This is a genomic window from Pseudomonas poae, from assembly GCA_028869255.1.
Lineage (GTDB): Bacteria > Pseudomonadota > Gammaproteobacteria > Pseudomonadales > Pseudomonadaceae > Aquipseudomonas > Aquipseudomonas poae_C.
Genome location: CP110972.1, coordinates 2,710,523 through 2,941,208, shown reverse-complemented (window position 1 = coordinate 2,941,208; position 230,686 = coordinate 2,710,523). Strand labels below are relative to the sequence as shown.

The following is a 230,686-nucleotide window of genomic DNA, read 5'->3' as shown; positions in this document are numbered from 1 at the left end:
ACTCGGCCAGCACCTTGAGGTCAATATTGTCCAGCACCTTGGCCCCGGTAAAGGTCGGCTTGACCGGGGTGTAAGTGCTCCAGTCGAACTGCGGCTTCTTGGCGATGGCCGCCGGGTAGCTCAGGCGCTCGGTCCGGGCGCTGCGGTTGGAGGTGCGTTCGCGCACGTCGATGTATTCCAGGCGGGTTTTCTCGACGAAACCGGCCTTCAATTCCTTGGACAGCAACTGCGTGGCCACGCCTACCGCACGCGAGGCGTCGGTCACGTAGATCACCGCGTCGTTGCTGTACTTGGGCTCGATCTTCACCGCCGTATGGGCCTTGGAGGTGGTGGCGCCACCGATCATCAGCGGCAGGTGGAAATCCTGGCGCTGCATCTCGCGGGCCACGTGCACCATCTCATCCAGGGACGGGGTGATCAGGCCGGACAGGCCGATGATGTCGCACTTCTGTTCCTTGGCCACTTGCAGGATCTTCTCCGCAGGCACCATCACGCCGAGGTCGACGATGTCATAGCCGTTGCAGCCCAGCACCACGCCCACGATGTTCTTGCCGATGTCATGCACGTCGCCTTTGACCGTGGCCATCAGGATCTTGCCCTTGGCTTCGGGTTTGTCGCCTTTTTCCAACTCGATGAACGGAATCAAGTGGGCCACGGCCTGCTTCATCACCCGGGCGGATTTCACCACTTGGGGCAGGAACATTTTGCCGGCGCCGAACAGGTCGCCGACGATGTTCATGCCGGACATCAGCGGGCCTTCGATCACTTCGATCGGACGGGCGAACGACTGGCGGGATTCCTCGGTGTCTTCGACGATGTGCGTGGTGATGCCCTTGACCAGCGCATGTTCCAGGCGCTTGTTGACTTCCCAGCCACGCCATTCCTCGGTCTCGGCTTCTTTGACGCTGCCGTCGCCCTTGTACTTGTCGGCAATGGCGAGGAGGGCGTCGGTGCCTTCCGGGGTGCGGTTGAGCACCACGTCTTCCACGGCGTCGCGCAGTTCGGCGGGGATCTGGTCGTAGATCTCCAGCTGGCCGGCGTTGACGATGCCCATGCTCAGGCCGTTGCGGATCGCGTATAGCAGGAACACCGAGTGGATCGCCTCGCGCACCGGGTTGTTGCCGCGGAACGAGAACGACACGTTGGACACGCCGCCGGAGGTCAGCGCATACGGCAGCTCATCGCGGATGTAGGCACAGGCGTTGATGAAGTCGACGGCATAGTTGTTGTGCTCTTCGATACCGGTGGCGACCGCGAAGATGTTCGGGTCGAAGATGATGTCTTCCGGCGGGAAGCCGACTTCATTCACCAGGATGTCGTAGGAGCGTTTGCAAATTTCTTTCTTGCGCGCTTCGGTATCGGCCTGGCCGGCTTCATCGAACGCCATCACCACCACGGCGGCGCCATAGCGCTTGCACAACTTGGCGTGGTGAATGAACTGCTCGACGCCTTCCTTCATGCTGATCGAGTTGACGATGCCCTTGCCCTGGATGCATTTGAGGCCCGCCTCGATCACTTCCCACTTGGAGGAGTCGATCATGATCGGTACGCGGGAGATGTCCGGCTCGCCGGCAATCAGGTTGAGGAAGGTCACCATGGCCTTCTTCGAATCGAGCATGCCCTCGTCCATGTTGATGTCGATCACCTGGGCGCCGGCTTCCACCTGCTGCAGGGCGACTTCCAGGGCTTCGGTGTAGTTGTCTTCACGGATCAGCCGGGCAAAACGTGCCGAACCGGTGATGTTGGTGCGCTCGCCGACGTTGACGAACAACGAGCTGCGGTCAATCGTGAACGGCTCCAGGCCCGACAGGCGGCACGCCTTGGGAATGTCCGGGATCGGGCGCGGGGCGTAACCGGCCACGGCCTTGGCGATGGCTTCGATATGGCCTGGCGTGGTGCCGCAGCAGCCGCCGACAATATTAAGGAAGCCGCTCTGGGCAAATTCCTCGATGACTTTGGCGGTTTCCGAGGGCAGCTCGTCGTACTCGCCGAATTCGTTAGGCAGGCCGGCGTTCGGGTGCGCGGACACATGGGTGTTGGCCTTGTTCGACAGCTCTTCCAGGTACGGGCGCAGTTCGCTGGCGCCCAGGGCGCAGTTGAGGCCCACGGACAGCGGCTTGGCGTGGCTGACAGAGTTCCAGAACGCTTCGGTGGTCTGGCCCGACAGGGTACGGCCGGAGGCGTCGGTGATGGTGCCGGAGATCATGATCGGCAGTTCGACATTCAGTTCTTCGAACACGCCCTGCACGGCAAAGATCGCCGCTTTGGCGTTGAGGGTATCGAAAATGGTTTCGATCAGGATCAGGTCGGCGCCGCCCTCGATCAGGCCCTTGGTGGCTTCGGTGTAGTTTTCCACCAGCTCATCGAAGGTCACATTGCGGTAGCCAGGGTTGTTCACGTCCGGCGACAGCGAGCAAGTACGGCTGGTAGGGCCGAGCACGCCGGCAACGAAGCGCGGCTTGGCCGGGTTTTCCAGGGTCTTGGCGTCAGCGATCTTGCGCGCCAGGCGTGCGCCTTCTACGTTCAGTTCATAGGCCAGTTCTTCCATGCCGTAGTCGGCCATGGAAATGCGCGTAGCGTTGAAGGTGTTGGTTTCCAGAATGTCGGCGCCGGCATCCAGGTAGGCTTTTTCGATGCCGCCGATCACGTCCGGACGGGTGAGCACCAGCAGGTCGTTGTTGCCCTTGACGTCGCTCGGCCAATCAGCGAAGCGTTTGCCACGGTAATCCTGCTCCTCAAGCTTATAGCTCTGGATCATCGTGCCCATGCCGCCGTCGAGGATCAGGATGCGTTCCTTGAGGGCTTGGTGGAGGGCTTGCAGACGAGCGCTACGATCGGGCATGGGACTACTCTAGGTCAGGCATTACGGAGGGCGTGGATCATAGCAAACCTGTGCGCTTTTGGAGCATGGCAGGTTTTTGCATGAATATCGTTCATGTTGATGGCGTGTCGACATCGGTAGAATCGTCGGCAATTTTTCAGCGCACGCATTGAATCGGGACCGGATACATGTCACTTCGTCTTATCGTCAGCGCCGTCCTGGCCTTGATCGCCAGCACCGCCTTGGCAGAAGGTCCCGCTCCGGCGATCTCCTATACCCGCGACATCCAACCCATCTTCACCGAGAAATGCGTGGCCTGCCACGCCTGCTACGACTCCGCCTGCCAGCTCAACCTGGGCAGTGCCGAGGGCGCGGCACGCGGGGCGACCAAAGTGCCGGTGTACGACGGCGAACGCAGCCAGGCAACGCCCACCACCCGTTTGTTCTATGACGCGTTCGGTAAGCAAGCCTGGCAGCAGAAGGGCTTTTATTCGGTGCTCGACGCGCAGGGCAGCCAGGCCGCCTTGATGGCACGCATGCTGGAGCTGGGGCATAACGCGCCGCTGCAGCCCAACGCCAAGCTGCCCGACGAGATCGCGCTGGGCCTGAACCGCGAAAACAAGTGTGCGCTGCCTGGCGAGTTCAATGCCTACGCCGGCGCCCATCCCAAGGAAGGTATGCCGCTGGCGGTCACCGGCCTGACTGACCAGCAATACCAGACCCTGCAACGCTGGCTGGCCTCCGGTGCGCCGATTGATGAGCAGGGCCTGGCGCCCAGCGCCAAGGAAGCCTTGCAGGTGCAGCAGTGGGAAAACCTGTTCAATCAGCCCGGCGCCCGTGAAAGCCTGGTGGCGCGCTGGTTGTTCGAGCATTTGTTCCTGGCCCACATCTATTTCGAGAACGGCGAGCCGGGGCATTTCTTCCAGTGGGTGCGTTCGCGCACGCCGAGTGGCCAGCCGATCGACCTGATCGCCACGCGCCGCCCCAACGACGACCCCGGCACCCAGGTGTACTACCGCCTGTGGCCGGTACAGGGCGTGATCGTGCATAAAACCCACATCACTTACCCGTTCAGCGCGGCGAAAATGGCGCGGATCAAGGAGCTGTTCTACGCCGGTAATTGGCAGGTCAACGCCTTGCCAGGTTACGGGCCAGGGCGCCGCGCCAATCCGTTCGAAACGTTTGAGGCGATCCCGGCCAAGGCACGCTACCAGTTCATGCTGGATAACGCCGAATACTTCGTGCGCACCTTTATTCGCGGGCCGGTGTGTCGTGGGCAGATCGCCACGGACGTGATCCGCGACAACTTCTGGACCCTGTTCCAGGACCCCGACCACGACCTGTACATCACCGATGCGCGCTATCGCGGCCAGGCCACGCCGCTGCTGGCGATGCCGGGGCAGAACGACGATGTGGGCAGCGTGCTCAGCCTGTGGCTGGCCTATCGCGACAAGCGCAATCAGTACGAGGCGTTGCGCCGTGACAGTTATGCCGACGTGCCGCCGCCGAGCTGGTCGAGCCTGTGGGCGGGCAATGACAATGCCTTGCTGACGATTTTCCGGCATTTCGACAGCGCCTCGGTGACCAAGGGCCTGATCGGCGAGGTGCCGCAGACGATGTGGCTGTTTGACTACCCGCTGCTGGAGCGGACCTATTACCAGTTGGCGGTGAATTTCGATGTGTTCGGCAATGTGTCGCATCAGGCCCAGACCCGGCTGTACTTCGACCTGATCCGCAATGGGGCCGAGCAGAACTTCCTGCGTTTAATGCCGGCCGACAGCCGTGATGGCTTTTTGGATGACTGGTACCAGAACAGCGGCAAGATCAAGCTATGGCTGGATTATGAGGCGATTGACGATGACAAGCCGACCGGGTTGCATCTGGATGAAAAGGACCCGAAGCGCGACTTTGCCAACCAGTTGCTCAGCCGTTATGGAGATCTGAATGCCAGTCCGGATCCGATCAACCGATGCAGCGGGGCTTTTTGTTCGCGTGATGGTGTTGATCCGGCGTTGCAGGATGCTGAGCAGGCGTTGAGCCGCCTGACATCGCGCCCGGCAGCCGGGCTCAAGGTTATCGATCAGTTGCCCGAAGCTACGATGCTGCGTGTTGAGACGGGCAGTGGTAAGCGGGTGGTTTACAGCATGTTGCGCAATAGGGCTCACAGTAATGTGGCGTTTTTGCTGGGGGAGGCGTATCGCTATCAGCCGGGGTTGGACACTGTGACGATTTACCCGGGGGTGCTTAGCAGTTATCCGAATTTCATGTTCAATATTCCGGCGCAGGAAGTGCCGGAGTTTGTGGGGCAGATGGAGCGGGCCAAGGATGCCAAGCGCTTTGAGAGGATTGTTGACCGTTGGGGTGTGCGGCGTAGTCATCCGTTGTTTTGGCAGTATTTTCATGATTTGTCGCGGTATGTTCGGGAGAGTACGCCGTTGGAGGAGGGGGTTTTGGATATGAATAGGTATGAGAATTTGTGAGGTGAGGCGGGGTTTGGGGGGGGCTCCGTTGCTGCGGTAACGGCCGCTTATGGTTCCGCTCTTACAGCGGGTCACTTTTGGAAGGACCCAAAAGTAACCAAAAGGTCCTCGCCCCATCACTCGGCACCTCGCCTCCGGCTCGGTGTGCCCGCACGCAGGCTTGAATCCGTGGGCCGCCGCGATGGGCCATCCTTGGCCCAGCGCGGCTAACCCGGCGTCCTGCCGGGTTGCCCACGGATTCAAGCCTGCGTTCGGCCAGCGTGATTGACGGGGCGTCTTAGATCAAAGTCAAAAGCAGAGCACGGCGGCCTGGTAGCCGACCTGAGTGGTGTGGATCAAGAGCGGGATCCCAGTGGATTGGCTTTTCTGTGGGAGCTGGCTTGCCTGCGATGCTGGCAACTCGGTACATCAGGCAAACCCAGTTGATGCTTTCGCAGGCAAGCCAGCTCCCACATTTGACCGAGTATGGCTTCAGGTCGGCTGTCAGGCCGCCGTGCTTTGCTTTGTTTTTGATCTGGCCCTTACATCCTTTGCGCTGACGAAGTCAGCGATCTTTTGCGCTTTTGATCTTGATCTTGATCCTTGGCGCCCCGTTAAACACGCTGGCCGCACGCAGGCTTGAATCCGTGGGTAACCCGGCAGGACGCCGGGTTAGCCGCGCTGGGCCAAGGATGGCCCATCGCGGCGGCCCACGGATTCAAGTCTGCGTGCGGGCACACCGAGCCGGAGGCGAGGTGCCGAGTGTTGGTGCGGAGCGTTTTTGGTTACTTTTGGCGCTCTTCCAAAAGTGACCCGCTGTAAGAGCGGAACCAATTCCAGCCGTTACCCAAACAACGGATATACACCCCACCCCAACCCCCTACCCCAATCTATCCCGACAAAAACACTAGGACTTTGTACCTCCGTAATAATTTGGCGTAAACTGCCCGCAAGCCTGTGAGGAGTTTCCATGACCGCCATAACCATTACCGACGCCGCCCACGATTACCTGGCCGACCTGCTGTCCAAGCAGAACACCCCAGGTATCGGTATCCGCGTCTTTATCACCCAGCCCGGCACCCAGTACGCCGAGACTTGCATAGCCTACTGCAAGCCCGGGGAAGAGAAACCTGAAGACACCGCCCTGGGGCTGAAAAGCTTCACCGCCTATATCGATGCCTTCAGCGAAGCCTTCCTGGACGACGCTGTAGTCGACTACGCCACTGACCGTATGGGCGGCCAGTTGACCATCAAGGCGCCGAACGCCAAGGTGCCGAACGTCAACGCCGACAGCCCGGTCAATGAGCGCATCAACTACTACCTGCAAACCGAGATCAACCCGGGGCTGGCCAGCCACGGTGGTCAGGTCAGCCTGATCGACGTGGTCGAAGACGGCATCGCCGTGTTGAAGTTCGGCGGCGGCTGCCAAGGCTGCGGCCAGGCGGACGTGACCCTGCGAGAAGGTATCGAGCGCACCCTGCTGGAGCGCATTCCGGAGCTTAAGGGCGTACGTGACGTGACCGACCACACGCAGAAAGAAAACGCCTACTACTGAGTAAGGTGTTCACTGCGAACAAAAAAACGGCGCCCCGTGAGCGCCGTTTTTTTTGCTTTAAATTCATGTTCTTGCACAGTTTATCTGACAACAAAGGTTAAGTGTGGGAGCGGGCTTGCTCGCGAATGCGCAGTGTCAGCCTATAGATTTTTCACTGAAACAAGCCCGCTCCCACATTTTTTATTTTTTATTTATTAAATTAAAACAGGTAGTTATGTTGTTTATGTGATGTTAAATATCACGATCGAAAAAGATGTGCATGCCCGGCCCGATACAACGATGACTCGCTGAAATTATCACTGGCCAACACCCGACCCACCACAATCAGTGCCGTACGCCGAAAGCCCTTCGCTGCGACTTTCTCGGCAATATTACTGAGCGTACCCACCGCCCAGTCCTGATCCGGCCACGTCGCCCGGTGCACCACGGCAATCGGGCAGTCTGCGCCATAGTGCGGCAGCAGTTCGGCAACGATCTTCTCCAGGTGGTTGACCCCCAGGTGAATCGCCATGGTCGTGCCATGGTTCGCCAGGCTGTCGAAGTCTTCACCGGCCGGCATGCTGGTTTTATCGGCGTAGCGGGTCAGGATCACGCTTTGGGCGATGTCCGGCAGGGTCAATTCGGTTTCCAGCAACGCTGCACAGGCGGCTACCGCCGTGACGCCGGGGATGATCTGGAACGGGATGCCCAGCTCACGCAAATACCGAATCTGCTCGCCAATCGCGCCATACAGGCTTGGGTCGCCGGAATGCACGCGCGCCACATCCTGGCCATTGGCGTGGGCCGCCTTGATCAGGTCGATGATCTGTTCCAGGTGCAGTTCGGCGCTGTTGACCACCTGTTCGGCCTGGTGACCTTCCAGCACCGCCGCCGGTACCAGCGAGCCGGCATAGATGATCACAGGGCAATTGCGGATCAGTCGCTGGCCTTTGACGGTGATCAATTCCGGATCGCCGGGGCCGGCGCCGATAAAGTAGACGGTCATGGAGCATTCCTGTCGAAAACGGGCGAGCATGAGCGTTGCTCATGTTCAGAAAGGGCGATTATCGGGATTTTAACCGGTGCAGGCTAATGCCAGGGTGGCCTGGGCGGTTTTTTTGCGGGTGATCAGCAGGCGGGCGGGGGCGTTGCCGAGGTGTTCGGCCAGGGCCAGCGCGGCGCTTTCGGCGATGCCATGGCAGCCGGTATGCGCAAAGGCGACTGCCGATTTATGGCTCAATCGGCTTTCATACACCGCCAACTGTCCAGCGCTGAAACACTGCAGCGGCAGGTCCAGGGCCTGGGCCAGCGCCAACAGCCCAGGCTCATCCTGTTTGAGGTCGATACTCGCCAGCGCGGTGATGCGCTGACGCTCGATCCCGCCGTCGGCGAGGGCGGCGTTGAACAGCGCCAGCAGGGTCTGAACATCACAGCCCCGCTGGCAGCCCAGGCCGACCACCAGGGTCATGCCGAGTATTGATCGTCGCGGTTGCGGCGGAACAGCCAGGCGCTGATCAGGCCCAGCGCTAGCCAGAACGCCACGTTGGTCAGCTGCGACGCGATCTTGAATTGGGCTTCCAGCGCCTCCGGGGCCAGCATCGAATGCACTTGCGGCTGTGGCGCGCCAATTACGTGGGGCACGGCCAGGATCGCCACGCCCAGCACTTTGAGCAGCCAGTTGCGACCAAACACGATCAGCGCAATGCCGGCGGCAGTCGAGGCGGCGGTGCCGATCCACCAGATCTGCCGTTGCGCCAGGTCGGCGGCGGCGGTGCCTGGCAGCTCAGGTGGCAGGCCCAGTGTGGGCGCCAGTACGAAAGTCGCGTAACCGGCCAGGCCCCACAGCAGCCCTTGGGCGGTACGGGTAGGTGCGCGCAGGGTGTAGAGACCCGCCAGCATCAGCGCAAAACCGACGGCGACCACCAGGTTGCCACCGGTGGTGGACAGCACGCGCTGCCAGCCGTCTTGCGGCTCCCAGGCTTCGGCGTCATGGGTGTGAGCGGCAGCGCCTGCAGCGTGCTCATGGGCGACTTCGGCGGCAGCCGGGGCATTTTCAAAGGTTTCCGCCTGCAGAATCAGCGGGGCGACCCAGAAACTTTGTAGCAGGGTCAGCAGCAGGGCGGCCAGCAGGCCGGTGAAACCTGCGGTTTGCGCAATACGCTTGATCATGTCGGCAGGTCTCAGTGGCACGGGAACGCGGCGCTGTGGCGGGTATCGTGGGCAGCGTTGTGCACCGCCTCGATGTGCGAGAAACCGGCGAAATACACCAGGCACGCCCCGAGGATCGACGCACCGATGGCGGCGGTCAGGCGTTGGCTCAACGTGGCAGTGCTGCTGGCGGTATGCGAAGTGCTGCTGATGATCGACATGGCGCGTCCCTTCTGGGTTTCAGGGTGAAACGAGCGCATGAAAACCCCGCGAGCCAGGCACGCAGGGTTCGAACAGCGCCCGCCCACCGCGGGTTTGTTATGTGATTTTTTCGGGCCGGTCTCCGGGCTTGCGAGGGACACTGGGTCTACAAAGCGTCGCCTTCCCATGCCGTTGGCACAGTGGATCTGACACTTCACTCGCTTACCGTTGCGGGGGCAGCACCGGACTTGTCATAGGAATATGACGTACCGGTTTCCCGTTTCACCCTGTGAAGGGCACCCGAAACAAGATGTGTAGGAGAGCATGGGCGGGCGACGGTAGTCAAATGCGGCGTGCCCCTGTAGCCTTGCACCTTCGAGGTTCTTCGGCCCAGGCCGAAGCTAAGAAGGGAACGAGGTTCAAGCCGCGGCTGCCCCCGCAACTGTAAAGGGTTTGTCTGACTGCCACGCCACTGCCTTAACGGCGGGAAGGCGCAGCCAGCGCCGGTCGCAAGACCCGCATGCCCCAAGCCAGGAGACCTGCCTCGCAACCGATTTTCTACTTCAACCGGGCGGGGTGATCCGGTGACGAAATCCGCTGCTGCGCGCCGCCGCAGGGCCCATCGTCCCGTATGCCCGCCCCAAAGGGCATCCGATGAAAACACTGGCCAAACTCCCCGTCACCATCGTTACCGGCTTCCTCGGCTCGGGCAAAACCACGTTGCTGCGCCATATGCTCGACAACGCCCAGGGCCGTCGCATTGCGGTGATCGTCAACGAGTTCGGCGAGCTGGGCATTGACGGTGAAATCCTCAAGCAGTGCTCCATCGGCTGCACCGAGGAAGAAGCCAATGGCCGGGTTTACGAATTGGCCAACGGCTGCCTGTGCTGCACGGTGCAGGAAGAGTTCTTCCCGGTGATGCGCGAACTGGTCGCCCGTCGTGGCGACCTCGACCATATCCTGATTGAAACCTCCGGCCTGGCCCTGCCCAAACCGCTGGTGCAAGCCTTCCAGTGGCCGGAAATCCGCAGCGCCTGCACCGTGGATGCGGTGATCACCGTGGTCGACAGCCCGGCCGTCGCCGCCGGCACCTTTGCCGCGTTCCCGGATCAAGTCGACGCCCAGCGCAAACTCGACCCGAACCTGGACCACGAATCGCCGCTGCACGAGCTGTTCGCCGACCAACTGGCCAGCGCCGACCTGGTGATTCTCAACAAATCCGACCTGATCAGCGCCGAAGACCTGGCCCGCGTGCGCCTGGAAGTCGCCGAAGAGCTGCCGCCGGCGGTCAAGATCATCGAAGCCAGCAGCGGTCGCCTGCCGCTGGACGTGCTGATCGGCCTGGGTGCCGGCTCCGAAGAGCACATCGACGGTCGCCACAGCCATCACGATCATCACCACGACGGTGAAGACGACCACGATCACGACGCTTTCGATTCCATCTCCATCGACCTGCCACAAGCCGACGAAGCGCTGTTGCTCGACGCCCTGACCCAATTGGTGGTGCAGCACGGGATCCTGCGTGTCAAAGGCTTTGCCGCGATCCCGAACAAGCCGATGCGCTTGCTGATCCAGGGCGTGGGCACGCGTTTCGACAAGCACTTCGACCGTGCCTGGGGCGCCGACGAAGCCCGTATCACGCGCCTGGTGCTGATTGGTCAGGCGCTGGACGCGGCGGGCCTTGAAGCGCAACTGCGCGCTGCCCTCAGCGTTTAACCCATGCACCTGCTCAGGACCCAACCCGGTGGTTTCGTCTCGGACGATAATATTGCCGACTTAGGCCAAACCCCCGCCGAGCTGGTGATCCTGTGCAGCGGCGATTCCAGCCTGGCACTGCTGGCCGAAGCGGCCCAGCAACTGCCCGACGATTACCCGAGCCTGCGCCTGGCCAACCCGATGCAGGTGCAAAACCATGCGTCGGTCGACCTGTATGTCGATGAAGTGCTGCGCCACGCCAAGGTCATCCTGATTTCGCTGCACGGCGGCATTGGCTATTGGCGCTATGGGATCGAGCGTCTGGTGGCGCTGGCCGAGCGCGGTGTGCAGCTGATCCTGGTGCCGGGGGATGACCGCCCCGACCCCGAACTCAGCGGTTTGAGCACCGTCGGCGCACAAGAGCGCGATCGCCTCTGGCACTTTCTGCGTCAGGGCGGCTTAAGCAATGCGCTGGACTTTTATCGCTGCCTGGCCAGCGCTTACCTGGGCCGCGACTACGCCTGGGACGAGCCGCAAACCCTGCCGCGCACCGCGATTTATCACCCGCATACCGCCAATGCGCGCCTGAATGACTGGCAGCGCGATTGGCAGCTCGACCGCCCAGTGGCAGCGGTGCTGTTTTACCGCTCGCATTTGCAGGCGGCCAATACCGGTTTTATTGATGTGTTCTGCCAGCGCTTGCAGGCGGCGGGCCTCAACCCGTTGCCGGTGGCGGTGGCCAGTTTGAAAGAGCCCGGCTGCCTGACGGTGGTCGAGGACCTGCTGGACGAGGTTGGTGCGGCGGTGATCCTGAACACCACCGGCTTTGCCCAGTCCAGCCCCCGAAGCGCCGCATTTGCGCCCGTTTCGCCGCAATATCCCGGTGATCCAGGCCATTTGCGCCCAGGACAACCAGCCCGGCTGGGAGGCCAGCGAACAGGGCCTCGGCCCTCGCGACCTGGCAATGCACATCGCCTTGCCGGAGCTGGACGGGCGCATCATCAGCCGCCCTATCAGTTTCAAGGACCTGGCCTGGCGCAGTGAGCGCAGCCAGTCGGACGTGGTGTGCTATCGCGCAGCACCCGAGCGTATGGATTTTGTCGCCGAGCTGGCGCGCCGTTGGGTCGAGCTGGCGCGGGTGCCGAATGCGGATAAATGCATCGCCCTGATCCTCGCCAACTACCCGACCCGCGACGGCCGCATCGGCAATGGGGTGGGCCTGGACACGCCGGCGGCGGCGCTGAATATCCTGCGCGCCCTGCAGGCCGAAGGTTATCCGCTGCCGAGTGAGTTGCCGGACAGCGGCACCGCCTTGATTCATGAATTGCTCGGCGGGGTCACCAACGACCTTGACAGCCTCGACCTGCGCCCGTGCCACCAAAGCTTGGGCCTGGACGACTACGAGGCCATGTTCAAGCGCTTGCCCGAAGCCAACCGCCAGGCCGTGCTTGAGCGCTGGGGCCCACCGCATAATGACCCGATGTTTCGCGACGGCCGCATGATGATTGCCGGCCTGCGCCTGGGGCTGACGTTTGTCGGCATCCAGCCGGCGCGGGGTTACCAGGTAGACCACAGTGCGGTGTACCACGACCCGGACCTGGTACCGCCGCATGCTTACCTCGCGTTCTATTTTTGGTTGCGCCACACCTACGGCGCTCATGGCGTAATCCATGTGGGCAAGCACGGCAACCTGGAGTGGCTGCCGGGCAAGGGCGTGGGGCTGTCGCAGCACTGCTGGCCGGATGCATTGCTGGGGCCATTGCCGAATATCTACCCGTTTATCGTCAATGACCCCGGCGAGGGCGCCCAGGCCAAGCGCCGCACCCAGGCGGTGATCATCGACCACTTGATGCCGCCGCTGACCCGCGCCGAAACCTACGGCCCGTTGCGTAACCTGGAACTGTTGGCGGACGAGTATTACGAGGCGCAGTTGCTCGACCCGCGCCGCGCCCTTGAGCTGCAAAAAGATATCCTCAAGCTGGTGCGCGAAACCCATATCGATCAAGAGCTTGAGCTGGACAGCGAAGTCGACGCGGCGGTCTGGTTGCCGCGTCTCGACACCTACTTGTGCGACTTGAAGGAGTCGCAGATCCGCGACGGCCTGCACATCTTCGGCGAGTCGCCCGAGGGACGCCTGCGTATCGACACGTTGCTGGCCTTGCTGCGGATTCCGCGTGGCGATGGCCGTGGCGCGCAATCGAGCTTGCTGCGGGTATTGGCCAAGGCGTTCGAGCTGGGTTTTGATCCGTTGGACTGCGCCCTGGCCGAGCCCTGGACCGGGCGCCGCCCCGAGGTGTTGTGCAAGATCGACGGCCAGCAATGGCGCACCGCCGGTGACACCCGCGAACGCCTGGAGTTGTACGCGGCACGCTTGATCGAACAGGCGCTGGAAGGGCCACTCGAACAGCTTGAGGAACCCGGCTGGGAAGACGTGAAGTCGGTAATTGAGAGCCTGCGCATCGTCGTGGCGCCACGCCTGGATGCCTGTGGCCCAGCGGAAATGCGCGGCTTGCTGGACGCCTTGAGCGGGCGCTTCGTGCCTGCAGGTCCCAGCGGTGCGCCGAGTCGCGGGCGCCTGGATGTGCTGCCCACCGGGCGTAATTTCTTCACGGTGGATGTGCGCAACCTGCCCACTACCACGGCCTGGCGTATCGGCTTTCAATCCGCCAGCCTGATTCTTGAGCGACACTTGCAGGACCACGGCGACCACTTGCGCCAGCTTGGCCTCTCGGTGTGGGGCACCGCCACCATGCGTACCGGTGGCGACGATATCGCCCAGGCCATGGCGCTGATGGGCGTGCGCCCGGTATGGGCCACGGGCAGCCAGCGGGTGGATGACTTTGAGATTCTGCCGATCAGTTTGCTGGACCGCCCACGGGTGGATGTGACGTTGCGCGTGTCCGGGTTCTTCCGCGATGCCTTTGCCAATCTGATCCGCCTGTTCGATGCGGCGGTGCAGGCGGTGGCAGCCCTGGACGAGCCGGACGACATGAACCCGCTGGCCGCCAAGGTGCGCAGCGAACGTGAAGCGCTGCTCAAGTCCGGCCTGGATGAGGAGGCCGCAGCGAAGCAAGCCGGTTGGCGCATCTTCGGCGCCAAACCCGGTGCTTATGGCGCCGGCGTGCAGGGCGCGATTGACGGGCGTTTGTGGCAAAGCCGCGAGGACCTGGCCGAGGTTTACCTTAACTGGGGCGGTTATGCCTATGGCGGGTCCGATGAGGGCACCGCCGCCCGCGACCAGTTCGCCCAGCGCCTGAGCCAGGTGCAGGCGGTGTTGCAGAACCAGGACAACCGCGAGCACGACTTGCTCGATTCCAATGACTACTACCAATTCCAGGGTGGCATGCTCGCCGCCGTGGAGACCCTGAGCGGCGACAAGGCCGCCAGCTATCATGGCGATCATAGCCAGCCGGACCTGCCGAAGATCCGCACCCTGAAGGAAGAGCTGAACCGGGTGATCCGTTCCCGCGCCGCCAACCCCAAGTGGATCGAAGGCGTGAAGCGCCACGGCTATAAAGGCGCGTTCGAGATGGCTGCGACCGTGGACAATCTGTTCGCGTTCGACGCCACCACGGCGCTGATCGACGATCATCAATACGCCTTGCTCGCCGATGCCTACCTGCTCGACCCTCAAACGCGGGATTTTGTGCAGCAGCACAACCCCGCGGCCTTGCGCGACATGACCGAGCGCATGCTCGAAGCCCAGCAGCGCGGCCTGTGGCAAGAGCCCGGAGCGTACCGCGAGGCGTTGGAAAACCTATTGCTGGATATAGAAGAAGACAGTTAGTAGGCGCACGGCACGCGGCCTGTTGTGGCAAACGGGCTTACTGTGGCGAGCGGGCTTGCCTGCGTTGGGCTGCGCAGCAGCCCCAAAACCCTACACTACGATTTTTCAGAAAGTATACGTTTAGCTTCATAGGGGCCGCTTCGCAGCCCAACGCGGGCAAGCCCGCTCGCCACGTACGGAATAATTTGAAGAGAACCTGGATGACTGATACCCCACATTTCCCGCTGTCCGCCGTGGTGGGTGCCGACGCTTTGAAACTGGCGCTGTGCCTGACTGCCATCGACCCGAAGATCGGCGGTGTGCTGATCGAAGGCCCGCGAGGCATGGCCAAGTCGACCCTGGCACGCGGCCTGGCGGACCTGCTGGCCAGCGGTCAGTTTGTTACCTTGCCGTTGGGCGCCACCGAAGAGCGCCTGGTGGGCACCCTGGACCTGGACGCCGCGCTGGGCGAGGGCCGGGCGCAGTTCTCGCCGGGGGTGCTGGCCAAGGCGGATGGCGGCGTGCTGTATGTCGATGAAGTCAATTTGCTGCCGGACCATTTGGTGGACCTGTTGCTCGACGTCGCCGCCAGCGGCACCAACCTGATCGAGCGCGACGGCATTTCCCGTCGGCATTCGGCGCGCTTTGTGCTGATCGGCACCATGAACCCGGAAGAGGGCGAGTTGCGCCCGCAGTTGCTCGACCGTTTTGGCTTTAATGTGGCGCTGAGCGGGCAGACGCTGCCGGCCGAGCGTGGGCAGATTATCCGGCGGCGCCTGGATTTCGACAGCGACCCGGCAGCGTTCTGTGCGCAGTGGGCCGAGCCACAGGCGGCGTTGCGCGAGCGCTGCACCGAGGCGCGAGCGCGGCTGGCTGACATCGAATTGGATGATCGGGCCTTGGCACAGATTACCGAGCGCTGCTTTGCCGCCGGTGTCGATGGCTTGCGCGCCGACCTGGTGTGGCTGCGCGGTGCCCGGGCGCATGCTGCCTGGCGTGGTGCCAGCGCGATTGCCGAGGAAGACATCGACGCGGTTGCGGAATTTGCCTTGCGTCATCGCCGTCAGGAGCAAGCGCCGCCGGCCAGCCCGCCGAATCAGGGCCAGGCCCCGACCCCCTCGGACACTTCGCCTGGCCAGGGCCAGTGGGGTGATATGCCCGCACCGGCCTTACCCACGGGCGCCCGCCGCGACGTGCCCGCCTGGCCAAAAAAGCCCTAGGCATTCGCCCCCGACCTGACGCGGGGGCGGATGCCTGCCCCAAGGCGGGGCGACTCAACAGCGGCAGGCAGGGCAAGGCGCGCAGCGCTAAGCAGGGCGCGGTCAATTGGCCGGGCACCTTGCTCGGTGGGCGGCCGCAAACCCGCGAGGATCTGCGCTACCAACTGCGCAGCCAGTCGGCCCATGAGTTATGGCTGGTGATTGTCGACGCGTCAGCCTCCACCCGGCGCCATCGTGCCTTGACCGATGCCAAAGGGTTATTGGCCCAGCTGTTTGATGATGCTTACCGACAGCGGGCGCGCATGGCGTTGCTGACGGCCAGTGGGCAGTCGCCGACGTGGCAGGTGCAGGGCTTGAAGGCGGCGAAAAGCCTGGCGGGTTGGTTGCAGCAGTTAGGCGCTGGCGGCGGCACGCCGTTGCTGGCGGCGCTGGCCGAGGCTGGGCAATGGCTGGCGGCGCGGCGCAAACGCTATCCCGCCGAGCAACAGAGGTTGCTGGTGATCACGGATGGGCGGCTCAAGGCGATTGCCGGGTTGCCGTTGCTGGAATGCCCGGGGATGTTGGTGGATATTGAACGTGGGCCGATCCGGCTGGGGCGGGCTCGGGAGCTGGCGGCTGGGTTGCAGCTGGATTATCGGCATATTGATGATGTGTAGCGCTATCGCAGGCAAGCCAGCTCCCACAGGGGAATGCGCTCAATCTGTGGGAGCTGGCTTGCCTGCGATGAGGCCCTTCAACCCACCCCGAAAAACTCAGCCCGCCCCCGGCACATTCGGCCAAAGGTCCGCCACCAGAAACAGCCGCTCGGCTTCCTCCCAATCCTCGCCGACTTGAACCAGGCGCACCAAGAGCTGCGCCGGTGCCATCGGCTCCAGGTCCGCGAGCCAGCCTTGCATTTGCTCCTCACTCCACACCTCATCCGCCAGGTAGTGCGCGGGCGCGAGCCAGGCATGCCGGGGCAGCGGTTGCCAGCGGCCGGGCAGACTGGCGCTTACGAAGTCCGGCCAATCGCGCTGATGCAACCAGCGCCCACGCAAATGCTGCGGATGCGCGCCATGGGGCGATTCAGCTAGGCCCGGCCAGGGGTAGAGCAAATAGCCGCCGAGCCACAAATGCGCGTCAAACTGCTGGATATCCAGCGCGGCCAACACTTCACGGCTCTCCGGCCGCGCCGAAATCGGCAGTTGATGCTGGGCCAGGTGCGCCAGCTTGCGGTCCAGCCGGTCATGGCAGCCGGGGCCCAGCCATTGCGCGGCGTCCTGGCCGTTGCCGTGCTGCGGGCCGAGGTAGAGCTTGATCGCCAGTTCCAAGTGGTGCACGCCATCGCGGTCGCGCAGCAGCATATCCAGCTCGCCCAGGGTATGCCCGGCGCGCCGGATCGGCAGGTTGGCCGCCAGCAGTTCCACGCCCGGCGCATGCTGCACGGCGAACTGCCACAGGCGTTCGTAGTACAGGCCCAGGCGCCGGGTGCGCGACAGGCTCAGCCAGTGCTGCAAGGCGCTGCTGTCGTGATCGAGTGTGCGCAGCCAGTGTTCAAGCAGGTGCGGCGCCTGCACCCAATCACTGCCGGCCAGCGGGTGGCGTTGCGGCCAGGGCGTCTGGGCGAGCATCGGCGGGGCGAGCATCACCCACGCCAGGTCGCGCACCTCGGGGTGGCGTAATTGGCGAGGCAGGTTGTGCAGGTCTGGGAATGGCGTCATGGTCCGAGCATAGCCTCTTACGCAGGCGGCAGGTGGCTGAGAACCGTTGTCATCAAGGCTTCACGGCGACAAAGGATTTTGCCTGAGACGGCCTTTCGCCCATAATCGTTCTTTTTTTGCCACACCCCAAATCCCGCAGGAGCCCCATGGAGCAATTTCGCAATATCGGCATTATCGGTCGCCTGGGCAGTACCCAGGTGTTGGACACCGTCCGCCGGCTGAAGAAGTTCCTGCTGGAACGCCACCTGCATGTGATCCTCGAAGACACCATCGCTGAAATCCTGCCGGGCCACGGCCTGCAAACCTCGTCGCGCAAGATGCTTGGCGAAGTCTGCGACATGGTCATCGTGGTCGGCGGCGACGGCAGCCTGCTTGGCGCGGCCCGTGCCCTGGCGCGGCATAACGTGCCGGTGCTGGGGATCAACCGGGGCAGCCTGGGGTTTCTCACCGATATCCGCCCGGATGAGCTGGAAGTCGAAGTGGCCAAGGTGCTCGACGGCCATTACCTGGTGGAGAACCGCTTCCTGCTGCAAGCCGAAGTGCGCCGTCACGGCGAAGCCATCGGCCAGGGTGATGCGCTCAACGACGTGGTGCTGCACCCCGGCAAGTCCACGCGGATGATCGAGTTCGAGCTGTATATCGACGGCCAGTTCGTGTGCAGCCAGAAGGCCGATGGCCTGATCGTCGCCACGCCCACCGGTTCCACCGCCTATGCGCTGTCGGCCGGCGGGCCGATCATGCACCCCAAGCTGGATGCCATTGTGATCGTGCCGATGTACCCCCATATGTTGTCCAGCCGGCCGATTGTGGTCGATGGCAACAGTGAGCTGAAAATCGTGGTGTCCAAAGACATGCAGATCTACCCGCAAGTCTCCTGTGACGGGCAGAACCATTTCACCTGCGCCCCCGGTGACACCATCACCGTGAGCAAGAAGGCGCAGAAGTTACGGTTGATCCACCCGCTGGACCACAACTACTACGAAGTGTGCCGCACCAAGTTGGGCTGGGGCAGCCGCTTGGGGGGTGGAGGCGACTGATGCTCGATCCCGCGCGTAGCTACGACCTGATTGGTGACGTGCACGGTTGCGCTCATACCCTTGAGCACTTGCTCGACCAGTTGGGCTACCACAAGCAGGGTGGCACCTGGCGCCATCCGTCGCGGATGGCGGTGTTCCTGGGCGATATCATCGACCGGGGCCCGCGCATTCGCGAGGCGCTGCATATCGTCCACGACATGACTGAGGCTGGCCAGGCGCTGTGCATCATGGGTAACCATGAGTTCAATGCGCTGGGCTGGAGCACACCGGCGCCGCCAGGCAGTGGCAAGCAGTTCGTGCGCGAGCACAACCCACGGCATGCGCGATTGATCCAGGAAACCCTGACCCAGTTCGAGCACCACCCGGCCGATTGGCACGACTTTCTCGGCTGGTTCTACGACATGCCACTGTTTGTCGACGCCGGGCGGTTCCGCGTGGTGCACGCGTGCTGGGACGACGGCTTTATCCAGCCGCTGCGCGCCACGTTCCCGGACGGCTGCATCGACCAGCACTTCCTGCAGGCCGCCGCCGTGCCGGGCAGTTTTGCCTGCAACGCCTTCGATCGCTTGCTGCGCGGCACCGATATGCGCCTGCCGGATGGCCTGACGCTGACCGGTGGCGACGGGCTGACACGCTCATTCTTTCGCACCAAGTTCTGGGAAGACGACCCGAAAACCTACGGTGATATCGTGTTCCAGCCGGATGCCTTGCCGGAGCCGGTGGCGCGTACGCCCTTGTCGTCGACCGAAAAAAATTCCCTGCTGCGCTACGGCGTCGACGAGCCGCTGTTGTTCGTCGGCCATTACTGGCGCAGTGGCAAACCGGCGCCAATTCGCCCGAACCTGGCCTGCCTGGATTACAGCGCAGTGCTGTACGGCAAGTTGGTGGCCTATCGACTGGACCAGGAAACCCAGCTGGATCCACGTAAATTCGTATGGGTCGACGTTGAGCGGCCCGAGGTAATTTTATGAGCGCCGTGGCTGTATTACGTTTGCCACTGAGTGTCGACCTGGGCGGTTTCGTCAAACTGCTGCAACGCATGCAAGTGCCCCATCGCGTCAGTGAAGAGGCGGGCGAGCAAGTGTTGTGGGTGCCCGACACCATCAGTGACGACGTGCGCGTGTTGTACCAGCGCTTTCCCGCGGGCGACCCGGACCAGCAGTTGGATATCCCTGAGCCGGCGCCGATTACCCGCCCCGGTTTTGCTCAGCAAGTGCGCCATAGCCCGGTAACGGCCCTGGTGTTGCTGGCGAGCATCATTGTCGGCGCGGTGACGCTGCTCGGTGAAAACCTGCAGACCATGAGCTGGCTGACTTTTCTGCCGTTCCGGGTGATGGGTGAGTACATCCAGTTCACGCCGTTTGCCGAAATATTGGCCTCGGGGCAGTGGTGGCGCCTGGTCACACCGATGCTGATTCACTTTGGCATCCTGCACCTGGCCATGAATGGCATGTGGTACTGGGAACTGGGGCGCCGCATCGAAGTGCGCCAGGGCAGTATCAACCTGCTGGGCCTGACCCTGTTGTTCAGTCTGGTCTCCAACTACGCTCAATACGCTTACGGTGGCCCCAGCCTGTTTGGTGGTTTGTCCGGCGTGTTGTATGGCCTGCTCGGGCATTGCTGGATATTCCAATTGTTGTCGCCTAACCCTGCGTATCGCCTGCCTCGCGGGGTGCTGGCGATGATGCTGATATGGCTGGTGCTGTGCATGTCGGGGCTGATCTCGATGATCGGTTTCGGCGAAATCGCCAACGCGGCTCATGTGAGCGGCTTGGTCATCGGTTGCCTGACGGGTTTGCTGGGTGGGTTGTACAACCGCCGCAAAGCCTCTATTTGATAAAGGAAGAGCCTAATGTCCTCTTTTGCTGAAATGATTGAAAACATCACCCCGGACATCTACGAGAGCCTCAAGCTCGCCGTGGAAATCGGCAAGTGGTCCGATGGTCGCAAGCTCACCGCCGAGCAGCGCGAGCTGTCCCTGCAAGCGGTGATCGCCTGGGAAATCCAGAACCTGCCGGAAGACCAGCGCACCGGCTACATGGGCCCGCAGGAGTGCGCGTCGAAGTCTGAGCCGGTACCGAACATCCTGTTCAAGTCGGATGCGATCCATTGATTGAAATTGGTCGCGGTGCAGTCAGCAAAATGTCGGCGCAACTCGGTGAGCCGACCGTTCAATACGCATTTCGCCTGGGCGACACCGAGGTGCCGGTCAACCCGTTGATTGGTACCCACGTGCGTCTGGAATACCTCGGCGCCATCCATTGCAGCCATTGCGGGCGCAAGACCAAAACCAGTTTCAGCCAGGGTTATTGCTACCCGTGCATGACCAAACTGGCCCAGTGCGACCTGTGCATCATGAGTCCCGAGCGTTGCCATTACGACGCCGGCACCTGCCGTGATCCGGGCTGGGGCGAAAAATTCTGCATGACCGACCATGTGGTGTACCTGGCCAATTCGTCGGGGATCAAGGTCGGTATCACCCGTGCCACCCAGTTGCCGACCCGTTGGCTCGATCAGGGCGCGAGCCAGGCGCTGCCGATCATGCGTGTGGCGACCCGCCAGCAGTCCGGGTTCGTCGAAGACCTGTTCCGCAGCCAAGTGGCTGACAAGACCAACTGGCGTGCCTTGCTCAAGAGCGATGCGCAGTCGGTGGACCTTGCGCAGGTGCGCGATGAGCTGTTCGCGTCGTGCGCCGAAGGCTTGCTGAGTTTGCAGGAACGCTTTGGCCTACAGGCTATCCAACCGGTGACCGACATCGAACCGATCGAAATCCGTTACCCGGTAGAGCAATATCCGACCAAGATCGTCAGCTTCAACCTGGACAAGAACCCGATTGCCGAAGGCACGCTGCTGGGGATCAAGGGCCAATACCTGATCTTCGACACCGGCGTTATCAATATTCGTAAGTACACGGCCTACCAGCTCGCCGTGCATCAGTAGAAGGATGCCACCCATGCGCACCGAACAACCGAAGATGATTTACCTGAAGGACTATCAGGCGCCGGACTACCTGATCGATGAGACGCACCTGACCTTCGAGTTGTTCGAGGACCACAGCCTGGTCCACGCGCAGCTGGTGATGCGCCGTAACCCCGAGCGCGGCGCCGGACTGCCGCCGCTGGTGCTGGATGGCCAGCAGCTGGAGTTGTTGAGCGTCAATCTGGGCGATCAGGAACTGACGGAGGCTGACTATCAGTTGACCGACAGCCACCTGACCCTGCACCCCACCCGCGAGACCTTCACGGTCGACACCAGCGTGCGCATCCACCCGGAAACCAACACCGCCCTGGAAGGTTTGTACAAGTCCAGCGGCATGTTCTGCACCCAGTGCGAGGCCGAAGGTTTCCGCAAGATCACTTACTACCTCGACCGCCCGGATGTGATGAGTACCTTCACCACCACGGTGATCGCCGAGCAGCATAGCTACCCGGTGCTGCTGTCCAACGGCAATCCGATTGCCAGCGGCCCCGGTGAAGATGGCCGCCACTGGGCGACCTGGGAAGACCCGTTCAAGAAGCCGGCGTACCTGTTTGCATTGGTAGCCGGTGATTTGTGGTGTGTGGAAGACACGTTCACCACCATGACCGAGCGCACCGTGGCGCTGCGCATTTATGTCGAGCCGGAAAACATCGACAAGTGCCAGCACGCAATGAACAGCCTGAAAAAATCCATGCGCTGGGATGAAGAGACTTACGGGCGCGAGTACGATCTCGATATCTTTATGATCGTTGCGGTCAACGACTTCAACATGGGCGCCATGGAGAACAAGGGCCTCAATATCTTCAACTCCAGTGCCGTGCTGGCCCGTGCCGAAACCGCCACCGACGCCGCGCACCAGCGGGTCGAGGCGATCGTGGCGCATGAGTATTTCCACAACTGGTCGGGCAACCGCGTGACCTGCCGCGACTGGTTCCAGTTGTCGCTGAAGGAAGGCTTCACCGTATTCCGCGACTCGGGCTTTTCTGCCGATATGAACTCGGCCACGGTCAAGCGCATCCAGGACGTGGCTTACCTGCGCACTCACCAGTTCGCCGAAGACGCAGGCCCGATGGCCCACGCCGTGCGCCCGGACAGCTTTATCGAGATTTCCAACTTCTACACCCTGACCGTGTACGAAAAGGGCTCGGAAGTGGTCGGCATGATCCACACCTTGCTCGGCGCCGAAGGCTTTCGCAAAGGCAGCGACCTGTACTTTGAGCGGCATGACGGCCAGGCCGTGACCTGTGATGATTTCATCAAGGCCATGGAAGACGCGAATGGCGCCGACCTGACGCAGTTCAAACGCTGGTATAGCCAAGCGGGTACACCGCGTCTGGTGGTGAGCGAGTCCTACCACGCCGCCTCCAAAACCTACAGCCTGACCTTCCGCCAGAGCTGCCCGGAAACCCCGGACAAGGTAGAAAAACTGCCGTTTGTGATCCCGGTCGAATTGGGTCTGCTGGACGCGAAGGGCGCCGGTATCGCGTTGCGTCTGGCCGGTGAAGCGGCCGCGGGCGGCACTTCCCGGGTGATTTCGGTGACTCAAGCCGAGCAGACCTTCACTTTCGTCGACATCGCTGAACAGCCGTTGCCCTCGTTGCTGCGCGGTTTCTCGGCACCGGTGAAACTGAGCTTCCCGTACAACCGCGACCAGCTGATGTTCCTGATGCAGCACGACAGCGACGGCTTCAACCGTTGGGATGCCGGCCAGCAGCTGTCGGTGCAGGTGTTGCAGGAATTGATCGGCCAGCATCAGGCGGGCCAGCCGCTCAAGCTGGATCAGCGTCTGATCGACGCACTGCGTACGGTATTGAGCGACGAAAGCCTCGATCAGGCGATGGTCGCGGAGATGCTCTCGTTGCCAAGCGAAGCCTACCTGACCGAGATCAGCGACGTGGCGGACGTGGAGGCGATCCACGCTGCCCGTGAGTTTGCGCGCAAGCAATTGGCCGACAACCTGTTTGAAGGGCTGTGGCTGCGTTACCAGGCCAATCGCGAGCTGTCCAAGCAAACGCCGTATGTGGCAGCCGCCGAGCACTTTGCGCGTCGCGCCTTGCAGAACATTGCGCTGTCATACCTGATGCTCAGCGGCAAGCCAGAAGTACTGGCGGCAACCTTGGACCAGTTCGACACCAGCGACAACATGACCGAGCGCCTGACCGCGCTGGCGGTGCTGGTGAACTCGCCGTTCGAAGCAGAAAAAGCCCAGGCGTTGGCGGTGTTTGCCGAGAACTTCAAAGACAACCCGCTGGTCATGGACCAGTGGTTCAGCGTACAGGCCGGCAGCACCTTGCCGGGCGGCCTGGCGCGGGTCAAGGCGTTGATGGAGCACCCGGCGTTCAATATCAAGAACCCGAACAAAGTGCGTGCACTGATCGGCGCATTTGCCGGGCAGAACCTGATCAACTTCCACGCCGCAGACGGCTCGGGCTATCGCTTTTTGGCGGATCTGGTAATCCAGTTGAACAGTTTCAACCCGCAAATCGCTTCGCGGCAGTTGGCGCCACTGACCCGCTGGCGCAAATACGACAGTGCGCGCCAGGCCTTGATGAAAGCGGAACTTGAGCGCATCCGGGCATCCGGCGAGCTGTCGAGCGATGTGTTTGAGGTGGTCAGCAAGAGCCTTGCATGACCTGAGCAGCTAAAAAAACGGCCTTTTCAGGCCGTTTTTTTTCGCCTTAGATGACGGGCGGGCGAGGGGTGTCCAAGCCGCTGTCGAGGGCGAAGCGCTCTGCGATGATCCCGTGAGGTACGCCCAGCGGTATGGCGCTTGCGATGTCGAGGCGGGTGATCTGTTCGGCCGACAGTTGCACGTTCAACGCGCCCAAGGTGGCATCGAGCTGGGCGCGGGTACGTGAGCCCAGAATGGGGATGAGTGCGGTCGTCGAACGGCGGGCTTTTTCCCTGAGCCAGGCGATGGCGATGTGGGTTGGGGAAGCATCCAGCTCACCGGCGACCGCCAGCAGGGTGTCGAGTACCGCGGTTTCGCGTGCGCTTTTTTCCGAGTGGATCAGCATGCCCAGCTTGTTGGCGCGGTTGTCATCCAGGCTTTCGCGGTATTTGCCGGTGAGGAAGCCGCCGCCCAACGGTGACCAGAGCGTGGCAGCCAGTCCCAGGGCTTCGGCCATCGGCAACAGCTCGCGGTCGGCGGTGCGCTCGGCCAGGCTGTACTCCACCTGCACGCCGATGATCGGTGCAAAGTTACGCACTTCGGCCAACAGGTCGGCGCGGGCAATGCGCCAGGCGGGGAAGTTGGAGAGGCCGGCGTAATGGATCTTTCCGGCGCGGACCAGGTCATCGAAGCCGCGCAGGATCTCTTCCATGGGCGTGACGTTGTCACTCATATGCGCCCAGAGCAGGTCGATATGGTCGGTGTTCAGGCGCTTGAGGCTTTCTTCGACCGCACGCACCAGGTTCTTGCGATTGTTGCCGAGCCGGATAGTGCCCTCATCGGAGGGTTGCGTGCGCAGGGTGTATTTGGTGGCCACCACCAGGTTGTCGCGCTCGGCGGCGATAAACTCCCCCAGCAGTTTTTCGGCCTGGCCGAACTGGTAGCCGTTGGCGGTATCGAGGAAGTTGCCGCCGGCTTCAAGGTAGCCATCGAAGATCGCCTTGGCTTCCTCGCGCTCAGCGCCATGGCCCCAGCCCGTACCGAAATTGCCGGTGCCCAGGGCCAGTTCAGATACCTGCAGACCGCTGCGGCGGCCAAAGACTTTATTGCGCATACAAGGACTCCCGAGGCAGTGATTTTTCATACATGTTTAGCAACATGTATTTAATATGATCGTGATAATTTATTCGGTCAAGCGGCTTTTTTGCTGCTGACGTTTTCTGACAGGGGGCTCTGCTAAGCTTCGGCACTTTTTCTTTTTCGGCGGGACTGATGTGTCGCGTACCACTCGTCTACTGACTTTGCTTCAGGCCCTGCGAGGCAAGAAACGTCCGGTGACCGCTGCCGTGCTGGCGGCGCAACTGGAAGTGTCCGAGCGCACGCTGTACCGCGACATCGCAGAATTGACGGCGCTGGGCGCGCCGATTTTCGGCGAGGCCGGGGTAGGGTATGTGTTGCGCAGCGGGCTTTTTTTGCCGCCATTGATGCTCAGCGCCGAGGAAACCGAAGCGATCGTGTTGGGTTTGCGCTATGTGGACCAACGCGGCGACGACGTGCTGAGTCGCGCCGCAGCCAACGCCCTGGCAAAAATCGCCGATGTGCTCGACCCGGCGGCCCAGGAAGCCCTGCGTAACCCGACGCTGCTGCCCGGCCCGCCAGGCTTCGGCTACCCGGAAAACCGCGTGCCGCTGGATGTCTTTCGCGAGGCCATTCGCACCCAGGCCAAGTTGCACATCGACTATGCAGACGCCAGCCAAGCCCACAGCCAACGCCTGATCTGGCCGCTGGCGCTGGGGTTTCTCAATGAAGTGCGAGTGATCGTGGCCTGGTGCGAGTTGCGTGGCGCGTATCGCACCTTCCGTACCGACCGCGTGGCGAGTGCCCAAACCCTCGGCGAGCGCTATCCGGGGCGGCGCAGTGACTGGCTGCGGGCCTGGCGCAAGCGGATGGAACAGAATCAATCCGCGCCGTTTACTCCTGACAAAAACTGACACAACCCTGGCTTAGCATGGCGCCATAACCACCAAAAAAGGAGCTTTGCATGCCTGTTCCAGAATTGGCCCCGGCTATCGTGGCCTATCTCGCGGCGACCAATACCCGCGACACCTCGGCCGTCGCCGACTGTTTTGCCGATGACGCCAACGTTTTCGACGAAGGCCAGCACCAGGTCGGCACCGCCGCCATAGCGCGCTGGATGGAAGACACCGGGCGTCGTTATCAACCTCGTGTCGACGTGCTCAAGGTGCAATATCGCACCGGTAAGGTGCTGGTCAACAATGTGGTCTCCGGCAATTTTCCCGGCAGCCCGCTGGAGCTGCGCTACACCTTTCGCCTGAACGAGCAGGGCAAGATTTCGCGGCTGGATATTTCGCTGTAGGTCATACTGGCGGGCATGACTTTCGACTCGCCCCTCACCGCTTATCAATACGCCATTGCCCAGCAGGGTTTTGTTGCCGACGACGCCCAGCGTCGTGCGGTGGCCGCCTTGCAGGCTTGCCATGAGGCCCTGCATCAGGGCCGCACGCCGATTCTCGGCGTCTACCTCTGGGGGCCGGTGGGCCGCGGCAAGACCTGGCTGATGGACCAGTTCTACCAGAGCCTGCGGGTGCCGGCGCGGCGTCAGCATTTTCATCATTTCATGGGCTGGGTGCATCAGCGGCTGTTCAAGCTCACTGGCACCCATGACCCGTTGCAGGCGTTGGCGCGGGAGCTGAGCCGCGAGGTTCGGGTGTTGTGTTTCGACGAGTTGTTTGTCAATGACATCGGTGACGCAATCATCCTCGGCCGGCTGTTTCAGGTGATGTTCGAGGAGGGCGTGGTAATGGTCTGCACCTCCAACCAACCCCCTGACCAGTTATACGCCGAGGGCTTCAACCGTGACCGATTCCTGCCGGGCATAGCGGCGATCAAGCAGCATCTGCAGGTGGTGGCGGTGGACGGCGCTGAGGACCACCGCCTGCACCCAGGCGTTGGGCAGCAGCGTTACTGGGTCAACCAGCCCGAAGCGCTGGCCAGCGTGTTCGAGCACTTGGCCGAAGGGCAGGCGGTGAACAGCGGGCCGGTCACGGTCGGCCACCGTTGCCTCATGGCCGTGCGCTTCAGTGACACAGTGCTGTGGTGCACCTATGCCGAACTGTGCGAGCAACCCCTGGCGGCGATGGACTTCATGCTGCTGTGTGATCGCTTCAAGGTGATCCTGCTGGGCCAAGTGCCGAACCTGAGTGCGCAAACACGTCCGGGCCGGATCGCCCGTGGCACCGAAGACGGTGCCGAGCGCGTGGTGGCCGGTGATCGCGAGTTGCCGCAGCTGTCGGTACACGATGACAGCGTGCGTCGGTTTATTGCATTGGTGGATGAGTGCTACGACCGCAGGGTGCCGCTCTACATCGAAGCCCGTGTGCCGCTGGAGCGCCTGTATACCGAGGGCTACCTGGGGTTTGCGTTCCGCCGCACCCTGAGCCGGCTGCAAGAAATGCAACTGCAGCGATTTGGCCAAGCGCTGTAAGAAGAAAGCACGCAATTGATCTATCAGGCTTTTTTAGCGGTACAGCCTTCGCAATTTCAGACAGATATTTGTGGTTAATCTCCTTCATCCTGCACGGACTCCACGCTTACAATCGTGCACCGCTAAGGGAGCCGATTCCCTTGTTGTCGTGATCGAGGAAGGAAATGGACACCCCAGATATCCTGGTGCTGCAAGCCAGCTACACCAACCCTGTGCACGCCGAAGCCATTGGCCGTGTGCTCAATCATTACGCCGAAGACCCGATGGGTGGCGGCCACAGCCTGCCTGCCGACCTTCTGGAGCAATTGCCGGCCGAACTGGCCAAGCGTCCGCATGCTTTCAGCGTGCTGGCGTTTGTCGGCGGAGAGCCGGCAGGCTTGGTGAATTGTTTTGAGGGGTTTTCCACCTTTGCCTGCCGCCCTCTGGTTAACGTCCACGACGTGGCGGTGATGAGTGCGTTTCGTGGGCTGGGGCTGAGCCAGAAAATGCTGCAGAAGGTCGAGGAAATTGCCCGGCAGCGTGGCTGCTGCAAAATCACCCTGGAGGTGCTTGAAGGCAATGGCGTGGCTCAGTCGGCCTACCGGAAGTTTGGCTTTGATGATTCCAAGTTTGACCCTGAGTTCGGGCGCATGCTGTTCTGGAGTAAGCCTCTTTAATAAATAACAGGCAAAAAAAAGGCGCCATTAAATGGCGCCAAGTTAACCTTAGCCATCGGAGCGGTATGGCAGGGGGTATTACGGTTGAATCAGCTTTTCGGTTGGTTCTCGTCAGCCGATTGTTTAATCGAATCTTTCTTGATGTTTTTGCCATCGGCGGCGGCAATACGATCCTGAGTGCCGTGTATCTGAGTCTGGGTGAGGTTGAAGTTCTTATAGAACGCTTTTGAACGCTCCGCGCCACCCTCTGCGAAAGCGGCGGCGGAGGTCAGGGTCATCAGGCTGGCGAGCAGTACGGTAGTAAGTTTCATGGCGGTATTCCCATTAAGAGTGATCGGTATCCGGTCGCTCCTTGATCAGATTCATGGAGCGACTATGAGGGGATCTTATTAAGTGGGAATTAACGCGACGCTGATGGAAAGTTAACGGTTTTGTTAACTTCCGGTTCGGCGTTTACAGCCTCCAGTTCAGCGCAAGCGTGACGCCGCGTGGGTCTCCCCAGTAAACGCCGTTATAAAAGCCGACGCGTTCGTAATATTTTTTATCAAATAAGTTATTGATGTTAAGCGAGGCCGAAAGATGTTCATCGAATTGGTAACGGGACATCAGGTTGACCACGGTGTAAGCCTGCTGGGTGATCTTCGCCCGCGTGGTGATCAAATTGCCATCGGCATCCCGTGCCCCGGTCGGCCGATTACTGAAATCATAGATATCACTCTGCCAATTCACCGCGCCGCCGACCGTCAGGTTGCGCCATGCACCGGGTAGCCGGTAGGCGCTGGACACCTTCAGCAAGTTTAACGGCTGCTGGCTGTTGGTGCGTTTGCTTGAACCATTCAACGAGTGGGTATAGGTGTAGCCTGCCGTCAGGTTCCAGTCGGGCATGACTTCCCCCGCGACCTCCAGTTCGAAGCCGTTGACCTTGTTACCTTTGCCGCCGGACTTGTAGTACTCCTCGCCAGTGGTCGGGTTCGGGGCTACCGAGTCGTCCAGTTCGGCGACGTTGTCCTGTTTACTCCAGAAATACGCGGCCGCCACGTTTACGCGCTCGTTCAGCAAGCTGCCCTTGAGACCAACTTCATAGTTGCTGCCCACCACCGGCTCCAGGTACTTCTTGTTGGCGTCGCGCAGGCTCTGGGGCTTGAAGATGTCGGTGTAGCTTGCGTAGACCGTGTACTGCGGCGTCACGTCGTACAGCAGCCCGGCGTAAGGCGTCCACATATCATTGTGGGTCTGGGAGGTCTTGCCGGCGCTGGTGAGTTGGTCGTTGTCGTCGTATTCGGGGTTTGCGCTGTTCAACGACCAACTGCCATAGCGGCTGCCCAGCACGGCGTGCAAGCGGTCGGTGAGGCTCAGCCGCGTGGCCAGGTAGCCAGCCTTCTGCTGCTTGTTGCTGTGTTCACCTTTTAGGTTCGTGACCGTGTCAGGAAACTTGCCGATGCCACCCATGTATTTCCAGTCATCAATGATGTTGTAGCCGGGAGGCGTCGCGCCCCTGCGCATAAAGGGAGAGGCATCCCGTTGTGCGGCCTCGCCATAGCCCATCATCAGCGCATGTTCGCGGCCCAACAGGGCATAGCTGCCGGCGAGGTTGAGGTCGATAGCCTCCATTTTCGAGCGGCCGAGCATGTGGCTGGACCACGCATACATGCCGCTGCGGTCTTCATTGGGAAAGCCCGCGCCGCCGTAGTACACCTTGCCATCCGTGTCGCTTTGCCGATGGGTGTAGGCCGCCTTCAAGTGCCAGTCGCCCGCCAGCCGATGATCGAGCGTCGCGAAGGCGGTCTTGTCCGTCAGCGGCCAGGAGCTCCAGTGCGCCGCCATATTGGTGGACCGTGACAGCCCGGCCTTGCCGCCCTGGCTGTTCCAATACGGCACGGTGCCCCACGAAGTGCCCTGTACCTGCTTGTTCTGGTAATCAAAGCCTACGGCAAGCACGGTATCGTCCGACAGGTCGCCTTCGAGAATGCCGTAGCCCACGGCCCGCTGCAGCCCGTAGTTGTCTCGGAAGGACTGGCTGTCGCGGTAGGCCAGCACGGTGCGCCCGCGCAGTTTGCCATCGAACGCAAGCGGGCCGCCCACATCGACGTAGCTGTAATAGTTGTCATGGCTGCCGCCGCTGATGCCGGTTTGCGCCTGCCATTGGGCGGTGGGCCGCTTGCGAACCATATTGACGGTGGCGGAGGGGTCGCCGGCGCCGGTGGTCAGGCCGGTAGCGCCGCGCACCACTTCGATATGGTCGTAGATGATGGTGTCGGCATCGGACTTCATATAGCCAAAGGTATTGAGCATCCCGTCAACCTGGTAATTGGAGATGCCATAGCCACGGGAGGAGTAGTACACGCGGTCGGAGTCATAGTGCTGAACGTTGACCCCGGTGGTCTGGCGCAGTACGTCGGTCAAGGTGTTGAGGTTGAAATCATCCATCTGCTGGCGAGTGGTCACCGAGATCGATTGCGGTGTTTCCTTGATGGACAGGTTCAGGCGGGTGGCGGTGCTCATCGAGCCGGTGGTATAGGCCCCGGTGTGCTCGGTGGTGGCCCCGAGGCCCTCGGCGGTGATGCGGGTGGCGCCCAGTTCAAGGGCCTTGGCCGGAGGATGCTCGGTGTCGGTTTCAGCCAGCAGGTCCGGGCTCAACATCACGCCCAGCAGGCTGAACGTGAAGGTCATGGAGCGGGTAAGCGGTGCACGCATTGCGAGGACTCCTTGTCGTCTTCGAGGCCACCCCGGAAAGGGAAGGCCTTGGCTCAAAGACGAAAGGAGGAGGGCAACTTTAGGCTTAAACGAGAATGATTGTTATCTTTCTGTTACAAGCCAGGCGCTTCCTGCAGTACCACATCGGTGGGGTTGGGCTTTTTCGGCTTGATCATGCTGAAGTCAATCAAGGCTTTCTGCTCACGTGCATAGGGGTTGCCGATCAGCAGCGGGCGTGGCTTGAAGCTGTCGCTCACCAGGCTTTTACTGCGGTCCAGTTCGTTGAAGCTCAGGCCGGCCAAGTCGGCCCAGGTGTGGATCAACTGCGAGCTGCTGTAGGGGCGTTGCAGGTCGCCGGCGAAACTCCAGTCGTGGGTTTCGCGCCATTTCGGTGAGGCGTACGCCATGAAAGGAATGGTGTACATCGGCGCGGTCGGCTTGCCTTCGTTGCGCCCCAGGGTGGCGTGGCCGGCCGAATCGAAGACGTCCTCGCCGTGGTCCGACAGATACAACAGAAAACCATTCGGATCGGTCTTCGCGTAGTCCTTGATCAGGCTCGACACCACGAAATCGTTGTACAGCACCGCATTGTCATAGCTGTTGTAGACCGGCAGTTGATCGTCGCTGATCCCGGCGGGCACACCTTGGCGATCGGTGAATTTGTCGAATGATTCCGGGTAGCGGTACTGGTAGCTCATGTGGGTGCCGAGCAGGTGCACCACGATGAACTTGCGCTCGGCCGGGTCGGCCATGGCCTTGGCGAACGGCTCCAGCACGTCGCCGTCATACTGGCGGGCGTTCTGGTTGCGGTTGTTGTTCAGGTACACCTGCTCGTCAGCCTGTTCGGAAAAGGTCGTGAGCATGGTGTTGCGTTTGGTCATGGTCTGTTGGTTGGTGATCCAGTAGGTCTTGTAGCCGGCCTGTTTCATCACGCTGACGATGGAGGGGGTTTTCAGGTACAGGTCCGGGTTTTCCTCGTCGGCGAACGTCAGCACCTGTTGCAGCGCCTCGATGGTGTAGGGGCGCGGGGTGATGACGTTGTCGAACACCGCCAGTTGGTCGCGCAGCTTGTCCAGTTCCGGCGTGGTCTTGCGCGGGTAGCCATAGAGGCTCATGCGCTGGCGGTTGGTGGACTCGCCGATGACCAGCACCAGGGTCGAGGGCTGGCCGGCCATGGTGTCCTTGAGGTTGGTCAGGGGCGGGATCTGGCTGGCGCTGTCGAGCATGCCTTGCATGTTGTCCAGCTGTTCGGTGTAGCGGCGGTAGGCAACGATCATCTGCCATGGCACGGCGGGCTCGATACGCGTTTCGAAGCGGTCGATGGCGTCGTCCAGGGTGTCGCTGCGGGCGATCTGCTTGACCAGCGGGTAACCAATAATGGCCACCAGAATCGCGGTGGCCGCCACCAGGGCCTGGGCACGTGGCAGGTACACCGGGCGAACCCGGGTCCACAGGAAAATCGCAACGGCGGTGTGGGCAATAAACGCCAGCACGATCCACCAGGCAAAGTACTGGGTGGCGTACTCGCCGGCTTCAGAGATGTTCGACTCGAACATGATGAAGATGACGCTTTGGGAAAATTCCTGCTGGTAGATGAAGAAATAACCCAGGCTGGCCATGGAGCAGGCCCACAGCACCACGCCGATCAGCGCGGCGAGCAAGCGCGTACGGCGCGGGAAGATCAGCAGGGGGCGAGCCATATCGCGCTCATGAAGAAGGCTTGGCGAAAGCCGCTGAAACCGGAGGTGCCGCTGAGTTGGATCAGCAGTTGGGTAATACCCGAGAAATACCAGAAAAACAGGAATAGCCAGCCAAGACCGGCCCAATCAAAGCCTTTCGCAGACTTAGTGCTGCGTTTGAACATTGCCATCCAGCGCTCCAACCCGATCATTCTTCAGTCGACGCGCAGGGCTGCACGCAACAGTGGCCACCTTTGCATGAGGTGGCCCTTCGGGCGGGAGTATCGGGAGGTGCATGTGAAAACTTTGTGAGATTTTTGTAGCTGTTATCTTACAAAGTGATGACCGGGCTCAGCAGAGCGCTGGTTGCGCGCCGGCAGGCTGATCCAACTGGGATTGAATGATGTGGGCACGCAGGCGCATGACTTCCTGCTGCAGTTGATCGCGTTCGTCTTTCAACTGGCGTAACTCATCGCGTCGCAGGGTGACGTAGAGGGTCTGTGGCGGACGGGACATTTGTGCAGTGCTCATTGCTTACCTCGCAAATAGCCGGTGTGTCGCGGTGTGCCAGAACGCTTGAGTCGAGGTTCTCGGCAGCAGTCGGAGACAATTCTGAATTCTTTTTGCGGGCAATGGAACTTTTTTATTTTTGGTGGTCGTGTGACTTTTTGTGCCGTGATGCTGAAATGATGGCGACTTTTTGTCATGAAACTACACGGATCGGCTCTGGACTAACCCTCATTAGCCTCATTGCGCTATAAACTATGTCACACATTTATTTAGTAGTTGGGAGCATCAGCACATGCAACTGGGGATTATCGGACTAGGCCGCATGGGCGGGAATATTGCACGGCGCCTGATGCTCAATGGGCATACCACCGTTGTTTACGACCGTAACGAAGCATTTGTCAAAGGCTTGAGCGAGGAGGGCGCCACCGGCGTCGCCGACTTGAAAGCCCTGGTCGCAGGGCTGCAAAAGCCTCGCGCCGTCTGGGTGATGCTGCCGGCAGGCGACCCCACGGAAAACACCATCAATGAATTGAGCGAGCTGCTGGAAGACGGTGACGTGATCATCGACGGCGGCAATACCAACTATAAGGACGATGTACGCCGTGGCAAGGCATTGGCGCGCAAGGGCCTGCACTATGTCGACGTCGGCACCTCCGGCGGCGTCTGGGGCCTGGAGCGCGGCTATTGCATGATGATCGGTGGCGACGCCGAGACCGTGCAGCGCCTCGACCCGATCTTCGCCAGCCTGGCACCGGGCCTGGGCAACATCCCGCGTACCAAGGACCGTTCCGCCAGCGCCGACACCCGCGCCGAGCACGGCTATATCCACGCCGGCCCTGCGGGCTCCGGGCACTTCGTCAAGATGATCCACAACGGCATCGAGTACGGAATGATGCAGGCGTTTGCCGAAGGTTTTGACATCCTCAAAACCAAAAACTCGGAAAACCTGCCCGAAGACCAGCGTTTCGACCTGAACGTGGCCGATATCGCCGAAGTCTGGCGCCGTGGCAGCGTGGTGTCGTCCTGGTTGCTGGACCTGACCGCCGACGCTCTGGCCACCGACCCGAAACTCGACGGTTACTCCGGTTCCGTGGCCGACAGTGGCGAAGGCCGCTGGACCATCGAAGCCGCCATGGAACAAGCGGTGCCGGTTCCGGTACTGTCCACCTCGCTGTTCGCACGCTTTCGCTCGCGCCAGCAGAGCACTTACGGTGACAAGATGCTGTCTGCCATGCGCTTCGGCTTTGGTGGCCATGTGGAGACTTCCAAAAAATGACCGCCAACGGCAAGAAATCCAAGGCCGAACCCGCACCACCCACCACCTTGTTTCTGTTTGGCGCCCATGGCGACCTGGTCAAGCGCCTGCTGATGCCGGCGCTGTACAACCTCAGTCGTGATGGGCTGCTGGGCGACGGTTTGCGCATTGTCGGGGTTGATCACAACGCCATCAGCGATGCCGACTTCGCCAAGAAGCTCGAAGATTTCATTCGCACCGAAGCGGCGAGCAAGGTCAAGGGCAGCGCGGATAACGCGTTGGACCCGGCCTTGTGGGCGCAATTGGCCAAGGGCATCAGCTACGTCGAGGGGGATTTCCTCGACGACGGCACCTACGCCGACATCGGCCAGAAAATCGCCGACAGCGGCACCGGCAATGCAGTGTTCTACCTCGCCACCGCGCCGCGTTTCTTCAGTGACGTGGTGCAGCGCCTGGGCAGTGCCGGCTTGCTGACCGAAACCGATGACAGCTTCCGTCGTGTGGTGATCGAAAAACCTTTCGGTTCCGACCTGGCGACCGCCGAAGCGTTGAACGCCAGTTTGCTCAAGGTGATGAGCGAGAAGCAGATCTATCGCATCGACCATTACCTGGGCAAGGAAACGGTGCAGAACATTCTGATCAGCCGGTTCTCCAACGTGCTGTTCGAAGCGTTCTGGAACAACCATTACATCGATCATGTGCAAATCACCGCCGCCGAAACCGTCGGCGTGGAAACCCGGGGCAATTTCTTCGAGAAAACCGGCACGCTGCGCGACATGGTGCCCAATCACCTTTTCCAGTTGCTGGCGATGGTCGCCATGGAACCGCCGGCGGCGTTCGGCGCCGATGCCGTGCGCGGTGAAAAGGCCAAGGTGGTGGGTGCCATCAGGCCCTGGTCCACGGAAGAAGCGCGAGCCAATTCGGTACGTGGCCAGTACACCGCCGGTGAAATCGGCGGCAAGCCATTGCCCGGTTACCGCGAAGAGCCCAACGTCGCCCCCGGCAGCAGCACCGAGACCTTCGTGGCCCTCAAGGTGATGATCGATAACTGGCGTTGGGTCGGCGTGCCATTCTACTTGCGCACCGGCAAACGCATGAGCGTTCGTGACACCGAAATCGTGATCTGCTTCAAGCCGGCGCCGTATGCGCAGTTCCGTGACACCGAAGTCGATGAGCTCAAGCCGACGTACCTGAAGATCCAGATTCAGCCGAATGAAGGCATGTGGTTCGACCTGCTGGCGAAAAAGCCCGGGCCGACCCTGGACATGGCCAATATTCAGTTGGGGTTCGCCTACAAGGACTTCTTCGAGATGCAGCCGTCGACCGGCTACGAAACCCTGATCTACGACTGCATGACCGGTGACCAGACCCTGTTTCAGAGGGCCGACAACATCGAGAATGGCTGGCGTGCGGTGCAGCCCTTCCTCGATGCGTGGAAGGAAGACGACGGCATTCAGACCTACAAGGCCGGTGAAGACGGCCCTGCAGCGGCTGACGCGTTGCTGGCCCGCGATGGCCGTACCTGGCATAGCCTCGGATGAGTGACGCAGCGATTCATCCCATCCGTTTTATCCTCAGTGACGTGGACGGTACGCTGCTGCATCCGGATCACCGCCTTAGCCAGCGCACGGCCGATGCGATTCACGCCTTGCGCGACGCCGGGGTGTTTTTCAGCCTGGCCAGCGGGCGGCCGCCCAAGGCCATGCTGCACCTGATCGAGACCTTCGGCATTGATGTGCCGGTGGCCGGCTTCAATGGCGGCACGCTGATCAACCCGGATGGCAGCATCCTGGTTGCCCATCATTTGCCGGCCGAAGCGGCGCTGGTGACTCTGGCGCTGTTCTCGGCCGAGCCGGACGTGGAGGTGTGGGTGTTTGCCGACGGCGACTGGCTGCGCCGTGACCCGCCAGGGCCGATGCAGCAGCGTGAAGCCGATGGCCTGGGCTATGGGCCGGTGGTGGTGGAGAGTTTTGAGCCGTACCTGGACCGGGTCGACAAGATCGTCGCCGCCAGCCACAACACGCAGTTGCTGGTGGAACTGGAAGCGCAGCTGCAGCCCAAGGTGCAGGGGCTGGCCCAAGTGTCACGCTCGCAGCCGGTGTACCTGGACGTAACGGCCATGCTCGCCAACAAGGGCGAAGCCTTGAAGACCTTGGCCGCGCACCTTGGCGTGCCCATGGAGCAGACGGCGGCCATCGGCGATGGCGGCAATGACCCAGCGATGTTTCAGGTGGCCGGGTTGTCGATTGCCATGGGGCAGGCGGAGGAAGCCGTCAAGCGCCAGGCGAGTGTGGTCACCGGCAGCAATGTCGAGGACGGCGCTGCGGAAGCAATCGAACGGTTTATTCTTGCCGCGCGGTAAGCAACTTTAGTTCTGGTGTGCAACTTCCGATGACTGTTTTACAGTGATCGGAAGTTATCAGGCGGGCTTACTTCGGCATTGCCCAGGACAGCAACTGGTGGCCATCTTTATCGAGCTCGGCGCGGGCCTGCAACAGCAAGTCTTCCAACTGAGCGGGGTCGGTGTAGGCACTCGACGACAGTTGCTTACTGCCGATGCGGGTATTGGTGCGGTCGATGACGCTCAGGCTCAGGGCGCCATTGCCGTCGTGCCAGGCCACGCACTGAAAGGGCTGGAAAGCACGGTCTGCGATCAAAAGAGCTTCGTTGATGCGGAGCGGGGCGTTCATGTGGGTGTTCTCTCTCATTGCCCATTCAAGTGAGTGCCGTCGGTTGGGCGAGCCGGACGGCGAGTTACTTGTACTGATGCACGATGACCGGGTACGGGTCACATCTTAGAGCCATAAATTTTAACTTTCCCTGATTAACGTCATGTAAGCGGCTGTTTTGAAAGCGCTATGAACGTTTCGATGGTGTGTCACTTTTTTGCCGAAAATACTGCAAAGTGGCTTTTTGCCCGCAGTTATAGCGAAACGATACAAGCGGCGCGTCAAGACCTTGCTAGTGTTAGCGCCAGGCGTCACAAACCGTTGTTTTAAAATAACTTTAACAATTTTGGCGCCAAGGAATAGTCATGATTGTTACACCCGTGCAGCGCCGCTTGCTTGTGGTCGACCCCTGCGACGACTGCCATGGGCTATTGCCCGGCTTACGCACCGCCGGGTGGGAGGTGCACAGCTGCGCGCTGGAGGCCGTCGGCGAACGGACCTGCGATGTGGGCCTGCTGCGTTTACAGCCCTACCACCTGGAACGCCCGGAAGCGGTCAAGGAACTGATCGGCCGCAGCGGCACCGAGTGGATCGCGGTACTTAGCCAGGACGTGCTGCGCTTGCAGAATGTCGGTGATTTCGTCTGTGAGTGGTTCTTTGACTTCCATACGTTGCCCTTCGATGTCGCCCGCGTGCAGGTCACGCTGGGCCGCGCTTTCGGCATGGCACGCCTGCGCGGCAAGGGCCACATGCTGGTGGATGAGCCCGAGCATGAATTGCTCGGTGACAGCCGACCGATTCGTGAACTGCGTAAATTGCTATCCAAGTTGGCACCCACCGAATCCCCGGTGTTGATCCGCGGGGACAGCGGCACCGGTAAAGAGCTGGTGGCCAAGACCCTGCATCGTCAATCCCAGCGCCACGCCAAGCCGTTTGTCGCAATCAATTGCGGGGCCATTCCCGAACACCTGATCCAATCCGAATTATTCGGCCATGAGAAAGGCGCGTTCACCGGCGCCCATCAGCGCAAGGTCGGGCGTATCGAGGCGGCTCACGGCGGTACGCTGTTCCTGGATGAAATCGGTGATTTGCCGATGGAACTGCAGGCTAACCTGCTGCGTTTTCTGCAGGAAAAACAGATCGAGCGCGTTGGTGGCAGCCAGCCGATTCCGGTAGATGTACGGGTTCTGGCCGCGACCCACGTGGACCTCGAAGCCGCAGTTGAAAAGGGCACATTCCGCGAAGACCTGTATTACCGGCTCAATGTTCTGCAAGTGGTGACCGCGCCGTTGCGCGAGCGGCATGGCGATGTGGCGATGCTGGCCAACCATTTTTCGCGGTTTTACAGTCAGGAAACCGGTCGCCGCCCGCGCACCTTCAGTGACGAGGCCCTGGTCTCCATGGGCGAACACTCCTGGCCGGGCAATGTGCGCGAGCTGGCCAACCGCGTGCGCCGTGGCCTGGTGCTTGCCGAAGGGCGCCAGATCGAGGCCGTTGATCTGGGATTGAAAAGCCAGCAGGCAATCTCGCTGCCGATGGCTACACTGGAAGACTATAAGCACCGCGCCGAGCGTCAGGCGCTGTGCGATGTGCTCAACCGGCACAGCGACAACCTGAGTGTCGCGGCCCGCGTGCTGGGGGTTTCCCGGCCCACGTTCTACCGGTTGCTGCACAAACACCAGATCCGCTAGGGCGGGTAAACCGAAAAGCCCCGCAACGACCCTTATCGTTGCGGGGCTTTTCCTTGGTGGTGAACGGGCCGCGAAGCAGCCCTTCAATCAAAAGTAATACGGGAATTTCAGGCTGAACGTAAAGTCCGGTGCATCGTCCGTCATACCAATCGCCAGGTTCGGCACGATCGTCAGGTTTTCCGATGCCGCAATGGTCATCCCCACGTTGAAATACCCGGCATTGGCATCGCTGGAGACCACCGACTGCCAGTCGCCGCCGTTGGGCTTGAGCTTGCTCTTGCGTTGCACCAGGTCGGAGACCGAGAACGACATACTCATTTTTTCGTTCAGCGCGAAGGCTACGCCGACACCCAACTGGAAGCTGTCGCCGAGACGGACCTTGCCGCCGACTTTCTGGTTGACGTCACTGCTGATGTCGTCAAATGATTCTTCGAAGTTGTGTGTGTACGAGAGCGAGCCAAACAGCACCGCCGGGTCGAAGGTCTTGACCAGCGAGATGCCCGGTGTGATCGACCAGACGCCGTTACCGGTAGGCAGGCTTTCCGGCACATAGAGGTTGTCGTTGGTGGTTTGCCTGACCAGCTTGATACCAAACGGTTCTTTACCGGTGGGCGCCTTGACGCGCACGGACACCACGGCGTCCGGCAAGGTAGGGGTTTCGTCGAGGAATTTGTACGCCACGCCGAAGTTCACGTCGCCGATGGTTGGATCGCGGCTTACGTCGGCTTCAGAGGTGGCAGTGGCATCGTTGCCGGCGCCGCTCGACTGGTAGGTGGATTCGCGGTAAACCACCGGCACGTTGACGTCGAACTGCCAGCGGTTGTCGAGGTTGTAGCGCCCGGTCAGGTCCAGGGTCCAGTTGTCAGCCTTGATACGGTCCAGGTTGATATTGCCCAAAAAGATCGAGTCCAGTGCCAGGAACCCATTGAGGGTTAACTGGCGGGCATCGTAACGCGCATAAGTGATGCCGGTTTCAAAGCTGAACTTGCCGTTCCCAAAGAAACCGCTGGCTTCGTTGTAGAGGTTGCTCACGCTTTGCGCTGGCGCCGAATCGTCCTTGAGGGATTGACCATACGAGCTGCCGCCGCCGCCCGCCCCACCGGACGCGGCCGCAGCGCCGGTCCCGGCCACCGTGGCACCGCTGGCTTTTTGGAAATCTGCCGGAGATTTGGCCAGGCGCTTGGGCGCTGGCGTCGCCGGTTGATCTTCGACCTGGCGCACACGCTGCTCCAGCACCGCCAGGGCTTTTTGCTGCACGTCGTAACGTTGCTTGAGTTCCAGGAGCTCCTGTTTGAGAGTCTCTATATCTGCGTCTGGCGCTGCATACAACACGGATGCGGGCAAGAGCGTACTTAAACAAACCACCGCACGTAGCGATACCGATCGATGCATGAAATAAGCCGTCCTTTTCTAATGCGAAAGTGTCGAGGCTCAGCGTAGTTCAATAACCGAGAGTGCGTAGGCCTTTGAGTTGATCCAGGTTGCAGTTTATTGCCGGGTTGTTCAGCCCGTTATTGCCCATCACCACGTTGAGTTGGGTCATGTTGTTGACGAAGTTGGTATTGCCGGTCAACACCGTGCCTTGCAACACTTGGCCGCCGCCGATCTGCTGGAGGCTGTTGCCTTGGTTATGGTTGGCCTGGATCGCCATCTGCAAACCGCCGTTGTTGGCCGAGACGCTTACCCGGCCCGCCGCGCTGTCGCCGGTCACGGTGCCACCGGCCACCAGCACCTGCCCGGATTGCACGATGTTGGAAGGGGCCAGGCCGTTTTCAGTGACGTTGATACCGACATTGTTGTAGGCCGCGTTGCCGTCGCCTGCGGCGCGCACGCTTTGGGTCACGCCCGTGCCGGTGCCCAGGCCCGCACCGCCGATGACATTACCGGTGCCGGTGTTCTGATTGCTGCCGGTACCTGTGGCGCCGGTGGTCTGCACGTAGAATTGCGGGGTAATGGTCGACGAGTCGATTTGCATGTTGGCCTTGCCGGTGATGCTGTCGCCTATGGCATTGGTCCAGGTGCTGCTCATGACAATACCGAAGCTGATGATTCGCCCCGGCATCACATAACGGCCGCGCAGTTCGGCCATCTCCGAATCCTTGAGCTCGATCGGTTTGAACCCCGATGAAGCATAAGCGGGCATTGAGGCTGCCAGACACAAGACCGTCAGCCAACGGGAAGTGTTCATCTTCAGCTCCTGGAGCGTCCTGCCCCTTATTGCGCTTCTTTTAGAAGAAGTCGCTCTGGATGAAACCGAAATCCATCAGCTCGGCATCGCCTACCGGCCTGAACTCATTCAACTGGTTCTTGGCGGTCAGCGGCGTGGGTGGGTCGAGCAAGGCATTGGCCTTGTCGTAACCTTCACCCAGCACGGCGAAGACGATGCCATTCCAGCCCTTGACGAAGTCGTCGTGTGAATAGCGCTTATGGCCCAGCACCGGGTCGCCGATATAGACCCAGTCCTTGTCCGCGCGCTGCAACACCACGAAGTGCTTGTAGCCACGAATTTCCAGCAGCACCACGACGGGGATCTTCACGGTCACCAGGGTCTCTGGCCCGATCTTGTAGCCCCGGGCACGCATGCCGATGCTTTCGAGGTAGCGCTTCATGTCCAGCATGGAAAAACCCTGGGTGCGAACCAGGTCCTGGTCTGCATTGACCAGCATGCCTTTGATCACGTGGTCTTCGTCGACGTCCAGCCAATAGCCCTGACGCAGAATGGTGGCGAGTGCCGCAGCACCGCAGCTGAAATCGGTTTTCTGTTCCACCAGGTTGGCGAACCGGCGCTCACGGATACTCTCGACCTTCTTGTAGATGACTGCACCGCCAGGCATGGCGGAGATCGCCATGGTGCCTGCCCAGGTCGGGCCGGTGAGCAACATCAGAAGGGAGAGGGTCGCGAGGCGCATGATCGTGTGACCTGCTGGACACTGGAATAAAAAAGGGCCTTGTCGCCAAGGCCCCGTTGGATCAGAAGCGCACGCCGCTGGCGCAGACGCTGCAACCCTGGCCGATCGACAGGCTGTTGCTGCCTTGGTTGCCGGCACCGGATTGCAGGTTCACACCTACGTTGCCGGAGTTGCGGTTAACCGAGTTGTCGAGGCTCGAGTTGTTCGACACATACTGAGGTTTGCCGCCATGGCCATAGCCGTGGCTGGTAGCGGCGGTGTTGAGGTAGTTGTTGGCGAGCGAGTTTTGCTCGGTGTTGGCGGCCGCTGCGATGTTTTTGCCATCTGCAGTGGTGATTGCCAGGTTGTTTTTGCCTTGGTTGCCTTGACCGGACTGGCCGTTGTAGCCCAGGTTGCCGGAGTTGCCGTTGGCCGAGTTATCCAGCGAGGAATTGTTCTGAGTGCCTTTGTTGACGAAGTTGTTCAGACCGCTGTTTTGATTCACATCAACCACGGCGAACACGGTTGCGAAGTCGCCTTTGGCGCTGGAGATGGCGCCAGAGTTGTCGGCCTGGTTGCCGCTGCCGGCCTGCACGTTCACACCGACGTTGCCGCTGTTGCCGGTCACCGAGCCATCGGCAGAAGCGTTATTTTCGGTTTTGGTGTCGTCGAACTTGTTGCCCGCGCTGTTTTGTACATCCGTGACCACGGAGGCAACTACGCCGGTGGGTTGAGGCGCAGGGTGCCAGCCACCTGCTTGAGCAGCAGCAGCCATGAGTGCGGCGAGAGCGAAAACCAGTGGTTTCAGAGCCATTTGAGGTTTCATGGTGTTTCTCCTTGCTTCTAATTAGTTGGTTAAGTGTTGGTACGGTCTAACTCGTGCTACCAAGCGTTTACTTGATAGTGATGCCCAGGGTGTTAGCCACTCGGTTCCCCACCCCAGCACTCTGGTTCACCTGAATCACTCCTCGGCTGCCTGTGAAGGCCTGGTCGCTTGTCACGACCTGGCGGCTGCCAGTGGTGGGGGTGAGCCCTGAGTCGGTTGCCAGCGTCGTGGTGTTCTGTTGCACCAGGACGCTGTCGTCGATGCTTTGCGGGGCAGGATTGACGCTGATCCGCACGGCATTGACTAATTGGTTATTGGCCCCGGCCGACTGGTTGATGCCCACCATGCCGTTGCCATTGGTAAAAGAGTTGCCCTCAATCGCCGCCTTGGCGTTCAGGGACGGGTCGACCTTGCCATTCATGTTCTGGATATTGAGGGTGGTGGCCTTGCCACCGAGCGCAACGGAGCGGTTGTTGGCCGTTTGCTGCTGGTTACCCGCCGCCTGGTTGATCATCACGTTGCCGTTGTAGTCCCGGCCGCTGTTGTTGATCACGGCGGTGTCGTCGGCCATGGCTGCGGCGCTGCCCAGCAGGGCCAGAATAAGCAGGGAGCGGTTCATTATTTGCCCCCCATCATGCTGCCGATGTTGTTCAAGGGCGCCATGCCACGCTGGATCGAATCACTGATCTGCCCGCCCATGGCGGCGCCGGCCCCGTGGCCGACCGCTGTGCCGGAACCGAGTGTCGACACACTGCCTTGGGTGTTGTTCAAGCCAGGAATATTGCCGTTTGGCAGGATGGCGCGGCTGATGCTCGAGCCACTGCTGACGCCACGGATGTCCATGTCACTGAGTTCGCCTGTGGAGTTCAGGATCTCGCGGCTTGGATTGGCGTTGGCGGTGGTGGGGTAGGGGTCTTTACCGAATGAAGGTCGACCATAAATGTGGCCCTGTACGTCGCGGCCGGTCACGATCACGCCGTCACCTGCCAGGGTCGGAAGACTGATGCAGGCGCTGAGTACACAGCTGGCCAGCAGTACGTTCATCGAACCTTGCGTAAGTGTCATCACGGCGGCATTCCTTATTCTTCGCGCTGACCCTAAACAGCGCTGTAAGGGATAGAGCAGAAGGCGTGCCGCTTTTTATTTATTCTTTTTATTCAATAGGTTGCGGAAAGTACACGGCAAAATGATGGCCGCCTTGTATCAACCATGAGACAGCGCCCCCTGTAGCCCTTGCTCTGCAGCCACAGCACAATCGCTTCACCTGTCTGTATCAGCGGTGTAACACCGTGCATGACAAAACCATGAATCCGCTCGGCACGGGCGGTTCAGGACGAAGGGGTGTAAAAAAATGGACACGCGGGCCGTAAAAGGCCCGAGCCGGCAAAGGCCAGGCTCAGCCTTTCGGCGCTTTACGCGGGATGGAATTGAGTACGGGGTTGCCGTCCTGGTTCTGGGTCAAGTAGACCGGCAAAACCTTGGGCAAGGAGGGGATGAGGTTATTGACCTCATTGATGTTGTAGATGCCGCCGATGCGGATCGCCCCGGTGGTGGCATCGGCCAGCATCACCGGTTTGCTCAGGTAACGGTTGATCAACGGCAACGCATCGGCGAGGGCCAGGTTGTCGAGAATCAGCTTGCCCTGGCGCCAGGCCAGCGCGGAGTCACTGGGGTTGATCGCCCGCACGTGAGGCGTGGCGTCGCCTTGTTGATAGCTGGCCTGCATGCCCGGGGTCAGGGGCACGCTGCCGTGTATCTGGTCGCTGGCGATCTGCACTGAGCCTTCCAGCAGCATCACCCGCACTTGGTCTTCATACTTCCAGACATTGAACTGGGTGCCCGTGACTCGTACCTGGCCGTTGCCGGCATGCACGATAAACGGATGCGTCGCGTCGTGGCTCACCTTGAAGAACGCTTCACCCTTTTTCAGCGTGACCCGGCGCTGGTCCTTGTAGTTGCTGTAGACCAGTTCGGTGCCCAGGTTGAGTTCCACCTGGCTGCCGTCACCGAGGGTGACCTGACGCAAACCATTGCTGGCCTGGTAGCGTTCATAGGAACTCGGCAACCAGCCGGCTTCCCAACCGGTAAACGCGGCAAGCGGCAATGCGGCCAGGCAGATCGCCGCCGCTACCGCGTAAGTGCGCAGCCGGCTGCGCGGCTTGAACGGCACAACCACCGGCGTGGGTTCGTTGCGGGGCAGGTGGTCGGCGACATCCCAGATTTCCAGCATCGCCGCGTATTCAAAGGCGTGCAGCGGGTGGGCGTCATGCCATTGCGCAAAAGCCTGACGTTCACCCGGGGTGCAATCGCCCGCGTGCAGGCGCATGCACCAATGCGCGGCGGCGTCGGTGATGGCGTCATATTCGGCTTCTGAAACGGACTTTTCGCTCATTTACTCATCCTGATTTCGCGCATTCTAACCTCCCAGGGTGGACGGCGAGAACAGCCATCATGGCGATTGCACATCAATTGGAACTTATTCTCGTTTAGCGGGCTCCTAAAAATTCAGGACATTCCCACAATGGAGTACGAAAATGCTGAAGAAAACCTTAGTCGCCCTGTGTGCAACCACCGCTCTGCTCAGTGCGGGCGCCGCCCTGGCCGATAAGCCCGGCGCGGGTTGGATCACCATCGAAAAAGCCATCGAAGTGGCCAAAACCAAGGCCGGGTACATCGAGGTCTATGCGGCGGAAGCCGATGACAACGGCTATTGGGAAGTCAAAGGCCGCAAATCCGACGGCACCGTGTATGAAGCGCGCATCGATGGTGCTTCGGGCAACATCCTGCGTGACCAGAAAGACTGACGCACCCCGCCGGGAGCCGGTTCAGGCTCCCGCATCCAATGCTCGGCCGAGTTGGCTGATCAGGTAAGTGACGGAATCGGCATTGGCCAGAATGGTGTCGATGCGTTTATCGGCGTTGCTCATGAAAATCGCCCGCGCCTCATCAAGGGTCCGGCCACCCGTGATGCTCAGCACCTTATCCTTGAGCGGTGACGTCACGCGGTGACTGCCGAAATCCTCCCAGGCTTGCGAAAAGTCGTCCCATGTCTTGAACAGCAGCGGTGGCGGGGGTCAAGGTCGACAGCGCCGTTGCGCGCAGGTCGGCAAGGTCGGTCTGCATCACCCCGGCGCCCTGGATGTTGATGTCGATCAGGTCGTGGAACGGCCGCATGGTGTCGAGGTAAGCCAGGTCCTCGGTCAAGGATTTGATGTGCGATATCTCGTGAAGCAATGAGGCCGCCCGTGCGTGCGCCGAGATGTTGAACGGCGTGGTCAGGCGGTTTTGATAGACGTCCATGCCGGGGTCGAAGAAGCGGTCCAGCAGGTAGATTTTGTTGTCCTGGTCATCGGGTATCACGAAGGCAAAACTGTCTTGTGCGTTATAGCGATGGGTACCGCTGACGAAACGCTGAGAGTCCGGGCCGATCAGCGTATGGTTGGTCAACTCATCGAGTATCTCATCGACGCGCCGTTCGACCCTTTGCACTTGGTCGGCCGTGAGTGTGACCACGCCGAATAACTCGGTAAAAAATCGACCCAGCCGGCTGTTGGGCTCGCGCAGTGTCGCAAAGTGAAGCAGGTTGCGTTTGCACGTCACCGCATAGTAGGTCGCGACATTCAGCGCTTCATTGATGCATTGAGCTTTCCAACTGGATAACGCGGCGATTTCGCGCATGCCCACGGCTTCGATATTGATCACCTCGCGCTCGGCTGCCCGGGTGTTCACCTTGCCGGCGAGGCGAGTCAAGGATTTGCCGTAGCGCGGGTTATGCCGATCCAGGTCCAGTGCCCAGCCTCCCTGGGCACTGCGTTGCACATAGGGGCCGTGCACCTCGCCTTGGCTCAGGCGCCAGCGCTCGCCAGCTTTTTTCACCGGGTACACCTTGCCCGCCAGCGGCACGAAATAGCGCGTCCCGGTGGTAGTGCTATAAGGCTTTGTCGATGTGCCGGGTGTCAGGTCCGCCAAGGCAACCTCGTGGTTTTCAAACGCCCGCAGTTTTGTGCGCTCAGGTGCCGTCAGGTTCACGTCAGCCAGCGTGGTGGCGGCCGGCTGAGGGTTATTCAACCATTCTTCCAGCGTGACTTCGTCATCTGGCAAGGCGGCGGGTGGCAACAGCCCGTCCAGCTCCTTGCGTAAAGAGGCCAGTTCGGCCACACCGCCGATAAAGGTTTTGAGTGCGTGTTGCCACCGATGTTGCTGCAGGTCTTCAGCGGAGGTCTTGAACAGTTTGTAGCTGCGCCACACCGTCAGTGGGTAAGCCAGTTTGCCGGCCATGAACTGTAGACCTTTGGGAATACCTTGGGTAAGCAGGCTGGTGACTGCGTTCCAGCGTGCCTTGCCTGACGGGCTGAACTGGTTGGCCAGCATCTCTAACAGCATCTCGATGTTGTCCGCAAACAGCTGTTTCAGCAGGTTGCCGAGGAGAGCGGAGGCACCGAGACGAATCTCCGAGGTGCCACTGATGCCTTGGCCCAATAAATTGCGGTAAGTGGCGCCGTGGGCGGCTTGCATCTGGCCGGTTACCCACTCCTGCAGCGCGCCGGGAAGGGTGAACTCCTTGAGCAATGCTGCTTCATTTGCGTATTCCACCAACAAGTGTTCAGGGCTGTAGGGTGCATACAGGACCACGGGCCCTGAAGTACCGGTTGGCGGACCGATGACGTAGCAGCCCTGGGCCTTGGCCGGCGTCGCGCCCGGGGTAGCAATCAGTTCAAGGGGGCGAATCACGGCCGTCGCGCCATCCAGGGCGGCACGCGCCACGCCATCCGGCATATCAAAGACTTGCTGGATCAAGCTCCAGGCCGATGCGGACAGTTGATCTTCAAGTTTTTGTTGGTGGGCGTACTGCAGCAGCTGCCAGGGCAGCAGCCGGCAGAATATTTGGCGACGCTCGCGGGTATCCTCGGTGTCACCTTTGAGGTGGGTGGTCAGCTGTGCCTGGTAGAAGCTCTTCAAGTCCAGTTGGCGGATCAGTTGCACCACGGCACTGCCGTCCAGCGTGTCCGGTAACGGGGTAGCCGTGCGCGATTGGGGCCGGAGGTCTTCGGCGCGCAGGTCAGGCAAGTGCCGCAGCGCGAAGTCGGTCAAGCTCAGCGTGTTGCCCGCCAGGTTGATACGGCCGGGTATCAAGACATTGTCCGGGTTAAGCGCTTGCCCCGGAAAACGAGCATGAAGCAGGGCTGACAGGCTGCTGGCGGCGTGTTCGCGCAACGTGGTGATGCTGTGCAGGTAGTCCCGTTCGTCCGGTGCGCTGATGCGGTATTGCTCGAGCAGTTCGGCCTGCAGGATTTGCTCATCCGGCGGTGCCATGCCAAGCCATACCGGGAGTGCTTGCTGGTGCATGATGGCTCGTGCGATGGCAGTGGCCCGCGGCAGGTTGGTCGGTGGTGCCCGCCGGATCAGGCCATCCAAGCGCTGCTCAAGGCGTTGTGCGTTCAATCGCATCGATAGCAGATAGTTGATTTCGTCGCCGGTGAAGTCGCTGTAGGTCTGCTGGCGGTCGTTCAGCAAGTGGTTGTCAATACGTTGCAACGGGCCGAGCTGGCAATGCTGGTGCGGCACGCGCTTGGAGACCGGCAGGTTTTCCAGCAGGGGTAACCGCAGCAGCGGGTCTTGCAAGCGTTGCCCCAGGGCTTCGCGCAGGGCCTTGATCGACGCAAACGCTTCATAGCCGCAACGCGGCGTCCACAGCACAGCCGCCCCGGAGTGAGCGGGGTCGGTGCCGCCACGTTCGGTCAGTACAAAACAATGGGCCAGGGCATGGGGCGTGGCGCCGATGGTCAGGGCCAGGCCAAAAGCATCCGCTATGAACCCGTTGAGGCCGTGGCGCTTCAGCCGGGTCATGCTGTCGGCGTGAAGCACGCTGTCCAGTACTGCCAGGGCATTGGGGGGCAAACTTTTGTGCAGCCGCCGCAATTGCGCTTCACCGCTCAACCCCTGCAACATGCCTTGGCTGCGGTGTGCCTGGTTATTCTCCAACAGCTGTTTCGGCAGCATCGGCAGGCTGCTCTGGGCAAACACGGGATGCGTGCTGCGCTCCAGCGCCATGGCGGCCTCGACCGCTTGCAACTGCTGCAGCTGCAACTTGGCCTTTTCTGCCTGGACCGTAGTGGGACGGCCATTGCCGCTGGTGATGGGGTGGACGCTCCAGCGCCCGTGTGTATCGCGTGCCAGCAGGCGGCTGTCGAGCATGGCGCGGATGTCCAGCGCACTGTCGAGCAAGGCGCCCAGGTCGACGGTGCCCGCGCTACGCCGGTACAGCCCCAGGGCATACTCGAGGTTGTCCGACTGCTTGGCCACAATGTCTTCGAGCATTGCCTGGAACACGTCGCCGTTCACAGGCTTGCCGCTCACTTGTATCTGGTCCATGCCCACAAACACACTGCGTTCATCCAGGGACAGAAAATTGAGCAGCTCATCTTCATAACCGGCTGTTTTGAGCATGGTCAGCAGGGTGTCGTTAAGGTCTTTCAGGTCCGCGAGCACCTGCAAACCACGTGCTTGGGTATAGAGAAAAGCGTGGGAGTTGCTGATCATCAGGGTGCCGGCCAGGCTGACATGATGTTCAAAGGTGGTCTCAATCCGTACCCGCTCTACGCTGAGTTCGTGGTTGGCGGCGGCACGCGTGGCCTGGTCCGGCAACATGACGGCGCGCAGTTTTCGACTTTCATCGGCGGATACGATGCCTTGCTGATGCTTGAACAGCAGGTCGGCGCGGAACTTGTCACGCATTGTCTGGGCGAAAAACTGCAGGCGTGACGTGCCTGTCTTGACGTCTTCATTCCAGTAGGTCTGTAGCAGACTGCTGAATAACTTTGAAAGCGACCCGCTGGTCTGTTCTACCACCGTGTCCCAGCGTTGCTGGTCCTCAATCAGCTGTTCCGGGCTAAAGGCGCGGGTGTCATGCGCAGGGTTGAAAAATGTGTGTGTCTGATCCGTTGGCCAGGCTTGCCGGGTATAGAAACGCAGCAGCGTATCGCGCAGGGACTCAGAGGCAATCCAATGGCTGTCCTCGCCGTTCGAAGCCCGACGAAAGGTGTTCACACGTGTGCTGGCCTGCTCGAGCCCGGGGAAATAGGAGCGCGCCATGATGCCGAGCAAAGTGTCGAGCATCTCGTTGAGGCTGGGGAGTTTGCGCAGTTCGTCGAACATCACCGTCAGATTTTGCTGCTGGCCAGCCAGGATGCCTTGCTCCAGGTCTTCCATGACCGGGCTGAGGATGGTGGCGGTAGTGACTGTCAGCCGAGCGCCCGGTGGCAGTGCGTGACGCTCCTCGATAGATTGAAATTGCAGCCATCGAGTGCGCTGGCCTGGGTTTCTCAGGCGTTTGCGCACTTCATCGAGCAAGGCGGTGTGGCTCTCGAATACCTCCAGCCCCCCATAGGGGGTGTAGAGCACGGCTTTTGCGTCGTCGGGAGTGGGGCTCATCATAAAGGCGCCTGCCAACGGCACGGAGGGTTTGCCGGTGAGGTTGACCAGCAACCGTTCTACCAGCATGTGATGACCGCGCACCGTGGAGTCCTTGCGTGCCGCGTCAGAGGGGTAGTACAGCGTGTACAGCCATTCCAGATCCTTTATCGTAAACCCCAGCTCGCGCTCGCGTGGGGTTGGCTCCCTGCGCCGGGCCGGGAGAAGAAACTCTTCGAAATAGTAGGGTGGGGTGACATTCGCCATCGTGTGCGCTCCATCGTTGCCGCGGTTAGGAGGCTTCACGTTAAGGACTGGCACAGCTTCGATGGCGGTAGATAGCTGGCCTGTAAAAAACCACCGATAACCTCAAGCGCCCGTTGACAGCAGGCACGGGGGGCGTTGTTTAATCGGCGGTCTGGATTCTTGTTGTCTCTTCCAATTATAAAATCGGAGCTACAGATGTCTGCCCAGTCCCCGATCGTTGACAACGCGACAGCGCACATCGGCTTCAATGAGCTGGTGGGGTTGTTGCACACGGTGTTGGTCAAGCATGGCACCTCGCCTGAGGTGGCTGCGATCCTGGCGCACAATTGCGCCAGCGCCGAACGTGATGGCGCGCATAGCCATGGGGTCTTCCGCATCCCCGGTTACCTCAGCACCCTGGCCAGCGGCTGGGTCAACGGCAAAGCCGTGCCCGTGGTCACCGATGTGGCGTCCGGATTTGTGCGCGTAGACGCCGGCAACGGTTTTGCCCAGCCGGCCTTGGCCGCCGCCCGCGCGTTGCTGGTGGACAAGGCGCGCAGTGCCGGGATTGCGCTGCTGGCGATTCATAATTCACATCATTTTGCGGCCCTGTGGCCGGACGTCGAACCCTTCGCCGAGGAAGGGCTGGTGGCGCTGAGCGTGGTCAACAGCATGACCTGCGTGGTGCCCCACGGCGCCGACCGCCCGTTGTTCGGCACCAACCCCATTGCTTTCGCCGCGCCGCGTGCCGACGGCTTGCCCATCGTCTTCGACCTGGCCACCAGCGCCATTGCCCATGGCGATGTGCAGATTGCCGCCCGCAAGGGCGAGCGGCTGCCGCCAGGCATGGGTGTGGACAGCCTGGGCCAGCCCACCCAGGACCCCAAGGCTGTGCTGGAAGGCGGTGCGCTGCTGCCGTTTGGCGGGCACAAGGGGTCTGCCTTGTCGATGATGGTCGAACTGCTGGCGGCGGCGCTGACGGGTGGTAACTTTTCCTTCGAGTTCAATTGGGCTGACCACCCCGGCGCCCGTACACCCTGGACCGGGCAGTTGCTGATTGTGATCGACCCGAGCAAAACCGCCGGCCAAAGCTTCGCCGAGCGCAGCCAGGAACTGGTGCGGCAGATGCATGCGGCGGGGTTGCGGCGCTTACCAGGGGATCGGCGTCATCGCACGCGGGCGAAGTCGCAGGAAGCAGGCATTGAGATTCAGGTGCAGGAACTTCGGCAGTTGCAAGAACTGGCGGGAGCGTAGGAGCGGCTGCGCCAGCGGCGCAGCCCTCGGGCCTATCAGTTGCGGCGACCGAGCAACAGGCCAACCACCAGGCCGAAACCTGCAGAAATCGCCACGGTCTGCCATGGGTGGCCACCGATGTAGGTTTCAGTGGCATCCACCACCGGCTTGCTGCGTTCACGCACGTTGGACACCGAGTCCAGCGCTTGCTTGAGTTTGATGGCGACCTGTTCGCGCAGGGTTTCGCCTTCTTCGCCTACCAGGAGGCGCTGCTTTTGAGCAATTTTTCCGACTCTTCGATCAGTGCCGTCAGTTCACTGAACGCTTGATCCTTGATTTGATCTTCGACGGCTTGGGCGGCAGATTTGCGGGCCATGGGTGTGACTCCTTGCAGGTGAATGTGACAGTGAACAATGGAGTGTCGGGCTGCGGCAAAAGTTGCAGTTTTTTTGCCGGCAAGCGGCTCCAGGCAAAATCCGAATCAGGAAATTCCGACCTACAGTGTAAGATGTCGTCTATTTGTGCAGCAGGTAATTCAACATGAGCTTCAATCTGGCCAACAAGACCCTCGCCGAACGCGCCGAGCTGGAAGATGAAAAGTCGCGTCTCTATGACCTGTGGCAAACCAACCTGGGCAAGGCCAAGGGCGAAGCGGCCCGGTTGTTCGGCGAGCGCGCCAAGCGCAAGGGCAAGTGGGCCGAATGGGTGCGTGCGGAACTCGACGGCATGTCGCCGCCGGAGTTTTCCAACATGGTGCGCAGTGAAGTCAACAAGCTGATGGCGGCGGCGAAGTAAAACTTTCGACAATCGCCTCGCGTACTTTCAACAGCAGCGGATCCAGCTGCGCCTGGGTGCGCCAGCCCAGCTCTACCGGGTAACGCGGCAGATCCAGCGGGCACGCGAGCACGCGCAAGCCGGTCATCTCGGCAATGGCCAGCGCGGCATGCCCGGGGATGGTCGCCACTGCCGCGCTGCCCTTGAGCAAGAACGGCAGCGCGGCGAAGTGGCTGGTCGACGCGCACACCTGGCGGCTCAACCCCTGTGCCGCCAACCCCTCGTCGGTGATCCCGATAAACCCGCCTGACGACACCAGTACATGCTCGCGCCTGACGAACTCGTCCAGGCTGATGCTTGCCTGGTCCGAATCCACCAGGCAGCGGTAATCACCTTCCCCCAACACTTGTCGACTCAACCGGCCTTGGGCGAAACCGCCTGCGGTAATCGCCAGGTCCAGGGTGCGGTCGAGCAGAGCGCTGGCGACGATCTGGCTGTGGGTCTGGCGGAAGATCACCCGCAGTTTCGGCAAACGCTGCGCGATAGCCTGCATCAGGCGGCGGCCATAGGCAATCTCGAAGTCATCGGACAGGCCCACCACCACCGACCGGCCCTGATAGTTCGGGTTATCCGGGTTGACCATCGCCAGGCTCTGCCGGCAACGGTCCAGCGCGTCACTGATCACCGGCTTCAATTGATTGGCGCGCAGCGTCGGCGCCAGGCCGCGACCGGTGCGCACGAACAATTGGTCGCCATACACCTCGCGCAAACGCCGCAGGCCGGCACTGATAGCCGATTGCGTCACGCCCAGACGCAAGGCGGCGCGGCTGGCGCTGGACTCATCGTGCAGGGCTTCGAAGGTTTTCAGCAGGTTCAGATCAACCTGGGCGATATTTATCTGGCTCATATCATTCAGCACTGAGGTGGGCTTTATTCATGATCGAGGCTGGCGCGAGAATGGGCAACCCCCCTTATTTGGAGTGATCGTGATGCCTGTTTCTACTGTGGCGGCTCTGCAGATCGGTTCCCTGCCTGGCGGCAAGGCCGAGACCCTGGCGCAAATCCTCGCCTACGAGGACCCGATACTGCGCAGCGGCGCGCAACTGGTGGTCATGCCTGAGGCATTGCTGGGTGGCTACCCCAAAGGCGAAAGCTTTGGCACCCAATTGGGCTATCGCCTGCCCGAAGGTCGCGAAGCCTTTGCCCGGTATTTTGCCAACGCCATCGACGTGCCCGGCACCGAAACCGAAGCGCTCGCCGGTCTGTCGGCGCGCACCGGTGCCAGTCTGGTCTTGGGCGTGATCGAGCGCAGTGGCAGCACCTTGTATTGCACCGTGCTGTATTTCGAGCCAACCGGCGGCCTGGTCGCCAAGCACCGCAAACTGATGCCTACCGGCACCGAACGGCTGATCTGGGGCAAGGGCGACGGCTCCACCTTGCCGGTGATCGACGCGGCAGTAGGGCGCATCGGTGGCGCGGTGTGCTGGGAAAACATGATGCCGCTGCTGCGCACGGCGATGTACGCCAAGGGCGTCGAGGTCTGGTGCGCGCCGACGGTGGACGAGCGCGAGATGTGGCAGGTGAGCATGCGCCACGTAGCCCATGAGGGGCGGTGCTTTGTGGTCAGCGCCTGCCAGGTGCAGGCGTCGCCCGAGGCGCTGGGCATTGAGGTGGCAAACTGGCCTTCACAGCGCCCATTGATCGCCGGCGGCAGTGTGATCGTCGGCCCCATGGGTGACATCCTCGCCGGGCCGCTGCTGGGTGAATCCGGCCTGCTGACCGCGCAGATCAACACTGATGACCTGGTGCGCGCCCGCTATGACTATGACGTGGTAGGGCACTACGCCCGGCCGGATATTTTCGAACTGACAGTGGACGAGCGCGCCAAGCCAGGCGTGCGCTATATCACCGACTAAACGGGCTTAAAAAACCAAAACAAAGATTCAATGTGGCGTGCGGGCTTGCCCGCGTTGGACTGCGCAGCAGTCCCTTCTTTTAACCAAACAGCCACAGGTACACTGCACAGGTTACCAAGTCGCGGTATTCGGCAAATCCAGCGTGCCACGCTCCACAAACCGCATCGTGCCAAACAGCCCGCCCGCCAGTTTGCCGCGCAATACGTAGGGCAGGTTGTTCAAGCTCTGGGTCTGGCTCAGGCCCAGGGTCTGGCGCAGCACGGAAAACGCCGAAACACTGACCGGCACCATCAGCACCGTCTCGGAAAAGCGTGGGATGCTTCCTCTTTGATCGCTGACCCCCGATGCCAACGGCCGGCCATTGACCTCAAGATCCAGGGCCACGCCGTTGTAGTCGATCGCCGTTTCGTTGGGGTTCTGCACCCGCAGCTTCACGGCAAAGCGCACTTCCAGCTCCTGGCTTTGCAGCGGTTCGATGCCGACCACGTTGATATTCACCGGGTCGCGATTGGGAAACAGGGCGCAGGCGCTCAAGGTCAGCAGCAGTAACGATAGAACCATGAGCTTGCGCATACGGGTGGTGCTCCTATTTCGTGACGTCCGGGTCCTGCATGACCTTGAGGGTAGAGGACTCTGGATCAAATTCATCTTCTTGCAGCTCTATGAACTCTTCCGGCAGGAAAATGTTCAGCAGGATTGCACAGAACGCGCCCACGGTGATCGGCGATTCGAAGATGTTGTGCAGCGCTTTCGGCAGCTCGCGCAGCACCTCCGGAACGGCGGCGACGCCCAGTCCCATGCCTAGGGAAATTGCCACGATCAGCACATTGCGTCGATGCAGCCCGGCTTCGGCGAGGATCTTGATCCCGGCCACGGCCACGGTGCCGAACATGATCAGCGTCGCGCCGCCGAGCACCGGTTTGGGCATCAGCTGCAACACCGCGCCAATCATCGGGAACAGCCCCAGCAGCACCAGCAGGCCGGCGATAAAGTACGCCACGTAACGGCTGGCCACGCCGGTCAACTGGATCACGCCGTTGTTCTGGGCGAAGGTCACCATCGGCAGGCTGTTGAAGGTGGCGGCCATCGCTGAGTTGAGGCCATCGGCCAACAGCCCCGACTTGATGCGCTTGATGTACAACGGGCCCTTGACCGGCTGTTGGGAAATCATCGAGTTGGCGGTCAGGTCGCCGGCGGCTTCCAGGGGCGAAATCAGGAAGATCACCGCCACGGGGATAAACGCCACCCAGTCGAACGAGAAACCGTACTTGAACGGCACCGGCACGCTGATTAACGGCACTTGCGGCAACGCCGCCATATCGACGCGGCCCATCCACCACGCCACCACAAAACCCAGGGTCAGGCCGATCACAATCGACCCCAGGCGCAGGAACGGATTATTGAAGCGGTTGAGCACCACAATGGTCAGCAGCACCAGTGCCGCCAGCCCCATATTGCTCGCCGCGCCCAAGTCGCTGGCGCCAAAGCCGCCGGCCATGTCGGTGACGGCCACCTTGATCAGCGACAGGCCCATCAGGGTGATGATGGTGCCGGTCACCACGGGGGTGATCAGCTTGCGCAACTTGCCGATGAACTGGCTGAGCACCACCTCGATAAAGGCCGCGAAAAAGCAGATGCCAAAAATCGTCGAGAGGATTTCATCGGTACCGCCGCCCCGGGCCTTGACCATAAACCCCGCGCTGAGAATCACGCTGATAAACGAGAAACTGGTGCCTTGCAGGCACAACAGCCCCGAGCCAATCGGGCCGAATGTGCGCGCCTGCACGAAGGTGCCTAGCCCGGATACAAACAACGCCATGCTCACCAGGTATGGCACTTCGCTTTCCAGGCCCAGCACGCCGCCGACGATCAGCGTCGGGGTGATGATCCCGACGAAACTGGCCAGCACATGCTGCAGCGCCGCAAAAATCGCGGCGGTGAAGTGCGGTCGGTCTTCCAGGCCGTAGATCAGGTCGGATTTATAGCGCGGGCGGGGGGGCTTGAGCGTCAGACAAAATAGGGGCTCGGGTCAGAAAATGGAGGCGCAGGATGCCAGAAACCGCCGATCGTCAGAAGTGTAAAAAATTATTTATAAAACCCTGCGCAAAACCCCGGGCCCTGCCGATACCGTGAATAGGCCCACATTCCAACTACAACAGTGGTGACCAAGGTCTGAGCAGCGCGTTGACGCTGACAGATCGTTTCGCGGCAGGGACGCTTGCAAACACTCCATCTGAGAGCATTCCCTATGTCCCTCCGTCATCTGAATATTGCCCCTCGAGCGTTTCTCGGTTTTGCCTTCATCGCGCTGTTGGTTATTTTATTGGGGGTGTTTGCGGTCAACCGCATGACGCAGATTCGCCAGTCGTCGGTGGAGATGAGCCTGAACCTGGTGCCCAGCGTCACCTACCTGGGCAATATCACAGAAAACGTGCTGCGCTTGCGCATCCTGTCATTCCGCGTCCTGGTAAACCGCGAGCCCGCCAGCCTGCAAGAAGCCGAAACCCGTATCGGCGTGTTGGCCGACAAGGTAAAAGCCGCCCAGGCCGGCTACACCGCACTGCCTGCCGGTACGGAGGAGGCGGCTCTGTACAAGACGTTTGTCGCCACCCTGGACAGCTACTTGAAGGCTCAGGCCGAGATGCTGGCCCTGTCCAGGCAAAACAAAGTCGATGAAATGCGCACCCTGATCAATACCCGGATCAAGGACGGTACTGACCAGATGGGCGAGCAGTTGAACAAGCTGATCGCGATCAACGTCACCGACGCCAAGCAAGCCAACGAAAACGCGGGGCAGAGCTATGACGGCGCTATCTCCGGTGTGATCGCCGTCGCGGTCGCCGCCGCATTGCTTACCGTACTGCTGGCCTGGTTGCTCACCCGCAGTATCGTCACGCCATTGCGCAAGGCGCTGGAAGTGGCCGAAACCATTGCCGGCGGCAACCTCACCACCGTCATCGAGGACGATGGCAAGGATGAACCGGCGCGCTTGCTCGGTGCCTTGGCGGCGATGCAGATCAACCTGCGCCAGACCATCCAGCACATCGCCGGCTCCGCCACGCAATTGGCGTCGGCCGCGCAAGAGTTGAGTGCCGTCACCGAAGAGGCGTCGCGTGGCCTGCAACAGCAGAACAATGAAATCGACCAGGCCGCCACGGCGGTCAATGAAATGACGGCGGCCGTGGAAGAAGTGGCGCGCAATGCCGTGTCCACCTCCGAGGCGTCGGGCCAGTCCAACCAGGCGGCACGCGAAGGTCGTGACCGGGTGGTGCAGACCGTCGACGCGATCCAGACCATGACCCAGGATGTGCAAAACACTGCCGCGATGATCGAGGGCCTGGCCACTCAAGGTCGCGACATCGGCAAGGTCCTCGATGTGATCCGGGCGATTGCCGAGCAGACCAACCTGCTGGCGCTGAACGCCGCCATTGAAGCTGCGCGTGCCGGTGAAGCCGGGCGTGGGTTTGCGGTGGTGGCGGATGAGGTCCGGGCCCTGGCCCATCGCACCGCACAGTCGACCCAGGAAATCGAAAAAATGGTCGCCGGCATCCAGAACGGCACCGGTGAAGCGGTGCAGTCGATGCAGCAGAGCAACCAGCGCACCCAGAACACCCTGGAAATGGCCCGCGCCGCCGGTGTGGCCCTGGAGCAGATCACCCAGTCCATCAGCCTGATCAACGAACGCAACCTGGTGATCGCCAGCGCCTCGGAAGAACAGGCCCAGGTCTCCCGCGAAGTGGACCGCAACCTGGTGAACATCCGCGACCTGGCCACCCAGTCGGCGGCGGGTGCCAACCAGACCAGCGCGGCCAGCCACGAGCTGTCGCGGTTGGCGGTGGATTTGAACGGGATGGTGGCCAGGTTCGTTTTCTAGCGAGCGTCGCGGGTCTACTGTGGGAGCTGGCTTGCCTGCGATGGCACTCTGTCAGTCGGTGCATCATTGACTGACCCACTGCTATCGCAGGCAAGCCAGCTCCCACAGGTGTTCAGTGTTGAGTCCAGGCGGCTGGGTTCACCAGATTTTTTGGTTGTTCCCCGGCCAGCGCCTGCAGCAGATTATCCACCGCACACGTGGCCATCGCCTCCCGTGTTTCATGGGTGGCCGAGCCGATGTGCGGGGTGGCCACCACGTTGTTCAGGCGCAGCAGCGGCGAGTGGTGATCCAGCGGTTCTTTCTCGAACACATCCAGCCCCGCCGCCCGAATCGTACGTTGTTGCAATGCTTGCACCAGCGCCGCTTCGTCCACCACCTTGCCTCGCGAGATATTGATAAAGATCGTCTCCGGGCCCATGCGTGCGAACTGCTCAGCGCCGATCAGTTTTTCGGTTTCGGCGGTCAATGGCAGCGTCAGGCAGACAAAGTCGGCCTGTTGCAGCAAATCGTCGAGGCTGCGGTACTGCGCGCCGAAACGTTTCTCGACCAATGGCTTGGGCGAATGGCTGTGGTAGATCACCGGCATGCCGAAGCCGAAATGCCCGCGCTGGGCCAGTGCTTCGCCGATGCGGCCCATGCCGATAATGCCCAGGGTTTTACCGTGCACGTCGCTGCCGAAATGCGCCGGGCCGATGTTCTTGTTCCATTGGCCGGCGCGCACCATGTCTGCCAGTTCAACCACACGGCGGGCAGTGGCCAGGATCAGCGCAAAGCCGGTGTCGGCGGTGGTTTCGGTGAGCACGTCGGGGGTGTTGCTGAGCAGGATGCCGCGCTGGGTCAGGTAGTCGATATCGTAGTTGTCGACACCCACCGACACGCTGGCCACCGCTTGCAGTTGCGGCGCCAGGTCCAGCAGTTGGGCATCCAGGCGCAGGCTCGCACCGAGCAGGCCATGCGCGGTGGGCAAGGCGTCGCGCAGTTTGGCCAGGCCGGTGTCGTCCAGCGCTTCGATCAGCGTGACCTCGGCGTGTTCATGCAAGCGGGCCATTAGCGGCGCGGAGAGTTTCTTGTATAAAACCACAGACTTTTTCATTGAGTGTTGGCCTTCAATTCAAGGGTAGGCAGCGGCGCACGTTCACGGTCACTGGCGCCGGGCTTGAGGAAAATCGTCAGCACCACCGAGAGCATCAACGCGCCGCTCATCAGCAGGTACGAGGCGCCGGGCGAGCCGGTGCTGCTATTGAGGTAACCCACCAGGTACGAGCCGCCGAACGAGCCGAGGGCGCCCATGCTGTTGATCAGCGCCATGGCGCCACCGGCGACATTCGCCGGCAGGATTTCGGGGACAATCGCGAAAAACGGGCCGTAGGGCGCATACATGCAGGCGCCGGCAATCACCAGCAGGGTGTAGGACCACCAGAAGTGCTCCGCGCCCAGTACGTAGGACGCGTAGAACGCGATGGAGGCAATCAGCAGCGGCGGCCACACAAAACGTTTACGTTTTTGCAGCTTGTCCGAGCCCCACGACACCACCAGCATGCCGATCACGGCCGCCAGGTAGGGCAGGGCCGACAGCCAGCCGGCTTCCACCATGTCCATCTGCAAGCCCTGTTTCAGGATCGACGGCAGCCACAAGACAAAGCCGTACACGCCTATGCTCCAGCAGAAGAACTGCAGCGCGAGGATGATCACCTTGGGCGAGCGGAACGCTTCGGCGTAATTTTTTACCGCCTTGATCCCGACCTGTTCGGCGGCCAATGCGCTTTCCAGGTCTTTTTATGCTGCTCGCTGAGCCACTTGGCGTCGGCCGGTTTTTCATCGGCCAGCTTCCACCAGATAAACGCCCACAGCACCGCCGGCAGGCCTTCGATGATAAACATCCAGCGCCAGCTGAAATGCTGCACCAGGTAACCCGACACCACCGACATCCACAGCATGGTTACCGGGTTGCCGAGGATCAGGAAGGTATTGGCACGCGAGCGTTCGGCACGGGTAAACCAGTGGCACAGGTACACCAGCATCGCCGGCATCACTGCGGCCTCGACCACGCCGAGCATGAAGCGAATCACGATCAGCATGTAGGCGTTGGACACCACCCCGGTCAGGGTAGCCAGCCCGCCCCAGAGGATCAGGCTGACGAAAATCAGTTTTTTAACGCTGCGTTTTTGCGCGTAAATCGCCCCCGGCACCTGGAAGAAAAAGTAGCCGAGGAAAAACAGCGCGCCGAGCAACGACGACATGCCGGGGGTGATCATCAGGTCTTCGGCCATCCCGGAGGCTGCGGCGAAGCCATAGTTGGCGCGGTCCAGATACGCCAGGCTGTAGGTGATAAAGACGATAGGCATGATGTACCACCAACGGCGGGTGGCGAGTTTCACGGTTTCCATGGGGTTGCTCCTGAGCTTGTTGTAGTTGTGGCAACAGGGTGTGGGTCATGCAACGGATCGGGCGGGTAACTCGGCACGCGTGGGCAAGCCCTCCATATCGCCGCGACTTTGCACGGCGCGGCTGCCGACCCAGTTGCCGCGCTGGACCGCCTCGGGGAAGCTCAGGTTGTCCAGCAGGGCGCTGATCATGCCGACGGCAAAACCATCACCGGCGCCGACGGTGTCGATCACCTTGTCCACCGGCACGGCTGCGATAAACCCTTGGTCCATCTGGGTACGGAAGTAGGCGCCGTCGGCGCCCAACTTGATCGCCACGGCTTCGGCGCCCTGGTCGAGGTAGAACGCGGCGATATCCGCCGGGTCATCGAGACCGGTGAGCAAACGGCCTTCGCCCAGGCCTGGCAAAACCCAGTCGGCCAGAGCGGCGAGGGCGTTGATGGCGCGGATCATCTGCGCCTGGCTGGCCCACAGCGAAGGGCGCAGGTTGGGGTCGAACGACACACTGCGCCCGGCCTTGCGCATGTGTGTCATCAACTCGACCGACAACTCGTGTGTGGCCGCAGACAGTGCCGGCGGAATGCCGGTGGCGTGCAGGTGACGCGCCTGCAACAACTCAGGGCTGATGGCGGCGATCGATAAATGGCTGGCGGCCGAGCCCTTGCGGAAGTATTCCACTTGGGGATCGGCGCCGGCTTCTTCGCGGGACTTGAACTGAAAACCGGTGGGGTGCAGCGGGTCGACCGTCACGTGGCGGCAATCCAGGCCCTCCGATTTCAGGGTGTCGACCACAAAGCGCCCGAGGGAATCATTGCCCACCCGGCTCAGCCAGGCGACGTTGAACCCCAGGCGCGACAGGCCAATGGCGACGTTGCTGTCGGCCCCGGCAATGCGCTTGTGAAACTGCGCCACCTGGGCCAGGTCGCCGGTCTGCTCGGCCACGAACATCGCCATGGTTTCACCAAACGACAGGATATCGATCTCAGACATGTGCATTCTCCGCTCGGGGCTGGCCCAGCTGGGCGAGGGCGGCGACCTGTTGCGCGGTGATGCCGATCAGGTCATCGCCTTGCAGCGGGAATTCCACGGCCCGGGTAATACCTTGAGTCATATGCTTGAGCAGTTGTTCCCACAGATGCAGGTCAGCGGCGCCGGGCGGCAACGCCACCAGCTTGCCGTCGGGGCGCCGCGCCACGGCCTTGCAGTGCAGGTAGTCGACGTGGCGGCCCAACAGGCGGGCGGCGGTCAGGGCGGATTGGTCCTGCCATTGCCAGTTGCCGATATCGAAGGTCATCTTTATCGGTAATTCCAGGCGTTCCACCTCGTTGAAAAACCGTTGCATCGGCTCGATCCGCCCGCCCTGCAAGGTCTGGTCGTTTTCCACCAGCAACCTGACCGGGTGGCGTTGCAGCAGCGCGTTCAGGCTGTGCAAGTCATTGGTGTCGGTGAAGTAGCCGAGGGACACTTTCAGCCAGCGCGCGCCGAATGCCTGGGCGCGGTCCAGGGTGGCGGGCAGGTCGGCATTCGGCTGGGCACGGCCGGCGACCCACAGTTCCAGCGGCGATGAGAACACCGATTCCAGGCCCTGCTCGGCGGCGGCCTGCGCCACTTGCGCGGGATGTTCGGTGGTCAGCAGTTCTTCACGCCACTCGATACGCTGCGCTCCGGCGGCGGCCAGCAACGTAACAAAACTCAGTTGGCCTTGCTGGCGAACCAAGTCGGCGCCGTAGCTGGAAAGGCTGATGGAGACGGGGTATTTATGCATTGTTGTTTACCTCTGAAACCGGTTTCATTTTTAAACGCAAAAAAACTCTGTGGGCGCTGGCAAGCCAGCTCCCACTCAAGATTGAGTAGAGCCTCGGATAATCAGTTGTGGCAGGAAATCCAGCGTGCGCGTGGGTGCGGTATCGCCGCGCAGCCGCTTGAGCAAGCAGTCGAAGGCACTGGCGCCAATCGCATCGGTGGGCTGGGCGAGGGCGGTGATGCCGTTGCCCACCAGCGGGTACCAGTCCAGGTCATCCAGGGCGATCAGACCAACCTCCTCAAACAGCTTGCAGCCCAGGGCCTTGAGCGCTTGGGTACAGGCCAGCGCGGCCACGCCGTTGGCACAGAACAGTGCCTTGGGGCCGGGTTTTGCGAGGAAGGTTTGCAGGTGTGTGCCCAGCTCGCTATCCAATTCCAGCACCGCGCCGCCCAGCCCTGGGCGGGCGGCGATCTCGGCCTTGAAACTCTGCACGCGTTCCAGGCGTGAACTGGTGCCATCGGTGGCTTCGCTCACCAGCAGCACGTCGCGATAACCCTGCTGTTGCAGGTGCTCCACCGCGATGCGTACCGCCGCCGGGTTGTCCAGCCCGACCAGATCGCTGTGCAGCGGCTCCACCTTGCGGTCGACCAGCACCAGCGGCATTTCCCGCTGCAGTTCCAGCAGTTGGTCGAGGTGATGGCCGAGGGTGTTCACGATCAGCCCTTCGATGTTGTACGAGCGCAGCGCAGCCAGGTGCTGGCGCTCTTGCTCGTCGTCGCGGTCGGTGTTGCACACCACCAGGCTGTAGCCATGTTGGCGGCAGGCGGTTTCGACACCGTGCATCACGGCAATGGAATAGGGGTTGCGGATATCGGCCACCAGCATGCCGATCAAGCGGGTGCGGCCACGTTTCAAGCCACGGGCCATCTGGTTGGGGCGGTAGCCGAGTTCATTGATGGCCTGCTCGATGCGCAGGGCAATGGCGTCGGAGAGCAAAGCGCGGTCATCACCGATAAAACGCGACACGCTGGCCTTGGACACACCGGCATGTTCGGCCACATCGAGCATGGTGACGCGGCTGCGCTGGGCGGCGGAAAAAGTAGTCACGGTGACGGCCTTTCTTATTGGAGTTTGAAGGTGCTGAAACCGGTTTCAGGAAACCTCATGAACTCAAGTACGTCAAGCGTATTTTCGAACGAAGGCCGCAAGCAGTGCGTGGAGTAGTCCGACGAATGGTGGCGGTACCTGTTAGTTCTGACAGTATCCGCAGCGTTGCGTTGGGTATTCAATCAAATCGCAAGCATTTATTAAAAGGCGCTTCTTATTGGCGCATTGTTCATATTCGGAGAGCAGCATGACTACGTCTGCGGATAAAACGAATAAAGATAGCGACGCCGCAGGCCTGGCTGCCACAACGTCTGTTGGAGTGTTATCCGACCCCGTATTGGCTGCACCTGAAGTGCCGGATGCACCCGAGGGGTTTATCCCGGTACGTTTTCAGTTTGAAGACCTGCCAGTTTTATTAAATGACCCATGGCCATTTCTGGCGCCGGACGGAGAGAGCGATTACGTTACTTTTATTTGGCACGTGGAGGGGAGCGTTCCCTTTGATCTTGAACCCATAGAGTTGCCAGGCCCTTTAACGGTCGGCAGTTTTCCAATTCGTGTAGTGATTCCACAAGGCTACTTTCAAAATAATGCAATCGTTAACATTTCTTATCGGATTAACAATGTTGATCCAAACAGTACGGTATACGAGAGTTCATTTGCTACGAGGATTGTAATCGACAGAACACCTCCGGGCGGGGGGCTTGATCTTGGGCCTGCGAGGTTTTTGATTGATCCCATTACGGAGGCTGATTTAAACAATAACGCGACGATTGGTGTGGAAGTACTCGGCGATTATCTTAATCGCAGGCCCCAGGACACGGTGTTGTGCTATTTAAGTAGCAGCCCATCATTGCCCGTGCGGCCGGCCATTTACGAGCAAACATTTGTAGGCGTCACCGGCCCTATGATTGTGCAGATTCCGGTGGCGGAGATCCGTCGATTCGCGGGCGCACCCAGGCTCTATTTTTTTTACAAGTTACGTGACCGGTCAGGTAATCCAACGCCGCAGTACTCGGCGATCGCCAGTGCCGCTCTGGTGTTAAACGCTCCGCCTGCCAATTTGTCACCCCCTGAAGTGCCTGCGTATGAGTCTGACTTACTGGTTAATCGCGAGGACGCCCGGCGTATTGTTTCGGTCAGGGTGCGCCAATATGACAACGGGTTGCCAGGTGATCGCTGCATCGTTGAGTGGGACGGTATCAGGCTTGCTGAAGTACCGGTCAACGCATTGCCATTATCGGTCGAGGTGGCCTGGAGTGTATTGATCGCCAACGGTGCAAACTTGCGCAGAATCAGCAACCTGCCGGTCAGGTATTATATTTTTCGGGCTGCAGACACCCTCGGCCCTGGCGTTCCTTCATCGATCAAACGCATCGTTGTGGACATGACTATTGCGGGTCAGGAAAATCCGCAAGCGCCGGCATTGCTGAACCGTTTACTGGCTCCGGTCAATATTCATGGTGCGGTCTCCACGACGCCCAATCGTCTGGATAGCCGTGATGCCAACCAGCCGGTGAGGGCTTCTTTCACCTTGTTCGACAACCCAGTAGTGGGCCAGCAAGCGCTACTGTTTTGGCCCTCTCGGACAACGCCGGTTGCGACCTATCGGGTTAAATCGGGTGATGTCGGTGGGACCGTTAAAGACTTTGATAATCTGATTGATTGGCAAGTAATTCAAGACGGCGGCAGCAATGCCACGACACTGGTTAACTATCGGACGGATAACGGTGTTAACCAGCAGTTATCGCCTGACCAAACAGTATTCGTCAGCCTGGCGCCGCCCATTAATTACACGCGGCCCACGTTCCCCCAGTCATTACAACACCCTAATCGGTACCTTAATTGCGATACACAACCGCCTGTGTGGTTGGGTATTGAGGTATTGGTCAGCCCGTCGCCTAGTTTGCCATTACCCGGAGACGTGGTCAGAGTGACATGGCAGGGGTACAAGAACTATCCGGATCGTACGCCGATTACAACAACGCTCGAGACATTTGACTATATCTGGGGCACTTCCGATACGAGCCATAGTTTCTGGATCAGGCCTTATGAGTCGCTGATCAGGCCATTAAGAGATTATGCAGGTGGCTCTGCCCGTTACAGTGTATTGCGAAATGGAATCCTGGTGGGGACGTCGGCCACCGCTTATGTGCAAATTGACCGTAAGTCCCCTGGCGCGGGTAATTATTGCGGGCCGAATGGTTTTGGGCCTGAGTCCTGAATATAGACAGAGTCTATCAGTATGGAAGTACTACCGCTCAACAGTACTCCAGCCTATGCAAGAGCAGTAAAGCAATAAGTGGGCGCGAAGTCTGAATGCGCTCTGACCGTATGGGGTTGTTCGATATCCATATTCAATGACGATGGAGAATATGCAATGGGCACTAAATTAGCAAAAAGTGGTATAGGCATACTTGTCGCTAACCTTGATGAACCGGTGATCATTGAGGCACTGGATCCTGCGACGGGCCTCATTCCAGCCGCGATGACAAATGGAGATTTGACACTCAGGTGTGATCTCGGCCCATTCTCGGCTGACGGTGACTGGATCGAGGTTCAACGACGCGACCTTTCCCTGGCGGCCGAAACCTGGACTACGATGGTAGGTCCATTCCAGTTTGTTATGCCGACTGACGGCAGCACGTTTATGGATGTCCCGGTTCCGGTTCCGGCAAGTGACACGCAAGGCTGGGCACATGGTCGTTATCAACTGCGGTTCGCGTTGTATGTAAACAGCAACGACGGAACGGGAGACAGGCCCTCGTCCGTCAGTGAGGATTCACCGGGCGCGCCGCTTACGATCGACATCATTCCACCCTATAGCAATGGTCGAGTAGATTCGCCGCCACTTGCTCCCGTTTACGTCGGCCCTCCGATCCCTGGCGGGCAGATTGACGCAGGTTTTCTAACCGGCGCCGGCGCCGGCGGTTTGACGTTTACCATTCCAGACAACGCTTACCCTACACCGAGCGGTCAATGGGCGCTGGGCGATACAATTCAGTATTACTTCAGCGAACAGCTGTTTCCGCAGCCTGCATCCGAAGTGGGCGCCCTTATCCCTCCACGGCCTATGGCGCAAACGGGCAATACGTTTGTGCTGCCTGCAAGCGCTATCACTACCAGCGGGCGTCTGAATTTTTTCTATACCATTACCGACCGAGCGGGAAACGTAAGCGCCCCATCGGCGGCGGTTGTCTTCCCAGTACTGCTATTGCCGGCGCCAGTACTTGAGCCAATTGTTATTCCTTTGGCACCCGCACCCGAAGACGGTGGTACCGATAACCTGCTCAATATCTCTGATTATGTGGCAGGCATCTTGGCCCAGGTGAGAGCCTATACGCCTCTGCCAACCACGGACCGGATTCAATTGATTTGGGGGCACAGCCTGCTACTCCGTTTGTCCCGGTGACTGCATTTCCTCATGAATTCAGAAACCTGAACACGTTGATCAGGGCTGAGTACGGAAATCGAAGAGGGCCGCAGCCGGTTGATGTGACCTATCGCGTCGAGCGAGGTGGTCAGACGTTCGACGCTCCCCCAAGGACGGTCGACGTAGACCTGAGTGTTCCAGGTGCGGTTAATCCTGGAGAGCCCGGCACTGCGAACATCAATTTGAGACCCCTGCAGATATTTGGTCAGGGCTCACTTGTACCCAATGAGCTGAGAGAGGTACACGCCAATCAAGACGTCACGGTGTCGATCGAGCTCTGGACGGTTGCCGATCCACCGCAGGCCGGGCAGTTCATTCATGTTGTATGGAGTGACGGTACTGTGGTCGCTCCTCCGTTCGCGATTACCACTCAACTGCCGGGTGATACGATCACCTTCCCGATCCCTTGGTCTGTTGTGGCTGCCACCGGGAACGGCCCTCAGATTGTCCATTATTTCGTAGCCTCATCGGCAACGCCGCTGCCTACAGACAACATAAGTATCGCGCCCGATACGACTGTCAATGTCATAGACGCTGTGACGCTTGCACTGGTGCCGCCTGAGTTTCTGAGATTCCAGACCACGCTTGGGGTCCGCACTTGGACATGTGATTCGCTGGTTGTTCTGCCCCGAGCGGTCGCACCTGCCCGGGACACATTTGAGGGGCGGATCCTGGTGCCCGCCGATCCGAGGTTTCAGTTAGGTCAGCAATTGACGTTGGTTGTTCGAGCATTCCAGCCGCGCGTAGGGGTTGTCAGGGAAGATGCATCGGTGACCTTGACTCTACCCATCACAGTGGCAGGCCAAGTCAATGGTTACACCTTCGTAGTGCCGTTCGATACGCTCAGGGCCCTGCGCCTTACGGGGACGGTGCAGGCGACCAGTAGCTCACCGCTTGTTGGCGGGTTTTTAGGTCGAGGCACGGCAAGTATGAACGGGCGTGCAGTGCTTTCGCGAGACTATTGCGACGCCGTCCCGGTACCTGCGCTGCCTCCGCTGCCTTAAAAGCTGAACAAGTGTCGCTTCCCCCCTCTTTTAGTTAGAGAGGGGGAAACCACTCACTCAGTCTGTGTAAAAAAACTATCTAATAGAGTGTTTTTTACCCGGTAATTACGAGAAAGGTCCTACAGAGTTCGGGAGGGATGGTCCTTAAGCTATGTGCCGCAGAGGTTAGGTCGCTTCGTCAAGAGTGTGCCGAACCGTTAAAGTAGCCACTAATAGAGTGATAGACCATGTCGGCACTGAATACATTTGAGCTCAAACCTCTGAGCGCGATGATGAAAGTTCCAACCATTACCTTCTGTCTGTTTGCTGCAGTACAGGGGCAAGCGCAAGCGGTACAGTTGATTGGTCAACAAAGAGCGATCAGCGCCGCTACGCAATCAACGGATTGGCAGTTGTTCAACAAATCCCGACTGGATATGAACAGCGCAACAGCAACCACTATTGATCTTTCGGATTCCACGCTGAATATGAACAGCGGGAGTCGCTCCAATGCAATTCGTGCAGTATTAGGTTCCCGGGTTAATATAAATTCGTCGCAAGTTTCTTCCAGTAATCCGCTGATGGCGCGGTGCGCCTGGATAACAGTACCGCCTCTATTAATAACAGCACCCTCATCAATAGCGCCGGAGTTGGCTTACAGAGTTTTGGCAGTCTCGGTGCCACCACCGGTTCGAATGCAACCGTCAGCAACAGCACTGTCGGTGGCGCGATCGGCGGTGCGGAGGCCACCAACGGCAGTGAATTACACTTCACCAACACCCGTGTAATGGGGCTTGGGACGGGTAGTTTCGGTGTTTCGCTGCAAGGTGCGACCGCGACGGCCACCCAGAGCACGATCATCGGCCAGAATAATGGGGTTTCATTCGTCCGCGGCCGGTTAGACGCAAGGGATGGCAAGCTGGTATTGGACCAAACGAGCGTAGAGGGGCAAACCGGCTCCGCCATTTCGGTTCGTGGTGGCGCGAACGGGGGCCCTACGGTGAATATCGATGTGCTCAATCACTCCACGTTGACGGGAGGCAATGGCAACCTGTTGAGCGTTACGGGGGGCGGCTCGGCGAGCATGAACGTGGATGACAGCCGATTGACCGGTAATGTTATTGCCGATGGTACGAGCACCGCCCATTTGAGCCTGCAGAACAACGCCATGCTCACGGGCCAGTTGCAAAACGTCTCCAGCTTGAATGTGGGTAACGCGTCCTCCTGGAGATGACCGGCGATAGCCAGGTCGGCGCACTGAACATGGCCGGTGGTACCGTTAAAATGGGGGCTCCGGATGAATTCTATCGCCTGAACCTTGAGACGCTATCCGGCGATGGCACCTTTGTCATGGGCACAGATTTCGCGCAAGGCACAACGGACTACATCAATGTTACCGGCAACGCCTCCGGCAACCACAGCCTGCTGCTGGAAGCCAGTGGTGCCGAACCGGTCAACCCTGATCAGATTCAGGTGGTCCATACCGGCGGCGGTGATGCGCAGTTTTCACTCGCGGGTGGGCCAGTGGATGCAGGCGCTTTTGCCTACGATCTGAAAAAAGAAGGGGATGATTGGTTTCTCGATCCCACCACACGGGTGCAAAGCCGCAGTACTCGCGTGGCCATGGCCGTATTCAACACCGCGCCAACGGTGATGTACGGCGAAGAGGCTTCGCTGCGTGCGCGCATGGGTGAGGTGCGTTTCGAACCAAGCCGTGGTGGCCTCTGGGTACGGGGTTTCGGCAATAAATATGATGTGTCCGAAAGTTCGGGTACCGGTTATACGCAGAACCAGAAGGGCTTCGTGGTGGGTGCTGACACCCAGTTGCAGGATAGCCAATGGGTGGTGGGGCTGATGGTGGGTCACAGTAGTTCTGAGCTGAACCTGACTCGCGGCTCCTCCGGTACGGTCAAGAGTTACTTCGTGGGTGCTTATGCGACCTGGCTGGACCAGGAAAGCGGTTTCTACTTTGATACGGTGGCCAAGGCCAACCGATTCCAGAACGAGGCCAAGGCGACACTCAGTGACAATACGTCGACCAAGGGCAACTACAACAACGTGGGCGGCAGTGTATCGGCTGAGTTTGGCCGCAATATCAAACTCGACGATGGCTGGTATGTCGAGCCTTATGCTCGAATGTCGACGGTTGTGGTGCAGGGCGGCAACTACAGCATGAAAAATGGGCTGCAGGTGGATGGCGAGCGTACCCGCTCAAGAACAGTCGAGGCCGGCGCGACGGTGGGGCGTGATATCCAGCTGGACAGCGGCACCATCCTCCAGCCCTACCTGCGTGCGGCCGTGGTTCATGAGTTTGCCAACGATAACGACGTAATGATCAACAATCAGGTGTTCAAGAATGATTTGTCAGGCACGCGCAAGAAGTTCGGCGCCGGCGTGGCGGTGAAGCTGTCGCAGAACTTGCAACTGCATGCCGACCTCGAGACCAGTGCCAGCGATAAAATCGATCAAAAGTTTGGTGCCAACGTTGGCCTGCGTTACACCTTCTGAATCACCTGAATTAAAAAAGCCCTGATTGAAAGACCAGGGCTTTTTAGTGGGGCTTGTCTAAGCTTTTAGTTCGAAGGTGATGTTGACTGGGTGAACAACGTTTGGGTTAGCCTCATCACCATAGAGAGCACCCTTGACCTCAAAGGGGCTAATGACCAGTGTGTCGATGCGTAGAGTGGCGTGTTTGCATTGGACGGCAAATGGGTTGGTGAGGGTCTTGAAGGAAATCCAGGCTTCGCGGGATTTTATGCCGGTCAAAGGCAGTGCGGTGTTGAGTGGTACGTCGTCTGGAAATCTAATATAAACTTCCTCTGCGCTACCGTCGTCATGTTTGTCAATGAGCGTTATTTCAATATATTCCTGATAAGCGCTTGCTTTTCCTACTGCTGTCTCAAAGTCATGTGTGCCGATTGTTCCCTTGATCTCGCCCCTTACTTCACGGGGTTGTGGAATATCGCTTGCCAGTTTCAGTCGTGTTGACATGATCGCCTCTCCATCAATGATGTTTATGCGAAACCCAGAAGCACACTTGCTTCTGATTAGCTGTATCAAGCCGCAAAAAAAATAATTATGTAACTGTCAAAATTCACAGTTTACAGAGCAGGTTTACCGTGTTTTTCGTTTCTTTACGCAGACAATGCTCACGTCAAATCGTAAAGCGCCATTATTGAATGGCTTCTGCTATTAAATGCATTTTTATACGCCCGTCTACTGTCAGAGTTGACAGTCTAAGAAACCGTTTTTAATAGCGAATTTTTCTAGCGGCGTAGTGGCTGCCGGGTTAAACACCGGGGGAGCGGGCAAGCTTAACTAAAGAGCCCTGCGGCAATATTGATCGAAAACCCTAAAATCGCCGTATTGAATAGAAAACCGATCAACGACTGCCCCAGCACCACTTTGCGCATACTGCGGGTACCAACGCCCACATCGGCCGTTTGCACAGCCACGCCAATGGTGAACGAGAAGTAGAGGAAGTCCCAATAATTAGGCGTACGCAAACCTTCGGCAAAGCGCAGCGCAGGTTCGTCACCGTCCCAAGTGTAGAAAAGGCGTGCGTAATGCACGCTGAAAATTACCCCGATCAGCAGCCATGAGCCGATCACCGTCAACGCCGTGAAACCGTAATGCAACAGACGCGCCGTGCCATCCAGGTCTTTGCTGCCCACCAGGTTCAAGGTGATGGTCGCCAGGCTGGCAATCGCCGCGATACACACCATAAACAACACAAGCCCGGCGTTCTCATCCTCGACTTCTGCGATGCGTTTTACGTCGTCGGCACGTGCTCTGCTGACCAGCCACAGCATTAGCACCAGCAGAGGTCCAGACTCCGGCGTTCCAGCCGATGAGGATTTTGCCGAGCAGCGTATCTGCCGGTGCCAGGATGCCCACGGCAAGGCCCAGTACGGCGGCAGAGGAGAGGCGAGGGTGGGTGCGGGCGAGGAAGGCCATGGTGCTCACAAATCCAGGGAGTTCTGAGCACCATATGTTGCACGGCTGCAAGCTACAAGCTGTAAGCGGCAAGACAGACGCAGGACTGTTCATTCTTGCTACTTGACGCTTAGCGCTTACCGCTGCTTTTACGCACCAGCTTCATGACCACCACAAAGAACACCGGCACAAACACCACCGCCAGTGTCGCGGTGATCATCCCGCCGATCACACCCGTGCCGATGGCCTGCTGGCTGGCGGAGCTGGCACCTGTGGCAATTGCCAAGGGCACCACGCCGAGGATAAACGCCAGAGACGTCATGATGATCGGCCGCAACCTGAGGCGCGCGGCCTTCAGAGTGGCGTCGAGCAGATCCTCGCCCTGATCATACAGGTCCTTGGCGAACTCGATGATCAAAATTGCATTCTTCGCCGACAGACCGATGATGGTGATCAAGCCGACCTTGAAAAACACATCGTTGGGCATGCCGCGCAAAGTCACCGCCAGCACGGCGCCGAGCACACCCAGCGGCACTACCAGCAACACCGAGGTTGGAATCGACCAGCTTTCATACAGCGCCGCCAGGCACAGAAACACGATCAGCAGCGACAGGCCCAACAGCAGCGGCGCCTGGGAACCGGACAAACGTTCCTGCAATGACAACCCGGTCCATTCCTGGCCCAGGCCGACCGGCAGTTGGCTGACCAGGCGCTGAATTTCGGCCATGGCCTCGCCGGTACTATGCCCCGGCGCCGCTTCGCCGCTGATGGCGATGGCGGGGTAGCCGTTGTAACGGGTCAACTGCGCCGGGCCCTGGGTCCATTTGGCTTCGACAAACGCCGACAGCGGCACCATCTTGCCGGCGTTGTTGCGCACGTTGATCTTCATCAAGTCCGCCACCTGACTGCGCTGGTCGCCTTCGGCCTGCACCACCACCCGTTGCATGCGGCCCTGGTTGGGGAAGTCATTGATGTAGGCCGAACCGATGGCTGAGGACAGCACATTACCCACATCCGCAAAGGACACTCCCAGGGCGTTGGCTTGTTTGCGATCCACCTCAAGCTGTACTTGCGGCGCCTCGGCCAGGGCACTTTCGCGCACGTTGGCCAGGATCGGGCTTTCTCGGCTGCCGCCAGCAACTCGCTGCGTGCGGCCATCAGCGCGGCATGGCCGACGCCACCACGGTCCTGCAAGCGGAACTCGAAACCACTGGAGGTGCCGAGGCCATCCACCGGCGGTGGCAGCACCGCGTAGGCAATCGCATCCTTAAGTTCGCTGAACGCCGCGTTGGCGCGGTCGGCAATCGCCGATGCCGAATCGTCACTGCTGCGCGTTGACCAGTCCTTGAGCGTGGTAAAGGCCAGCGCCGCGTTCTGCCCCGAGCCGGAGAAGCTGAAGCCCATGATCATGGTGGTGTCGCCCACCCCCGGCTCCCCGGCGTTATGCGCTTCTATCTGCTCGGCCACCTGTACCGTGCGGTTCTTGCTCGCGCCCGGCGGCAGCTGGATATCGGTGATGGTGTAACCCTGGTCTTCCACCGGCAGGAACGAGGAGGGCAGGCGGCTGAACATCAGCCCCAGGCCCACCAGCAATACCAGATAGATCAGCAGGTAACGGCCGCTGCGCTTGAGGGCATAGGCCACCCAACCTTCATAGCGGTCGGTCAGGCTTTCAAAACGCTTGTTGAACCAGCCGAAGAAACCACCCTTGGCATGGTGCTCGTCCTTGGCAATCGGCTTGAGCAAGGTGGCGCACAACGCCGGGGTCAATGTCAGGGCGAGGAACGCCGAGAACAGGATCGAGGTGGCCATCGACAGTGAAAACTGCTGGTAGATCACCCCCACCGACCCCGGCATGAATGCCATCGGCAGAAACACCGCCACCAGTACCAAGGTGATACCGACGATGGCCCCGGTGATCTGGCCCATGGCCTTGCGCGTGGCTTCCTTGGGCGACAGACCCTCGCTGACCATGATCCGCTCGACGTTCTCCACCACCACAATCGCATCGTCCACCAGGATGCCGATGGCCAGTACCATGCCGAACATGGTCAGCACGTTGATCGAGAACCCCAACAGCAGCATGGTCGCGAAGGTGCCCATCAGCGCAATCGGCACCACCAGGGTCGGGATCAGGGTGTAGCGCACGTTCTGCAGGAACAAAAACATCACCGCAAACACCAGCGCCATGGCCTCCAGCAAGGTGTAGACCACCTTGGTAATCGAGACTTTGACGAACGGCGAGGTGTCGTACGGAATCTTGTATTCCACGTTGGCCGGGAAGTAGCGCGACAGCTCATCCATCTTCGCCCGCACCTGGTTGGCGGTGTTCAGCGCATTCGCGCCCGGCGCCAGTTGCACACTGACGGCGGTGGACGGCTTGCCGTTCAGGCGCGTGGAAAACTGGTATTCCTGGCTGCCGATTTCCACCCGCGCCACGTCCCCGATGCGCACGGTGGAGCCATCCGGGTTGGCCTTGAGCACAATGTCGGCGAATTCCGCAGGCGTCGACAGTTGGCCCTTGACCAGGATCGCCGCAGTAATTTCCTGGGTTTTGCTGCCCGGCAAGTCACCGATGCTGCCCGCCGACACCTGGGCGTTCTGCGCGCTGATCGCGGCGTTGACGTCGGCCGGCGTGAGGTTGAAACCGATCAGTTTCTGCGGGTCGATCCAGATACGCATGGCGCGTTCGGCGCCGTACAACTGGGCTTTGCCCACCCCGTCCAGGCGCTTGAGCTCGTTCATCACGTTGCGCGCCAGATAATCGCTGAGCGCCACGTCATCGAGCTTGCCGTCGCTGGAGGTGAGGGTCACCAGCAACAGGAAGCCGGCGGAGACTTTCTCCACCTGCAAGCCTTGCTGGGTCACCGCCTGCGGCAAGCGTGGCTCTACCGCTTTAAGACGGTTTTGCACATCGACCTGGGCCATTTCCGGGTCGGTGCCCGGCTGGAAGGTGGCGGTGATGGTGGCCGAACCGAGGCTGCTCTGGGACTCGAAATACAGCAGGTGGTCGGCGCCGTTGAGTTCCTGTTCGATCAGGCTGACCACGCTTTCATCCAGGGTCTGGGCCGAGGCGCCGGGGTACACCGCGTAGATTTCCACCTTCGGCGGCGCGACGTTGGGGTACTGGGCCACCGGCAGTTGCGGAATGGCGAGTGCGCCAGCCAGCAGAATAAACAGGGCCACCACCCAAGCGAAGATCGGGCGGTCAATAAAGAACTGCGGCATGGCGGGTTATTCCTCTACCTGGACTTTTTCACCGGGGCGCGTATGTTGCACACCTTCGACGACGATGCGGTCGCCGGGCTTGAGGCCGCTGCTGACGATCCAGCGGTCCTCGACCACCGCACCCAACTCCACCGGTTGCAGGCTCACCGTCTGTTCGGCATTCAGCAGCAGCACCATCGGAATGCCGGCGCTGTCACGGGTAATGGCGCGTTGCGGCACGCTGATGCCTTGCTGGTCCACCGCTTGCTCCAGGCGTACCCGCACAAAGCTGCCGGGCAACAGGTCGAGGTCCGGGTTGGGGAACTCACTGCGCAGGATGATTTGCCCGGTGCCCGGGTCGACACTGATTTCGGCGAACAGCAGTTTGCCCGGCAGCGGGTACAGGCTGCCGTCATCCTGGATCAGCGTGGCCTTGGCCTGGTCCTGGCCGACCTGCTTCAAGCTGCCAGCGCGGAACGCCCGGCGCAGGTCATTCAGCTCGCGGGTGGACTGAGTCAGGTCGGCGTGGATCGGGTCCAGTTGCTGGATGATTGCCAGCGGCGTGGCCTCGTTCTGGCCGACCAGCGCGCCTTCGGTCACCAGCGCACGGCCAATGCGCCCGGAAATCGGCGCGGTGACGGTGGCGTAGCCCAGGTTGAGCTTGGCGCGCTCCACGGCGGCCTTGTTGGCGGCGACTTCGGCGTTGGTCTGGCGCAGGGCGGCGCGGGCGTTGTCGTAGTCCTGGCCGCTGATGGCGTTGCCGTCCACCAGTTGGCTATAGCGCTGCTCTTGCAGGCGCGCCTGGAAGGCATTGGCCTCGGCCTTGCTCAGGTTGGCCTGGGCGCTGTCGAGGTCGGCCTTGAACGGCGCCGGGTCAATGCGAAACAGCACATCGCCCTGTTTCACGTCGTGACCTTCCTTGAACACCCGTTGCATCACCACGCCGGCCACCCGGGCGCGCACTTCGGCGATGCGCGGCGCGGCGATACGCCCGCTCAATTCGCTGGTGATCGACAGGGGTTTGGCCTGCAGGGTTTCGACGCGCACTTTGGCCAGGGGCATTTCCGGCGCTTGGCCGGCCGAATCGCCACAGGCACTCAATGCCAGCGTCAGGGCCATCAGGCAAAACGGCGCAAACAGATTCTTCGACATGCTCTTATCCCAATATTGACTGGCGCATCCTAAGGCCACCTGCGCCGCGGTGCTGTGAAGCTGTGTAGGTCGTGTGTGAAGAAATGTAAGGTGCGGCCCATAGTCGGCAGAGGGCGTATATCCTTGCACAATCCTGCAAACAACAAAGATCAAATGTGGGAGCGGGCTTGCCCGCGAAAGCGGCGTATCAGCCAATAAATCTGCTAATTCAACCACTGCTTTCGCGAGCAAGCCCGCTCCCACAAGGGTCTGTGCACAACCGACGAACCGCATTATTTGGAAACACCATGCCCAACATCCTCCTGGTGGAAGACGACGCCGCACTCTCCGAGCTGATTGCCAGCTACCTGGAGCGCAATGGCTACCACGTCAGCGTGCTCAGCCGTGGCGACCACGTGCGCGAACGCGCGCGCCGCAACCCGCCGGACCTGGTGATCCTCGACCTGATGCTGCCTGGCCTTGACGGCCTGCAAGTGTGCCGCCTGCTGCGTGCCGACTCGGCGGGCCTGCCGATCCTGATGCTCACCGCCCGCGACGACAGCCACGACCAGGTGCTGGGCCTGGAAATGGGTGCCGACGATTATGTGACCAAACCCTGCGAGCCGCGTGTGCTGCTGGCCAGGGTCCGCACCTTGCTGCGCCGCAGCAGTTTGTCCGAGCCCCAGGTGGCCAGCGATCAGATCATCATGGGTAACCTGTGCATTGACCTGTCCGAGCGCACCGTGACCTGGCGTGAACAGGCGGTGGAGCTGTCCAGCGGTGAGTACAACCTGCTGGTGGTGTTGGCGCGGCATGCCGGCGAGGTGCTCAGCCGCGATCAGATCCTGCAACGCCTGCGCGGTATCGAGTTCAACGGCACCGACCGTTCGGTGGACGTGGCCATCTCCAAGCTGCGCCGCAAGTTCGACGACCATGCCGGCGAAGCGCGCAAGATCAAGACCGTGTGGGGCAAGGGCTACCTGTTCAGCCGTTCCGAGTGGGAATGCTGATCCATGTTTCGAGTGCTGATTCGCCTCTCTTTGATCACCATCATCACCTACAGTGCGGCGATTTTCCTGATTCCCAAGCTGGTGATCCAACTCTTCGAACACCGCTACCTTGACTACAACGTCGAGCAGTCGCGTGGCATGCAGACGCTGATCGTCAAGCAATACCTGCGGGCGCCGGTGGAGCGCTGGTCGCAGATTACCGAGCAGTTGGGCCGCGACTTCGCGCCCCTGAAAGTGCAACTGCTGCTACGTCAGGACGCCAGCTACACCCCCGAGGAAGCCAAGTTGCTGGAGCAGGGAAAACCGGTGATTCACCTGGGGGAGTGGGGGTGGATGGAGGAGGTCAGCTCACCGATCAACGCGCAGTTCGTGGTCAAGCTGACCATCCCGCCGGACCCGCTGGACATGAACCTGCTGTACTGGTCGATGAACGTGCTGATCGGCATCGCGCTGCTGGTGTGCTTGTTGGTCTGGTTGCGTCCGCATTGGCGTGACCTGGAACGCCTCAAAAGCACGGCCGCGCAACTGGGCAAAGGCAACCTGGCCGAACGCACGGGGATTCCGTCCAGCTCAAATATCGGCAGCCTGGCCTCGGTATTCGACACCATGGCCGACGATATCGAACACCTGCTCAACCAGCAGCGCGACTTGCTCAATGCGGTTTCCCACGAGCTGCGCACGCCGCTCACGCGCCTGGACTTCGGCCTGGCCCTGGCGCTGTCCGAAGACCTGCCCGCCGCCAGCCGCGAGCGCTTGCACAGCCTGGTGGCGCATATACGCGAGCTGGATGAGCTGGTGCTGGAACTGCTGTCCTACAGCCGCCTGCAAAACCCGGCGCAACTGCCGGAGCGGGTCGAGGTGGTGCTTGATGAGTTTATCGACAGCGTGCTGGGCAGCGTCGACGACGAACTGGAAAACCCCGAAATCGTCATCGATGTGGCGCTCGACTGCGCCGTGGAGCGCTTCAGCCTCGACCCGCGCCTGACCGCCCGCGCCCTGCAAAACCTGCTGCGCAACGCCACGCGTTATTGCGATAAGCGCATCCAGGTGGGGGTCAAGGTCTGCGCCAACGGGTGTGAAATCTGGGTGGATGACGATGGCATCGGTATCCCGCTGAGCCAGCGCGAACGGATCTTCGAGCCGTTCTACCGCCTTGACCGTAGTCGCGACCGCTCAACCGGCGGCTTCGGCCTGGGCCTGGCAATCAGCCGGCGCGCCCTGCAAGCTCAGGGCGGCACGCTGACCGCCTTGGCCTCGCCGTTGGGCGGGGCGCGGTTTCGGGTGTGGCTGCCCTGCGTCGGCTGATCAGAGCACTTTGACCGCACGCCCGATTGCCTGAATCGGCCCGGTGGGTTTGCCGGTGGGCGAGCCGCGTGGGTCTTCCAGGGTCAGTTCGAACAGCTGGTTCTGTGTGAGCGGCGGCAGCTTGTCCAATGGCACCGACAGGGTCTGGCCGGGCTTGACCAGCCCCAGCGACACCGGCCCCTGCCAGCCGTCACCCTTGGTCCAGAACTGCAGGGCCTTGTCGGCCGGAACCTCCATCACGCCCAGGGGGATCAACTGAATCTGCTGATTATTGCTCGCCTGGATCACCCAGCCTGGCGCCTGGCTTTGCGGGGCGACCAGCACCACCACAAAGCTTGGGGCGGCGGGCGGGCGAATCAGCAGCAGGGTGGCCAATACCGCAGTCGCCACCAGCCCGGCACCGGCCAGGCCGCGCCACAGGGCCAGCAGGTCCCACCAGGCCACACCGGCCTGCGGGCTTGCGAGGGTGCTTTCGATGCGTCGCCACAGCTGCGCCGACGGCGGCACCGGTTCGGCCAGCGCCGTCAGCGGCAGCAGACGTTGCTCCCAGGCGTCGACTGCCGAACGCAGTTCAGGGTCGTATTTGAGGCGCTGTTCGACCTCGGCCCGTTGCTCGGCGGGCAAGGTGCCCAACACGTATTCGCTGGCCAGTTGTTCCAACGTTTCGTTCATGCCATGCACTCCCGCAGCGCGGCGAGGCTACGTTTGATCCAAGCTTTGATGGTCCCCAGCGGGGTGCCCAGTTTTTGCGCGATTTCGCTATGGGAATAGCCGTCGACATAAGCATGCAGGATGCACGTGCGGCGGGCCGGTTCGAGCTGCTCCAGGCAGCTGTGGACTTGCCCGGAACGTGCGGTGAATTCGAAGGTGTCGTGGGTGGCTGCGAACTGCTCATGTTCCTCGCCCAGCGCCACCTCGCGATGATGGTTGCGCATGTAGTTGAGCGCCAGGTGGCGGGTCAGGCTGAATACCCAGCCTCGCGCCGAACCGCGCAGCGGGTCGAAACTGCCCGCGCCGCGCCAGACCTTGATAAATGCGTCATGCACGATGTCCTCGGCCACGGCCTTGTCGCGCACAATACGCAACGCCACGCCGAGCAAATGGCGGCTGTCCTGCTCATACAGCTGGCGCAAGGCGCGTTGCTCGCCACGCGCGCACGCCAACAGGCACGCTTCGTAATCAAACACTGACATCCATCCCCAATGGCCGAATCCTGTGGCAAGCCAGCTTGCTCGCCACAGGCAGCGTAGCGCAGTTTCTTCAGTTGGCCGCCCAGAAAATATAGTCGGCCTGGTACTTCACCACTTCCTGCTTGCCCTTGTTGGCGGCGCTGCATTCGGTGCTCGGTGCCACGCCGCCTTTAAGCGCAACCCGCTGGATGTAACTCACACCGCTCATCGCGCCCTTGCCTTCGGCCGGGTTGGCCTTGACCAATTGATAGGGCAGGTTACCGGCACTCGATGGCGCTACGGCGAGCTGGGTGCCGGTGATTTTCGAACCATCCTGGGCTTGCCAGGTGGCCGGTGGCCCGAAGTACGTGCCCACCTGCTTGCCACTGCGATCATTCAGTACGGCCTTGGGGCCGACGAAGGTCCACTCGGTCTGGCCCGCGGCGTTGGCCTTGTCGCGGCACTCGTAGGTGATTTCGCCGACGCCGGTGGTCTCCAGCGCCACTTTGTGGCCAGCCGGCACTTTGATGCTGTCGGGCAGGCCGGTCTGGGCGAAGGCAGCTGGCGCGGCGGCCAGCAGGGCGGTCAGGCAGAGCAGTGCTTTAGTGTGCATGGGTGTCTCTCCATTTCAGTAAAACAGCGGGGTTACTGTGAGCACTACCCATGAGCCGCACGATTGGATGCAGTGATTAGAAAATAAATGTTTGAAGGCGCACACTGTGCCCCCGCTTTACCCGAGGAGAGATTGGCAATGACTGGTGTTCACACGTCTGCTCAGCAAGGTTTCTCGACCCAGGCCGTGACCTACGCCCAAGGCCGACCGGATTACCCCCGACAGCTCACCGGCTGGCTCAGCGATGTGCTGGGGGTGGATGCGCACTCATCGGTGGTCGACCTGGGCGCCGGTACCGGCAAATTCACGCGCCTGCTCAGCACGTTGGCGCCCACCTTGATTGCGGTTGAACCGGTGCAGGCGATGGGCGCGCAGTTGAGCAAACTGCTGCCGGAGGTGCGCCTGGTCAACGGCACCGCCGAAGCCATCCCCCTGGACACCGCCAGCGCCGACGCGCTGGTCTGTGCACAAGCCTTCCATTGGTTCTCGACCCCGGCCGCATTGCGCGAGATTCACCGTGTGCTCAAGCCCGAGGGGCGCCTGGGGCTGGTGTGGAATGTGCGTGATGAATCGGTGGGCTGGGTCGCGGCCATCACCGAGATCATCACGCCTTACGAGGGCGACACTCCGCGCTTTCATACAGGCCGCTGGCGTGAGGCCTTCACCGGTGAGTATTTTTCCGCCCCCGAGATGACCTGCTTTCCCTATCAGCATGTGGGCAGCCCGCAGGAAGTGATCATGGATCGCTTTCTGTCAGTGAGTTTTATCGCGGCGCTCGCCGACGCCGAAAAAGCCAAGGTCACCGCCCAACTGCGAGGGTTGATCGACACCCATCCTGACTTGCGTGGGCGGGACACGGTGGCCTTTCCCTATCAGACACAAGCCTACGTCTGTCGTCGACTGAGCTAAAAAGCATAAAGTCAGATCATATTGATATAAGTCGTTATAAGAAAAATCGCTATCCTGCGGCCAGAAATTTATAAGGCCGCAGGTAGTTGTAATGGAAGTGGGTAACTTTGGTTTTGTAATTGCGGGCCTGATCGTTGGTTTTATCGTTGGCATGACCGGTGTGGGCGGGGGCTCATTGATGACGCCGATCCTGTTGTGGTTCGGCATCAACCCGGCCACGGCCGTGGGCACCGACCTGTTGTATGCCGCCATCACCAAGTCGGGTGGGGTGCTGGTTCACAGCAAGAACAAGAACATCGATTGGACCATCACCGGCTGGTTGACCCTGGGCAGCGTGCCTGCGGTGTTGCTGACCCTGTGGTTTCTCGCCACTTTGCACACTGACCCTAGTGCGATGAACGCGGTGATCAAGCAGGCGCTTGGGGTGGTTTTGCTGCTGACGGCGTTGGCGATTCTGTTCAAGAAAAGCTTGTTGGCGTTTGCACAGCGGCATGCGGGTGATGGCTATCATATGAACCCGCGCAATCTGAATGGGTTGACGGTGGTGACGGGGGCGGTGCTGGGGACCATGGTTGCGCTGACGTCCATTGGCGCTGGGGCGCTGGGTACGGTTGCGTTGTTTATTCTGTATCCGTTTCTTGCTACGCGGCGGTTGGTCGGGACTGAGATTGCTCATGCTGTGCCTCTGACGCTGGTGGCGGGGTTGGGGCATGCAGGCATGGGTAATATGGACTGGCATTTGTTGGGGTTTCTGTTGATGGGGTCGTTGCCGGGGATTTATCTGGGTAGCCACATGACAGGTAAGGTCCCGGACGGGGTGTTGCGGCCTTGTTTGGCGGTCATGTTGATGGCGATTGGTTATAAGTTGGCGTTTTGACTGGGGGGATATCCGTTGCTGCGGTAACGGCTGCTTATGGTTCCGCTCTTACAGCGGGTCACTTTTTGAAGAGCGCAAAAAGTAACCAAAAACGCTTCGCCCCATCACTCGGCACCTCGCCTCCGGCTCGGTGTGCCCGAACGCAGGCTTGAATCCGTGGGCCGCCGCGATGGGCCATCCTTGGCCCAGCGCGGCTAACCCGGCGTCCTGCCGGGTTGCCCACGGATTCAAGCCTGCGTTCGGCCAGCGTGATTGACGGGGCGCCTGAGATCAAAAGCGCAGATCAAAAGATCGCTGACTTCGTCAGCGGTAAGGATGTAAGGGCCAGATCAAAAACAAAGCAAAGCGAGGCGGCCTGACAGCCGACCTGATCCTTGAAGCTGTACTCGGTTCAAATGTGGGAGCTGGCTTGCCTGCGATGGCATCAACTGGGTGCCACTGATAGACCGAGTTGCCTGTATCGCAGCGATGCGGCGACCCGACAAGCCAGCTCCCACAGAAAAGCCCCCCACTGTGCACGCTGACCCGCTCTTGATCCACACCACTCAGGTCGGCTACAAGGCCGCCGTGCTCTGCTTTTGATCTTGATCCTAGGCGCCCCATTAACCACGCTGGCCGCACGCAGGCTTGAATCCGTGGGTAACCCGGCAGGACGCCGGGTTAGCCGCGCTGGGCCAAGGATGGCCCATCGCGGCGGCCCACGGATTCAAGTCTGCGTGCGGGCACACCGAGCCGGAGGCGAGGTGCCGAGTGGTGGGGCAAGAGCCTTTTGGTTACTTTTGGGCTCTTTTCAAAAGTGACCCGCCGTAAGGGCGGAACCCATATCAGCCATTACCTAAATAACGGATCTACCCCCCACCCCCTGAAAACCCAGACCTCACCCCTTAGTCCCATTCCCAATCTGCCAAACAAACGGCGGCTCAGCCCCGTTAACCACCCAATCCCCCACAATCCGCGCCTTGTAAATCACCGGATTATGCGACGACACCGTCCGCGCATTACGCCAATGCCGATCCAGCGATTTACCCTGGCGCACATCCGAAGCCCCCAGCGCATTAAACAGTTCGCTGGTGGCCCGCTGGATCAACTCCGACACCACCACCTGCGCCGTAGCCGATTCAATCTCGGCCGCCACATTGGCCTCACGCTCCACGGTGTCATCCCCGCCAAACCGCGCCAGATAAGCCCGCTGCGCCGGCACTGCAGCCTTCAACGCGCTGGCCTCGGCGGCATAGACCAAGGCGGCGACTTCGCCCACCACCTGTTGAACCTGTGAATCCTGGCTCACATGTGGCGCATTACCATGGCTGTAGATGCGCTTGCGACTGCGCACCTGATGAGCCACATCGCGCAACGCCGCCCGACCGATACCGGCCAGGCTGGCCAGCAGCACCAACTGGTAAAAAGCGGTCTGGTATTTGAAACGGGTGGCGAAGTCGATCACGTTTTCGGCCTCCACCACCGCATCGTTAAAACGTGAGGTGCCGCTGCCCGTGGTGCGCTGGCCAAAACCGTCCCAGTCATCGCTGTGCACCACGCCCGCTTGGCGGGCGCGGGTGGCGGCGATCACGTCACCGCCGGTGTCGCTGCGCTGGGCGTACACGTCGATCCAGTCAGCGAAAATGCTACCGGTGCTGTAGAACTTTTCACCGTTGAGTTTCCAGTGCTCACCGTCCGGGCTGACCTTGGTGACGACATCACCGATGGCCACCGCGCCGATTTCGGTCCAGGCGCAGCCCACGATATCGCCGTCGACAAAGCGCTTGAACCACAGGTCGCGACCGGCGCTCGGCGGGGCGTTGAGGCGGTCTTCGGCAAACGCGAAATGCCCGCGCAGGGCCTGCGGCACGTTGGAGTCGGCTTCGGCCAGTTCGATCAGCAATTCGAACAGTTGCGGCAGCGAAGCACCGCCACCGCCATATTCCACCGGGACGCGTACGGCGCCGAAACCGGCTGCTTTGAGCCACTGGATTGGCTCGTGGGGCAGCGCGCGGGTTTGTTCGCGCTCCAGCGCACCATCGGCGATGCGCTGGAAAATCGGGCGAAAGCGCGCCGCCAGGGTAGGGTAGTCGACGCCGGTGGACAGCGGGTTGATGACGTGGTGTTCGGTCATGGGGCAAGGCTCCGGGCAGTGATCAATAGCTTGAGTGATTGCACACTCCGTGCCGGGTGCCGGGCCCAGTGTTTTCGGGGGATTGACCGCGCCTGCTGTTGCCTCAGCAACAGTAAACCGACAAACCGCTTCAAACCTCAACAGGGCCACTGGCGCCGATCCGGCCACGGGTTTTCAGCGCGGCGCCCATGGGATGGGCGTTTGCCCCTGGCTGGCACGCTTGCTGCTCAAGCCCTAGGTACATTCCTTTGTGCGAGGTACCGTTCGATGAGTCAGCAAGCTGTGAAATTTGCCTATTGGGTGCCCAACGTCAGCGGCGGGCTGGTGGTTAGCAAGATCGAGCAACGCACCCACTGGGGCATCGACTACAACCGCAAACTGGCGCAACTGGCCGAAGCCGCCGGCTTCGAATATGGCCTGACGCAGATTCGCTTTACCGCCGGCTACGGTGCCGAAAACCAGCATGAATCCGTGGCGTTCAGCCATGCGCTGCTGGCCGCGACCACCACGCTCAAGGTGATTGCCGCGATCCTGCCTGGCCCGTGGCAGCCAGCGCTGGCGGCCAAGCAACTGGCGACTATCGACCAGCTCACGAATGGCCGTATCGCGGTGAACATCGTCAGTGGCTGGTTCAAGGGTGAGTTCCAGGCCATCGGCGAACACTGGCTGGAACACGACGAGCGCTATCGCCGGTCCGAAGAGTTTATCCGTGCCCTCAAAGGCATCTGGACCCAGGACGACTTCACCTTCAAGGGCGATTTCTACCGTTTCAACAACTACACCCTCAAACCCAAGCCGCTGGGCCAGCCGGAAGTGTTCCAGGGCGGCAGCTCGCGGGCGGCGCGAGACATGGCGGCGCGGGTGTCGGACTGGTACTTCACCAACGGCAACACCCCCGAAGGCATCAAGGCCCAGGTCGATGACATCCGTGCCAAAGCGGCGCTGAATAACCATTCGGTCAAGGTCGGGGTCAACGCCTTTATCATCGCCCGCGACACCGAGGAAGAAGCCCGCGCCGTGCTCGCGGAAATCATCGACAAGGCCGACCCGGAAGCCGTAAATGCGTTTGGCGACGCGGCCAAACAGGCAGGCAAGGCGTCCCCCGAAGGCGAGGGCAACTGGGCCAAGTCCAGCTTTGAAGACTTGGTGCAGTACAACGACGGCTTCAAGACCAACCTGATCGGCACCCCGCAACAGATTGCCGAGCGCATCGTCGCGCTCAAGGCGGTGGGGGTGGACCTGGTGCTCGCGGGTTTCCTGCACTTCCAGGAAGAGGTCGAGTATTTCGGCAAGCGCGTGTTGCCGTTGGTGCGCGAGCTGGAGGCCAAGGCCGGTATCAAGCAGGTGGCCTGAGGCTCATCTCTTGTGGCAAGCCGCGGGCCTGTGTGGCGAGCGGGCTTGCCCGCGTTGGGCTGCGCAGCGGCCCCAAAATCCTGGGAGCGCTGCGCACTCCAACGCGGGCAAGCCCGCTCGCCACAACAAGCCCGCTCGCCACAATGGCTCTTTCACCTTGGGAGGGCTTTTTCCAGCCGCAGCGCCGAGGTGTGGTCTTCGTAGTAATCATCGACCCAGGCAAAGCGTCGGTAGCCGTTGCGTTCATATAGGGTGAGCGCAGCGGGGTTGTCGGTGCGCACTTCCAGGCGCAAGTGGGTGCAGGCGTGCTCCGCAGCGTACGTTTCGATGCGCGCCAGCAACTGCCTGCCCACGCCCAGCCCTCGAGTGTGCTCGGCGATGGCTAGGGAATATAACCGCGCCAGTGAGGTGCCATTGCGCAACAGCACCAGCCCATAGCCGAGCAACTGCCTGTCGCTTTGCGCCACCAGGAGTTGGCCGTGGGCGCGACGGATCATCCAGTGAAAACTGCGCCGCGACAGGCGGTCGCCGGTGAAACATTGCTGTTCCAATGCCCATAAGGCCGGCACGTCGTCGGGTACTGCAACGCGAAAGAAAAGAGCCATATGACCGCCGTAAAAGTTACGTAACGAAACGGGACTTCTCTAAAAGATCGTGCTTAATAGAAAAGGTCGAGTTCTCTAAAGCGGATCAAATATTATGTCGGCGGTACAAGGTCATTGGCGTGAAGTATCCGAGCAAACAGTCGCGGCGACAATAAGCAATCAGGGTTATTTTTCCGCTCCGCCCAAAGTGGGAAGCCAAGTTTTGATCATTGTCGAGCGCAAGGAAGATTGGGCCTCCTACTTCCCCAGCGAAGACATCGTCACCGCCCATGAATACCTCGAACAAACCCGTGAAAACGAGACCGGCAAGCGTGTGCAGGTGATCAACCTGTGCCGCAGCTACAAATACCTGGGGCACGGTTACTATTGCTCCTTGCTGGCCGAGGCGCGGGGGCACAAGGTGATTCCGTCGGTGCGCACCATCAGTGAATTGACTAAAAAGTCGCTGTATGGCCTGGCACTGGATGACGTGGATAAAACCCTCGATAAAGCCTTGAGTCATCATCTTTACAGCAATACCGAAGGCTTTACCCTGACCCTTTACTTCGGGCGAACCAATATAGAGCCGTTGCAGGAGTTGGCCCGTCAGTTGTTTGAAGCGTTTCCCTGTCCGATTCTGTTAGTTGAGTTTAAAAAGAATAACGGCTGGCACGTCGAGGGGGTCAAGTCCGGGGTGTTACATAAGTTGCGTGACGACCAGGAAGACCAGTTCGCCCACGCCCTCGACAACTTCAGCCGCAAGATCTGGCGCCAGCCACGCTCACGCCGCCTGGCGCGGTATGACCTGGCGATCCTGCACGATCCCCAGGAGCAACTGCCGCCGTCGAATGCTCGTGCCCTGGAAAATTTTATCCGGGTGGGCAAGGGGCTGGGCATCGATGTGGAGTTGATCGAGCGCAAGGACTACTCGCGACTGGCCGAGTACGACGCCTTGCTGATCCGCGAGACTACCAGCGTCGATAACCATACCTACCGTTTCGCCAAAAAAGCCGAAAGCGAAGGGCTGGTGGTGATGGACGACCCGGCGTCGATCCTGCGCTGTACCAACAAGGTCTACCTCACCGACCTGCTGAACAGCCATCGACTGGGCATGCCCGCCACCGAGATTCTGTACAAGGAGCGACCGCAAGATTTCGAGCGGGTCGGCGAGCGCCTGGGTTTCCCGCTGGTGTTGAAGATCCCCGATGGTTGTTTTTCACGTGGGGTGATCAAGGTGGAAAGCCAGGAGGCGCTGCTCAAGGCCACAGCTGAATTGTTCGAGCACTCGGTGCTGTTGCTGGCCCAGGAGTTTTTCTACACCGAGTACGACTGGCGCATCGGCGTGCTCAACCGCAAGCCGATCTTTGCCTGCCAGTACTTTATGTCCAAGGGCCATTGGCAAATCTACAACCACAAGGCCATCGGCCAGGACATCAACGGCGAATGCCGCACCCTGGCGGTCCATGAGGCGCCCAAGGCGGTGGTGGAGCTGGCGGTGAAGACCGCCAACCTGATCGGCGACGGCCTCTATGGGGTCGACCTCAAGCAATCCGGCGACAAGGTGGTGGTGATTGAGGTCAACGACAACCCCAACCTCGACGCGGGCATTGAAGATGCTTATTTGCAGGACGACCTGTATGGCCTGGTGCTGGAAGAGTTTGTGCGGCGCCTGGAATTGAAGCGCCAGGGCCAGGTCTGGTGAGTCGCGATGAAGCCGGTGACGCGCCAGCGCGGTGTTCCTCAAGCACCGTGTTGTACGCATCGCAGGCAAGCCCGCGCCCACAGGTTTGTGTCGTTCAGGAGGCGGCGGGTTGCAGGGTCAGCACCTCAAATCCATCCGCCGTCACCGCCACGGTATGTTCCCACTGCGCCGACAGGCTGTTGTCCTTGGTGACCACGGTCCAGCCGTCCTTCAGACTGCGCACTTTGGCGCTGCCCTGGTTGAGCATCGGCTCGACGGTAAACACCATGCCTTCGCGCAGTTCCAGGCCGGTGCCCGGGCGGCCGAAGTGCAGCACCTGCGGCTCCTCATGCATCTGCCGCCCGATGCCATGGCCGCAGTATTCACGTACCACGCTGTAGCCATTGGCCTGCGCGTGGCTCTGGATCGCGTGGCCGATATCACCCAGGCGCGCACCGGGCTTGACCTGGCGAATGCCGGCCCACATGGCTTCGAAGGTCATTTCCACCAGGCGGCGGGCTTTGGGTGCTACGTCGCCGATCATGTACATCTTGCTGGAGTCGGCGATGAAGCCGCCTTTTTCCAGGGTGATGTCGATGTTGATGATGTCGCCGTCCTTCAACACGTCCTTGGCGCTGGGCATGCCATGGCACACTACCTCGTTGATCGAGGTGTTGATGGAGAACGGGTAGTCGTATTGCCCGAGGCTGGCGGGGCGGGCTTTCAAGTCGTTGCGGATAAACGCTTCGACGGCGCTGTCCAGCTCCAGGGTGGAGCGGCCGGCAGCGACAAAACCATCGAGCATGCTGAACACCTGGGCCAGCAAGCGCCCGGATTCACGCATCACAGCCAGTTGGGCGGCGGTCTTGATCATTAACTGCGCCCCCGGATCAGGTCGGGTTTGTCCAGCAACAGTTTGTTGATCAGCTCGTTGTAGGGCAGGCTGGGGTTCAATTCGGCGAGCAGGCCGATCTTGATCCAGAACTCGGCCTGGGCGTTGATGGAGCGGTCCATGGCGGCGCTGGCCAGGCGTAATTGTTCGTGCAGTTGGTCGGTGATCTTGACGATGCCCATGGGGTTCACTGTGTGAGGTTGATATACAAAGCGTATATGTTTCGTATGTTGCTCGTAAACCCCCAGTGGCTAATTGGCGCTTGGCCATTGACTTGCCGACCAACCGCCGGTTAATTTCCCGACATGACCTTTCAAGCCTTCCGCAGCCAGCCGAGCATTATTATTACCGCCATTCCTCATTTGGCGGGATAGCACACGGCTGCACCCAAACCCGCCCTGGAGGCGGGTTTTGTTTTTCCGTCTCCCGGGCCTTTGCCAAACGCCAGGAGATACCCATGAGCACCTGCACCGCCGACACGGGACTGCTTGAGCATTACGTGAAAAAGATCCTCGCCGCCCCGGTCTATGATTTGGCGGTGCGCACCCCTTGCAAGCCGCACCGGCGCTGTCGGGGATGCTCGGCAATCACGTGTTGCTCAAGCGCGAAGACCTGCAACCGACCTTTTCCTTCAAGATCCGCGGCGCCTACAACAAGCTGGTGCAGCTCAGCGCCGAGCAAAAGGCCCGGGGTGTGGTTACCGCTTCGGCGGGCAACCATGCCCAGGGCGTGGCGCTGGCGGCGCGGGAGCTGGGGATCAAGGCGCGCATCGTCATGCCCAGCACCACGCCCGCGTTGAAGGTGCTGGGCGTGCGTTCCCGGGGTGCCGAAGCAGTGCTGCACGGGGCGAGCTTCCCCTTTGCCCTGGCCCATGCGCTGCAACTGGCCGAAACCAGCGGCAGCACCTTCGTTTCGCCGTTCGATGACCCGGATGTGATCGCCGGCCAAGGCACGGTCGCTATGGAGATCCTGCAACAGCAGCAGGGCCCGTTGGATGTGATCTTTGTGCCGGTGGGCGGCGGTGGCCTGATCGCCGGGATTGCCGCCTATGTCAAATACCTGCGGCCCGAGGTGCGCATCATCGGCGTTGAGCCCGAAGGGTCCAGCTGCCTGCTCGCAGCCCTGCATGCCGGTGAGCGGGTGGTGCTGCCGCGTGTCGACGGGTTCGCCGATGGTACGGCGGTCGCGCAAGTCGGTGCCTATGGCTTTGAAATCTGCCGCGATTGGGTGGATGAAGTGATCACGGTCAGCAACGATGAGTTGTGCAGTGCCATCAAACTGATCTACGACGATACGCGCTCCATCACCGAGCCTTCTGGTGCATTGGCCGTTGCAGGTATTCGTAAATATGTCGAACGCGAGGGTGGGCGTGGGCAGACGTTGGTTGCTGTTAACTCTGGCGCCAATATCAACTTCGATAGTTTGCGACATGTTGCAGAAAGAGTGGCCGCACAAAGTCCCGTTTAACCGCAAGCCCCGGGTTAAACGATTAATCGAAGCGGTTCGACGATAATTTGCAGGGGGCTGTTCAATTTATATAAATCGGCTTGCTGCTTATGAGGAAAAGTTACAACCACAGCGGAATTTGCCGAGTACGCTTGGTGATTACAAGCGTCTGCCAAGGTCGGCGAGGCGTGGCGGGCGAGTGCCTGCCGGACACACAATAACCTGTTGGCAGTCTCATGAAAGGAGAGGTTGACCATGCTTTCGGAATTAGAACTTCGCAGCATCATTGAAGGAAGTTTCCTGCCCAAGCGGTGCGAATGCACCAAAGCCGAAGATGCCTCGCTGACGATCAAGGTCTATGACGACCGCGACCGTGACCGGGTGGATTTGGAAGTCAAAGGTATAAACGCTGACAAACTCGACAGCAGTCGAGCTATTTGCAACCTGATCACCGGGTTGCGCGAAGACCTCAAGCACACCCATACACCCGCTCTGCAACGAGCGGGAGGGCGCGGCGTCTACTAGCGGGACGCCTGAGGCTGAATCACCGAAGACCTGTGGGCCTGGATAAACGCCAGGCCCAGTACGGTCTCTGTTGCCACCGCCAGCAGGATCCCGGGCCCTGCGTTGCCATTGATCCATTCTCCCAAACCCAATAAGGCCAATATCAGGCATCCGGTGCTGAACCCGGCGGTCATGGCGTTGCGCAGTTCGGAGGGGGGGCATGGCGGGCGCGATAAAACATGATGCCGATACCCAGGAACAGGGCGGCATTGCGCCGGCAGACCAGGCCGGTGGCACTGGAATATTCGACGCTCCACAGCCATAAAAGCAGCTGCGGACGAAGCCCCCAAACCAGGGCGAGGGCGAAGCACAGCAGGGCGGTGAAGGTTGCGAGGGGGCGGAAGCTCAACTGCATGGCGAATCCTTTCTGCCGTATGACAAGCCCGCAAGATTACGCTTTCAGGTGCGGGCTTGTCGCGGGTCTTTCACCGGCTCAATTCTGGAAATCGCAGGCTTCGGACATTTTCCGATAGCTCACGTCTTCCACTTTGCCGGCCTTGTCGAGGAACTTGATATTCGCCTTGATGACTTTGCAGTCGTTGGTCGGGGTTTCGTTCATGGCCAGGACTTTGGCGATATTCATTGGCATGCCGTACTGGTAGGGCACAGGTTTGACCGCATCGGTTTGATCGTCAGCCTGTGCCAGGCCCGATACCGCTGCCAGCGCCAGCGCGCCGCCGAGCATTAAGGTACGTAGTTTCATGGTGGTTCTCCGCAAGTCGTTCGCGGGCTCAGCAATGTGCTGAGCCGCGGCCGCCCTGAGCAACGGCGGAGCCGTGCGAGTGCGGTCGATTCAACTCTCGTTCGGGCGGATTAACCATGAATTAAGCTGGGGCTTTACTGACAAAAGCTTCATCTTGCGTGCCCAGGCGTCCTGTCCTACGTATTCGTCAGTCCAACTGATGACGATACGGCAAATCCGGCCCGGTCTTGCCACAGGTCAAGGCGGCCGCCCGTATGGCGAACGTGAGCATCGTGTCAATCTGCGCACGGCTAAGCTGTTGCAAGCCCTCCACCGAATCCAGCTGCTGCTCGGTCAACCATGCAATCAACGCCGCCTGGAAGGTATCGCCAGCCCCCACCGTATCGGCCATCACCACCTTCAGCGCCGGCTGGGACCAACTGCCATGCTGGCGACTGAACACGCTGGCGCCATCGCCGCCACGGGTCAGGAACACCAGCTGGCAACGGTGCTGCAACCAGCCTTGCAGCACGCTTTCCGGCGACTGGTCGGGGTAGAGCAGGTGCAAGTCTTCATCGCTGACCTTGATCAGGTCGGCATGCTTGACCAGTTCGGCGACACGCTCGCGCCATAGCTGGATATCCGGCTGCGGGTTCAGGCGCACGTTGGGGTCGAGGCTGATCAGGCGCTTGCCGCTTTCGCGCTTGACCAGGCTCAGCAGGGTGTCGCCAATCGGCTGCACCACCAGGGAGAACGAGCCGACATGCAACCCGCGCACGTCATCGCCGAGTACCGGCAGGTGCGCGACTTCCAGCAGCCGGTCGGCGCAGCCTTCACCGCGGAAATTGTACTGCGGTGAGCCATTGGCGCCCACGGCGACCATCGACAGGGTGGTCGGCGCAGCGAATTCCACCAGGAACCGCTCGTCCACGCCTTCATCCTTGAGCACCTGCAACAGGCGCCGGCCCAGGAAGTCGGTGGACAACCCGCCGAACAGCCCGGCTTCGATACCCAGGCGGCGCAAGCCGACTGCGACGTTGAACGGTGAGCCCCCGGCAATCGCCTTGTAATTGACCTTCGAAGCCTGCCCGCCGGCCTCTTCCTCGCTGAAAAAATCAAACAGCGCTTCGCCACACACCAGATACATAGTCGTTCGCTCTTAAAGGGTTGCCACTTGTTGTTGATAGCGCTCGTAAGCCTGCTGATAGGCCGCGACATGCGCTGCTACCGGCAAGGTACGGCTGGCTGGGTCGATGCTCACACATTTGTCGCACAGGCTGGCCAGGGGTTCACCGGACCGGCTCCATGCCGCCTGGATCGCCGCGCCCAGGGCGGCGGCTTCGCTTTGTTCAGTGCAGACCACTTCGGTGTTCATGATATCGGCAACCATCTGCCGCCATATCGGGCTTTTCGAGCCGCCGCCGATCAAGCGGATACTATGGCTTTGCAGGCCGGTCTGGCGCAGCAGGTCCAGGCCATAGCGCAGGCCGAACGTGGTGCCTTCGACCACGGCGCGGCACAGGTTGGCGCGGGTCAGGTTGGTCATGGTCAGGCCGTGCAGGCTGCCGGTGGCGTGGGGCAGGGCGGGTACGCGCTCGCCGTTGAGAAAGGGCAGCATGCTCACGCCGTCGGCACCAATCGGTGCCTCGGCGACCAAGGCGTTGAAGGCGTTCAGGTCCAGCTCGAACAGCTCACGGATCACCCCGGTGGCGTTGGTCAGGTTCATGGTGCAAATCAACGGCAGCCAGCCGCCGCTGGAGGAGCAGAACGTCGCGACGGACGCTTGCGGGCTGACGTTCGGTTGATCGGCAAAGGCATACACCGTGCCCGATGAGCCCAGGCTCATGGTGATCACGCCCGGGGCGATATTGCCGGTGCCGATGGCGCCCATCATATTGTCGCCGCCGCCACTGGCGACGATGGCGTTGGGGTTGATGCCCAGGCGTTCGGCGATGGCCGGCAGGAGGGTGCCGACCGCCTGATCCGCCTCGATCAATTGCGGTAAGGCCTGTTCCAGGCGACCGCTCGGATCGATGTGCTTGAGCAGTGCCACATCCCACTCACGGCTGCGCACGTTGAAGTAGCCGGTGCCGGACGCATCGCCATACTCGGCGACGGCGCGTCCGGTCAGCCAATAGTTGAGATAGTCGTGGGGCAGCAGGACATGCGCGATACGCGCGAAGATGTCCGGGTGCTGTTCGCGGGTCCACAGCAGCTTGGACACGGTGTAGCCCGGCGCGATGGCCACGCCGAGGCGCTCCAGTGAGCCGTTCTCACCCCCCCAGATACGCCAGCAGACGGTCGTTTTCGGGGGCGGTTTCGGTGTCGCACCACAGCTTGGCCGGGCGCAGCACCTGGCCCTGGTCATCGAGCAATACCAGGCCGTGCTGCTGGCCCGAAACGCCGATGCCAAGGATGTCCTGGCCGTCCACACCGGCCTGTTGCAAGGCGCGGTGGGTGGCTTCGGTAAAGGCGTCCAGCCATTCCTGGGTGTGCTGTTCGCGACGACCATTGGCGCCGCTGATCAGAGTGTGGGCGGCGGCGCCCAGGCCCAGCACCTTGCCGCTGGAGGCGTCGAGGACGATGGCCTTGGTGCCTTGGGTGCCGCAGTCGATGCCTAAGTAGAGGTTTTGCTGGGTCATGATGGTTTGCTCAGCAGTATTGTTGGATTGAAAATACGCTCAAATGTGGGAGCTGGCTTGCCTGCGATGGCGGTGGTTCAGCCAGCCCTGAGCCGACCGGTAGATCGCCATCGCAAGCAAGCCAGCTCCCACAGGGTTAAGCCGGTTTCTTCAGGAGCTGCTGCAGTGTGTCTGTTACGCCGTTATCGCGCAGGCTTGCATAGCACCGCTCAAACGCTGCCACAAACTCAGGCGAGTTGGGAATAGCCGTGCCGAAAATCTCCTCGACCCCCAGCAACCGTTTACTGATCAGCGCATCGTCGCTCACCAGTCCTTGGCAGAACTCCGCTCGAGGGTCGGGAATTTTGTACGCCACGCCATGCTCATCCACACCCTTCAAATACAACGCCCAGGCTGCCACGACCAGCGCCGCACGCTCGGTCTCGCGGCCATCGGCAATCAGGCGATTGATGGTCGGTACGGTGAACTTGGGAAACTTCGACGAACCATCCGAACACACCCGCTCCAGCTGGTCGGCAATCGCCTGGTTGGAAAAGCGGTCGACCAGGGTCTGCTTGTACGCCGTCAGGTCGATACCCGGCACCGGCGCCAGGTTGGGCGTGACGTCCAGGTCCATGTAGGCGCGCATGTAGGCGACAAACACCGGGTCGTTCATGGTTTCGTGCACAAACCGGTATCCCTTGAGAAACCCCAGGTAGGTCAAGGCCAGGTGGCTGCCGTTGAGCAGGCCGATTTTCATTTCTTCATAGGGCGTCACGTCGTCGGTGAACTGCACGCCGACCTTTTCCCAGGCCGGGCGACCGTTGACGAACTTGTCTTCCAGCACCCATTGCACAAACGGCTCGCACACCACCGGCCAGGCATCGTCGATGGCATGTTCGTCGTGCAGTTGCAGGCGGTGGGCGGTGCTGGTCATCGGCGTGATGCGGTCGACCATGGCATTCGGGAAGCTCACATTGGCCTTGATCCAGTCGTGCAGCTCGCCATTGTGCAGGGCGGCGAAGGCCAGCAGCGCCTTGCGCGTCACGCCGCCGTTGTGCGGCAGGTTGTCGCAGGACATGACGGTGAAGGCGGGTGTGCCGGCGGCGCGGCGTTTGGTCAGCGCGGCGCAGATAAAGCCGAACACGGTTTTTGGCGCGTTCGGGTGCGCCAGGTCGTGCTGGATCTGCGGCAGGTGGGCCATGAACTCGCCGTTGCTGTCGTCGATGCAATAGCCGCCTTCGGTGATGGTCAGCGAGACGATGCGAATCTCGGGGCTGGCCAGCTTGTCGATCAGCGCCTGGGCGCTGTCTTCGGCCAGCAGCATGTCGCTGATCGCGCCGATCACGCGCACCTCGGTATCGTCGGTGTCACCCAGTTCATACAGGGTAAACAAGTAGTCCTGGCCGGCCAGGTCATCACGCGCCTTGCGGTCCTCGGCGCGCAGGCCTACGCCGCAGATGCTCCAGTCCAGCCCTTCACCGGTATTCATCAAGGCGTCGGTGTAATACGCCTGATGGGCGCGATGGAAACCGCCGACGCCGATATGGGCGATGCCCTGCGTGGTGCTGGCAATGGCATAGGCCGGGGTTTTGACTTGCGGCGCCAGTTGGCTGAGGTTCTGTTTATTCAGTTTCATCACAAATCTCACGAAATCAGGCGGCAGCGCGCAGTGGGCGGGCCACGGCCACGCCGTCGGTGTCGAACAGGTGGCAGTGCTCCGGGTTCAGGTGCAGCTGCAGCGTTTCGCCGTATTGGCTGGCCATGTCGCCACGAATCCGCATGGTCAGCGGCTCGCCGGTGGCGGTGATGACGTGGCAAAAGGTGTCGCTGCCCAGGCGTTCGCCGACGTCGGCGGTGACGGTCAGGGTGGTTTGGCCGGGTGAAGCAATTTCCAGGTGCTCCGGGCGAATCCCCAGGGTCACCGCGCTGCCCACGCTCAAGCTGGCGCCGCTCAGAGGCAGGCTGATGGTGGTGCCGGCGTCCAGTTGTACTTCGCAGCCCTGGCCTTCGACGCGGGTGACTTTGCCTTTGAGAAAGCCCATCTTCGGCGTGCCGAGAAAGCCCGCCACAAACAGGTTGGCCGGCTGGTGGTACAGCTCCAGCGGCGAGCCGACCTGCTCGATACGCCCGCTGTTCAACACCACCACCTTGTCGGCCAGCGTCATCGCTTCGACCTGGTCGTGGGTCACGTAGATCATGGTCGCTTGCAGCTCTTTATGCAGGCGCGCCAGTTCCAGGCGCATCTGCACGCGCAGGGCGGCGTCGAGGTTGGACAGCGGTTCGTCGAACAGGAAGATCTTCGGGTTGCGCACAATGGCCCGGCCGATGGCCACGCGCTGGCGCTGGCCACCGGACAGTTGCTTGGGTTTACGCTCCAGCAGCGGGCCCAGCTCGAGGATGCGCGCCGCTTCGTTAACCTTGCTCTCCACCAGCTTCTTGTCGACGCCTGCCAGGTCCAGGGCAAACGACATGTTCTTGCGCACGCTCATGTGCGGGTACAGGGCGTAGGTCTGGAACACCATCGCCAGGTCGCGCTTGGCCGGGGTGACTTCGGTGATGTCGCGGCCATCCAGTTCGATGGTGCCTTCGGTGACTTCTTCCAGGCCGGCAATCAAGCGCAGCAGGGTGGATTTACCGCAGCCCGACGGGCCGACGAAGACCACGAACTCCTTGTCGTTCACTTCCAGGTCGATGCCTTTGATGATGGAAAAGCCTTCGAAGCCTTTTTGCAGATTCTTGATTTTCAGGTTGGCCATGATGGGCCTCCACATGCAATTTTTTATAAGAAGCCGGTTATTTCACGGCGCCGAAGGACAAACCGCGCACCAGCTGTTTCTGGCTGATCCAGCCAAAAATCAGGATCGGCGCGCAGGCCAGGGTCGACACGGCGGACAATTTGGCCCAGAACAAGCCTTCGGGGCTGGAGTAGGAGGCGATCAGCGCGGTCAGCGGCGCGGCATTCGACGAGGTCAGGTTCAGCGACCAGAACGCCTCGTTCCAGCACAGGATCAGCGACAGCAACACCGTGGAGGCCAGGCCACCCTTGGCGATCGGCAGCAGCACCCGGACCATTTCCTGCCACAGGGTCGCGCCGTCCAGGCGCGCCGCTTCGAGGATGTCTTTGGGGATGTCCTTGAAGTAGGTGTAAACCATCCACACCACAATCGGCAGGTTGATCAGGGTGTAGATGATGATCAGCGCAATGCGTGTGTCCAGCAGGCCAAAGCTCTTGGCCAGCAGGTAGATCGGCATCAGCACGCCCACCGGTGGCAGCATCTTGGTGGACAGCATCCACAGCAGGGTGCCCTTGGTGCGTTTGGTTTCGTAGAACGCCATGGAGTAAGCGGCCGGCACCGAGATCAGCAGGCACAGCGCGGTGGCGCTGAACGAGATCAGCACCGAGTTCCAGGCGTAGCTGAAGTAATTGCTGCGCTCGTTGATGTGCAGGTAGTTCTCCAGCGTCGGCGTGAAGATGAACTGCGGCGGGGTGGCGAACGCGTCGATTTCGGTCTTGAAGCTGGTCAGCACCATCCAGAAGATCGGGAAGAAAATCAGGATCGCGATGGCCCAGGCCAACGTGCCGAGCAACAGGCTTTGCAGGCGACGGGATTGTTGAAGCGTCATGGCGCGGCCCTCAAGGCTTGTCAGTCAGGTTTTTGCCGATCATCCGCACCAGGATGATCGCCGCGATATTGGCGATGACCACGGCAATCAAGCCGCCGGCCGACGCCATGCCCACGTCGAACTGCACCAGCGCCTGGTTGTAGATCAGGTAGGCGAGGTTGGTCGAGGCGTAGCCGGGGCCACCGTTGGTGGTGGTGAAGATTTCGGCGAACACCGAGAGCAGAAAGATCGTTTCGATCATCACCACCACGGCAATCGGGCGGGCCAGGTGGGGCAGGGTCAGGTGCCAGAAAATCGCGATGGCGCCCGCGCCGTCCAGGCGTGCGGCTTCCTTTTGTTCCTGGTCGAGGGACTGCATGGCGGTCATCAGCAGCAGGATGGCGAAGGGCAGCCACTGCCACGAGACAATGATGATGATCGACAACAACGGGTAGTGCGCGAGCCAGTCCACGGGTTCTGCGCCGAAGAACTTCCACACGGCGGCAAGGATCCCCGACACCGGGTGGAAAATCAGGTTCTTCCAGATCAGCGCACCGACGGTGGGCATGATGAAGAACGGCGAAATCAACAGCACCCGCACCAGGCCGCGGCCGAAGAACTCACTGGCCTCCAGCAACGCACTGATCAACACGCCGAACACCACGCTGATCAGCAGCACGCTGCCTACCAGCAACAGGGTGTTGGTGGCGCCGGGCAGGAAGCCCGAGTCGGTGATGAAGTAGGTGAAGTTCTCCAGCCCCACGAATTGGTTTTCACCGGGGTAGAGCAGGTTGTAGCGGATCAGCGAAAAGTACAGGGTCATGCCCAGCGGCACGATCATCCACAGCAGCAACAAGGCCACCGAGGGGCTGACGAGGAACCAGCCGGGGTTGGCCAGACGGTTTTTGGGCGTTGTATTCATGGTGATCAAAGCCAGTCGATTACATGCAGAACCAGAGTCGGAGCGCGATCAAATGTGGGAGCTGGCTTGCCTGCGATGGCATCACCTGGGTGTAACTGACAGACCGAGTTGTCTGCATCGCAGGCAAGCCAGCTCCCACAAAAGCCCTGCTCCCACATTTACGGGGGTGTACCGGCCTTATTTGGGGTAGCCGGCCCGCTTCATTTCACGCTCGGTGGTGGTCTGTGCGGCGGTCAATGCGGCATCGACCGTTTGCTGACCGGTCAGCGCGCCCGAGAAGAATTTGCCGACCTGGGTGCCAATCGCCTGGAACTCAGGAATGGTCACCAACTGGATACCGATATACGGCACCGGCTTGAGGGTCGGCTTGGTCGGGTCGGCGACTTTCAGTGATTCCAGGGTGACCTTGGCGAACGGTGCGGCCTTCATGTACTCGTCGCTGTAGGTCGACTTGCGCGTACCTGGCGGTACGTTGGCAACGCCGTCGGTCTTGGCGACCAATGCGCCATATTCCTTGGAAGTGGCCCAGCTGGTGAACACTTTGGCGGCGTCCTTGGCTTTGGAGCTGGTGGGGATCGCCAGGCTCCAGGAGTACAGCCACGAGGTGCCCTTATCGGTTTTTTCGTGCGGGGCGAAGGTAAAGCCTACGTGGTCGGCGACCTTGCTTTGGGTCTTGTCGGTGACAAACGAGCCGGCCACGCTGGCGTCGACCCAGATTGCGCACTTGCCGCTGTTGAACAGCGCGAGGTTTTCGTTGAAACCGTTGCTGGAAGCACCCGGCGGGCCGGATTTCTTCATAGTGTCGACGTAGAAGTTCAGCGCATCCTTCCACTCGGGGCCGGTGAATTCAGGCTGCCACTTCTCATCGAACCAGCGCGCCCCGTAGCCGTTGGCCAGGGTGGTGATCAGCGCCATGTTCTCGCCCCAACCGGCTTTACCGCGCAGGCACAGGCCGTATTGCTCTTTGCTCTTGTCGGTGAGTTTGGCCGCGAATTCGCCGATCTGGCTCCAGGTCGGGTGCTCGGGCATGGTCAGCCCGGCGTCCTTGAACAGATCGGTGCGGTAATAGGTAATCGAGCTTTCGGCGTAGAACGGCAGGGCGTACAGCGAGCCCTTGACGGACAAACCGTCACGCACCGAAGGGAATACATCGTCGAGGTCGTAGGATGCCGGTAGGTCCTTCATCGGCTCCAGCCAGCCCTTCGCACCCCAGAGTGCAGCTTCGTACATACCAATGGTCAACACATCGAACTGCCCGCCCTGTGTCGCGATGTCAGTGGTGAGGCGCTGGCGCAGCACGTTTTCTTCGAGCACCACCCAGTTCAGCTTGATGTCCGGATGCTCGGTCTCGAAGGTTTTCGAGAGCTTTTGCATGCGGATCATGTCGCTGTTGTTGACGGTGGCAATGGTCAGGGTTTGCGCGCCAAGACTGACGGCGCTGAGGGTCATGCATGCTGTCATGCAAGTCGAGGCAAGCAGAGTTTTTGCTGTGAACTTCATCGCGCACTCCATTTCCGCGCCCAGGGGGCTACAGAAGGACAGTTATTGTTGTTGTGTCTTCCTGGCGTACGGCCAGGAAGAGTGTGCGTTGATTACAGCCTTCAAATGGGGTTATGACAAATCCTTGGGCGCACTTGGACTGATACTTTTTTGCACTGATGCTCAGTTCGGATGAAACGATTCATCCGAACATAGCGCCAAGGTCCTGCCTCACCGGGCTATGCGCCGATATAGCCATGAGCCAGTGGCGTCTTGGGTTGCACGATAAGTGCAGTCATCCAGTTCTTCTCCAGCGGGCTGATCGGTCGGCCGCCTTCCATGATTTTCAGGTTGTCGCGTTCCCATTGGGCCATGACCTTTTTAAGTTGCTGCGTATATTCGCGGGCCGGGCACGCAATGTTCGCCCAGGGGCCACAATCCAGGCATCCGCCCAGGCTGCTTCTGAAAAGTCCGGTGTACCGGGTGGCAGCACTGGCGGCCCGCCGACGACGGTGAACGCGTGCGCGTCCCCGGCGGCCCACTCGTAAGCACGGCCGCCGCTTTTTTTGATGATGTCCTTGGACAGCAAAGCCATTTCGCCGCAGTTTCCGGCCCCGGACTTCAAAATCAGGTCTGAGCGATTTAACGCCCCATGCGGTACGGTCCTGCGCAACCAGCCAATCGCCATACCCGCGGCCTCAGCGCGGGCCAAATCCGCTTTTGAGCGGATTTGGTTACCGGGCCCCAGGCCGGTGGCCTTCATGGAGCGGTTGACGCTGTCTTTTGCCTGTTCTGCATAGAATTTGTTTTGCTGCTCTGTCGTCCAGGTGGCGAACTCGGCGGGTTTGGCCAATTCGGAAACCTGGTTCGGCCTCAAGGCGATATCCGCTTTGTCGATGGCTTTGGCCCGCTGCAGTCGATAGACAACCTCGCGTTGCTGTTCCTTGGTCAGGTCTTTACAAGAGGCTTTTAACTCATCTATATCCGCTTTCAGGTAGCCCGAACGCTCCAGGTCTTCAAACGCAGTATTCAATTTCGGCAGTGCAATGAAATCGGCATCAAATGGTACGTTGGCCACACCTTGACGAATGCTGAATTTATTCCGGTAAGCCGTGACCATCGATAGCTCATCGGGCGTGCATTTGTGGAACGTCAGCTCGCTGCCGGGCGCACCATCCAATCGTGCGTAGTAAAACTCGGCGGTATCCGCCTCGATCACCAGGTATTTGGCGGTACTGCCGCCTACCGTGCCGTTAACGATCACGCCACGCACTTCCCGTTTGTCGTCGACGGCATCACTGATGCGGTTGAGCTTTACCACGCGGGTTTCGCGCTCCAGCGCTTCACTGCTTTGTGCGTTGAAAAAACCGAACTCGGGTTCATTTTTGAGCGTGCCGGTGATCTTAGGTTTGTAGGCGATGGGCTTGCTCTCAGGCACCGGATGCAGTTGGGGCCCCATTTCGCCGTCGACCATTTTCCAGCGGCGGCGCTCGAAAATCACAAACTGGTCCTTGCGCAGCAACTTAGGCGTTGAGGGAAACAGGCGCACGTGCTCAAGCGCCTGAAGCTCCTGGCGCAACTCGCCGGACACTTCCTCGACGACCTTGGTAAAGCACGTGTCGTTGGCGCCGCGCTTGACGCGTTCGCCGATACCGGGGGCCGGGCAGAAGGCTTCGAAGCCTTCCAGCGGCTTATAATGATCGGCCGACTCCAGATCACGCAGCAAGCCCGGTTCGCGCGTGTCGTAGCGGTAAACCTTGCCCTCATTGATCAAGTCGAAGCCATGGGTGCGCGTGACGGTATACGCGTCTGCGGCCAAAGGCTTTTCGGTGACCAGCGCTTTGGCGCCGTCGGAAAAGGTTTCTTGTTCTACGGACGAAGATGTGTCCGAGACGAAGTCCTCCAGGGCTGGCCCGTAGGGCGCCATTGTCTTGGTGTCGTAGGCATACCATTTGCCGTCATTGAACACGGCAGTGGCCTTGACCGGCTCCTTGATGTCACCGGCAAGGTTGAATCTGCCATTGGCGATATCGGAGCGGGTTTGAAGTTCGGCGCTACCCGGCAGCCGATCGCCGTTTTGAAGCCTGGACAGCACGCGATTTTCGCCGGCTACGGCGTCCGCGCTCATGTCCTTGGCGGCGACCGCCAAACCTTCGGTGGTCTTCACCGCCGCCCCCTCAAAGGCGTCTGCCGCCACTGACCACAACTTGCCCACGCCCACCGGCAAGAGAATGCCCAGCGCGTCGAAGAACAGGTCCCGGCCGGCCTCGACATAGTTGCCTTGGTAGATATCTTCAATGCTGGTGACGCCTGGGATCATCCGCGCCAGAAAGTTGAGCCGATCAAGGGACGTCGACGGTTGCGTTTCCAGCGGGTTGTGGCCTCGGTTGATGGCCTTGAATTCGTCTTTGCGCAGGAAGTGCGAATCCACGAGGGTTGTGGCGATTTGCTCAAACGCCTCATTGAAGTAGCCGGGTGCCTGTGTTTCGCGGTTGGCACCGAAGGTGACGGTGCTTTCGTTGACCAGTTCCCCATTGATCAGCGTCTGCGGTGTTATGCGCTCAACGATCACCTCGCTGGTGACGCCGGCCTGTGGCGACGCGGAGGAGCTGAATGCGTTGAAGTCCAGAGGTAACGAATGAGCACCTTCCGGGCGGCCATCGTAGATCTTGCCGAAGCTGTGGTTCGTGCCCCCGATGGGCATGGGCACGGGTAATCCTTCGAGCTTCCTGACGGTCCGGGCATCCGGGAATACGCCATAGTCGCTGACGTTACCGCTGCTGTCGGTTGAGCGAATAATAATGCCGTGGCTGCCCTTTTTACCGGTTTTTGCTTGCAGGTGTTGCCATACGCTCGTGTCCGGTTCGCGGACGCTGTAGTACTCCAGGCGGCCGTAAGTGAGGTGGTTGCTGGCCAGCTCCGGAATGCGTGACAACAGGTCTTTGATTTGCACGATCGAGTGGGTGCGGCGCCCTGCAAAGTCCTTTTCGATGGCGGCCTCGTACTGCGCGTTAACGTCGGGCAGGCTCGCGGCCTTCTTGTACATCGCGTCGATAGGGATTCGGGCGTCCTTTGCCTCCCAGGCCGACGAGCTCGCCTGAAATCTCTCTATGAGGTTTTGTGGTTTGTAAGCGTCACCCAGTTGCCCGGCTTCATAAGCCTCTACGGACGATGCCAGATACCCGAGGCCTTCACCGTCCTGGCGCCATAGATTTCGCTGCTCGTACGGCAACTGTTCGCCGAACTTTTCCTTCAGGTTCTCAAGGGCAAGGGATCTTCGAGTCGGAACCGGCACGTCGCTTAAATACGCCCTGGCCTGTGCCACCTGTGTGGTTTGCTCAGCCAAGCGGGTGTTACACAACTGCAGTTGCTCCAGGCTGTACGCGTCGCCGGCATTTTTGGGGATGACATGGTTAATCACGCCCCAGTCGATCAGCGGGTTCATCTGAGCCCTGAGCAATTGTTTTTCTTCGGCTTTGGACAGCGGTTTTATCTGGTGCAGGGCCATGACTTGCCCGTAGGTCATACCGGCTGCCGCACCTGGGGCAAGCTGCTCAATACGGTTCACTGCTGTGTGCAGGCTGACCCATTCGGGGGTGCCATATACGAGCGTGTCCGGCAGACCCTTCAGCAAAAACTGTGGCGCCTTGCCGGCCAACAGCAAGTGGGCGGCGATCCCGGCATTGGCGGATGACACTTTATGGCGTTGCACCAGGTGCTGCGTGAACGACTCGGAGATTGCCTGCGCCGTTTTTCCGACGTTCTCCCTGTCCATAAAATCAAAGCCCGCCAGTGCGTTGCGCTGATTGCCGGCCTGCGGGTCCAGGTTGAGCACCAGGGCCGTAAAGAGCCACTGCTTGACGCTGATGGGCGTAGGGAACCCCTTAAGCTGCGTTTGTAGCTCCATGCCCAGTGCCTGTGCCCTGGGGCTGGAAAGCAGCTGTTCCAAGCGAGTCACAGGATGAGTGCTGAGGTTCTGCACCGCCGCGCTCAGATGATCCAGCAGGCTGCCGCTGGATGCTGTGTGCGCGGCAACAAGCTGGTTGACCTGGTCGCGCTGTTCCTGGCTGAGGGGGCGGGGGTTGAGAGAAAACCCCAGCTATTGCCCAGCGGCGGGCTCTGCGGCATGGGGGTCTGCAGTGCCTTTAACAGGTTTTCGGTCTCGGCCGGCTGGCTGACGCCATACAAACCCTGGCCCGCCAGGAAGCTTTTGACCGTGGTGACGCCTTTGGGCTGGTAAGAAGAATTTGGATCGACAACGAAGCGAGTGGTGTCGTCATTTTCGATACTTGCGTGTTTGAGCTGGTTAATGAGCGCATGACGATCATTGCTATCACCCAGCGCGGTCTTTTGCCGGTGCAACTGCTCCAGGCTTTTCGCCGGGTTTTGCACGTGCTCGGGGAAGTTCTGAGTACGCCCGATCAGGGCGGTGCTGGCGGCAAATGCAGGGCTGGCGAAGTTGCTGTTATCAATCCCATAAAAGCTGGATACATATTCGTACGGCGCCCGGTTGTCCAGGCTGAGGGACAGCGTGAGCGGCTTGCCGTTGGCAGCCAGTGCCTGGGCTGCGTTCGTCACCGCGGTGAGGGCATCGAGGTACTCGGGGTAGGTGTTTGCGAAAGCAAAGAGGGGAAACCGTTGATCAAACCCATTGACCTTGCCGAACAGCGCTTTTTCCACGGGATCGAAACGCAGCGACGCCAGCTCGACAGACTCTTGCCGCGCCCACTCGGCAAGGCCGCGCCCTTTGAGGGCGTTGCCCAGTTGGGCCCACCACTGGCCGAACAGGCTGTTGGCCGGTATCGGCTCGATCATTTTTGACGTAGCACCGGTCGGGTTGGTGTTCAGTTCAAGCATCACACGGTGCACGGCGACCGCCAGTGCGCTCTCGGCGCTGGCCGAGGCATCTTCTGGCTCCACCTGCGTATCCACACGGGGGGCGACAGCGGCGGCCAGGGTTTCAAGGGGCGAGAGCGGCACGGACGTTCCGGCGAGTTGCCGGATAATGGTCTGTTGGCTTTCGCGCACGGCGGTGGAGCGGGTATCGTCGGCGTCGCTGTTGATCAGCGCATTAAAACCGTGGTTGTTGGCCAGGGCGTCACTGCGCTCCAGCACCGACACGAGGTTAAGTCGCTGCCAGTTGGTCTGGCTGGCGTCTAGTTGGCGCGGAACCGGTTCGTGATAGAAATTCAGGATGTCATTCAGTTTGGCGGAGGACGGGGTCGGGTATTGAACAGGGGTGTCCGATCCCGCTGCCATTTGTTGGACGGCATCCCTTACTTCTTCCCAGACATCACTCCAGCCTGAAATATCGTTCAAGCTAATGGTGGTCTCGATACCTTTTTTCTTGCCGTTCAGCTCACCGGTTATGGGGTGGATGCTGATGCTGGTGGGGTCAATCTGATTATCTTGCGCAAACGTTGTGAAAACACTGCCGGTCAATGCAGTCAGGAGGTTTTTACGCGCCTGGTTGAACGTCGAATACTCTGGAATCTCCTTGAGCATGACCGGCGATTCATAGTCACTGTCTTGGGGGTTGAGCAGCAGCTTCAGCAGCCCCCGATTGCATTGTTCTGCGATGGCCCGGTCAGCCTCTTGAACATTTTGTGAAACGCTTGGAGGCGCAAATTCTGCCAGGCGCTGCTTCAGCTGCGGCAGCGGTAAATCCGCGATTCGTTGGCTGGCGTCCCGTTGGCGTTGTTTGATGGGGGCGTAGTGTTTCGCGTAGAGCGGGTCAGTGTTGCTGAGCGCGTTGAATGTCCCGTTGCGCATCAATTGGTTGATGTTGGATAACGTCTCTGAACCTCGGATGTTGCCCTGTTCCATACCGTAGAACCAGGCGACCTGAGCAGCCGGTGCGTAGTTTCGATCGTAGCCATGTATCCCGACAAAGTGCCCCTTACACACTTTTTTTAATGCGGCCAGGACCGCAGCGGAAGCGGCGGCCCATTCGCTGTCCCGCGCGAGGGAGTATTGCTTGATCTTGCCATCCTTGAAATCGTACAGATCACCAGAGGTAGTGAAGGCTGCATTGGAAATATCGATCAGGTGAGTTTCGGCAAACGATTTGAAAGGCTCCGAATTCAACGCGTCACCCAGTTCGCCCAAGGCCTGACCGAAGGTAGAGTCAGGCGGGATGGCAGCCTTTCCATCGACATCTGCATCATCGCCGCTCTCGAAAGCGAGGCGCTGGCGGACCAAGCTATTGGCGATATTCATGGCCAACTGTCGGTCACCACGGTCGACCAACGCATCGGCGAACTGCCTTACGGGTGACGTATGTGGGGCGGTTGCCGAATGGGCATCAAGGGCATGTCGCGGCACGCGAGGCCGCACCGCTCGAATGTTCGGTGCACTGGTGGGTGAGTCTTCGAGTAGTTGCCGGATGAGCTCTTTATAGGTTTTTTGCGAATCGAGCGCGCTAGGTTGATTAAGCAGTGCCGCTACTTTATTGCTCAGCGATTGGTCAGTCAGTGGCGAGGGGGTATTTTCAATCAACTTGCTGATTTGCTCGGCCAGACTGGGTTGTTCTGGTGCTATCGCAAACCTGAGCAAGTGTTCGATCCGCTGTTGGGTTTGCGCCCCGGGGCCCTTCAAGTGTGTGGGTGCAGGGCCAGCTTGAGCGTCAGTCAACCGACTTTGAAAAAGCGCGATGACGTGGGATGTCACCGAGTCCAAAGGTGTCACGGGCAAGCTCGGTTCGGCTCGGGTGAGGTAGGAGAGTGTCTGGGCTGGATGAACGGTAATCATCGGATCTTCCTTATGCCTGCGCCTTTAAAACAGCCTCTCCATCGTAGGAAGGAGGGCGGATGTGCTCGTTGAGTGGCTGAAGGAGGAGGCAGGTTCCGATGTAGGACGTGACGGTTGGCTTGATTCATTGCCGCATATTGCGTGTAAACCTTAGGCCGGCTTTTGTTCTGTGAGCCGCTGCACCGCCAGGCGCCGGTAGTGGGAGGGCGTCATGCCCTTGAGTTGCTGGAAGCGCCGGTTGAAGTTGGAGATATTGTTGAACCCCGATTCAAAGCACACATCCGTCACCGCTTTATCGCCATCGGCCAGCAACTCGCAGGATTTGCTGATGCGCAATCGATTGACGAACTCGATAAACGTGCGCCCGGTGGCCTGCTTGAACACGCGGGAGAAATACGTCGGCTTCATCCCCAGGTGTTCGGCCACTTCCTCCAGGGGCAGCTCCCGTGCGTAGTGGGCGAAGATGTAATCCACCGCACGGTTGGTACGGTCGACGCTGTGTTCGTCGGCCAGTTGCGGTGTGTTTACGCCGGACAGCAACTGGTAGTCCTCACACGCGCTGAGCACTTCCAGCAGGATAAAAAAGTGCCCGAGGCGCGCCATGCCCTGGGCGTCCTCGATGCGTTGCATCAGGGTCATGGCCTGGGCGATGGTCTTTTTGCAACGGAATTCGATGCCGTACTGCGCCCGTTCCAGCAACGGCGCCAGGCTCTTGAGTTCGGCGAAAATATGGCTGCCGCTTTCGAACAGCTCATCGGTGAAATTCACCAGCATGTCGCGCTTGGGCACCACTTCCTCTTCCTCGACCTGGCTGATCCAGTTATGAGGCAGGTTCGGCCCGGTGAGGAACAGGCTTTCGGGGTAGAAGTTACCGATGTAGTCGCCGATAAACACCTTGCCGGAGCTTGCGACGATCAGGTGCAGCTCGTATTCCTTGTGGAAATGCCAGCGCACCAGTGGGCAGGGGAAGCCGTGTTGGCGATAGATGATGGACAGACCGTTGTGATCGTCCATCAGCTCGTAGGAAGGGTCGGTGATTCGCGCTGCTCGGGTCATGCTGCCGTCGCTTTATTGTGGTTGCTGCGTAGGATAATGCCCCCTTGCGCGCTACCTCGCCAGCCTCGGTGTTTACACGGTGCGGTTTTTCGCCTCGATCCACTGGGACATGTACTGCGTACTTTTATGGGCATGGTGACGCAGCATGCTGCCGGTGAAGTTATCCCGGCGATGGGCGCCGAGGCGGCTGCGGCAGTGTTCCAGGCATGCCACCAGGGCCGACCCGTGGAGGTTCTGGTCATAGCGGCGGGCCAGGAGCTGACGGCCGAGTTCCTGGGCTTCGGTCCAGCGTGCGCGGTCCTGGTACAGGCTGACGGCGGCAGTGGCCAGCGCCTCGGCGCTCTGCCCGATAGCGCCGGGCCAAGGGTGCTCATCGCCCATGGCTTCGGCGCCGATCGGCGTGGTGATGTTGGGCGTGCCGCAGAGCATCGCATCCGCCAGCTTGCCCTTGATGCCGGCGCCAAAGCGCAATGGCGCCAGGCAGATACGCGCAGCCGTCATCACCTGCAGGGCATCCTCAGCCCAGTTCATCACATGAAAACCCTGCGCCGGGTTGTGCAGGGCGGTGGCCTTGGGCGGGGTGTAGGCCCCGTAGATATGCAGCTGAGCGCCCGGCAATTGCTGGCGGATCAGCGGCCACAGACGGTTTTTCATCCAGAGCACCGCATCCCAGTTGGGCGCGTGGCGGAAGTTACCGATGCTGAGAAAGTGTGCGCGGTCTTCAAACGGCGCAAAGGCCTCGGTCGGCGGCTGCAGCATCAGCGGGCACCAGTGCAGCAGGGCCGCGGGTACTTTGAAGTACTCGGTGAGCAGGCGGATTTCCACGTCGGAGATCATCAGGCTGATATCACAGCGGTAAATCGCGGCGATCTCGCGCTTGGCCAGGTCGGTGTCGGCCATCAGTTGAAATTCGTACTGCAGGTCGGCGGTGAAGAGCGCGGAGAAATCATCGCCGTCGGGCTGGGCCTTCAGGTGCTCCTTCAAACGTTGCTGACGGGCGTCCCGCAGGCTTTGCAGGTCGGAGGTTTCCAGCACCCGCAAGGCGTCGGGGCAGCATTTTTCTACGCGCCAGCCGAATTGTTCCTCCATCATGAAGCGGTCGAACAGCACGATATCCGGGGCCAACTCGCGGACAAAATCATCGAAACTGCTGCTATTGAGCTCGATGGCGCATTCGGTGATGCCCAGCGCGGGCAGGTCGGCCTTGTGTTCGCCGACAGTGGCTGGGCTGCTGAAGGTAATGTCCCAACCTTGCGTAAGAAAGCTCTCGAGAATCTGCATCATATGCCCGCCGGCGGCCGAGGAACGGGGCTCCGGCCAGACATAACCAATAACCAGGACTTTGGTGGCGGGCTGATTCATCAACAACGGCTTCCTTCAAGGGCGGGCGCAAAGCGCGCAATTAAACCACAACCTGGCGTCATGACAATTTGCGTCTGGCGGTAGGTAGCTCCCTCACTTTGTGGTTAACTTCCGCCTCTCGAATTCGTTTAATCAAACCCAGCATAAGGATTCTGTTCATGGCTCAAGTCACCCTCCGTGGTAACCCTGTCCAGGTTGAAGGCGATCTGCCGCAAGCCGGTACCCTGGCGCCTGAGTTCACCCTGACCGCCGGCGATCTGTCCGACGCCACCCTGGCTACCTTTGCCGGCAAGCGCAAAGTGTTGAACATCTTCCCAAGCGTCGACACCCCCGACCTGCGCCACTTCGGTACGCAAGTTCAACGCCCAGGCCAACGAGCTGAGCAACACGGTGGTGCTGTGCATCTCGTCCGACCTGCCATTTGCCCAGAAGCGCTTCTGCGGCACCGAAGGCCTGGATAACGTGCTGAGCCTGTCGGATTTCCGCAGCCCGGCGTTCGCCGTGGACTACGGCGTTTCGATTACCGACGGCCCACTGCGCGCCCTGACTGCCCGTGCCGTTGTGGTGCTGGATGAAAACGATAACGTGCTGCACAGCGAACTGGTTCCGGAAATCGGCCAGGAACCGAACTATGAAGCAGCCCTGGCTGTTTTGAAGTAACTGTTTCGGTACGTTACTGTCGTTTTGCAGTAACACGCTTGATGCATGATTGCGGCCTGGCCTAGTCCAGGCCGTTTTTATTTGTGCTTCAGATGCTTAGCGAAATAGGCAACGGACTAAGGTCAGAAGTTAAAAGTTGTAAGCCCAAGGTAAATAGCCGGTAAAGGCGCTTTTCTTAATGCGCTCCAGTGCTTATCTTTCAGCCTCCCAAAGAAGAAGCTCTCGCGCCCAATGGTTGATCACTCCATGCAATCCTCCCCCCGTAAGTCCCGCCGCTGGCTGTTCGGCCTGCTTGTGCTGCTGGTTATCGCCGCCCTGTGCTGGAAATTCTGGCCCGGCAGCCAAAAGGATGGCGCCGCACAGAAGCCCGCCGGGCATGCCGGCAAGTCGGGGATGATGCGCCCGGGCTTCGGCGGTTCCACCGGGCCGATTCCGGTGCGCGTGGCACCGGCAGTGCTGGGGGAGTTCCCGGTGTACTACAAGGCATTGGGCACGGTGACTGCGCTCAACACCATTAACGTACGCAGCCGGGTGGGCGGTGAGCTGGTGAAAATCGCCTTTGAAGAAGGGCAGATGGTCAAGGCCGGAGACTTGCTGGCCGAGATCGACCCGCGCAGCTACCAGAACGCCTTGCTCCAGGCACAGGGCACGCTGATGCAGAACCAGGCGCAACTGAAAAACGCCCAGGTCGACGTCGAGCGCTATCGCGGCCTGTACGCTCAGGACAGTATTGCCAAGCAGACCCTGGACACCGCCGAAGCGCTGGTGCTGCAATACCAAGGCACGGTCAAGACCAACCAGGGCGCGGTGGACGACGCCAAGCTCAACCTCGAATTCACCAGGATCCGCGCTCCAATCAGCGGCCGCGTCGGCTTGCGCCAAGTGGACGTGGGCAACCTGGTGGCGGCCAATGACACCACGTTCCTGGCCGTGATCACTCAGACCCAGCCGATCAGCGTGGCTTTTACGCTGCCGGAAAACACCCTGGAAACCGTCCTCGCCCGCTACCACGCCGGCAATAAATTGCCCGTGGAAGCCTGGGACCGTGGCGACGTGAAGCAGCAGGCCACCGGCGTGCTGCAAAGCCTGGATAACCAGATCGACGTCACCACTGGCACCCTGAAATTCAAGGCGCGTTTCGATAACAAGGACCAGGCGCTGTTCCCCAACCAGTTCGTCAATGTGCACCTGCTGGCCGATACCCTGCATAACGTGGTACTGGCGCCATCGGCCGCGATTCAGTTCGGCAACACCGGCACCTTCGTCTACGTGCTCGACGGCGACAAGAAGGTCAAGGTCCAGCCCCTGGTGGTCGGCGATACCGATGGCGACAACACGGTGATCAAAGAGGGCCTCAAGGCCGGCGACCGTGTGGTGCTGGAAGGCACCGACCGCCTCAAGGACGGCAGCGAAATCGAAGTGGTCAACGACAGCAGCGAAGTGCCGACCACCCCGACCGAGCACCTGCAGGGCAAGCCGGCGGCTAAAGGGGAGACCGGTACCACCGCCGGCAAGGCGCAAAAGGTCGGTTCATGAACCTCTCGCGGCTGTTTATCCTTCGCCCGGTCGCCACCACGCTGAGCATGCTGGCGATTGTGTTGGCCGGGATTATTTCCTACCGCCTGCTGCCGGTGTCCGCCTTGCCCCAGGTGGACTACCCGACCATCCGGGTCATGACCCTGTACCCCGGCGCCAGCCCCGACGTAATGACCAGTGCGGTCACCGCACCGCTGGAGCGCCAATTCGGGCAAATGCCCGGCCTCACGCAGATGGCGTCCACCAGCTCCGGCGGCGCGTCGGTGCTGACCCTGCGGTTTAACCTCGACATCAATATGGATGTCGCCGAGCAACAGGTGCAGGCCGCAATCAACGCCGCCACCAACCTGTTGCCCAAGGATTTGCCGGCGCCGCCGGTATACAACAAGGTCAACCCGGCGGACACTCCGGTGCTGACCCTGGCCATCACCTCCAAGACCATGTTGCTGCCCAAGCTCAATGACTTGGTGGATACGCGCATGGCGCAAAAAATTGCGCAGATCAGCGGCGTCGGCATGGTCAGCATCGCCGGTGGCCAGCGCCAGGCCGTGCGCATCAAGGTCAACCCCGAAGCCCTGGCGGCCAATGGCTTGAACCTGTCGGACGTGCGCACGCTGATCGCCGCGTCCAACGTCAACCAGCCCAAGGGCAACTTCGACGGCCCGACCCGGGTGTCGATGCTCGACGCCAACGACCAGTTGGTCTCGCCCCAGCAATATGCCGAGTTGATCCTTGCCTACAACAACGGCGCGCCGTTGCGCCTCAAGGATGTGGCACAGATCGTCGATGGCGCCGAAAACGAACGCCTTGCCGCCTGGGCCAATGAAAACCAGGCCGTGCTGCTGAATATCCAGCGCCAGCCGGGTGCCAACGTGATTGAGGTGGTCGACCGTATCAAGGCGTTGCTGCCGAGTATCACCGACAACCTGCCGGCCGGCCTCGACGTAACCGTGCTGACCGACCGTACCCAGACCATCCGTGCGTCGGTTACCGATGTGCAACATGAATTGTTGATCGCCATCGCGCTGGTGGTGATGGTGACGTTCCTGTTTCTGCGCCGGGTCAGCGCCACGCTTATTCCGTCGATTGCCGTGCCGTTGTCGCTGGTTGGCACCTTTGGCGTGATGTACCTGGCGGGTTTCTCAATCAATAACCTGACGCTGATGGCCCTGACCATCGCGACCGGCTTTGTGGTGGACGATGCCATCGTGATGCTGGAAAACATCTCGCGTTATATCGAAGAAGGCGAGACACCGCTGGCGGCGGCGCTGAAGGGCGCCAAGCAAATCGGTTTTACCCTGATTTCCCTGACCCTGTCGCTGATCGCCGTACTGATCCCGCTGCTGTTCATGGCTGATGTAGTGGGGCGGCTGTTCCGCGAGTTTGCCATCACCCTGGCGGTGGCGATCCTGATTTCGTTGGTGGTGTCCCTGACCCTCACGCCGATGATGTGCGCACGCTTGCTCAAGCGCGAACCGAAGGAAGAGGAGCAAAGCCGTTTCTACAAGGCCAGCGGCGCCTGGATCGACTGGCTGATCGAAGCCTACGGGCGCAAATTGCAGTGGGTGCTCAAGCACCAGCCGCTGACCCTGCTGGTGGCTGTCGCGACCCTGGGCCTCACAGTGTTCCTGTACATGGTGGTGCCCAAGGGCTTCTTCCCGGTGCAGGACACCGGGGTGATCCAGGGTATTTCCGAAGCGCCGCAGTCGATTTCCTTTGCGGCGATGAGCCAGCGCCAGCAGGACCTGGCCAAGATCATCCTGGCTGACCCAGCGGTGGAAAGCCTGTCGTCGTATATCGGTGTGGATGGCGACAACGCCACGCTCAACAGCGGTCGTTTGCTGATCAACCTCAAACCCCACGGCCTGCGCGATCTGAGCGCGGCCCAGGTGATCACTCGGCTGCAACCGGAAATCGACAAGCTGGTGGGCATTCGCCTGTTTATGCAGCCGGTGCAGGACCTGACCATCGAGGACCGCGTCAGCCGTACCCAGTACCAATTCAGCATGTCTTCGCCCGATGCCGACCTGTTGGCGCTGTGGAGCGACAAGCTGGTGCACACCCTGAGCCAGATGCCGGAACTCACCGATGTGGCCAGCGACCTGCAGGACAAGGGCCTGCAGGTGTACCTGGTGATCGACCGCGATGCGGCTTCGCGCCTGGGGGTGAGCGTGTCGACCATCACCGACGCGCTGTACGACGCCTTCGGCCAGCGTCAGATTTCCACCATCTACACCCAGGCCAGCCAGTACCGCGTGGTGTTGCAGGCGCAATCCGGTGAAACCCTGGGCCCGGCGGCGTTGAACCAGATCCATGTAAAAACCACCGACGGCGGCCAGGTGCGCCTGTCGAGCCTGGCCCATGTGGAACAACGCCAGGCCCAGCTGGCGATTGCGCATATCGGCCAGTTCCCGGCGGTAATGATGTCGTTCAACCTGGCGCCCGGCGTTGCGCTGGGTAAAGGCGTGGAGCTGATCAACCAGGCGCAGAAAGACATCGGCATGCCGGTGGGCGTGCAGACGCAGTTCCAGGGCGCGGCCCAGGCGTTCGAGGCGTCGCTGTCGAGCACCCTGCTGCTGATCCTGGCGGCGGTGGTCACCATGTACATCGTGCTGGGGGTGCTCTACGAGAGCTATATCCACCCGATCACCATTCTCTCGACCTTGCCGTCGGCAGCGGTAGGGGCCTTGCTGGCCCTGCTGCTCAGTGGCAATGACTTGGGCATGATCGCGATCATCGGCATCATTTTGCTGATCGGTATCGTGAAAAAGAACGCGATCATGATGATCGACTTCGCCCTCGACGCCGAACGCAACCAGGGCCTGGACCCGCAGACCGCGATCTATCAGGCGGCGCTGCTGCGTTTCCGGCCGATCCTGATGACGACCCTGGCCGCGTTGTTCGGTGCGGTGCCGCTGATGCTGGCTACCGGTTCCGGCGCGGAATTGCGCCAGCCCCTGGGTTTGGTGATGGTCGGCGGCTTGCTGGTGAGCCAGGTGCTGACCCTGTTCACCACACCGGTGATCTACCTGTATTTTGATCGCCTCGGCCGTCGCTGGCGCAAAGAGCCGCAAAGCCTGGAGCCGGTTGAGTCATGAACCTGTCCGGACCGTTTATTCGCCGGCCGGTAGCCACCATGCTGCTGAGCCTGGCGATCATGCTGCTGGGTGGCGTGAGCTTCAACCTGCTGCCGGTGTCGCCGTTGCCGCAGATCGACTTCCCGGTGATCGTGGTGTCGGCCAGCTTGCCCGGCGCCAGCCCCGAGGTGATGGCGTCCACGGTGGCGACGCCGCTGGAACGCTCGTTCGGCGCGATTTCCGGCATCACCACCATGAGCAGTTCCTCGAGCCAGGGTTCTACACGGGTGATCCTGGCGTTCGATTCCGGCCGGGATATCAACGGCGCGGCGCGGGAAGTGCAGGCGGCCATCAATGCGTCGCGCAACCTGCTGCCCAGCGGCATGCGCAGCATGCCCACCTACAAAAAGATCAACCCGTCCCAGGCGCCGATCATGGTGCTGTCGCTGACCTCGGACGTGTTGCAAAAGGGCCAGCTGTACGACCTGGCCTCGACTATCCTCTCGCAAAGCCTGTCCCAGGTGCCGGGCGTGGGCGAAGTGCAGATCGGCGGCAGCTCCCTGCCTGCGGTGCGCATTGAGCTGGAACCGAAGGCCCTCGACCAGTACGGGGTGGCGTTGGACGATGTGCGCAACACCATCGCCAATGCCAACCAGCGCCGGCCAAAGGGCTCGCTGGAAGACAGCGAACGCAACTGGCAGATTCAGGCCAACGACCAGCTGGAAAAGGCCAAGGACTACGAGCCGCTGCTGATTCGCTACCAGAACGGCGCGGCGTTGCGCCTGGGCGATGTAGCCAAAATCAGTGACGGCGTGGAAGACCGCTACAACAGCGGTTTCTTCAACAATGATTCGGCGGTGCTGTTGGTGATCAACCGCCAGTCCGGCGCCAACATCATCGAAACCGTGAAGCAGATCAAGGCGCAGTTGCCGGCGTTGCAGGCCGTGTTGCCGTCCAGTGTCAAGCTCAGCCTGGCCATGGACCGCTCACCGGTGATCACCGCCACCTTGCATGAAGCGGAAATGACCCTGCTGATCGCGGTGGGGCTGGTGATTCTGGTGGTGTACCTGTTTCTCGGTAACTTCCGTGCTTCGCTGATTCCGACCCTGGCGGTGCCGGTGTCGCTGGTGGGCACGTTCGCGATCATGTACCTGTACGGGTTTTCGTTGAATAACTTCTCGCTGATGGCGCTGATCCTCGCCACCGGCCTGGTGGTGGACGATGCCATCGTGGTGCTGGAGAACATTTCCCGGCATATCGACGAAGGCGTGCCGCCGATGAGGGCGGCGTACCTGGGCGCCCAGGAAGTCGGCTTTACCTTGCTGTCGATGAACGTGTCGCTGGTGGCGGTGTTCCTCTCCATCCTGTTTATGGGCGGGATTGTCACTAACCTGTTCCGCGAGTTTTCGATCACCTTGTCGGCGGCGATCATTGTGTCGCTGATCGTGTCGCTGACGTTGACCCCAATGCTGTGCGCGCGTTGGCTCAAGCCGCATGTCAAAGGGCAAATGACCGGCCTGCAGCGCTGGAGCCAGAAGATCAACGACCGCATGGTGGCCGGCTATGCCACCAGCCTGGATTGGGTGCTGCGCCACCGTCGCCTGACGCTGCTCAGCCTGTTGCTGACCATCGGCGTAAACGTAGCGTTGTATGTGGTGGTGCCGAAAACCTTTATGCCGCAGCAGGACACCGGTCAATTGATCGGTTTTGTGCGCGGCGATGACGGGCTGTCCTTCAGTGTGATGCAGCCCAAGATGGAAACCTTCCGCAAGGCGGTGCTCAAAGACCCGGCGGTGCTCAGCGTGGCTGGCTTTATCGGCGGCAACAACGGCACCAATAACGCGGTGATGCTGGTGCGCCTCAAACCCATCAGCGAACGCAAGATATCGGCGCAAGCGGTGATCGAGCGTCTGCGCAAGGATGTGCCGCTGGTGCCGGGCGGTCGTTTGTTTTTGATGGCCGACCAGGACCTGCAATTCGGCGGCAGCCGTGACCAGACCAGCGCGCAGTATTCCTACATCCTGCAAAGTGGTGATCTGGCCGCATTGCGCCTGTGGTACCCGAAAGTCGTGGCCGCGTTGCGCGAGCTGCCGGAACTGACCGCTATCGACGCCCGCGAAGGCCGTGGCGCGGCCCAGGTCACGCTGATTGTCGACCGTGACCAGGCCAAGCGCCTGGGTATCGACATGGACATGGTCACGGCGGTGCTCAACAACGCCTACAGCCAGCGGCAGATCTCCACGATCTACGACAGCCTCAACCAGTACCAGGTGGTGATGGAGGTCAACCCCAAATACGCCCAGGACCCGATCACCCTCAACCAGATGCAGGTGATCACGTCCACCGGTGCGCGGGTGCCGTTGTCGACCATTGCCCACTATGAGAACAGCCTGGCGGATGATCGCGTCAGCCATGAAGGCCAATTTGCCTCGGAAAACATCGCCTTCGACCTGTCCCCCGGCGTGACGGTGGAGCAGGGCACGGCCGCCATCGAGCGGGCGATTGCCAAGGTCGGCTTGCCCGAAGACGTGATCGCCAAGATGGCCGGCACCGCCGATGCCTTTGCGGCGACGCAGAAGGGTCAGCCGTTCATGATCCTCGGCGCACTGGTGGCGGTGTACCTGGTGTTGGGGATTTTGTATGAAAGCTATATTCACCCGCTGACGATTCTTTCGACCCTGCCCTCGGCCGGGGTCGGCGCCATGCTCGCCATCTACCTAACGGGGGGGGAGTTCAGCCTTATTTCCTTGCTGGGGCTGTTCCTGCTGATTGGCGTGGTGAAGAAGAACGCGATCCTGATGATCGACCTGGCCTTGCAGCTGGAGCGCAACGACGGCATGGGCCCGCTGGAGTCGATTCGCAGCGCTTGCCTGCTGCGTTTGCGGCCGATCCTGATGACCACCCTGGCGGCCATCCTCGGTGCGCTGCCCTTGCTGCTTGGCACTGGCGATGGCGCGGAAATGCGCCATCCCCTGGGCCTGACCATCATTGGCGGCCTGGTGTTCAGCCAGATCCTGACCCTCTACACCACCCCGGTGGTTTACCTTTATCTCGACCGCGCGCGCCACCGTTTCAACGCCTGGCGCGGCGTGCGTACCGATGCTGCCCTGGACACTGCGCTATGACCGATTCAATCAACGCCCCTGTAGGCACCGGTTTCCTGTGGCGAGTGAGCTTGCTGTGGCAAGGGCGTTTACTGTGGCGAGGGGCTTGCCCCGCTGGGCTACGCAGTAGCCCCCAAACAGCCCGGAAGTGCTTCGCCCTCCAGCGAGAGCCCGCGCCCTCGCCATAATAAGGCGGCGAAACTGTTACTGACGATGCTCTGCGGCGCACTGCTCAGCGCCTGCGCCGTCGGCCCGGACTACAAACGCCCGGAAGTCATCGAGCCGGCGCAATTCAAGGAAGCTCAGGGCTGGCGCCAAGCCACGCCGAGCGATTCACTCGCCCGGGGTGCCTGGTGGGAGTTGTACGGTGATCGCCAGCTCAATGAGCTGGTCACGCGCCTTAACAGCTCCAACCAGACCGTGGCCCAGGCCGAAGCGCGCTTTCGCCAGGCGCAGGCGCTGGTGCGAAGTTCGCGCGGGGCGTTTTACCCCACCGTCGACCTGAGCGCCGGGAAAACCCGTGCCAGCCAAGGTACCGGCAGCAGCAGCGCCAGCCTCAGCAGTTCCAGCAGCGGTATCCGCGACACCCTTAACGCACAGTTGGGCGTGAGTTGGGAGGCGGATATCTGGGGCAAACTGCGCCGTGGCCTGGAAGCCAACGAGGCCAGCGCCGAAGCCAGCGCCGCCGACCTGGCGGCGATGCGCCTGAGCCAGCAGTCGGAACTGGTGCAGAGCTACTTGCAACTGCGGGTCATGGATGAGCAGACGCGTTTGCTGCAGGCCACCCTGGAGACCTATCAGCGCTCCCTGCAGATGACCGAAAACCAATACCGGGCCGGCGTGTCCGGCAAGGACGCGGTGGCCCAGGCGCAAACTCAGCTAAAGACCACCCAGGCCAGCCTGATCGACCTGATCTGGCAGCGCGCCCAGCTGGAAAATGCGATTGCCGTGTTGATCGGTGAGGCGCCGGCCAACTTCAATTTGGCGGTGAGCAAGGACATTCCGGCGCTGCCGCAGATTCCGGTGAGCCTGCCGTCGCAACTGCTCGAGCGCCGTCCGGATATTGCTTCGGCTGAACGGTCGGTGATTGCCGCCAACGCCAATATCGGTGTAGCCAAGGCCGCCTACTACCCAGATCTGAGCTTGAGCCTGGCCGGTGGTTATTCCAGCAGCACCTATGCGGACTGGATCAGCTTGCCGAACCGTTTTTGGTCGGTGGGGCCGAAGTTGGCCATGACGCTGTTTGACGGTGGGCAGCGTTCGGCGGAGGTGGATCGCACTGTGGCGTCCTATGACGAAACTGTGGCGAAGTATCGCCAGACGGTGCTGGACGGTTTCCGTGAGGTGGAAAACTACATGGTGCAGCTTAAGGTGCTGGAGGACGAGGCGGTGGTTAGCAATGAAGCCTTGGAGGCGGCGCGTGAGTCGTTGCGGTTGACTCAGAATCAGTACAAGGCGGGGTTGATTGCTTATCTGGATGTGGTGACGGTGCAGGCGACCGCCTTGAGTAATGAACGGACGGTGTTGACGTTGCTGCAGACGCGGTTGGTGGCGAGTGTGCAGTTGATTGCTGCGCTGGGCGGGGGTGGGATGGGGTGACGGCTATTGCTGAGGGGGATTGATTGGATACCTTGAGTACATATCCGTTGCTGCGGCAACGGCTGCTTATGGTTCCGCTCTTACAGCGGGTCACTTTTGGAAGAGCGCCAAAAGTAACCAAAAACGCTTTGCCCCATCACTCGGCACCTCGCCTCCGGCTCGGTGTGCCCTCACTCCGGCTTGAATCCGTGGGCCGCCGCGATGGGCCATCCTTGGCCCAGCGCGGCTAACCCGGCGTCCTGCCGGGTTGCCCACGGATTCAAGCCTGCGTTCGGCCATCGTGATTGACGGGGCGTCTCAGATCAAAGTCAAAAGCAGAGCACGGCGGCCTAGTAGCCGACCTGAGTGGTTGGATCAAGAGCGGTTCGGCGTGTGCAGTGGGGTGGGCTTTTCTGTGGGAGCTGGCTTGCCTGCGAAAGCATCAACTCGGTGTGCCTGACAGACCGAGGTGTCTGCATCGCAGGCAAGCCAGCCCCCACATTTGATCGAGGTCGGCTGTCAGGCCGCCGTGCTTTGCTTTGTTTTTGATCTGGCCCTTACATCCTTTGCGCTGACGAAGTCAGCGATCTTTGCGCTTTTGATCTTGATCTTGATCCTTGGCGCCCCGTAAAACACGCTGGCCGCACGCAGGCTTGAATCCGTGGGTAACCCGGCAGGACGCCGGGTTAGCCGCGCTGGGCCAAGGATGGCCCATCGCGGCGGCCCACGGATTCAAGTCTGCGTGCGGGCACACCGAGCCAGAGCGAGGTGCCGAGTGTTGGGGCAAGAGCCCTTTGGTTACTTTGGGGCTCTTTTCCAAAGTGACCCGCTGTAAGAGCGGAACCAATACCAGCCATTACCTAAAAAACGGATATGCCCCATACCCCCACCAACCCCAGCCCCCGCAAAAGAAGCCATCCAATTGACGCCAAAATCCCCATGATGGCCCTCTGTCAATTAATCAAGTACGCAAGAATTATTCTCGCTACAATCCGCCGCTTTGCCACCCCTGGCACGTGCTAAAACCGCCCGTAGCCCACGAGAAGCCCCATGCTCATCGGTAGTTACTCACCCTCCCTGGTTGTGATCTCGCTGTTCGTCGCGATCCTCGCTTCCTACACCGCGCTGGACCTCTGCGGCCGCATTGCGACCGCCAAGGGCCGCGCGGTCTACCTGTGGATAGCCGGCGGCGCGTTGGCCATGGGCGTGGGCGTGTGGTCCATGCACTTTATCGGCATGTTGGCACTGCGCCTGCCGTTTGCCCTGGGGTTTGACCTGGGCATTACTACGCTCTCCCTATTGATCGCGGTATTGTCCAGCGGCTTTGCCTTATGGCTGGTCAGCCAGCCCCGTTTACCCGCCTGGCAGCTGGCATTGGGTGCGCTGATCATGGGCGCGGGTATTGCCAGCATGCATTACACCGGCATGGCCGCGATGCGCATGACGCCCGGCATCGACTACGACCCAACCTTGTTTGGCGCCTCGTTGCTGATCGCGGTGGTAGCGTCCGGCGCGGCGTTGTGGATCGCATTCAACCTGCGGCGTAACACCCCCTACGTGCGCTTGGCACGCGGCGGAGCGGCGGTCGTCATGGGCATTGCCATCGTCGGCATGCACTACACCGGCATGGCGGCGGCGCAGTTTGCCGATGAGAGTTTTTGTGGCGCGGCGCTGACTGGCTTGAGCGGCAAGGGCCTGGATAACCTGGTGTTGGTAACGACCCTGGCGGTGCTGGCCATCGCCTTGCTGACCTCGTTGCTCGACGCTCGCCTGGAAGCGCGCACCGCCGTGTTGGCAAACTCACTCAGCCAGGCCAACGAGGAACTGACCCACCTGGCCCTGCATGACATGCTCACCGGCCTGCCCAATCGCACCTTGCTCGCCGACCGTATCCAGCAAGCCATTCAGGCGGTGAAGGAGCAGGGCGGTTGCTTCGCCCTGATGTTTATCGACCTGGATGGCTTCAAGCCGATTAACGATGCCTTTGGCCACCACATGGGCGACCAGTTATTGCGCGAAGTCGGCCTGCGCCTGCGCGAAGACCTGCGCAGCCACGACACCCTGGCACGCATCGGCGGTGATGAGTTTGTGCTGCTGGTGCAACTGACCCAGCCGGATGATGCCCTCGGTCTCGCCGAGCGCCAAGTAGTGCTGATCAACCGTGCGTTCCAGGTGGCCGAGCATGAGCTGAAAATTTCCGCCAGCGTCGGCATCGCCATGTACCCGGGCAACGGTGGCAACCCCCAGGAATTGCTGATGAACGCCGACGCCGCGATGTACCACGCCAAGGGCATGGGCAAGAACGGCTATAGCTTTTTTGATGTGTCGATGAACACCAATGCGCGTAAGCAGTTGCAGTTACTGCAGGACTTGCGCAATGCCGTCGAACAAGAGCAATTTCGCTTGTACTACCAGCCCAAGTTCGATGCGCTCAGCGGGATCCCGGTGGGCGCCGAGGCGCTGCTGCGCTGGGAGCACCCGCAACAGGGCCTGCTGCTGCCGGCGACCTTTATCGAGCTGGCGGAAAAGACCGGGCTGATTATTCCGATTGGCGAGTGGGTGTTGAATGAAGCCTGCCGCCAGATGCGCCTGTGGTATATGCAGGGGTATGAAGACTGGCGCATTGCGGTGAACCTGTCGGCCTTGCAGTTCTGCCATGCCGGGCTGGTCAACAGCGTGGCCTCGGCGCTGGAGCGTCATCAGTTGCCGGCCAACAGCCTGACCCTGGAAATTACCGAGACCACCGCCATGAGCGATGCTGATGCAAGCATGACGGTGCTTCAGCAGTTGTCGGACATGGGCGTTGACCTGTCAATCGACGACTTCGGCACCGGTTATTCCAGCCTGATGTACCTCAAGCGCCTGCCGGCCAACGAACTGAAGATCGACCGTGGTTTTGTGCGCGACCTGGAGCATGACAGCGACGACGCGGCCATCGTCTCGGCCATCGTTGCCCTGGGCCAGGCCCTGGGGCTGCGGATTGTCGCCGAAGGCGTGGAGACCGATGTGCAGCAGAGTTTTCTTACGCGGCTGGGCTGTAATTCGCTGCAGGGCTACCTGCTTGGCCATCCACTGCCGGCCGAGGGGTTTATGGCCGATATACAGCGCACTGAAGACGCGCTGGCGCCTGACAAAGATCGCGCGTGACGGTTAGTATGGGATCCAGCCATAACACCAGGTTGAATCAGGAGATCGCACGCATGGACAAAGTTGTCATCATCACCGGGGGCAGTCGCGGGATTGGCGCCGATACCGCATTGCTGGCCGCTCGCGAGGGCTACCGCATCTGCATCAACTACCAGTCCGATGAAGAGGCGGCCCATGGCGTGCTCGAAAAAGTCCGCGCCCTGGGCGCCCAGGCGATTGCGGTGCGAGCGGATGTCAGCAGCGAAGATGAAGTGGTTGCGCTGTTCAATCGTGTGGACGCCGAGCTGGGCCGGGTGACCGCGTTGGTTAACAACGCCGGCACCGTGGCGCACAAGTCGCGGGTCGATGAGATGTCCGAATTCCGTATCCTCAAAATCCTCAAGACCAACGTGCTGGGCCCGATCCTGTGTGCCAAGCACGCGGTGCTGCGCATGTCGCCAAGGCATGGCGGGCAGGGTGGCAGCATCGTCAACGTATCGTCGGTGGCGGCCCGCCTAGGCTCGCCGGGTGAATACGTCGACTATGCCGCCTCCAAGGGGGCTCTTGACACCTTTACCCTGGGCCTGTCGAAAGAAGTCGCGGGCGAAGGGATTCGTGTCAACGCGGTGCGCCCAGGCTATATTTTCACCGACTTCCATGCTCTGAGTGGCGACCCGGACCGGGTCAGCAAGCTTGAATCCGGCATCCCCATGGCCCGTGGCGGGCGCCCGGATGAAGTGGCGGAAGCGATTATCTGGTTGCTGTCAGACAAGGCCTCCTATGCCACCGGCACCTTTGTCGACCTGGGCGGTGGCCGTTAAGCACGTGGGCTGTCAAGTTCCCAACGCATGCAGGACGTCCCACCCGTGGTAGGCAAATTGCTCGAGCACGCTGGCCTCTGATTGCGGTGCGACGTCAAAGTACTCCCACTTTGTGAAACCGTCGATCTGAGCATTCCAGCGTGTCTCGCTGTTACCGTAATGGTCGATAAACCGCAGGACTTTTTCCAGTGTGAAGGCTGCGTCTGCCCTGGCCTCCGGGTCCTGGTTGCGGTGGGTCCAGTCTCCGACTTGCTCCTTCAGATGATCGTCAAAGACATGCGCGTTGCTGCGGTAAAAGCCTTCAAGGATAAGACTCTGCTCGATAATCATGTCGGCTGAGCGATGGTCGCCGGCGGGGCGCGTGATGGGGCCGTTCATGTCGCGTATATGTTGGCGTTCGTCGCGACGTACGTAATTGGGCGGGACCAGTAACAGCTTCAGGCCAAAAACTATAGATGTATCCATGGGAACCCTCAGAGTCGAACTAAGAAAGGCGCCTTTTCGAGAGAGAGCAAAAAGCACGCCATACTCTGTGGGACTTCGCTTTGATTCGGTTCCGGCTCAAAACGACCGCACAATCCGCCCCAGCGTTTCCATGGCCTTTTCCGATGCCTCGGTCCACGGGCTGCCATAGTTCAGCCGAATGCAGTTGCGAAAGCGCTGGGTCGCCGAGAAAATCGGCCCCGGCGCGATGCTGATGCCTTGCGCCAGCGCCATCTGGAACAACTTCAATGAATCGGTCTGCTCCGGTAATTCGAGCCACAGGAAATACCCACCCGCCGGCTGGCTGACCCGTGTCTGCGATGGAAAGTACCGTGCGATGGCGGCCAGCATGGCGCTCTGCTGTTCCTCCAGGGCGTAGCGCAATTTGCGCAGATGCCGGTCGTAGCCGCCGTGCTGCAGGTAGTCGGCAATCGCTGCTTGCGCCGGCATCGAGGGGCACAGCGAGGTCATCAGCTTCAGGCGCTCAACCTTCTGCGCATAGCGCCCGGCCGCCACCCAGCCCACCCGATAGCCCGGCGCCAGGCTCTTGGCGAAGGAGCCACAGTGCATCACCAGGCCCTCGGTGTCGAAGGCTTTGGCGGGTTTCGGCGCGTGCTGACCGTAGTACAGCTCGGCGTACACATCGTCCTCGATCAGCGGCACTTGATGGCTGCGCAGCAGCTCCACCAATGCCTGTTTGTTGGCTTCCGGCAGGGTGGCGCCCATGGGGTTCTGGAAGCTGGTCATGGTCCAGCAGGCTTTGACCGGGTAGCGTTCCAGGGTTTGCGCCAGGGCGTTGAGGTCGATGCCGTCGCGTGGGTGCACCGGAATCTCCACCGCCTTGAGCTTCAGGCGTTCCAGCACTTGCAGGCAGGCATAAAACGCCGGGCCTTCGATGGCCACCAGGTCGCCGGGTTCGGTGACGGCTTGCAGGCACAGGTTCAGCGCTTCCAGCGCGCCGTTGGTGATCAGCAATTCTTCCATGGGCAGCATCAGGCCGCCCACCATGTAACGCAGCGCAATCTGCCGGCGCAGCTGCGGGTTACCCGGCGACATGTCGGTGACCACCAAGCGTGGGTCCATGTCGCGGCTGGCGCTGGCCAGGGAGCGTGCCAGGCGTGGCAGCGGAAACAGCATCGGGCTGGGAAACGCCGAACCGAACGGCACGGTGTTCGGGTCCTTGATGGAGTCGAGGACCGAAAACACCAATTCGCTCACATCGACTTCGGTGGACTCATGCACATGCTCGCTCACCACGGGCTCGGAAAACGGGCTGGGTGCATGGGTATTGACGAAATAACCGGAGCGCGGCCGTGCACGGATCAGCCCGCGCCGCTCCAACAGGTAGTAAGCCTGGAACACCGTGGATGGGCTGACCCCATAGGTCTGACTGGCATAGCGCACCGAGGGCACGCGCTGCCCGGGGCCGAGGACGCCGGAGCGGATCAGTTCTGCGATATCGTCGGCGAATTTTTCGTAGCGTTTCATGGTGGCCTAATTAACTGTTTGAAATGGTACGCAGAGCGAGGTGTGGGAGCTGGCTTGCCTGCGATAGCGCCGGGCCAGCCAAGGATGCACTCGGATGTGCCGCCGTCATCGCAGGCAAGCCAGCTCCCACAGTGGAACTCGTGTGGCGGTCAGACCTCAGCGATTCAACGGTGCCACAAAGCGGCTATCGGCAGCGCTGTAAACCCACGGCTCATCCACATCCGTGACCTTGAAACGCAGGTTCTGCGAACTGCTCGCCGGTTTATCGGCCAGCAACGCTACCGATACCGGCACATCAGTAATTTCCCCGGGTGCCAGGCTTATGTCGGTCTTGCCTTGCAACTGGAAGCCATCGGCGTCCACCAGCTCCAGGCGGTAAGCCTGAGGTTGCTGGGTTTTGTTGATGACTTTGAGGCTGTAGATGTTCTCGATCTGGCCCTGGGCATTTTCGCGGAACATGCCACGGTCCTTGGTGACATCCAGCGACACCATCGGCCGTTCCACCAAGGCCACCACCAGCGCTGCAATCATCACCAGCAGCACGGCACTGTAGCCGATCAGCCGTGGCCTGAGCAGCTGGGTTTCGCCGCCTTGCAGTTGATGTTCACTGGTATAGCTGACCAGGCCACGGGCATAGCCCATCTTGTCCATGATTGAATCGCAGGCATCGATGCACGCTGCGCAGCCGATGCATTCCATTTGCAGGCCGTCGCGGATGTCGATACCGGTAGGGCATACCTGCACGCACAGCTGGCAGTCGATGCAATCGCCAAGGCCGACGTCGGCGGGTTTGGCCTCACGTTTGCGCGGGCCACGCTGTTCGCCACGTGCGGCATCGTAGGAGATGGTCAGGGTGTCTTTGTCGAACATCACGCTTTGGAACCGCGCATACGGGCACATGTGCATGCACACCGCTTCGCGCAGCCAGCCGGCGTTGAGGTAGGTGGCCGCGGTGAAAAACAGCACCCAGAACAGGCTCACGCCGCCGATTTGCCAGGTCAGCAGTTCACTGGCCAAAGGGCGGATGGGGGTGAAGTAGCCGACAAACGTCAGCCCGGTAAGCACGCTGATAGCCAGCCATAAGGTGTGCTTGGCCGAGCGCCGTGCCAGTTTGTTCAGGCTCCAGGGCGCCGCTTGCAGCTTGATGCGCTGGTTGCGCTCGCCTTCAGTGACTCTTTCACACCACATGAACAGCCAGGTGAATGAGCTTTGCGGGCAGGTGTAGCCGCACCACACTCGCCCGGCAAACACGGTGATCGCGAACAGGCCGAAGGCACAGATGATCAGCAGCGCCGAGAGCAGGATGAAATCCTGGGGCCAGAAGGTCGCACCGAAGATATGGAATTTGCTTTCGGCCAGGTCCCACAACACGGCTTGCCGGCCGCCCCAGTTGAGCCACACGGTGCCGAAAAAGGCCAGGAACAGCCAAGCGGCACCGCCTACGCGCAACGTGCGGAACAGCCCGGTGAAACTGCGGGTATGGATCAGGTTGTCGCTGGGTTTGGCCTTTACCTTCTTTGGGTGAATAGGCTCAAAGGTTTCCACGGTTGGGATTCGTTCGCTCATGGTCGTTCGCTCATCAGCCTCCATCAGGCGGATGAACTATGAGTCTCAGGCTGTTTACATAACAGACTCAGGTATGGCGATTAAAAGCGGATCAGATGGGGTATGGGCGAGGTGCTGTGACAATGTGCTGCACCCCTTGGCGGAGGGGGTGCAGGCTTATCCGGGAGGTGCTGATACAGATCAATTAAATCAGCGAACCAGGTTCTTCGGTCTTTACATGTTGGCGCCCATCGTGAGCCCCTGCGACTGTCAGGGCGTCGGCCTCGGCTTCTGTGATGTAGATGCGCTCTGCCGCCAACTCCACGTAGGACATGGATTTGTCGATGTCGGTCACGATATTGACCCGGGTCGCTGGCACGCTCTGTTCCTGGCCATTGTCATCGAGCATGAAATAGCACAGCTGGTTTTCGATACGTATGGGCATGCCGTTCTCCTTGTTCATGGGCTATGAACGTTAGGGGGCACCGATGTGCAGGGGTTCCAGGCAACTGACTGGCGGTCGCCGCTGTCCATCCTTTACTAACAATGACAAAGGACGGCATCTATGGACGCCTGGTGGCATGAAGTGTGGCAAACCCTGCAGGCCGAATTTGCCGACATCGGCGACGCAAAGCAGCTGACTCAGATCACCGTGCGCCTGCTGATCGCGGCGATCCTGGGCGGCATTCTGGGGTTTGAGCGTGAGCACAAGGGCAAGGCGGCCGGCGTGCGCACCCATATGCTGGTGGCTATGGGTGCAGCACTGTTTGTAATGGTGCCGCAGATGTCCGGCAACCAGGCGGATGCCATGAGCCGGGTGGTCCAGGGGTGATCGCGGGCATCGGATTTCTTGGCGCGGGCACCATCCTCAAGGGCAAGGAAGATGAAGAGGGCCACGTCAAGGGCCTGACCACCGCCGCCGGCCTGTGGATGACCGCCGCCATTGGTGTGGCGGCGGGGTTGGGGCGAGAGTCCACGGCGGTGCTCAGTACGTTGCTGGCGCTGGCGGTATTCAGTGTGATGCCGCGCATCGTCGCCGTTTTCGAGAAGCGTGATTGATTGTGGGTCAAATGATCACGTCGCTTTCTTTCAGTGGGCTGAATACTTTGGCGACAAAGGGTAGTTCGCCCCGATTGCCGGAAATCACCAGAACACTTGCGTTGTGGGCATGGGAGTAGTGCAACTGCATTTCGCCCGGTTCTCCCGACAACTGGTTGACCCACTGCAGCGGCCTGTCGAGTTGTCGATGAATGCCTGAGACGTCCAGTTTGTCCCGGCCCGGTACGAAATGCCTGATTTCGCTGGGAGCATCGAGGGAGGATTCGCCGGTGTGGGTGTAACGGTAGATTGCTGCAGGCGGTTCAGAAGGGTGCGGATGCTGCCCTTCTTCGATCGCTTTTCTCACCAGTGCGGCGATCGCGGCGAACGTGGTCTCTTGGGTCCCCAGTCCTTTCAAGCAGTCCTGGGCATGTTTGAAGGGCTGTTCCTGTTGAGTGATGAATTTGCGAATGAGTGGCAAGAAGCTGCCGGGAGCGTCCGTCAGTACTGTGTATAAGAGGTCGAGCGTGGCTGAATCTGCCTGTCTTCTAAAGGTGTTGATGTGCTCGGCTCCAATGTTGCTCAGGACCGGCGCTATTGCAGTTTTGGCGCATTGGTTTTCGAGCTTGCCAAGACTTTCAGTACAGGTTTTTGCATGTTCGCTGCCCAATAGATTCCGGGTATTTTCCGGGGTCAGTAACGTCCCGACTTTCTTCAGTAGGGATTGCGACATTTGGGCGTCAGGAGCGCGCAGCATGCGTTCAATTGCACGGCCGTCGATGTGGCTACCCAGATGAGCGAGTTCGCCTGCCATCGCGCGAAGGTGCGAAGGTGCAGGCCCGGCTTCATCGGGGCGCTTGGGCTCCCGTGCGCTGTTGGGGCCTGATTGCAGCAGCGCTTGCAGGGCGCGAGGGGGCACTGTAGCAAGCGGTTGGCCCAGGGGGGCATCGAAACGGGGGCTGGCGGGTGGCTAATCGGGTGTCCAGTGATATTCGGCATACGGGCTTCTCATGACAGCGGGATTGACGCGTTGCCCTGGCTGTCCGGGGTAGCGCGAGCATGAGGTCAGTATCGTGAGTGTCAAGGCGGGTGAAGTTAGGATCGCGCCATTTGGATGGGTAGGAGTTGTCCTTTTTCCGGGTCCGATCGCGTATATCCACCTGAACTGCCCCGGGCGGTTTGACAGTCAAGGCTGCGCCGCCCTCGCGAGCGGCCGCGGCCGTGGGTCAGAGAATGACCGGCGGCTCACCCATCGGCGGCTCTTCCACCGGAGGCGGTTCATTGTCAGGCGGTTCTTTTTCCGGAATCGGCTGCGGGTCGGTGGGCGGCAGGGTCGGGTTGTCGATATTCGGGTCCGGGGTTTCAGCCGGGATCGGGATATTCATCGGTGTGGCCTCCTTTGTGCTTTGCTCTATCGGTGGACAACCACCCGGGCGAATTGATTCCCCGCCCAATGGCGGCATATCCACCTGAACTTTTGACCGCAGCGCAGGCTCGGACTTTAAGCGGCCCTGCTCAGGGAGAGCGTCGCCATATCAGAATCCGGATCAAGCAAAGAGCGTCCACAGGGCGTAAGGGGAAGATGCTCGATGACTGCTGAAACACAGGTTCCAGAAGACTCCATCTTGCCGCTGTCCCAGGCATTGTTGCTGCCCAGGATCGCGATCGAAAGCACCGCACCCGTGATCGACGGCGGCGAATTTGCCGTCAAGGCCGTGGTTGGCCAGCGGGTCAACGTCACCAGCAAAGTGTTCGCCGACGGCCACGACAAGCTTGCCGTGCTGATCCGCTGGCGTGCACGGCATGAAGAAAGCTGGCACAGCGTAGTGATGGCTGATGTCGGCAACAATGGTTGGGAGGGCGCGTTTACCGTTACCGCCCAAGGCCCGCACGAATACTGCATCGAAGCCTGGATCGATACGTTCGCCAGCTTCTGCTATGAACTGCGTAAAAAACATGAGGCCGGGGTGCCGGTCAGCCTGGAGTTGCAGGAAGGCCGCAGCCTGGTGCTGCAGGCCGCCGAGCGCAGTGACAATGAACTGCGTGACCGCCTGATGCTGCTGCACCACGAGCTCTCCGGGCTGCTGGAAACCGAGCAGGTCGCGCAGTTTTTGCACGAAGACAGTGCACACCTGATGACCCAGGCGGATCACCGTGCCTACTTGAGCATCAGCAGCGTTTACCCGCTTGATGTGGAGCGCACAGCGGCGCAATTTGCCAGCTGGTACGAGCTGTTTCCCCGCTCGATCACCGACGACCCTGCGCGTCACGGCACGTTCAATGACGTGCACTCACGCCTGTCGATGATCCATGACATGGGCTTTGACGTCCTTTATTTCCCGCCGATTCATCCGATCGGGCGCAGCCACCGCAAGGGCAAAAACAATTCCCTGACCGCCGGCCCCGATGACCCTGGCAGCCCGTATGCGATCGGCAGCGAGGAGGGTGGCCATGAGGCCATTCACCCGCAACTGGGCAGCCGCGATGACTTCCGCCGCCTGGTCAAGGCCGCCGCCGACCACGGCCTGGAAATCGCCCTGGACTTCGCCATCCAGTGCTCTCAGGACCACCCGTGGCTCAAACAGCACGCGGGCTGGTTCAACTGGCGCCCGGACGGCACGATCAAATACGCCGAAAACCCGCCGAAAAAGTACCAGGACATCGTCAACGTCGATTTTTATGCGGCGGATGCGATCCCCAGCCTGTGGACCGAACTGCGCGATGTGGTGGTGGGCTGGGTGGAGGAGGGTGTGAAGACGTTTCGCGTCGACAACCCGCACACCAAGCCGCTGCCATTCTGGCAATGGTTGATCAGCGATGTGCGCGCAAAATATCCCGAAGTGATCTTCCTCGCTGAAGCGTTCACCACGCCGGCGATGATGGCGCGCTTGGGCAAGGTCGGTTATTCCCAGAGCTACACCTATTTCACCTGGCGCAACACCAAGGCCGAACTCGGTGAATACCTGACGCAGTTGAACCAGTCGCCGTGGCGCGAATGCTATCGGCCGAATTTCTTCGTCAATACCCCGGACATCAATCCCGGCTTTCTCCACGAGTCCGGGCGCCCGGGCTTTTTGATCCGCGCCGCGCTGGCCACCATGGGCTCAGGCCTGTGGGGTATGTATTCGGGGTTCGAACTGTGCGAAGCGGCGCCGGTGCCCGGCAAGGAAGAATACCTGGACTCGGAGAAGTACGAGATCCGCCCTCGGGACTTTACCGCACCCGGCAATATCATCGCCGAAATCGCCCAGCTCAACCGCATCCGCCGGCAAAACCCGGCCTTGCAGACGCACTTGGGGTTGAAGCTCTACAACGCCTGGAACGACAACATCCTGTATTTCGGCAAGCGCAGCGAGGATGGCAGCAACTTCATTCTGGTAGCGGTCAACCTCGACCCGTTCAATGCCCAGGAGGCTGATTTTGAACTGCCGCTGTGGGAGCTCGGGCTGCCGGATGATGCCCAGACCCAGGGCGAAGACCTGATGAACGGCCATCGCTGGACCTGGTATGGCAAAAACCAGTGGACCCGGCTTGAGCCGCAGATGCCGTTTGGGATCTGGCGCATCAGCGTTTCCTGAGCCTGGCGCAGATCAAAAATGTGGGAGCGGGCTTGCTCGCGAACGCGGTGCGTCAGTTAACGAATTCATCAACTGACGCACCGCGTTCGCGAGCAAGCCCGCTCCCACATTGACCGCACCCAGCCTCAAAAAATTTCAGAATTTCAGGAGTTTCCAATGGCGAAGAAACCCAAGGCTGCCACCTTTATCAAAGACCCGCTCTGGTACAAGGACGCGGTGATCTATCAGGTTCACGTCAAATCCTATTTCGACTCCAATAACGACGGCATCGGCGACTTTCCGGGCCTGATCGCCAAACTCGACTACATTGCCGATCTCGGCGTAAACACCATCTGGTTGCTGCCGTTCTATCCCTCGCCGCGTCGCGATGACGGTTACGACATCGCCGAATACCGTGGGGTGCACAGCGACTACGGCACCATGGCCGATGCCCGGCGTTTTATCGCCGAGGCCCACCAGCGTGGCCTGCGGGTAATTACCGAGCTGGTCATCAACCACACCTCCGACCAGCACCCCTGGTTTCAGCGGGCGCGCAAGGCCAAGCCGGGTTCGGCGGCACGCGACTTCTACGTGTGGTCCGATGACGACCAGAAATACGACGGCACTCGCATCATCTTCCTCGACACCGAGAAGTCCAACTGGACCTGGGACCCGGTCGCCGGCCAGTATTTCTGGCACCGTTTCTATTCGCACCAACCGGACCTCAACTTCGACAACCCGCAGGTAATGAAGGCCGTGTTGTCGGTGATGCGCTACTGGCTGGACATGGGCATCGACGGCCTGCGCCTGGACGCTATCCCGTACCTGATCGAGCGCGACGGCACCAACAACGAAAACCTGCCCGAAACCCATGGTGTGCTCAAGCAGATCCGCGCCGAGATCGATGCGCATTATCCCGACCGCATGTTGCTGGCCGAAGCCAATCAATGGCCAGAAGACACGCAACTGTACTTCGGTGACAAAAAGGGCGATGACGGCGACGAATGCCATATGGCCTTCCACTTCCCGCTGATGCCGCGCATGTACATGGCGCTGGCCCAGGAAGATCGCTTCCCTATTACCGACATTCTGCGCCAGACCCCGGAGATCCCGGCCAATTGCCAATGGGCGATCTTCTTGCGCAACCACGATGAGCTGACCTTGGAGATGGTCACCGACAAAGAGCGCGACTACCTGTGGAATTATTACGCCGCCGACCGCCGCGCACGCATCAACCTGGGCATTCGCCGGCGACTGGCGCCACTGATGGAGCGTGACCGTCGGCGGGTCGAGTTGCTGAACAGCCTGCTGTTGTCGATGCCCGGCACGCCGACCCTGTATTACGGCGATGAAATCGGCATGGGTGACAACATCTACCTCGGCGACCGCGATGGCGTGCGCACGCCGATGCAGTGGTCCATCGACCGCAACGGTGGCTTCTCCCGCGCCGACCCGGCCAGCCTGGTGCTGCCGCCGATCATGGACCCGCAATACGGCTACCAGTCGGTCAACGTTGAAACCCAGGCCCAGGACCCGCATTCGCTGCTCAACTGGACCCGCCGCATGCTGGCGGTGCGCAAGCAGTCCAAGGCGTTTGGCCGCGGCAGCCTGAAGATGCTCTCGCCGAGCAACCGCCGCATCCTCGCGTATACACGTGAGTTCACCGGCGAAGACGGGCACAACGAGATCATCCTGTGCGTGGCCAACGTGTCACGCAGTGCCCAGGCGGCCGAGTTGGACCTGTCGGCCTTCGCCGGCATGGTGCCGGTGGAGATGCTCGGCGGTAACGCCTTCCCGCCGATCGGCCAACTGAACTTCCTGCTGACCCTGGCGCCGTATGGCTTCTACTGGTTTGTACTGGCGGCGGAAAACCAGATGCCGAGCTGGCATGTGGAACCCGCGCAGAGCATGCCGGACTTCACCACCCTGGTGCTGAAAAAACGCATGGAAGAGCTGCTCGAAGAACCGTGCCGCACCACGCTGGAACAGACCTCGCTGCCGGCCTGGCTGCCCAAGCGGCGCTGGTTCGCCGGCAAGGACACGGCCATCGACAGCGTGCGTATTGCCTACGGCGTGCGCTTTGGCGATGCGCAGCATCCGGTATTGCTCAGCGAGCTGGAGGTGACGGCCGGGGGCCAGGTCAGTCGTTATCAGTTGCCGTTCGGCTTCCTCGGGGAAGACCAGTTCACCAGTGCCTTGCCCCAGCAACTGGCCCTGGCCCGCGTGCGGCGTGTGCGGCAGGTGGGGCTGGTGACCGATGCGTTCAGCCTTGAGCATTTTATCCGTGCGGTGATCCAGGGCTTGCAAGCCGGCACGGTACTGGATTCCAGCGACGGCGAGCTGCGCTTTGAAGGCACCCGGCACCTGGCTCGGTTGCAACTGACGGACGAGTCGCCGGTGCGCTACCTGTCGGCCGAACAATCCAACAGTTCGGTGGTGGTCGGTGAGAGCCTGGTGCTCAAGCTGATCCGCAAAGTCAGCGCCGGGGTACATCCGGAGCTGGAAATGAGCGCTTACCTGACCGCCGCCGATTACCCGAATATCTCGCCGCTGCTGGGTTCGATGATTCGCCGCGATGGCGAGGGCCAGGACAACCTGTTGATGATTGCCCAGGGCTACCTGAGCAACCAGGGCGATGCCTGGAGCTGGACCCAGAACAACCTTGAACGCGCCATCCGCGATGAGCTGGCCGAAGCCATTTCCGAGCAGGAACAGCACTACAACGCCCTGGGCGAACTGGCAGACTTTGCCGGGTTGCTCGGGCAGCGCCTGGGCGAGATGCACCAGGTGCTGGGTGCGCCGACCAGCAACAAAGACTTCATGCCCGAGGCCACCACCACCAAGGATACCCAGGCCTGGGCCAAGGATGTGGGCGCGCAGATCGATCGCGCGCTGCAGTTGCTCAAGCAGCACCAAAGCCAATTGAACCCTGAGGATCAGGCATTGGTCAGTGCTTTGCTGGATCAGAAAAAAGCCATTGCCGGCCACGTGCAGGCGTTGGCGAAAGCCACGTTGGGCGGCCTGCGTATTCGGGTGCATGGTGATTTGCACCTGGGCCAGGTGCTGGTGGTGAAGGGCGATGCCTACCTGATCGACTTTGAAGGCGAGCCGGCGCGACCGCTGCATGAACGGCGCGGCAAGCACAGCCCGTATAAAGATGTGAGCGGCGTGTTGCGCTCCTTCGACTACGCGGCGGCCATGGCCCTGAATGTACAGGGGGTGGACCACTCGCCGCAGGCGGACGCCTCGCGCAAACGCGTGACCGAGCGTTATCTGAAGGAAGCGCGCCAGGCTTTTATTCAGGCTTATCAGGCGGCTACGTCTACACTGGCGCATGACTGGCAGGATGCCAAAGGCCAGGACGCAGCGCTGACGTTGTTCAGCCTGGAGAAGGCCGCGTATGAAGTGGCGTACGAAGCGGAAAATCGCCCGACCTGGCTGCCGGTGCCCCTGCAAGGGTTGCACGGCTTGCTGAGTAGGCTTACACCTATATCGAAAACTGTACGCGGTGGGGAGACGTCATGAGCTTTACACATAAAGAACCGCTGCAGCCGAAGCTGACTGCATTGCCGGCGTCCAAGGACGTCGAAGCGCTGGTGCGCGCCGAGCACCATGACCCGTTCTCGATTCTCGGGCCACACGACGACGAGCAGGGGGGCCAATTTATCCGCGCCTTTCTGCCGGAGGCGCTGAGCGTCCAGGTGCTGAGCCGTGAGGGCGGCGAGACGTTGGGCAGCCTGGATGCGACTCAGGTGCCGGGTTTGTTTGTCGGGCACTTCGGCACTCGCCAAGGCTATTTGCTGAAAATCCAGTGGGCCGGTGGCGAGCAGATCACCGAAGACCCCTACAGCTTCCAGCAACTGTTGCTGGGTGAAATGGACCTGTACCTGTTTGCCGAAGGCAATCATCGCGACCTCAGCAGCTGCCTGGGCGCCCAGGTGACCAGTGTCGACGGGGTACAAGGTGTGCGTTTTGCCGTGTGGGCGCCGAATGCGCGGCGGGTTTCGGTGGTGGGCGACTTCAATATCTGGGATGGTCGCCGGCACCCGATGCGCCTGCGGCATCCGTCCGGCGTGTGGGAAATCTTTATCCCGCGCCTGCAACCGGGCGCGGCCTACAAGTATGAAATTCTTGGCGCCAACGGGATTCTGCCGCTCAAGGCTGACCCGATGGCACTCGCTACCCAGTTGCCCCCCGACACGGCCTCGAAAGTTGCCGCGCCGTTGCAAGTGGACTGGCAGGACCATGCCTGGATGCAATCGCGGGTTGAGCGCCAGAAAACCACGGCGCCGCTGTCGATTTATGAGCTGCATGTAGGTTCGTGGCAGTGCGAGCTGGACGAGGCGGGCGAGGTGGCGCGTCAATACAACTGGCGTGAGCTGGCCGAGCGCCTGGTGCCGTATGTGCAGCAACTGGGGTTCACCCACGTTGAACTGATGCCGATCATGGAGCACCCGTTTGGCGGCTCCTGGGGCTATCAGGCGCTGTCACAGTTCGCACCGACGGCGCGCTTTGGTTCGCCGGAAGATTTTGCCTACTTCATCAATGCACTGCATCAGGCCGATATCGGCGTAATCCTCGACTGGGTGCCGGCGCATTTTCCTACGGATACCCACGGCCTGGCGCAATTCGACGGCACCGCGCTGTACGAATACGCCAACCCGCTGGAAGGCTTTCACCAGGATTGGGACACCCTGATCTACAACCTGGGCCGCACTGAAGTTCACGGTTATATGCTGGCCTCGGCCCTGCATTGGCTCAAACACTTCCACATTGACGGCCTGCGCGTGGATGCGGTGGCCTCGATGCTGTACCGCGATTATTCGCGCAAGGCCGGGGAGTGGGTGCCTAACCGCCATGGCGGTCGCGAGAACCTGGAAGCCATCGACTTCCTGCGGCACTTGAACGACGTGGTGGCCCTGGAAGCCCCCGGCGCGCTGGTAATTGCCGAGGAATCCACCGCCTGGCCCGGCGTCAGCCAGCCGACCCAACAGGGCGGCCTGGGTTTTAACTACAAATGGAACATGGGCTGGATGCATGATTCGCTGCACTACATCCAGCAGGATCCGGTGTATCGCGCCCATCACCATAACGAGCTGAGCTTTGGCCTGGTGTATGCCTGGTCCGAGCGCTTTATCCTGCCGATCTCTCACGATGAAGTGGTGCACGGCAAACACTCGCTGATCGACAAGATGCCCGGCGATCGCTGGCAGAAATTTGCCAACCTGCGCGCTTACCTGGCCTTTATGTGGATGCACCCCGGTAAGAAATTGCTGTTTATGGGCTGCGAATTCGGCCAGTGGCGCGAGTGGAACCACGACCAGCAGTTGGACTGGTACCTGCTGCAGTATGCCGAACACAAAGGCGTGCAGAAGCTGGTCGGCGACCTCAACCGCTTGTACCGCGAAGAGCCGGCCCTGCACGAGCAGGACGACGCGCCTCAGGGGTTCCAGTGGCTGATCGGCGACGATGCGATCAACAGCGTCTTTGCCTGGCTGCGCTGGAGCAAGGATGGCAAGCCGGTGCTGGTGGTGGCCAACTTTACTCCGGTGCCCCGTGCGGCGTATGCAGTCGGCGTGCCGTTTGCCGGGCGCTGGAGCGAGGTGCTCAACAGTGATGCCGAGCAGTATGCGGGCTCCAATTACGGCAATGGCGGTGCGGTGTTTACCCAGGATGAACCGCGTCACGGGCAAGCGGTATCGCTGTCGTTGAATCTGCCGCCGCTGGGGGTGCTGATTCTGCGGCCGGAAGCGGTTTAAACGCTCTACCGTGCTGGATTCTGTTGTCCGGGCTACTGGCAGGGTGCCACAATGGCGCCTTTGTCGTGGCAGTCGAATCGGGCGAATTTCATGAATGGCCTTGGGCGTGGGCAAGACGAGGATTGTTTTATCGAAGAACAGGTGCGGACTGACCGTCTGCACCAGTTGTTTCGGCAGTCATTTTCCGCCATTTTCGGCAGTTACCTGGCCGCCATCATGCTCTGCTGGCTGTGCTGGGATCGGTTTGATCATCAGGTCATTCTGGTGTGGCTGGTTGCACTGGCGGGCTCGTCACTGTTGCGACTCAAAATGTTCATGGAGTGGTTTCGTTGCCCCCACGCCGAGCGTACACCCGACCGCTGGGAGCGCCGCTACTGCGTCACGTTGATGTTGTCTGCCGGTATCTGGGGTCTTGGCGCACTGGCGGTCATGCCCACGGATGACCGCTTGTCCCAGGCATTGGTAATGCTGTTCACCGTGGGCATGTCGGTCAGTGCGGTGTCGTGCTACTCGGCTTATCGCTACTTGACGCTGGCCTCCATGGCGCTGGTGTTGCTGCCTTGTACGCTATGGCTGCTGTTTCAACCGTCGTCGATGCAGTTGGGTGTCGCCCTCGCGGTGCTGGTGTTCTCCACCTTTGTGGTCAGCGCCACGCGCAAGTTTTCCGATGCGCTGGAAAAGGCCTTCCGCCTGACCCGCCAAATGGAACGTGCCCACAACATTTCCACCCGCGCCGCACAGACCGACGAACTCACCGGCCTGATGAACCGTCGCGCGTTTTTTGAACATGCCCAGGTGTTGTACGCGCAATGCCAAAAACACCAGCAGCCGCTGTGCGCGCTGATGCTGGACATGGACCACTTCAAGCAAATCAATGACACCTACGGCCACCAGGCCGGTGACCAGGTGCTGCGCCAGATCGGCGGGGTGATCAGCGCATCGTTCCGCAAGGCCGATGTGTATGGCCGTCTGGGGGGGAAGAGTTTGCGGTGTTGCTGCCCAACACCTCGCTGGAAACCGCAAAGGGTATCGCCGAGCAGCTGATCAAGGCGATTTCCGGTCTGGTGTCCGATCCGGTGCATGGGCTGAGCGCCAGCCTGGGCGTGGCGTCCACCCATTCCCTCGACCAGGACCTGCACGGGTTGATGAACACCGCCGATAAGGCGCTGTACCGTGCCAAGGCCCTGGGCCGCAATCAGGTGGCCGTGGCGGAGTAGGGCATCAGTCCCGTAGCAGGACTTTGGCGAGTGCCCGTGCGACCTGATCGGCGGAGTAGGGCTTGGCCAGGAACTCGAACCCTTCATAACCGCTGTCCGCCAGCTCCTCGCTATAGCCTGAGGTCAGCACCACCGGCAGCTCGGCCCGTCGTTGGCGCAGCAGCTTGGCCATGGCCACGCCGGTCATCCCTGGCATCACCACATCCGAGAACACCCCATCGAACGCCATGGCGTCCGCGCCGGCCAGTGCCAGTGCCTGTTCCGCATCGGTGACCCAGGTGGTCTGGTAGCCGAGGTCTTGAAGGATCTGGTTGGCGAAGCGGCCCACCTCCAGGTTGTCTTCCACGATCAGGATGTGGTGCTGCGCCGTGTCGTGGTGCGGGTACTGCACGTCCTGCGAGTGCTCGTGCGGCATCGCCGGTGATTCCACTTGTGGCAGGTACAGGGTAAATACCGTGCCGTGGCCCAGGCTGCTGGCCACATCGACGTTGCCGCCAGACTGCTTGGCGAACCCGAACACCTGCGACAGCCCAAGCCCGGTGCCTTTGCCGACGGACTTGGTGGTAAAGAACGGCTCGAAGATGTGTTCAAAGGCATCGCCGTCGATACCGCTGCCGGTGTCCGCCAGGGAGATGGCCACGAATGGCTGGTGCGCCTCGGCATCGCCGCGGATGCGCGGCATGGCGGGCACCGTGGCCACGCGCAGGGTCAGGGTGCCCTTGCCGCTCATGGCGTCACGGGCGTTGAGGGCGATATTGATCAGCGCCGTTTCGAATTGGCTGGAGTCGACCCGCACATGGCAGGGGCTGTCAGGCAACTCGACCCGCACGTGGATGCGTGCACCGGTGACGCTTTCGAGCATCTCGCCGATATTCTTGACCCGCAGGCTTACGTCGAACACTTCCGGGTTCAACGGTTGGCGCCGGGCAAAGGCCAGCAACTGGCTGGTGAGCTTGCTGGCGCGTTCCACGGTGTCCGACACCGCACCCATGTAGCGCTGGCGCCGTTCTTCGGACAGCCCGGGCTGACGCAGGAAATCCACCGACGAGCGAATGATCGTCAGCAGGTTGTTGAAGTCGTGGGCGACGCCGCCGGTCAATTGGCCGATGGCTTCGAGCTTTTGTGACTGGTGCAGGGCGGCTTCGGCCTGGGTGAGGGCGTTGGTGCGCTCCTGCACCCGTTGTTCCAGGGTGGCGTTCAGCTCGGTAAACGCCGCCAGGCCTTCGCGCACCGCGACGTCGGCGCGTACCCGCTCTATATGCGCCCAGGAGCGCTCGGTGACTTCCCCACCAAGGCCAGGTCGTACGGCGACCAGACCCGCGCAGATTTATCGTGCACGGCCATCAGTGCGGTGAGCCGGCCATTCTTGATCAGCGGGAAGCACACCGTCGACAAGGCGCCCAGGGCCTGGTAACTGGCGGCTATCTCGGGCTCGAATTCGATTCGATTGTCCTGCACCACCACCGGCTCACCGGCATGCAGGCGTTGGACTGCCAGCGCGCCGAACGAGGCCAGGCTGTAACGCCCGACGATGCTCGGCGAGCCGGGCGCCGCCCAATTGCCACGAATGGTGAAACCGTCTTCATCGGCATCCATGTCGGCATATGCGCAATTGGACACCTGCAAGTGCTCGGCGAGCAGGCGCGTGGTGGTGGACATGATGGTTTCAGCGTCGGTGGCATTCGCCACAGCGTTGCCGATGGCGTCCAGCACGGCCAGGCGCCGTGTGAGGAACACGGTGGCGCTGGTCTCGGTGACCGTGTCCAGAATGCCCACGACCTTGCCCTGAGGGTCGCGGATCGGGCTGTAGCAAAACGTGAAGTAGGCTTGCTCGGGACCGGCGCCGCGTTCGATCAGCAGTGGGAAGTTCTCGATAAAAGTGGCATGCCCTTCAAAGGCTGCATCGGCAATCGGGCCGACCTGGTCCCAGACTTCATGCCAGGTTTCACTGAAGGGGCGCCCCAGCGAATAGGGTTTGTCGCCAAGAATCGGGATAAATGCGTCGTTGTAGAGGGTGATCAGGTGCGGCCCCCAGACGATGGCCTGGGGGAAGCTTGACGCAAAGCACAATGCCACCGTCGTCTTGAGCACATCCGGCCACTGCTCCAGCGGCCCCAGGGGCGTGCTTGCCCAATCATGGCGGCGAACCCGCTCAGCCATATCGCTGCTGCTTTGCAGCCAATTCATCATTGGGAGAACACCTTCTTTGCCACACTCTGTCGAGGGCCTGACGCGATCAGGCTAACAAGCAACAGACCGGAAACACCGCTGTCAGTTCAGCTGAATTATCCACGAGATGGCACTTTGATGCTCCATTGATTCGGGCCGATTTGTTTATCGATGCAGGCCCGAATAAATGCCTATTGCGATGTGCCGAATACGCCCGTCCAATAAATCCCGGCGTCACTCTTCGGGTCCATGGCATAGGCGGCGCCCAACTCGCGAAATTGCGGGTTCATCAGGTTGGCGCAGTGGCCTGGGCTGGCGAGCCAGCCATCCACCACCTTGCGCGGGGTGTCGAGCCCGGCGGCGATGTTTTCGCCGATGTTCTTTGCGATATACCCCGCCAGTTCGGCACGGTCGCCGGGGGTACGGCCGTCATGGTCGAGGTGGTCGAAGAAATTTCCATTGGCCATGTTGCGCGTGTGGCTGTTGGCCGCACCGGCCAGGTCATCGTTCCAGGACAGGGGCGTGGTGGCGGTAAATGCTTGAGTACCGCATTGGCGCGGCTGGGCGCGGGCGGCGTTGATCAGACCGAGCAGTTGCTTGCCTTCGGTTTGCCAGTCCCCCAGTCCGCTGGACAGCAGTGGGCGGGCGAGCACGATGCGCCAGTCCTGGCCGCTGTTGCTCACGCCGATGTCGACAAATTGCGGGTCCAGCACCACGCGGCAGAAGCTTTCGCGCACCGCCTTCATGGCCGCCTGGGCGTCCTTGGGGCCGGACAAGCTGATCGCCTGCACGTTGACCATCGGGTAGGCGGCCCGCGCCAGCGACTGCTGCAAGTCGCCGACATTCGTCGCCGGCAGCACCAGCCGCGTGTCGCTGGCCAGCGGTGGCAGTTCCTGGGAACCCTGGTCGCCGCAGCGTTGCACATGGCTGCGGTATTCGTTGATCTGTTGCACCAGTTGAGATTCTTCATTTGCCATCGCGCTGGCGCAGAACACCGTACCGGCGGCCAGCGTCGTCAGACCCATCATCAATGACAGCACGCGCATGGACGTTACCCTTGAGCTTGAAAGTGCCCATGATGCGCGATGTAACCCGGTCTGGCGCAACGCCTTTTTTTGTTTTTTTGCTTCAATGGGTATTCTGCGGCGCGATCACGCTGGTGGTGCGGCCCCATGCCATCACTGTGGCGATGCTCTACCACCCACGGCTCGACGCCGCCCTGGCCCATGGCTGGTTGCGCCGCTGTTTGCGCGAGGTGTGCGCCCAGCAGGTACAATCGCCGCTGCCTTGACGCGTAACCCCAGGAATTTGCATGTCCAGCCTTACCCGCTACACCACACCTTGCCCCGAGCCGATCAATGCGCAGATCCTGCAGATGGTGGTGGACAACCTCACCGACATCAGCAGCGTCGCGCTGGCGCCGAGCAACCTGCTTTACAACATCTATCAGTACGCCATCGGCTTTGAGGTGCACCTCTACCTGGAGGCGCTGAACGGCCAGAAGGGCATCGCGGTTGAGCTGGTGGTGGCGACGGAGGCGGAACAGCTGGTCGGTTTTTGCCTGTACCTGCCCGTCAAGGATGACCCCCAAGCCTGTGGCATTGTGTTTATGGCGGTGCACGCCAGGCATCGCCGCCAGGGTGTGGCACGGGCAATGATGGGCGAGGTGCTGGCGCATTATCCTCACGCCGAGCTGGCGTGTGCCGTGGAGAAGGTGCCGGCGTTCCAGGCCATGGGCTTTCAGATACGCGGCGCACGCGGCACCCAGGTGCTGATGAACACACGCGATTACGCCACCGACGGGCTGATGGGCGTGTTGGACGTGGCGCCGATCTACAGCTCGCTCGAGGTCCGACAGATTCATACCTACCTGCTGCAAAAGCATGGCAAGCGGGCGATGGTGGACGCGGAGAAACAGCGCGACCGGCACCTGGATCAGCTGACACGCAAGGTTCGGCTGTTTGTGAATGAACACCTGAGCTGAAGGTAAACCTGAGGCTGGCGCAATGGCTCAAGCCCGCCCGCGGTTGACCATCGCCAGGATCGTGGCCAGTAACTCCTGTTGCGCTTCTTCGCGGCTCACCTCGCCAGTGGCCGCCGCCTGGGACAAGGCTTCCGCCGCGCCGAGCATGGCCCGCAGGCCGACCTGCGAGACCTTGCCGCCGGGCGCAAAGGGCGACAGCGCGTCGCGGCATTTGCTGAGGAAAATCGCCTCGTATTCGCGCTTGAGGGTTTGCAGTTCCGGCGAACTGCTCAGCGCGGCAATTACCCCAGGAATCTCGCGGCCCTGCAACAATACACAGTCCACATAGCAGGAAGCGATCACCCAGGCGCGGTCTTGCAGCGTGGCGGCAGCGGTTTGCAGTGCCTCGGCAAATACCTGGTTCTGACGGCTATCGAAGTCTTCATAGAGCGCGGCCAACAACCCTGCACGCGTGACGAAATGGTCATAGACCACCGGCTTGGTCACGCCCGCCAGTTCCGCCAGGCGGCCCAGGGTCAGGGCTTCGGTGCCTTCATCGCGCACCAGCTGCCAGGCCACATCGAGTAATTGACGCAGGCGATCTTCACGGCTTAATCGCCGACGTGGGGCAGGGGACTCAGTGCTTGACATGCTTATATACCAAAAGTAACTTATCGGCTTAACTTACCAAACGTAGCTTAAGCCGAAAGGGAGTCAAAGTCATGCACGCACTCATCGTGGTTGCTCATCACGACCCACAATCCCTCACTCACGCCGTGGCGGCGCAGGTGGCCGCCGGCCTGGAAGCCTGCGGCCATACCTTCGAAGTCGCCGACCTCGCCGCCGAAGGCTTCGACCCGCGTTACACCGCCGCCGATCATCGTGTGCACCGCAGCCGCGCCACGCCACCGGCCGACGTACTGGCGGAACAAGCGCGTATCGACCGCGCCGACGCCGTGGTGCTGGTGTTCCCGATTTATTGGTGGTCGCTGCCGGGCCTGCTCAAGGGCTGGGTTGATCGGGTATTCGTCAACGGCTGGGCAATCGACTATGGCCCGGATATGCCGGTGGTGAAAAAGCTGCGGCACTTGCGCGTGCATCTGCTGGCCCTGGGCGCCGCCGATGACAGTGCGTTTGATCGGCACGGCTATGCGAAGGCGATGCGTACGCAGATCGACTACGGCATCTTTGATTACTGTGGCGCGCAGGTGGTGACGTCCGAGTTGTTGCTGGAGTCGGAAAGCGCAAGCGCCGAGACCCATTTGCACACCGCCCGCAGGTTGGGGCAGCAGATGTTCGGGCGCGAAACCGCCTAAGGCTCGAGGCTGCTCTGGATCAGGCTGGCCAGGTGTGCCACGGCCGGCGTGGGCTGCAGTTGATTGCTGTGCAGCTCATAGCCCAGTGAGGGCACCGGCGGCAGGTCATCCAGTACACGCAGATGGGCGGGCAAGCCCACTCGCGTGCGCAATGTCACCCCCAGGCCGGCATCGACGGCGGCCCAGATACCGCCGACGCTGGGGCTGGTCAGGGCAATGCGCCAGGGAATGCCCGCGCGGTCAAGTGCTTCGGTCGCTGCGCTGCGCAGCACGCACGGCGCGTCGAACATCACCAACGGCAGTGGCGCGCCTTCTGCACGCGGCAACAGCGGCGTGTCGCGAGGCCCGATCCAGTGCATCGGCGTTTGACCCAGCGGTGTTACGTAGGGCGAGGTATTCTCGGTGGCCCACGTCAGCGCGAGGTCCAGGCCGGCGCTATCGATCAGTTCCAGCAGCTCGGCATTGCGGGCAATCCGCACTTGCAGGCTGATCATCGGATACACCTGAGTAAACCGGCGCAAGGTGCTGCTGAGCACGTGTTCAGCAAAATCTTCCTGTACACCCAGGCGCAAGGTGCCCGCCGTGCGGGTCTGGTCAAGCGCAGCGAAAATACTGTCATTGAGTTCCAGCAACCTGCGCGCATGGCTCAGCAATACCTCGCCCACCGGGGTTAACGCCAGGCCGCGCCCGGCTTTGCTCAATACCGGCGTGCCGATCTGCTCTTCGAGCTTCTTGAGTTGTGCGCTGACCGCCGAGGTGGAGCGTCCCAGTCGTTCGGCGGCCCGGGCAAAACTGTTGAGCTGCGCCCCAAGGACAAAGGTGCGCAGTACATCAAGATCGAAGGTCGGCTGGCGCATCGAATAGTCCATAAAAACAGGATTGTTGACGGTGTTTAATCTGATATTCGGAATGATCCTGGCTTGCTAATTTTTACCCGTCAACCCAATTGTCGGAGCCCTACCCATGACTATCCCAACCGGCGACTTTGCCCGGAAGTTTGCCGAACTGACCCGTGATGTGCTGTTTGCCGATATCTGGACGCGCACGCAACTGTCACCCCGCGAGCGCAGCCTGATTACCGTTGCTGCGCTGGTGGCGCTGTACCGTCTGGAACAGCTGCCCGGCCATCTGCAGCGTGCGCGACAGAATGGCTTGAGCCAGCAAGAATTGGCCGAAGTCGTGACCCACCTGGCGTTCTACGCCGGCTGGCCGACGGCGGCGTCGGCCATGAACCTGATCGACGAACTGGGGAGTCTCTGAGCATGCCTTACGCCAGAATCTCCCTGCAGCGCGGGAAAACCCCCGAATATTTGCAGGCCCTTTCGCAAGGGCTACACGACGCACTGGTCGAGACCTTTGCAATCCCCGTCGCCGATCGTTTCCATGTCATCCATCAGCATGACGCAGGGGAGTTGATCATTGATGCCAACTACCTCGGTGGCCCCCGCAGCGCTGATTACGTGCTGATCGCGATCACCGGCGGCAAACCACGGGACACCGCGACCAAACGGCGCTTCTATCAGCTATTGGCGCAACGTTTGAACGCGGCCATCGGGCTGGACCCTGAGGATGTGATGGTGGTTATCAGCACCACGGCAGCAGAAGACTGGTCGTTTGCCGGCGGCAGGGGTAATGAGTAGCGGCGCTCACCCTTCGCGAAACAGGTCGTGGGCGTCCAGCAAGCGGTAAGCGATTTCCGGGCGTTTTTCCAGGCCCCGGCGAATCGCCGCCGGGATCGATTGGCGGGTCTTGCGGCACATGCCCGGCAGTTCGTCGATGACGATCTGTATCCCGCGCATGCTCTTGACCTCGGTGTGCCCCGGCGCCACATGCACGCGGATGCCCAAGAGTGCGTACATCCGCTGTTGCATGTGTTCCAGGTCTTGCAGGCTCTTGAGGTCTTCAAGGCGTTCCAGCAGCTTCTTTTCTTCCTGGCGCGTGAGGTTGAGGATGCGCAGGTCGGCGCCCGGGGCTTGCAGCAGTTGCTCGCGGTCGCAGACGCAGGCGCCGGGTGGGCAGGGTTGGCGAATGCTCATGTGCTTTCCCTCCGCCTTCCGACGCCGGCGCGTCAGTAGCTCAGCGCTACCCCGAGACTGCCCAGGGCCTTCCAGTATTCAGGATAGGTCTTGGCCACGCAGTCCGGGTCCTGAATGCGAATGCCCGAGACTTTCAGCCCCGCCAGCGCAAAGCACATGGCGATGCGGTGGTCGGCGTGGGTGTCGATCAGCGCGTTGCACGACGTGCCGGCCAGCGCAGGGTCGGCCGCCACCAGCAAATCGTCGCCTTCAATCGTCGCCAGGCCCGGGCGAATTTCATTCAGGCCGTCGTGCAGGGCCTGTACGCGGTCACATTCCTTGACCCGCAGGTTGGCCAGTTCAGTGAAGCGCACCGGGGTGTTGTTGAACGCGGCGAGTACCGCCAGGGTCGGGATTGCGTCCTGCATCTGCGAGCCAACCACCGTGGCCTGCATATTCGGGAATTGGGCAATCACCGCCTGCGCCTTGGCGTCCGGCTGGGTAAAATCCTGCGCTGCCACGCCGATGTCGATGCGCCCACCGGTCAGCACTTCAGCAGCCCACAGGTAGGTGGCGGCGGAGGCGTCGGGTTCGATCAGGTAATCATGGGCGGTGTAGCCGGTGGGGGCGACACGCCAGGTGGTGTCGTCGACCACCTCGACCTGCGCGCCGAACGCCCGCATGCAGTCCAGGGTCAGGTCCACGTAGCCACGGGCGCCGATGTCCTTGCCGGTCAGCGCGACTTCAATCGGTGCTTCGCCGCAGGCCGCCAGCATCAGCAGGGCCGAGACATATTGGCTGGACAAGCCACCATCGATTTCAAAGCGCTTGGCTGCAACCTTGCCCACGCCGTGCACGGTGACCGGAGGGCAACCGGTGGGGCTGTCGACCGCGATGCCGTTCTGGCGCAAGGTCGTGAGCAGCGGGCCGATGGGGCGTTTTTGCATGTAGTCGTCGCCATCCAGCACCACGCTGCCGTGCACGGTGGCGACGGCGGCGGTGAGAAAGCGCATGGCGGTGCCGGCATTGCCGAGGAACAGCGGTTGGGGCGGCAGTTGCAGTGTGCCTTGGCTGGTCACCACGAAAGTGGTGTCATCCGGCTCGTCGATGCTCACGCCCATCTGGCGCAGGGCCACCGACATGTGGCGGGTGTCGTCGCTTTTAAGGGCGCCGCTCAGGCGGCTGGTGCCCTTGGCCAGCGCCGCCAGCAGCAGGGCACGGTTGGTAATGGATTTGGAGCCGGGGGGCGCGACCTTGCCATTGAGGGGGAAGTTGGGCGGTGTCACGGTCACGGTTTTCTGCGCACTCAAGGTACAGGGCTCCTGATTCAAGGTAGGGAGTGGCCGACGGGGCGGATCCGAATAATCGGGTATAGATGAGGTGCTTGTCGAGCTTGGGGTCATGGGCGCTTGGATTTATTGGGGGTGCGTCGTGTTCAGCTGGGGGGTATATCCGTTTTTGTGGTAACGGCGGCTATTGGTTCCGCCCTTACGGCGGGTCACTTTGGAAAAGAGCCCCAAAGTAACCAAAGGGCTCTTGCCCCACCACTCGGCACCTCGCCTGCGGCTCGGTGTGCCCGCACGCAGGCTTGAATCCGTGGGCCGCCGCGATGGGCCATCCTTGGCCCAGCGCGGCTAACCCGGCGTCCTGCCGGGTTACCCACGGATTCAAGCCAGCGTGCGGCCAGCGTGGTTGACGGGGCGCCTAGGATCAAGATCAAAAGCTAAATTACCGTTTTGCCAACCAGTAATCGTGCAGCGTTCGTGCTGCCGGTTCGATTGCGCTGGCGCGTTGTTGATGTGCGGGTACATCCAGGTCGGCGGGTAATTCGAAATTGTCCTGCTCGGCGCACCAGGAGATCTTTTCCAGCAGGGCGGCCTGTTCTGCCGGCAGTTCCGGCCAATTGCCGATGGCGGCGCCGCGGATATAGCCAAAGCACCATTCTTCGGCGAGGGTCACAATGTGGCCCTGGTGTTCGGTTGCGTCGAAGCGTGCCTTGAAGCTTTTGGCGTCGGTTGCCAGTTGGCTTGCCAGGGTGTTGAGGTGGCGCACGCACAGTTCAAGGAAGCTCTGCGCTTCGTCCATATTGTCCCATTGCGGGTTCTGGCCGCCCCAGATTGCCGGGAACCACTCGGCCACATCTACCTGCGCCGGGCTGGACACCAGTGCGGTGAAGTAGCCGTCAAGCTCGGCCAGGTTCAGCACCGAATGGTCGTCGCCGTATTTGAGCAGGGTTTCTTCGATGAATTCGAAATCGGCGGGGGCGAGGGGTTGGGCGTGCATGGGCATATCCTTTAAACGTCGAGCGCCGCAGGGTGGGCGGCTTAAAGCGCGAAGGATGGCGTGTGCGCAGGGTTTTATCCAGCGTTTTGCAGGGTTTTTACCCGCGCCGCTGGCACAGCTTGCTCACGCAGACCGAACCCACTACCGCGAGGATGATCGGCACCAGGAAGTCATGGTCAATACGCGTAAATTCCGCGACCAGCACAATCGCCGTCAGCGGCATGCTCATGCTGGCCGCCAGGAAGGCTGCCGCGCCGATGATTGCAAAGGCGCCCAGTGGCACGCCGGGCCACGCCAGGCTCCAGGCGCCGCCGAGGATGATTGCCAGCAACGCGCCATTGGCCAGGCCCGGTGTGAGCAAGCCGCCCTCGGCGCCGGCGCGCAGGCTGCTGGTGGTGATCAGTACCTTGACCACCAGCAATAGGGCCGCCAGGCCGATCGTCAACTCATTATCGAACCCCAGCTGCGCCGGGCCTTTACCATTGCCGAGGATTTGCGGCAGCAGCATCGCCAGGCCGCCGATGATCGTGAAGTTGATCAGCGACAACACCGGCAGGCGCCAGCCGCGTGCGGCATTGGCACGCGCCGCGCCCGTCAGGCGAGTGAAACCGTAGGCCGCCACACCCAATACCGGGCCACAGACCACCGCCCAGGCGATCAACGCCGGGCTCAATACAAAATGCGGCACTACGTATTGCGACTCAGCGCCCAGCCCGATCCAGGCCACCGCCGCGCCAATCGCCGAAGTCGCCAACGCGATCAGCGCGGCCTGCCAGCTGAACACACCCACCAGCACTTCCAGCACAAACACCGCGCCGCCCAGTGGCACGTTGTACACCGCCGCCAGGCCGGCTCCCGCGCCGCAGGCGACGATCAGACGATGCATCGGCGGTTCCAGGCGTGCACGTTGGGATAGCCAGGTTGCCGCCAGTGCACCAACTTCACGCGGCGCCACTTCGCGGCCCAGCGGCGAACCGAGTGCCACGGTGATGATCTGCAGCACGGCATGGGCGAGGGTGGTCTTGGGCGGCATGATCGGCATTTTTTCCGACACGGCCTGTTTGATGCTCACCAGTGGGCGGCCGTAGCGATAAATCGCCCACCAGCCAAGGCCTGCGACCAGGCCGCACACCACCAGTACCAGCAAGCGGCGCTCGGGCGCGGCAGCGGTTACGCCCAATAAGAAGGTTTCATGGCTGACCAGGCTGTCGAGGCTGTAGCCGTAGGCCAGGTGCTGGATGCCATGCAGCAGCAACGCGAGGAGCATCCCGCCCAGGCCGGCGCCAATACCGGTGAACACGACCACCAGGGCCAGAATCAGGGACGAGCGAAACGTGGTCGGCATAACGGGCTCCAAACGATGGCCCTGAGTGTATAGCCGAAAAATCGCCGGGCCTGGGTGAAATGTATCGGCGCTGCACGAACCCTGCGCCCACAACATTTCATTACCTTTGCCAGTCCCGCTTTTGGCCGATGCGCCGTGGCGCACCCTTGTTATAGTTCGGGCCTTATCACTCGCCAGTCAGGGATCACTGCCATGTCCGAATACCAAGCTTTCGTCGTCGAACTCACCGGCAACGTTGCCCATGTGCAGATCAATCGCCCGGAAAAGATCAACGCGATGAACGCGGCGTTCTGGCGCGAAATCATCGATATTTTCCAATGGGTCGAAGACACCGACGCCGTGCGCGCCGTAGTACTCAGCGGCGCCGGCAAGCATTTCTCGTCCGGTATCGACCTGATGATGCTGGCCTCGGTGGCCAATGAATTCGGCAAGGATGTGGGCCGTAATGCACGCCTGCTGCGGCGCAAAATCCTTGAGCTGCAAGCCTCGTTCAACGCCGTCGACAACTGCCGCAAGCCAGTATTGGCGGCGATCCAGGGTTACTGCATCGGCGGCGCCATCGACCTGATCAGCGCCTGCGACATGCGTTACGCCGCCGAAGGCGCGCAGTTCTCGATCAAGGAAATCGATATCGGCATGGCGGCCGACGTCGGCACCCTGCAACGCCTGCCGCGCATCATCGGCGACGGCATGCTGCGTGAGCTGGCGTACACCGGTCGCCAGTTCGGGGCTGAGGAAGCGCGCAGCATCGGCCTGGTCAATCGCGTGTACGCCGATCAGGACAGCCTGTTGGCCGGCGTCATGGAAATCGCCCATGAAATCGCCGCCAAATCGCCGATTGCCGTCACCGGCACCAAGGCCATGATCAGCTACATGCGTGACCATACAGTCAATGATGGTCTGGAATACGTTGCCACCTGGAACTCGGCTATGTTGCAATCCAACGACCTGCGCGTGGCCATCGCGGCCCATATGAGCAAGCAGAAACCCGAATTCGTGGATTGACTGACATGACCCCAGGCTGGATTACCACAACGCTGCTGGACAACGACGCCCCCGGCGGCTGGGCCGTCGCCCGCAGCCGCGACGGCTTTTTACACGATGCCAACGGCCCGCTGTTCCCACGGGAATGGCTCAAGCGCCAGGACCTTGCGGTGTTCGCCGAACACGGCATCGGCCACCTCGACGGTGAACCGGTGTACTTGCTGGAACTCGACTCGGCGGGCGAAGTGCCGGGTTGCAGCTGGCAGGGCCTGCGCGGCTTTATGCTGCAAGGCGACCACACTCTGTACACAGTGCTGGGCTACGCCGCGCAGATCGGCACCTGGGCGCGCGAGCATCGGTTTTGCGGCAGTTGCGGCCAGGCCATGGTCCAGGTGCCGCGGGAGCGGGCGATGTATTGCCAGGCCTGCGACCTGCGCAGCTACCCTCGCATTTCACCCAGCATGATTGTGCTGGTGACCCGTGGCGACGAGATCCTGCTGGCGCGCTCGCCACGCTTTGTGACGGGGGTGTACAGCACGTTGGCGGGGTTTGCCGAGCCGGGTGAGTCGGCCGAAGACTGCCTGATCCGCGAGGTTCGCGAAGAAGTGCAGGTGGAGGTCAAGAACATCCAGTACATGGGCAGCCAGTGCTGGCCGTTCCCGCACTCGATGATGCTGGGCTTCCATGCCGAGTACGCCGGTGGCGATATCGTGCCCCAGGCTGATGAGATAGAAGACGCGCAGTGGTTCAATATCCACGACTTGCCGCCATTGCCGGCGTCACGTTCGATTGCGCGTTACCTGATCGACCTCTACCTGGCCCGTCGTTTAGGCCACGCTGAACCAGTGCTGCCAGGCTAGGCGCACTGTCAAACCGAGGACTACGGTGATAAACACCGGGCGGATGAATTTGGCGCCGCCGCTGATTGCGCTGCGCGCGCCAAAGAACGCGCCACACATCACCGATACACCCATGGCCAAGCCGACGATCCAATCCACCGAGCCGTTGATGATAAACACCGTCAACGCCGCCGCATTGCTGACAAAGTTCATGCTGCGCGCCACGCCGCTGGCCTTCACCAGGTCGATGGGGTGCAGCAGCATGGTACTGACAGTCCAGAACGCCCCGGTGCCCGGGCCCGCCACGCCGTCGTAGAAACCCAGCCCGAAGCCTTGGGTGGCTTGCCATTTCTTCTTGATCGGTGCATCGGCATCCAGCGGCGCCTTGGGCGTACCGCCGAACAGCAGGTACAGGCCGCAGCCGAACACGATTACCGGGAGCATTTTGTTGAGGGTTTCGGCGGGCAGGTAGTGGGCCACTACCGCGCCGGTCAGCGCACCGATCAACGTGCCGACGATGGCATGCACCCACTGGCGGGGGTGGAAGAGCTTGCGCCGGTAGAAGGTAAAACTGGCGGTGGCCGAACCGAAGGTGGAGCTGAGTTTGTTGGTGCCTAATACCAAATGTGGCGGCATGCCGGCCGTGAGCAGCGCCGGGGTGGTGAGTAGCCCGCCGCCGCCGGCGATGGCGTCGATAAAACCGGCGATAAAGGCAACCACCGCGAGGATGGCGAGGGTGGTGAGGTCAACGCTGAGTTCGAAGGGCATGGGCAGGGCTTACTGGGGCGGGGTGCAGCGGAGGGGCCGCACGAAAGCCGCTATCTTACTCGCCAGGAGTACACATAACCAAATGTGGGAGCGGGCTTGCTCGCGAATGCGGTCCGTCAGTCAGTACATCTGGTACTGATACACCGCATTCGCGAGCAAGCCCGCTCCCACATTTTTAACTGCGATCAGTCGTGACGCTTGTCCAGCCACTCCAGCGCCGTACGCCAGATACAAATCCCCAGGAAGTACGCCGACATCAGCGACCACAGCCCAAACGTCCACGGGTTGGTATTCGGGTAATCCACCACCATCAAAAAGCTGCACAGCAACCAGATGGTGGTGACCGCGATGTTGATCGGCATAAACCGCTTCACCCGGAACGGGTGCAGAAACTTCATCGGCGTCACGGTCAGCAGGGCCAGGCCGATCACCGTCAGCAGGGTGACCCAGGCATCCGGCTGGATGATGTACACGCACAAGGCCACCACGTTCCATGCGGCTGGGAAGCCGACGAAGTAGTTGTCCTTGCTCTTCATATTCACGTTGCAGAAGCAGAACAGCGACGACACCAGAATCACCGACACCGTAAACAGGTGGGTGAAGTCCGGTAGGTCGATGTAACGGTAGATAAACAATGCCGGAATGAACACGTACGTCAGGTAATCGATCACCAGGTCCAGCACCGAGCCGTCAAAGCTCGGGAGCACGGTGCTGACATTGACCCGGCGTGCCAGGGAGCCATCGACGCCATCCACCACCAGGGCCAGACCCAGCCAGAGCAGGCAGGCTTTGGGGGAGTTTTCCAGCAGCGCCAGGGTGGCCAAAAAGGCCAGTACGACGCCGGTGGCGGTAAAGCCGTGGGCGCCCCAGGCTTTGATTCTGGCTACATGCAGGGTCGATATCACGGGCGGTTCTCCAAAGGGTGAAACGGGGCAGCCGACGGTGTGACACCGTCGAGTCTGGCCGGGGAATGCAGGTATCGACCGGGAAGGGTGTAAGAAGGTTCACCACCCGGTGTATCACTTAGCGTAGCAAGTGCAGGACGTTTCGGCATCAGCCTTGGCGGAACACCAGTGCCTTCAAGCCACTTTGCCGGTCAATATCAGGAAATTCCGGCGGGTTTTGTAGTCTTTCGACAAAGCGCAGGCCCGGTGCTTCGCGGGTTACGCCGTCGATCAGGAAATCTTCGCCGAACGCCGGATCGTTCATGCACGCCAGTACCGTGCCCTGTGCGGTGAGCAAATCCGGCAGGCGGCGCAGCACGCGCTGGTAGTCCTTGGTCAGCAGGAAGCTGCCTTTCTGGAAAGACGGCGGGTCGATAATCACCAGGTCGTAGGGGCCGCCGTTGGTGACCTTGGCCCAGGACTTGAACAGGTCGTGGCCCAGGAAGGTGACCTTGCTCAGGTCATGACCGTTCAGCCGATGGTTGTCGCGGCCACGACTCAGGGCGCCGCGGGCCATGTCCAGGTTCACCACATGCTCGGCGCCGCCTTCGATGGCGGCCACGGAAAAGCCGCAGGTGTAGGCGAACAGGTTGAGCACGTGCTGGCCCTTGGCCTGTTCGCGCACCCAATTGCGCCCGTAACGCATGTCGAGGAACAGCCCGCTATTCTGTTTTTTACCCAGGTCGATCAGGTAGCGCAGGCCGCCTTCGGTGATGGTCAGCTCATCAATCGCCTCGCCCACCAGCCATTCGGTGGTGCTTTGCGGCAGGTAACGGTGCTGCAAGGCCACGGTATGAGCGCCGAACTGAGCCCAGTCGAATTCGCTCAGCAGCTGCTTTAACGCGTCCAACTGCTCGGCTTCAGGCGCTTTGAACAGCGCGACCAGCACCACGCCTTGCAGCCAGTCCACGGTCAGTTGCTCGAGGCCCGGCCAGCAGCGTCCACGGCCGTGGAACAGGCGGCGGGTTTCGCTGGGCGCATCGGCCAGGGCGGTGAGCAGGTGGGCATGCAGGGTGGCGAGGGCGTCTGGGGTCATCGTTAAACGTCGGTCATTGAGCGGGCGGCATTTTAAACACAGTTGCACGGTTTCGGGGTGCTTGAGCACAACGTGCTGGTAAAAGGTGGATTGGCAGAGATTCATGCTCAAAATGCTGAAGTGCGCGCCTGATAACAGGCAAAAAATCCTCAGGCACCGACATAAACTGGAAAAAAGCCCGGAGGTGCCCATGAATGGTTTCGCGAATGCAGTAACTCAAACAGCGTCGGACCCGCTGGAGCAGGACGAGTGGCGCGACGCCCTGGCCTCGCTGGTGGCCAACGCCGGGCCGGCGCGGGCGCGGCAGATCCTTGACCTTTTGGCCCGTGAAGCCGCCGCGCCGCACATCGATTGGAAACCCGCCCACGGCACCCCCTATATCAATAGCATCAGCGCCCTGCAGCAACCGGCGTTTCCCGGCGACCTGGCCACCGAAGAGCGCCTGGCCTCGCTGGTGCGCTGGAACGCGCTGGCCATGGTGGTGCGCGCCAACCAGGCGTATGGCGAGCTGGGAGGGCATATCGCAAGCTACGCCAGCGCGGCGGATTTGTTCGAAGTCGGCTTCAACCACTTTTTCCGCGCCCGCAATGAGGGCTTTGGTGGCGACCTGGTGTTCTATCAGCCGCATTCCGCGCCTGGCATTTATGCGCGTGCCTTTCTGGAAGGGCGTCTGACCGAAAGCGACCTGGCGCACTATCGCCAGGAACTCGGCGGGCCAAAAGCCGGTGCACGCGGGCTGTCCAGCTACCCGCACCCCTGGCTGATGCCGGACTTCTGGCAGTTCCCCACCGGCTCCATGGGCATTGGCCCGATCAGCTCGATTTTCCAGGCGCGCTTCATGCGCTACCTGCAGCATCGCGGGCTCTTGGACACCACCGACCGCCACGTGTGGGGCGTGTTCGGCGACGGCGAAATGGACGAGCCGGAAAGCATGTCCGCCCTGACGCTGGCTGCCCGCGAGGGCCTGGACAACCTGACCTGGGTGGTCAACTGCAACCTGCAACGCCTCGACGGCCCGGTACGCGGCAACGGGCGGATCATCGACGAACTGGAAGCTTTATTTGCCGGGGCCGGCTGGAATGTGATCAAGCTGGTGTGGGGCTCGGATTGGGACGCGTTGCTGGCCAAGGACGCCGACGGCTCGCTGGTGGACACCCTGTCGCACACCGTGGACGGGCAATTCCAGACCTTTGCCGCCAAGGACGGCGCCTATAACCGCGAGCACTTTTTCGGCCAAAGCGCGTCGCTGGCCAAGCTGGTCGAGGGCATGAGCGACGAACAGATCGACCGCCTCAAGCGCGGGGGCCACGACATGGTCAAGATCCACGCCGCCTACTACGCGGCGCGCCGGGTCAAAGGCAAGCCCACGGTGATTCTGGCCCAGACCAAAAAAGGCTTCGGCATGGGCGAGGCCGGGCAGGGCAAGATGACCACCCACCAACAGAAGAAGCTGGACCGCGAGGCGCTGATTGCCTTTCGCAATCGTTTCCAGTTGCCGCTCACCGATGAGCAGACTGAGGCGCTGAGCTTCTTCAAACCGGCGGATGACAGCCTTGAAATGCGCTACCTGCACCAGCAACGCCAGGCGCTGGGCGGCTATGTGCCGAGCCGCAGCCCGCTCGCGGCGCCGGTAAACGTGCCGCCAGTGGCAGGTTACGCCGGGTTTGCCACGGCGGCCGAAGGCAAGGAAATGTCCACCACCATGGCCTTTGTGCGCATGCTCACCAACCTGCTCAAGGACAAGGCCCTGGGCCCGCGCATCGTGCCCATCGTTGCTGATGAGGCACGCACCTTCGGCATGGCCAACCTGTTCAAGCAGATTGGCATATATTCCAGCGTCGGCCAGCGCTACGAGCCGGAGGATATCGGCTCGATCCTCAGCTACCGCGAGGCCACCGATGGGCAAATCCTCGAAGAGGGCATCAGCGAAGCCAGCGCGATCAGCTCCTGGGTCGCGGCGGCCACCAGCTACTCGGTGCATGGCCTGCGCATGTTGCCGTTCTACATCTATTACTCGATGTTCGGCTTCCAGCGCGTGGGCGACTTGATCTGGGCCGCGGCCGACCAGCGCGCCCGTGGTTTCCTGCTGGGCGCCACCGCCGGGCGCACCACCTTGGGTGGCGAAGGCTTGCAGCATCAGGACGGCAGCAGCCATCTCACGGCCGCCACCGTGCCCAACTGCCGCGCCTACGACCCGGCGTTTGCCGGGGAATTCGCGGTGATCCTCGATCACGGCATGCGCCAGATGCTGGAACACGATGTGGATGAGTTCTACTACGTGACCCTGATGAACGAAAACTACCCGCAGCCCAGTCTGCCGGAAGGCGTGGAAGCAGCGATCATCAAGGGCATGTATCGCCTGCAAGGCGCGGCCGAGGCGCAGGTGCGCCTGCTGGGTGCCGGCACGCTGGTGCGCGAGGCCCAGGCTGCGGCGCAGTTATTGGCCGAGGACTGGCAGGTGACGAGCGAGGTCTACAGCGTGACCAGTTTTAGCGAGCTGGCACGGGAGGCGCGGGAGGTGGAGCGCTGGAATCGCCTGCATCCTCAGGCGAACCAGCGCGTCAGCCATGTAAATGCGTGCTTGCCCAGCGGCGCGCCGGTGGTCGCCGTGTCCGACTATGTGCGGGCGGTGCCGCAGATGATTGGTTCGTACCTGGATTCCACCTACACCGTGCTGGGCACCGATGGTTTCGGGCGCAGCGATACACGGGCGGCGTTGCGCGATTTCTTTGAGGTAGATCGCCATCACATCGTGTTGGCGGCCCTGACGGCGTTGGTGGAGCAGGGGAGTCTGGCGCGGGAGGTGTGCCGGCAGGCGATTGAGCGGTATGGCTTGCAGGCTGAGCGGGACCCATCCTGGGCCTCCTGAACACCCGTGTTCCAATGTGGGAGCTGGCTTGCCGGCGATGACGGTGGGTCAGTCAATAAAATCCGTGGCTGGCACTGCGCTAACGCAGGCTAGCCAGCTCCCACAGGGTTTGCGGTGCAGGTTAGAACGTGGCGATCAGGGCGGGCCCGAATGCTTCCTTCAGGAAACCCGGCGCGATATACCGTTCGTAATGCGCCTCGGAAAGCAGGAAAAACTCGCGATCAATCGCATCGCGCAAATCCGCCAGGCTGCGTTCGCGAAACTCGGGCAACAACGCCAACCCATATGCATCCAGCTTGGAAATCACCCGCGCACCCCGTGCAATCAATTGGTACGCCCAGCAATACGGCGACTGGTGCGGCATAAAGCGAATCTTGCGATTTTCCAGTTGCTGGCGCAGAAGGTACGCATCAAACACCTCCAGTTTGCTGGCCATTACCTGCACCAGCAGTTGCTCCAGGCGCAGCCAAACCGCCTGTTTTTCGTCGGCGTTGTAGCCGTTCCACTGGATCACTTCATGGTGGTAACGCTTGCAGCCCCGGCAGACCAGGTCGCCGTAAACGGTGGAGCACAGGCCGACGCAAGGGGTCTTGATGGTTTGATTGGGCATAAATATTTGTACGCAAGTCTAAAGATCACAGATATCTCATGTGGGAGCGGGCTTGCTCGCGAATAGGGAGTGTCAGTCAGTACACCTGTCACTGATCCACCGCTTTCGCGAGCAAGCCCGCTCCCACATTTTTAGATCTGCGTCGAAGATTAATCCCAGCTCAGTGCGCCGCCGGTCTGATACTCAATCACACGGGTTTCGAAGAAGTTTTTCTCTTTCTTCAAGTCCATGATCTCGCTCATCCACGGGAACGGGTTAGTCGTCCCTGGATACTCTTCTTTAAGACCAATCTGCGACAAACGACGGTTAGCGATGAACTTGAGGTAATCCTCCATCATCGCCGCATTCATGCCCAACACCCCACGCGGCATGGTATCGCGCGCATATTCAATCTCCAGCTGAGTCCCTTGCAGGATCATCTGGGTCGCTTCTTCCTTCATCTCGGCATCCCACAAATGCGGGTTTTCGATTTTGATCTGGTTGATCACGTCGATACCGAAGTTCAGGTGCATCGACTCGTCGCGCAGGATGTACTGGAACTGTTCGGCCACGCCGGTCATTTTGTTGCGGCGGCCCATGGAGAGGATCTGGGTGAAGCCGCAGTAGAAGAAGATGCCTTCCAATACGCAGTAGTAGGCGACCAGGTTGCGCAGCAGTTCTTTATCAGTCTCTACGGTGCCGGTTTCGAACTTTGGATCGGAGATCGAGCGGGTGTACTTGAGGCCCCAGGCTGCCTTTTTGGCGACCGATGGAATCTCGTGGTACATGTTGAAGATTTCGCCTTCATCCATGGCCAGCGATTCGATGCAGTACTGGTAGGCGTGGGTGTGGATCGCTTCTTCGAAGGCCTGGCGCAGGATGTACTGGCGGCACTCCGGGTTGGTGATCAGGCGGTACACGGCCAGCACCAGGTTGTTGGCAACCAGCGAGTCGGCGGTGGAGAAGAAGCCGAGGTTGCGCATGACGATGCGGCGCTCGTCGTCGGTCAGGCCTTCAGGGTTTTTCCACAGGGCGATGTCGGCGGTCATGTTGACCTCTTGCGGCATCCAGTGGTTGGCGCAGCCGTCGAGGTACTTTTGCCAGGCCCAGTCGTACTTGAAAGGTACGAGTTGGTTGAGGTCGGCGCGGCAGTTGATCATGCGCTTTTCGTCAACGGCGACGCGGGCGGCGGAGCCTTCGAGTTCGGCGAGGCCTTCGGCGACGTCGAGTTTGTCGAGGGCGGCCTTGGCGCGGATGATCGCGGCGGAGTCGTTGGCAGTCACATTGCGCGCTTCCAGGGCGGCGGCGGCACCGGCGCCATCCAGGCGGTCCATGTTGGCTTCGCTGGCGTGCCCGGCGTTGGCGCCTTTGATCACCGCTGCACCGGTGTCTTCGTTGTCGACTTCATCCCAACTCAGCATTGAAATACTCCTTCCTGGTCTGTTCCGACGGCGTGTGAACCCGTCGATAAATATGCGATTTGCAGGCTACTAGGCATTGAAATACTGCGCGTAGTGTGGTCGGTAAATACCGATACTGCACACTATGTAGTGGTCTGTTCTGTTTGTGGGCACACTATATGGTGTGTAACAAGGTTGGTCAACGACACAAGAAGGCATCAATCGTCGCAGGGGGCGTGAGCAAAACTCACACCCCCCATGATCGCGCAGCATCAGTTAGCGGGTTACAGACGGATTTTAACCTGAGCACACAACCCGCCTTCCGGGCGGTTGCTCAGGGTCAGCGTACCGCCGATGGCCACGGCCAATTGCTGGGCGATCGCCAACCCCAGCCCGGTGCCGCCGGTGCCGCGATTGCGTGAGCTTTCCACGCGGTAAAACGGCTGCATCACCTGCACGAGTTCGGCTTCGGCAATGCCCGGGCCATTATCCAGAATCTTGATTGACAGTTCCCCATTGGCCGTCGAACCGACCTGCAGTTGCGCGGAGCCGCCGAACTTCAGGGCGTTGTCCACCAGGTTGACCAGCACCCGGTGCAGCGCATGGGGGCGAGTGTCGAGGACCACCGCGCTTTTACCGGTCAGGCTGACCTGTTTGTGCATGTCCTGGTAATCGAACACCAGGCCGTCGAGGAAGGCGTCGAGGTTGATACGGTGCCTGGTTTCGGTGGCGCCGTGCACGCTGCGGGCATAGGCCACACCCTCGCGCACCAGATGTTCCATCTCCCCCAGGTCGCTCCAGAGTTTGTCGCGGTCGGCGGAGTCCTCCATGAATTCGGCGCGCAGTTTCATCCGGGTAATCGGGGTTTGCAGGTCGTGGGAAATGGCCGCGAGAATCTGCATGCGCTCCTTGAGGTAGTCGGCGATGCGCTGTTGCATGGCGTTAAACGCGGCGGCGGCGTGGGCGACCTCGGTCGGGCCTTGTTCATCGAGAAGCGTGGGGTGAGCGTTCGGGTCCAGGGTTTCCACGGCGTGGGCAAGGCGGGTAAGTGGGCGGATGGCCAGACGCACGGCGAACCAGGTGCAGCCCAGCAGCAGCGCGAGTTGCAGCACCAGTACCACCGGCAGCCAGTAGGCGACGGGGAGGGCGGCGGGGCGCACGTCGAGAGTGATCGGGTTGCCATCGGCCAGGGTCAGGTGCACCTGGAAGTGTTTGTGCATGCCGGGAATATCGCGAAAAGTCAGGGCATAGTGCTCGCCCAGTGCGTCCGAAATCGATGTGGCAGCCATTGGCACGTCATCCGTGCGCATCGGTTCACCGGGCTCGCCGGCATTGAGCAGGTACCGGTAATTCTGCCGGTCGATGCGTGGTAGCCAGCTGGCGCGCTCGTTGGCGGGGAGGCGGTCGAGGATCGCGACCGAGGTGGCGACGTCGTTTTCCAGGTGGCCGAGCATGGCTGTGCGTGCGCTGATATAGCGCTCGTAAAACTGCGTACTGAAGGCCAAACCGTTAGTGCAGACCAGGCTGATCAAAAAGATCAACCACAACTGTGACGCGAGGGTGCGCGGCCAACCGAATCTTGCGGTCATTGATCGGCCTCGAGGATTTCCATGGCCAGGGAGAACACATAACCTTCGCTGCGCACGGTCTTGATACAGGCCGGTTCGCGCGCGTCATCCAGCAGGCGCTGGCGCAAGCGGCTCACCAGCAGGTCGATGGAGCGGTCAAACAGGTCGGCGTCGCGGCCCTGGGTCAGGTTCAGCAATTGGTCGCGGTTGAGCACATGCTGGGGGTGGTAGAGGAACACCCGCAGCAGGCGGTATTGCGCGCCGCTCAGGGCCACCAGGGTGTGGTCTTCGTCGAGCAGATGGCGGGCGGTGGTGTCGAGGAAGCTGCGTATCTGGCGGCCATCGGCGACTACGGTGGTGCGCAGGCCGTTTTTTCTCAGGTAATTGCCTGCCCGTTCGCGGATCTCCGGTTCGTCATCGACGATCAGGATGTGATCGACATGCTCCATGCTGCCTTCCTCGTTAAATACTCATTGAGGCGCAGTCTATCCACTGTCGGTGCGCTTGCCTTGTGCCCTTTGTATTGCAGTGTATCTGGCGCTAACGAGATACCCGGCGAGGCGAAAAAACGGTCCCTGGGGGTGATAAATAGTTATGTACTAATGAATTTTTAATATTTCTAGTTATAACCCTGGCTAAGTAAAGTCACGCCTCAATTGTTTATTCTGCCGCCGGGAAAATGTTCATGAACCGTCCCCACGGGCACCCCACGCCGATCCTCACCTTGCCCCAAGGCGACAAGGATCCGCTGTCGATCCGCGCCAAGGCCCTGGTGTTTTCCGACCCGCGCTCGCTGCAATTGCTCGACTACCTCAAACGTGTCGGCCCCAGCGACGCGCCGGTGTTGATCAATGGCGAGACCGGCACCGGCAAGGAGCTCGTGGCGCGCTACATCCACAGTGCCAGCGGACGCACAGGCGCATTTGTGCCGGTGAACTGCGGCGCCATTAGCGAGAACCTCGCGGAAAGTGAATTTTTTGGCCACGAGGCCGGTTCGTTTTCCGGTGCCTCGGGTCGGCGCGGCGGCTGGTTTGAAGAGGCGGATGGCGGCACGCTGTTTCTTGATGAAATCGGCGACCTGCCGCTGCCTCTGCAGGTGAAACTGTTGCGCGTATTGCAGGAGCAGGAAGTGGTACGGGTGGGCTCACGCAAGCCGATCAAGATCAATATCCGCCTGGTCACCGCCACTAACATCGACCTGGAACACGCCGTGGAAGCCGGTAATTTCCGCCTTGATCTGTTCTACCGCATCAATGTCGCGCAGGTGCAGGTGCTGCCGTTGCGTGAGCGGCCATTGGACATCCTTCCGCTGGTGGAGCACTTTCGCCGGCTGTACAGCGCCAAGCTGAAAATCGCCGAGCCGATGCTCTCGGAGTCCGCCACCCAGGCCCTGCTGGATTACCCGTGGCCGGGCAATATCCGCGAGCTGGAAAACGTGGTGCACCTGGCGCTGCTGGTGGCCGGTGACAAGCCGATCATGCCCGCCCACCTGAAGTTCTCCGCCGGGCTCAGTGCGATGCATGCCAGCGTCAACAACGGTGCGCCGCGTATTCCCCAAGAGGTGATACGCGAGCAGCTGTTGAGGCTGTTCGAGGTGCCGGGAGATACGTTGCTGCACGATATCGAAGACTTGATCGTGCGCGAGGCCTTTGCATTTTGCGGCTTCAACCAGCTGCGTACGGCGGACTTGCTGGGGGTTACCCGCAATGCCATGCGCACGTTGCTGGTTAATCACGGGATGCTTAAGGGGCGGGTGAAACAGTGATGCTTTTGTAACTATTCCTACGCTGTGTATGGCGAATTTCTCAGACTAACTTAGTAGTAATCCTTCGAGTTTTTGTAGGAAACGTACATCCCTCTCGGGTCGAAAAAACGACGATAAGTTTTTCATCCCGATGAGAGTACGAACATGACGACTGTTTCCCTGCGCCCGAGTGACGTGTCCCAGTCTATAGAACAGTTTCGGCACCGAGATGATCGCGGTGGTGCCATCCAGCACAACGGCCTGCGATCCCTATCGTCTGAAGATGCGACCAAACAGCTCTGGCGCAGTAGCCCCGGTTGGCCCGACAAGAGTGGTGATGGTCGCTATCAGGTGACGTATGAGTTCCGTGAGCCGCCGGCCGACAAGGACTCCCAGGTGTTCAAAAAGACCGGGTTTACCCATGTGCTCGACAACCAGCGGATACAGACTCGACTCGGTTTGCAATCGATTTCAGACCTAACAAACGTCAGCTTTACCGAGGGCCCGAAAACATCGGACAGTGAAGGTCACATCACCCTCGGGAATTACGGCAAGAGGGTCGACACCCGGGGCCATCCCTATCAGGGCAATCCCCACGCGACACTGCCTAACGCTGGCGAACCCCGGAGCGGTGATGTCTGGTTTGTGAATAATCCGGACTATACATCTGTGCCGAATGCAGCAGTCGGCAGCGCGGGTCGTCATATCATTGTCCATGAGCTGGGGCACGCCATGGGGCTCGACCATCCGGGTCATTACAATGGAACGCTGGATGAATCGAAAACCGGCTATCACGAAGACTCGGCAAGCCACACTGTCATGAGTTACCGGGGCGAGCGCACCGACTATATGTACCACGCCAGCATGTACTCCTCGGCGCCGCAGCTTGACGACATCAGTGCCTACCAGAAGAAATACGGTGCCAACTGCGAAACGCGCAAGGACGACACCACCTACGGCTTCAACTCAAATACGAATCGGGACTTCCTGAGTGTCGACTCGCCAAATAAAAACATGCTGGCTGCGATTTGGGACGGCGGTGGCAATGACACGCTGGACTTTTCCGGCTACACGCAGGATCAGCAAATCAGCCTGAAAGACGAGACCTTCTCCGACGTCGGCGGCCTCAAGGGCAATGTCTCTATCGCCAACGGCGCAGTCATTGAAAATGCACTCGGCGGCTCCGGCAACGATTTGCTGGTGGGCAACGAGGTTGCCAACCAGCTCAAGGGCGCAGAGGGCAATGACCGGTTATACGGGGCGGGTGGCGCGGATGAACTGTGGGGCGGCAAGGGCAACGATGTGTTCGTTTACGGCAGTATCAATGATTCGACCCAGGCCGGCCCGGACCAGATCATGGACTTTGTCAGTGGTACGGACCAGGTGGATGTCTCAAGCATTACCGCCACGCTGGGGGCGCCGCTGAAGTTTGTCGGCACCTTGTCCGGCGCCAGCGGCGAAGCGGTAATCGACTATGACCCGGTATTACAGATGAGTACCTTGCAGATTTCCGGCAAATCGGGCGAGCCGAACTTCCTGGTCGTCGTGCATGGGCAACTGCAACGCAGCGACATCGTGAGTTGACCGCTGGCGGTCGCGGGTCAGGCGCGACGTGTCTGACCCGCGGCCTGCAGCAATAGTGTCTCGAACATCTGCTGCAGCTGGGGATCATCACTGTGGGCAACATTGAAGCGCATCGAATCGCGGTGCGCCGGGTGGTAGCCGAACAGCGCGCTCGGTGCCAGCACCATGCCTTGCTTGAGCGCAGCCTGCGCCAGTTGTTCGCCATTGACGCCTGCCGGCAGATGCGCCCAGATAAACATCCCGCCTTCAAAGCCCATCGGCAGCTCACAGCCGCAACCCCTGAGCCACTGCTCGACGCGCCCACCGGCCTCCAGCAAACGCTGGACCATGCGCTTGCGGTGTTTGGCATAGCTTCCCTCGCTGAGCATGCGGTACACGATCTGCTCGAATAGTTCCGAGGTCACGCCGCCGCTCATCAACTTCATATTGGTCAGGTTGGCCGCCAGTTGTGGTGCGGCCACCACGTAGCTGACGCGGGCGTTGGCGCTGAGCACTTTGGAGAAGCCCGACAGGTAGGTGACCTGGTCCAGTCCGGCGAGGGCGGCCAGACGCGGTGGCGGGTTGGGGTGCAGGTCGGCGTAGAGGTCATCCTCGACGATATGGCAGTGGTATTGCCGGGTCAGTTGCAGCAGGCGAAACGCCTGGCCGGGGCTGAAGGAGTGGCCGGTAGGGTTGTGCAGCACGCCGGTGGTCAGGTACAGGCTGGGGCGGTGTTCGGCCAGCAGCTGTTCGAGGGCGCTGAAGTCGAAACCGTCGGGGCGACGCTCGATGGTCACCACCTTGACCCCGTGCAAGGCCAGGTTGGCGTGGAAGTTGAAGTAACACGGCGTGTCCAGCAGGACCGTGTCGCCGGGCCTTGCGAGCAGGCGCATCAGCATGTCCAGGCCCTGCACCGTGTTGGGGGTGGTGATGATCTGCTCGACCGAGACCGACAGGCCTTCGGCACGCAGTTTCTGCTGCAGGGCCTGGCGCAATGGCAACAGCCCGGCCGGCGTACCCAGCCCGGCAATCCGTAATGAGGGCGCACGCACCACACTGCGCATGGTTTGGCGGATCGCCTCGTTGTCCAGCCAGTGCTCGGGCAAGTGTCCGCCGCCGGGGCGCAGGTCGCCGCCGGCGGTGGCCAACGGGCGGCGCAGTACGCTGAGCAGGTCCTGGGGCAGCAGGTCGACCCACGCCGCCGAGGCCGGTCGCGTGATATCCACCGCGACGAAATAGCCGCGGCCCTGGCTGGAGGTGAGCAGGTGACGCCCGCGCAGGCGGTCCAGCGCTTCATTGAGGGTGAACTTGCTGACGCCCAGCACTTGGGTCAGCTCGCGTACCGACGGCAATTTGCTGCCGGGCGCCCATTCCCCGTTTTCAATGGCCTGGCTGAACGCCTCGACGATCTGCTGCACCTTGGGCATACCCGGTACAAAGGCAATCGCGGATACAAACATAAACCTTCCCTGTGTTTTCCGGTTGTTTTACCGGTAAAGTCAGGTCGAATTAGGCCCGACTTTACCTGCCTTGTGCAATGCCGCTGGCCTAGACTGCGGGCCTTCTCAGCCCAGGGTCCAAGGCCATGACCAGCGCATTGACGCTCTCCTCTTTTGCTTCTTTCCTGCTGTTTTGCGCCACCATGACCTTCAGTCCCGGCCCCATGACCCTGTTGCTGTTGGGCCTGGGCCTGAAGGCCGGCCTGCGCAGTTCGATCCCGGCGCAGCTCGGCGCCAGTGTGTCTTACCTGATTTCAATCCTGGTGTTTGCCGTGGGATTTTCGGAATTGATCAAAGGTAATCAGGCGATTACCCAGTCGATTCAGATTGTCGGCGTGGCCTACATCCTTTATCTGGCCTACAAGCAGTGGACCAGCAGCGGCCTGTCGATAGATCAGGTTGCTACCGTCGAGGGCGCGCGCAGCCTGTTCGGCAAGGGTTTGTTGACCGGGTTCTCCAACCCCAAGACCATCATTATGTTCAGCGCCGTATTCCCGCAGTTTGCCGGGGCCGGGGGCCACAGCTCGCTGGCGGATATCGCCATCCTGGGGCTGACTTTTCTGCTGCTGCAATTTGCCAGCGGCTGCTTGTATTGCTATTTCGGCCAGCGCATCAAGCACCTGCTGGAGAACCCTGAGCGCCGCGTATGGTTGCAGCGGATCACTGCAGTGTTGCTGCTGGGCGTAGCATTGATGCTGGCTCGAGGGTTCTCGCACTGAGGCGGGGGCTTATGACCGGTAGTGGCGAATAGCCGCTGCCCTGATAGACTCCAGGCATTCCCTCAGGATTTCACCACACCATGTCAGCAGCAGAAGGAAAGGGACTTCCGCTCGCTTCACGGTTGTACAAATCCCGTGCCTTGGGGCTGACGCTAGGCTTTGTGTGCGTGGTGTTCGGCATGTATCCCTTGAACCCGTCCTGGTGGGTATGGGCCTGGATGCTGATCAATGCCTTTGTCTGGCCGCACCTGGCCTTTCAACTCTCGTTGCGCAGCGCCCACGCACTGCGCAGCGAGCGTCGCAACCTGCTGTTCGATTCGTTTTGCGGCGGGTTCTGGGTTGGTGCCATGCATTTCAATCCACTGCCCGCCGTGACCACGCTGTCGATGATGACCATGAACAACGTGGCCATCGGCGGGCCGCGATTCATGCTGGCGGGGTGCGCGGCGCAGGCGCTGGGCATCGGCGCCGCGCTGCTGGTATTCACCCCCGCGTTTATTGCCGTCACTACCCAGGCCCAGCTGTACGCGTGTCTGCCGATCCTGATGCTGTACCCGCTTGCGCTTGGCTGGATCTGCTACCGTCAGGCGGTGACGCTGGCCCGTCACAAACGCGAGTTGCTGGCCTTGAGTCGCACCGACAGTCTCTCCGGCCTGCTTAACCATGGGGCCTGGAAAGACCATCTGGAGATCGAGTTCCAGCGCTGCCGTAGGGAACAGCAGGGCGCGGCGATTGCGTTGATCGATATCGACCACTTCAAGATCATCAACGACACCTATGGGCATGTCACCGGCGATATCGTCCTGCGTCAGCTCAGCAAGGTGCTGCGCCAGAACCTGCGCGCCACCGACCTGGCCGGGCGCTACGGCGGCGACGAGTTTTGCGTGATCCTGCCGGGCATGCCGCTCAACCGTGCGACCGAAGTGATGGATGCCTTGCGCGATCGGTTCAACGCTTTGGCCTATGCCCAGGACCCGACATTGCGTGCCAGCTTGAGCATTGGCTTGGCGCCCTATCAAGCGGGGCATGCTGACTCCACCAGCTGGTTGAACGACGCTGACCTGGCGTTGTACGAGGCCAAGAGCAGCGGGCGCAACCGGGTCAGTTCAGTCCAGGGGAGTTGGTTGAGATCGCTGTAGTGGAGTAGGGTGTGGCGGCGCCTCTCAACAAAAAACAAGGATCGGTTCATGCTCTTCAACTTTCCACGTACCCTCCTGGCCGCGACCCTGGCCTTGTCCTTCGCCATGCCGGCCTACAGCGCCGAACCCCATAAACAGATTCAGGCGGACGCCGAACAGTACAAGGCCGACGCTTTGAAACTGCTCGAACGCCTGGTGAATATCGACTCGGGCTCCGGCTACGGGCCGGGTCTGACCCAGGTCAGCGACATTGCCGTCGACGAACTCAAACAGCTTGGCTTCACGATTGAGCGGTTTGCGGATGCGGCAGCCAACAGCAGCCACGTGATCGCCACCCTCAAGGGCACTGGCAAGGCCAAGATCCTGCTGATGGCCCACATGGACACTGTATTCAAGGAAGGCTCGGCCGCCGAACGTCCGTTTCACATCAAGGATGGCCGCGCCTATGGCCCCGGCGTGATGGATGACAAGGGCGGCATCGTCGCCGGCATCTACGCGCTCAAAGTCCTGAAAAACCAGGGTTTCAAGGACTACGCGCAAATCACCTTCCTGCTCGACGCCAGCGAAGAAACCGGCTCCGATACCGCCTCCGAACTGATCCGCAAAACCGCCAAGGCCCACGACGTGACCCTGAACCTCGAACCTGGCCGTCCAGCTGATGGCCTGGTGGTCTGGCGTAAAGGCAGCGCCACCGCCGTGGTCGAAGTCAAAGGCAAAGCCGCCCACGCCGGCGTCGCCCCGGAACTGGGGCGCAACGCCGCGATGGAAGCCGCGCACCAGATCCTGCAACTGGGCAAACTGGGCGATGAAGAAAAGAAAACCACCATCAACTTTACGGTGATCAAGTCTGGCGACCGCACCAACGTCATCCCCGACCAGGCCACCGCCAAGGCAGACGTGCGCGCAGCGTTGCCGGAAGAGTTTGATCGCATCGAAAAAGACCTGGCGCGGGTATCGGCCAACAAACTGATCCCAGACACCGAAGTAAAAACCAGCTTGCAGCGTGGGCTGCCGCCGATGCCGCAGACGCCGGAGTCGGACAAGTTGGTCGCAATCGCCCAGGGAATCTATGGGGAATTGGGTAAAAAGCTGACCATTGAAGGCAGCGGCGGGGCGGCGGATGCCAGCTTGTCGGCCGGGGTGGGCACGCCGACGTTGGATGGGTTTGGGATAGTGGGCGGGAATATTCATACGCCAGAGGAGTATGCGGAGGTGGAGAGTGTGGCGCCGCGGATTTATTTGCTGAGCCGGATGATCATGGAGCTTTCGACGCGGTGATTTGATTGGCGCGAGTGAGCTTGTGAGTGCGCTTCTTGTGGCGAGCAAGCCCGCTCGCCACCGGGGTGGAGAGAGGTGTTGATGTTATCTGAGAATAGAGTTTGCTCTGTTTGTTCTTTAATTTTCTGACCTCGGCGTGTTGAAATAGAGCTTTAAGCTGGTCAAAAGTACCTGCATGAACTTTCTTTGATTATTTACAGGTGCGCTGAAATAAGTTGCCATGGTTTTGAAAATCGCATCGAAACTATCATTTTTATCTAGGAAGTGTGCGATCGAGGCGATGAACCACTCTTGCTCAGTCTTTGTGTAAGATAGAAATTCTGGTCTGGTCAGTTCGTCAAAAAGTTCTATAAGTTCTATCTCGTTGTTTATGTCTTTAGATGCGATGAGTCTCTCTCGCTCTAAGTCGTCAGTATTTTCAATGTCGTAAGTGAACAGTAGTCCACGGATTATTGACATGCTAGGTTTGTTTTTCATTTTTTAGTCATTGCTCCGTGTAAGCGGTTTTGGGATTAGCCTGGTTGTTTAATATCACCCTTGCTTTACGTTGCTGGCTATATCTCATCTCATTTTTTGAATATCCTTCACCAATAACTTTTCCCGTGTCCATTGGTTTTAATGAGGCAGCGAGTCCGTTTCTTCTGAAGATGAGCTGGGCCCGGTATATCGAGTTTAATTGATCCCTGTGGGTAAGATAACGAGTAGCAGCGGGCGGGTATTTAGGTTTCCCTGTATTTGGACCAGATGTGTAACGTTCAATAATTCCGGTTGTCGGATTCTTTGCGGTATTCAATCGTTCGAGCTGCGACTCGAGTGTCGTTTGTGCACCGTGTTTCTCCAAGAAATGCGAGCAAACTCGCGCGCCACAAAAGCAGTGCCGCCTTCGGGAGCGGTGTTGGTTTACCAAGTTGATTGGTCTTCGAGGCTGGCCTCGTGCAGATCATCTCGCCATCCTAGGCTAGCAAGGGTGTAAATTTCTTCGAAGAATTTTCTAGGGTTATCCATGCTTTCCCATCCGCAAGGTAACGCACAGTGTGAGTTCGGGTCCTGCCTCAGTACCTCGGAAAAGTCATATTGGTGGTCATCTAACGCAGCCCTCAAGACGTCTATCAGACTCTTCTTGTGTTTGTAATTTAAGTCCCCGCTCCTCTCGATAACTAATTTATTTATTAAGTGGGCTCGGTCGGCTGATATATTTATATTGTACGTCGCAATGGCAGCCCCCAAGGAATTTTCACGATCGTAAATATCGAATCCGCCGAGGAAGTACTGAAGCTTTGGTGCGTAGGGTATATCTAAAAAAGGGTGCTTTAACATTAGCGTTTGCTCACGGGGATTGCGGTGTAAGATTGTTTGGTCTCGCGATCAAATTTCACAACCGCACCATTCATGTTTTCGTTGAGCTTTGGTTGTTCCGGAAACTTTTCATTGGGGGTGTAGCCGCGCCCGCATCCCTGCAGTTCAATCCTGACGATCGGATTTCCAAATTCATCTTCTCCAGTGAAAGGCGCCATCTTGCGTATTTCCCTAGAGGTGGGCTTCTTCAATAACAGCCATTTGCATTTTCCACGTTTTGAATTGAGAACTTGGCTTTACCAGACCGGGTTCTCCGGTAACAGGGTGAGTGCCGTCGATAGCTCGCTGTTTGAGTGCTGCGTCGGTTACTTCAAGGCTGTGATTGTGAATAAGGCTCATAATTTTCCTCATGGGCGTATAGAGTTACGTCTAATTTTTTCTGGAATAATTGCCGGTGGTACTAACTTCTATTATGCTTTCGAGGATGTATCGAAACCACACGGAACTTATTAATTTCTTCGGGTTTTATTTGAGGCTTTGTCTTTGCGCAATCACTGAAGCAGTGCGAATAAATTTTTCATATTAAGTTTTGCCATTTTTTAAAGATAGGGCGACATGCTTCAACCACGTTTTGCCGTACTTCCATTCGTTGGGGTAATAGTAATAGCATCCGATGTTGGTGAATAAATAGTCTTGAAGTTCTTGTTCGTTTCTTTCGGTCGACATTAGTTTGTTTAGTTCCAGCTGTACTTTTATCATCGTTTCGGCAGAAGTCTCGGAAATGAATAGGTCAATTACTTCGTTTGCGCTCTTGTGGTCGTCGACCCAGTCCTGATTGAAATATCCGGCAAGAAATTGCTGTAATTCTGGATAGTTAGGGTTCATCTGTTTGGGAATCCATTATGAATATGGCAGCCATTGTGCATGTTATTTTTACGATGTGGACTCACCTATTAATGATGGGTGAGCTGGTTTTTTAGTGAACAGGCTTGCCGTGCCCTGGGCTGCACAGCAGCCCTAAACTCGGCGGCGTTGACCTAGCGTTTTTTGAAAGTACTAATGCTTCTATGGCTTATTTTGAGTTTTTGACCATTACTTTGGGTCTATAATTTTTGAGGCGCCTGAGCAGTACTTTCATAAATATTTTCTTGTCAATTATGTCGGCTTCAAAGTATGTGTTGAATAGATTGAAAACGGATTTAAAATCATCGTCTATTGATAGGTAGTATTCGATGGTTTCTATAAGCCATATTTGCTCATCTTCTCCGTATGATAAAAACTCCGACTTGGTTAAAGTGTCGAAAAGCTCTGAAAGTTCAGTTTCGTTGTTTATGTTTTTTGAAGCTATAATTTCTTCTCGCTCTAAGTTTCTGGTGTTTTCTATGCTGTAAGTGAATAATAGACGTTGCAATATCGCGAGGTTTGGCGTCTTTTTCATTTTTCGAACTCTGTATAGGCTGTAATTGGCTTTCCGTCACTATTAAAGTGTACGACTCCTTAGTCTGGTTTCCATATTTTAGCCCATCTTTTTTATATCCTTCGCCAATAATTTCCCCCCCCATATCCATTGGTTTTGTGGCTTCCGCTAGGCCATTGAGTTTGAATATTAAAAGTGCTCGTTCAATCGCATTAAATTGGTCTCTATGGCTAAGAGAATTCGTAGCAGCAGTAGGCGGTATGGGTTCTCCTGCTCCTCTCCCTCTATCGAAGGTCTCGATCTCGCCGGTTGTAGGGTTTTTAGCAGTCGTTACCCGCTCAAGTTGAGACTCTAGTGATGTTTGAGCACCATGTTTCTCCAAAAAGCGTGCTCCTGGAATTGACGTCTGAAGTTCCGTTAAACGCGGATGGATGTTTGGCTCAGCTAGCTCATCAATTTTTTCCTGCCGTTCCGCACGTGTCAGCTGCGGTAACTCTGGATCTCCGTGATCAACGCTCTCTCTATGTTGCGATCATGCTTTCTGTCTCAAGATAAAAAGGGATTTGCTCAGTTGTCAGTGTGGTAAATGGCGGCCTTACCACGTTGATTGATCTTCGAGGCTGGCTTTTTGGAGGTCGTCTTTCCAAACCTCGTTGGCTAGACGATAGATGTCGGCGAAAAAACCTCGGGGATCGGCTATTTCTGTTTCGTCCCAGGCCATAGTTGAATATTCATCTGGATCGTCTTTAAAATACGATTGAAAGTCGAAACTTTCGTCGCTAAGTGCAAAAGACAGGTTTTTCATTAATTTGTATCTGTGCCTGTACGAAAGCTTTTCGTAAGGGTCCAGGCAGTACTTGATTATGAGGCGCTCTCTGTCATTTTTATTGTTAGGGTCATAATGTGATAGTTCCACACCTTTGGTTTCTTCTCTATCGTAGATGTCAAAGATACCTACGAAGTAGTATAGGCTGGCGTCAAAAGGTATATGTTCGGAAGAGGGATGGAATAACATCTATCTTTCCTTTGTCGGAAATAAGGTGAAGGGTGTGCCATCTTCACGGAATTTCATTTCTGCGCCGCTCATGGATTCATTAAGAGTCGGGTTGTTTTTGTCATGTTTGTTGGGTCTGTAGCCGCGGCCGGCTCCTGGTAGTTCTAAGCGTACTATATCGTTCTTTTTTTCATCAATGCCCGTGTAGCTCGGCAACCCCCTTTCAACCCTTGATGTCGCCTTTGTCCATGCCTGAAGTTGAAATTTCCAACTATTAAATTTAGAGCTTGGCACTCCCTTTTGTTTTTAGGGGTGTTGCCTGTTATTGGGTCCCGTCCATCAATTGAGCGCTGCCTCATTTTCATGTCCTCTACTTCTGGGCCGTGCTTGCCGACCATATGCATATCGTACTTTTCCTCGTATTCCAGAACGCGCCGTTTGGCATTTGCTTCGCTTAGTTCCTCTATTCGTTCCCTTCGCTGTTCTCGCGACGGTTGTGGTAGTACTGGCTGTCGCTCATCAATCCTTGCATTCCCAATCGGGTTTGCGAGTCCAGTTGTTGGCTTACATCCTTCAACGCCTGGGCAAGAACTCAACCCCAGAGGATCCACCCACCCTGTAGGGTTAGGTACGTACTGGTACGCGTTAATCCCACCCGCCAGCTTCACCGGGTCCGGCGTGAGATAGCGACCAATATCCGGATTGTAGTATCGATGGCGGTTGTAGTGCAGCCCGCTTTCCGGGTCGAAGTACTGGCCCTGAAAGCGTAGCGGGTTGTCGACTTTGCCCACGTCGAGGCGGGTGATTTCGCCGTAGGCGCGGTAGTGCGCGGACCAGACGATTTCGCCGTCGGGAGTGGTGAGTTCCTGGGGCGTGCCGAGGTGGTCGAGTTGGTAGTGGTAGGGTTTGGTTTCCTTTGGGCCGTAGCCTTCTAGGAGTGCCAGTGGGCGGAAGCTATCCGGCTCGTAGATATAACTGCGATGGCTCTGCGCATGGTGCTCGGCAATCAGCTTGTCGCCTTGCCAGAAAAACTCGCTGGTTTTGCCATCCACGGTTTTGCTGATGCGCCGCCCAAACGGGTCATAGCGATAGCTGGCGGTTTGGCCATTGGGTTGGGTGACTCCGATCAGCCGGTGTTGGCTGTCGTAGCGATACTCGGTAACGAGTTGATGGCCCTTGCCACGTCGTTCGCGGATCAGGTTGCCGAAGGCGTCGTAGTCGTACTGCCGGTCGCCCTGGATCATCAGACGATTACCCGCGACGATGTCGGGGCCGGGTCGGTCTTGCATCAGCAGGTTGCCGGCCGGGTCGTGGGCGAAGCGTTCCTGGACGTCTTGCGAGTGGTCGGCGCGGGTCAGGCGGGCGAGGGGGTCGTAGTGGTAGTGGTGTTCGCCTTTGCGGGTGTCGAGCAGACGGGTGAGGTTGCCGGTGTTGTCGTAGTCGTATTGGCGTTGGTAGAGGGTGTGTTGCTGTTGGGTGACGGCGTGGGCGTGCAGGCGCTGCTGGTCGTCGTAGTGGTAGTGGCTGAGGAGCTGGCCTTGTTGGCGTTGGTGTTCCTGGCCGGCGTTGAACAGGTGCGAGGTCAGTACGGCGCCATTCAGTTCCACGGTCGATAGGTGCCCACCCTTACCGTGATTGAACACCAGGCGGTTGTTGTCAGGCAGGCGCAAGTTTTTCAGCTGGCCGCAGGCGTCGTAGCCGTAGCGCAGGGTGCCCCAGCCTTGATGCTCGGCGGTGAGGCGGTTTTGCGCGTCGTACTCGTAGGCCAGCGCCCAGTGGCCGTCGTCGACGCTGAGGAGATTGCCCTGGCGGTCGTAGGCATAGTCCACAAGACTGCCATCGGGCAGGGTTTTTCGTACGAGTCGGCCGGCAGGATCGCGCTCGTAACGGGTGACTAGCTGACTGCCATCGTCGCCAAATTCGGTCTTTTCCAGCAGGTTGCCGTTGAGGTCGTAGGCATACGCCGTACGCTGGCCGTCAAACCCGGTCTCCTGCTGGATCAGGCCATTGGGGTGGTACTGCAACCCATACGTTTCGCCGACTTCGTTTTCGATTTCAGTCAGCAATAACCGCACGTTGTCGTAACGGTATTGGACCTGGGTGCCGTCGGCATTGATGCGACGGCTGATCAGGTGCAGGCCGTCGGCATATTCGTAGCGAGTGGTCTGCCCCAGCTCGTCACGTTCGGCGGTGATTTTTCCGTAAGGGTTGTAGCTGTATTCCCGCGTTGCCCCACCGGGTAGCACCACGCGAGTCAGCCGGCCCACGCTGTCCCACTGATACTCGGTCAGCGCCCCATGCGCCTCCTCACGCGCTATCTGCCGCCCAAGATCGTCATAGCGATAACGCTTGATCCCGCCGTTCGGCAAGTGTTCCTCAAGCAGTTGCCCCCGCTCATTCCACACTAGCCGCAGACAGCTGTGATCCGGGTACCAAACCCCAATCAGTTGCCCATATTTGTCGTAGCTGTAATCGGTGACGTGGCCTTCAGGATCGGTCTTGCGGATGACGTCGCCTTGGTCGTTCCGCTCATACTTCCAAACCGCCTCACCGCGCCGCACCACCCGTACGAAACCATTGTCATGCTCGTAGGAAGTCGGCTCGTCATCCCCCGGAAACAACGCCACCAAGCGTCCGGCGTCGTCGTACTGATACGCCGTCACCGCCCCCAGAGGGTCCTGCTCGACCGTCAGCCGGCCTTTATCGTCGTAGGATTTGAAATGCTCGGCGCCGTCAGGATCAATGCGCTGCACCAGCCGCGCCCGATCATCGTGGACATACACTTCCTGGCTGCCATCGGCGTTAAAAACCGTGACGCGGCCGTTGTCGTCCCAGGCATAACGCGTGTCCATCTGCGAAAAGCTGGCCCAGTGCCGGACACAACGCGCCGCTTTGCCAGAGCGTTCCCACTCCCAGAAGAAGCTCGCGCCACCGGCCAGTCCACGTTCCAAAATGACGTGCTGCTCGTCGTACCGGTAAACCTCGCTTTCGCCGACGGCATTGGTCGCTGAGACCAGTCGGCCAAGTTCGTCATAGGCGTAGGAAACAATGCAAAACTCGGTCACCCATTCGAAAGGTTCGCGGCCCTTGGCGCGCTGGATCTGGTAGTCCACCGCCACGATGCGGCCAGACTCATAACGCAGGAACAGCGAGCGCCCCACGCCGTTATCCAGCCGCGAAATCCGCCCCGAATAATCTCGGGAAATTCGCAGCCGGTTGTCATACGCATCGCTGATCGAGACCAGCACGCCATCGCGAAAATGATAGAAACGTGAGGCCTGGGCCAGCACCAGCTCATCTGGCAACGAGCCCAGGTAAATCGCGGCTTCAGCCAAGCTATTGGTGATCGCCGGTCGGGAGGCAGTTGGTAGAGGAAACTGAGTACTACGGTTTTCGTGGTCGACCCACACCACCGAATCGCCCACGACAGAAAGCCGCTGCGCCAGCGAATGACTCCACCCAAACCCCAACCCACAATCCACGTCCACCGCACTGGTGCGATACAACCGTGTCCACTCAAACGGAAAAATCCCGTCCAGCGTCCCATCGGTCAGGGTCAGCAATTCTTCGCCGGTGACCATCGACACCGGGCAGCCGTTGGTGGCCGTCTTATCCGCCGCCGCCGCCGCATCCCCGTTGAGGTTTTTACCCGAAGCCGGCACATCGTCGACCAGCTCCTGGCGAACCAGCACTGTCTGCTGCGTCTTGCTGCGAACCGCCGGCACCGGGTTCGAAACCAACTGCTCCCCAGCCTTCAACGGCGTCATCGACACTGCTTTGATCGGTGTGGCCGCACTGCCGAGCAGTAAGGGTTTAACCGCCGTCACATGCGGCTCCAACCCAGGCCCTGCAAGCTGTTTGGCCAGCATCTCGAGCAGGTCCCGCGCACGTCCGGATTTGTTATGGTCCAGCACCTGAGTACCCAGGCGCACCGCCACCCCCATACCTGCCGTCGCCCAAATCAGCAGCAGATTGATCAATACTTCGCCGGTGATTTCCCCCATCAGCTCATTCATCTGTGGCGGCGGCAGCAACCGTATCCAGCTGACCACCGCCGACACATAGATAAACAACAACGGTTCATCGCTGAGCATCAGCAAGCCGTGAGCTATCTTGTCGTTGCCCAGCTTCAGCAGCTCATCAAGTTCGGTTTGGGAGATGTATTGCAGCAACTTCTCGCTGTTGGGCTTGATGTCCGCCAGCAGCTCATACAGCTGCGCAAGGTTGTCCCACAGGTTGTAAAGCGCCTTGCCCATGCCGCTGAGAAACGCCGTTTCCAGCACTCTGCGACGATCAAGCGGGGTAGCGTCGGTGTAGTCTTTCCACTGGTCTTTGAAGCTATTGGTCCACTCCTGGCGCAGGCGCGCTTCCACGTCAGAAATCACTGACTGATAAGACGCGTACAGCGCCTTGACGTGATCCTTGGAAACAGTGGGATAGAAGGTGACTTGGTACTGCTGGTCGCGGGTGCATTCCGTGACTTCAAGAATGCCGCTGGGGCCGATGGTGTGATGGATCGGCGCACCCTGTGGGCTGCCATCCGCTGCAATGGCTTGCAACATCACCGGCGTGTTGCCGATCGGCACGAACTGCGTGCTTTCGAACATATGCACCAGGGTCAGCGAGCCCTGGGCTTTGCACACCGCCACGGTGCTACTGGGCTTTTTGGCAGAGACAGGCGCGACCAGCGCCACCTCATCCCCCACCTTGAACACCTGCTCAACTTCCAGCGCCGAAAAGCGCCAGAAGCTTTCCGCCCACGCGTCAAAGGTGTTCAGGCACTCTCGGAAATCACGGAAGACGCCTTCAACGTCGACCGTGTCTACGTCCATTGGGGTCAGGGCCAGCCTGCCAATGGCCGGGTTCAAGACTTGGCCCCTACAAATAACGCCATCTGCAATCCCTCGCACTGTGTGATCAGGCGAGGACTTTGCAGAGGTTTTTAAGGGTTATCTGTAGTGCTTATCCGGCAGTGATGTGGGAGGTTTCGGCAGTTTTTGTGCGCTCCCGTCCAAGCACCAAGCTGCACAGCGCCGGCAGGAACAGCAGCGTCAACACCGTACCCACCAGCACCCCGCCAATCAGCACATAGGCCAGGGACGACCAGAACACCGACAGCGTCAGCGGAATAAATGCCAGCGCCGCCGCGAGTGCGGTCAATATCACCGGCCGTGCGCGGCGCACGGTGGCTTCGATGATTGCCTCGTGGATGGCCATGCCGTGGTCTTGGTTCTGGCGAATCTGGTCGGTAAAGATCAGCGTGTTGCGCATCAGAATGCCGCCAATCCCGATCAAGCCCAAAATCGCGTTAAACCCGAATGGCTGGTTGAACAGCAATAAGGTCGGCACCGCGCCGATCAAGCCCAGGGGCGCGGTGGCGAAGACCATGAACATCACGCCGAACGAGCGCACCTGGAACATGATCACCGTGAGGGTCAGCAGGATCATGATCGGGAACAGCGCCGCCAGGGCCACGTTGGCCTTGGCGCTTTCTTCCACCGGGCCGCCGATTTCGATCTGGTAACCCGCCGGCAGTTTGGCGATCAGCGGTTGCAGGTCTTTGTAAACGGCCATTTCCACGTCGGGCGGTTGTACGCCGTCGATGATGTCGGCGCGTACTTCCACGGTAGTTGCGCGGTTGCGACGCTTGAGAATCGGCTCCTCCATCACCGCCTGGAAATGCCCGACCTGGGCCAGCGGCACCGAGGTGCCGGCGCTGTTGGTGAGGGTCATATTATTAAGGTTGCCAAGGTTTTCACGCTGGTCGCCCTGGGCGCGGGCCACCACGGACACGGTGCGGTTGCCTTCGCGCACTTCGGTGATCGGGTTGCCGCTGAGCAAGGCATTGAGCTGGGATTTGACCTCGTTGGGGGTGAAACCCAGCAGGCGCAGGCGGTCCTGATCCAGCACCAGGCGATAGCCGCTGGTGCGCTCGCCCCAATCCAGGAAAGCATCCTTGGTCAGGCGGTTGGCGGCCACTACGCGGCGTACGTCTTCGGACACGCTACGCAACACATCCAGATTCGGCCCGGAAACACGGAACACTACCGGGAACGGCACTGGCGGGCCGAACAGCAACTGCGTAACCCGCACCCGCGCCGCCGGGAATTCACCCGCAGCAATCCGCTCACGCATGCGCAGTTTGAGCGCGTCGCGAGCATGGGAGTCAGGTGTCTGCACGATCAACTTGGCAAACGCCGGGTCCGGCAACTCGGGGTTCAGCGACAGGAAAAAGCGTGGCGCACCGCCGCCCACATAGGTGTCGACCATGCTGGTCTGCGGCTCTTGCAGCAGCGCCTTTTCCAGCTGCGCCGCGACCGCCTCGGTGCTTTTGAAGGCGCTGCCGGGCGGCATATACACCTCAAGAATCAGCTCGGAACGGTCAGAGTTGGGGAAAAACTGCTTCTTCACCACGCCCATGCCCAGCACACACACCACAAATGCCGTGACCACCAGCCCGGTCACCAGCCAGCGCCTGCGCACGCAGGCTTGCACCAGGTTGCGCAGTTTCTGGTAATAGCGCCCGGCGTAGATGGCATCGTGGCCACCGGGCACCGGTTTGATCTGCGGCAGCAGCTTGACGCCGAGGTACGGCGTAAACACCACCGCCACCAGCCAGGATGAGATCAGCGCAAAGCCGACGATCCAGAAAATATTGCCGGCATATTCCCCGGCCCCCGAGCGTGCAAACCCCACCGGCAGAAAACCGATGATGGTCACCAGCGTACCGGTCAGCATTGGCGCGGCGGTGGAGCTCCAGGCGAAGGTGGCGGCGTGGATCCGATCAAAACCTTCCTCCAGTTTGACCACCATCATTTCGATGGCGATGATCGCGTCATCCACCAGCAGGCCCAGGGAAATGATCAGTGCGCCAAGGGTGATGCGGTCGAACTCACGCCCGGTGAGCAGCATGATCACAAACACCACGGACAGGGTCAGCGGCACTGCCGCAGCCACCACCAGCCCGACGCGAAAGCCCAGGGCCAACAGGCTGATGAGCATCACCACCGCCAGGGCGACGAAGAATTTCAGCATGAATTCATTCACCGCGAGGCTAATGTTTTTCGCCTGGTCGGAGACCTTGGCGAAGTTCACGCCCAGCGGCAGGTCCGCCTGGATTCTGGCCTCCTGAGCCTTGAGGCTCTTGTCCAGTTCCAGGCCGTTCCAGTGCTTCTCCATGATCACGCCGAGCATCAGCGCCGGGTCACCCTGGTGGCGGATGCGGTAGCTGGGCGGGTCTTCATAACCCCGGCTGACGCTGGCCACATCGGCGATGCGCAGCACCCGGCCATTGGCTTCCAGGGGCACGTTTTCAATCAGCGACAGGCTGTCGAAAGCGCCGTCGACCCGGATATAGGCACGCGCACCGGCCGTTTCCACAAAGCCCGAGGGTGCCACGGCATTTTGTGCGGCGAGGGCGGCGAAGATCTGGTCCGGCTTGATGCCCAGGGTGGCGAGGCGTTCGTACGAGAACTCGACAAAGATCCGCTGCGCCTGCTCGCCGAGGATATTGACCTTCTTCACCCCCGGCAGGTTGAGCAAACCCTGGCGCAATTCTTCGGCCATCTGCACCTGTTGCCGATGGGGCAGATGCTCGGCTTCCAGGGCGTACAGGGCAAAGTACACATCGGAATATTCATCGTTGAAGAATGGCCCGATCACACCCTTGGGCAGTTTCGCGGCTTCGTCGCTGAGTTTTTTGCGGGTCTGGTAGAACAGGTCCTGGATTTCGCTGGGGCGCGTGGACTCCTTGTAGGTCATGCGCATCGACACAAAGCCCGGCTGGGCGATGGTCTCGACGCGGTCGTAGTAGTCCAGTTCCTGCAAGCGCTTTTCCAGGCGGTCGGCGACTTGTTCCTGCATTTCCTGGGCGGTGGCGCCGGGCCAGGCGGCCGTGATGGTCATGACCTTGACGGTAAACGAGGGGTCTTCGGCGCGCCCCAGTTTGCCGAACGAGAAGATCCCGGCGGCGAGGATCGCAATGATCAGAAACAGTGTGACCGCACGGTGTTTCACGGCCAGTTCGGAGAGGTTGATCCCGCGCATGCTCAGTGGTCCTGTTTGCGGTTGAGGGCCAGCACTTGGGCAGGCAGCAGGCGTACCGCGTCACCGTTGTGCAGCAGGTGCGCGCCGAGGGCAACGATGGTTTGGCCGGGGCTTACTCCGCTGTCAAGCAGGGCATCTTCCTGGCCCAGGCTGGCGACCTTGACGGGGGCAAAGCTGACCTTGTCATCGGCGCCGATCACCCACACGCCGGTGCCTTGCCCGGCGTCCTGCAACGCGCCGATCGGCACGCGGGTCTGCTGGGCCTGGCCCTTGCCTTGCAGGCGTACGGTGATGGTCGAGCCGAGGGCGAAACGGTCGACGGCGCCATGCAACACATAGCGGGCGCGGTAGGTACGGGTGGTGGGGTCGGCACTGGCCGACAGTTCGCGCAGGGTCGCAGTCACCGCCTGGTCTGGTGCGCCAAAAGGAAAGGCCAGGGCTTTTTGCGCGGCTTGATCGCGCTGGTTTTCCGGCAGGTTGACGATGGCTTCGCGGGCGCCGTCATGGGCCAGGCGGGCGACGATTTGCCCTTCGGCGACCACTTGGCCGCGATCCACCCTTACATCGGTGATGATGCCGTCGCCATCGGCCTTGAGCACCGAGTAGGTGCGGCGGTTTTCAATCTGGCTGGCGTCGGACTGCGCCGAGGCCAGTTCGGCTTCGGCGACACGCAGGTTGGTCGCCGACTGGTCGAAGATCTGCCGTGACACCGCGCCGGTGCTCGCCAGGCGCTGGTAGCGGTTTTCGTCATCACGGCGTTGACGCAGTTGCGCCTGGGCCGCGTTAACCCGGTTTTTTGCCGAACGCAGGGCCAGTTCGAAGTCGCCGATATCCAGCACCAGCAGGGTGTCGCCACGGGAGACGTGCTGGCCGGGGTCGACCTTGCGCTCGATGACCTTGCCACTGACCCGAAAGCCCAAATCGCTTTCGGTGCGTGCAGCCACCACGCCGGTATAGGCGCTTTGCTGGGTGCCGGCGGCTTCGACGTTGGCGGCGAGCACCGGGCGCGGTTGCGGGACGTCGGCGGCAGTATCGGCCTTGCTGTTGCAGCCGCTGAGGATGATCAACAGGGCCAGGGGCGTGAGAAGACGCAGGGGGAGAGGGGGCATGGCGGGCTCCAGAGGGGGTTACCATCGGGTGGAAAATTATGGACATAATATTTAACTCATATTATGGTCGAAATATAAATTAATCCAGCCCCCGGATAATCCCCATGGCAAACGCCCCGTCACCTTCGCGCAGCTTGCTGTTGTTACTGGTTGCCCTGACCGCCTTGGGTGAGGTCTCAACCCAATTGCTGATCCCCGGCCTCGGCGCCATCGAGCAGGCGCTGGTGGCGCCACCGGGGTCGGCATTGCTGGCGTTGTCAGCGTTTGTCGCTGCATTCGGCCTGGGCCAGTTGGTGTTCGGGCCGCTGTCGGATCGTATCGGCCGGCGCCCGGTGCTGATTGGCGGCCTGGTGCTGTATGTGCTGGCGACCCTGTCGATGCTGCTGGTCAGCGATATTCAGCAATTTATCGCCGCCCGCGTGATGCAAGGCTTGGGCGCCTGCGCCGCACTGGTACTGGCGCGCACCGTGGTGCGCGATGTGTGGAAGGCCGAAGCGGGGCCGGCACTGGCGCTGACCATGATCGGCATGCTCTACGCGATTGTCGTCGCGCCGATGATCGGTGGGTTGCTGATCAAACTGTTCGGCTGGCATGCGCCGATCATCCTGGCATTGGCCATTGGCAGCGTGGTGTTGTTGCTGGCACTGCTGTTTTTTCGCGAGAGCAACCATTACCTCGACCCCAAGGCCGGCCACTGGCGCACCCTCGGCGGGCAATACCTGGACCTGCTCAAGGGCCGCCAATACCGTGCGTTCGCGGTGGCCCTGGCGTGCACCTATGGCGCCATGTTTGCGGTGATCGCGGGTTCATCGGCGGTGTTTATCAACCTGCTGGGCTTCAGCAGCCTTGAGTACGGCATCAATTTTGGTGTGATCGTGTCGATGCTGATCGTCGGCTCCACCTACACCCGACGCAACATCCTGCGCCTGGGCCCGCAGCGGATAGTGGCGATGGGCGTGACGCTGGTGGCGGTTGGTGGGGTTTCGGCGCTGGTCATTTATGCGCTTTTCGGCCTGTCGGTGCTGGGGCTGGATATTCCGATTGCCCTGGCGACCCTGGGCGGCGGCCTGGTGCTGCCCGGTTCGGTCACGGGCGGGGTCATGCCCAATGCACATCGCGCCGGCCTGGCGGCGGGGTTGATGGGCTTTGCGCAGATGTTCGGTGCCACCTGCAGCGGCCTGTTGTTAAGCCAGCTGCGCGATGGCAGTGCGACGCCGATGATCATCATTCAGGCGTGTTTTGCAGTGACGGCGTTCGTCGCGTTTCATCTGCTGCGTGAGCGGCGCGTGGCCCTGGTGCCCACGGCTTGAGTTGTCACACTTTGTCCAAGTTATTCAGGGCTAGATGATTACGATTCTCTTTTGAGTCTAATCCTAAGGTCCACGCCCATGCTTCCTGCTTTTCGCTTCACACCCTTGGCCCTGCTGGTTGCCGGCAGCTTCAGCGCGCACGCCGACGAGCCGTTGGCGCTCAATGATGTCGTGGTGACGGCCTCCGGCTTCGCCCAAAGCGTGGAAGACGCGCCGGCCTCCGTCACGGTGATCGATGGCGAAGCATTGCGCCGCAAATCCTACCGTGATCTTGGTGACGCGGTGCGTGATGTGGAAGGCGTGACCGTCAACGGCGGGGCGAATGAAACCGATATTTCCATCCGTGGCATGCCGGCCGATTACACGCTGATCATGGTTGACGGTAAACGCCAGAGCGCTCGGGAATCGCGGGTCAACGGCAACAGTGGCTACGAACAGAGTTTCGTGCCGCCGGCCGCCGCCATCGAACGGATTGAGGTGGTGCGCGGGCCGATGTCCTCGCTGTACGGCTCGGATGCCATCGGCGGGGTGATCAACGTGATCACGCGCAAGGTCTCGCCGACCTGGGGCGGTTCGATCGGCTACGACTATTCGGCTCGCCAGCACAGTGACCAGGGCAATGCGCGCCAGACCCAGTTCTACCTCAGCGGCCCGCTCAAGGAAGATTGGCTCGGTTTGCAGGTGTGGGGCCGTTACCTGGATCGCCAGGCCGATGACGATATCGAACAGACCAACGGTTTCAGCCAGGCCGACCATCGCGACCTCACCGCACGCCTGGCCTTCACCCCGACCATTGACCACGACATCCTGCTGGAAGCGGGCGCCACGCGCCTGAAAAACGGTGACGGCATCAGCGCCAACTGGGCCACCCGCGAGCAGGAAAACAATCGCGATCACTGGTCGCTGTCCCACCAAGGCCGCTGGGGTTGGGCCACCTCGGACGTCGCCCTGTCCCAGGAGACCTCCAGCCGCGAAGGCAAGGCCACCCCGGCGCAAACCGATATCTACGGGCGCAAACCCGAAATCAAGAACACGGTATTCGACGCCAAACTGGTGGTGCCCACCGCCTATAACGTCAGCACCGTGGGCCTGCAATGGAACAAAAGCGAGCTGACCGACTGGAACCAGGGCCTGGGTGACCGCGTCGACTACACCTTTTCGGTGGTGCAAAAAGCCTTGTTCGCCGAAAACGAGTGGTCGGTCACCGACCGCTTCGCCCTGACCACCGGCCTGCGCCTGGATGAGCACGAAGAATACGGCGCCCACCTCAGCCCGCGGGTCTACGGGGTATGGCGCGCCACCGAACAGTGGACTCTCAAAGGCGGTATCGCCCGTGGCTTCAAGGCACCGGAACTACGCGCCGTGGTCGAGGACTACGCCTACCTGCGCCGCAACCGTTTTGTGATGTTCGGCAACCCCGACCTCAAGCCCGAAACCAGCACCAACTATGAAGTCTCGGCGTTGTGGAGCAACCGCGACAACCTGTCCGGCGGCGTGACGCTGTTCTACAACGACTTCCAGGACAAACTCTCCACCGTTACCACCGACCGGCGCTGGAACGGCTACACCATCATGGAGCGGGTCAACGTCGACCAGGCGATCATCCAGGGCGTGGAGCTCACTGGGCAATGGGACATCAACCCCAGCGTGCTGCTCAAGGCCAACTACACCTACACCGACTCCGAGCAGAAAAGCGGCGCCAACAAAGGCGCGCCGCTGGCGCTTACCCCAGAACAAAAGGCCAATCTGCGTACCGAATGGGCGATCAACGACCGCACCCAGGCCTGGGCGTCGCTGAGTTACTACGGTGAAGAAACCGGCAACACCCTCACCGACGAACCCGCCCCGGGCTACACCACGGCCGACCTCGGTGGCTCCTATGATGTGAGCGATTCGCTGACCCTCAACGCCTCCCTCAATAACCTCACCGACAAGCGCCTGGACGATGAAACTTACGGCACGGTGAACTACGGCCGCACGCTGTGGATGGGCGCCACACTCAACTTCTAAAGCGCCGCCGGCAATCGCACCACCGCGCACAGGCCGGCCGGTGGGCGATTCTCCAGTACCAGCTCGCCGCCATGGGCCTGGATGCACGAACGTGCAATCGCCAGCCCCAGCCCCACGCCGCCGTCGCTGACGCCGCGTTGCACGAACGGCTCGAAGACTTTGCTCAGCCAGTCTTCGGGCAGGCCCTGGCCGTGGTCGAGAATTTCGATGCGCAGCCAGCCATCCTCTTGGCGCGTCAGGCGCAGGCTGGCATCGCCGGCATGGTGCAGGGCGTTGTCGACCAGGTTGGTCAACGCGCGTTTGAGGGCCAGCGGGCGACAGGTCAGCAGCAGCGACGGCGCGGCGTGCCAGGTCACGGGCTGCTGCAGGCGCTGGTAACGTTTGGCCAGGTCATCCAGCAGGCCGCTCAGCGAGACTGTGGCGGTGGGCTCCTGCACGGCGTCATCGCGCACGAAGCTCAGGGTTTCGCGCACCATTGCACTCAGTTCCGCGAGGCTTTCGAGCATGTCATCGCGGGCCGTGCCGGGCTCCAGCAATTCCACTTGCAGGCGCAGTTCGGTGATCGGTGTATTCAGGTCATGGCTGACCGCTGCGAGCATCCGTGTGCGCCCTTCGACATGCCGGGCCAGGCTGGCCTGCATGGTGTTGAAGGCGGCAGTCAGGTCGCGTGCTTCTTGGGGGCCGCGTTCGGGCAGCGGGGCGATCCATTCACCGCGGCTCACGCGCTCGGTGGCCTGGGCCAGGGTTTTGACCGGACGTACCACGCGGGCAATAAAAAACATCACGATCAGCAGCACCGGCAGCGTGGTTACCGGCAGGCTGTAGGCGAGTACGCGGCTCCATTCATACGCGCCGGCGGGGTATTGCACCGCGTTCAGGAACCGGCCTCCCGGCAGTGCGACGCTGCTGCGCAGGCGCAACGGTGCCCAGCCGGCGGGGCTGAACACATGGGCGCGGGCGTCGGCGCCGCTGATGCGCTCCAGTTGCATGCCGACCGTGGCGGCGTTTTCCAGTTGCAACTGGTGGCGCAGCTCGTTGGCCAGCCGCTGCTCCTCCGGGCGCAGCTCAAACGGTGCCACTTCCGGCGTCGAGGCAATCCAGAAGCGCGTGTCATCGGTGCTCATGGCGGCCAACAGGTGCTCGGTTTCCGCCGGGGTCAGGTCCATCGCTGTGTGATGAGCGGTGTTCAAGCGTTCCAGGCTGAAGCTGCGGGACAACGGATGGATCAGGCTACCGGTGCGTTGCAGAACCAACATCGCAATGGCATTCGACGCCAACAGCGCCAGCAGCAACAACAGGCTCAGTTGGCGTGCGAGCGTGCGCGGCCACAGTCGGCTCAGGGCGTGCATTCATTGACCTCGGCCGCCAGCAGGTATCCGCCGCCCCAGATGGTGCGCAGCAGGTCCGGCGCCGCATCGTCCTGGGCCAGCTTGCGCCGCAGCCGGCTGACCTGGCGGTCGATGGCGCGGTCGCTGACGTCGCTGTCGGCAGCCGCGGTCAGGTCGATCAGCCGCTCACGGGGCAGCAGTGTGTTGGGGTGAGTGAGGAACACTTGCAGCAGGCGGCTTTCGGCAGTGCTGAGCTGGATCGGCGCGCCCGCGTCGCGGCGCAAAATGGCGCGGCTGACGCTGAAATGCCAGCCGGCAAATTGATAGGCGCGTGCGCCGCTGTCAGTGGCTGCGGGGCCGGCAGCGCGGCCCTGGCGGCGCAGCACGCTGTGGATGCGCGCCACCAGCTCGCGGGGTTCGAAGGGCTTGGTAATGTAGTCGTCCGCGCCCAGGTCCAGGCCACGCACGCGGTCGGCGGCGGTGTCGCGGGCAGTCAGCAGGATCACCGGGGTGTTGCTGCGTCGGTGCAACTGGTTGCATAACTCAAAGCCATCGCCGTCCGGCAGCAGCACGTCGAGCACCACCACATCAAACGCCTGGGCCTTGAGCAGTTGCCACATGCCGGCCGCGTCTTCGGCGGTGCGCACTTCAAAGGTGTGGCGCCGCAGATAAGTGGCCAAGGGTTCGCGGATTTTGCGGTGGTCATCCACCACCAGTACACGCGGTGCGACAGGCGCAGGGGCAAACGGCATTGCAGCCCTCGGAAGGTTGAGCAGGAGAGGGCGGATATTACTACGAGTCATTATCATTAACGCTGTTTTTGTGGTGATGCTGCGGTATACCGTCCTGTCAGTGGAACGCTCAAGGCTGTTTTTGCGGTCTAGCGCCAAATTGTTGCGAGATTTAAGGTGTATGCACTTTGGAGGACCACCATGAAAAAACTCATCGGCATTTACACCAGCCCCCGCGCCCATTGGGTTGGCGACGGCTTCCGGTGCGCACGCTGTTTTCCTACGACTCGATGGGCAAGCACATCAGCCCATTCTTGCTGCTGGACCACGCGGGCCCAGCGGATTTCACCCCCACCGAGCAACGCCGCGGCGTCGGCCAGCACCCGCATCGCGGCTTTGAAACCGTGACGATTGTGTACGACGGCGAAGTCGAACACCGCGACTCCACCGGCGCGGGCGGCAAGATCGGCCCCGGCGACGTGCAATGGATGACCGCAGCCAAGGGCATCATCCACGAAGAGTTCCATTCCGAAGCTTTCGCCCGCAACGGCGGGGTGATGGAAATGGTGCAACTGTGGGTCAACCTGCCGGCCAAGGACAAAATGGCCGAAGCGGGCTACCAGACGATCGTCGACGACGATATCCCTGTGCTGCCATTGGCCAACGATGCCGGGCACCTGCGGCTTATCGCCGGTGAGTTCGCCGGTACCCGTGGGCCTGCACGCACCTTTACGCCGATTGACGTGTGGGACCTGCGCCTTAATGCCGGCAACCCGGTGACGCTGGACCTGCGCGCGGGTCGCAATACCGCGCTGGTGATCCTGCGTGGCACGGTGCGGGTCAACGGCGAAGAAGTGGCGCGCCCAGGCCAACTGGCGCTGTTCGAGCGCGATGGCGAGCAACTGACCCTGGAGGCCAGCGACGACGCCAAGGTGCTGCTGCTCAGCGGCGAACCGATCGATGAGCCCATCGTCGGCCATGGTCCGTTTGTGATGAACACCGAGCAGGAAATCCATCAGGCATTTGCCGACTTCCACTCGGGGCAGTTCGGGCAAATGCACGCCTGACGACTCGCCGCAAAACCCTGCGGGAGCTGGCTTGCCTGCGATAGCATCGGCGCGGTGTAACCAATACACCGAGGCGTCTGCATCGCCGGCAAGCCAGCTCCCACATTTTGTTTCCAGCGTGCCCATTTCATGCGATCTTCCGGTCATTCGCCCTGGAGTCGCCTGGATGCCCTCATTTATCGCTGATCACCCGATGCTGTGCGCCTTGGCGCTGATCTTTATCGACATCGCCGTGTGGCGTCTTATTTCCGCCAACCTTGCCAACTGGAAGCTCGCGGCGCGCTTGGTGATCTTTGCGGTGTTCAGTGCCGTGCTGTTCAACGACGGCATGAACCCCATGCAGCTCGCGCCGTATGCCGACAACACCGCCTTGCACATGGCCGCCACGGCCTTGCAGATCGGCTGGTGGCTGTTCGCTGCGCGTACCCTCACGGTATTGCTCGGCGCGTTGATGATGCAGCGGGTCGGCCACACCGGGCGGCTGTTGCAGGACTTGATGGGCGCGGTGATTTTCCTGATCGCGATCATCGCCGCCATGGCCTACGTGCTCGACCTGCCGGTCAAGGGCGTGCTGGCCACCTCCGGCGCGGTGGCGATCATCGTCGGCCTGGCGCTGCAAAGCACCCTGAGCGATGTATTTTCCGGGATCGTGCTCAATACCACCAAGCCGTATCAACTGGACGACTGGATCTCCATCGACGGCACCGAAGGCCGGGTCACGGACATCGACTGGCGCGCCACTCGCCTGCAAACCTCCCAGGGCAGCATGGCGGTGATTCCCAATTCCCTTGCGGCCAAGGCCAAGATCATCAACTTCTCGCGCCCGGCGGATATGTTCGGCCTGGCGGTCAGCGTGCAGGTCAGCCCCCATGCGCGCCCGCAAACCGTGATCGAGGCGCTGGAGCGGGCGATGCAGGGTTGCCGCCCGCTGCTGGCCAAGCCGGCGCCCAGCGTCGCGTTCAAAACCTCGGCCAGTGGCGGGGTGGAGTATGAAATCAGCGGGTTTGTGCCCGCCATGCCCCTCAAGCGCGAGGTGCGTAACCAGCTGTACGACCTCGCATTCCGCCACTTGCAGGCGGCGGGCGTGGGTTTGCTGTCGGCCACCGAAAGCGGCGCGCCGCCTGCCATGTCCGCCGCACGGGCGTTGCTGGAGCGTTCGTCGATTTTCTCCACCCTGCGCCAGGAAGAGAAAGACACCTTCAGCCAGAACATGACCCTGCACACCTATCGCGCCGGCGAGATGATCCTGCCGGCGGGGGAGGTCAGCGACCACTTGTTTATCGTCGAGTCGGGCGTGGTCTCGGTGATGCTGACCAAGGGCGGGCATAAGTTCGAAGCCGGGCGCATGGGGCCGGGTGAGGTGATCGGCGAGGCGGGGATCTTGTCGGATGAGGCGACGCTGGCGGATTTTTCCGCCAAGACCTTTTGTACGCTGTACCGCATCGAGAAGGAATATCTGAAGCCGTGCCTGGATGCGCGGCACGACATCAGCGAAGCCATGAAAACCCTGCTGGATTTCCGCCTGCACGCCGCGCAGGCCCTGACCCAGGACGCACCAGTGGTGCCGGTCAAGAAGGGCTTTCTGCAGTGGCTGCGCAAGCGCGGGCTGTGACGGGCTACGGCAGGCACACGGTTGGGTCGCCGAGGGTCACCATGGCGAGACGGTCCATGGCCAGGAGTTTGGCTTTGATCATCCTGGTTTTGGCATCGGGTACGCGATCGTTGTAGTCGATCAAACTATTGGAGTGCTCCAACAGGTAACCTGCCACCGCCGTATAGTAGCCCTCGATCGCCATGCCTATTGGTTGACGCGCTGCGCTATGCAGGCACCGGGTCAACGGATTGACGATCATCTGCTGGACCATCACCTGCCCCGTGTCAGGATCCCTTAACGTCCAGTCGAAGGTAGGTTCGACATGGCCAACGAATGCGCCCAGCGGGTGTTCGGCGCCCAGCAGTTGGCGGGGTAATGGGGCGGTGCAGGGGCCGATACTGGCGACCTTGTGCAACATGTTGCCCAGCGACGACTCCCGGTCGACCAAACCCTGGAATTCCGAGGGTTTGTCTGCGCCTGCAGAGCAACAGGCATGGGCGTACCAGATCGCCCCACTGGGGTTCCAGAACTGTTGCAGCGTTTCTACATTAAGCAGGCTTTCGTCAAGGTCGACCATCAGGCCCAATTGCGCCGCAAGCTGGGTGGGTGAATCCAACGGAAACGTGGCGCCATGGCTGGTGGTCAGCACGAAGGCCGGTTGTTGCGCATGCAATGCCTGGTAGAAATTGTGCAAACGCGCTTCTTGCCCCGTCAGAAACGATGGGGTGAACCCATAGCCTGAAAGCGTTTCAGACACGCGTTTGGCGATGGTATTAGCCATCAGATGGCTGATATCCCTGGTGCCATGGTTGACTGCCCAGATAACTGGCGTGTCGAAATCACGCGTGCTGCCAGACCAGTTTTCCAGTAGGGCGTTGATGTAGTTTTTCAGGCCCGTCTCATCCAGGTCCAGGCGGCCTACAAAGGCGTCGGTCTGCAAGCGGTATTGAAAACTCCACGGAATGTCAGTGGGAGAACCGATGATCAGCAGGTAACGGGGGATTCTGTAGTCGCCGATACCGCGTTCTCCGGCGAGATGGGGGTCTACCGGGCCTTTATCGGGAAAATACCGTCGAAGCCTTCCCCCCATGGCCAGCTCTGGACGATAGCGGAATACCGGTGCATTCCCGCGTTCTTTGAGCAGCGTCCGCACGCATTCTGGGGCATCAACCGCCTGGGCTTTATCCGCGTCGGTCCTACCGTTGCAGTCAGGTAACACAAGGCCCCAACCGATTGCCGGGTCTCGCCAGTCTTCGAGGTTGGCAGCCGGAGGGACATGGCCCACCAGTGCATGCATGTCTTCAGACTCGACACTCACTAATAATGACCAAGTGCTGGCCAGGGATATGTCTCCGCTGGCCGTTGTGTTTCCGCACCAGGCATTACTTGACAGGTGGAAGGGGTTAATCGCCATGGTGGAAGTCTCCTTCGGCGGTTGGCCATTGGTCCTCGGGGATGTCGCCGAGCATTTTCTTGAGTATTTCGTTGGCTTGCTCGGCGTTCATTTTTGCCGCTGTGGCAGTCAACAACTGGGCGGTTGTCTTGAGGCGGACATGGTTGTCGCCGCCAGCAGGTCGTACGAACAGTTGGGGGTCGATACTGCGTACATACAGCACCGGCAGCGACCAATGCGGTGAGCTTTGCGGGTTGCTTTTAAGACCTTGAGCGATGGCGTTGCGCACGGAGTACATGACAGTCGTCAACTCCAGTGTGGTGCTGGCGTGGGCCTTGAGATCGGTCCATGCATCCAGGATCAATGCCAGTGCACCTGGGTAGAGTGCCTTGGTGAACCGATAGGCGTCCGCCGAGGTGACGGGCTCCATCATTGCGACAACCGCAGGTATTCCGGCAGTGCACACTTGTGCAGCCATGGAGGGCAAGGTCGAGGTCGCGTTGCCGATTGAGCAACAGTTGAGTACCACCAGCCAAGTGTTCTTCAGCGTATAGCCCAAGTCTCTCAAGTTGAGCCCGGTGACGGTCACCGAACCATGGGATAACGCATGAGGGTTGGTATCATGCAGCGCGTGGTCTGCGGTGGTTGCCAGTTCCAGTTGTTGGCCGTTGCTGTCACTGAAGCCGTGGCAAAAAAAATGCAGGATATGCGGCGCCCAGTTACTGATGGCCTGCGTCAGGTCGCTGGAACTCGAAGCGATCGATCCAAGCTCCACATCGTCAAGGCCGCCAGCTATTTCGACTTCGATGCTGTCGTACAGGCTCTCGAGCCCCACCAGAACCTTTACGCTGATCGCCAGACCGTTTTTCCTGGCTTGAATGACCGCATCACGCAGGGCTTTCCACTCATTTTTCTGGTCGCCAATACCCAATGCCGAAATGACTACCATCAACCTCACCGGCACCTCCAGTTCACTGGGAGGCAGTGGGTTGGGGTTGGTCTGCTTGACTATGCGCCCAATGGGTGAGCGCCGGTCGAGGGCAACGAAAGCACTGCTGGTGTCGCAGAGCATTTCCCAATTGATTCGCTGGGAAAACTCGCCATCCAGTAACATGAACAGCGGTCGTATTTCATGCGCGGCCGTGCCTTTGATGCCATCCAGCACCTGACAAATGCCTTGATGTGCGCGTAATGCTGTTCTCACCATGACACCTCGGTCCAGCACGGCGTTTTGCTGGGCAAACCCTGGTACATGCTCTGGCAGATTTAAAGGGCAGGGTGGGAATTGGCCGGTTAGCGGAAGGGAACTGTGCATGACTTGGGCGTAGAGGGTGTCGCCCCAGGCATCAATGGTCAGTACGGTGCGTGGGTAGATCATGACGCGTCCCCCTTATCGGCAAGGGGATTACCGGCCTCGTCACCCACTCGTTCTCGCTCGACCTCGCCCAGCGCCTGGCGAAATTGCTGGATGGTTTCCATGGCGATCGATAAGTCGCGCAACGCTGTTTTTTGAGGCACTACTTCATCGCGTATCAGTTTCTGATAATGCAATTGGATTTGTTCGGCAGCGCGTTCCGTTGCTGCGGTTACGGCTGATAAGTGCTTGCTCCTGGTCAGTGGTTGCGATGACTGCACATCGTCACTCAGCGCATAGGTGTTCAGTACGGTTTTGATCTGTGCTCTATTTCGAGCGTAGCGCCTGCCGAGATCCTGTAGCTCCAGATTGCGCTGGGCGTAGGTCGGCGCCTGAAAGGACCGGGTGAGCAGATAGGGCTGGCAATACAAATACAAGCCGCCCTCATGGTAAGGGGGGCGTTGCGGATAGGGAGAATGCACAAAGCGATAGCCTGCCTCCAGCACCCCATAAGGCGCCTTGTTGTGATCAAACATCATCATCGGTCCAGGCAATGTCTGGGCAATTTCATCAGCCAGTACCCGCAGTCCCAGTAGACTGTGGTTGTCGGTGGGCGCGCTGAACGCAGTGGCCCAGGCACCAATCTGGATCAGAAAGTTGGCCAGCTCGACCGCCCCCACAGAACCTGCGAGGAAGTCGTCGCTACGCTGCGTTGGTGACTGCGCAAAGAGCAGCGAGCCTCGGAGACCGGACAAGTGCCCGTGGCATATGAAATGTACGGCGTCGACACTGAAAGTTTTGAGCGCATCCCGCATCCACACAAGCCAGGGTGATTGCAGGCTTCTGCCAGGTTGCCCGATTGAGGTCATCCCGTTGGCTGTAAGCAATGGGGTGCTGTCAATCGAATAGGCGATCACCTCGCAGCCCAAGTCTATCGAGTTGAGCAGCGGCGACAGATCGGTGTCGGTGAATACGTGCAGGCGCAGTGGGCGATCAACGCCGCTGGCGATGGCCTGCAGCGTATCGATCAGATCATTGCCGGCGTCGATTTTTTCCCTCTGCAACGGCGCACTGCCACAGACAACGACATCCAGCTGCTCAAAACTTTCCTGAGGCGGCGGGAAAATAAAATCGGGCAACATCAATACGGGTATCTGGAGATCCACGAGCAGTTGTTCCCACGGCAGGAAACTCAGCGTGCCGCAGGGTTGGACCAGGTGGCACCCACAAGCACTGATGTCCGATGCCATTGATGTGCCAGTGTGCGTGCAATGCCTCGATAAACGCGGCAGGAAAATGCAGGTTTGACTCGTCCGGCCGCTTGACGGGGAATTCAGACGACAAACCGAACGACGCCTGATTATCCTGCCAGAACGTGACGCCTAAAAGTGCATGATCTTCATGCCATTGCAGTGTAAAGATGACTTCTCCCCTGGCCTTCAGCTCAACCTTGAGGGTCACAATATCGTTCTGGCGTTTCAGCATCTCGGCCATGACAAACCCCTCATCTCACACGTCGTTGCTCGAGGTCAGGCTGTAAGCCAGCCACCAGGTCGACGGATTGCTGATATCGCCATGGCCGCTGATCGTACGGCTGCCCTGGATGCCCAGCACACGCCCACCTTTACCGAAGTCATACGGGTCCAGCGGGTCCTTGATGTAGATCGGCTGCACCTCCACAGGCTGGGGGCCGAAGCCGCCCAATGCGCCGTACTTGCTCGGTGAACCGGCGGGCGAGGGCTGCTCGCCCAGGTCCTGATCGCGACGTAGTGCCAGGTGGAAGGCTTGGCTCAAGGCGCTGTCATGGCTGCTGAATGTCGCTACAACCGGGCGGGTGATGCGGGCAAGGTTGGGTCGGTAACCGCCTTGCAGCGTACTGTCGGGGATTTTCGCAGCGAAGGCGTATTGGGAGATGGCGGGCTGCAGCAGCAATGCCGAATGGATGGGGCGCACACCGTCGGGCAGCGCAGCCGTGGCGGACATCACCACTTTGCAGCCATAGGAATGCCCCAGCAGATGCACCTTGGCGTTCGCACTGGTGGTCAGGATATCTGCCAGCAACCGCGACACGCCCGCGCTGCCCACCTTGCCGGCGCGGTCTTTCATTTGCCATACCGTGAACGGTTTGATCAGTTGGCGCGGGTCAAGCGACTTCAGGGCATCAATAACGCCCGCCGGCGTCGGCGGCGTTTGCGGGGCTTCCCGCACGGCACCGAACTTATCGTAGTCAGGCTCCGGCTCTGCACTGACAATCGCGCAAACGAGCAAGTCCTGTGCACTGGGCGGACTGCGTTGCAGGCCCTCATCGTCCTGCTGGTCCTTGAGTGCATCCGCCAGTATTTGCGCCAGTTCACCGGCCTGTTGTGGTGTAAGCCGTGGCGTCTGGGCCAAGGTCAGAAAGGCCTCGCGTTTTGTCTGCGGCAGTGACTGGGCAATTTCGGCCACTTGCTTGCGGCCCTCTTCAACGGAGCCGGCAAAGCGCGGCCCGGTCTCGTTGTCAAACCAGGCCAGGGCCTGGCTTGGCCAGAAGATGCCGACCAGCAGCGGGTTGTACTTATCCGCAACCTTGAGCCCCAGGGTGCTGCGTTGGCGGATGTAGCCGTCGATAAAATCCGCGTATCGGGCACTGGCCACTTCCCAGTCGTTGTTCCAGCCATGAGAAAAGAAAAAGATGTCGCTGTGACCACCGAGGTTGTCCAGCAAATGCTCGCGCGTCAGCGGCGCTTCGCACTGGCCGTCTTTGTCAAACGGCACAATGTAGTAGGGAAACGTCTTGCCCTCGGCAGAGACGCAGTGCTTGAACGGTCCAACGGGCATCATCGCTGGCATGCTCATCTCCTCAATCTGACAAGTGAGTTAACAGACGCTCAGCGCGAGAATTGAGGTGACGGAGCGAACGACAGCGATCTGATCTTCCTTGTCACGGCACTTTTCCAAAGCGCTGCCTATCGAGTCATGGTTAACAGCTATTAGCTACTACACAGCAGTAGATATAGCTGGCAATCCTTAACAAGCAAGGCATTCCGACGGATTTTCCAGAGGGCGTGAAATAAAGCCTTCGCGCCTGTTTCACCGGCGTTACAGCTTGGGTGGGCAGCCTGTCGTCATCTTTCAGTAGTGCACAAATTGACGCCCTGTCCAGGACTGGATATGTTGTCTCGCATGAAAAACACCTCACTCGAAGACACCACCCTGATCAGCCAGCTCGAACAGATCGCCGAAGGTTTGAGCAAAACCTTCAGCCCCTTCTGCGAAGTGGTGCTGCACGATTTGCGCGACCCGCAGCACGCGATCCTGGCCATCCATAACAACCTCTCGGGCCGCCAGCCCGGTGACCCGGCCACCGAGTTGGGCCTGGCGCGGATTGCCGACCCCGAGTACCCGCAGGTCGTTGCCAATTACCAGAATCAGTTCGCCGATGGCCGCCAGGTCAAGAGCACGTCGATTGGCATCAAGGACGCCAGCGGCAAGTACGTCGCGGCGCTGTGCATGAACGTCGACCTCTCGTTGTTCCGGGGCTTGCAGGGCATGCTGGAGCAATTTGGCTCGGTGAGTGGCGACAAGCCCGGCGAGTCGCTGGACCCTTCCGGCGCCGATACGATCCGGGCGCGCATCGACCAGTTCGCCGCACGCCTGGCCACCACCCCGCGTGCACTGAAGACGGCGGATCGACGGGTGCTGCTGCAAGAGCTTAAAGACTCGGGTTGCATGGACGTCCGCCGGGCCATGGAGACCGTGGCCTCGCACCTCGGCGTGTCGCGTGCGGCGGTCTACACCTACGCCAAATAGCGTGCGATGGCTTCAATCTCCACCAAGTAGCCGTGGTGCAATTCGGGCACCGGCACCACCGCGCGGGCAGGGCGGTGGTCGCCCAGTGCGGCGGCATACACGCGGTCGAATTCCGGCCAGTGGCCGACGCCGGCCACATACACCGTGACCTTCACCAGATCCTCCGGCGCGCCACCGGCCGCCTTTAATATCGCCAGCAGATTGCCCAGCGCCACACGCGCCTGTTCGGCAAACGACGCCGACAGGTTATGACGCCCATCCGCGCTCACCGGCAGTTGCCCGGAGATATACAACGCGCCGGCATGGGCGATGGCTTGGGAATAATGGCCGGCGGGTGCTGACGCATCGGGGGTATGGATGATCTTCATGGGGCCTCGCTGAGCAGGTTGGCGTACTTCTGGCTATCCACATTGCCGCCGGTGACGATAATCCCTACGCGCTGGCCCTTGAAGCGCTTGCCCAGTTGCCGCAATGCGGCCAGGCCCAGGCAGCCGGTCGGTTCCACCACCAGTTTCATGCGTTGCATGAAAAACTTCATCGCCGTCACCAATTCGGCATCCGACACCGTGAGGATGTCGTTCACCTGGTCGCGGATGATCGGGAAGGTGTAGTTGCCCAGGTGCTGGGTCTGCGCCCCGTCGGCGATGGTGGCCGGGGTGTCGATATGCACGATGCTGCCGGTGCGCAACGACTGCTGGCCGTCATTGCCGGCCTCGGGTTCGACCCCAAACAGCTGGCAATCCGGTGCCAGCGCACGCGTCGACAACGCGGTACCGGACAACATGCCGCCACCGCCCAGGCCGACGAACAAGGCGTCCAGAGGGCCTGTGAATTCCAGCAGCTCCTTGGCGGCGGTGCCTTGCCCGGCAAGGATGTGTGGATGATCATAAGGCGGGATCAGGGTCAGGCCGTGTTCAGTGGCCAGGGCGCGGCCGATCTGCTCGCGGTCTTCGTTGAAGCGGTCATACAGCACCACGCTGGCCCCGTATTCGCGGGTGGCCGCGACCTTGGCCGCGGGCGCATCGGTGGGCATCACAATGGTCGCCGGTATCCCCAGCAATTGCGCCGCCAGGGCAATGCCCTGGGCATGGTTGCCCGAAGAGAACGCCACCACCCCAGCCTTGCGCTGCTGCGCATCAAACTGCGAGAGGGCATTGAACGCGCCGCGAAACTTGAACGAACCGGTGCGTTGCAGGTTTTCGCATTTGATGAAGACCTGCGCGCCGGTCTCGGCATCGAGGGTGCGTGAGGTGAACACCGGCGTCAGGTGGGCGACACCTTGCAGGCGCTGGGCGGCGGCGATGACATCGGAGTAGTCAGGCAATTGCATGGGCGGGCCTCGTTTGTGTTTGTGGATAAAATATCCATAACAAGACAATTAGTAAAGATTCGTTTGTCCGCTCCGACATGCTAGCGTTTCGAACTTCCCCGACACCCTGGAGGGTTTGACGTTGATCCGACTCAGCGATTACATCGCCAACTTTTCCCAATCCCCGCTGGCACCCTGGGCTGACCTGGCGCCCTGGGCCCTCGCCACCCAAGCCCCCGCGATTGTTCGCCAACTGCTGGCCGAACTGCCGGCCGATGAATACACCGTGCAGGATGAAATCGCCATCCACCGTACCGCCACCGTCGAGGCTGGCGCCTTGCTCAAGCCTCCCTGATCATCGGCGCCCATTGCTTTATCGCCAGTGGTTCGCTGCTGCGTGGCGGTTGCTGGCTGGACGAGCACTGCATCATCGGCCCCGGTTCCGAGTTGAAAACGGCTTTCGTGTTCAGCGCCAGCAAGCTGGCGCACTTCAACTTTGTCGGCGATTCGGTGCTGGGCCACGGGATCAACCTGGAGGCGGGCAGCATTGTCGCCAACTACCGCAATGAACGTGACGACAAGGAAGTGCAGGTGCGGGTCGATGGCGTGTTGCAGCGCACCGGTTGCGACAAGTTTGGCGCGTTGCTCGGCGATCAATGCCGGATCGGCGCGAATGCGGTGCTGGCGCCAGGCGCAATATTGGCACCGGCCAGTGTGGTAGGGCGCGGGCAAGTGTTCGACGCAGAGGCGACGAAATAAACGCGACGTTGAAAAGATCATGGTGTCCCGGCACGATATTAAATAGAATGAATCTCATTTGAGACTAAATCGCGCCCGTGCAGGTTGCTCGCCATGAATGATGCTGTTGTTCCTACGCACGCCCCCGAACTGACGCTGTCGAGCCTGTACCGCGACCACCGCAGCTGGCTGGAAAACTGGCTGCGCCGGCGCCTGGGCAATGCCTGGGATGCGGCCGACCTCAGCCAGGATACGTTCCTGCGCGTGCTGGCCAGTGCGCAGCCGATTGCGCAGATGCAGGAACCCCGGGCGTACCTGGTCACGGTCGGCAAGCGCCTGTTGGTTAATTTCCATCAACGGCGCAGCCTCGAACAAGCCTACCTGACGGCCTTGGCCACCTTGCCCGAATCCAGCGTGCCGTCGCCTGAGCAGCGTTGGCTGCTGCTGGAAACCCTGCAGGCCCTGGATGAATTGCTCGATGGCTTGCCAGCGGTGGTACGCCGCGCGTTCTTGTGGAGCCAGCTGGAAGGTTTGGGGTATCGCGAGATTGCCGAGCGCCTTGAGGTGTCCGAACGCACGGTGAAGCGCTATATGGCCCAGGCCTACGAGCACTGCCTGCTGGTGGAACTGTGAACCGCGACGTCGCACGCGCCGCCGCTCAATGGCTGGCGCTGCTGGAGTCCGGCGCGGCCACCGAGCGCGATCACGCCGCCTTGCAGCACTGGCGCGACAGCCATCCCCAGCATGAGCAGACCTGGCAACGCGCCCAGAGCTTGCGTCAGCGTTTCAGCGACTTGCCCCAGGCGTTGGCGATGGCCAGCCTTGATCGCCCGCAACCGGGTCGGCGCGCCGTGCTCAAACGCGCACTGGGCGTGGCGGCGCTAGTGCCGACCGCCTGGCTGATCAGCCGCCAATTGCCTATTGAGGCCTGGCGCGCTGACGTGCACACCGCCACCGGCGAGCGCAAACGCTTGCCCTTGGCCGACGGCGCCAGCCTGCAACTCAACACGGCCACGGCGGTGGATGTGGACCTGGCGCAGCAACGCATCAGTCTGGTAGACGGTGAGCTGGCACTAAACGTACCGGGCCCGCAGGCGATCACGGTGCACACGCGTTACGGCGAGCTGAAGGTCAGCCAGGCCGAGGTGTGCGTGCGGCAATTGGCGTCCGGCTGCCTGGTGTCGGTGCTCAAGGGCGTGGTGCAGGTGCGCGACCTGAAGGGGCAATCGTCGACCTTGCAGAGCGGTCGGCAAGCCTCGCTGAAAACCGCCGGGCTGGGTGCCTGGGTGCCATTCGATGTGCTGCAACTGGGTTGGCGCGACGGGGTGCTGACCGCGCAGAACCAAGCGCTGGGGGATTTCCTGCGTGAACTGGAGCGTTATCGCCCGGGGGGTGTTGCGCTGGGATTCAAGCCTGGAAGCACTGCGAGTCACCGGCAGTTTCCGCCTGGACGACACCGACCGCATCCTCAACCTGCTGGCCTCAACCCTGGGGCTCGAAGTGCAGGCGCGGACGCGGTATTGGGTGACGCTGCGCAAAGCGGTTGTCTGACATAACTCCCGTCCTTGTGGCGAGCGGGCTTGCTGTGGCGAGCGGGCTGTTGTGGCGAGCGGGCTTGCCCGCGTTGGAGTGCGCAGCGCTCCCGCTTTTTTTGGGGCCGCTACGCAGCCCAACGCGGGCAAGCCCGCTCGCCACAACAGCCCGCTCGCCACAACAGGCGGGCTTGCTAATTTGCTACAAGAGCCTGCATCCGTTGCCCTAGATCACATGCGCCCGCTGCAGCTCAGTCAAGGACAGTGCCTTGAGCTGCGCCAGCAGCGGGTCGCGGCGGTCCCTTGGGTGCGGCAAGTCCACCGCCAGCTCCTGGCGAATGCTGCTCGGCCGGTTGTCCATCACCAGCACCCGATCACTCAGGTACAGCGCTTCATCCACATCATGGGTGACCAGCAGCAGGGCGATGGCATGGTGCGCGGCCAGTTGCAGCAGCAAATCCTGCAGCTTCATCCGGGTAAACGCATCCACTGCGCTGAACGGCTCATCCAGCAACAACACCTGCGGCCTTGAATACAGGCCACGGGCGATGGCCACGCGCTGCGCCATGCCACCGGACAGCGCTTTGGGCAATGCCTGGGCAAAGCCCTTGAGGCCGACTTCCTCGATCAATTGCGTGACCCAGGCCTTGTCGTAGCGGTTGTCATCGCTGAAGCCGATGTTCTGCTCCACGGTGAGCCAGGGCATCAAGCGAGGCTCCTGGAACACAAACGCGACCTCGCCGTCGGGGCTGCGCAGTTCGCCCCGGAAGTCCGTTTCCAGCCCGGCGACGATCCGCAGCAAGGTGCTTTTGCCACAACCGCTGGGGCCCAGCAGGCTCACGGCTTCGCGTGGTTGCAAGGCCAGGCGCACGTCTTTCAATACGGTGGTGCTGGCGAAGCTTTTGCGTACCACATGGATGTCCAGTAATGGCTGCATGCTCATTGCTCCCCACCTTGGCCATTGAAGGTGTCACGCCAGGCCAGGCAGCGTTTCTCCAGCGCCGCCAGCAGGCCGTCGCTGACCTTGCCCAACAGCGCCAGTACGATGATTGCCGCCAGCACGATGTCCGGCCGCGAGGTTTCCCGCCCATCGCTGAGCAGGTAACCCAAACCCTTGGTGGCCGCGATCAGCTCGGCCGCCACCAGAAACATCCACGCCAGGCTCAAGCCGCTGCGCAAGCCGGTGAACAGGCCGGGCAGGGCGGCGGGCAACAGGATGCGCCGCACCAGGCGCCGTCGGCTGAAGCCGTACATTTGCCCGACTTCCACCAGCTTGCGGTCGATATCGCGGATCGCCGCGACGCCATTGAGGTACACCGGGAAGAACGCGCCAATTGCAATCAGTGCGATTTTCGAGGTCTCGTCGATGCCCAGCCACAGCAGCAACAGCGGCACCCAGGCCAGGCTTGGGATCGAGCGCAGCCCGGCGAAGGTTGGTTCCAGGTAGGCTTCAGCTTCCCGGCTCAAGCCGACCCAGGCGGCAAACACCAACGCCAGGCTGGCACCAATGGCAAAGCCCAGCAGCACCCGGCCGAGGCTGGCGCTGATGTGCTTCCACAAGGCGCCTTCTGCCAGGTCCGCAAGGGTCACGGCGATCTCGCTGGGCGCCGGCATCTGATACGACGGCAGCCAGCCCACCCGCACCACCACCTCCAACACCAGCAGGATCAGCACCGGCAACACCAGGCCCTTGAGCCGCCTCGGCCAGGCACTGCGGTTGATCGCCGCCGGCGCGGCCAGGGGCAATGCTTGGGTTTTGCTGGTCATCACGCGCTCCTTAGTGGCCGTACGAGGTGTCGATCAACTGGTCGATCACCTGGTCCACATTCACACCTTTGCGCACCAGTTCTTCGGACACCAGGATCGGTGCGGCGGCCTTGGACGACGCCACATCCTTGCTGCTGAGAAATGGCGTGCTCAGGTCGGTACGCGACAATTGCAGCTTGGCCACCTCCAGCGGCAAGCCAGATTCATCAGCGAGCAGCTTGGCAAACTCGTCCGGGTGTTTTACCGCCCAGTCGCGGGCTTTCTCATAGGCGCCGAGCACCTTGGTGATGGTTTGCGGGTGTTCCTTGGCGAACTTCTCGGTGACGCTGACCACGCCGTAGCTGTTGAAGTCCTTGTTGCGGTACAACAGGCGCGAGCCGGCCTGGATTTCGCTGGCCGCCATGTGCGGGTCGAGACCGGCCCAAGCGTCCACATCACCTTTTTCCAGCGCGGTACGGCCGTCCGGGTGTTGCAGGTGCACCAGTTCCACATCGTCCTTTTTCAGCCCGGCCAATTGCAGGCTGCGCAGGGTGAACAGGTACGGGTCGGTGCCTTTGGTGGCGGCGATTTTTTTGCCTTTGAGGTCGGAGACGCTCTTGTAAGGCGAGTCTTTGCGCACCACCAGCGCGGTCCATTCGGCGCGGCTGTAGACGTACACCGACTTGATCGGGCTGCCGTTGGCGCGGCTCAACACGGCGGACAAACTCGCCGAGGAGGCGAAGTCCACGCCGCCGCTGTTGAGGTATTCCAGGGAGCGGTTGCTGCCCTGGCTCAGCACCCAACCGACCTTGCTCTGGGGCAGGGCCTGTTCCAGCCAGCCGAAGTGCTTGAGTACCAGGCTCACGGGCGAATAGTAGGCGTAGTCGAGGTTGACTTCGGCGGGATCGGTTTCGGCGGCAAAGGCCTGGGGCTGTAGGCACAGGGCGAGGGCGCAGGCGCCGAGTAAGCGTAGGGTGAAGGGTTTCATGGAACAGCTCCGGCAAGGCGTTGAGAGAAGGCTTTTCTTATATTCAGAAAACTGAGTTGGCATGTTTCATCATGCTTTATAGGAATATGCAGTCTCTGTGCCATCTGGCCAGGAGCCGGATTTACGCGGGGAGGGTGTTTAACGCTGTTGCTGGAAGCAGCAGATTGTTGAACCACTGTTGGCTGGGCAACAGTTCTTATATATCTATATCGAATAAATAAAGAGTTATATATTCCTTTTAATGTTCTCGCTGATGGCGCATTTTGAGGGCCTGCGCATTCGTGCGGATTGACCCAACAGCCAAAAGGAAACCCGACATGACTATTAAAGCGATCAACGTGCGCAACCAGTTCAAAGGCGTGATCAAGGAAATTCTGCTGGGCGAAGTGGTGTCCGAAATCGACGTGCAAACCGCGTCCGGCATCGTGACGTCGGTGATCACCACCCGCTCGGTGCGGGACCTGGAATTGAAAGTGGGCAGCGAAGTGATTGCCTTTGTGAAATCCACCGAAGTGTCGATTGCCAAACTGTAAATGTGCTAGCAAATGTGGGAGGGGGCTTGCTCCCGATCGCAGTGTGCCAGTCTCTGAATAAGTCGACTGATACGCCGCCATCGGGAGCAAGCCCCCTCCCACATTTTGGTCTGCTGGTTATCGAACTCGCGCCAGGTGCTGTTGAACGGGCGCTTGGCTTCTGGTTGTTGGCGCTGTTCAGAAAGGTCTGATAGGTGAGCTGTTGGTGCCGTTGATAGTGTTGCACTCGTCAGGAGCCACGCCATGAAAGGGATGTAGAACGAATAATTGATTACGAGCGTATTCATGCATCTGCCCGCTACCCGTACCGCGCCGTTCTTTTCCGACCTAGACCTATATCCCCGTGACACGTCCACACCGCCCAATGAACAACACCGCGAAGGTGCGTCTGAGCGCGTTCGTCGCCACACCTCTATTGCAGGCGGGCCGCCCCCCAGCGTTGTGCCGGATGATGAGGTACCTGCGCTTTTTCGATCGGAAGTGGTCAAGGCCAAACAAAGCGACCATCACGCTTACGAGCGTGGGTATTTTATTCCCGCGGCCGTAGAAATTCCTGGCTATTACAAGACCATGAGCGATCAGGCACTGATGAGGCTTGCAGTGGGAGGTGGGCTGAGCCCTACGCAACTCGGCGCGCTGCAGTACTACATTGAACAGCGGTTTACAGAGCGGAGCCAGATCTCGGGCGCTCAAAACGATGTTAAAAACTTCACGGCGATCATGACAGCCCCGGGCGTAAGAACTACGCCCATCCCGCAAAGCTATTACCTTTCCATCGTCAACCAATTGTCCAAGGGAGAATGCGCAGGGTTAGTGCATCTTCTGTCGTTGGCGATTGCGCAAGGTAAGGAACACATTTTACTCGGTAACATCCATCAAGCCCTCGTCAATCCTGACTCACCTGAATCCCAAACGTTCTTCCATAACCTGGCGAGGGTTCATAAACAAGTAGACGACCCCGACGTTGCACACGACCCCGCCACCACCAAGATCGGCGCCTATTCCGAAATAACAGCGCAACTGACCAGCTCACCCGACACGAAAACGTTATTGATCAGCGCTCATAAACATCGACTGACCGCAGGCGTTGTCGTTGAACCCTCAGGTCATCGAACGTATTACTACTTCGACCCGAATATCGGCCTGACCAGGTTTGATTCCGCTGAAGCTTTTGAAGCCGGGTTAAAAAAGATATTTACTCACCCCAAACTCAAGTACTTGGTCAAGCCTTTGCAGACTGATCTCGGCAGGCCCAGGTACAAAATCAGTGTGTTCAATCGCGATCACCTTCCCCTGATATCCGGTGCCTCCCACAACGTCAAATTTTTGTATGACGCGCCCTTGGCCGGTCTTGATCAGGTTAACGTGCTGAGTGCTTCAAAGCTGCCGACGTCAGCAGAGCTTCGGTTTAATGCACCGCCTGCCGGCGACGCCGCTGCGACAGCCTACGAACGCGTGTCGCAAGGGTTGAAAGAAGTCCATGAGCTTAAAGGCATGAATCAATTCCACAAGGCATTGGACGTTTTCAAAACGGTCGAACAGTTTATTGCCGATCATCCAAATGCCTCGCAAGTGCCGGCCATGAAAGTGCTGGGGCAACAGTTGCTCAATGCGATCAATCAAGCTGCCGCGCCAGAGGCGTATCCGTACATCTTTGAACGTATGGAGAAAGATCGTGCCCATCTGGCTGAGGACCGTCTTGGCTCACCGTCGTATTTCAAAACAGAACCTATCCAGGGCAAGTCAGTAGAAGTATCTGCAGCGGCTGGCATCGACCCGCATAGAGTCGACCATAGGTCAAAGCGACGATCGACTCCGTGCTGCAAAACCTTTCAAAGGTTAATCCGGCCGCCGTGCAATCGGTTGGCTCTGTTGTTTCGGTAGTTATTGCGAACGCCGGCGAGCATCCGCAGACACAGCTGCGTTTGAGCACCCCGCCAACCCTGATTATCGGCGACGACTTTTTCAACGCACCTCCCGGCCAGGCACGCGCCGATTTGGTCGCCGGTCGGCTGCAAGAAGTACATCGGTACATGACGGATCCCACGGTATTTCTGGTTGCGGAAAACGCAAAACTGCGCCTTCGTACAGACGCGTACCAACCGGTGGCCCTCACGACAAGGCCATTCAACGCAGGGGCATCGCAGGTTGACGCGGCGCAATTGCAGCGCATGCAAGAACTCGACAAGACGCGCCCTGCGATTCGCATCGGTGAAGTGGAGGTCAGTCGTGCCGAACTTTACCAATTGGGTGCCACTGTCAACGGCAAGCCGATTGAAGATGCGCTGGTCAATGATCCGAATGGCAGCAAACTGGCAGCCACTGTAGAGATCGACTACGCGCGCTTTGCGGCCAACCTCAAGTCGGCACCCAGCGAGGTTGCTGATCGTATGGATAGCGTGCTTGGTGAGTTGGCGGCGAATCGTAGCCTTGACGCGCCACCCATGATCAACCGCCGGGAGGGTGGCCAGGTGCCGGAAGAGCTGTCGAAAGCCGTCAAGGCGATGTCGACGGTTTCTGCTGAGATGCGCGATTTTCGAATCAGCAATAAACCGGTACCGCCAGACTTTTTCTCTGCCGGCGACACGAAAATAGCGCGATCCAACCAGGTCGCGGGCTTGGGGTTTCGGGCGTTCAGCACTTTCCAGGGGCTGCGCAGTGCCGTCGAGAACCTGAGACAGGGTGATACTACGGCGGCGGCTATTGGTTTTGGCGCCGTGGGTGCGGATTATGCGGGCCTGGGCGTAGAAGTTGCCTTGAACAAGATGGCGCAAAAAACCATCACTGGTCAGGCTTCGTCCATCATAGCCTTCAAGACCGGCAGCCTTGGAAAAATGGTTGGCAAGGCCGCAGGCGGGATCGGGCTGGTGTTCAGCGTGCCGTTTGATACCTACAACGCCGTCGATTCATTCAAGAAAGCCGGTCGCAGCACAGGCAAAGAGGCACAGGACCACTACGTCAATGGCGCTTTTGCCGTCACCAATGCTGTGACATCAATAGCGTTGGGCGTGGCATTCATGGCAGGTGCCAGTGCTGCCGGCCCGGCGGGCCTGATCGTGGCGGGTGCCTTGATGGCCGCGCAAGCCATTTATTCAGCCGTACGTACCGTAGAAGAGATTGATCGTTATACGCCGCTTTCGGGTGGGCAAAAATTCAGTGTCGGTGTGAAGTCGTTCCTGGGGTTTGAGCCGGGATTCAGTGTCATGAAGCCGTATTTGGAAAAGAAATACGCCGAGGAGTACCTGGAGCAGAACCAAGCCCGCCACACGGCCTTTTTGCAAGGCGATGGCAAAGAATATTTTGAGCGCGTTGTATTCGGTTCAGCCGAGGTCGAGGCCAAACAAGTTTCCGGGAAAGTCCGGCTTACCCCGGCACTTTGGTATTCACCTGCTTCCTGGTTGCTGCATCAGATCAAAGTGCCAGGCCATGTTCCGACGGTGAGTGTCAAAGGCGCCGGCGATAATCTTTTAGGCCCTTTCAACTCATTGAACGGTAAGCCCGTACACGCAGTAGAAGGCGAGCAGGGCGCAACGAAGGCCACGCTTTGGGATTTGGGTGACGGCGATGACTGGGCATCAGGCGTGGAGAACAAACCCAATTATTTTTTACTGGGCGGTGGCAAAAAAGGCATCAGAGGTGGCGATGCGGACGATACGGTTGTGATCAATGCCGATGCACGCCAGACCCTGGAACAGGCCGAGCAAGTCTCGGAAACCGAAAAAGACGGTTTCAGCCCGCGGCAAACTTCACTCAATGGTGGAGACGGGCGCAATACGTTGATTTTTTCGGGTGCGCTCAACACCTCCTTCGAGGAGGACGGGAGCCATAAAACTGCCAATTACTTGGGGCACGTTATTAACTTAAAGACCCATACAGTCTCAATAAAAACCGCAGAATCGAATACCGACGGTTTGAAAAAAATCGCACACTTTCAGTCATTCTCTAATGTGACCACCGTTGCCAAGGGGGAAAGCTTCGTCCAGGGCAATGACGAAAACAATCTGATCACCCTCAATGGTGATAACGATGTGGCTTACACCGGCAAAGGCGCGAACATTGTCGTGGTCAATGGCGGCGCCGATCTATACGGCGAAGGCGGCTTCAACACCTACGTGATCAACAAGGGCGATCAGGGGGTGACCATCACGGATCCTGTTAAAAGTATCGTCAGGCTGGACTATCGCGCCGATCAACTGGAGGGCTGGAGGGTTTCGCCCTCGGGGGATCTGTCGGTGAACCTGATGGGTGAAACGGGGCGGGAACTACAGAAACTGGTGATCAAACATGCGTTTCCCAAGGGCGTGAACGGCGAGCAAGCACTGCCAACTTTCATCACCAGCGACGGTACGTTGCTGACGGTCAGCGCTTCACACCAAGGCGGGAACTTCAGTCGTTTTCCGCAGGTGAGCAGCATGAAAGTTGACGTTCAGAAACCACCAAACTAACCCCAGAGCAAGTTGACTGGCACCGCGAAGGTGCCAGTTCTTTTCAGCGGTTTTGCAGGCTGCGCTCCATACGCTGCAAACCTTCTTCCAGCATGGCCCGTGGGCAGCCGAAGTTCAGACGTACGAACTGCTGGCTGTCGTCGCCGAATTCGATCCCCGCGCTCAAACCGACCTTGGCCTGCTCCAGGAAGAACTGCTGCGGGTCGTCCAGGCCCAAAGCGCTGCAGTCCAGCCAGGCTAGGTAGGTGCCCTGCGGCACGTGCATCACCACGCCAGGCAAGCGCGTTTGCACGGCGTCAAGCAGGTAGTCGCGGTTGGCTTGCAGGTACTGCACCAGCGCCTCCAGCCATTCGCCGCACTGGCTGTAGGCCGCGCGAGTGGCCTCCAGGCCCAGGGGGCTCACGCTGTCGACCATGCCGCAGCGGGCCTGGTTGAAGCGCTCGCGGACCTCGGCGTTCTGCACCACCGCAAAACAGGTCTTGAGGCCTGCTACGTTGTAAGCCTTGCTGGCCGACATCAGCGTGATGGTGCGCTGGGCGATGGCGGGGCTGAGGCTGGCGGTGGGGATGTGGCGGCGGCCGTCGAAGCACAGTTCGGCGTGGATTTCGTCGCTGATGATCAGCGCGCCGTGTTCCAGGCAGGCGTTGGCCACGGCCAGCAATTCTTCGCGTGGGAAGACTTTGCCCATCGGGTTGTGCGGGTTGCTCAACAGCAGCGCACCGGCGCCGGTCAAGGCCTGGTGCAGGGCCGGCAGCGGCGTGAGGTATTCACCGTTGATCAGCTCGAACGGCACTTCGATACGCGGCAGGTTCCAGTGGCCGGGCGCCAGGCGGATCGGCCGATAGTTGGGCGTTTGCAACACCACCGGTTGGCCGGGCTGCACAAACCCGTGCAGCGCCATATTGAAGCCGGGTTCGACACCCGGCAGAAACAGCAGGTCTTCAGGCTGCACGCGCCAGGCGTACTTGGCCCACAGGTCGTCGATGATGGCTTCGCGCACATCCGGGCCGGCCACGCTGTAGCCGAGAATCTGCTGGTCGAGGCGCTGGTGCAGAGCTTGCAACACGGCGGGCGGCGCGGCGATATCCATGTCGGCGATCCACATTGGCAGAACGTCCTGCGGGTAACGGTTCCACTTGGTGCTGCCGGTGCCGAGGCGTGGGTGGATCGTGTCGAAATCAAAGCTCATGGGGGGCTCGTATCAATGAAGCAGGCAGGAAATGCCGATGATTCTAACCCGATAAAATCCAGATACCAGCCCCGGCAAACCGCGCCTCACTCAGAGGGCACTCGCTCCTGCAACGTTTGGCAAAAAGGCCCGCCCGGTGCGGGTGGTTGGGAGGGGTATGTGTCGGGCGTTATCTGCACCTGGCTGGTGGCGATCATGCCATCCTCAAATGTCGCTTCGACGAACGATGCGTGCCAGCCTGCCTTGGGCGCGGTGCCGGTTGGCGCGACTGTTTGCGAGGCAGGCAGTTGGGTTGGCACATAACGAATGTTGCAATTGAAGCGAAAGTCCCTGGCGGCCGGGTTGTGGGCGTCCCAGCGAACCACGCGGCTGGGGACTTCTGAAAGCTTGAAGCCGCCTCCTGCAACCGGATTAACGCTCGGCAAAGGCCGACCTTCACGGATCCGCTTGAAGAAAGGAATCAGGGTATCGGGCAAATAGGCGCGAATGTCATGGGCGCTATTGGGCAGGGACCTCAGGGTTTTCTGGCCTGGCAAGCTGTCGTAATAGTTGCGACTGCTGTCCGGCGTAAAAAAGTCGTCGCCGCTGGCATTCACGATGTATTTAGGCGTGCGCAGTCGGTGGGCATACGCGGTGTCCAGATAGCGCAGCGGGTCGATGACCTGCATAAGCTTGTCAAAACCCTCGGTATTGAGCTGCGCCGTGACACCCTCGCGGTAATAGTCGATAAATGCCAGCGGCCAGCTATGACCATACACCTGGTAGGCGTGTTCAAAGGCGAGTTTGCCGCTGAGTGTCTCGATGACTACCGGTGCGATTGCGGTGACGCGCGTGTCCACCAGCGTTGCCAGCCACACGGCCCAGGCGCGTTTTGAAGCGCCAGTCAGGATGTAGCCGGAAGTTTTTACCGGCAGTTCTCGATCCGCCAGGTCCATGGTCTTGATGATGGCTTCCATCACCGGCACGTTCAAGGCCATGAAAGGGTCGGCGGCGGGGGCCTGCATGAAAAGCTTCCAGCTGTGGGCAACGCTGTCGTCTTCCGTACGAGGTTTGCCATCGTTGTTGTAGGTCAGGTATTGGTTGGGCGCATCATCGACCACCACCACGCTGGATCGGGTTTCGCGGGCGATGCGCAGCAGGCTGTCGCGGGTGAAGTTGTTCGGTGCGCCAGGAGCGGAGCCCGGCAAAGGGTGATTGACGCCGTCGTTGACCACCAATATCGCGGGTTTGTCGCGTGACACATCCTGCGCAACGTAGATCTCTACCCGATGGTTCCAGACGGCGGGGGCGATGGCGCCGTTGCGCCCCCAATCCTGGGAGATGAGTCGGTAACGCCTGATTTGCACGTCGCCAACCTGTTCAACGCCTTCTGCCTTGTAGTTAAGAGGGATCAGTGCGTGGGCTTTTTTATAGCAGCCCAGGACTTCGCTGAAGTTTTCTCTGTTTTGTTGGAAGCACGCCATGGCGTCAGACGTGACATCGGCAGGGGTCCTACAGGCGTTGATCAGCACCAGCGTGCCCAGCATGGCTGACAACCTGAGGAGGCGGTACGGAGGGAATGACATGGTTGCACTTCCTTGCGGTTAACCGGGAAGTGGCCATTTAATGCGTGGAAATCGCTCTGCGCTACTGTCAAGTCTGACAGGTACAGACGACTGGAAAGGTTAACCCGCGCCGCACGTGATCAACCAGGTCAGTCGTTTATTTGTACGATGCCTTCGCGTACCGCAAACATCACCAGGCTTGCGACATCGTGAATGTGCAGGCGATGCATAATCTGCGAACGATGTGCCTCGATCGTTTTGATACTCAACCTCAGCCCTTGCGCAATATTGCGCGTTGTCTCCCCGCGGGCGATCAACCTGAGTATTTCGAGTTGCCGCACAGTCAATTTTGAATGCGATAGGTATTTCGCTTCTTCACGCGTTTGCTTCACCGCCTGATTGACCACCAATGAGACTACTGGAACTGACAGGTACTGGCCGCCGCCTTGCAGGGCCTCCAGCGCCAGTTCAAGCTCCAGTACGCTGGCGCTTTTTAACAGATACCCTTTGGTGCCAAGTTGCAGGCACTGCATCACGAAGCTCGAGTCCTTGTGTATCGATATCATCAGGATTCGACTATGCGGGGCGTTGATCGAGAGGCTTTTGAGAAGTTTGATGCAGGCCACACGTTCTATGTCCATGTCGAACAGAATAATGTCCGGCTGCAGGCGCGACGCTAGTTCGAGGGTGGTACTTTCATGGTCGGCTTCTGCAATCACTTCGTATTGCTCTTTTTGCTCCAGTAATGCGCGCAGGCCGGCACGTAACAGTGGATATACATTAGCTACAAGGATTCGACAACGCATAGGCTTCAGCCAAAATCGCAGAGAACATGAGGCAGCGTTGAACACGCTGCAGTAATTTATTGGGCAGTGTCCGTGACTACATGGGTTAACGCGCGCTTTGTAACATGCGAATACTTTTCAGGCGTGGCGGGCGTTATCGGCAAATTCCTGGATTAAACGGGCGAAGGTGTTAAGTGGCTCAACGTTTTGAGCCGCGCCCAACTTGATGGCTTCCTTGGGCATGCCGAACACCACGCAACTGGCCTCATCCTGGGCGAGGGTCTGGGCGCCATTTTCACGCATCGCCAGCAGGCCGCGTGCACCGTCGTCGCCCATGCCGGTCATGATGATGCCCAAGGCGCTGGGCGCAGCGTGTTTGGCGATGGAACGAAACAGCACGTCTACGGAAGGTTTATGCCGATTAACCGGTGGGCCGTCCAGGACCTCGACCTGGTAGTGCGCACCGTTGCGCTTGAGTTGCATATGAAGCCCTCCGGGGGCCAACAATGCCAGCCCGCTGTGCACACGATCCAGATGCCGGGCCTCGCGCACCTCTATCTGGCAGATCTTGTCCAGCCGACGGGCAAAGTCGGCGGTGAATTTTTCCGGCATGTGTTGGACGATGACAATCCCCGGGCAATCACGTGGAAGCTGGCGCAAGACGAACTCCAGGGCTTGCGTGCCACCGGTAGAGCAGCCCAGCGCGACGACTTTTTCGCTGGTGCGCAACACACCGGCCGGTGCAATCCGCGTGCCTGCAGCCGTGGGCACGGGGAGGGTGGGGCAGGCTGCGCGGGCGGGTTTTTGCACCGTGTTCAATCTTGCGGATCAACTCCCCCGACAAGCCTTCCAGGCTTTGCTTGAGCCCCAGGCGCGCCTTGGTGAACACCCCCACGGCACCGGCGGACAGCGCCTCGACGGCCACACTGTTGCCGTGCTCGGTCAGCGTGGAGCAGATGATGGTCGGCGTCGGGCGTTCGCGCATGATCTGGCGCAAAAACGTCAGGCCGTCCATGCGCGGCATCTCGATGTCGAGCACCAGTACGTCAGGCCAGTCGCGGCGCATTTTTTCGATGGCATAGAGCGGGTCGGCAGCCTGGCCGATAACGCTGATCCCCGGATGGCTGGCCAGGTAATGGGTGAGTACCTGGCGCACCAGCGCTGAGTCGTCGACGATAAACACCTTGATCATCAGAACAGGCTCCGCACCGGCATTGACGGCCCGCCGTTGCGCAAGCACTCAATCGCGCCACTGCGGCCGTTGACCTGCAAGCGCCGGTAGTGCTCGCCGTTCAGGTCGCAGGCGTCGACCGACCAGTTGCGCAGGCTGAACTGCTCGCGGGCAAAGGCGCTGTTGCCGTCGCCGACTCGGCGCCGTGGGTTGCCCTCGAAACGCACCAGGCTGCCACCGCCGAAAATACCTTTGCGGTACTCCTCGGGCTGTGTGCCATGGCGGGCCATATCGGCGTGGATGCGTTGGAACACCGCCTCGCCGTAACGGGTGTCGAGCCGGCTGCCAGCGCCCGGATCGTTCGGCAGCAGGAAGTGCGAGACGGCCAGCAACTGCCGGCGCGGGTGCCACACCACGATTGCGACACAACTGCCGAGCAACGTGGTGACCACGCCGTCGTGAGTGCCGAAAAAGTAATCGCCGGGGTTCAGGAATATCGATGGTTTCATAAAAGCTCGTAAACCGAGGGGCAGACCAGGCGCATGGGCAGATCAAACCCGTGAACGCTTTCCGCATGCCCGATAAACAGCAGCCCGCCGACGCGCAGCTGGGTGATCAGGCGCCGCACGATTCGCTGTTTCTCTTCGTGGTTAAAATAAATCAGCACGTTGCGCAAAAAAATCACGTCGAAGGGCCCGAGCGCCTCCGGCAACGGTTGGGTGATGTTGATCTCGCGCAGGCTCACGCGCTCGCGCAGGGCTGCCTGCACGCGGAACCGCCCGTGCATGTCGCCGATGCCATTCAGGCAATGGCGTTTGAGCCAGCCTTCGGGGAAATACTTGGCCTGGGCCATGTCATAGATGCCCTCGTGGGCCCGGGCAAGCATGCTTTGGCTCAGGTCGCTGGCCACGATGGACCAGTCCTGGGTGCGTGCGCTTTCGCTGGCGACCATCGCCAGGCTGTATGGCTCTTCGCCGGAAGAGCAGGCGGCACTCCAGATCCTCAGCGGCCCGCGCTGCCCGGCCAGCCATTCGGCAAAGAAATCAAAGTGCGGATGCTCGCGGAAAAAGTACGTCTCGTTGGTGGTCAGTAAATCCACCACCAGCCGCCGCTCATTGATGAACAACGGGTTGTCGAGTAACTGCAAGTAATCGGCGTAGCTGTCCAGGCGGTAATGGCGCAGGCGCTTCATCAGGCGCCCGGCCACCAGCGGGCGCTTGTTCGGCGCCAACTGAATGCCCGATGCCTCGGCCATGAGTTTTTGCAGGCGACGAAACTCGTAGTCCGCGAGTTTCGGCAGTTTTAAAAGGGCGGACATTCAGAGTCCGTTCTTTACGGCGAGGCTCAATTGCTCGATGTCATCGAGCGACAACACCTGGGCGATATCGAGAATAATCGTGAACGCCTGTTCATTGCGCGCCATGCCCGCGATGAAGTCGGTGCGAATCCCTGCCCCGAAAGGCGGCGGCGCCACCACCTGCTGAGGGTCGATATCGAGCACTGCATCCACGGCATCCACCACCAGGCCGATGGGCTGGGTGGTGTCGCTCAAGGCCAGCTCGATGATGACGATGCAGGTGCGGTTACCCGCCTGGGTCAGCTCGAAACCGAAGCGCGCCGCCAGATCAAGCACCGGCACCACATTGCCGCGCAGGTTGATAACGCCATGGATAAACGCCGGCATCATCGGCACGGCAGTCACCTGTGCGTACTCGATGATTTCGCGCACCAGTTCGATTGGCAACGCGTAGTCCGCCTCACGCACCCGGAACGACAAGTGCTGGATACTCAGGGGCTCGACCGCTGCATCGGTGCTTTGAAAGCGGTGGTTGGCGAGAGAAGTCATGGGCGCAGTACTCAACTGAAACTGACGAACTGGCTTTCATCGGCCGTCGTCCTGCCCTTGGACCAGCTTTGCGAGGCGCTGGGGTAATTGTCCTGGCTGCGCGGCTGGCTGCGCTTGAGCGGTGGAGTGTCCTGCTCGAACCGAAAGAAGCCGATCAACTCCTGCAATTGCCCGGCCTGGGCGTTCATTTCTTCGGCGGTGGCGGCCAGCTCTTCCGACGCTGCGGCGTTTTGCTGGGTGATCTGGTTCATCTGGCCCATGGCAATGTTGATCTGCCCGGCGGCGCCGCTTTGTTCTTGCGAGGCGGCGGTGATTTCCTGCACCAGGTCTGAGGTTTTCTGGATATTCGGCACAATCTCGTTGAGCAGGCGACCGGCCTGTTCGGCCAGGTGCACACTGCTGGACGCGACCTGGCCAATCTCCTGTGCCGCGACCTGGCTGCGCTCGGCCAGTTTGCGCACTTCGGCGGCAACCACTGCGAAGCCTTTGCCGTGTTCGCCGGCTCGGGCCGCTTCGATGGCGGCGTTGAGGGCGAGCAGATTGGTCTGGTAGGCAATGTCGTCGATGATGCTGATCTTGTCGGCGATTTGCTTCATGGCCAGCACCGTATCGCTGACCGCGCCGCCGCCTTGCACCGCGTCGTTGGCGGCTTTACCGGCAATACCGTCGGTGATTTTTGCGCTTTCGGTGTTCTGTGCGATAGACGCCGACATTTCCTCGACCGAGGCGCTGGTTTGCTCGACGCTGGCGGCTTGTTCATTGGCGGCCTGGCTCAGCGACTGCGACGTGGAGCTGACTTGTTCGGAGGCCGACGAGAGTGAGTCGGCCGAGCTGCGAACGTCTCCCAGAATGCTGCGCAGGCGCTCGGTCATGTTTTGCATGGCGGCGAGCAACTGGCCGGTTTCATCGCGGCTGTTGATCGGCAAGTCCTGGCTCAAATCCCCGGCGGCCATACGATTGGCAGCGGCCACGGCGCCGTTCAACGGCTTGGTGATGCTGCGGGTCACCAGCGCGCCAATCACCACGCCGAGCAAGGTGGCGGCGATGACCAGCGCGATCATTTGCAGGCGCGAGCGGTCGGCGATTTCGGAGATTTGCTGGTTGGCTTCTTTGGCGCGCTCCTGCTTGTTGCGACTGACTTCGCCGATCAGACGGTCGATCTGCTCGCCGCTGACCACTGCTTTAGGCAGCAACTCGGTGACGTCGCTGGCCTCCTGCAACTGGCTGGACTGCTGGTGCAGGGTCAGCACCTGGTGCACCAGGTTTTCATAGTCCTTGAGCGGGGTTTCCAACTGGTCGACCTGGGCCAGGCCTTCCGGGGTGATAAAGCTGGCGCGTGCCTTGCTGATTAACGTGCGGGTTCTGTCCAGGGCCGCTTTGGCCTGGTTCGCCGCCTGTTCGCGCGCCGCGTGGTTGGTCGACAGCAGGCTTTGGCGCATCGAGCGGCCGGCCACGATCAGCTGGATATTGGCTTCTTGCAGGGTGCTCAAGCCCGTCACATCCAGCTCGTACATGCGGTCGGACAGGCTATTGACCTGTTCCAGGTTGCGGATGCCGATAAACCCGATGATCGCGGTCAACGCGACGACCACCAGAAAACCGGCGGTGAGTCGGATGCCTATCTTCATGTTGCGAACAAATTGCATGCGGTTTCTCCTGAAAAGGCTAGGCAAGGGGTTCTAAAAGGGGGGCGTCGGTCTCGGCCGGGGCCTGTAGCTGGCGGAACAGGCTGGGCACATCCAGTATCAGCGCCACCTGCCCGGAGCCCAGGATGGTCGAGCCGCTGATGCCGCGCAGGTGGCGGAACATCTGGCCGAGCGGTTTGATCACGGTTTGCAGCTCACCGAGCAAGTGGTCGACAATCAGCCCGGCTTGTTGCCGGCCCTGGCTGACCACCACGATATTGCGCCGCCGGGCCGTGCTGGCGGGCAGCCCGAAGTGCTTGTCGAGGGCAATGCACGGCAACGGCGTGCCGCGCAGGTTGAGGTAGCCGCAAGGGTTGCTGAGCAACGCGTCGCTGGCCTCCATGCATTCGGTGACCATGTCCAGCGGGATAACAAAGCTGTCCTGGCCAACGCCCACATGGAAACCGTCGATGATGGCCAGGGTCAGCGGCAGGCGAATCCGGAACGTGCAGCCCGCGCCTTGCTGCGATTCGATCTCGATGCTGCCGCGCAGTTGCTCGATGGCGCTGCGCACCACGTCCATGCCCACGCCGCGCCCGGAGAGGTCGGAGACCTGTTCGGCGGTGGAAAAACCGGCTTCGAAAATCAGCAAATGAATCGCCGGGTCGCTCAGCGCCGCGTCGGCCTCGATCATGCCTTTGCCTACGGCTTTTTCACGAATGCGTGCGGTATTGAGCCCACGGCCGTCGTCGCTGATTTCCAGTACGATCATGCCCGAGTCGTGGTACGCGTTGAGCTGCAGGTTGCCCTCGGCGGGTTTGCCGAGCGCGAGGCGTTCAGCGGCTGACTCGATGCCATGGTCGATGGCGTTGCGCACCAGGTGCGTGAGCGGGTCGGCGATCTTGTCGATCACCGACTTGTCCAGTTCGGTGTCGCCGCCCTGGATGCTCAACTGGATGTGCTTGTCCAGTTGCTTGCTCACATCGCGGACCACGCGGTGGAAACGGTTGAACGTGTCACCGACCTCGACCATGCGCAGTTTCAACGCGCTTTCACGAATGTGCTCCACGTGCTGATGCACCGCTAGTGCGCTTTCGATGCAGGCGTTGTCGCCCGTGCGTTTGGCCTGCATCTGTGCGCCCGCGGTGCTGATGACCAGCTCGCCGACCAGGTTGATCAGCTCATCGAGCTTGTGCGCCGCGACCTTGACCAGGCTGGTGTCTTGGGGGCGGTGCTCGCGGGCCACCACAGGTTTTTCCGCTGACACGCTCAGGCTTGGCGCAGCCTCGGTAAGGGGTTCTACGGTGAGGGTGCAGAAGTCGAGTATAAACTCGAAGACATCGACGATCTCCTGCCGGCTCGCGGCGCTGCGCAGGGTCAGGGCAAACCCCAGGTAACAGGCTTCGGGGTCGAAGGTGTCCAGGCCTGGCAAGCGCTCGGTACGGGTCTGCAGGGTGATGATTTCGCCCAGGCGCTTGAGGTAGCGCAAGAAGGCCGCCGGGTCGAAACCGTTACGCAGCAAGGCTTCGCTGAAGTCGATGGAGATCTGCCACAACTGCGCTTCAGCACTGAGGGCGGGCGCGTCCGGCGGTGTGTCGACGCACGGCGGGTTTTGGTTCACGCCGCGTGCCAGGGCCAGCGCTTCGAGCAACAAGGCTTGCTGGGCCAGGTCGGTGTGCAGCTCGCCGGTGTCGGGGTCGACGGCTTCAAGCATCACCCGAAGCTCGTCCATGCACCGCAGCATCAAGGAGGTGAGGTCTTCGTTGAGTGTGCGCTGGCCGTCGCGCACTTGCATCAGCAGGCTCTCGAGGTGATGCGTCAGGTTGACCAGGGGCGTCAGCGAAAAAATCCCCGCCGAGCCCTTCAGCGTGTGCACGGCACGGAACAGGCCATTCACCGCGTCGCTGTCAGCGGGTGCGCTTTCCAATTGCAGCAGGTGGTCTTCGGCATCCTTGAGCAAGTCCCGCCCTTCGCTCAGAAAGCCCTGGAGCAGTTGGGTCCACTGTTCGCCACTGAGCATTGTTCAGTCCTCGATCCGTGCGTTGGGAAACAGTGATTCCAGGCGCAGCAATGCGATGGTTTCGCGCACCGCCGGGGCGGCGTCGACCACCGTCACCGGGCTGCCGCCCTGGCACAGCGTGCGCTGTATCACCAGCAGCAGCTGCAGGCCTGCGCTGTCGAAATCGTCGATGCAGCCAAGGTCGAGCTGCCAGGCATCGGCGTGCAGCGGCAACAGCGCGACAAAGGCATCACGCACAGCGCTGGCCTGGTAAATGCTCAGGTCACCGTCGATACGCAGGCGCGTCGGGCCGCCGAAAGCGGAAGGGGTGAGGGTGAACATGGGCTCAGCCCATCAACTTTTCGACGGCGGCCAGCAGGTTCTGCGGCTGGAACGGCTTGACGATCCAGGCCCTGGCGCCCGCCGCCTGGCCTTCGGCTTTTTTTGACTGCTCGCTTTCGGTGGTGAGCATGATGATCGGCGTGAAGCGGTATTCGTTGCGCGCCTTGACCGCCTTGACCAGCCCGATGCCGTCGAGGTTCGGCATGTTCACGTCGCTGATGATCAAGTTGATCTTTTGCCCGGTCAGCTTGTTCAGCGCATCGCGGCCGTCGCAGGCTTCAAGTACTTGGTGGCCGGCACCGGTCAGGGTCATTTTTACCAGTTGGCGCATGGACTGCGAGTCATCGACGATCAGAATGGTCTTGGCCATGTTCGGCTCCCTCGAAAGTGAAATTACCTGGAAAGTCGCCGCCTCAGAAAAACGTGACGTCGGCGCTGGATAGGGTTTTGGGCTGGCCATGGCGTTCTTCATCAGTGGTAAAGCGCTGACGTAAACGGTCCAGCCACGCAGGGGCGTCGTGCAGGCTCGGGTGGTTGGCGACGATGGCGTCGAGCAGGTGCTGCAGGTCGGTCTGGACGTGTTCGAGCATTTGGTCGGTGCGGTCCTGGAACTGCAGGCTGACCATGATGGCCTGGATGTCGTGTTGGGTTTCGCGGGCATCGTGCTGCAGTGCGTGGGAGGCGTCGGACAGCTGGTTGAGGTTATCGCCCAGACGGCTCATCACACCGCTCACCGACTGGTTGAGGAAATCCAGGTTGCTTTGTTCGCTGGCGCCCAGTTCGGTTGCCGCCGCGATGGTGGTCTGGATCGCGTGGGTGATCTCGCTGACTTTCTCGTCCATCGCCAGGCCGGTCTCGGCGGACAGAGTGGAAAGCTTGCGCACTTCATCGGCGACGACCGAGAAGCCCCGGCCATATTCGCCGGCCCGCGCGGCTTCGATTGCGGCGTTCAGCGCCAGCAAGTTGGTCTGCTTGGCAATTTCCTGCACCCGCCTGGCCATGTGCTGCAACTGGCTGGCGTAATCGTCCAGGTGGCTGATGGTGTCGAGCAAGGCATGCTGGCGCCGGCTGCTGTCGCGAAAGGATTGAGTGACCTGGTGCAGCCGCTCGTTGGCATCGCGCAGGCTTTCGCCGACGCCGCCGTTGCCGAGTACATCACTGGAGTTGTTCAGGCTCTGTTCGAGGCGCTGGGCGATATTGTGAAAGCGCTGGAATAATTCGCCGATATTGCTTTGCAGCAGTGCGCGGGTGTGCCCCAGGCTGTCGCGCCAGCTGGGGGCAACCACCTCGATCAGCTGCCAGTCGCGGGTGTTTGCCTGGGTGGCTGAGGGCTCGATCGCAATCGGCGTGGCGCTGGCGGTGTCGACGGTTTTTAAAGGGCGCAAGGCGAGCAGGGCGAGACCGCTGAGCAACAGCCCCGCAGGGGTTAACAGGTGGACGGGCGCAACCCACCCGATGGCCGCCAATGCCAGGCCGAACCAGGCCCCAAGGTAAATTCGCATCTCCAGCTTCCATTGCAGGGTGTCAGTTCGGCGGATGATAGCGATGGCGTAATGATGTCAGTATAAGGACAACCCTTAATCCGTATTTTTGGTCATAAGAGGTTCAGGCGATTTTTGGCTTGCCAAGTCTTGATCGATTGATCAGCTAAAGACGTTTACGTGCCGTGATTCAAGAGCCTGGCCGGTTGTTGCGTGAATGCCGGGGAGCGATTGCGGGAGTAGGGTTTAGGCTTAAGGGCGGTACACCCGCCCAGTACGGCCTCACAAACCCTGGCTGGCGCGAATCAAGTCATACGCCTTGCGCGCAATCGGGTTCGCCGTATTCGGCCGGATCCACAGGTAATAGGTGACTTCGGGCAGGCGCGGCAAGCCATCCGTCTCGCCCAGCACGCGCATGTCCGGCCCGAGCATTTCCATGCTGCGCGGCGTCACGCCCAAGCCTGCACGGGTGGCGGCCTTGATGCCGATCAGGTTCGACGCCAGGTACGCCTGGCGCCAGGGAATATTTGCCCGCTCCAGCGCCTCCAGCGCATAGCGCCGGTAGATGCTCGGTTCATCCACCAGGATCAGCGGCAGCGGCTCGCTCGGCGAGTGGATGTACTGCGCCGAACAGATCCACCACACCGGCGATGTACGTAGCGCAAAGCCTTCCAGGTGTGGATCGGAGCGGGTGGAAATCACCATGTCGACCTTGCCGCGGTGCAGGTCATCCATCAGGAACGGGCTGCGCCCTACGTCTATCTCCAGGCGCAGGCGCGGCGCGGAGCGGGCGATATGGCTGAGGATCGGCGGCAGGATAGTGTCGGCGATATCGTGGGGCGAACCGATGCGCAACACGCCGCTCAGGCTGCTCTCACGCAGGGAATTCAAGGCGTCATCATTCAGCGATAGCATCTGGCGGGCATGCCGCAGCAGCTGCATGCCGGGCTCGGTCAGCTGTTTTTGCCGGCCGCGTTTTTCGAACAGGCTGACCCCCACTTGCTGCTCCAGACGTTGCATATGCTGGGTCACAGACGACTGGGTGCGTGCCAGGTGCGTGCCGGCTTCGGCGAAGCTGTGGTGGTCGACCACGGCGATAAAGGTGCGCAGGAGTTCAAGGTCGAGGGTCGACATGGCCATTTCCAGGGGCGGTTTTATATCAAGGGTGTGAAGTTAAACATTACAGATATTTATGTTTTTCTGAAGGTGTTTTTTGTGCGGGCCAGCAAATCAGGGGTTATGCCTAAACATAAGGTCGTGCTGATACGGCAAGTTATAACGATATGAGATATTTGCATTTCCGTTGCCCCCGTACTCTCCCTAGCATGCCCCTCCATCAGGTCGGGGTACGCCGATCATTCGCCAGGGGGAAGTCCAATGATGTTCAAGAAATGGTTGCCGGTGGCCCTGGGGTCGATGATCGCCCTGGGCGGCAGTGTGGCGGCGCAGGCCGATGCGACCCTGGACAAGATCGAGCAGCGCCATGTGCTGGTGGTCGGCGTGTTGTTGTCCGGTGGGCCGTTCGGCAGTATCGACCCGGCCACGCAGCAGCCCAAGGGCTTGAACGTGGACCTGGCCAACGAGCTGGGGCGTCAACTCCAGGCCCAGGTGCAGCTGGTGCCGGTGTTACCGGCCAACCGCGTGCAGTTCCTGCAGCAAGGCAAGGTCGACCTGCTGATTGCGAACATGGAGTGGACCGCCGAGCGCGGTGAGATTCTCGGCTTTGTGCCGACCCCGTTCTACCGCATCGGCGGCGCTGCGGCTGTGCTCAAGGACAGCAAGATCGCGCGCTGGGAAGACCTCAAGGACCAGCCGGTATGCACCTCCCAGGGCAGCAGCTACGTTAAGCCGTTGACCGAGTTCGGCGCGCAGATCAAGGCGTTCAAAAGCTCCTCCGAATCCCTGTTGGCCCTGCGTGGCAACAACTGCGTGGCGGCGGTACACGACTCTACCCTGATCAACCCGCTGCTCAACGACAGCGCCGAATGGAAGGACTACCGCGTGATCCGCCCGGAACTCAACCCGGCACCGTCGGTGATCTGGACCCGTCGCGGCGAAAGCGACACTCAGGCCAAACTCGACCCGATCGTCAAGGAGCTGCACCGCAGCGGCTGGCTGATCGAAGCCCAGACCCGCAACCGCATCAGCCCGGCATCGCCCGCGTTGGTCGAATTGCAACAACAGTTCAAGGGCGCCTGAGCATGCAGCTGAAAACCCTCGCCGCACTTGGCCTGACCCTGTGCGCCGGCTTCGCCCAGGCTGACGCGACCCTCGACAAGATCCAGCAACGCCACGCCATCAGCGTCGGCGTAATCCTCAGCGGCCCGCCGTTCGGCACTATTGACCCCAAGACCGGCGAGCACCTGGGCTACAACGTCGAGTTGGCCAAGGGCATCGGCCAGGCGCTGGGGGTCGAGACCAAGACGGTCTCGGTGCTGGCGCCCAATCGCGTGCAGTTCCTGCAACAGGGCAAGGTCGATGTGCTGATCGCCAATATGCAGTTCACCGAAGAGCGCGCCGAGATCCTCGACTACGTGCCTACGCCGTATGAAGAAGTCGGCGGCGCGGCCTTGATTCGCAAGGGCGCGGGCATCACCCAGTGGGCCGACCTCAAGGACAAGCCGGTGTGCGTGTCCCAGGGCAGCAACTTTATCAAACCGCTGCAGGAGACCTACGGCGCGCAGATCAAGGCGTTCCGCAGCCAGTCCGAATCGTTGCTGTCGCTGCGCGGCAATGGCTGCATGGCGGCGGTACACGTCAGCCCGACCATGCATGCCTTGCTCAGTGATGCCGAATGGGCCGGGTATGAAATTCCGTTGCCGGGCGACCTGATCCCGTCGAAATCGGTGATCTGGATCCGCAAGGGCGAACACGACACCCAGGCCAGGCTCGATGCGATTGTGCGCGAGTGGCATAAAAGCGGTTTCCTGATCGCGCTCGGTGAGCGCACCGGCATGGCGCCCTCCCAAGCCCTGCGCGATCTGCATGAGCAATACAGCCATGAGTGATGCGTTGTTCGCCACCTTGCAACAACTGCTCGGCGCGGCCCATGTACACACCAGCGAGGAGGCGGCGCACCGCCTCACCGACAAGCAGGGCCGCTACACCGGGCGGGTGATTGCGGTCGTACACCCTGCCAACACTGAAGAAGTGGCGGCGGTGGTGCGCGCCTGCGTGGCACTGAAGGCGCCAATCGTGGTGCAGGGCGGCAACACCGGCCTGATGGCGGGCGCTACGCCGGATGCCAGTGGGCGCTCGGTGTTGCTGTTGCTCGACCGCATGAACCGCATACGCAACATCGATACCGACAACGACACCCTGACCGTGGAAGCCGGCTGCATCCTGCAGCACATTCAGGAAGTGGCGCGAGAGGCTGATCGCCTGTTCCCGCTGAGCCTGGGCGCGCAGGGCAGTTGCACGATTGGCGGCAACCTGGGCACCAATGCCGGCGGCACTGCTGTTTTGCGTTACGGCAACACCCGCGAGCTGACCCTCGGCCTGGAAGTGGTGACCGCCGAAGGCGAGATCTGGCACGGCCTGCGCGGTTTGCGCAAGGACAACAGCGGCTACGACCTGCGCGATCTGTACATCGGCAGTGAGGGCACGCTGGGGATTATCACCGCTGCCACCTTGAAGCTGTTTCCGTTGCCCAAGGCCCAGGCTACAGCGCTGTTGGCCTTTGATGAGCTGGCCCAGGCGGTGGCGTTTTTGTCCCACGCCCGCGCCGGTTTTGGCGCCAGTTTGACGGCTTTCGAATTGCTCAGCGCCGATTGCCTGGCCTTGCTGCGCGATCAGTTTCCGGACGGCCCGCAGCCGTTCAAGGCTGCCAGCCAACCCTGGTTTGCGCTGATCGAACTCTCCGACAATCACGGTGAACGCCATGCGCGTGAGGCTTTCGAGCACGTACTCGGCGAAGCCTTCGAGCAGGCCTTGATCGCTGACGCACTGATCGCCGAGAGCTTGGCGCAAAGCGAGGCACTGTGGTTGCTGCGCGAGAACATGAGCGAGGCGCAAAAGCGCGCCGGGCGCAATATGAAGCACGATATCTCGGTGCCGATTTCCCAGGTGGTGGCGTTTGTCGCGCACACCGATGCGCTGCTCCAGCAGCATTTCCCCGGCGTGCGTAACTTCACCTTCGGCCACCTGGGCGACGGCAACCTGCATTACAACGTGGCCCATCCGCTGGATTCGACAGTCGACGCGCACATGGCCCAGTACGCCGAGCTGAGCGTACTGGTGCATGACAGCGCCCACGCCCATGGCGGTTCGATCAGTGCCGAGCATGGCATCGGCCAGCGCAAGGTCGGCATGCTTGCGCGTTATAAAAGCCCGGTAGAGCTGGACCTGATGCGCCGCATCAAGCAGGCGCTGGACCCGCACAATCTGCTCAACCCCGGCAGAGTCCTTGAGGTGCAGCCATGACTGTTCGCCTGTCCCAGCGCGTGCAGCGGGTGTCGCTGTCGGCCAATGCTGCGGCCAAATCCCGCGCCACCGAGTTGCGTGATGCCGGTCGCGATATTCTTGATCTCACCACCGGCGAGCCGGATTTCGACACCCCGCAGCACATCAAGCATGCGGCTTACGCGGCGATTGCCGCCGGTGTGACCAAGTACACGCCGACCCCCGGTGTAAAAGCCTTGCGGGTTGCAGTGCAGCGCAAGCTGGCCGAGGAAAATCAGCTGGACTATCCACTGGCCTCGATTGTGATTGCCAATGGCGCCAAGCAGATTATCTTCAATGCCTTCGCCGCCACTCTGGACGACGGTGATCAAGTGCTGGTGCCGACGCCGTACTGGCCGTCATTTCCCGACAGCGTGCGCTTCAATGGCGGCGAACCGGTGTTTATCGAGTGCGAGCTGGCGCAGGGCTGCAAGTTGCTGCCGGCGCAGTTGGATCAACACATCACCGAGCGTACGCGCTGGCTGATCCTCAATGGTCCGGGCAACCCCAGTGGCGCGGTGTACAGCGCAGCCGAACTGGGCGCGCTGGCCGAGGTGCTGCGCCGCCATCCGCAGGTGCTGATCCTGCTGGATGAGCTGTACGAACACATCCGCTTCGACGGCCGTCCGGCCCAGAGCCTGCTGAACGTTGCGCCGGACCTGCAAGCGCGTTGCCTGCTGGTGGGCGGCGTGTCCAAGACCTACGCCATGACCGGCTGGCGCATCGGCTTTGGCGCGGGGCCGAGCACCCTGACCGATGCAATGGCCGTGGTGCAGTCGCAATCCACCTCCGGCGCCTCATCGGTGGGCCAGGCCGCAGCGTTGGCGGCGTATACCGGCGGGTTGGGATTTTTGGCGGAGCAGGTGGCGGCTTATCAACTGCGGCGCGATAGGTTGGTTGCGGCGCTGAAAAGCGTCGACGGCCTGGACGTCCTTGAACCCCAGGGCGGCTTCTTCGTTTTTGTGCGCTGCGCCGGGCTGCTGGGGCGTGTGCGCCCGGACGGCCAGCGCATCGACAGCGATGCGGATGTGGTCGCCTGGCTGCTGGAGGAGGGCGTGGCCGGCGTGGCGGGCAGTGCCTACGGGCTGTCGCCGTGGTTTCGCCTGTCGATTGCCACCGCGACCGCCAGCGTCGCAGAGGCCGGACGGCGTATCGCGGCAGCCTGTGGGAAGTTGCGATGATGGAGGCGTTCGTGCACTGGGCCGCCGGTTTTGGCCTGAACTACAACTTCCTGCTGGATGCCTACCAGCGCGGCAGCCTGGTCCAGGGCGCATTGACCACCGGCCTGCTGTGCCTGTTCACCATCATCGGCAGTCTGCTGGCGGGGATCACCCTGGCGGCGATGCTGACCTCGGGCAACCCCTGGCTGGCCAGGCCGGCCCGGGTGTTTGTGGAGGTCACGCGCAATACCCCGACGCTGGTGCAGCTGTACTGCGCGTTCCTGGTGTTGAACATGCTGCTGACCCAAGCCGTCGGCGCGGCCAACCCGCTTACGCCGTTTGCCTGGGTGGTGATCGTGATTTCCCTGCACAAGGGCGCGTTCCATGCCGAGGCGTTGCGCGCCGGGATCGAAGCGGTGCCCGCCGTGACGCTGGAAGCCGCCAGCTCCCTGGCGTTCAGCAGCCGTCAATTGCTGTGGAATGTGCAGTTGCCGCTGGCGCTGCGTTTTGCCTTGCCCTCGCTGATCAATAACCTGATCGATCTGGTGAAGATGACCGCCGTGGCTTCCGCGATTGCCGTAGGGGATATCACCTACGCCGCGATCATGATCTGGACGCAAAGCGACAACGTGCTGGAACTGATGATCCTGATCCTGAGCTTTTTCGGCTTGCTGAGTTTTATCGTCAATTGTGTGGGGCGCTGGCTGGAAGCGCGCCTGAGGATGCCTGGCTATGGACATTGATTCATTCCCGGTGTTGTCGGCGTTGCTGCAATGGTCGCCGGCACTGGTGGCCGGTTTTGGCCAGAACATCCTGATCAGCCTGTTGGCGATTGCCATCGGCTCGGTGCTGGGACTGTTGATCGGCGCACTGGCGTTATCGCCGCTGGGCGTGGTGGCGCGGCTGTGGGTGCAGGTGTTTCGCAATGCGCCGTGGCTGGTGCTGATTTATTTCACCACCTACGTGTTCCCGTTCGAGATCCAGATCGGCAACAGCTATGTGGCGTTTCCGGACTGGGTCAAGGTCACGATCGGCCTGGCCTTGCCGGCCAGCGCGAACGTGGCGGAGATCTTCCGGGGCGCCATCGGCTCGATCCCCAGCACCCAATGGGAGGCGGCGCGTTCGCTGGCGTTTACCCGGGGCCAATTATTCCGTTCGATCATCCTGCCGCAGTGCTTCAAGCGCATGTTGCCGCCGTGGATGAACCTCTACGCAGTGGTCACCATGGGCACCGCGCTGGCCTCCCTGGTGGGCGTGCATGACGTGATCGACACCGCGCAGATCGCCAGCAACACCGTGAACCTGACCGGCTTCACCGTGGTGATCTACCTGAGCCTGCTGGTGCTGTTCTTTGCTTACTGCTACCCGATTTCCCGTCTCACCCAACACCTGGAGCGCCGTTATGCCTTCTATTGAACCCCTGGTGAGCCTGCGGGATGTGCACCTGTCGTTCGGCACCAACCCGGTGCTCAAGGGCATCGACCTCGATGTGCTGCGCGGCCAGGCGGTGTCGATCATCGGCCCGTCGGGCTCGGGCAAATCCACGATCCTGCGCTGCATCACCGGGCTGTTGCAGCCCCAGCGCGGCAGCATTCGCGTGGGCCAGACCCAGGTCGACACCCTGGCCCAGGAAGCCCAGCGCATTGAACTGCGTAAGCGTGTGGGGTTTGTGTTCCAGCAATACAACCTGTTCCCGCACTTGTCGGTGCTGGAAAACCTGGTGATCGCCCCACGCAAGGTGCTGGGGCGCAACCGCGCCGAGGCGGAAAAAGACGCCCGGGCACTGTTGGCCAAAGTGCGCATGGAACACAAGGCCGATGCCTATCCTGGCCAACTGTCCGGCGGCCAGCAGCAACGCGTGGCGATTGCGCGTGCCCTGGCGATGCGCCCGGAGTTGATTCTGTTCGATGAAGTGACCTCAGCGCTCGACCCGGAAACCGTTGGCGAAGTGCTGACGGTGATCCGCGAGCTGACCGAAGAGGGCATGACCTGTGTGCTGGTCACCCATGAAATGCGTTTCGCCGAAGAGATCAGCGATGTCGTGTACTTCACCGAAAACGGCGTGATTGTGGAGCATGGCAGCGCCGCGCAGATCTTCCAGAACCCGGCCAGCGAACGCACCCAGTCGTTCTTGCGCCATGCCCTGGGCGATTCGGGGCGCCGCGGCCCTATCGCCCATGACCCGTACCTGTTGACCAATTTGAGCCGTTACAGCCTGTCTGTCTGATAAGAGGAAATTCGTGATGAGTATCGAAAGCCGTGCCGCCGTTATCGAAACGTTTTTGCAGCAGATCCGCGTCATCAACCAGCGCGGCGTAGACCGTGCGGCGCTGGTGGAAATCGTCGGCTTGCTCGAGCAACTGGCCGAACGTCGCGACCTGTTCAACTTCGACGCATTCCCCGCGCCTGTACCGGGGCAGGGCAGCACTGCGTTCCGCTATCGCCTGAATGACGACGGCGACACCCCGACCCTGTACCTCAACTCGCTGTTGCCGGGTAAAAGCACAATCGCGCACAACCACGAAACCTGGGCGATCATCAGCGCGGTCGAAGGCCAGGAAATCAACTACGTGTATGCACGCAGCGATGAAGGCCGCGAGCCGGGCTTCACCACCCTGAGCCTGGAAAAAGAAGTGATCGTGCAGCCAGGCACCTCGATTTCGTTTCTCGGCGAAGACCTGCACGGCATCAAGGTTGAAGGCGAGCAGGCGACCCTGCATTTCCACCTCTACGGCTTGCCGCTTGAATCGCTGAATGGCCGTTACGGCGTGGAAGCCGACGGGCGCATCCTCAACTACAACGCCTCGCACATGGCGCCGTCGATTAAGGCCTATGCCTGACACAACACCTTTGCAATGTGGGAGCTGGCTTGCCTGCGATGGCGGTCTGTCAGTCACATCATGGCTGCCTGTACTGCCGCTATCGCAGGCAAGCCAGCTCCCACCTGTTGACCGCGTTCATCCAGAGGTTTTTATGATTGACCTGTATTACTGGCCTACGGGCAACGGCCTGAAAGTCGGCATCCTGCTCGAAGAGCTTGGGCTTGAATACCGCCTGCTGCCGGTGAATATCCGCGAAGGTGAGCAGCAGCAAGCGAGCTTCCAGCGCATCAGCGCCAATGCGCGGATTCCGGCGATTGTCGACCATCGCCCCGACACCCCGCTGAGCCTGTTCGAGTCCGGTGCGATCCTGAATTACCTGGCCGACGGCGCCGGGCAATTCCTGCCGCCGGCCGGCACTGCCGAGCGGCAAAAGGTGCAGGAGTGGCTGTTCTGGCAAGTCGGGCATATCACCCCGTACTTGAGCCAGCTGCAGGTGTTCAAGGAGAAGGCGCCGGAGCCGATTCCATTCGCCCTCGACCTGCTGAATGCCGAAGCCACGCGCCTGTATCGCGTGCTGGAACAGCGCCTGGGCGAAGTGCCGTTTGTGGCCGGTGAATACTCGGTGGCCGATATGGCGATCTTCCCGTGGATCCAGCCGTTGCGTCAGGGCCAGGCCTTGACGGACTACCCGCATATCCAGGCCTGGCGCTTGCGCATCAAAGCGCGGCCGGCGGTGCAGCGTGCCTATGCCAAGGGTCGCGAAGTAGCACCGGGCGAGCGTTCGTTGGCGTTGCAGTAACTCTTTTCTTACTTTGTTGGGACTTCCATGAGCCAGACCATCACCCCAAGTCAACTGCAGCAATGGCTGTTCGACGGGCAGGAAATCGCCGTGTTCGACGTGCGCGAGCACGGGCAATACGGCGAAGCCCACCTGTTCCATGGGGTGAACCTGCCCTATAGCCGCCTGGAGCTGGAGGTACGCCGGCTGGCGCCCAACCCGCAGGTGCGCCTGGTGATCTACGACCAGAATGGCGGTGCAGTGGCGGCGCGTACGGCGGCACGTTTGCACGCATTGGGCTACACCCGTGTGCAGGTGCTGGAAGGTGGCGCCGATGGCTGGCAGGCCGCAGGTTTGCAGCTGTTTGCCGGTGTGCATGTGCCGTCCAAGGCGTTTGGTGAACTGGTCGAGGAGGCCAGCCATACGCCCCACGTCACCGCCCGGCAATTGGCTGAGTGGCAGGCACGTGGCGAGCCGCTGGTGGTGCTCGACGGTCGGCCGTTCGAGGAGTACCGCAAGATGACCATTCCCGGTTCCATCTGCTGCCCGAATGGTGAGCTGGGCTACCGCGTGCATGACCTGGTGCCGGACGAGCGCACACCGATCGTGGTCAACTGCGCCGGGCGCACCCGCAGCATTATCGGCGCGCAAACCCTGATCAACCTGGGCCTGAAGAACCCGATCTTCGCCTTGGAAAACGGCACCCAGGGCTGGTACCTGGAAGATTTGCAACTGGAGCACGGCAGCACGCGGCGGTATGCCGAGCCGGTCAGCAGTGACCTGACCCGGCAGCGTCAGGCTGCACGGCAACTGGCGGAGCGGGCAGGGGTGGTTGAGGTGTCTGCGGATCAGGTTCGCCAATGGGCGGATGACGCGCAGCGCAGCCTGTTCCTGTGTGATGTGCGCACCGCCGAGGAATTTGCCCTCGGCAGTTTGCCCGGCGCGCAACATACGCCGGGCGGGCAGTTGATCCAGTCCACCGACCTGTATATCGGCGTGCGCCAGGCGCGCATTGTGCTGGTGGACAGCGATGGCGTGCGTGCGCCGATTGTCGCCAGTTGGCTGCGTCAGTTGGGACATGAGGCCTATGTATTGCGTGGCGGCATCGCCAGTGGCCTGGCGTTGTCGGTGCTGCAGCCGGTGGCCTACGAGCCCTTGCCGTTGATCAGTGCTCAGGCGTTGGCGCTGGAATTGAACGATGTAAACCTGATCGACCTGCGCCCGAGCATGGTGTACCGCAAGGGGCATATTGCCGGCTCGCAGTGGTCGATTCGCTCGCTGTTGAAGGCCGATCACCGCCCGTTGGTGCTGGTGGCGGATGACCCTGCGCTGGCCGCATTTGCCGCCGAGGGGCTGCCGGCCCGATTGCTCGACGGTGGTCTCAACGCCTGGGCCGACGCGGGCCTGCCGGTTTGCGAAGACCCGCACACCCCAGCCGATGCAGAGTGCATCGACTTCCTGTTTTTCACCCACGACCGCCACAGCGGCAACAAGGATGCGGCGCGCCAGTACCTGGCCTGGGAAATTGGCCTGTTGGCACAGATGAGCGCCGCAGAAATCGCCAGCCTCAAGCCGCTGGCGCCGCCGTCACGCGTGCGCACCCGCTTGATCCACGCCGCCCGCACCGAAAAGGGCCACGGCGGCCGTGCGGTCAATGTGCCGATTACGCGCTTGAGCACGGTGCTGTTCGACAACCTGGCGCAGATGCGTGACGCGCGTGCCCGTCGCGACAGTGAGCGCGTGCTGACCTACGGCGCACGCGGCAACCCGACCTCCCACGCCTTGGAAGACCTGGTCAGCGAGCTTGAGGGCGGCTATCGCACGCGGCTCTATGGCACGGGGCTGGCGGCTGCGGCGCAGGTGTTTCTGGCCTACCTGCGCCCCGGCGACCATGTGCTGATCACCGATGCGGTGTATTCGCCGGTGCGCAAACTGGCTCGCGAGTTTTTGCAGCCGTTCGGCATCGAGGTCAGCTACTTTGCGCCGGATGCAAAGTGCCTGGAAGCGCAACTGCAAGCCAACACCAAGCTGGTCTATGCCGAAGTGCCCGGTTCGCTGCTGTATGAGCTGTGCGACCTGCCGGCGCTTGCGGCGTTGTGCAAACCGCGCAATATCCTGCTGGCGGTCGATAACACCTGGGGCTCGGGCTATCTGTACCGGCCGCTGGCATTGGGGGCGGATATCTCGATCATGGCCCTGACCAAATACCTGGGCGGCCACAGCGACGTGATGATGGGCAGCGTGTGCACCACCGAGGCGGTCTGGCCGGCGCTGGGCAAAATGAGCGACACCTTCGGCAATGCGGTGAGTGCCGACGATGCCTACCTGATCCTGCGCGGCGCACGCACCCTGGCCTCACGCCTGGATGTGCATGAGCGCCAGGCGCTGGACATTGCCCAATGGTTGCAGGCGCAGCCTCAGGTCAAGCGCGTGTTCCACCCGGCATTGCCCGAGCACCCCGGCCATGCGCTGTGGCGTCGGGACTTCAGCGGCAGCAATGGTTTGTTGTCGTTTGAGCTGGCGTATGCCGATCCGGGTTATGTCGAGCGCTTTATTGATGGTTTACAGCTGTTCGGGCTGGGCGCTTCGTGGGGCGGCTACGAAAGCCTGGTCACCGTGGCCGATACCCGCGACCGTGAAAGCGCGGTGGATCGCGAGCTGAACCCGGTGGTGCGCCTGCATATCGGCCTGGAGGATGTGGCGGCGCTGATCGAAGATCTGCAGCGCGGGTTTGCGGTAGCGGGCTAAGTGATCGCTCCCACAGTGCGTGGGAGCGATTCACTGATCAGTGCTTGACCGGCGTCGGCAGCGTCACGAGGTTGACGTAGCCGTCCCAGAAT

At 60.7% G+C, this 230,686-nt stretch carries 175 protein-coding genes, 21 pseudogenes and 2 riboswitches (2 of these 198 cut by a window edge); of the genes and pseudogenes, 84 read left to right on the top strand and 112 right to left on the bottom strand.

Annotated features, from left to right (window positions below):
- On the bottom strand, positions 1 to 2,842 hold the 5' portion of the coding sequence (metH, locus tag LRS56_13355; GenBank protein ID WDU65339.1) for a methionine synthase. 869 nt of this gene lie to the left of the window's left edge; 2,842 of the gene's 3,711 nt are visible here — the first part of the coding sequence; the start codon lies at positions 2,840 to 2,842; its stop codon lies beyond the left edge, outside the window.
- A 167-nt stretch (positions 2,843 to 3,009) separates the two neighbouring features.
- On the opposite strand from metH, the gene LRS56_13350 reads away from it, so the two are divergent.
- Together LRS56_13350 and nfuA are read left to right on the top strand one after the other, a co-directional pair.
- Positions 3,010 to 5,301, top strand: a complete 2,292-nt coding sequence (locus LRS56_13350) for a fatty acid cis/trans isomerase (protein ID WDU65338.1) — start codon at positions 3,010 to 3,012, stop codon at positions 5,299 to 5,301.
- A gap of 949 nt (positions 5,302 to 6,250) precedes the next feature.
- Positions 6,251 to 6,835 (top strand): Fe-S biogenesis protein NfuA, encoded by a 585-nt coding sequence (gene nfuA / locus LRS56_13345; protein WDU65337.1) that lies wholly within the window; start codon positions 6,251 to 6,253, stop codon positions 6,833 to 6,835.
- A gap of 238 nt (positions 6,836 to 7,073) precedes the next feature.
- Here nfuA and cobM read toward each other — a convergent pair whose 3' ends face one another.
- The 4 genes from cobM to LRS56_13325 all read right to left on the bottom strand — a co-directional run bounded on the left by cobM (position 7,074) and on the right by LRS56_13325 (position 9,183).
- The gene (gene cobM, locus LRS56_13340; protein WDU65336.1) at positions 7,074 to 7,820 is read right to left on the bottom strand and encodes a precorrin-4 C(11)-methyltransferase; all 747 of its coding nucleotides are present in this window, start codon (positions 7,818 to 7,820) and stop codon (positions 7,074 to 7,076) included.
- 69 nt (positions 7,821 to 7,889) lie between these two features.
- The gene (locus tag LRS56_13335) at positions 7,890 to 8,282 is read right to left on the bottom strand and encodes a cobalamin biosynthesis protein (GenBank protein ID WDU65335.1); all 393 of its coding nucleotides are present in this window, start codon (positions 8,280 to 8,282) and stop codon (positions 7,890 to 7,892) included.
- Positions 8,279 to 8,983: a CbtA family protein gene (locus LRS56_13330; protein ID WDU65334.1), complete on the bottom strand. Its 705-nt coding sequence runs from the start codon at positions 8,981 to 8,983 to the stop codon at positions 8,279 to 8,281. The genes LRS56_13335 and LRS56_13330 overlap by 4 nt, the downstream gene beginning before the upstream one ends.
- A gap of 11 nt (positions 8,984 to 8,994) precedes the next feature.
- Positions 8,995 to 9,183 carry a CbtB-domain containing protein gene (locus tag LRS56_13325; GenBank protein WDU65333.1) on the bottom strand — a complete coding sequence of 63 codons (189 nt, stop codon included), beginning with the start codon at positions 9,181 to 9,183 and terminating at the stop codon, positions 8,995 to 8,997.
- A 95-nt stretch (positions 9,184 to 9,278) separates the two neighbouring features.
- Positions 9,279 to 9,482, bottom strand: a riboswitch (cobalamin riboswitch).
- 42 nt (positions 9,483 to 9,524) lie between these two features.
- A riboswitch (cobalamin riboswitch) is annotated at positions 9,525 to 9,725 on the top strand.
- 80 nt (positions 9,726 to 9,805) lie between these two features.
- On the opposite strand from LRS56_13325, the pseudogene cobW reads away from it, so the two are divergent.
- The 4 genes and pseudogenes from cobW to LRS56_13305 all read left to right on the top strand — a co-directional run bounded on the left by cobW (position 9,806) and on the right by LRS56_13305 (position 16,500).
- A pseudogene (gene cobW / locus LRS56_13320) lies at positions 9,806 to 10,879 on the top strand (cobalamin biosynthesis protein CobW).
- 3 nt (positions 10,880 to 10,882) lie between these two features.
- Positions 10,883 to 14,645, top strand: a pseudogene (cobN, locus tag LRS56_13315) (cobaltochelatase subunit CobN).
- 200 nt (positions 14,646 to 14,845) lie between these two features.
- Complete coding sequence (locus tag LRS56_13310) at positions 14,846 to 15,844, top strand: AAA family ATPase (protein ID WDU65332.1); 999 nt, start codon at positions 14,846 to 14,848, stop codon at positions 15,842 to 15,844.
- 2 nt (positions 15,845 to 15,846) lie between these two features.
- Entirely contained in the window at positions 15,847 to 16,500 is a 654-nt protein-coding gene (locus LRS56_13305) for a VWA domain-containing protein (GenBank protein WDU65742.1), read from the top strand.
- A 96-nt stretch (positions 16,501 to 16,596) separates the two neighbouring features.
- Here LRS56_13305 and LRS56_13300 read toward each other — a convergent pair whose 3' ends face one another.
- The gene (locus LRS56_13300; protein ID WDU65331.1) at positions 16,597 to 17,544 is read right to left on the bottom strand and encodes a DUF1853 family protein; all 948 of its coding nucleotides are present in this window, start codon (positions 17,542 to 17,544) and stop codon (positions 16,597 to 16,599) included.
- Positions 17,545 to 17,690: 146 nt separating this feature from the next.
- On the opposite strand from LRS56_13300, the gene LRS56_13295 reads away from it, so the two are divergent.
- The 6 genes from LRS56_13295 to pepN are packed head-to-tail and all read left to right on the top strand — an operon-like array spanning position 17,691 to position 24,192.
- Entirely contained in the window at positions 17,691 to 18,581 is an 891-nt protein-coding gene (locus LRS56_13295; GenBank protein ID WDU65330.1) for an NAD(+) kinase, read from the top strand.
- On the top strand, positions 18,578 to 19,552 hold the full coding sequence (locus LRS56_13290) for a metallophosphoesterase (protein ID WDU65741.1): 975 nt from the start codon (positions 18,578 to 18,580) through the stop codon (positions 19,550 to 19,552). The genes LRS56_13295 and LRS56_13290 overlap by 4 nt, the downstream gene beginning before the upstream one ends.
- A complete protein-coding gene (locus LRS56_13285; protein ID WDU65329.1) occupies positions 19,549 to 20,418 on the top strand; it encodes a rhomboid family intramembrane serine protease in 870 nt (289 codons plus the stop codon). The genes LRS56_13290 and LRS56_13285 overlap by 4 nt, the downstream gene beginning before the upstream one ends.
- Positions 20,419 to 20,433: 15 nt before the next feature.
- Positions 20,434 to 20,694, top strand: a complete 261-nt coding sequence (locus LRS56_13280; GenBank protein WDU65328.1) for a DUF1315 family protein — start codon at positions 20,434 to 20,436, stop codon at positions 20,692 to 20,694.
- Positions 20,691 to 21,521 (top strand): DUF2797 domain-containing protein, encoded by an 831-nt coding sequence (locus tag LRS56_13275; protein ID WDU65327.1) that lies wholly within the window; start codon positions 20,691 to 20,693, stop codon positions 21,519 to 21,521. The genes LRS56_13280 and LRS56_13275 overlap by 4 nt, the downstream gene beginning before the upstream one ends.
- A 13-nt stretch (positions 21,522 to 21,534) precedes the next feature.
- Positions 21,535 to 24,192, top strand: a complete 2,658-nt coding sequence (gene pepN / locus LRS56_13270; GenBank protein WDU65326.1) for an aminopeptidase N — start codon at positions 21,535 to 21,537, stop codon at positions 24,190 to 24,192.
- Between the two features lie 46 nt (positions 24,193 to 24,238).
- Here the strand turns inward: pepN and LRS56_13265 are convergent, their stop codons facing one another.
- On the bottom strand, positions 24,239 to 25,285 hold the full coding sequence (locus tag LRS56_13265) for an aldo/keto reductase (GenBank protein WDU65325.1): 1,047 nt from the start codon (positions 25,283 to 25,285) through the stop codon (positions 24,239 to 24,241).
- Between the two features lie 160 nt (positions 25,286 to 25,445).
- Here LRS56_13265 and LRS56_13260 point away from each other — a divergent pair, with 160 nt between their 5' ends.
- The 4 genes from LRS56_13260 (at position 25,446) to LRS56_13245 (ending at position 28,332) form a co-directional block, all read left to right on the top strand.
- Complete coding sequence (locus tag LRS56_13260) at positions 25,446 to 26,162, top strand: YafY family protein (protein WDU65324.1); 717 nt, start codon at positions 25,446 to 25,448, stop codon at positions 26,160 to 26,162.
- A gap of 50 nt (positions 26,163 to 26,212) precedes the next feature.
- Complete coding sequence (locus LRS56_13255) at positions 26,213 to 26,548, top strand: nuclear transport factor 2 family protein (GenBank protein WDU65323.1); 336 nt, start codon at positions 26,213 to 26,215, stop codon at positions 26,546 to 26,548.
- 15 nt (positions 26,549 to 26,563) lie between these two features.
- Positions 26,564 to 27,676: a cell division protein ZapE gene (zapE, locus tag LRS56_13250; protein WDU65322.1), complete on the top strand. Its 1,113-nt coding sequence runs from the start codon at positions 26,564 to 26,566 to the stop codon at positions 27,674 to 27,676.
- 164 nt (positions 27,677 to 27,840) lie between these two features.
- Entirely contained in the window at positions 27,841 to 28,332 is a 492-nt protein-coding gene (locus tag LRS56_13245; GenBank protein WDU65321.1) for a GNAT family N-acetyltransferase, read from the top strand.
- Between the two features lie 89 nt (positions 28,333 to 28,421).
- Here LRS56_13245 and LRS56_13240 read toward each other — a convergent pair whose 3' ends face one another.
- The 4 genes and pseudogenes from LRS56_13240 to LRS56_13225 form a co-directional block, all read right to left on the bottom strand.
- Positions 28,422 to 28,643 (bottom strand): hypothetical protein, encoded by a 222-nt coding sequence (locus LRS56_13240; GenBank protein ID WDU65320.1) that lies wholly within the window; start codon positions 28,641 to 28,643, stop codon positions 28,422 to 28,424.
- Between the two features lie 142 nt (positions 28,644 to 28,785).
- The gene (locus LRS56_13235; GenBank protein ID WDU65319.1) at positions 28,786 to 31,026 is read right to left on the bottom strand and encodes a TonB-dependent siderophore receptor; all 2,241 of its coding nucleotides are present in this window, start codon (positions 31,024 to 31,026) and stop codon (positions 28,786 to 28,788) included.
- 113 nt (positions 31,027 to 31,139) lie between these two features.
- Positions 31,140 to 32,896 (bottom strand): annotated as a pseudogene (locus LRS56_13230) (phosphoethanolamine transferase CptA).
- Positions 32,897 to 33,056: 160 nt separating this feature from the next.
- Complete coding sequence (locus LRS56_13225; GenBank protein WDU65318.1) at positions 33,057 to 33,236, bottom strand: DUF6026 family protein; 180 nt, start codon at positions 33,234 to 33,236, stop codon at positions 33,057 to 33,059.
- Positions 33,237 to 33,462: 226 nt separating this feature from the next.
- Here LRS56_13225 and gnd point away from each other — a divergent pair, with 226 nt between their 5' ends.
- Genes gnd through LRS56_13210 form a run of 3 tightly spaced genes read left to right on the top strand, consistent with a single transcriptional unit; the run spans position 33,463 to position 36,832 of the window.
- Positions 33,463 to 34,491: a decarboxylating 6-phosphogluconate dehydrogenase gene (gene gnd / locus LRS56_13220; GenBank protein ID WDU65740.1), complete on the top strand. Its 1,029-nt coding sequence runs from the start codon at positions 33,463 to 33,465 to the stop codon at positions 34,489 to 34,491.
- Positions 34,488 to 36,011 (top strand): glucose-6-phosphate dehydrogenase, encoded by a 1,524-nt coding sequence (gene zwf, locus LRS56_13215; protein ID WDU65317.1) that lies wholly within the window; start codon positions 34,488 to 34,490, stop codon positions 36,009 to 36,011. The genes gnd and zwf overlap by 4 nt, the downstream gene beginning before the upstream one ends.
- On the top strand, positions 36,008 to 36,832 hold the full coding sequence (locus tag LRS56_13210) for an HAD family hydrolase (protein ID WDU65316.1): 825 nt from the start codon (positions 36,008 to 36,010) through the stop codon (positions 36,830 to 36,832). The genes zwf and LRS56_13210 overlap by 4 nt, the downstream gene beginning before the upstream one ends.
- Before the next feature lie 67 nt (positions 36,833 to 36,899).
- On the opposite strand, the gene LRS56_13205 is transcribed toward LRS56_13210, so the two are convergent.
- Positions 36,900 to 37,160 (bottom strand): hypothetical protein, encoded by a 261-nt coding sequence (locus LRS56_13205; GenBank protein ID WDU65315.1) that lies wholly within the window; start codon positions 37,158 to 37,160, stop codon positions 36,900 to 36,902.
- Between the two features lie 344 nt (positions 37,161 to 37,504).
- Here LRS56_13205 and LRS56_13200 point away from each other — a divergent pair, with 344 nt between their 5' ends.
- The gene (locus tag LRS56_13200) at positions 37,505 to 38,830 is read left to right on the top strand and encodes a sigma-54 dependent transcriptional regulator (GenBank protein WDU65314.1); all 1,326 of its coding nucleotides are present in this window, start codon (positions 37,505 to 37,507) and stop codon (positions 38,828 to 38,830) included.
- An 87-nt stretch (positions 38,831 to 38,917) separates the two neighbouring features.
- Here the strand turns inward: LRS56_13200 and LRS56_13195 are convergent, their stop codons facing one another.
- From LRS56_13195 to LRS56_13165, 7 genes are all read right to left on the bottom strand, one after another.
- Entirely contained in the window at positions 38,918 to 40,222 is a 1,305-nt protein-coding gene (locus LRS56_13195; protein WDU65313.1) for a hypothetical protein, read from the bottom strand.
- Between the two features lie 49 nt (positions 40,223 to 40,271).
- Positions 40,272 to 41,018, bottom strand: a complete 747-nt coding sequence (locus LRS56_13190) for a hypothetical protein (GenBank protein WDU65312.1) — start codon at positions 41,016 to 41,018, stop codon at positions 40,272 to 40,274.
- 40 nt (positions 41,019 to 41,058) lie between these two features.
- Positions 41,059 to 41,739, bottom strand: coding sequence for a C39 family peptidase (locus LRS56_13185; GenBank protein WDU65311.1), 681 nt, complete (start codon positions 41,737 to 41,739; stop codon positions 41,059 to 41,061).
- Between the two features lie 61 nt (positions 41,740 to 41,800).
- Positions 41,801 to 42,544, bottom strand: coding sequence for a hypothetical protein (locus tag LRS56_13180; GenBank protein WDU65310.1), 744 nt, complete (start codon positions 42,542 to 42,544; stop codon positions 41,801 to 41,803).
- Between the two features lie 67 nt (positions 42,545 to 42,611).
- Positions 42,612 to 43,163 (bottom strand): adhesin, encoded by a 552-nt coding sequence (locus LRS56_13175; GenBank protein WDU65309.1) that lies wholly within the window; start codon positions 43,161 to 43,163, stop codon positions 42,612 to 42,614.
- Positions 43,163 to 43,612 (bottom strand): hypothetical protein, encoded by a 450-nt coding sequence (locus LRS56_13170; GenBank protein WDU65308.1) that lies wholly within the window; start codon positions 43,610 to 43,612, stop codon positions 43,163 to 43,165. The genes LRS56_13175 and LRS56_13170 overlap by 1 nt, the downstream gene beginning before the upstream one ends.
- A gap of 328 nt (positions 43,613 to 43,940) precedes the next feature.
- Positions 43,941 to 44,936: a FecR family protein gene (locus LRS56_13165; protein WDU65307.1), complete on the bottom strand. Its 996-nt coding sequence runs from the start codon at positions 44,934 to 44,936 to the stop codon at positions 43,941 to 43,943.
- A 142-nt stretch (positions 44,937 to 45,078) separates the two neighbouring features.
- Between LRS56_13165 and LRS56_13160 the strand changes: the two genes are divergently transcribed.
- The gene (locus tag LRS56_13160; GenBank protein WDU65306.1) at positions 45,079 to 45,348 is read left to right on the top strand and encodes a PepSY domain-containing protein; all 270 of its coding nucleotides are present in this window, start codon (positions 45,079 to 45,081) and stop codon (positions 45,346 to 45,348) included.
- 21 nt (positions 45,349 to 45,369) lie between these two features.
- On the opposite strand, the pseudogene LRS56_13155 reads toward LRS56_13160, so the two are convergent.
- Positions 45,370 to 50,221, bottom strand: a pseudogene (locus tag LRS56_13155) (hypothetical protein).
- A 195-nt stretch (positions 50,222 to 50,416) separates the two neighbouring features.
- Here LRS56_13155 and LRS56_13150 point away from each other — a divergent pair.
- Complete coding sequence (locus LRS56_13150; protein ID WDU65305.1) at positions 50,417 to 51,454, top strand: Ldh family oxidoreductase; 1,038 nt, start codon at positions 50,417 to 50,419, stop codon at positions 51,452 to 51,454.
- 35 nt (positions 51,455 to 51,489) lie between these two features.
- Here the strand turns inward: LRS56_13150 and LRS56_13145 are convergent.
- A pseudogene (locus tag LRS56_13145) lies at positions 51,490 to 51,809 on the bottom strand (DUF883 family protein).
- A 164-nt stretch (positions 51,810 to 51,973) separates the two neighbouring features.
- On the opposite strand from LRS56_13145, the gene LRS56_13140 reads away from it, so the two are divergent.
- Positions 51,974 to 52,228, top strand: coding sequence for a hypothetical protein (locus LRS56_13140; protein WDU65304.1), 255 nt, complete (start codon positions 51,974 to 51,976; stop codon positions 52,226 to 52,228).
- Here LRS56_13140 and LRS56_13135 read toward each other — a convergent pair.
- Complete coding sequence (locus tag LRS56_13135; GenBank protein ID WDU65303.1) at positions 52,200 to 53,114, bottom strand: LysR substrate-binding domain-containing protein; 915 nt, start codon at positions 53,112 to 53,114, stop codon at positions 52,200 to 52,202. The genes LRS56_13140 and LRS56_13135 overlap by 29 nt on opposite strands.
- 82 nt (positions 53,115 to 53,196) lie before the next feature.
- Between LRS56_13135 and LRS56_13130 the strand changes: the two genes are divergently transcribed.
- On the top strand, positions 53,197 to 54,123 hold the full coding sequence (locus LRS56_13130) for a carbon-nitrogen hydrolase family protein (protein ID WDU65302.1): 927 nt from the start codon (positions 53,197 to 53,199) through the stop codon (positions 54,121 to 54,123).
- A gap of 111 nt (positions 54,124 to 54,234) precedes the next feature.
- On the opposite strand, the gene LRS56_13125 is transcribed toward LRS56_13130, so the two are convergent.
- Both LRS56_13125 and LRS56_13120 read right to left on the bottom strand, forming a co-directional pair.
- Entirely contained in the window at positions 54,235 to 54,696 is a 462-nt protein-coding gene (locus tag LRS56_13125; protein WDU65301.1) for an LEA type 2 family protein, read from the bottom strand.
- Between the two features lie 13 nt (positions 54,697 to 54,709).
- Complete coding sequence (locus tag LRS56_13120) at positions 54,710 to 56,134, bottom strand: nucleobase:cation symporter-2 family protein (protein WDU65739.1); 1,425 nt, start codon at positions 56,132 to 56,134, stop codon at positions 54,710 to 54,712.
- 237 nt (positions 56,135 to 56,371) lie between these two features.
- On the opposite strand from LRS56_13120, the gene LRS56_13115 reads away from it, so the two are divergent.
- Positions 56,372 to 57,997: a methyl-accepting chemotaxis protein gene (locus LRS56_13115; GenBank protein WDU65300.1), complete on the top strand. Its 1,626-nt coding sequence runs from the start codon at positions 56,372 to 56,374 to the stop codon at positions 57,995 to 57,997.
- A gap of 112 nt (positions 57,998 to 58,109) precedes the next feature.
- Here LRS56_13115 and LRS56_13110 read toward each other — a convergent pair whose 3' ends face one another.
- From LRS56_13110 to LRS56_13090, 5 genes and pseudogenes are all read right to left on the bottom strand, one after another.
- Positions 58,110 to 59,090: a D-glycerate dehydrogenase gene (locus tag LRS56_13110; protein WDU65299.1), complete on the bottom strand. Its 981-nt coding sequence runs from the start codon at positions 59,088 to 59,090 to the stop codon at positions 58,110 to 58,112.
- Positions 59,087 to 60,384 (bottom strand): annotated as a pseudogene (locus LRS56_13105) (MFS transporter). The gene LRS56_13110 and the pseudogene LRS56_13105 overlap by 4 nt, the downstream one beginning before the upstream one ends.
- A gap of 45 nt (positions 60,385 to 60,429) precedes the next feature.
- Positions 60,430 to 61,371 carry a sugar kinase gene (locus LRS56_13100; protein WDU65298.1) on the bottom strand — a complete coding sequence of 314 codons (942 nt, stop codon included), beginning with the start codon at positions 61,369 to 61,371 and terminating at the stop codon, positions 60,430 to 60,432.
- Positions 61,364 to 62,146: an AP endonuclease gene (locus LRS56_13095; GenBank protein WDU65297.1), complete on the bottom strand. Its 783-nt coding sequence runs from the start codon at positions 62,144 to 62,146 to the stop codon at positions 61,364 to 61,366. The genes LRS56_13100 and LRS56_13095 overlap by 8 nt, the downstream gene beginning before the upstream one ends.
- Positions 62,147 to 62,221: 75 nt before the next feature.
- A complete protein-coding gene (locus tag LRS56_13090; protein WDU65738.1) occupies positions 62,222 to 63,193 on the bottom strand; it encodes a LacI family DNA-binding transcriptional regulator in 972 nt (323 codons plus the stop codon).
- Between the two features lie 286 nt (positions 63,194 to 63,479).
- Between LRS56_13090 and LRS56_13085 the strand changes: the two genes are divergently transcribed.
- From LRS56_13085 to LRS56_13065, 5 genes are all read left to right on the top strand, one after another.
- Entirely contained in the window at positions 63,480 to 65,456 is a 1,977-nt protein-coding gene (locus tag LRS56_13085; protein WDU65296.1) for a hypothetical protein, read from the top strand.
- A gap of 156 nt (positions 65,457 to 65,612) precedes the next feature.
- Positions 65,613 to 66,644 carry a hypothetical protein gene (locus LRS56_13080; GenBank protein ID WDU65295.1) on the top strand — a complete coding sequence of 344 codons (1,032 nt, stop codon included), beginning with the start codon at positions 65,613 to 65,615 and terminating at the stop codon, positions 66,642 to 66,644.
- A gap of 83 nt (positions 66,645 to 66,727) precedes the next feature.
- Complete coding sequence (locus LRS56_13075; protein WDU65294.1) at positions 66,728 to 67,669, top strand: hypothetical protein; 942 nt, start codon at positions 66,728 to 66,730, stop codon at positions 67,667 to 67,669.
- Positions 67,670 to 68,237: 568 nt separating this feature from the next.
- Complete coding sequence (locus LRS56_13070) at positions 68,238 to 68,882, top strand: hypothetical protein (GenBank protein ID WDU65293.1); 645 nt, start codon at positions 68,238 to 68,240, stop codon at positions 68,880 to 68,882.
- Positions 68,879 to 70,156: an autotransporter outer membrane beta-barrel domain-containing protein gene (locus tag LRS56_13065; GenBank protein ID WDU65292.1), complete on the top strand. Its 1,278-nt coding sequence runs from the start codon at positions 68,879 to 68,881 to the stop codon at positions 70,154 to 70,156. Before LRS56_13070 ends, LRS56_13065 begins: the two co-directional genes overlap by 4 nt.
- A gap of 57 nt (positions 70,157 to 70,213) precedes the next feature.
- Here the strand turns inward: LRS56_13065 and LRS56_13060 are convergent, their stop codons facing one another.
- The 4 genes and pseudogenes from LRS56_13060 to LRS56_13045 form a co-directional block, all read right to left on the bottom strand.
- The gene (locus tag LRS56_13060; GenBank protein WDU65291.1) at positions 70,214 to 70,639 is read right to left on the bottom strand and encodes a hypothetical protein; all 426 of its coding nucleotides are present in this window, start codon (positions 70,637 to 70,639) and stop codon (positions 70,214 to 70,216) included.
- 323 nt (positions 70,640 to 70,962) lie between these two features.
- Positions 70,963 to 71,605, bottom strand: a pseudogene (locus LRS56_13055) (DUF1345 domain-containing protein).
- A 109-nt stretch (positions 71,606 to 71,714) separates the two neighbouring features.
- A pseudogene (locus LRS56_13050) lies at positions 71,715 to 74,812 on the bottom strand (efflux RND transporter permease subunit).
- Positions 74,813 to 74,818: 6 nt separating this feature from the next.
- A complete protein-coding gene (locus LRS56_13045) occupies positions 74,819 to 75,943 on the bottom strand; it encodes an efflux RND transporter periplasmic adaptor subunit (protein ID WDU65290.1) in 1,125 nt (374 codons plus the stop codon).
- Positions 75,944 to 76,230: 287 nt separating this feature from the next.
- Between LRS56_13045 and LRS56_13040 the strand changes: the two genes are divergently transcribed.
- Both LRS56_13040 and LRS56_13035 read left to right on the top strand, forming a co-directional pair.
- A complete protein-coding gene (locus LRS56_13040) occupies positions 76,231 to 76,932 on the top strand; it encodes a response regulator transcription factor (protein ID WDU65289.1) in 702 nt (233 codons plus the stop codon).
- A gap of 3 nt (positions 76,933 to 76,935) precedes the next feature.
- The gene (locus tag LRS56_13035; GenBank protein ID WDU65288.1) at positions 76,936 to 78,237 is read left to right on the top strand and encodes an ATP-binding protein; all 1,302 of its coding nucleotides are present in this window, start codon (positions 76,936 to 76,938) and stop codon (positions 78,235 to 78,237) included.
- Here LRS56_13035 and LRS56_13030 read toward each other — a convergent pair whose 3' ends face one another.
- The 3 genes from LRS56_13030 to LRS56_13020 form a co-directional block, all read right to left on the bottom strand.
- A complete protein-coding gene (locus tag LRS56_13030; protein ID WDU65287.1) occupies positions 78,238 to 78,909 on the bottom strand; it encodes an anti-sigma factor in 672 nt (223 codons plus the stop codon). It lies immediately after the preceding gene.
- Entirely contained in the window at positions 78,906 to 79,430 is a 525-nt protein-coding gene (locus LRS56_13025) for a sigma-70 family RNA polymerase sigma factor (protein ID WDU65286.1), read from the bottom strand. The genes LRS56_13030 and LRS56_13025 overlap by 4 nt, the downstream gene beginning before the upstream one ends.
- Positions 79,431 to 79,497: 67 nt before the next feature.
- Positions 79,498 to 80,019, bottom strand: coding sequence for a DUF3455 domain-containing protein (locus LRS56_13020; protein ID WDU65285.1), 522 nt, complete (start codon positions 80,017 to 80,019; stop codon positions 79,498 to 79,500).
- Positions 80,020 to 80,157: 138 nt separating this feature from the next.
- Here LRS56_13020 and LRS56_13015 point away from each other — a divergent pair, with 138 nt between their 5' ends.
- Both LRS56_13015 and LRS56_13010 read left to right on the top strand, forming a co-directional pair.
- On the top strand, positions 80,158 to 80,928 hold the full coding sequence (locus LRS56_13015) for a class I SAM-dependent methyltransferase (GenBank protein WDU65284.1): 771 nt from the start codon (positions 80,158 to 80,160) through the stop codon (positions 80,926 to 80,928).
- Between the two features lie 91 nt (positions 80,929 to 81,019).
- Positions 81,020 to 81,805, top strand: a complete 786-nt coding sequence (locus LRS56_13010; GenBank protein WDU65283.1) for a sulfite exporter TauE/SafE family protein — start codon at positions 81,020 to 81,022, stop codon at positions 81,803 to 81,805.
- Between the two features lie 877 nt (positions 81,806 to 82,682).
- On the opposite strand, the gene LRS56_13005 is transcribed toward LRS56_13010, so the two are convergent.
- A complete protein-coding gene (locus LRS56_13005; protein ID WDU65282.1) occupies positions 82,683 to 83,918 on the bottom strand; it encodes an acyl-CoA dehydrogenase family protein in 1,236 nt (411 codons plus the stop codon).
- Between the two features lie 267 nt (positions 83,919 to 84,185).
- Here LRS56_13005 and sfnG point away from each other — a divergent pair, with 267 nt between their 5' ends.
- Positions 84,186 to 85,271 (top strand): dimethyl sulfone monooxygenase SfnG, encoded by a 1,086-nt coding sequence (gene sfnG / locus LRS56_13000; GenBank protein ID WDU65281.1) that lies wholly within the window; start codon positions 84,186 to 84,188, stop codon positions 85,269 to 85,271.
- A gap of 167 nt (positions 85,272 to 85,438) precedes the next feature.
- On the opposite strand, the pseudogene LRS56_12995 reads toward sfnG, so the two are convergent.
- Positions 85,439 to 85,876: pseudogene (locus tag LRS56_12995) on the bottom strand (GNAT family N-acetyltransferase).
- A 94-nt stretch (positions 85,877 to 85,970) separates the two neighbouring features.
- Between LRS56_12995 and LRS56_12990 the strand changes: the two are divergent.
- Entirely contained in the window at positions 85,971 to 87,557 is a 1,587-nt protein-coding gene (locus tag LRS56_12990; GenBank protein ID WDU65280.1) for a RimK family protein, read from the top strand.
- Between the two features lie 94 nt (positions 87,558 to 87,651).
- Here LRS56_12990 and map read toward each other — a convergent pair whose 3' ends face one another.
- Together map and LRS56_12980 are read right to left on the bottom strand one after the other, a co-directional pair.
- Positions 87,652 to 88,410 carry a type I methionyl aminopeptidase gene (map, locus tag LRS56_12985; protein ID WDU65279.1) on the bottom strand — a complete coding sequence of 253 codons (759 nt, stop codon included), beginning with the start codon at positions 88,408 to 88,410 and terminating at the stop codon, positions 87,652 to 87,654.
- On the bottom strand, positions 88,410 to 88,610 hold the full coding sequence (locus tag LRS56_12980) for a ParD-like family protein (protein ID WDU65278.1): 201 nt from the start codon (positions 88,608 to 88,610) through the stop codon (positions 88,410 to 88,412). Before LRS56_12980 ends, map begins: the two co-directional genes overlap by 1 nt.
- Before the next feature lie 275 nt (positions 88,611 to 88,885).
- On the opposite strand from LRS56_12980, the pseudogene ilvA reads away from it, so the two are divergent.
- Positions 88,886 to 89,895: pseudogene (ilvA, locus tag LRS56_12975) on the top strand (threonine ammonia-lyase, biosynthetic).
- Between the two features lie 234 nt (positions 89,896 to 90,129).
- A complete protein-coding gene (locus LRS56_12970; GenBank protein ID WDU65277.1) occupies positions 90,130 to 90,399 on the top strand; it encodes a DUF1652 domain-containing protein in 270 nt (89 codons plus the stop codon).
- Here the strand turns inward: LRS56_12970 and LRS56_12965 are convergent.
- The 14 genes and pseudogenes from LRS56_12965 to LRS56_12900 all read right to left on the bottom strand — a co-directional run bounded on the left by LRS56_12965 (position 90,396) and on the right by LRS56_12900 (position 108,916).
- Positions 90,396 to 90,793: pseudogene (locus tag LRS56_12965) on the bottom strand (hypothetical protein). The gene LRS56_12970 and the pseudogene LRS56_12965 sit on opposite strands and share 4 nt — an antisense overlap.
- Positions 90,794 to 90,871: 78 nt before the next feature.
- On the bottom strand, positions 90,872 to 91,141 hold the full coding sequence (locus tag LRS56_12960; protein ID WDU65276.1) for a DUF2790 domain-containing protein: 270 nt from the start codon (positions 91,139 to 91,141) through the stop codon (positions 90,872 to 90,874).
- A 187-nt stretch (positions 91,142 to 91,328) separates the two neighbouring features.
- Positions 91,329 to 92,267: a carbohydrate kinase gene (locus LRS56_12955; GenBank protein ID WDU65275.1), complete on the bottom strand. Its 939-nt coding sequence runs from the start codon at positions 92,265 to 92,267 to the stop codon at positions 91,329 to 91,331.
- Between the two features lie 12 nt (positions 92,268 to 92,279).
- A pseudogene (gene xylB / locus LRS56_12950) lies at positions 92,280 to 93,762 on the bottom strand (xylulokinase).
- 136 nt (positions 93,763 to 93,898) lie between these two features.
- On the bottom strand, positions 93,899 to 95,380 hold the full coding sequence (locus tag LRS56_12945; protein ID WDU65274.1) for a mannitol dehydrogenase family protein: 1,482 nt from the start codon (positions 95,378 to 95,380) through the stop codon (positions 93,899 to 93,901).
- A gap of 16 nt (positions 95,381 to 95,396) precedes the next feature.
- Positions 95,397 to 96,500: a sn-glycerol-3-phosphate ABC transporter ATP-binding protein UgpC gene (ugpC, locus tag LRS56_12940; GenBank protein ID WDU65273.1), complete on the bottom strand. Its 1,104-nt coding sequence runs from the start codon at positions 96,498 to 96,500 to the stop codon at positions 95,397 to 95,399.
- A gap of 37 nt (positions 96,501 to 96,537) precedes the next feature.
- Positions 96,538 to 97,368, bottom strand: a complete 831-nt coding sequence (locus LRS56_12935; protein ID WDU65272.1) for a carbohydrate ABC transporter permease — start codon at positions 97,366 to 97,368, stop codon at positions 96,538 to 96,540.
- A gap of 10 nt (positions 97,369 to 97,378) precedes the next feature.
- Entirely contained in the window at positions 97,379 to 98,269 is an 891-nt protein-coding gene (locus tag LRS56_12930) for a sugar ABC transporter permease (protein ID WDU65271.1), read from the bottom strand.
- A 177-nt stretch (positions 98,270 to 98,446) separates the two neighbouring features.
- Positions 98,447 to 99,769 carry a sugar ABC transporter substrate-binding protein gene (locus LRS56_12925; protein WDU65270.1) on the bottom strand — a complete coding sequence of 441 codons (1,323 nt, stop codon included), beginning with the start codon at positions 99,767 to 99,769 and terminating at the stop codon, positions 98,447 to 98,449.
- Between the two features lie 218 nt (positions 99,770 to 99,987).
- Positions 99,988 to 100,122, bottom strand: a complete 135-nt coding sequence (locus LRS56_12920) for a hypothetical protein (GenBank protein WDU65269.1) — start codon at positions 100,120 to 100,122, stop codon at positions 99,988 to 99,990.
- A complete protein-coding gene (locus tag LRS56_12915) occupies positions 100,095 to 103,655 on the bottom strand; it encodes a hypothetical protein (protein ID WDU65268.1) in 3,561 nt (1,186 codons plus the stop codon). Before LRS56_12915 ends, LRS56_12920 begins: the two co-directional genes overlap by 28 nt.
- Before the next feature lie 83 nt (positions 103,656 to 103,738).
- Complete coding sequence (locus tag LRS56_12910; GenBank protein WDU65267.1) at positions 103,739 to 106,498, bottom strand: hypothetical protein; 2,760 nt, start codon at positions 106,496 to 106,498, stop codon at positions 103,739 to 103,741.
- 150 nt (positions 106,499 to 106,648) lie between these two features.
- Positions 106,649 to 107,554, bottom strand: a complete 906-nt coding sequence (locus LRS56_12905; GenBank protein WDU65266.1) for an AraC family transcriptional regulator — start codon at positions 107,552 to 107,554, stop codon at positions 106,649 to 106,651.
- Positions 107,555 to 107,626: 72 nt separating this feature from the next.
- Positions 107,627 to 108,916: a glycosyltransferase gene (locus LRS56_12900; protein ID WDU65265.1), complete on the bottom strand. Its 1,290-nt coding sequence runs from the start codon at positions 108,914 to 108,916 to the stop codon at positions 107,627 to 107,629.
- 158 nt (positions 108,917 to 109,074) lie between these two features.
- Here LRS56_12900 and tpx point away from each other — a divergent pair.
- From tpx to LRS56_12865, 7 genes and pseudogenes are all read left to right on the top strand, one after another.
- A pseudogene (gene tpx, locus LRS56_12895) lies at positions 109,075 to 109,576 on the top strand (thiol peroxidase).
- A gap of 231 nt (positions 109,577 to 109,807) precedes the next feature.
- Complete coding sequence (locus LRS56_12890) at positions 109,808 to 111,112, top strand: MdtA/MuxA family multidrug efflux RND transporter periplasmic adaptor subunit (GenBank protein WDU65264.1); 1,305 nt, start codon at positions 109,808 to 109,810, stop codon at positions 111,110 to 111,112.
- Complete coding sequence (locus tag LRS56_12885) at positions 111,109 to 114,210, top strand: MdtB/MuxB family multidrug efflux RND transporter permease subunit (GenBank protein ID WDU65263.1); 3,102 nt, start codon at positions 111,109 to 111,111, stop codon at positions 114,208 to 114,210. Before LRS56_12890 ends, LRS56_12885 begins: the two co-directional genes overlap by 4 nt.
- Positions 114,207 to 117,314, top strand: coding sequence for an efflux RND transporter permease subunit (locus LRS56_12880; GenBank protein ID WDU65262.1), 3,108 nt, complete (start codon positions 114,207 to 114,209; stop codon positions 117,312 to 117,314). The genes LRS56_12885 and LRS56_12880 overlap by 4 nt, the downstream gene beginning before the upstream one ends.
- A gap of 192 nt (positions 117,315 to 117,506) precedes the next feature.
- Positions 117,507 to 118,892, top strand: a complete 1,386-nt coding sequence (locus LRS56_12875; GenBank protein ID WDU65261.1) for an efflux transporter outer membrane subunit — start codon at positions 117,507 to 117,509, stop codon at positions 118,890 to 118,892.
- Positions 118,893 to 119,921: 1,029 nt separating this feature from the next.
- Positions 119,922 to 122,018, top strand: coding sequence for an EAL domain-containing protein (locus tag LRS56_12870; protein ID WDU65260.1), 2,097 nt, complete (start codon positions 119,922 to 119,924; stop codon positions 122,016 to 122,018).
- 53 nt (positions 122,019 to 122,071) lie between these two features.
- A complete protein-coding gene (locus LRS56_12865; protein ID WDU65259.1) occupies positions 122,072 to 122,818 on the top strand; it encodes an SDR family oxidoreductase in 747 nt (248 codons plus the stop codon).
- Positions 122,819 to 122,830: 12 nt separating this feature from the next.
- On the opposite strand, the gene LRS56_12860 is transcribed toward LRS56_12865, so the two are convergent.
- The 4 genes from LRS56_12860 to LRS56_12845 form a co-directional block, all read right to left on the bottom strand.
- Positions 122,831 to 123,283 (bottom strand): hypothetical protein, encoded by a 453-nt coding sequence (locus LRS56_12860; protein ID WDU65258.1) that lies wholly within the window; start codon positions 123,281 to 123,283, stop codon positions 122,831 to 122,833.
- A 96-nt stretch (positions 123,284 to 123,379) separates the two neighbouring features.
- Complete coding sequence (gene mapR / locus LRS56_12855; GenBank protein WDU65257.1) at positions 123,380 to 124,789, bottom strand: GntR family transcriptional regulator MpaR; 1,410 nt, start codon at positions 124,787 to 124,789, stop codon at positions 123,380 to 123,382.
- A gap of 156 nt (positions 124,790 to 124,945) precedes the next feature.
- Positions 124,946 to 126,355 carry a cytochrome c oxidase accessory protein CcoG gene (gene ccoG / locus LRS56_12850; GenBank protein ID WDU65256.1) on the bottom strand — a complete coding sequence of 470 codons (1,410 nt, stop codon included), beginning with the start codon at positions 126,353 to 126,355 and terminating at the stop codon, positions 124,946 to 124,948.
- A gap of 184 nt (positions 126,356 to 126,539) precedes the next feature.
- Positions 126,540 to 126,779: a DUF3203 family protein gene (locus LRS56_12845; GenBank protein WDU65255.1), complete on the bottom strand. Its 240-nt coding sequence runs from the start codon at positions 126,777 to 126,779 to the stop codon at positions 126,540 to 126,542.
- 120 nt (positions 126,780 to 126,899) lie between these two features.
- On the opposite strand from LRS56_12845, the pseudogene LRS56_12840 reads away from it, so the two are divergent.
- Positions 126,900 to 127,393: pseudogene (locus LRS56_12840) on the top strand (MgtC/SapB family protein).
- A 7-nt stretch (positions 127,394 to 127,400) separates the two neighbouring features.
- On the opposite strand, the gene LRS56_12835 reads toward LRS56_12840, so the two are convergent.
- Both LRS56_12835 and LRS56_12830 read right to left on the bottom strand, forming a co-directional pair.
- On the bottom strand, positions 127,401 to 128,186 hold the full coding sequence (locus LRS56_12835) for a M10 family metallopeptidase C-terminal domain-containing protein (protein WDU65254.1): 786 nt from the start codon (positions 128,184 to 128,186) through the stop codon (positions 127,401 to 127,403).
- A gap of 412 nt (positions 128,187 to 128,598) precedes the next feature.
- Positions 128,599 to 128,757, bottom strand: coding sequence for a hypothetical protein (locus tag LRS56_12830; GenBank protein ID WDU65253.1), 159 nt, complete (start codon positions 128,755 to 128,757; stop codon positions 128,599 to 128,601).
- A 204-nt stretch (positions 128,758 to 128,961) separates the two neighbouring features.
- Between LRS56_12830 and LRS56_12825 the strand changes: the two genes are divergently transcribed.
- From LRS56_12825 to LRS56_12810, 4 genes and pseudogenes are all read left to right on the top strand, one after another.
- Positions 128,962 to 130,950, top strand: a complete 1,989-nt coding sequence (locus LRS56_12825; GenBank protein ID WDU65252.1) for an alpha-1,4-glucan--maltose-1-phosphate maltosyltransferase — start codon at positions 128,962 to 128,964, stop codon at positions 130,948 to 130,950.
- A 156-nt stretch (positions 130,951 to 131,106) separates the two neighbouring features.
- Positions 131,107 to 134,454: a maltose alpha-D-glucosyltransferase gene (treS, locus tag LRS56_12820; protein ID WDU65251.1), complete on the top strand. Its 3,348-nt coding sequence runs from the start codon at positions 131,107 to 131,109 to the stop codon at positions 134,452 to 134,454.
- Entirely contained in the window at positions 134,451 to 136,688 is a 2,238-nt protein-coding gene (glgB, locus tag LRS56_12815) for a 1,4-alpha-glucan branching protein GlgB (protein WDU65250.1), read from the top strand. Before treS ends, glgB begins: the two co-directional genes overlap by 4 nt.
- Positions 136,689 to 136,739: 51 nt before the next feature.
- A pseudogene (locus LRS56_12810) lies at positions 136,740 to 137,905 on the top strand (GGDEF domain-containing protein).
- Positions 137,906 to 137,909: 4 nt separating this feature from the next.
- On the opposite strand, the pseudogene LRS56_12805 reads toward LRS56_12810, so the two are convergent.
- A pseudogene (locus tag LRS56_12805) lies at positions 137,910 to 140,095 on the bottom strand (response regulator).
- Between the two features lie 170 nt (positions 140,096 to 140,265).
- Positions 140,266 to 141,120: a CAP domain-containing protein gene (locus tag LRS56_12800; protein WDU65249.1), complete on the bottom strand. Its 855-nt coding sequence runs from the start codon at positions 141,118 to 141,120 to the stop codon at positions 140,266 to 140,268.
- A gap of 134 nt (positions 141,121 to 141,254) precedes the next feature.
- Here LRS56_12800 and LRS56_12795 point away from each other — a divergent pair.
- A pseudogene (locus tag LRS56_12795) lies at positions 141,255 to 141,365 on the top strand (LysR family transcriptional regulator).
- Positions 141,366 to 141,386: 21 nt separating this feature from the next.
- On the top strand, positions 141,387 to 142,058 hold the full coding sequence (locus LRS56_12790; protein WDU65248.1) for a GNAT family N-acetyltransferase: 672 nt from the start codon (positions 141,387 to 141,389) through the stop codon (positions 142,056 to 142,058).
- A gap of 27 nt (positions 142,059 to 142,085) precedes the next feature.
- Here the strand turns inward: LRS56_12790 and LRS56_12785 are convergent, their stop codons facing one another.
- Positions 142,086 to 142,688, bottom strand: coding sequence for a TetR/AcrR family transcriptional regulator (locus LRS56_12785; protein ID WDU65247.1), 603 nt, complete (start codon positions 142,686 to 142,688; stop codon positions 142,086 to 142,088).
- A 71-nt stretch (positions 142,689 to 142,759) separates the two neighbouring features.
- Between LRS56_12785 and LRS56_12780 the strand changes: the two genes are divergently transcribed.
- Positions 142,760 to 143,353, top strand: coding sequence for an NAD(P)H-dependent oxidoreductase (locus LRS56_12780; protein WDU65246.1), 594 nt, complete (start codon positions 142,760 to 142,762; stop codon positions 143,351 to 143,353).
- Here the strand turns inward: LRS56_12780 and LRS56_12775 are convergent.
- Positions 143,350 to 144,210: a LysR substrate-binding domain-containing protein gene (locus LRS56_12775; GenBank protein ID WDU65245.1), complete on the bottom strand. Its 861-nt coding sequence runs from the start codon at positions 144,208 to 144,210 to the stop codon at positions 143,350 to 143,352. The two genes, LRS56_12780 and LRS56_12775, sit on opposite strands and share 4 nt — an antisense overlap.
- Positions 144,211 to 144,316: 106 nt before the next feature.
- On the opposite strand from LRS56_12775, the gene LRS56_12770 reads away from it, so the two are divergent.
- Entirely contained in the window at positions 144,317 to 144,613 is a 297-nt protein-coding gene (locus LRS56_12770; protein ID WDU65244.1) for a carboxymuconolactone decarboxylase family protein, read from the top strand.
- Positions 144,614 to 144,615: 2 nt separating this feature from the next.
- The gene (locus tag LRS56_12765) at positions 144,616 to 144,993 is read left to right on the top strand and encodes a tautomerase family protein (GenBank protein ID WDU65243.1); all 378 of its coding nucleotides are present in this window, start codon (positions 144,616 to 144,618) and stop codon (positions 144,991 to 144,993) included.
- Positions 144,994 to 144,999: 6 nt separating this feature from the next.
- Here the strand turns inward: LRS56_12765 and LRS56_12760 are convergent, their stop codons facing one another.
- The 4 genes from LRS56_12760 to LRS56_12745 form a co-directional block, all read right to left on the bottom strand.
- Positions 145,000 to 145,389 carry a hypothetical protein gene (locus LRS56_12760; protein ID WDU65242.1) on the bottom strand — a complete coding sequence of 130 codons (390 nt, stop codon included), beginning with the start codon at positions 145,387 to 145,389 and terminating at the stop codon, positions 145,000 to 145,002.
- 32 nt (positions 145,390 to 145,421) lie between these two features.
- A complete protein-coding gene (locus LRS56_12755; protein WDU65241.1) occupies positions 145,422 to 146,678 on the bottom strand; it encodes a 3-phosphoshikimate 1-carboxyvinyltransferase in 1,257 nt (418 codons plus the stop codon).
- Between the two features lie 418 nt (positions 146,679 to 147,096).
- Positions 147,097 to 147,651 carry a UPF0149 family protein gene (locus LRS56_12750; GenBank protein WDU65240.1) on the bottom strand — a complete coding sequence of 185 codons (555 nt, stop codon included), beginning with the start codon at positions 147,649 to 147,651 and terminating at the stop codon, positions 147,097 to 147,099.
- 97 nt (positions 147,652 to 147,748) lie between these two features.
- Positions 147,749 to 148,996, bottom strand: a complete 1,248-nt coding sequence (locus LRS56_12745) for a chloride channel protein (GenBank protein ID WDU65239.1) — start codon at positions 148,994 to 148,996, stop codon at positions 147,749 to 147,751.
- Between the two features lie 192 nt (positions 148,997 to 149,188).
- Between LRS56_12745 and LRS56_12740 the strand changes: the two genes are divergently transcribed.
- Both LRS56_12740 and nudC read left to right on the top strand, forming a co-directional pair.
- Complete coding sequence (locus LRS56_12740) at positions 149,189 to 150,001, top strand: crotonase/enoyl-CoA hydratase family protein (protein ID WDU65238.1); 813 nt, start codon at positions 149,189 to 149,191, stop codon at positions 149,999 to 150,001.
- Positions 150,002 to 150,006: 5 nt separating this feature from the next.
- Positions 150,007 to 150,840, top strand: a complete 834-nt coding sequence (gene nudC, locus LRS56_12735) for an NAD(+) diphosphatase (protein WDU65237.1) — start codon at positions 150,007 to 150,009, stop codon at positions 150,838 to 150,840.
- On the opposite strand, the gene LRS56_12730 is transcribed toward nudC, so the two are convergent.
- The 3 genes from LRS56_12730 to LRS56_12720 all read right to left on the bottom strand — a co-directional run bounded on the left by LRS56_12730 (position 150,808) and on the right by LRS56_12720 (position 153,567).
- On the bottom strand, positions 150,808 to 151,587 hold the full coding sequence (locus tag LRS56_12730; GenBank protein WDU65236.1) for a TSUP family transporter: 780 nt from the start codon (positions 151,585 to 151,587) through the stop codon (positions 150,808 to 150,810). The two genes, nudC and LRS56_12730, sit on opposite strands and share 33 nt — an antisense overlap.
- 185 nt (positions 151,588 to 151,772) lie before the next feature.
- Positions 151,773 to 152,492, bottom strand: a complete 720-nt coding sequence (locus tag LRS56_12725) for a CDP-alcohol phosphatidyltransferase family protein (GenBank protein ID WDU65235.1) — start codon at positions 152,490 to 152,492, stop codon at positions 151,773 to 151,775.
- A gap of 148 nt (positions 152,493 to 152,640) precedes the next feature.
- The gene (locus LRS56_12720) at positions 152,641 to 153,567 is read right to left on the bottom strand and encodes a class I SAM-dependent methyltransferase (GenBank protein ID WDU65234.1); all 927 of its coding nucleotides are present in this window, start codon (positions 153,565 to 153,567) and stop codon (positions 152,641 to 152,643) included.
- Between the two features lie 190 nt (positions 153,568 to 153,757).
- On the opposite strand from LRS56_12720, the gene mdeB reads away from it, so the two are divergent.
- Positions 153,758 to 156,436 (top strand): alpha-ketoglutarate dehydrogenase, encoded by a 2,679-nt coding sequence (gene mdeB, locus LRS56_12715; GenBank protein ID WDU65233.1) that lies wholly within the window; start codon positions 153,758 to 153,760, stop codon positions 156,434 to 156,436.
- Between the two features lie 121 nt (positions 156,437 to 156,557).
- Here the strand turns inward: mdeB and LRS56_12710 are convergent, their stop codons facing one another.
- The 4 genes from LRS56_12710 to LRS56_12695 all read right to left on the bottom strand — a co-directional run bounded on the left by LRS56_12710 (position 156,558) and on the right by LRS56_12695 (position 160,442).
- Positions 156,558 to 157,046 (bottom strand): DUF1289 domain-containing protein, encoded by a 489-nt coding sequence (locus LRS56_12710; protein WDU65232.1) that lies wholly within the window; start codon positions 157,044 to 157,046, stop codon positions 156,558 to 156,560.
- Between the two features lie 149 nt (positions 157,047 to 157,195).
- Positions 157,196 to 158,446: a ribonucleotide-diphosphate reductase subunit beta gene (locus LRS56_12705; protein ID WDU65231.1), complete on the bottom strand. Its 1,251-nt coding sequence runs from the start codon at positions 158,444 to 158,446 to the stop codon at positions 157,196 to 157,198.
- Positions 158,447 to 158,709: 263 nt separating this feature from the next.
- Complete coding sequence (locus LRS56_12700; GenBank protein ID WDU65230.1) at positions 158,710 to 160,014, bottom strand: ATP-binding protein; 1,305 nt, start codon at positions 160,012 to 160,014, stop codon at positions 158,710 to 158,712.
- Positions 160,011 to 160,442, bottom strand: coding sequence for a DNA-binding response regulator (locus LRS56_12695; protein ID WDU65229.1), 432 nt, complete (start codon positions 160,440 to 160,442; stop codon positions 160,011 to 160,013). The genes LRS56_12700 and LRS56_12695 overlap by 4 nt, the downstream gene beginning before the upstream one ends.
- Before the next feature lie 236 nt (positions 160,443 to 160,678).
- Between LRS56_12695 and LRS56_12690 the strand changes: the two genes are divergently transcribed.
- Complete coding sequence (locus LRS56_12690) at positions 160,679 to 161,758, top strand: sigma-54 dependent transcriptional regulator (protein ID WDU65228.1); 1,080 nt, start codon at positions 160,679 to 160,681, stop codon at positions 161,756 to 161,758.
- Between the two features lie 144 nt (positions 161,759 to 161,902).
- Complete coding sequence (locus LRS56_12685) at positions 161,903 to 163,321, top strand: M10 family metallopeptidase C-terminal domain-containing protein (protein WDU65227.1); 1,419 nt, start codon at positions 161,903 to 161,905, stop codon at positions 163,319 to 163,321.
- Between the two features lie 17 nt (positions 163,322 to 163,338).
- Here the strand turns inward: LRS56_12685 and LRS56_12680 are convergent, their stop codons facing one another.
- Positions 163,339 to 164,760: a PLP-dependent aminotransferase family protein gene (locus LRS56_12680; protein WDU65226.1), complete on the bottom strand. Its 1,422-nt coding sequence runs from the start codon at positions 164,758 to 164,760 to the stop codon at positions 163,339 to 163,341.
- 125 nt (positions 164,761 to 164,885) lie between these two features.
- Here LRS56_12680 and LRS56_12675 point away from each other — a divergent pair, with 125 nt between their 5' ends.
- The 3 genes from LRS56_12675 to LRS56_12665 all read left to right on the top strand — a co-directional run bounded on the left by LRS56_12675 (position 164,886) and on the right by LRS56_12665 (position 167,935).
- The gene (locus LRS56_12675) at positions 164,886 to 165,518 is read left to right on the top strand and encodes a LysE family translocator (protein ID WDU65225.1); all 633 of its coding nucleotides are present in this window, start codon (positions 164,886 to 164,888) and stop codon (positions 165,516 to 165,518) included.
- 80 nt (positions 165,519 to 165,598) lie between these two features.
- Positions 165,599 to 166,657: a diguanylate cyclase gene (locus LRS56_12670; GenBank protein WDU65224.1), complete on the top strand. Its 1,059-nt coding sequence runs from the start codon at positions 165,599 to 165,601 to the stop codon at positions 166,655 to 166,657.
- Positions 166,658 to 166,705: 48 nt separating this feature from the next.
- Positions 166,706 to 167,935 carry a M20/M25/M40 family metallo-hydrolase gene (locus LRS56_12665; GenBank protein WDU65223.1) on the top strand — a complete coding sequence of 410 codons (1,230 nt, stop codon included), beginning with the start codon at positions 166,706 to 166,708 and terminating at the stop codon, positions 167,933 to 167,935.
- A 117-nt stretch (positions 167,936 to 168,052) separates the two neighbouring features.
- Here the strand turns inward: LRS56_12665 and LRS56_12660 are convergent, their stop codons facing one another.
- From LRS56_12660 to LRS56_12615, 10 genes are all read right to left on the bottom strand, one after another.
- Entirely contained in the window at positions 168,053 to 168,412 is a 360-nt protein-coding gene (locus tag LRS56_12660) for a hypothetical protein (protein ID WDU65222.1), read from the bottom strand.
- An 839-nt stretch (positions 168,413 to 169,251) separates the two neighbouring features.
- Positions 169,252 to 169,449: a hypothetical protein gene (locus tag LRS56_12655; protein WDU65221.1), complete on the bottom strand. Its 198-nt coding sequence runs from the start codon at positions 169,447 to 169,449 to the stop codon at positions 169,252 to 169,254.
- A 13-nt stretch (positions 169,450 to 169,462) separates the two neighbouring features.
- The gene (locus LRS56_12650) at positions 169,463 to 169,630 is read right to left on the bottom strand and encodes a hypothetical protein (protein ID WDU65220.1); all 168 of its coding nucleotides are present in this window, start codon (positions 169,628 to 169,630) and stop codon (positions 169,463 to 169,465) included.
- A gap of 183 nt (positions 169,631 to 169,813) precedes the next feature.
- The gene (locus LRS56_12645; protein WDU65219.1) at positions 169,814 to 170,116 is read right to left on the bottom strand and encodes a contact-dependent growth inhibition system immunity protein; all 303 of its coding nucleotides are present in this window, start codon (positions 170,114 to 170,116) and stop codon (positions 169,814 to 169,816) included.
- Between the two features lie 187 nt (positions 170,117 to 170,303).
- Complete coding sequence (locus tag LRS56_12640) at positions 170,304 to 170,642, bottom strand: hypothetical protein (GenBank protein WDU65737.1); 339 nt, start codon at positions 170,640 to 170,642, stop codon at positions 170,304 to 170,306.
- Positions 170,548 to 171,030 (bottom strand): hypothetical protein, encoded by a 483-nt coding sequence (locus LRS56_12635; protein ID WDU65844.1) that lies wholly within the window; start codon positions 171,028 to 171,030, stop codon positions 170,548 to 170,550. The genes LRS56_12640 and LRS56_12635 overlap by 95 nt, the downstream gene beginning before the upstream one ends.
- A 213-nt stretch (positions 171,031 to 171,243) precedes the next feature.
- Positions 171,244 to 171,663 (bottom strand): hypothetical protein, encoded by a 420-nt coding sequence (locus tag LRS56_12630; protein ID WDU65218.1) that lies wholly within the window; start codon positions 171,661 to 171,663, stop codon positions 171,244 to 171,246.
- Between the two features lie 152 nt (positions 171,664 to 171,815).
- A complete protein-coding gene (locus tag LRS56_12625) occupies positions 171,816 to 176,474 on the bottom strand; it encodes a DUF6531 domain-containing protein (protein WDU65736.1) in 4,659 nt (1,552 codons plus the stop codon).
- Between the two features lie 130 nt (positions 176,475 to 176,604).
- Positions 176,605 to 179,688 (bottom strand): efflux RND transporter permease subunit, encoded by a 3,084-nt coding sequence (locus tag LRS56_12620; protein ID WDU65217.1) that lies wholly within the window; start codon positions 179,686 to 179,688, stop codon positions 176,605 to 176,607.
- A 2-nt stretch (positions 179,689 to 179,690) separates the two neighbouring features.
- Positions 179,691 to 180,797, bottom strand: a complete 1,107-nt coding sequence (locus LRS56_12615) for an efflux RND transporter periplasmic adaptor subunit (protein WDU65216.1) — start codon at positions 180,795 to 180,797, stop codon at positions 179,691 to 179,693.
- A 104-nt stretch (positions 180,798 to 180,901) separates the two neighbouring features.
- Here LRS56_12615 and LRS56_12610 point away from each other — a divergent pair, with 104 nt between their 5' ends.
- Positions 180,902 to 182,107 carry a multidrug effflux MFS transporter gene (locus tag LRS56_12610; GenBank protein WDU65215.1) on the top strand — a complete coding sequence of 402 codons (1,206 nt, stop codon included), beginning with the start codon at positions 180,902 to 180,904 and terminating at the stop codon, positions 182,105 to 182,107.
- Positions 182,108 to 182,185: 78 nt separating this feature from the next.
- Positions 182,186 to 184,117: a TonB-dependent receptor gene (locus LRS56_12605; protein WDU65214.1), complete on the top strand. Its 1,932-nt coding sequence runs from the start codon at positions 182,186 to 182,188 to the stop codon at positions 184,115 to 184,117.
- Here the strand turns inward: LRS56_12605 and LRS56_12600 are convergent.
- Both LRS56_12600 and LRS56_12595 read right to left on the bottom strand, forming a co-directional pair.
- Positions 184,114 to 185,466, bottom strand: a complete 1,353-nt coding sequence (locus tag LRS56_12600; GenBank protein ID WDU65213.1) for an ATP-binding protein — start codon at positions 185,464 to 185,466, stop codon at positions 184,114 to 184,116. The genes LRS56_12605 and LRS56_12600 overlap by 4 nt on opposite strands.
- On the bottom strand, positions 185,454 to 186,197 hold the full coding sequence (locus LRS56_12595; GenBank protein WDU65212.1) for a response regulator transcription factor: 744 nt from the start codon (positions 186,195 to 186,197) through the stop codon (positions 185,454 to 185,456). The genes LRS56_12600 and LRS56_12595 overlap by 13 nt, the downstream gene beginning before the upstream one ends.
- A 180-nt stretch (positions 186,198 to 186,377) precedes the next feature.
- On the opposite strand from LRS56_12595, the pseudogene LRS56_12590 reads away from it, so the two are divergent.
- A pseudogene (locus tag LRS56_12590) lies at positions 186,378 to 187,243 on the top strand (pirin family protein).
- A gap of 166 nt (positions 187,244 to 187,409) precedes the next feature.
- Positions 187,410 to 188,855 carry a mechanosensitive ion channel gene (locus tag LRS56_12585; GenBank protein WDU65211.1) on the top strand — a complete coding sequence of 482 codons (1,446 nt, stop codon included), beginning with the start codon at positions 187,410 to 187,412 and terminating at the stop codon, positions 188,853 to 188,855.
- A gap of 4 nt (positions 188,856 to 188,859) precedes the next feature.
- On the opposite strand, the gene LRS56_12580 is transcribed toward LRS56_12585, so the two are convergent.
- Genes LRS56_12580 through LRS56_12560 form a run of 5 tightly spaced genes read right to left on the bottom strand, consistent with a single transcriptional unit; the run spans position 188,860 to position 194,413 of the window.
- The gene (locus tag LRS56_12580; GenBank protein WDU65210.1) at positions 188,860 to 190,251 is read right to left on the bottom strand and encodes a hypothetical protein; all 1,392 of its coding nucleotides are present in this window, start codon (positions 190,249 to 190,251) and stop codon (positions 188,860 to 188,862) included.
- Positions 190,241 to 191,608: a CHAT domain-containing protein gene (locus LRS56_12575; protein ID WDU65209.1), complete on the bottom strand. Its 1,368-nt coding sequence runs from the start codon at positions 191,606 to 191,608 to the stop codon at positions 190,241 to 190,243. Before LRS56_12575 ends, LRS56_12580 begins: the two co-directional genes overlap by 11 nt.
- Positions 191,605 to 192,729 (bottom strand): hypothetical protein, encoded by a 1,125-nt coding sequence (locus LRS56_12570; protein ID WDU65208.1) that lies wholly within the window; start codon positions 192,727 to 192,729, stop codon positions 191,605 to 191,607. The genes LRS56_12575 and LRS56_12570 overlap by 4 nt, the downstream gene beginning before the upstream one ends.
- Positions 192,683 to 193,078 carry a hypothetical protein gene (locus LRS56_12565; protein WDU65207.1) on the bottom strand — a complete coding sequence of 132 codons (396 nt, stop codon included), beginning with the start codon at positions 193,076 to 193,078 and terminating at the stop codon, positions 192,683 to 192,685. The genes LRS56_12570 and LRS56_12565 overlap by 47 nt, the downstream gene beginning before the upstream one ends.
- A gap of 15 nt (positions 193,079 to 193,093) precedes the next feature.
- Complete coding sequence (locus tag LRS56_12560; GenBank protein ID WDU65206.1) at positions 193,094 to 194,413, bottom strand: hypothetical protein; 1,320 nt, start codon at positions 194,411 to 194,413, stop codon at positions 193,094 to 193,096.
- 333 nt (positions 194,414 to 194,746) lie between these two features.
- Here LRS56_12560 and LRS56_12555 point away from each other — a divergent pair, with 333 nt between their 5' ends.
- Positions 194,747 to 195,373, top strand: coding sequence for a PAS domain-containing protein (locus LRS56_12555; GenBank protein ID WDU65205.1), 627 nt, complete (start codon positions 194,747 to 194,749; stop codon positions 195,371 to 195,373).
- Here the strand turns inward: LRS56_12555 and LRS56_12550 are convergent.
- Both LRS56_12550 and LRS56_12545 read right to left on the bottom strand, forming a co-directional pair.
- Positions 195,361 to 195,741 carry a RidA family protein gene (locus LRS56_12550; protein WDU65204.1) on the bottom strand — a complete coding sequence of 127 codons (381 nt, stop codon included), beginning with the start codon at positions 195,739 to 195,741 and terminating at the stop codon, positions 195,361 to 195,363. The two genes, LRS56_12555 and LRS56_12550, sit on opposite strands and share 13 nt — an antisense overlap.
- Positions 195,738 to 196,703 carry a threo-3-hydroxy-L-aspartate ammonia-lyase gene (locus LRS56_12545; protein WDU65203.1) on the bottom strand — a complete coding sequence of 322 codons (966 nt, stop codon included), beginning with the start codon at positions 196,701 to 196,703 and terminating at the stop codon, positions 195,738 to 195,740. The genes LRS56_12550 and LRS56_12545 overlap by 4 nt, the downstream gene beginning before the upstream one ends.
- Positions 196,704 to 196,824: 121 nt before the next feature.
- On the opposite strand from LRS56_12545, the pseudogene LRS56_12540 reads away from it, so the two are divergent.
- The 3 genes and pseudogenes from LRS56_12540 to LRS56_12530 all read left to right on the top strand — a co-directional run bounded on the left by LRS56_12540 (position 196,825) and on the right by LRS56_12530 (position 198,971).
- Positions 196,825 to 197,441, top strand: a pseudogene (locus LRS56_12540) (LpxA family transferase).
- Between the two features lie 93 nt (positions 197,442 to 197,534).
- The gene (locus tag LRS56_12535) at positions 197,535 to 198,053 is read left to right on the top strand and encodes a sigma-70 family RNA polymerase sigma factor (protein ID WDU65202.1); all 519 of its coding nucleotides are present in this window, start codon (positions 197,535 to 197,537) and stop codon (positions 198,051 to 198,053) included.
- Positions 198,050 to 198,971 (top strand): annotated as a pseudogene (locus tag LRS56_12530) (DUF4880 domain-containing protein). The gene LRS56_12535 and the pseudogene LRS56_12530 overlap by 4 nt, the downstream one beginning before the upstream one ends.
- 207 nt (positions 198,972 to 199,178) lie before the next feature.
- Here LRS56_12530 and LRS56_12525 read toward each other — a convergent pair.
- The 3 genes from LRS56_12525 to LRS56_12515 are packed head-to-tail and all read right to left on the bottom strand — an operon-like array spanning position 199,179 to position 201,686.
- Positions 199,179 to 199,895, bottom strand: a complete 717-nt coding sequence (locus LRS56_12525; GenBank protein ID WDU65201.1) for an ABC transporter ATP-binding protein — start codon at positions 199,893 to 199,895, stop codon at positions 199,179 to 199,181.
- On the bottom strand, positions 199,892 to 200,719 hold the full coding sequence (locus LRS56_12520; GenBank protein WDU65200.1) for an ABC transporter permease: 828 nt from the start codon (positions 200,717 to 200,719) through the stop codon (positions 199,892 to 199,894). The genes LRS56_12525 and LRS56_12520 overlap by 4 nt, the downstream gene beginning before the upstream one ends.
- Before the next feature lie 10 nt (positions 200,720 to 200,729).
- The gene (locus LRS56_12515) at positions 200,730 to 201,686 is read right to left on the bottom strand and encodes an aliphatic sulfonate ABC transporter substrate-binding protein (protein ID WDU65199.1); all 957 of its coding nucleotides are present in this window, start codon (positions 201,684 to 201,686) and stop codon (positions 200,730 to 200,732) included.
- 317 nt (positions 201,687 to 202,003) lie between these two features.
- On the opposite strand from LRS56_12515, the gene LRS56_12510 reads away from it, so the two are divergent.
- The 3 genes from LRS56_12510 to LRS56_12500 all read left to right on the top strand — a co-directional run bounded on the left by LRS56_12510 (position 202,004) and on the right by LRS56_12500 (position 206,664).
- Entirely contained in the window at positions 202,004 to 202,219 is a 216-nt protein-coding gene (locus LRS56_12510; protein ID WDU65198.1) for a TOBE domain-containing protein, read from the top strand.
- Positions 202,220 to 202,504: 285 nt separating this feature from the next.
- On the top strand, positions 202,505 to 204,103 hold the full coding sequence (locus tag LRS56_12505; GenBank protein WDU65197.1) for a hypothetical protein: 1,599 nt from the start codon (positions 202,505 to 202,507) through the stop codon (positions 204,101 to 204,103).
- Positions 204,037 to 206,664 (top strand): hypothetical protein, encoded by a 2,628-nt coding sequence (locus LRS56_12500; protein ID WDU65196.1) that lies wholly within the window; start codon positions 204,037 to 204,039, stop codon positions 206,662 to 206,664. The genes LRS56_12505 and LRS56_12500 overlap by 67 nt, the downstream gene beginning before the upstream one ends.
- A gap of 43 nt (positions 206,665 to 206,707) precedes the next feature.
- Here LRS56_12500 and LRS56_12495 read toward each other — a convergent pair whose 3' ends face one another.
- The 13 genes and pseudogenes from LRS56_12495 to LRS56_12435 all read right to left on the bottom strand — a co-directional run bounded on the left by LRS56_12495 (position 206,708) and on the right by LRS56_12435 (position 219,786).
- On the bottom strand, positions 206,708 to 207,853 hold the full coding sequence (locus LRS56_12495; GenBank protein WDU65195.1) for a pyridoxal phosphate-dependent aminotransferase: 1,146 nt from the start codon (positions 207,851 to 207,853) through the stop codon (positions 206,708 to 206,710).
- An 86-nt stretch (positions 207,854 to 207,939) separates the two neighbouring features.
- On the bottom strand, positions 207,940 to 209,418 hold the full coding sequence (locus LRS56_12490; GenBank protein WDU65194.1) for a PhoPQ-activated protein PqaA family protein: 1,479 nt from the start codon (positions 209,416 to 209,418) through the stop codon (positions 207,940 to 207,942).
- Positions 209,419 to 209,546: 128 nt separating this feature from the next.
- Positions 209,547 to 210,203 carry a response regulator transcription factor gene (locus LRS56_12485; protein WDU65193.1) on the bottom strand — a complete coding sequence of 219 codons (657 nt, stop codon included), beginning with the start codon at positions 210,201 to 210,203 and terminating at the stop codon, positions 209,547 to 209,549.
- Between the two features lie 117 nt (positions 210,204 to 210,320).
- Positions 210,321 to 211,374 (bottom strand): annotated as a pseudogene (locus LRS56_12480) (chemotaxis response regulator protein-glutamate methylesterase).
- A complete protein-coding gene (locus LRS56_12475) occupies positions 211,374 to 211,862 on the bottom strand; it encodes a chemotaxis protein CheD (protein WDU65192.1) in 489 nt (162 codons plus the stop codon). The pseudogene LRS56_12480 and the gene LRS56_12475 overlap by 1 nt, the downstream one beginning before the upstream one ends.
- Positions 211,859 to 212,671 carry a protein-glutamate O-methyltransferase CheR gene (locus LRS56_12470; protein WDU65191.1) on the bottom strand — a complete coding sequence of 271 codons (813 nt, stop codon included), beginning with the start codon at positions 212,669 to 212,671 and terminating at the stop codon, positions 211,859 to 211,861. The genes LRS56_12475 and LRS56_12470 overlap by 4 nt, the downstream gene beginning before the upstream one ends.
- Positions 212,672 to 213,199, bottom strand: coding sequence for a chemotaxis protein CheW (locus tag LRS56_12465; protein ID WDU65190.1), 528 nt, complete (start codon positions 213,197 to 213,199; stop codon positions 212,672 to 212,674). It lies immediately after the preceding gene.
- Positions 213,200 to 213,210: 11 nt separating this feature from the next.
- Positions 213,211 to 214,845, bottom strand: coding sequence for a methyl-accepting chemotaxis protein (locus tag LRS56_12460; GenBank protein WDU65189.1), 1,635 nt, complete (start codon positions 214,843 to 214,845; stop codon positions 213,211 to 213,213).
- Between the two features lie 19 nt (positions 214,846 to 214,864).
- Complete coding sequence (locus LRS56_12455) at positions 214,865 to 216,844, bottom strand: chemotaxis protein CheA (GenBank protein ID WDU65188.1); 1,980 nt, start codon at positions 216,842 to 216,844, stop codon at positions 214,865 to 214,867.
- Positions 216,845 to 216,847: 3 nt separating this feature from the next.
- A complete protein-coding gene (locus LRS56_12450; GenBank protein WDU65187.1) occupies positions 216,848 to 217,165 on the bottom strand; it encodes an STAS domain-containing protein in 318 nt (105 codons plus the stop codon).
- Positions 217,166 to 217,169: 4 nt separating this feature from the next.
- Complete coding sequence (locus tag LRS56_12445) at positions 217,170 to 217,535, bottom strand: response regulator (GenBank protein ID WDU65186.1); 366 nt, start codon at positions 217,533 to 217,535, stop codon at positions 217,170 to 217,172.
- Between the two features lie 43 nt (positions 217,536 to 217,578).
- Positions 217,579 to 218,667 carry a methyl-accepting chemotaxis protein gene (locus tag LRS56_12440; GenBank protein ID WDU65185.1) on the bottom strand — a complete coding sequence of 363 codons (1,089 nt, stop codon included), beginning with the start codon at positions 218,665 to 218,667 and terminating at the stop codon, positions 217,579 to 217,581.
- Between the two features lie 261 nt (positions 218,668 to 218,928).
- Positions 218,929 to 219,786 (bottom strand): LysR substrate-binding domain-containing protein, encoded by an 858-nt coding sequence (locus tag LRS56_12435; GenBank protein ID WDU65184.1) that lies wholly within the window; start codon positions 219,784 to 219,786, stop codon positions 218,929 to 218,931.
- 237 nt (positions 219,787 to 220,023) lie between these two features.
- On the opposite strand from LRS56_12435, the gene LRS56_12430 reads away from it, so the two are divergent.
- The 10 genes from LRS56_12430 (at position 220,024) to metC (ending at position 230,594) form a co-directional block, all read left to right on the top strand.
- Positions 220,024 to 220,845, top strand: a complete 822-nt coding sequence (locus LRS56_12430) for a transporter substrate-binding domain-containing protein (GenBank protein ID WDU65183.1) — start codon at positions 220,024 to 220,026, stop codon at positions 220,843 to 220,845.
- Positions 220,846 to 220,847: 2 nt separating this feature from the next.
- The gene (locus LRS56_12425; protein WDU65182.1) at positions 220,848 to 221,654 is read left to right on the top strand and encodes a transporter substrate-binding domain-containing protein; all 807 of its coding nucleotides are present in this window, start codon (positions 220,848 to 220,850) and stop codon (positions 221,652 to 221,654) included.
- The gene (locus LRS56_12420) at positions 221,647 to 223,068 is read left to right on the top strand and encodes an FAD-binding oxidoreductase (GenBank protein ID WDU65181.1); all 1,422 of its coding nucleotides are present in this window, start codon (positions 221,647 to 221,649) and stop codon (positions 223,066 to 223,068) included. The genes LRS56_12425 and LRS56_12420 overlap by 8 nt, the downstream gene beginning before the upstream one ends.
- Positions 223,065 to 224,267, top strand: coding sequence for an aminotransferase class I/II-fold pyridoxal phosphate-dependent enzyme (locus LRS56_12415; protein WDU65180.1), 1,203 nt, complete (start codon positions 223,065 to 223,067; stop codon positions 224,265 to 224,267). The genes LRS56_12420 and LRS56_12415 overlap by 4 nt, the downstream gene beginning before the upstream one ends.
- Positions 224,264 to 224,989, top strand: coding sequence for an amino acid ABC transporter permease (locus tag LRS56_12410; GenBank protein WDU65179.1), 726 nt, complete (start codon positions 224,264 to 224,266; stop codon positions 224,987 to 224,989). Before LRS56_12415 ends, LRS56_12410 begins: the two co-directional genes overlap by 4 nt.
- A complete protein-coding gene (locus LRS56_12405; protein ID WDU65178.1) occupies positions 224,979 to 225,662 on the top strand; it encodes an amino acid ABC transporter permease in 684 nt (227 codons plus the stop codon). The genes LRS56_12410 and LRS56_12405 overlap by 11 nt, the downstream gene beginning before the upstream one ends.
- On the top strand, positions 225,649 to 226,473 hold the full coding sequence (locus LRS56_12400) for an amino acid ABC transporter ATP-binding protein (GenBank protein WDU65177.1): 825 nt from the start codon (positions 225,649 to 225,651) through the stop codon (positions 226,471 to 226,473). Before LRS56_12405 ends, LRS56_12400 begins: the two co-directional genes overlap by 14 nt.
- A 16-nt stretch (positions 226,474 to 226,489) precedes the next feature.
- Complete coding sequence (locus tag LRS56_12395) at positions 226,490 to 227,086, top strand: cysteine dioxygenase (GenBank protein ID WDU65176.1); 597 nt, start codon at positions 226,490 to 226,492, stop codon at positions 227,084 to 227,086.
- A gap of 133 nt (positions 227,087 to 227,219) precedes the next feature.
- Complete coding sequence (locus tag LRS56_12390) at positions 227,220 to 227,867, top strand: glutathione S-transferase N-terminal domain-containing protein (protein WDU65175.1); 648 nt, start codon at positions 227,220 to 227,222, stop codon at positions 227,865 to 227,867.
- 27 nt (positions 227,868 to 227,894) lie between these two features.
- The gene (metC, locus tag LRS56_12385) at positions 227,895 to 230,594 is read left to right on the top strand and encodes a cystathionine beta-lyase (GenBank protein WDU65174.1); all 2,700 of its coding nucleotides are present in this window, start codon (positions 227,895 to 227,897) and stop codon (positions 230,592 to 230,594) included.
- Between the two features lie 37 nt (positions 230,595 to 230,631).
- On the opposite strand, the gene LRS56_12380 is transcribed toward metC, so the two are convergent.
- A protein-coding gene (locus LRS56_12380; protein ID WDU65173.1) for a nucleoside hydrolase crosses the window boundary here: on the bottom strand, positions 230,632 to 230,686 show its final stretch. It continues 1,022 nt past the right edge of the window; the window shows 55 of its 1,077 coding nt (coding positions 1,023-1,077); the start codon falls outside the window, past its right edge — the gene reads right to left on this strand; it ends in the stop codon at positions 230,632 to 230,634.

Bases quoted from the DNA above. Each gene is read 5' to 3' on its own strand.
- cobM (WDU65336.1), bottom strand. From the start codon at position 7,820: ATGACCGTCTACTTTATCGGCGCCGGCCCCGGCGATCCGGAATTGATC.
- LRS56_13045 (WDU65290.1), bottom strand. From the start codon at position 75,943: ATGTCGAAGAATCTGTTTGCGCCGTTTTGCCTGATGGCCCTGACGCTG.
- LRS56_12690 (WDU65228.1), top strand. From the start codon at position 160,679: ATGAACCGTCCCCACGGGCACCCCACGCCGATCCTCACCTTGCCCCAA.
- LRS56_12920 (WDU65269.1), bottom strand. From the start codon at position 100,122: ATGGCCCAATGGGAACGCGACAACCTGAAAATCATGGAAGGCGGCCGA.
- LRS56_13040 (WDU65289.1), top strand. From the start codon at position 76,231: ATGCCCAACATCCTCCTGGTGGAAGACGACGCCGCACTCTCCGAGCTG.
- LRS56_12825 (WDU65252.1), top strand. From the start codon at position 128,962: ATGACTGCTGAAACACAGGTTCCAGAAGACTCCATCTTGCCGCTGTCC.
- LRS56_12475 (WDU65192.1), bottom strand. From the start codon at position 211,862: ATGAAACCATCGATATTCCTGAACCCCGGCGATTACTTTTTCGGCACT.
- LRS56_12785 (WDU65247.1), bottom strand. From the start codon at position 142,688: ATGTCAAGCACTGAGTCCCCTGCCCCACGTCGGCGATTAAGCCGTGAA.
- sfnG (WDU65281.1), top strand. From the start codon at position 84,186: ATGAGTCAGCAAGCTGTGAAATTTGCCTATTGGGTGCCCAACGTCAGC.
- LRS56_13185 (WDU65311.1), bottom strand. From the start codon at position 41,739: ATGCGCCTCGCGACCCTCTCCCTTCTGATGTTGCTCACCGGCCCGACC.
- LRS56_13295 (WDU65330.1), top strand. From the start codon at position 17,691: ATGGAGCAATTTCGCAATATCGGCATTATCGGTCGCCTGGGCAGTACC.
- LRS56_13150 (WDU65305.1), top strand. From the start codon at position 50,417: ATGTCTGCCCAGTCCCCGATCGTTGACAACGCGACAGCGCACATCGGC.
- LRS56_12615 (WDU65216.1), bottom strand. From the start codon at position 180,797: ATGCCCCCTCTCCCCCTGCGTCTTCTCACGCCCCTGGCCCTGTTGATC.
- LRS56_13080 (WDU65295.1), top strand. From the start codon at position 65,613: ATGGGCACTAAATTAGCAAAAAGTGGTATAGGCATACTTGTCGCTAAC.
- LRS56_12535 (WDU65202.1), top strand. From the start codon at position 197,535: ATGAATGATGCTGTTGTTCCTACGCACGCCCCCGAACTGACGCTGTCG.
- LRS56_12645 (WDU65219.1), bottom strand. From the start codon at position 170,116: ATGAACCCTAACTATCCAGAATTACAGCAATTTCTTGCCGGATATTTC.
- LRS56_12620 (WDU65217.1), bottom strand. From the start codon at position 179,688: ATGCGCGGGATCAACCTCTCCGAACTGGCCGTGAAACACCGTGCGGTC.
- LRS56_13205 (WDU65315.1), bottom strand. From the start codon at position 37,160: ATGAACGCCCCGCTCCGCATCAACGAAGCTCTTTTGATCGCAGACCGT.
- LRS56_13325 (WDU65333.1), bottom strand. From the start codon at position 9,183: ATGTCGATCATCAGCAGCACTTCGCATACCGCCAGCAGCACTGCCACG.
- LRS56_13280 (WDU65328.1), top strand. From the start codon at position 20,434: ATGTCCTCTTTTGCTGAAATGATTGAAAACATCACCCCGGACATCTAC.
- LRS56_13065 (WDU65292.1), top strand. From the start codon at position 68,879: ATGACCGGCGATAGCCAGGTCGGCGCACTGAACATGGCCGGTGGTACC.
- LRS56_12685 (WDU65227.1), top strand. From the start codon at position 161,903: ATGACGACTGTTTCCCTGCGCCCGAGTGACGTGTCCCAGTCTATAGAA.
- LRS56_13060 (WDU65291.1), bottom strand. From the start codon at position 70,639: ATGTCAACACGACTGAAACTGGCAAGCGATATTCCACAACCCCGTGAA.
- LRS56_12420 (WDU65181.1), top strand. From the start codon at position 221,647: ATGAGTGATGCGTTGTTCGCCACCTTGCAACAACTGCTCGGCGCGGCC.
- LRS56_12835 (WDU65254.1), bottom strand. From the start codon at position 128,186: ATGGCAGGCGAACTCGCTCATCTGGGTAGCCACATCGACGGCCGTGCA.
- LRS56_12790 (WDU65248.1), top strand. From the start codon at position 141,387: ATGTCCAGCCTTACCCGCTACACCACACCTTGCCCCGAGCCGATCAAT.
- LRS56_13085 (WDU65296.1), top strand. From the start codon at position 63,480: ATGACTACGTCTGCGGATAAAACGAATAAAGATAGCGACGCCGCAGGC.
- LRS56_12970 (WDU65277.1), top strand. From the start codon at position 90,130: ATGCTTTCGGAATTAGAACTTCGCAGCATCATTGAAGGAAGTTTCCTG.
- glgB (WDU65250.1), top strand. From the start codon at position 134,451: ATGAGCTTTACACATAAAGAACCGCTGCAGCCGAAGCTGACTGCATTG.
- map (WDU65279.1), bottom strand. From the start codon at position 88,410: ATGATCAAGACCGCCGCCCAACTGGCTGTGATGCGTGAATCCGGGCGC.
- LRS56_13350 (WDU65338.1), top strand. From the start codon at position 3,010: ATGTCACTTCGTCTTATCGTCAGCGCCGTCCTGGCCTTGATCGCCAGC.
- LRS56_12405 (WDU65178.1), top strand. From the start codon at position 224,979: ATGGACATTGATTCATTCCCGGTGTTGTCGGCGTTGCTGCAATGGTCG.
- LRS56_12470 (WDU65191.1), bottom strand. From the start codon at position 212,671: ATGTCCGCCCTTTTAAAACTGCCGAAACTCGCGGACTACGAGTTTCGT.
- LRS56_12830 (WDU65253.1), bottom strand. From the start codon at position 128,757: ATGAATATCCCGATCCCGGCTGAAACCCCGGACCCGAATATCGACAAC.
- mapR (WDU65257.1), bottom strand. From the start codon at position 124,789: ATGAAACGCTACGAAAAATTCGCCGACGATATCGCAGAACTGATCCGC.
- LRS56_12695 (WDU65229.1), bottom strand. From the start codon at position 160,442: ATGGAGCATGTCGATCACATCCTGATCGTCGATGACGAACCGGAGATC.
- LRS56_13255 (WDU65323.1), top strand. From the start codon at position 26,213: ATGCCTGTTCCAGAATTGGCCCCGGCTATCGTGGCCTATCTCGCGGCG.
- ugpC (WDU65273.1), bottom strand. From the start codon at position 96,500: ATGGCCAACCTGAAAATCAAGAATCTGCAAAAAGGCTTCGAAGGCTTT.
- LRS56_13025 (WDU65286.1), bottom strand. From the start codon at position 79,430: ATGTCAGTGTTTGATTACGAAGCGTGCCTGTTGGCGTGCGCGCGTGGC.
- LRS56_13335 (WDU65335.1), bottom strand. From the start codon at position 8,282: ATGACCCTGGTGGTCGGCCTGGGCTGCCAGCGGGGCTGTGATGTTCAG.
- LRS56_12605 (WDU65214.1), top strand. From the start codon at position 182,186: ATGCTTCCTGCTTTTCGCTTCACACCCTTGGCCCTGCTGGTTGCCGGC.
- LRS56_12555 (WDU65205.1), top strand. From the start codon at position 194,747: ATGAAAAACACCTCACTCGAAGACACCACCCTGATCAGCCAGCTCGAA.
- LRS56_13235 (WDU65319.1), bottom strand. From the start codon at position 31,026: ATGCGTGCACCGCTTACCCGCTCCATGACCTTCACGTTCAGCCTGCTG.
- LRS56_13130 (WDU65302.1), top strand. From the start codon at position 53,197: ATGCCTGTTTCTACTGTGGCGGCTCTGCAGATCGGTTCCCTGCCTGGC.
- LRS56_12560 (WDU65206.1), bottom strand. From the start codon at position 194,413: ATGCCAGCGATGATGCCCGTTGGACCGTTCAAGCACTGCGTCTCTGCC.
- LRS56_12545 (WDU65203.1), bottom strand. From the start codon at position 196,703: ATGCAATTGCCTGACTACTCCGATGTCATCGCCGCCGCCCAGCGCCTG.
- LRS56_12525 (WDU65201.1), bottom strand. From the start codon at position 199,895: ATGAGCATGCAGCCATTACTGGACATCCATGTGGTACGCAAAAGCTTC.
- treS (WDU65251.1), top strand. From the start codon at position 131,107: ATGGCGAAGAAACCCAAGGCTGCCACCTTTATCAAAGACCCGCTCTGG.
- LRS56_12390 (WDU65175.1), top strand. From the start codon at position 227,220: ATGATTGACCTGTATTACTGGCCTACGGGCAACGGCCTGAAAGTCGGC.
- LRS56_13310 (WDU65332.1), top strand. From the start codon at position 14,846: ATGACTGATACCCCACATTTCCCGCTGTCCGCCGTGGTGGGTGCCGAC.
- LRS56_12910 (WDU65267.1), bottom strand. From the start codon at position 106,498: ATGATTACCGTTCATCCAGCCCAGACACTCTCCTACCTCACCCGAGCC.
- LRS56_13010 (WDU65283.1), top strand. From the start codon at position 81,020: ATGGAAGTGGGTAACTTTGGTTTTGTAATTGCGGGCCTGATCGTTGGT.
- LRS56_12625 (WDU65736.1), bottom strand. From the start codon at position 176,474: ATGGACGTAGACACGGTCGACGTTGAAGGCGTCTTCCGTGATTTCCGA.
- LRS56_12460 (WDU65189.1), bottom strand. From the start codon at position 214,845: ATGCAATTTGTTCGCAACATGAAGATAGGCATCCGACTCACCGCCGGT.
- LRS56_13160 (WDU65306.1), top strand. From the start codon at position 45,079: ATGCTGAAGAAAACCTTAGTCGCCCTGTGTGCAACCACCGCTCTGCTC.
- LRS56_13165 (WDU65307.1), bottom strand. From the start codon at position 44,936: ATGAGCGAAAAGTCCGTTTCAGAAGCCGAATATGACGCCATCACCGAC.
- LRS56_13195 (WDU65313.1), bottom strand. From the start codon at position 40,222: ATGCATCGATCGGTATCGCTACGTGCGGTGGTTTGTTTAAGTACGCTC.
- ccoG (WDU65256.1), bottom strand. From the start codon at position 126,355: ATGAGCGAACGAATCCCAACCGTGGAAACCTTTGAGCCTATTCACCCA.
- LRS56_13190 (WDU65312.1), bottom strand. From the start codon at position 41,018: ATGAACACTTCCCGTTGGCTGACGGTCTTGTGTCTGGCAGCCTCAATG.
- LRS56_12410 (WDU65179.1), top strand. From the start codon at position 224,264: ATGATGGAGGCGTTCGTGCACTGGGCCGCCGGTTTTGGCCTGAACTAC.
- LRS56_12780 (WDU65246.1), top strand. From the start codon at position 142,760: ATGCACGCACTCATCGTGGTTGCTCATCACGACCCACAATCCCTCACT.
- LRS56_12890 (WDU65264.1), top strand. From the start codon at position 109,808: ATGGTTGATCACTCCATGCAATCCTCCCCCCGTAAGTCCCGCCGCTGG.
- LRS56_12575 (WDU65209.1), bottom strand. From the start codon at position 191,608: ATGATCTACCCACGCACCGTACTGACCATTGATGCCTGGGGCGACACC.
- LRS56_12770 (WDU65244.1), top strand. From the start codon at position 144,317: ATGACTATCCCAACCGGCGACTTTGCCCGGAAGTTTGCCGAACTGACC.
- LRS56_12915 (WDU65268.1), bottom strand. From the start codon at position 103,655: ATGGAGCTACAAACGCAGCTTAAGGGGTTCCCTACGCCCATCAGCGTC.
- LRS56_12750 (WDU65240.1), bottom strand. From the start codon at position 147,651: ATGCACGCCCAACCCCTCGCCCCCGCCGATTTCGAATTCATCGAAGAA.
- LRS56_12440 (WDU65185.1), bottom strand. From the start codon at position 218,667: ATGCGAATTTACCTTGGGGCCTGGTTCGGCCTGGCATTGGCGGCCATC.
- LRS56_12400 (WDU65177.1), top strand. From the start codon at position 225,649: ATGCCTTCTATTGAACCCCTGGTGAGCCTGCGGGATGTGCACCTGTCG.
- LRS56_12885 (WDU65263.1), top strand. From the start codon at position 111,109: ATGAACCTCTCGCGGCTGTTTATCCTTCGCCCGGTCGCCACCACGCTG.
- pepN (WDU65326.1), top strand. From the start codon at position 21,535: ATGCGCACCGAACAACCGAAGATGATTTACCTGAAGGACTATCAGGCG.
- LRS56_13110 (WDU65299.1), bottom strand. From the start codon at position 59,090: ATGAAAAAGTCTGTGGTTTTATACAAGAAACTCTCCGCGCCGCTAATG.
- LRS56_12495 (WDU65195.1), bottom strand. From the start codon at position 207,853: ATGAGCTTTGATTTCGACACGATCCACCCACGCCTCGGCACCGGCAGC.
- LRS56_12455 (WDU65188.1), bottom strand. From the start codon at position 216,844: ATGCTCAGTGGCGAACAGTGGACCCAACTGCTCCAGGGCTTTCTGAGC.
- LRS56_13020 (WDU65285.1), bottom strand. From the start codon at position 80,019: ATGCACACTAAAGCACTGCTCTGCCTGACCGCCCTGCTGGCCGCCGCG.
- LRS56_12435 (WDU65184.1), bottom strand. From the start codon at position 219,786: ATGGCCATGTCGACCCTCGACCTTGAACTCCTGCGCACCTTTATCGCC.
- LRS56_12425 (WDU65182.1), top strand. From the start codon at position 220,848: ATGCAGCTGAAAACCCTCGCCGCACTTGGCCTGACCCTGTGCGCCGGC.
- metC (WDU65174.1), top strand. From the start codon at position 227,895: ATGAGCCAGACCATCACCCCAAGTCAACTGCAGCAATGGCTGTTCGAC.
- LRS56_12990 (WDU65280.1), top strand. From the start codon at position 85,971: ATGTCGGCGGTACAAGGTCATTGGCGTGAAGTATCCGAGCAAACAGTC.
- LRS56_12900 (WDU65265.1), bottom strand. From the start codon at position 108,916: ATGAATCAGCCCGCCACCAAAGTCCTGGTTATTGGTTATGTCTGGCCG.
- LRS56_12650 (WDU65220.1), bottom strand. From the start codon at position 169,630: ATGAGCCTTATTCACAATCACAGCCTTGAAGTAACCGACGCAGCACTC.
- LRS56_13330 (WDU65334.1), bottom strand. From the start codon at position 8,983: ATGATCAAGCGTATTGCGCAAACCGCAGGTTTCACCGGCCTGCTGGCC.
- LRS56_12980 (WDU65278.1), bottom strand. From the start codon at position 88,610: ATGGGCATCGTCAAGATCACCGACCAACTGCACGAACAATTACGCCTG.
- LRS56_13225 (WDU65318.1), bottom strand. From the start codon at position 33,236: ATGAGCACTGCACAAATGTCCCGTCCGCCACAGACCCTCTACGTCACC.
- LRS56_12740 (WDU65238.1), top strand. From the start codon at position 149,189: ATGTCCGAATACCAAGCTTTCGTCGTCGAACTCACCGGCAACGTTGCC.
- LRS56_12845 (WDU65255.1), bottom strand. From the start codon at position 126,779: ATGCCCATACGTATCGAAAACCAGCTGTGCTATTTCATGCTCGATGAC.
- LRS56_13125 (WDU65301.1), bottom strand. From the start codon at position 54,696: ATGCGCAAGCTCATGGTTCTATCGTTACTGCTGCTGACCTTGAGCGCC.
- LRS56_12430 (WDU65183.1), top strand. From the start codon at position 220,024: ATGATGTTCAAGAAATGGTTGCCGGTGGCCCTGGGGTCGATGATCGCC.
- LRS56_12670 (WDU65224.1), top strand. From the start codon at position 165,599: ATGTCAGCAGCAGAAGGAAAGGGACTTCCGCTCGCTTCACGGTTGTAC.
- LRS56_13240 (WDU65320.1), bottom strand. From the start codon at position 28,643: ATGAAACTTACTACCGTACTGCTCGCCAGCCTGATGACCCTGACCTCC.
- LRS56_13090 (WDU65738.1), bottom strand. From the start codon at position 63,193: ATGCTCGATGTGGCCGAACATGCCGGTGTGTCCAAGGCCAGCGTGTCG.
- LRS56_12395 (WDU65176.1), top strand. From the start codon at position 226,490: ATGAGTATCGAAAGCCGTGCCGCCGTTATCGAAACGTTTTTGCAGCAG.
- LRS56_13035 (WDU65288.1), top strand. From the start codon at position 76,936: ATGTTTCGAGTGCTGATTCGCCTCTCTTTGATCACCATCATCACCTAC.
- LRS56_12700 (WDU65230.1), bottom strand. From the start codon at position 160,014: ATGACCGCAAGATTCGGTTGGCCGCGCACCCTCGCGTCACAGTTGTGG.
- LRS56_12660 (WDU65222.1), bottom strand. From the start codon at position 168,412: ATGAAAAACAAACCTAGCATGTCAATAATCCGTGGACTACTGTTCACT.
- LRS56_12680 (WDU65226.1), bottom strand. From the start codon at position 164,760: ATGTTTGTATCCGCGATTGCCTTTGTACCGGGTATGCCCAAGGTGCAG.
- LRS56_13175 (WDU65309.1), bottom strand. From the start codon at position 43,163: ATGAACCGCTCCCTGCTTATTCTGGCCCTGCTGGGCAGCGCCGCAGCC.
- LRS56_13210 (WDU65316.1), top strand. From the start codon at position 36,008: ATGAGTGACGCAGCGATTCATCCCATCCGTTTTATCCTCAGTGACGTG.
- LRS56_13245 (WDU65321.1), top strand. From the start codon at position 27,841: ATGGACACCCCAGATATCCTGGTGCTGCAAGCCAGCTACACCAACCCT.
- LRS56_12655 (WDU65221.1), bottom strand. From the start codon at position 169,449: ATGGCGCCTTTCACTGGAGAAGATGAATTTGGAAATCCGATCGTCAGG.
- LRS56_12960 (WDU65276.1), bottom strand. From the start codon at position 91,141: ATGAAACTACGTACCTTAATGCTCGGCGGCGCGCTGGCGCTGGCAGCG.
- nfuA (WDU65337.1), top strand. From the start codon at position 6,251: ATGACCGCCATAACCATTACCGACGCCGCCCACGATTACCTGGCCGAC.
- LRS56_12550 (WDU65204.1), bottom strand. From the start codon at position 195,741: ATGAAGATCATCCATACCCCCGATGCGTCAGCACCCGCCGGCCATTAT.
- zwf (WDU65317.1), top strand. From the start codon at position 34,488: ATGACCGCCAACGGCAAGAAATCCAAGGCCGAACCCGCACCACCCACC.
- LRS56_13285 (WDU65329.1), top strand. From the start codon at position 19,549: ATGAGCGCCGTGGCTGTATTACGTTTGCCACTGAGTGTCGACCTGGGC.
- LRS56_12415 (WDU65180.1), top strand. From the start codon at position 223,065: ATGACTGTTCGCCTGTCCCAGCGCGTGCAGCGGGTGTCGCTGTCGGCC.
- LRS56_12505 (WDU65197.1), top strand. From the start codon at position 202,505: ATGCATCTGCCCGCTACCCGTACCGCGCCGTTCTTTTCCGACCTAGAC.
- LRS56_12665 (WDU65223.1), top strand. From the start codon at position 166,706: ATGCTCTTCAACTTTCCACGTACCCTCCTGGCCGCGACCCTGGCCTTG.
- LRS56_12760 (WDU65242.1), bottom strand. From the start codon at position 145,389: ATGAGCATTCGCCAACCCTGCCCACCCGGCGCCTGCGTCTGCGACCGC.
- LRS56_12710 (WDU65232.1), bottom strand. From the start codon at position 157,046: ATGCCCAATCAAACCATCAAGACCCCTTGCGTCGGCCTGTGCTCCACC.
- LRS56_13140 (WDU65304.1), top strand. From the start codon at position 51,974: ATGAGCTTCAATCTGGCCAACAAGACCCTCGCCGAACGCGCCGAGCTG.
- mdeB (WDU65233.1), top strand. From the start codon at position 153,758: ATGAATGGTTTCGCGAATGCAGTAACTCAAACAGCGTCGGACCCGCTG.
- LRS56_13030 (WDU65287.1), bottom strand. From the start codon at position 78,909: ATGAACGAAACGTTGGAACAACTGGCCAGCGAATACGTGTTGGGCACC.
- LRS56_13100 (WDU65298.1), bottom strand. From the start codon at position 61,371: ATGTCTGAGATCGATATCCTGTCGTTTGGTGAAACCATGGCGATGTTC.
- LRS56_12775 (WDU65245.1), bottom strand. From the start codon at position 144,210: ATGCGCCAGCCGACCTTCGATCTTGATGTACTGCGCACCTTTGTCCTT.
- LRS56_12870 (WDU65260.1), top strand. From the start codon at position 119,922: ATGCTCATCGGTAGTTACTCACCCTCCCTGGTTGTGATCTCGCTGTTC.
- LRS56_12675 (WDU65225.1), top strand. From the start codon at position 164,886: ATGACCAGCGCATTGACGCTCTCCTCTTTTGCTTCTTTCCTGCTGTTT.
- LRS56_13265 (WDU65325.1), bottom strand. From the start codon at position 25,285: ATGCGCAATAAAGTCTTTGGCCGCCGCAGCGGTCTGCAGGTATCTGAA.
- LRS56_12565 (WDU65207.1), bottom strand. From the start codon at position 193,078: ATGGCCGAGATGCTGAAACGCCAGAACGATATTGTGACCCTCAAGGTT.
- LRS56_12515 (WDU65199.1), bottom strand. From the start codon at position 201,686: ATGAAACCCTTCACCCTACGCTTACTCGGCGCCTGCGCCCTCGCCCTG.
- LRS56_12510 (WDU65198.1), top strand. From the start codon at position 202,004: ATGACTATTAAAGCGATCAACGTGCGCAACCAGTTCAAAGGCGTGATC.
- LRS56_12580 (WDU65210.1), bottom strand. From the start codon at position 190,251: ATGGCGATTAACCCCTTCCACCTGTCAAGTAATGCCTGGTGCGGAAAC.
- LRS56_12765 (WDU65243.1), top strand. From the start codon at position 144,616: ATGCCTTACGCCAGAATCTCCCTGCAGCGCGGGAAAACCCCCGAATAT.
- LRS56_12860 (WDU65258.1), bottom strand. From the start codon at position 123,283: ATGGATACATCTATAGTTTTTGGCCTGAAGCTGTTACTGGTCCCGCCC.
- LRS56_12865 (WDU65259.1), top strand. From the start codon at position 122,072: ATGGACAAAGTTGTCATCATCACCGGGGGCAGTCGCGGGATTGGCGCC.
- LRS56_12485 (WDU65193.1), bottom strand. From the start codon at position 210,203: ATGCGTTGTCGAATCCTTGTAGCTAATGTATATCCACTGTTACGTGCC.
- LRS56_12610 (WDU65215.1), top strand. From the start codon at position 180,902: ATGGCAAACGCCCCGTCACCTTCGCGCAGCTTGCTGTTGTTACTGGTT.
- LRS56_13135 (WDU65303.1), bottom strand. From the start codon at position 53,114: ATGAGCCAGATAAATATCGCCCAGGTTGATCTGAACCTGCTGAAAACC.
- LRS56_12880 (WDU65262.1), top strand. From the start codon at position 114,207: ATGAACCTGTCCGGACCGTTTATTCGCCGGCCGGTAGCCACCATGCTG.
- LRS56_12595 (WDU65212.1), bottom strand. From the start codon at position 186,197: ATGCCGTTTGCCCCTGCGCCTGTCGCACCGCGTGTACTGGTGGTGGAT.
- LRS56_12450 (WDU65187.1), bottom strand. From the start codon at position 217,165: ATGTTCACCCTCACCCCTTCCGCTTTCGGCGGCCCGACGCGCCTGCGT.
- LRS56_12705 (WDU65231.1), bottom strand. From the start codon at position 158,446: ATGCTGAGTTGGGATGAAGTCGACAACGAAGACACCGGTGCAGCGGTG.
- LRS56_12445 (WDU65186.1), bottom strand. From the start codon at position 217,535: ATGGCCAAGACCATTCTGATCGTCGATGACTCGCAGTCCATGCGCCAA.
- LRS56_13005 (WDU65282.1), bottom strand. From the start codon at position 83,918: ATGACCGAACACCACGTCATCAACCCGCTGTCCACCGGCGTCGACTAC.
- LRS56_13200 (WDU65314.1), top strand. From the start codon at position 37,505: ATGATTGTTACACCCGTGCAGCGCCGCTTGCTTGTGGTCGACCCCTGC.
- zapE (WDU65322.1), top strand. From the start codon at position 26,564: ATGACTTTCGACTCGCCCCTCACCGCTTATCAATACGCCATTGCCCAG.
- LRS56_12490 (WDU65194.1), bottom strand. From the start codon at position 209,418: ATGTCATTCCCTCCGTACCGCCTCCTCAGGTTGTCAGCCATGCTGGGC.
- LRS56_12955 (WDU65275.1), bottom strand. From the start codon at position 92,267: ATGTATCTGGTGTGTGGCGAAGCGCTGTTTGATTTTTTCAGCGAGGAA.
- LRS56_13095 (WDU65297.1), bottom strand. From the start codon at position 62,146: ATGCATAAATACCCCGTCTCCATCAGCCTTTCCAGCTACGGCGCCGAC.
- LRS56_12630 (WDU65218.1), bottom strand. From the start codon at position 171,663: ATGTTATTCCATCCCTCTTCCGAACATATACCTTTTGACGCCAGCCTA.
- LRS56_12585 (WDU65211.1), top strand. From the start codon at position 187,410: ATGCCCTCATTTATCGCTGATCACCCGATGCTGTGCGCCTTGGCGCTG.
- LRS56_12875 (WDU65261.1), top strand. From the start codon at position 117,507: ATGCTCTGCGGCGCACTGCTCAGCGCCTGCGCCGTCGGCCCGGACTAC.
- LRS56_12720 (WDU65234.1), bottom strand. From the start codon at position 153,567: ATGACCCCAGACGCCCTCGCCACCCTGCATGCCCACCTGCTCACCGCC.
- LRS56_12925 (WDU65270.1), bottom strand. From the start codon at position 99,769: ATGAAGTTCACAGCAAAAACTCTGCTTGCCTCGACTTGCATGACAGCA.
- LRS56_12745 (WDU65239.1), bottom strand. From the start codon at position 148,996: ATGCCGACCACGTTTCGCTCGTCCCTGATTCTGGCCCTGGTGGTCGTG.
- nudC (WDU65237.1), top strand. From the start codon at position 150,007: ATGACCCCAGGCTGGATTACCACAACGCTGCTGGACAACGACGCCCCC.
- LRS56_12520 (WDU65200.1), bottom strand. From the start codon at position 200,719: ATGACCAGCAAAACCCAAGCATTGCCCCTGGCCGCGCCGGCGGCGATC.
- LRS56_13300 (WDU65331.1), bottom strand. From the start codon at position 17,544: ATGACGCCATTCCCAGACCTGCACAACCTGCCTCGCCAATTACGCCAC.
- LRS56_13180 (WDU65310.1), bottom strand. From the start codon at position 42,544: ATGAAACCTCAAATGGCTCTGAAACCACTGGTTTTCGCTCTCGCCGCA.
- LRS56_12730 (WDU65236.1), bottom strand. From the start codon at position 151,587: ATGCCCTTCGAACTCAGCGTTGACCTCACCACCCTCGCCATCCTCGCG.
- LRS56_12935 (WDU65272.1), bottom strand. From the start codon at position 97,368: ATGACGCTTCAACAATCCCGTCGCCTGCAAAGCCTGTTGCTCGGCACG.
- LRS56_12600 (WDU65213.1), bottom strand. From the start codon at position 185,466: ATGCACGCCCTGAGCCGACTGTGGCCGCGCACGCTCGCACGCCAACTG.
- LRS56_12945 (WDU65274.1), bottom strand. From the start codon at position 95,380: ATGAAACTGAATAAACAGAACCTCAGCCAACTGGCGCCGCAAGTCAAA.
- LRS56_12930 (WDU65271.1), bottom strand. From the start codon at position 98,269: ATGAATACAACGCCCAAAAACCGTCTGGCCAACCCCGGCTGGTTCCTC.
- LRS56_13115 (WDU65300.1), top strand. From the start codon at position 56,372: ATGTCCCTCCGTCATCTGAATATTGCCCCTCGAGCGTTTCTCGGTTTT.
- LRS56_12800 (WDU65249.1), bottom strand. From the start codon at position 141,120: ATGCGCGTGCTGTCATTGATGATGGGTCTGACGACGCTGGCCGCCGGT.
- LRS56_13015 (WDU65284.1), top strand. From the start codon at position 80,158: ATGACTGGTGTTCACACGTCTGCTCAGCAAGGTTTCTCGACCCAGGCC.
- LRS56_12465 (WDU65190.1), bottom strand. From the start codon at position 213,199: ATGACTTCTCTCGCCAACCACCGCTTTCAAAGCACCGATGCAGCGGTC.
- LRS56_12905 (WDU65266.1), bottom strand. From the start codon at position 107,554: ATGACCCGAGCAGCGCGAATCACCGACCCTTCCTACGAGCTGATGGAC.